The organism is Paenibacillus sp. QJM3NY_38 (assembly GCF_056173265.1).
In genome coordinates this window covers 160,001-390,686 of record NZ_CM149665.1, presented here as the reverse complement: position 1 = coordinate 390,686, position 230,686 = coordinate 160,001, and the positions used below count along the sequence as shown (strand labels likewise).

At 49.8% G+C, this 230,686-nt stretch carries 203 protein-coding genes, 10 tRNA genes, 1 rRNA gene, 1 other RNA gene, 5 pseudogenes and 1 other annotated feature (1 of these 221 only partly in view); of the genes and pseudogenes, 54 read left to right on the top strand and 166 right to left on the bottom strand.

Annotated features, from left to right (window positions below; translation table 11 throughout):
- The 29 genes and pseudogenes from AC0VZ8_RS01840 to AC0VZ8_RS01700 all read right to left on the bottom strand — a co-directional run.
- Positions 1 to 1,037, bottom strand: partial view of an AraC family transcriptional regulator gene (locus AC0VZ8_RS01840; RefSeq protein WP_475485862.1) — the beginning only. The gene continues 1,189 nt to the left of window position 1, outside the view; only the first 1,037 of its 2,226 coding nucleotides appear in the window; its start codon is at positions 1,035 to 1,037; its stop codon lies beyond the left edge, outside the window.
- Between the two features lie 361 nt (positions 1,038 to 1,398).
- Positions 1,399 to 2,448 (bottom strand): SPFH domain-containing protein, encoded by a 1,050-nt coding sequence (locus tag AC0VZ8_RS01835; protein ID WP_475485861.1) that lies wholly within the window; start codon positions 2,446 to 2,448, stop codon positions 1,399 to 1,401.
- Between the two features lie 21 nt (positions 2,449 to 2,469).
- Entirely contained in the window at positions 2,470 to 3,258 is a 789-nt protein-coding gene (locus AC0VZ8_RS01830) for a TPM domain-containing protein (RefSeq protein ID WP_475485860.1), read from the bottom strand.
- Positions 3,255 to 4,286: a TFIIB-type zinc ribbon-containing protein gene (locus AC0VZ8_RS01825; protein ID WP_475485859.1), complete on the bottom strand. Its 1,032-nt coding sequence runs from the start codon at positions 4,284 to 4,286 to the stop codon at positions 3,255 to 3,257. The genes AC0VZ8_RS01830 and AC0VZ8_RS01825 overlap by 4 nt, the downstream gene beginning before the upstream one ends.
- Before the next feature lie 27 nt (positions 4,287 to 4,313).
- Positions 4,314 to 5,018, bottom strand: a complete 705-nt coding sequence (locus AC0VZ8_RS01820; protein ID WP_475487629.1) for a PspA/IM30 family protein — start codon at positions 5,016 to 5,018, stop codon at positions 4,314 to 4,316.
- A gap of 158 nt (positions 5,019 to 5,176) precedes the next feature.
- Complete coding sequence (locus AC0VZ8_RS01815) at positions 5,177 to 5,635, bottom strand: Hsp20/alpha crystallin family protein (RefSeq protein ID WP_475487628.1); 459 nt, start codon at positions 5,633 to 5,635, stop codon at positions 5,177 to 5,179.
- A 348-nt stretch (positions 5,636 to 5,983) separates the two neighbouring features.
- Complete coding sequence (locus tag AC0VZ8_RS01810) at positions 5,984 to 6,211, bottom strand: DNA-binding protein (protein WP_475485858.1); 228 nt, start codon at positions 6,209 to 6,211, stop codon at positions 5,984 to 5,986.
- 67 nt (positions 6,212 to 6,278) lie between these two features.
- A complete protein-coding gene (locus AC0VZ8_RS01805) occupies positions 6,279 to 6,521 on the bottom strand; it encodes a cold-shock protein (protein WP_071219234.1) in 243 nt (80 codons plus the stop codon).
- Positions 6,522 to 6,621: 100 nt separating this feature from the next.
- The gene (locus AC0VZ8_RS01800; RefSeq protein WP_006207692.1) at positions 6,622 to 6,822 is read right to left on the bottom strand and encodes a cold-shock protein; all 201 of its coding nucleotides are present in this window, start codon (positions 6,820 to 6,822) and stop codon (positions 6,622 to 6,624) included.
- Between the two features lie 398 nt (positions 6,823 to 7,220).
- Positions 7,221 to 9,026, bottom strand: a complete 1,806-nt coding sequence (locus AC0VZ8_RS01795; protein ID WP_475485857.1) for an ABC transporter ATP-binding protein — start codon at positions 9,024 to 9,026, stop codon at positions 7,221 to 7,223.
- Positions 9,023 to 9,526 carry a lasso peptide biosynthesis B2 protein gene (locus AC0VZ8_RS01790; protein ID WP_475485856.1) on the bottom strand — a complete coding sequence of 168 codons (504 nt, stop codon included), beginning with the start codon at positions 9,524 to 9,526 and terminating at the stop codon, positions 9,023 to 9,025. Before AC0VZ8_RS01790 ends, AC0VZ8_RS01795 begins: the two co-directional genes overlap by 4 nt.
- 2 nt (positions 9,527 to 9,528) lie before the next feature.
- Positions 9,529 to 9,819 (bottom strand): lasso peptide biosynthesis PqqD family chaperone, encoded by a 291-nt coding sequence (locus AC0VZ8_RS01785; RefSeq protein WP_071219237.1) that lies wholly within the window; start codon positions 9,817 to 9,819, stop codon positions 9,529 to 9,531.
- A 107-nt stretch (positions 9,820 to 9,926) separates the two neighbouring features.
- Positions 9,927 to 11,099, bottom strand: coding sequence for a nucleotidyltransferase domain-containing protein (locus tag AC0VZ8_RS01780; protein WP_475485855.1), 1,173 nt, complete (start codon positions 11,097 to 11,099; stop codon positions 9,927 to 9,929).
- 23 nt (positions 11,100 to 11,122) lie between these two features.
- Positions 11,123 to 12,460: a UDP-glucose dehydrogenase family protein gene (locus AC0VZ8_RS01775; RefSeq protein ID WP_475485854.1), complete on the bottom strand. Its 1,338-nt coding sequence runs from the start codon at positions 12,458 to 12,460 to the stop codon at positions 11,123 to 11,125.
- Between the two features lie 41 nt (positions 12,461 to 12,501).
- Positions 12,502 to 13,878, bottom strand: a complete 1,377-nt coding sequence (locus AC0VZ8_RS01770) for a sugar phosphate nucleotidyltransferase (protein WP_475485853.1) — start codon at positions 13,876 to 13,878, stop codon at positions 12,502 to 12,504.
- Positions 13,879 to 13,880: 2 nt separating this feature from the next.
- Positions 13,881 to 15,020 (bottom strand): glycosyltransferase, encoded by a 1,140-nt coding sequence (locus tag AC0VZ8_RS01765; RefSeq protein ID WP_277747572.1) that lies wholly within the window; start codon positions 15,018 to 15,020, stop codon positions 13,881 to 13,883.
- On the bottom strand, positions 15,020 to 16,216 hold the full coding sequence (locus AC0VZ8_RS01760; protein ID WP_475485852.1) for a glycosyltransferase family 4 protein: 1,197 nt from the start codon (positions 16,214 to 16,216) through the stop codon (positions 15,020 to 15,022). Before AC0VZ8_RS01760 ends, AC0VZ8_RS01765 begins: the two co-directional genes overlap by 1 nt.
- A complete protein-coding gene (locus AC0VZ8_RS01755; RefSeq protein WP_332294707.1) occupies positions 16,213 to 17,451 on the bottom strand; it encodes a glycosyltransferase family 4 protein in 1,239 nt (412 codons plus the stop codon). Before AC0VZ8_RS01755 ends, AC0VZ8_RS01760 begins: the two co-directional genes overlap by 4 nt.
- A 121-nt stretch (positions 17,452 to 17,572) precedes the next feature.
- Entirely contained in the window at positions 17,573 to 18,625 is a 1,053-nt protein-coding gene (locus tag AC0VZ8_RS01750) for a glycosyltransferase family 4 protein (protein WP_475485851.1), read from the bottom strand.
- 38 nt (positions 18,626 to 18,663) lie between these two features.
- Positions 18,664 to 20,010, bottom strand: a complete 1,347-nt coding sequence (locus AC0VZ8_RS01745) for a lipopolysaccharide biosynthesis protein (protein WP_475485850.1) — start codon at positions 20,008 to 20,010, stop codon at positions 18,664 to 18,666.
- A 13-nt stretch (positions 20,011 to 20,023) separates the two neighbouring features.
- Complete coding sequence (locus AC0VZ8_RS01740) at positions 20,024 to 21,175, bottom strand: glycosyltransferase family 4 protein (protein WP_475485849.1); 1,152 nt, start codon at positions 21,173 to 21,175, stop codon at positions 20,024 to 20,026.
- Positions 21,172 to 21,957 carry an SGNH/GDSL hydrolase family protein gene (locus AC0VZ8_RS01735; RefSeq protein ID WP_475485848.1) on the bottom strand — a complete coding sequence of 262 codons (786 nt, stop codon included), beginning with the start codon at positions 21,955 to 21,957 and terminating at the stop codon, positions 21,172 to 21,174. The genes AC0VZ8_RS01740 and AC0VZ8_RS01735 overlap by 4 nt, the downstream gene beginning before the upstream one ends.
- Before the next feature lie 2 nt (positions 21,958 to 21,959).
- Entirely contained in the window at positions 21,960 to 23,384 is a 1,425-nt protein-coding gene (locus AC0VZ8_RS01730) for an O-antigen ligase family protein (protein WP_475485847.1), read from the bottom strand.
- Positions 23,363 to 24,287 (bottom strand): annotated as a pseudogene (locus AC0VZ8_RS01725) (glycosyltransferase family 2 protein). The gene AC0VZ8_RS01730 and the pseudogene AC0VZ8_RS01725 overlap by 22 nt, the downstream one beginning before the upstream one ends.
- 29 nt (positions 24,288 to 24,316) lie before the next feature.
- Positions 24,317 to 25,015: a sugar transferase gene (locus AC0VZ8_RS01720; protein ID WP_119850452.1), complete on the bottom strand. Its 699-nt coding sequence runs from the start codon at positions 25,013 to 25,015 to the stop codon at positions 24,317 to 24,319.
- A gap of 6 nt (positions 25,016 to 25,021) precedes the next feature.
- On the bottom strand, positions 25,022 to 25,918 hold the full coding sequence (gene galU, locus AC0VZ8_RS01715) for a UTP--glucose-1-phosphate uridylyltransferase GalU (protein ID WP_475487627.1): 897 nt from the start codon (positions 25,916 to 25,918) through the stop codon (positions 25,022 to 25,024).
- Positions 25,919 to 26,207: 289 nt separating this feature from the next.
- A complete protein-coding gene (locus AC0VZ8_RS01710; RefSeq protein WP_119850453.1) occupies positions 26,208 to 26,849 on the bottom strand; it encodes a CpsD/CapB family tyrosine-protein kinase in 642 nt (213 codons plus the stop codon).
- Positions 26,830 to 27,582, bottom strand: a complete 753-nt coding sequence (locus AC0VZ8_RS01705) for a YveK family protein (RefSeq protein WP_475485846.1) — start codon at positions 27,580 to 27,582, stop codon at positions 26,830 to 26,832. Before AC0VZ8_RS01705 ends, AC0VZ8_RS01710 begins: the two co-directional genes overlap by 20 nt.
- A gap of 350 nt (positions 27,583 to 27,932) precedes the next feature.
- A complete protein-coding gene (locus AC0VZ8_RS01700) occupies positions 27,933 to 29,900 on the bottom strand; it encodes a glycosyl hydrolase family 28-related protein (RefSeq protein WP_475485845.1) in 1,968 nt (655 codons plus the stop codon).
- Between the two features lie 242 nt (positions 29,901 to 30,142).
- Here AC0VZ8_RS01700 and AC0VZ8_RS01695 point away from each other — a divergent pair, with 242 nt between their 5' ends.
- The 4 genes from AC0VZ8_RS01695 (at position 30,143) to AC0VZ8_RS01680 (ending at position 33,814) form a co-directional block, all read left to right on the top strand.
- Positions 30,143 to 30,613 carry a VanZ family protein gene (locus AC0VZ8_RS01695; protein WP_475485844.1) on the top strand — a complete coding sequence of 157 codons (471 nt, stop codon included), beginning with the start codon at positions 30,143 to 30,145 and terminating at the stop codon, positions 30,611 to 30,613.
- A gap of 88 nt (positions 30,614 to 30,701) precedes the next feature.
- The gene (locus tag AC0VZ8_RS01690; RefSeq protein ID WP_475485843.1) at positions 30,702 to 32,651 is read left to right on the top strand and encodes an asparagine synthase-related protein; all 1,950 of its coding nucleotides are present in this window, start codon (positions 30,702 to 30,704) and stop codon (positions 32,649 to 32,651) included.
- 16 nt (positions 32,652 to 32,667) lie between these two features.
- Positions 32,668 to 32,793 carry a paeninodin family lasso peptide gene (locus AC0VZ8_RS01685; RefSeq protein WP_119850459.1) on the top strand — a complete coding sequence of 42 codons (126 nt, stop codon included), beginning with the start codon at positions 32,668 to 32,670 and terminating at the stop codon, positions 32,791 to 32,793.
- A 97-nt stretch (positions 32,794 to 32,890) separates the two neighbouring features.
- The gene (locus AC0VZ8_RS01680; protein ID WP_119850460.1) at positions 32,891 to 33,814 is read left to right on the top strand and encodes a phosphoenolpyruvate carboxykinase (ATP); all 924 of its coding nucleotides are present in this window, start codon (positions 32,891 to 32,893) and stop codon (positions 33,812 to 33,814) included.
- Positions 33,815 to 33,955: 141 nt separating this feature from the next.
- Here the strand turns inward: AC0VZ8_RS01680 and AC0VZ8_RS01675 are convergent, their stop codons facing one another.
- Entirely contained in the window at positions 33,956 to 34,177 is a 222-nt protein-coding gene (locus AC0VZ8_RS01675; RefSeq protein WP_475485842.1) for a hypothetical protein, read from the bottom strand.
- Between the two features lie 192 nt (positions 34,178 to 34,369).
- Positions 34,370 to 37,156: pseudogene (locus tag AC0VZ8_RS01670) on the bottom strand (glycoside hydrolase family 3 C-terminal domain-containing protein).
- 243 nt (positions 37,157 to 37,399) lie between these two features.
- Here AC0VZ8_RS01670 and AC0VZ8_RS01665 point away from each other — a divergent pair.
- The 5 genes from AC0VZ8_RS01665 (at position 37,400) to AC0VZ8_RS01645 (ending at position 42,950) form a co-directional block, all read left to right on the top strand.
- Entirely contained in the window at positions 37,400 to 39,085 is a 1,686-nt protein-coding gene (locus AC0VZ8_RS01665; protein WP_475485841.1) for a PrpR N-terminal domain-containing protein, read from the top strand.
- Between the two features lie 161 nt (positions 39,086 to 39,246).
- A complete protein-coding gene (locus AC0VZ8_RS01660) occupies positions 39,247 to 40,230 on the top strand; it encodes a 2-keto-3-deoxygluconate permease (RefSeq protein WP_475485840.1) in 984 nt (327 codons plus the stop codon).
- A 54-nt stretch (positions 40,231 to 40,284) separates the two neighbouring features.
- The gene (locus tag AC0VZ8_RS01655) at positions 40,285 to 41,580 is read left to right on the top strand and encodes a four-carbon acid sugar kinase family protein (protein WP_475485839.1); all 1,296 of its coding nucleotides are present in this window, start codon (positions 40,285 to 40,287) and stop codon (positions 41,578 to 41,580) included.
- Positions 41,577 to 42,578 carry a 4-hydroxythreonine-4-phosphate dehydrogenase PdxA gene (gene pdxA / locus AC0VZ8_RS01650; RefSeq protein ID WP_375121326.1) on the top strand — a complete coding sequence of 334 codons (1,002 nt, stop codon included), beginning with the start codon at positions 41,577 to 41,579 and terminating at the stop codon, positions 42,576 to 42,578. The genes AC0VZ8_RS01655 and pdxA (AC0VZ8_RS01650) overlap by 4 nt, the downstream gene beginning before the upstream one ends.
- 195 nt (positions 42,579 to 42,773) lie before the next feature.
- Positions 42,774 to 42,950, top strand: coding sequence for a hypothetical protein (locus AC0VZ8_RS01645; protein WP_475485838.1), 177 nt, complete (start codon positions 42,774 to 42,776; stop codon positions 42,948 to 42,950).
- A 438-nt stretch (positions 42,951 to 43,388) separates the two neighbouring features.
- Here the strand turns inward: AC0VZ8_RS01645 and AC0VZ8_RS01640 are convergent, their stop codons facing one another.
- The 7 genes and pseudogenes from AC0VZ8_RS01640 to AC0VZ8_RS01610 form a co-directional block, all read right to left on the bottom strand.
- Positions 43,389 to 44,063 (bottom strand): uracil-DNA glycosylase, encoded by a 675-nt coding sequence (locus tag AC0VZ8_RS01640; RefSeq protein WP_475485837.1) that lies wholly within the window; start codon positions 44,061 to 44,063, stop codon positions 43,389 to 43,391.
- A 148-nt stretch (positions 44,064 to 44,211) separates the two neighbouring features.
- Positions 44,212 to 45,096, bottom strand: coding sequence for a glycoside hydrolase family 43 protein (locus AC0VZ8_RS01635; protein WP_475485836.1), 885 nt, complete (start codon positions 45,094 to 45,096; stop codon positions 44,212 to 44,214).
- A gap of 205 nt (positions 45,097 to 45,301) precedes the next feature.
- Positions 45,302 to 46,555, bottom strand: a complete 1,254-nt coding sequence (locus AC0VZ8_RS01630) for a mechanosensitive ion channel family protein (RefSeq protein ID WP_475485835.1) — start codon at positions 46,553 to 46,555, stop codon at positions 45,302 to 45,304.
- A 174-nt stretch (positions 46,556 to 46,729) separates the two neighbouring features.
- Positions 46,730 to 47,209, bottom strand: coding sequence for a DUF5381 family protein (locus AC0VZ8_RS01625; RefSeq protein ID WP_475485834.1), 480 nt, complete (start codon positions 47,207 to 47,209; stop codon positions 46,730 to 46,732).
- Between the two features lie 263 nt (positions 47,210 to 47,472).
- Positions 47,473 to 48,729: a DUF438 domain-containing protein gene (locus tag AC0VZ8_RS01620; protein WP_475485833.1), complete on the bottom strand. Its 1,257-nt coding sequence runs from the start codon at positions 48,727 to 48,729 to the stop codon at positions 47,473 to 47,475.
- Positions 48,730 to 49,155: 426 nt separating this feature from the next.
- A complete protein-coding gene (locus AC0VZ8_RS01615; protein WP_475487626.1) occupies positions 49,156 to 49,359 on the bottom strand; it encodes an HNH endonuclease in 204 nt (67 codons plus the stop codon).
- 472 nt (positions 49,360 to 49,831) lie between these two features.
- Positions 49,832 to 51,894, bottom strand: a pseudogene (locus tag AC0VZ8_RS01610) (pectate lyase family protein).
- 218 nt (positions 51,895 to 52,112) lie between these two features.
- Between AC0VZ8_RS01610 and AC0VZ8_RS01605 the strand changes: the two are divergent.
- The gene (locus tag AC0VZ8_RS01605; protein ID WP_475485832.1) at positions 52,113 to 52,394 is read left to right on the top strand and encodes a hypothetical protein; all 282 of its coding nucleotides are present in this window, start codon (positions 52,113 to 52,115) and stop codon (positions 52,392 to 52,394) included.
- Between the two features lie 332 nt (positions 52,395 to 52,726).
- Positions 52,727 to 52,828 carry a helix-turn-helix domain-containing protein gene (locus tag AC0VZ8_RS01600; protein WP_475485831.1) on the top strand — a complete coding sequence of 34 codons (102 nt, stop codon included), beginning with the start codon at positions 52,727 to 52,729 and terminating at the stop codon, positions 52,826 to 52,828.
- 343 nt (positions 52,829 to 53,171) lie between these two features.
- Here the strand turns inward: AC0VZ8_RS01600 and AC0VZ8_RS01595 are convergent, their stop codons facing one another.
- The gene (locus AC0VZ8_RS01595; protein ID WP_475485830.1) at positions 53,172 to 53,966 is read right to left on the bottom strand and encodes a sensor domain-containing protein; all 795 of its coding nucleotides are present in this window, start codon (positions 53,964 to 53,966) and stop codon (positions 53,172 to 53,174) included.
- Between the two features lie 269 nt (positions 53,967 to 54,235).
- On the opposite strand from AC0VZ8_RS01595, the gene AC0VZ8_RS01590 reads away from it, so the two are divergent.
- Positions 54,236 to 54,586, top strand: a complete 351-nt coding sequence (locus AC0VZ8_RS01590) for a hypothetical protein (RefSeq protein WP_260066876.1) — start codon at positions 54,236 to 54,238, stop codon at positions 54,584 to 54,586.
- 310 nt (positions 54,587 to 54,896) lie between these two features.
- Here AC0VZ8_RS01590 and AC0VZ8_RS01585 read toward each other — a convergent pair whose 3' ends face one another.
- The 3 genes from AC0VZ8_RS01585 to AC0VZ8_RS01575 form a co-directional block, all read right to left on the bottom strand.
- Positions 54,897 to 55,358 (bottom strand): HNH endonuclease, encoded by a 462-nt coding sequence (locus AC0VZ8_RS01585; RefSeq protein ID WP_475485829.1) that lies wholly within the window; start codon positions 55,356 to 55,358, stop codon positions 54,897 to 54,899.
- 112 nt (positions 55,359 to 55,470) lie between these two features.
- Positions 55,471 to 56,037 carry a hypothetical protein gene (locus AC0VZ8_RS01580; protein WP_475485828.1) on the bottom strand — a complete coding sequence of 189 codons (567 nt, stop codon included), beginning with the start codon at positions 56,035 to 56,037 and terminating at the stop codon, positions 55,471 to 55,473.
- A 237-nt stretch (positions 56,038 to 56,274) separates the two neighbouring features.
- Entirely contained in the window at positions 56,275 to 56,541 is a 267-nt protein-coding gene (locus tag AC0VZ8_RS01575) for a DUF6809 family protein (protein WP_475485827.1), read from the bottom strand.
- A gap of 447 nt (positions 56,542 to 56,988) precedes the next feature.
- On the opposite strand from AC0VZ8_RS01575, the gene AC0VZ8_RS01570 reads away from it, so the two are divergent.
- Positions 56,989 to 57,855, top strand: a complete 867-nt coding sequence (locus tag AC0VZ8_RS01570) for an Abi family protein (RefSeq protein WP_475485826.1) — start codon at positions 56,989 to 56,991, stop codon at positions 57,853 to 57,855.
- Positions 57,856 to 59,107: 1,252 nt separating this feature from the next.
- On the opposite strand, the gene AC0VZ8_RS01565 is transcribed toward AC0VZ8_RS01570, so the two are convergent.
- Entirely contained in the window at positions 59,108 to 60,049 is a 942-nt protein-coding gene (locus tag AC0VZ8_RS01565; protein ID WP_475485825.1) for a ParB/RepB/Spo0J family partition protein, read from the bottom strand.
- Between the two features lies 1 nt (position 60,050).
- Positions 60,051 to 61,721 carry a ParB N-terminal domain-containing protein gene (locus AC0VZ8_RS01560; RefSeq protein ID WP_475485824.1) on the bottom strand — a complete coding sequence of 557 codons (1,671 nt, stop codon included), beginning with the start codon at positions 61,719 to 61,721 and terminating at the stop codon, positions 60,051 to 60,053.
- A gap of 670 nt (positions 61,722 to 62,391) precedes the next feature.
- On the opposite strand from AC0VZ8_RS01560, the gene AC0VZ8_RS01555 reads away from it, so the two are divergent.
- On the top strand, positions 62,392 to 62,694 hold the full coding sequence (locus tag AC0VZ8_RS01555; protein ID WP_475485823.1) for a hypothetical protein: 303 nt from the start codon (positions 62,392 to 62,394) through the stop codon (positions 62,692 to 62,694).
- A gap of 36 nt (positions 62,695 to 62,730) precedes the next feature.
- Here the strand turns inward: AC0VZ8_RS01555 and AC0VZ8_RS01550 are convergent.
- The 13 genes and pseudogenes from AC0VZ8_RS01550 to AC0VZ8_RS01490 form a co-directional block, all read right to left on the bottom strand.
- A pseudogene (locus AC0VZ8_RS01550) lies at positions 62,731 to 63,361 on the bottom strand (IS3 family transposase); the annotation flags it as partial.
- Positions 63,339 to 63,943, bottom strand: a pseudogene (locus AC0VZ8_RS01545) (IS256 family transposase); the annotation flags it as partial. The pseudogenes AC0VZ8_RS01545 and AC0VZ8_RS01550, both read right to left, overlap by 23 nt.
- A 376-nt stretch (positions 63,944 to 64,319) precedes the next feature.
- Positions 64,320 to 64,684: a transfer-messenger RNA gene (gene ssrA / locus AC0VZ8_RS01540) on the bottom strand.
- 338 nt (positions 64,685 to 65,022) lie between these two features.
- Positions 65,023 to 65,502: an SsrA-binding protein SmpB gene (smpB, locus tag AC0VZ8_RS01535; RefSeq protein WP_071219562.1), complete on the bottom strand. Its 480-nt coding sequence runs from the start codon at positions 65,500 to 65,502 to the stop codon at positions 65,023 to 65,025.
- Positions 65,503 to 65,650: 148 nt separating this feature from the next.
- Positions 65,651 to 68,296, bottom strand: a complete 2,646-nt coding sequence (rnr, locus tag AC0VZ8_RS01530; protein ID WP_475487625.1) for a ribonuclease R — start codon at positions 68,294 to 68,296, stop codon at positions 65,651 to 65,653.
- A 195-nt stretch (positions 68,297 to 68,491) separates the two neighbouring features.
- A complete protein-coding gene (secG, locus tag AC0VZ8_RS01525; protein WP_009593367.1) occupies positions 68,492 to 68,722 on the bottom strand; it encodes a preprotein translocase subunit SecG in 231 nt (76 codons plus the stop codon).
- 188 nt (positions 68,723 to 68,910) lie between these two features.
- Positions 68,911 to 69,429 (bottom strand): hypothetical protein, encoded by a 519-nt coding sequence (locus tag AC0VZ8_RS01520; protein WP_475485822.1) that lies wholly within the window; start codon positions 69,427 to 69,429, stop codon positions 68,911 to 68,913.
- Positions 69,430 to 69,545: 116 nt separating this feature from the next.
- Entirely contained in the window at positions 69,546 to 69,995 is a 450-nt protein-coding gene (locus AC0VZ8_RS01515; RefSeq protein WP_475485821.1) for a PaaI family thioesterase, read from the bottom strand.
- 98 nt (positions 69,996 to 70,093) lie between these two features.
- Positions 70,094 to 71,770, bottom strand: a complete 1,677-nt coding sequence (locus AC0VZ8_RS01510) for a long-chain-fatty-acid--CoA ligase (protein ID WP_475485820.1) — start codon at positions 71,768 to 71,770, stop codon at positions 70,094 to 70,096.
- Positions 71,771 to 71,871: 101 nt separating this feature from the next.
- Positions 71,872 to 73,662, bottom strand: a complete 1,791-nt coding sequence (locus tag AC0VZ8_RS01505) for an acyl-CoA dehydrogenase family protein (RefSeq protein ID WP_475485819.1) — start codon at positions 73,660 to 73,662, stop codon at positions 71,872 to 71,874.
- Between the two features lie 637 nt (positions 73,663 to 74,299).
- A complete protein-coding gene (locus AC0VZ8_RS01500) occupies positions 74,300 to 75,490 on the bottom strand; it encodes an acetyl-CoA C-acyltransferase (protein ID WP_339221000.1) in 1,191 nt (396 codons plus the stop codon).
- A gap of 231 nt (positions 75,491 to 75,721) precedes the next feature.
- Positions 75,722 to 78,163, bottom strand: a complete 2,442-nt coding sequence (locus AC0VZ8_RS01495) for a 3-hydroxyacyl-CoA dehydrogenase/enoyl-CoA hydratase family protein (RefSeq protein WP_475485818.1) — start codon at positions 78,161 to 78,163, stop codon at positions 75,722 to 75,724.
- Positions 78,160 to 80,340, bottom strand: a complete 2,181-nt coding sequence (locus AC0VZ8_RS01490) for a (Fe-S)-binding protein (RefSeq protein ID WP_475485817.1) — start codon at positions 80,338 to 80,340, stop codon at positions 78,160 to 78,162. Before AC0VZ8_RS01490 ends, AC0VZ8_RS01495 begins: the two co-directional genes overlap by 4 nt.
- A 466-nt stretch (positions 80,341 to 80,806) precedes the next feature.
- On the opposite strand from AC0VZ8_RS01490, the gene AC0VZ8_RS01485 reads away from it, so the two are divergent.
- The 3 genes from AC0VZ8_RS01485 to AC0VZ8_RS01475 all read left to right on the top strand — a co-directional run bounded on the left by AC0VZ8_RS01485 (position 80,807) and on the right by AC0VZ8_RS01475 (position 83,464).
- Complete coding sequence (locus AC0VZ8_RS01485; protein WP_100539665.1) at positions 80,807 to 81,397, top strand: TetR/AcrR family transcriptional regulator; 591 nt, start codon at positions 80,807 to 80,809, stop codon at positions 81,395 to 81,397.
- A gap of 38 nt (positions 81,398 to 81,435) precedes the next feature.
- Entirely contained in the window at positions 81,436 to 82,203 is a 768-nt protein-coding gene (locus tag AC0VZ8_RS01480; RefSeq protein ID WP_475485816.1) for an electron transfer flavoprotein subunit beta/FixA family protein, read from the top strand.
- Positions 82,204 to 82,486: 283 nt separating this feature from the next.
- Positions 82,487 to 83,464 carry an electron transfer flavoprotein subunit alpha/FixB family protein gene (locus AC0VZ8_RS01475; RefSeq protein ID WP_475485815.1) on the top strand — a complete coding sequence of 326 codons (978 nt, stop codon included), beginning with the start codon at positions 82,487 to 82,489 and terminating at the stop codon, positions 83,462 to 83,464.
- 235 nt (positions 83,465 to 83,699) lie between these two features.
- On the opposite strand, the gene AC0VZ8_RS01470 is transcribed toward AC0VZ8_RS01475, so the two are convergent.
- Positions 83,700 to 84,017: a MazG nucleotide pyrophosphohydrolase domain-containing protein gene (locus tag AC0VZ8_RS01470; protein ID WP_475485814.1), complete on the bottom strand. Its 318-nt coding sequence runs from the start codon at positions 84,015 to 84,017 to the stop codon at positions 83,700 to 83,702.
- 217 nt (positions 84,018 to 84,234) lie between these two features.
- On the opposite strand from AC0VZ8_RS01470, the gene AC0VZ8_RS01465 reads away from it, so the two are divergent.
- Positions 84,235 to 84,813, top strand: coding sequence for an LOG family protein (locus tag AC0VZ8_RS01465; RefSeq protein WP_475485813.1), 579 nt, complete (start codon positions 84,235 to 84,237; stop codon positions 84,811 to 84,813).
- A 156-nt stretch (positions 84,814 to 84,969) separates the two neighbouring features.
- Here the strand turns inward: AC0VZ8_RS01465 and AC0VZ8_RS01460 are convergent, their stop codons facing one another.
- Both AC0VZ8_RS01460 and AC0VZ8_RS01455 read right to left on the bottom strand, forming a co-directional pair.
- Positions 84,970 to 85,713, bottom strand: coding sequence for an SDR family oxidoreductase (locus tag AC0VZ8_RS01460; RefSeq protein ID WP_475485812.1), 744 nt, complete (start codon positions 85,711 to 85,713; stop codon positions 84,970 to 84,972).
- 308 nt (positions 85,714 to 86,021) lie between these two features.
- Positions 86,022 to 86,663: a TetR/AcrR family transcriptional regulator gene (locus tag AC0VZ8_RS01455; RefSeq protein WP_233354710.1), complete on the bottom strand. Its 642-nt coding sequence runs from the start codon at positions 86,661 to 86,663 to the stop codon at positions 86,022 to 86,024.
- Between the two features lie 187 nt (positions 86,664 to 86,850).
- On the opposite strand from AC0VZ8_RS01455, the gene AC0VZ8_RS01450 reads away from it, so the two are divergent.
- Complete coding sequence (locus AC0VZ8_RS01450) at positions 86,851 to 87,834, top strand: helix-turn-helix transcriptional regulator (RefSeq protein WP_475485811.1); 984 nt, start codon at positions 86,851 to 86,853, stop codon at positions 87,832 to 87,834.
- An 88-nt stretch (positions 87,835 to 87,922) separates the two neighbouring features.
- Positions 87,923 to 88,552, top strand: a complete 630-nt coding sequence (locus tag AC0VZ8_RS01445) for a GyrI-like domain-containing protein (RefSeq protein WP_475485810.1) — start codon at positions 87,923 to 87,925, stop codon at positions 88,550 to 88,552.
- Between the two features lie 98 nt (positions 88,553 to 88,650).
- Here the strand turns inward: AC0VZ8_RS01445 and AC0VZ8_RS01440 are convergent, their stop codons facing one another.
- Together AC0VZ8_RS01440 and AC0VZ8_RS01435 are read right to left on the bottom strand one after the other, a co-directional pair.
- Entirely contained in the window at positions 88,651 to 89,364 is a 714-nt protein-coding gene (locus tag AC0VZ8_RS01440) for an SAM-dependent methyltransferase (protein WP_475485809.1), read from the bottom strand.
- A gap of 215 nt (positions 89,365 to 89,579) precedes the next feature.
- On the bottom strand, positions 89,580 to 89,711 hold the full coding sequence (locus AC0VZ8_RS01435) for a hypothetical protein (RefSeq protein WP_260068565.1): 132 nt from the start codon (positions 89,709 to 89,711) through the stop codon (positions 89,580 to 89,582).
- A gap of 139 nt (positions 89,712 to 89,850) precedes the next feature.
- Here AC0VZ8_RS01435 and AC0VZ8_RS01430 point away from each other — a divergent pair, with 139 nt between their 5' ends.
- Together AC0VZ8_RS01430 and AC0VZ8_RS01425 are read left to right on the top strand one after the other, a co-directional pair.
- Complete coding sequence (locus tag AC0VZ8_RS01430; RefSeq protein ID WP_260068564.1) at positions 89,851 to 90,612, top strand: kanamycin nucleotidyltransferase C-terminal domain-containing protein; 762 nt, start codon at positions 89,851 to 89,853, stop codon at positions 90,610 to 90,612.
- Between the two features lie 168 nt (positions 90,613 to 90,780).
- Positions 90,781 to 92,529, top strand: a complete 1,749-nt coding sequence (locus AC0VZ8_RS01425; protein ID WP_260068563.1) for a M28 family peptidase — start codon at positions 90,781 to 90,783, stop codon at positions 92,527 to 92,529.
- Positions 92,530 to 92,667: 138 nt separating this feature from the next.
- On the opposite strand, the gene AC0VZ8_RS01420 is transcribed toward AC0VZ8_RS01425, so the two are convergent.
- Positions 92,668 to 93,111, bottom strand: coding sequence for a DUF3888 domain-containing protein (locus tag AC0VZ8_RS01420; RefSeq protein ID WP_475485808.1), 444 nt, complete (start codon positions 93,109 to 93,111; stop codon positions 92,668 to 92,670).
- Between the two features lie 215 nt (positions 93,112 to 93,326).
- Here AC0VZ8_RS01420 and AC0VZ8_RS01415 point away from each other — a divergent pair, with 215 nt between their 5' ends.
- Entirely contained in the window at positions 93,327 to 94,274 is a 948-nt protein-coding gene (locus AC0VZ8_RS01415) for an alpha/beta hydrolase (RefSeq protein WP_475485807.1), read from the top strand.
- 142 nt (positions 94,275 to 94,416) lie between these two features.
- On the opposite strand, the gene AC0VZ8_RS01410 is transcribed toward AC0VZ8_RS01415, so the two are convergent.
- Complete coding sequence (locus AC0VZ8_RS01410; protein ID WP_071219542.1) at positions 94,417 to 94,890, bottom strand: Lrp/AsnC family transcriptional regulator; 474 nt, start codon at positions 94,888 to 94,890, stop codon at positions 94,417 to 94,419.
- 146 nt (positions 94,891 to 95,036) lie between these two features.
- Between AC0VZ8_RS01410 and AC0VZ8_RS01405 the strand changes: the two genes are divergently transcribed.
- Positions 95,037 to 95,864 (top strand): alpha/beta fold hydrolase, encoded by an 828-nt coding sequence (locus AC0VZ8_RS01405; RefSeq protein WP_475485806.1) that lies wholly within the window; start codon positions 95,037 to 95,039, stop codon positions 95,862 to 95,864.
- A 284-nt stretch (positions 95,865 to 96,148) separates the two neighbouring features.
- Here AC0VZ8_RS01405 and phnX read toward each other — a convergent pair whose 3' ends face one another.
- The 5 genes from phnX to AC0VZ8_RS01380 all read right to left on the bottom strand — a co-directional run bounded on the left by phnX (position 96,149) and on the right by AC0VZ8_RS01380 (position 101,698).
- On the bottom strand, positions 96,149 to 96,967 hold the full coding sequence (gene phnX, locus AC0VZ8_RS01400; RefSeq protein WP_475485805.1) for a phosphonoacetaldehyde hydrolase: 819 nt from the start codon (positions 96,965 to 96,967) through the stop codon (positions 96,149 to 96,151).
- Positions 96,964 to 98,058, bottom strand: a complete 1,095-nt coding sequence (phnW, locus tag AC0VZ8_RS01395; RefSeq protein WP_475485804.1) for a 2-aminoethylphosphonate--pyruvate transaminase — start codon at positions 98,056 to 98,058, stop codon at positions 96,964 to 96,966. Before phnW ends, phnX begins: the two co-directional genes overlap by 4 nt.
- Positions 98,059 to 98,080: 22 nt before the next feature.
- Positions 98,081 to 99,076, bottom strand: a complete 996-nt coding sequence (locus AC0VZ8_RS01390) for an extracellular solute-binding protein (RefSeq protein WP_475485803.1) — start codon at positions 99,074 to 99,076, stop codon at positions 98,081 to 98,083.
- 260 nt (positions 99,077 to 99,336) lie between these two features.
- A complete protein-coding gene (locus AC0VZ8_RS01385) occupies positions 99,337 to 100,953 on the bottom strand; it encodes an ABC transporter permease subunit (protein WP_475485802.1) in 1,617 nt (538 codons plus the stop codon).
- Positions 100,946 to 101,698, bottom strand: a complete 753-nt coding sequence (locus AC0VZ8_RS01380; RefSeq protein WP_220686943.1) for an ABC transporter ATP-binding protein — start codon at positions 101,696 to 101,698, stop codon at positions 100,946 to 100,948. Before AC0VZ8_RS01380 ends, AC0VZ8_RS01385 begins: the two co-directional genes overlap by 8 nt.
- 240 nt (positions 101,699 to 101,938) lie before the next feature.
- On the opposite strand from AC0VZ8_RS01380, the gene AC0VZ8_RS01375 reads away from it, so the two are divergent.
- Entirely contained in the window at positions 101,939 to 102,715 is a 777-nt protein-coding gene (locus AC0VZ8_RS01375) for a DeoR/GlpR family DNA-binding transcription regulator (protein ID WP_475485801.1), read from the top strand.
- Between the two features lie 99 nt (positions 102,716 to 102,814).
- On the opposite strand, the gene AC0VZ8_RS01370 is transcribed toward AC0VZ8_RS01375, so the two are convergent.
- Positions 102,815 to 103,669, bottom strand: coding sequence for a phosphotransferase (locus AC0VZ8_RS01370; protein ID WP_475485800.1), 855 nt, complete (start codon positions 103,667 to 103,669; stop codon positions 102,815 to 102,817).
- Positions 103,670 to 103,682: 13 nt separating this feature from the next.
- Positions 103,683 to 104,291, bottom strand: a complete 609-nt coding sequence (locus tag AC0VZ8_RS01365; RefSeq protein ID WP_475485799.1) for a TetR/AcrR family transcriptional regulator — start codon at positions 104,289 to 104,291, stop codon at positions 103,683 to 103,685.
- Positions 104,292 to 104,438: 147 nt separating this feature from the next.
- Between AC0VZ8_RS01365 and AC0VZ8_RS01360 the strand changes: the two genes are divergently transcribed.
- The gene (locus tag AC0VZ8_RS01360; protein WP_475485798.1) at positions 104,439 to 105,497 is read left to right on the top strand and encodes a hypothetical protein; all 1,059 of its coding nucleotides are present in this window, start codon (positions 104,439 to 104,441) and stop codon (positions 105,495 to 105,497) included.
- A gap of 187 nt (positions 105,498 to 105,684) precedes the next feature.
- Here the strand turns inward: AC0VZ8_RS01360 and AC0VZ8_RS01355 are convergent, their stop codons facing one another.
- Entirely contained in the window at positions 105,685 to 106,641 is a 957-nt protein-coding gene (locus tag AC0VZ8_RS01355; RefSeq protein ID WP_475485797.1) for a GNAT family N-acetyltransferase, read from the bottom strand.
- 165 nt (positions 106,642 to 106,806) lie between these two features.
- On the opposite strand from AC0VZ8_RS01355, the gene AC0VZ8_RS01350 reads away from it, so the two are divergent.
- Together AC0VZ8_RS01350 and AC0VZ8_RS01345 are read left to right on the top strand one after the other, a co-directional pair.
- On the top strand, positions 106,807 to 107,931 hold the full coding sequence (locus tag AC0VZ8_RS01350) for an ArsR/SmtB family transcription factor (RefSeq protein ID WP_475485796.1): 1,125 nt from the start codon (positions 106,807 to 106,809) through the stop codon (positions 107,929 to 107,931).
- A gap of 352 nt (positions 107,932 to 108,283) precedes the next feature.
- Complete coding sequence (locus AC0VZ8_RS01345) at positions 108,284 to 109,138, top strand: alpha/beta fold hydrolase (protein ID WP_475485795.1); 855 nt, start codon at positions 108,284 to 108,286, stop codon at positions 109,136 to 109,138.
- Between the two features lie 946 nt (positions 109,139 to 110,084).
- Here the strand turns inward: AC0VZ8_RS01345 and metG are convergent.
- The 14 genes from metG to AC0VZ8_RS01275 form a co-directional block, all read right to left on the bottom strand.
- On the bottom strand, positions 110,085 to 111,725 hold the full coding sequence (metG, locus tag AC0VZ8_RS01340) for a methionine--tRNA ligase (RefSeq protein WP_475485794.1): 1,641 nt from the start codon (positions 111,723 to 111,725) through the stop codon (positions 110,085 to 110,087).
- Between the two features lie 46 nt (positions 111,726 to 111,771).
- Positions 111,772 to 112,040 (bottom strand) — a binding site (T-box leader).
- Between the two features lie 324 nt (positions 112,041 to 112,364).
- Positions 112,365 to 113,369 carry a 4-hydroxythreonine-4-phosphate dehydrogenase PdxA gene (gene pdxA / locus AC0VZ8_RS01335; RefSeq protein ID WP_475485793.1) on the bottom strand — a complete coding sequence of 335 codons (1,005 nt, stop codon included), beginning with the start codon at positions 113,367 to 113,369 and terminating at the stop codon, positions 112,365 to 112,367.
- Positions 113,366 to 114,667: a four-carbon acid sugar kinase family protein gene (locus AC0VZ8_RS01330; RefSeq protein WP_475485792.1), complete on the bottom strand. Its 1,302-nt coding sequence runs from the start codon at positions 114,665 to 114,667 to the stop codon at positions 113,366 to 113,368. Before AC0VZ8_RS01330 ends, pdxA (AC0VZ8_RS01335) begins: the two co-directional genes overlap by 4 nt.
- A gap of 15 nt (positions 114,668 to 114,682) precedes the next feature.
- Entirely contained in the window at positions 114,683 to 115,672 is a 990-nt protein-coding gene (locus AC0VZ8_RS01325) for a 2-keto-3-deoxygluconate permease (RefSeq protein ID WP_071219527.1), read from the bottom strand.
- A gap of 238 nt (positions 115,673 to 115,910) precedes the next feature.
- Positions 115,911 to 117,623 (bottom strand): PrpR N-terminal domain-containing protein, encoded by a 1,713-nt coding sequence (locus tag AC0VZ8_RS01320; RefSeq protein WP_475485791.1) that lies wholly within the window; start codon positions 117,621 to 117,623, stop codon positions 115,911 to 115,913.
- 181 nt (positions 117,624 to 117,804) lie between these two features.
- Positions 117,805 to 119,148: a glycoside hydrolase family 30 protein gene (locus tag AC0VZ8_RS01315; protein ID WP_475485790.1), complete on the bottom strand. Its 1,344-nt coding sequence runs from the start codon at positions 119,146 to 119,148 to the stop codon at positions 117,805 to 117,807.
- A 112-nt stretch (positions 119,149 to 119,260) separates the two neighbouring features.
- A complete protein-coding gene (locus AC0VZ8_RS01310) occupies positions 119,261 to 120,904 on the bottom strand; it encodes a type 2 periplasmic-binding domain-containing protein (RefSeq protein ID WP_071219524.1) in 1,644 nt (547 codons plus the stop codon).
- A gap of 83 nt (positions 120,905 to 120,987) precedes the next feature.
- Entirely contained in the window at positions 120,988 to 121,872 is an 885-nt protein-coding gene (locus AC0VZ8_RS01305) for a carbohydrate ABC transporter permease (protein WP_071219523.1), read from the bottom strand.
- A gap of 23 nt (positions 121,873 to 121,895) precedes the next feature.
- On the bottom strand, positions 121,896 to 122,885 hold the full coding sequence (locus AC0VZ8_RS01300; RefSeq protein ID WP_216535182.1) for an ABC transporter permease: 990 nt from the start codon (positions 122,883 to 122,885) through the stop codon (positions 121,896 to 121,898).
- A gap of 119 nt (positions 122,886 to 123,004) precedes the next feature.
- On the bottom strand, positions 123,005 to 124,024 hold the full coding sequence (locus tag AC0VZ8_RS01295) for a LacI family DNA-binding transcriptional regulator (RefSeq protein WP_475485789.1): 1,020 nt from the start codon (positions 124,022 to 124,024) through the stop codon (positions 123,005 to 123,007).
- Positions 124,025 to 124,199: 175 nt separating this feature from the next.
- The gene (locus AC0VZ8_RS01290) at positions 124,200 to 125,012 is read right to left on the bottom strand and encodes a phosphotransferase (RefSeq protein ID WP_475485788.1); all 813 of its coding nucleotides are present in this window, start codon (positions 125,010 to 125,012) and stop codon (positions 124,200 to 124,202) included.
- Entirely contained in the window at positions 125,005 to 127,224 is a 2,220-nt protein-coding gene (locus AC0VZ8_RS01285) for a DEAD/DEAH box helicase (protein WP_475485787.1), read from the bottom strand. The genes AC0VZ8_RS01290 and AC0VZ8_RS01285 overlap by 8 nt, the downstream gene beginning before the upstream one ends.
- Positions 127,221 to 128,558, bottom strand: coding sequence for an ATP-binding protein (locus AC0VZ8_RS01280; RefSeq protein WP_475485786.1), 1,338 nt, complete (start codon positions 128,556 to 128,558; stop codon positions 127,221 to 127,223). Before AC0VZ8_RS01280 ends, AC0VZ8_RS01285 begins: the two co-directional genes overlap by 4 nt.
- A 73-nt stretch (positions 128,559 to 128,631) precedes the next feature.
- Entirely contained in the window at positions 128,632 to 130,614 is a 1,983-nt protein-coding gene (locus AC0VZ8_RS01275) for a TerB N-terminal domain-containing protein (RefSeq protein WP_475485785.1), read from the bottom strand.
- 138 nt (positions 130,615 to 130,752) lie between these two features.
- Between AC0VZ8_RS01275 and AC0VZ8_RS01270 the strand changes: the two genes are divergently transcribed.
- Positions 130,753 to 131,415 carry a M50 family metallopeptidase gene (locus AC0VZ8_RS01270; protein ID WP_194540414.1) on the top strand — a complete coding sequence of 221 codons (663 nt, stop codon included), beginning with the start codon at positions 130,753 to 130,755 and terminating at the stop codon, positions 131,413 to 131,415.
- Positions 131,416 to 131,551: 136 nt separating this feature from the next.
- Positions 131,552 to 131,647, top strand: coding sequence for a competence inhibitor ComI (comI, locus tag AC0VZ8_RS01265; protein WP_019639195.1), 96 nt, complete (start codon positions 131,552 to 131,554; stop codon positions 131,645 to 131,647).
- A 390-nt stretch (positions 131,648 to 132,037) separates the two neighbouring features.
- Here the strand turns inward: comI and AC0VZ8_RS01260 are convergent, their stop codons facing one another.
- Complete coding sequence (locus AC0VZ8_RS01260; RefSeq protein WP_475485784.1) at positions 132,038 to 134,839, bottom strand: glycoside hydrolase family 2 protein; 2,802 nt, start codon at positions 134,837 to 134,839, stop codon at positions 132,038 to 132,040.
- 147 nt (positions 134,840 to 134,986) lie between these two features.
- Here AC0VZ8_RS01260 and AC0VZ8_RS01255 point away from each other — a divergent pair, with 147 nt between their 5' ends.
- Positions 134,987 to 135,919, top strand: a complete 933-nt coding sequence (locus AC0VZ8_RS01255; protein ID WP_475485783.1) for an ArsR/SmtB family transcription factor — start codon at positions 134,987 to 134,989, stop codon at positions 135,917 to 135,919.
- A gap of 134 nt (positions 135,920 to 136,053) precedes the next feature.
- Here the strand turns inward: AC0VZ8_RS01255 and fhuB are convergent, their stop codons facing one another.
- Positions 136,054 to 138,063 (bottom strand): Fe(3+)-hydroxamate ABC transporter permease FhuB, encoded by a 2,010-nt coding sequence (fhuB, locus tag AC0VZ8_RS01250; RefSeq protein ID WP_475485782.1) that lies wholly within the window; start codon positions 138,061 to 138,063, stop codon positions 136,054 to 136,056.
- A gap of 92 nt (positions 138,064 to 138,155) precedes the next feature.
- A complete protein-coding gene (locus AC0VZ8_RS01245) occupies positions 138,156 to 139,190 on the bottom strand; it encodes an ABC transporter substrate-binding protein (protein ID WP_260068534.1) in 1,035 nt (344 codons plus the stop codon).
- A 305-nt stretch (positions 139,191 to 139,495) separates the two neighbouring features.
- On the opposite strand from AC0VZ8_RS01245, the gene AC0VZ8_RS01240 reads away from it, so the two are divergent.
- From AC0VZ8_RS01240 to AC0VZ8_RS01230, 3 genes are all read left to right on the top strand, one after another.
- Positions 139,496 to 139,714 (top strand): helix-hairpin-helix domain-containing protein, encoded by a 219-nt coding sequence (locus AC0VZ8_RS01240; protein ID WP_260068533.1) that lies wholly within the window; start codon positions 139,496 to 139,498, stop codon positions 139,712 to 139,714.
- Positions 139,715 to 139,829: 115 nt separating this feature from the next.
- Entirely contained in the window at positions 139,830 to 140,141 is a 312-nt protein-coding gene (locus AC0VZ8_RS01235) for an ArsR/SmtB family transcription factor (protein ID WP_009590170.1), read from the top strand.
- 117 nt (positions 140,142 to 140,258) lie between these two features.
- Positions 140,259 to 141,383, top strand: a complete 1,125-nt coding sequence (locus AC0VZ8_RS01230; RefSeq protein ID WP_475485781.1) for an NADH:flavin oxidoreductase — start codon at positions 140,259 to 140,261, stop codon at positions 141,381 to 141,383.
- 146 nt (positions 141,384 to 141,529) lie between these two features.
- On the opposite strand, the gene AC0VZ8_RS01225 is transcribed toward AC0VZ8_RS01230, so the two are convergent.
- Both AC0VZ8_RS01225 and aroC read right to left on the bottom strand, forming a co-directional pair.
- Positions 141,530 to 141,658, bottom strand: a complete 129-nt coding sequence (locus tag AC0VZ8_RS01225; RefSeq protein WP_475485780.1) for a hypothetical protein — start codon at positions 141,656 to 141,658, stop codon at positions 141,530 to 141,532.
- 15 nt (positions 141,659 to 141,673) lie between these two features.
- Positions 141,674 to 142,732: a chorismate synthase gene (aroC, locus tag AC0VZ8_RS01220; protein WP_475485779.1), complete on the bottom strand. Its 1,059-nt coding sequence runs from the start codon at positions 142,730 to 142,732 to the stop codon at positions 141,674 to 141,676.
- 109 nt (positions 142,733 to 142,841) lie between these two features.
- Here aroC and AC0VZ8_RS01215 point away from each other — a divergent pair, with 109 nt between their 5' ends.
- Positions 142,842 to 143,726, top strand: a complete 885-nt coding sequence (locus AC0VZ8_RS01215) for a LysR family transcriptional regulator (protein WP_475485778.1) — start codon at positions 142,842 to 142,844, stop codon at positions 143,724 to 143,726.
- 166 nt (positions 143,727 to 143,892) lie between these two features.
- Here AC0VZ8_RS01215 and AC0VZ8_RS01210 read toward each other — a convergent pair whose 3' ends face one another.
- The 13 genes from AC0VZ8_RS01210 to AC0VZ8_RS01150 form a co-directional block, all read right to left on the bottom strand.
- Complete coding sequence (locus AC0VZ8_RS01210) at positions 143,893 to 146,148, bottom strand: FAD-dependent oxidoreductase (protein WP_475485777.1); 2,256 nt, start codon at positions 146,146 to 146,148, stop codon at positions 143,893 to 143,895.
- 56 nt (positions 146,149 to 146,204) lie between these two features.
- Entirely contained in the window at positions 146,205 to 147,032 is an 828-nt protein-coding gene (locus AC0VZ8_RS01205) for a carbohydrate ABC transporter permease (RefSeq protein WP_071219507.1), read from the bottom strand.
- 12 nt (positions 147,033 to 147,044) lie between these two features.
- Positions 147,045 to 147,926 carry a carbohydrate ABC transporter permease gene (locus tag AC0VZ8_RS01200; protein WP_475485776.1) on the bottom strand — a complete coding sequence of 294 codons (882 nt, stop codon included), beginning with the start codon at positions 147,924 to 147,926 and terminating at the stop codon, positions 147,045 to 147,047.
- A gap of 278 nt (positions 147,927 to 148,204) precedes the next feature.
- Entirely contained in the window at positions 148,205 to 149,536 is a 1,332-nt protein-coding gene (locus AC0VZ8_RS01195; protein ID WP_475485775.1) for an ABC transporter substrate-binding protein, read from the bottom strand.
- 152 nt (positions 149,537 to 149,688) lie between these two features.
- On the bottom strand, positions 149,689 to 150,498 hold the full coding sequence (locus tag AC0VZ8_RS01190; RefSeq protein WP_475485774.1) for a response regulator: 810 nt from the start codon (positions 150,496 to 150,498) through the stop codon (positions 149,689 to 149,691).
- 72 nt (positions 150,499 to 150,570) lie between these two features.
- Complete coding sequence (locus tag AC0VZ8_RS01185; RefSeq protein WP_475485773.1) at positions 150,571 to 152,355, bottom strand: sensor histidine kinase; 1,785 nt, start codon at positions 152,353 to 152,355, stop codon at positions 150,571 to 150,573.
- A gap of 366 nt (positions 152,356 to 152,721) precedes the next feature.
- Positions 152,722 to 153,624, bottom strand: coding sequence for a DUF3298 domain-containing protein (locus AC0VZ8_RS01180; protein WP_475485772.1), 903 nt, complete (start codon positions 153,622 to 153,624; stop codon positions 152,722 to 152,724).
- 467 nt (positions 153,625 to 154,091) lie between these two features.
- Positions 154,092 to 155,381, bottom strand: coding sequence for a phosphopyruvate hydratase (gene eno / locus AC0VZ8_RS01175; RefSeq protein ID WP_071219501.1), 1,290 nt, complete (start codon positions 155,379 to 155,381; stop codon positions 154,092 to 154,094).
- A 48-nt stretch (positions 155,382 to 155,429) separates the two neighbouring features.
- Complete coding sequence (gene gpmI / locus AC0VZ8_RS01170; protein WP_071219500.1) at positions 155,430 to 156,974, bottom strand: 2,3-bisphosphoglycerate-independent phosphoglycerate mutase; 1,545 nt, start codon at positions 156,972 to 156,974, stop codon at positions 155,430 to 155,432.
- Positions 156,975 to 157,727 (bottom strand): triose-phosphate isomerase, encoded by a 753-nt coding sequence (gene tpiA, locus AC0VZ8_RS01165; RefSeq protein ID WP_260068525.1) that lies wholly within the window; start codon positions 157,725 to 157,727, stop codon positions 156,975 to 156,977. It abuts the gene before it with no gap.
- 76 nt (positions 157,728 to 157,803) lie between these two features.
- On the bottom strand, positions 157,804 to 158,985 hold the full coding sequence (locus AC0VZ8_RS01160; RefSeq protein ID WP_475485771.1) for a phosphoglycerate kinase: 1,182 nt from the start codon (positions 158,983 to 158,985) through the stop codon (positions 157,804 to 157,806).
- 192 nt (positions 158,986 to 159,177) lie between these two features.
- Positions 159,178 to 160,182 carry a type I glyceraldehyde-3-phosphate dehydrogenase gene (gene gap / locus AC0VZ8_RS01155; RefSeq protein ID WP_071219497.1) on the bottom strand — a complete coding sequence of 335 codons (1,005 nt, stop codon included), beginning with the start codon at positions 160,180 to 160,182 and terminating at the stop codon, positions 159,178 to 159,180.
- A gap of 100 nt (positions 160,183 to 160,282) precedes the next feature.
- Positions 160,283 to 161,326, bottom strand: coding sequence for a sugar-binding transcriptional regulator (locus tag AC0VZ8_RS01150; protein WP_071219496.1), 1,044 nt, complete (start codon positions 161,324 to 161,326; stop codon positions 160,283 to 160,285).
- 260 nt (positions 161,327 to 161,586) lie between these two features.
- Between AC0VZ8_RS01150 and AC0VZ8_RS01145 the strand changes: the two genes are divergently transcribed.
- A tRNA-Arg gene (locus tag AC0VZ8_RS01145) sits at positions 161,587 to 161,661 on the top strand.
- Between the two features lie 162 nt (positions 161,662 to 161,823).
- Entirely contained in the window at positions 161,824 to 162,420 is a 597-nt protein-coding gene (gene clpP, locus AC0VZ8_RS01140; RefSeq protein ID WP_006207581.1) for an ATP-dependent Clp endopeptidase proteolytic subunit ClpP, read from the top strand.
- 548 nt (positions 162,421 to 162,968) lie between these two features.
- Here the strand turns inward: clpP and AC0VZ8_RS01135 are convergent.
- The 7 genes from AC0VZ8_RS01135 to AC0VZ8_RS01105 form a co-directional block, all read right to left on the bottom strand.
- Positions 162,969 to 164,042 carry a PdaC/SigV domain-containing protein gene (locus AC0VZ8_RS01135; protein WP_260068524.1) on the bottom strand — a complete coding sequence of 358 codons (1,074 nt, stop codon included), beginning with the start codon at positions 164,040 to 164,042 and terminating at the stop codon, positions 162,969 to 162,971.
- A gap of 220 nt (positions 164,043 to 164,262) precedes the next feature.
- Positions 164,263 to 164,433, bottom strand: coding sequence for a hypothetical protein (locus tag AC0VZ8_RS01130; protein WP_260068523.1), 171 nt, complete (start codon positions 164,431 to 164,433; stop codon positions 164,263 to 164,265).
- A gap of 231 nt (positions 164,434 to 164,664) precedes the next feature.
- Entirely contained in the window at positions 164,665 to 165,717 is a 1,053-nt protein-coding gene (locus tag AC0VZ8_RS01125) for an ABC transporter substrate-binding protein (protein WP_475485770.1), read from the bottom strand.
- A gap of 59 nt (positions 165,718 to 165,776) precedes the next feature.
- Complete coding sequence (locus AC0VZ8_RS01120; protein WP_475487624.1) at positions 165,777 to 166,538, bottom strand: ABC transporter permease; 762 nt, start codon at positions 166,536 to 166,538, stop codon at positions 165,777 to 165,779.
- 45 nt (positions 166,539 to 166,583) lie between these two features.
- Positions 166,584 to 167,432 carry an ABC transporter permease gene (locus AC0VZ8_RS01115; protein WP_475485769.1) on the bottom strand — a complete coding sequence of 283 codons (849 nt, stop codon included), beginning with the start codon at positions 167,430 to 167,432 and terminating at the stop codon, positions 166,584 to 166,586.
- Positions 167,429 to 168,400, bottom strand: a complete 972-nt coding sequence (locus AC0VZ8_RS01110) for an ABC transporter ATP-binding protein (RefSeq protein WP_475485768.1) — start codon at positions 168,398 to 168,400, stop codon at positions 167,429 to 167,431. Before AC0VZ8_RS01110 ends, AC0VZ8_RS01115 begins: the two co-directional genes overlap by 4 nt.
- A 402-nt stretch (positions 168,401 to 168,802) precedes the next feature.
- A complete protein-coding gene (locus AC0VZ8_RS01105; RefSeq protein WP_475485767.1) occupies positions 168,803 to 169,564 on the bottom strand; it encodes an SIMPL domain-containing protein in 762 nt (253 codons plus the stop codon).
- Positions 169,565 to 169,889: 325 nt separating this feature from the next.
- On the opposite strand from AC0VZ8_RS01105, the gene AC0VZ8_RS01100 reads away from it, so the two are divergent.
- Positions 169,890 to 171,278, top strand: coding sequence for an amino acid ABC transporter substrate-binding protein/permease (locus AC0VZ8_RS01100; RefSeq protein ID WP_235613061.1), 1,389 nt, complete (start codon positions 169,890 to 169,892; stop codon positions 171,276 to 171,278).
- Complete coding sequence (locus AC0VZ8_RS01095; RefSeq protein WP_071219487.1) at positions 171,271 to 171,999, top strand: amino acid ABC transporter ATP-binding protein; 729 nt, start codon at positions 171,271 to 171,273, stop codon at positions 171,997 to 171,999. Before AC0VZ8_RS01100 ends, AC0VZ8_RS01095 begins: the two co-directional genes overlap by 8 nt.
- A gap of 257 nt (positions 172,000 to 172,256) precedes the next feature.
- Here the strand turns inward: AC0VZ8_RS01095 and AC0VZ8_RS01090 are convergent, their stop codons facing one another.
- The 8 genes from AC0VZ8_RS01090 to AC0VZ8_RS01055 all read right to left on the bottom strand — a co-directional run bounded on the left by AC0VZ8_RS01090 (position 172,257) and on the right by AC0VZ8_RS01055 (position 180,452).
- On the bottom strand, positions 172,257 to 173,333 hold the full coding sequence (locus tag AC0VZ8_RS01090) for a HAMP domain-containing sensor histidine kinase (protein ID WP_475485766.1): 1,077 nt from the start codon (positions 173,331 to 173,333) through the stop codon (positions 172,257 to 172,259).
- The gene (locus AC0VZ8_RS01085; RefSeq protein ID WP_071219485.1) at positions 173,333 to 174,013 is read right to left on the bottom strand and encodes a response regulator transcription factor; all 681 of its coding nucleotides are present in this window, start codon (positions 174,011 to 174,013) and stop codon (positions 173,333 to 173,335) included. Before AC0VZ8_RS01085 ends, AC0VZ8_RS01090 begins: the two co-directional genes overlap by 1 nt.
- Positions 174,014 to 174,051: 38 nt before the next feature.
- On the bottom strand, positions 174,052 to 175,851 hold the full coding sequence (locus AC0VZ8_RS01080) for an ABC transporter ATP-binding protein (protein ID WP_475485765.1): 1,800 nt from the start codon (positions 175,849 to 175,851) through the stop codon (positions 174,052 to 174,054).
- Positions 175,852 to 176,234: 383 nt separating this feature from the next.
- Positions 176,235 to 176,504 carry an HPr family phosphocarrier protein gene (locus AC0VZ8_RS01075; RefSeq protein WP_006207570.1) on the bottom strand — a complete coding sequence of 90 codons (270 nt, stop codon included), beginning with the start codon at positions 176,502 to 176,504 and terminating at the stop codon, positions 176,235 to 176,237.
- 102 nt (positions 176,505 to 176,606) lie between these two features.
- Positions 176,607 to 177,536 carry a DNA-binding protein WhiA gene (gene whiA / locus AC0VZ8_RS01070; RefSeq protein WP_071219483.1) on the bottom strand — a complete coding sequence of 310 codons (930 nt, stop codon included), beginning with the start codon at positions 177,534 to 177,536 and terminating at the stop codon, positions 176,607 to 176,609.
- A 5-nt stretch (positions 177,537 to 177,541) separates the two neighbouring features.
- Complete coding sequence (locus AC0VZ8_RS01065; RefSeq protein WP_181469905.1) at positions 177,542 to 178,483, bottom strand: gluconeogenesis factor YvcK family protein; 942 nt, start codon at positions 178,481 to 178,483, stop codon at positions 177,542 to 177,544.
- A gap of 57 nt (positions 178,484 to 178,540) precedes the next feature.
- Entirely contained in the window at positions 178,541 to 179,449 is a 909-nt protein-coding gene (rapZ, locus tag AC0VZ8_RS01060; RefSeq protein WP_071219481.1) for an RNase adapter RapZ, read from the bottom strand.
- A gap of 52 nt (positions 179,450 to 179,501) precedes the next feature.
- Entirely contained in the window at positions 179,502 to 180,452 is a 951-nt protein-coding gene (locus tag AC0VZ8_RS01055) for an ROK family glucokinase (RefSeq protein ID WP_071219480.1), read from the bottom strand.
- Between the two features lie 310 nt (positions 180,453 to 180,762).
- Between AC0VZ8_RS01055 and AC0VZ8_RS01050 the strand changes: the two genes are divergently transcribed.
- The 9 genes from AC0VZ8_RS01050 (at position 180,763) to AC0VZ8_RS01010 (ending at position 186,849) form a co-directional block, all read left to right on the top strand.
- Positions 180,763 to 181,686, top strand: a complete 924-nt coding sequence (locus AC0VZ8_RS01050; protein ID WP_475485764.1) for an ABC transporter ATP-binding protein — start codon at positions 180,763 to 180,765, stop codon at positions 181,684 to 181,686.
- Positions 181,687 to 181,688: 2 nt separating this feature from the next.
- On the top strand, positions 181,689 to 182,435 hold the full coding sequence (locus AC0VZ8_RS01045) for an ABC transporter permease (RefSeq protein WP_071219478.1): 747 nt from the start codon (positions 181,689 to 181,691) through the stop codon (positions 182,433 to 182,435).
- Between the two features lie 20 nt (positions 182,436 to 182,455).
- Complete coding sequence (locus tag AC0VZ8_RS01040; protein ID WP_475485763.1) at positions 182,456 to 183,688, top strand: sensor histidine kinase; 1,233 nt, start codon at positions 182,456 to 182,458, stop codon at positions 183,686 to 183,688.
- Positions 183,621 to 184,232, top strand: coding sequence for a response regulator transcription factor (locus AC0VZ8_RS01035; RefSeq protein ID WP_071219477.1), 612 nt, complete (start codon positions 183,621 to 183,623; stop codon positions 184,230 to 184,232). The genes AC0VZ8_RS01040 and AC0VZ8_RS01035 overlap by 68 nt, the downstream gene beginning before the upstream one ends.
- A gap of 170 nt (positions 184,233 to 184,402) precedes the next feature.
- The gene (locus AC0VZ8_RS01030) at positions 184,403 to 184,771 is read left to right on the top strand and encodes a GntR family transcriptional regulator (protein ID WP_475485762.1); all 369 of its coding nucleotides are present in this window, start codon (positions 184,403 to 184,405) and stop codon (positions 184,769 to 184,771) included.
- Positions 184,772 to 184,776: 5 nt separating this feature from the next.
- Positions 184,777 to 185,655, top strand: a complete 879-nt coding sequence (locus AC0VZ8_RS01025; RefSeq protein WP_475485761.1) for an ATP-binding cassette domain-containing protein — start codon at positions 184,777 to 184,779, stop codon at positions 185,653 to 185,655.
- Positions 185,648 to 186,097: a hypothetical protein gene (locus AC0VZ8_RS01020; protein WP_475485760.1), complete on the top strand. Its 450-nt coding sequence runs from the start codon at positions 185,648 to 185,650 to the stop codon at positions 186,095 to 186,097. Before AC0VZ8_RS01025 ends, AC0VZ8_RS01020 begins: the two co-directional genes overlap by 8 nt.
- 54 nt (positions 186,098 to 186,151) lie before the next feature.
- Positions 186,152 to 186,337, top strand: coding sequence for a hypothetical protein (locus AC0VZ8_RS01015; protein ID WP_475485759.1), 186 nt, complete (start codon positions 186,152 to 186,154; stop codon positions 186,335 to 186,337).
- A 59-nt stretch (positions 186,338 to 186,396) separates the two neighbouring features.
- Positions 186,397 to 186,849 (top strand): hypothetical protein, encoded by a 453-nt coding sequence (locus tag AC0VZ8_RS01010; RefSeq protein WP_475485758.1) that lies wholly within the window; start codon positions 186,397 to 186,399, stop codon positions 186,847 to 186,849.
- Between the two features lie 85 nt (positions 186,850 to 186,934).
- On the opposite strand, the gene AC0VZ8_RS01005 is transcribed toward AC0VZ8_RS01010, so the two are convergent.
- From AC0VZ8_RS01005 to AC0VZ8_RS00945, 13 genes are all read right to left on the bottom strand, one after another.
- Complete coding sequence (locus AC0VZ8_RS01005) at positions 186,935 to 187,948, bottom strand: serine hydrolase domain-containing protein (protein WP_475485757.1); 1,014 nt, start codon at positions 187,946 to 187,948, stop codon at positions 186,935 to 186,937.
- A gap of 162 nt (positions 187,949 to 188,110) precedes the next feature.
- Positions 188,111 to 188,305: a hypothetical protein gene (locus AC0VZ8_RS01000; RefSeq protein WP_071219472.1), complete on the bottom strand. Its 195-nt coding sequence runs from the start codon at positions 188,303 to 188,305 to the stop codon at positions 188,111 to 188,113.
- 202 nt (positions 188,306 to 188,507) lie between these two features.
- Positions 188,508 to 189,317: a DUF368 domain-containing protein gene (locus AC0VZ8_RS00995; RefSeq protein ID WP_260068584.1), complete on the bottom strand. Its 810-nt coding sequence runs from the start codon at positions 189,315 to 189,317 to the stop codon at positions 188,508 to 188,510.
- A gap of 63 nt (positions 189,318 to 189,380) precedes the next feature.
- Positions 189,381 to 189,557 carry a hypothetical protein gene (locus AC0VZ8_RS00990; protein ID WP_164762893.1) on the bottom strand — a complete coding sequence of 59 codons (177 nt, stop codon included), beginning with the start codon at positions 189,555 to 189,557 and terminating at the stop codon, positions 189,381 to 189,383.
- 102 nt (positions 189,558 to 189,659) lie between these two features.
- Positions 189,660 to 190,409: a DUF3891 family protein gene (locus tag AC0VZ8_RS00985; RefSeq protein ID WP_475485756.1), complete on the bottom strand. Its 750-nt coding sequence runs from the start codon at positions 190,407 to 190,409 to the stop codon at positions 189,660 to 189,662.
- A gap of 26 nt (positions 190,410 to 190,435) precedes the next feature.
- Positions 190,436 to 190,639, bottom strand: a complete 204-nt coding sequence (locus AC0VZ8_RS00980; RefSeq protein WP_006207549.1) for a DUF4177 domain-containing protein — start codon at positions 190,637 to 190,639, stop codon at positions 190,436 to 190,438.
- 66 nt (positions 190,640 to 190,705) lie between these two features.
- Positions 190,706 to 191,167, bottom strand: a complete 462-nt coding sequence (locus AC0VZ8_RS00975) for an NUDIX domain-containing protein (RefSeq protein ID WP_475485755.1) — start codon at positions 191,165 to 191,167, stop codon at positions 190,706 to 190,708.
- A 186-nt stretch (positions 191,168 to 191,353) separates the two neighbouring features.
- Positions 191,354 to 191,683, bottom strand: coding sequence for a hypothetical protein (locus tag AC0VZ8_RS00970; protein WP_475485754.1), 330 nt, complete (start codon positions 191,681 to 191,683; stop codon positions 191,354 to 191,356).
- 48 nt (positions 191,684 to 191,731) lie between these two features.
- Entirely contained in the window at positions 191,732 to 192,349 is a 618-nt protein-coding gene (locus tag AC0VZ8_RS00965; protein WP_475485753.1) for a hypothetical protein, read from the bottom strand.
- A gap of 104 nt (positions 192,350 to 192,453) precedes the next feature.
- Positions 192,454 to 193,560 carry a VanZ family protein gene (locus tag AC0VZ8_RS00960; RefSeq protein ID WP_475485752.1) on the bottom strand — a complete coding sequence of 369 codons (1,107 nt, stop codon included), beginning with the start codon at positions 193,558 to 193,560 and terminating at the stop codon, positions 192,454 to 192,456.
- Between the two features lie 275 nt (positions 193,561 to 193,835).
- Positions 193,836 to 194,492 (bottom strand): HAD family hydrolase, encoded by a 657-nt coding sequence (locus AC0VZ8_RS00955; protein ID WP_475485751.1) that lies wholly within the window; start codon positions 194,490 to 194,492, stop codon positions 193,836 to 193,838.
- A gap of 89 nt (positions 194,493 to 194,581) precedes the next feature.
- Positions 194,582 to 195,274, bottom strand: a complete 693-nt coding sequence (locus tag AC0VZ8_RS00950) for a response regulator (RefSeq protein WP_071219466.1) — start codon at positions 195,272 to 195,274, stop codon at positions 194,582 to 194,584.
- Positions 195,252 to 196,862, bottom strand: a complete 1,611-nt coding sequence (locus AC0VZ8_RS00945; protein ID WP_475485750.1) for an ATP-binding protein — start codon at positions 196,860 to 196,862, stop codon at positions 195,252 to 195,254. The genes AC0VZ8_RS00950 and AC0VZ8_RS00945 overlap by 23 nt, the downstream gene beginning before the upstream one ends.
- 255 nt (positions 196,863 to 197,117) lie before the next feature.
- On the opposite strand from AC0VZ8_RS00945, the gene AC0VZ8_RS00940 reads away from it, so the two are divergent.
- From AC0VZ8_RS00940 to AC0VZ8_RS00925, 4 genes are all read left to right on the top strand, one after another.
- Entirely contained in the window at positions 197,118 to 198,125 is a 1,008-nt protein-coding gene (locus AC0VZ8_RS00940; protein ID WP_475485749.1) for a Bug family tripartite tricarboxylate transporter substrate binding protein, read from the top strand.
- A gap of 68 nt (positions 198,126 to 198,193) precedes the next feature.
- On the top strand, positions 198,194 to 198,649 hold the full coding sequence (locus tag AC0VZ8_RS00935) for a tripartite tricarboxylate transporter TctB family protein (protein ID WP_194540378.1): 456 nt from the start codon (positions 198,194 to 198,196) through the stop codon (positions 198,647 to 198,649).
- Positions 198,650 to 198,667: 18 nt separating this feature from the next.
- On the top strand, positions 198,668 to 200,194 hold the full coding sequence (locus tag AC0VZ8_RS00930) for a tripartite tricarboxylate transporter permease (RefSeq protein ID WP_475485748.1): 1,527 nt from the start codon (positions 198,668 to 198,670) through the stop codon (positions 200,192 to 200,194).
- Positions 200,195 to 200,231: 37 nt separating this feature from the next.
- On the top strand, positions 200,232 to 201,653 hold the full coding sequence (locus AC0VZ8_RS00925) for an NAD-dependent malic enzyme (RefSeq protein WP_475485747.1): 1,422 nt from the start codon (positions 200,232 to 200,234) through the stop codon (positions 201,651 to 201,653).
- Between the two features lie 233 nt (positions 201,654 to 201,886).
- On the opposite strand, the gene AC0VZ8_RS00920 is transcribed toward AC0VZ8_RS00925, so the two are convergent.
- The 5 genes from AC0VZ8_RS00920 to AC0VZ8_RS00900 all read right to left on the bottom strand — a co-directional run bounded on the left by AC0VZ8_RS00920 (position 201,887) and on the right by AC0VZ8_RS00900 (position 205,213).
- The gene (locus AC0VZ8_RS00920) at positions 201,887 to 202,438 is read right to left on the bottom strand and encodes a GNAT family N-acetyltransferase (protein WP_475485746.1); all 552 of its coding nucleotides are present in this window, start codon (positions 202,436 to 202,438) and stop codon (positions 201,887 to 201,889) included.
- 45 nt (positions 202,439 to 202,483) lie between these two features.
- On the bottom strand, positions 202,484 to 202,984 hold the full coding sequence (locus tag AC0VZ8_RS00915) for an N-acetyltransferase family protein (protein WP_475485745.1): 501 nt from the start codon (positions 202,982 to 202,984) through the stop codon (positions 202,484 to 202,486).
- A gap of 12 nt (positions 202,985 to 202,996) precedes the next feature.
- Complete coding sequence (locus AC0VZ8_RS00910; protein ID WP_475485744.1) at positions 202,997 to 203,773, bottom strand: aminoglycoside 3'-phosphotransferase; 777 nt, start codon at positions 203,771 to 203,773, stop codon at positions 202,997 to 202,999.
- Positions 203,774 to 203,934: 161 nt separating this feature from the next.
- Entirely contained in the window at positions 203,935 to 204,273 is a 339-nt protein-coding gene (locus AC0VZ8_RS00905) for a DUF2642 domain-containing protein (protein ID WP_475485743.1), read from the bottom strand.
- Between the two features lie 121 nt (positions 204,274 to 204,394).
- Positions 204,395 to 205,213 carry a methyltransferase domain-containing protein gene (locus AC0VZ8_RS00900; protein WP_475485742.1) on the bottom strand — a complete coding sequence of 273 codons (819 nt, stop codon included), beginning with the start codon at positions 205,211 to 205,213 and terminating at the stop codon, positions 204,395 to 204,397.
- A gap of 186 nt (positions 205,214 to 205,399) precedes the next feature.
- Here AC0VZ8_RS00900 and AC0VZ8_RS00895 point away from each other — a divergent pair, with 186 nt between their 5' ends.
- Together AC0VZ8_RS00895 and AC0VZ8_RS00890 are read left to right on the top strand one after the other, a co-directional pair.
- The gene (locus tag AC0VZ8_RS00895; RefSeq protein WP_071219457.1) at positions 205,400 to 205,852 is read left to right on the top strand and encodes a GNAT family N-acetyltransferase; all 453 of its coding nucleotides are present in this window, start codon (positions 205,400 to 205,402) and stop codon (positions 205,850 to 205,852) included.
- Between the two features lie 84 nt (positions 205,853 to 205,936).
- The gene (locus tag AC0VZ8_RS00890) at positions 205,937 to 206,419 is read left to right on the top strand and encodes a spore coat protein (RefSeq protein WP_071219456.1); all 483 of its coding nucleotides are present in this window, start codon (positions 205,937 to 205,939) and stop codon (positions 206,417 to 206,419) included.
- Between the two features lie 127 nt (positions 206,420 to 206,546).
- Here the strand turns inward: AC0VZ8_RS00890 and trxB are convergent, their stop codons facing one another.
- From trxB to AC0VZ8_RS00745, 29 genes are all read right to left on the bottom strand, one after another.
- A complete protein-coding gene (trxB, locus tag AC0VZ8_RS00885; RefSeq protein ID WP_071219455.1) occupies positions 206,547 to 207,500 on the bottom strand; it encodes a thioredoxin-disulfide reductase in 954 nt (317 codons plus the stop codon).
- 111 nt (positions 207,501 to 207,611) lie between these two features.
- Positions 207,612 to 209,348 (bottom strand): tetratricopeptide repeat protein, encoded by a 1,737-nt coding sequence (locus AC0VZ8_RS00880; protein ID WP_475485741.1) that lies wholly within the window; start codon positions 209,346 to 209,348, stop codon positions 207,612 to 207,614.
- An 89-nt stretch (positions 209,349 to 209,437) separates the two neighbouring features.
- Positions 209,438 to 210,388 carry a ribose-phosphate diphosphokinase gene (locus AC0VZ8_RS00875; protein ID WP_216535236.1) on the bottom strand — a complete coding sequence of 317 codons (951 nt, stop codon included), beginning with the start codon at positions 210,386 to 210,388 and terminating at the stop codon, positions 209,438 to 209,440.
- Positions 210,389 to 210,562: 174 nt separating this feature from the next.
- The gene (gene hisJ / locus AC0VZ8_RS00870) at positions 210,563 to 211,402 is read right to left on the bottom strand and encodes a histidinol-phosphatase HisJ (RefSeq protein ID WP_475485740.1); all 840 of its coding nucleotides are present in this window, start codon (positions 211,400 to 211,402) and stop codon (positions 210,563 to 210,565) included.
- Positions 211,403 to 211,413: 11 nt separating this feature from the next.
- Positions 211,414 to 212,115 carry a bifunctional phosphoribosyl-AMP cyclohydrolase/phosphoribosyl-ATP diphosphatase HisIE gene (gene hisIE, locus AC0VZ8_RS00865; protein ID WP_260068495.1) on the bottom strand — a complete coding sequence of 234 codons (702 nt, stop codon included), beginning with the start codon at positions 212,113 to 212,115 and terminating at the stop codon, positions 211,414 to 211,416.
- Positions 212,112 to 212,870, bottom strand: coding sequence for an imidazole glycerol phosphate synthase subunit HisF (gene hisF / locus AC0VZ8_RS00860; protein ID WP_071219450.1), 759 nt, complete (start codon positions 212,868 to 212,870; stop codon positions 212,112 to 212,114). Before hisF ends, hisIE begins: the two co-directional genes overlap by 4 nt.
- Before the next feature lie 67 nt (positions 212,871 to 212,937).
- Positions 212,938 to 213,669 carry a 1-(5-phosphoribosyl)-5-[(5-phosphoribosylamino)methylideneamino]imidazole-4-carboxamide isomerase gene (gene hisA, locus AC0VZ8_RS00855; protein WP_194540367.1) on the bottom strand — a complete coding sequence of 244 codons (732 nt, stop codon included), beginning with the start codon at positions 213,667 to 213,669 and terminating at the stop codon, positions 212,938 to 212,940.
- 42 nt (positions 213,670 to 213,711) lie between these two features.
- Positions 213,712 to 214,326, bottom strand: a complete 615-nt coding sequence (gene hisH, locus AC0VZ8_RS00850) for an imidazole glycerol phosphate synthase subunit HisH (protein WP_071219448.1) — start codon at positions 214,324 to 214,326, stop codon at positions 213,712 to 213,714.
- Between the two features lie 3 nt (positions 214,327 to 214,329).
- A complete protein-coding gene (gene hisB / locus AC0VZ8_RS00845) occupies positions 214,330 to 214,935 on the bottom strand; it encodes an imidazoleglycerol-phosphate dehydratase HisB (protein WP_475485739.1) in 606 nt (201 codons plus the stop codon).
- A 60-nt stretch (positions 214,936 to 214,995) separates the two neighbouring features.
- On the bottom strand, positions 214,996 to 216,279 hold the full coding sequence (gene hisD, locus AC0VZ8_RS00840) for a histidinol dehydrogenase (RefSeq protein ID WP_475485738.1): 1,284 nt from the start codon (positions 216,277 to 216,279) through the stop codon (positions 214,996 to 214,998).
- Between the two features lie 124 nt (positions 216,280 to 216,403).
- Entirely contained in the window at positions 216,404 to 217,051 is a 648-nt protein-coding gene (hisG, locus tag AC0VZ8_RS00835; RefSeq protein ID WP_071219446.1) for an ATP phosphoribosyltransferase, read from the bottom strand.
- Positions 217,052 to 217,104: 53 nt separating this feature from the next.
- Complete coding sequence (locus AC0VZ8_RS00830) at positions 217,105 to 218,298, bottom strand: ATP phosphoribosyltransferase regulatory subunit (protein WP_071219445.1); 1,194 nt, start codon at positions 218,296 to 218,298, stop codon at positions 217,105 to 217,107.
- 404 nt (positions 218,299 to 218,702) lie between these two features.
- Entirely contained in the window at positions 218,703 to 219,929 is a 1,227-nt protein-coding gene (locus AC0VZ8_RS00825) for an acyltransferase (RefSeq protein WP_475485737.1), read from the bottom strand.
- 181 nt (positions 219,930 to 220,110) lie between these two features.
- Positions 220,111 to 220,617, bottom strand: coding sequence for an acyltransferase (locus tag AC0VZ8_RS00820; protein ID WP_071219443.1), 507 nt, complete (start codon positions 220,615 to 220,617; stop codon positions 220,111 to 220,113).
- A gap of 13 nt (positions 220,618 to 220,630) precedes the next feature.
- A complete protein-coding gene (gene ppaX, locus AC0VZ8_RS00815; protein ID WP_475485736.1) occupies positions 220,631 to 221,281 on the bottom strand; it encodes a pyrophosphatase PpaX in 651 nt (216 codons plus the stop codon).
- Positions 221,282 to 221,288: 7 nt separating this feature from the next.
- A complete protein-coding gene (lgt, locus tag AC0VZ8_RS00810; protein ID WP_475485735.1) occupies positions 221,289 to 222,422 on the bottom strand; it encodes a prolipoprotein diacylglyceryl transferase in 1,134 nt (377 codons plus the stop codon).
- A 20-nt stretch (positions 222,423 to 222,442) separates the two neighbouring features.
- The gene (hprK, locus tag AC0VZ8_RS00805; protein WP_071219440.1) at positions 222,443 to 223,381 is read right to left on the bottom strand and encodes an HPr(Ser) kinase/phosphatase; all 939 of its coding nucleotides are present in this window, start codon (positions 223,379 to 223,381) and stop codon (positions 222,443 to 222,445) included.
- A 434-nt stretch (positions 223,382 to 223,815) separates the two neighbouring features.
- On the bottom strand, positions 223,816 to 224,940 hold the full coding sequence (locus AC0VZ8_RS00800) for an ABC transporter ATP-binding protein (protein ID WP_071219439.1): 1,125 nt from the start codon (positions 224,938 to 224,940) through the stop codon (positions 223,816 to 223,818).
- A 108-nt stretch (positions 224,941 to 225,048) separates the two neighbouring features.
- Entirely contained in the window at positions 225,049 to 226,263 is a 1,215-nt protein-coding gene (locus AC0VZ8_RS00795) for a PucR family transcriptional regulator (protein ID WP_475485734.1), read from the bottom strand.
- A gap of 150 nt (positions 226,264 to 226,413) precedes the next feature.
- Positions 226,414 to 226,486 (bottom strand) — tRNA-Lys (locus AC0VZ8_RS00790).
- A 7-nt stretch (positions 226,487 to 226,493) separates the two neighbouring features.
- Positions 226,494 to 226,579: transfer RNA gene (locus AC0VZ8_RS00785), tRNA-Tyr, on the bottom strand.
- 12 nt (positions 226,580 to 226,591) lie between these two features.
- Positions 226,592 to 226,664: transfer RNA gene (locus AC0VZ8_RS00780), tRNA-Phe, on the bottom strand.
- Positions 226,665 to 226,748: 84 nt separating this feature from the next.
- Positions 226,749 to 226,825: transfer RNA gene (locus tag AC0VZ8_RS00775), tRNA-Asp, on the bottom strand.
- A 13-nt stretch (positions 226,826 to 226,838) separates the two neighbouring features.
- Positions 226,839 to 226,914: transfer RNA gene (locus AC0VZ8_RS00770), tRNA-Thr, on the bottom strand.
- Between the two features lie 25 nt (positions 226,915 to 226,939).
- Positions 226,940 to 227,015 (bottom strand) — tRNA-Val (locus AC0VZ8_RS00765).
- A gap of 9 nt (positions 227,016 to 227,024) precedes the next feature.
- Positions 227,025 to 227,101, bottom strand: a tRNA-Met gene (locus AC0VZ8_RS00760).
- A gap of 32 nt (positions 227,102 to 227,133) precedes the next feature.
- Positions 227,134 to 227,225: transfer RNA gene (locus AC0VZ8_RS00755), tRNA-Ser, on the bottom strand.
- An 84-nt stretch (positions 227,226 to 227,309) separates the two neighbouring features.
- Positions 227,310 to 230,237 (bottom strand): 23S ribosomal RNA (locus tag AC0VZ8_RS00750).
- 302 nt (positions 230,238 to 230,539) lie between these two features.
- Positions 230,540 to 230,615 (bottom strand) — tRNA-Ala (locus AC0VZ8_RS00745).
- Positions 230,616 to 230,686 lie beyond the last annotated feature (71 nt).

Genomic DNA, 230,686 nt, shown 5'->3' with positions numbered 1-230,686 from the left:
TATTCGGTCTTGATCAGCGGATAATGATCGCGAAGCATAACGACGCCCTGCTCGATAACGCCGTAATCGTTCTCCCCCTTCACGCCCAGCTTCCGCTGCAGTTGATCCGCCAGCCGGCGGAATGGCCCGACGAAACGGCGCGAATTCCAATAGGCGACCAGGAGCAGCGCCAATAGCAGCAAGAGCGAGCAGACGATGATGACTGTTTTGAACGCCCCGGCCTTTTCTCGGAATTGCTTCATTTCAGTGACAGATATAATGGTCCACTCCGGCGATCCCATCCGCGCATAGTTGACGAACGCTTTCCCGCCGGCGCTGTTCATCTCGAATGATCCCCGCTTCTGCCCCGTCTGGATGTTATCGATGCTCTCTTCGAGCCGACCATCCCCTTCGCCCAGAATCAATCTTCCTCGATCATCCACGATCGAAAGCAGCGTATCCGCCCTTCCGTCGCCTGAGATCAAATGCTGCTGCAGCTCCTTCTTGTTGAACAGGACGACAAGATACCCGTCGCGGTTTTTCTGTACAGGAGTCGAAGGAAGCTGAAGCGCCAAATACGAGTTATTTCCTATCTGATGATTAAAATAGCGGAGGAATGTACCGGGATTGCGCTCAATCCGCTGCAGCATCGGCTGATCGGCAAATTCCTCGAATGAAAGCAATCCGACTTTGGAGTCGATCACCTCACGTTTACGCACGCTAAATAAGTAAGCGGTTTCAATATAAGGCTCGTTAGATAAATATTTAGTTAACACCCTCATCGTGCTTGCATTTTGCAGCAGATTGTCGGCGGAAGCATACATCCAGTTTTGAACGGAACGGTCTTCGTACATGGTCAGGCTGTACCATTTCAGCTTGGCCAGGATGTACTCGACCCGTTCCGCCATTTCATCGATGCGGTCCTGATTGAACGTCCCCATCTGGGAATAAGCGAAATGAGAAAATCGGTTAGCCAGAAACAACGAGAACGGTATGATGGTGATTGCAAAAAAGATGCCGCTTATCACAAATATGCGCCAGGATGTCGATCTGAACATAGTATCCCCCTGTCTCCTTTCGTCTTTAAGAGTTCTCTTACGACCGATATGCCCTATCATAATGCACCCCTTTCCCATTTGCCTAGTTCTCATTTGTCCGTCAAGTTCTAATTCTCCGGATTCGCGCTGCAGCACCTTCCTTCCTGCCTGCGGAAAGGTAAATACATATCTAGATAACGGATACAGCGTACATAACAGAACAGCACCCTCCGCTTTATGAGCGAGGAGTGCTGTCTTGATGGTCAATTCACATTCAATAGAAGAAACCGACCATTTGTTTCATTCTAACCGTGACCGTGACATCAATTTGATGTCAAATCCCAAAGTTGCGCATCTATCTATTCATGCTGCTGAACTCAACTCAACTCAGCTTCTGCCCACAATTCGGACAGAAGTTCGCCCCTTCATTCTTCGCGCCGCAGTTCGGGCAGAAGTTGGGCTTTTTGTTTCCTTCAGAAGGGGATGCGGAAGCAGGAGCGGCTGGCTCCTGCTCGGCCGGAGGTTGTTGGCTTTGATTCGGGTTGTCCCGGTTCTGATTGTTCTGGTTTGGATTATTCTGATTCTGGTTCTGATTCATATTTTTCATCATTTCATTAGCCATGTTCATCCCCATCATCATGCCGGCCATATCCGAAGCCGCACCGCCGCCTTGCACCTTGCCGGATGCGATCCCATCCGTCATGCTCACCTGCTGGTATTTTTGCAGATTGCCGATCATTTCATGGGAAGCCGTTTTGGTGATCATATCCTGAATTTCCTTCGGATAATTGAAGCTCATCACCTGAAAGCCGGTGATCGTGATCCCGTTGTCCATCACTTCCATGTCGAGGTCTTCTTGAATTCCTCTCGCGATATCGGAGGCGTTCGCCTGCAGATTGAACATGTCCTTGCCTTCGCGGCTGATCCATTTCATTAACAATTGATCGAGCACCGAAGTGATCCGTATCTTAACGTCCTCAACTAAGTAGCTTTCTTTCATCCCGGCTATTTTGTCGATCAGCGTCACATAATCATTCACTTTAAAATTGAACGTGCCGTTGGCACGGATCGGCATACCGCCCGGAAGCTGAGGCGTCGGAATGAGGATCGGATTCTGCGTCCCCCATCGGACGGTGAATTCCTTCGTGTTAACGAACAGGACTTCTACGCGCATCCCACTGTTAAATCCGAATTTAAATCCCTTTAAAGTAGAAAGGAACGGAATGATATCCGAGTCGATGTTATATACGCCTTCATCCTCAAAAATCCCCTCGATCTTGCCGTTATTGACAAAAATCGCGTCCTGACCGGAGCGGATGACCAGCTTGCTCCCTTTTTTAATCTCCCGGTTGCTCCATTTCCAGAAAATCATATCGTCTCTAAACTCTTCCCATTCCACGACATTAGAGAATTGGTTCTTGAAAAATCCCATCGATGTTATCCATCCCTTCCCTTAAAATTTCCCGCTGCTGCTGCTATGCGAATGGCCGCCACTGCTGACGCCGCCTCCGCCTCCGCCGCCCGAGCCGCTGCTCGTGTTGCGCTCGATCTTCTGCTTCGTTACCGTTGTTCTAATATAACGGTCCTCTTGGTTCAGTATCCTCGATGTGCTGGTATCCTCATAAGTTCGACGATCGACCGTCACCCGTCCGCCGGAACGGTATGCCATGACACCCACGGCGATCGCGCCGATGGCAGCTGCAGCTCCCAGCTGAAACCAAATGTTAAACAGGACATTATCGGGGTTCACGCCAGGCTCAAAGCCCATATACCGATGAGCGGTTTTGATATATTTTTCAAAAGCCTGCTTATAATCGCCTCTAGACAAGTCCGGCGTAATCTTGTTGCGTATTTTGGTCAACCTACCAGCGTCCAGATACTTCTCAGCCTTATAATAACCTTCCAAATGAACATCTCGGGTATCCAGTACTATGGTCAAAATGGCGGTATTGCCGTGCCGCCTGTCATACCCGGGTGCATACTCATCGTAAAAATTTTCCGTCCATGTCTCATAATCGTCATTCTCGACACGGTCAACCGTAAGGATCATAAAGTCCGTTTCGCGTTCGGCACCGTATTCATTCGCCATTGCATTCAGCTCATCTCGTTCTTCCGGACTGAGCAGATTGGCTTCATCAAAGATCAAAGGCTTATCATCTGCAGCGTTGACCATCAAGGCCGGAACCATCAGGTAGGCAATCAGGAAGAACAGAACAGCCCCTACTACATATCGTCTTCTCACAGGAAACCTCCTCCCATCGCCCAGGAGATCAGCTTCAATGACAGTAACGACACGCCTGAAATGCCTGCAAACCACGCAGCCACTTTTGCTTTGCTAATCGGCGGCTTGCCGACCACTTTTCCCGTCTGGCCATTCATCGCAAAGGTATGCTCCGATTTATTGTAATCATAATGCACCATCCATACCGGAAGAAGGACATAATCGGCCCGCTTCAAGGTGGTATCGATCTGCTTGTTGGTATAATTTACGGTTGTGTATCCTGACACCGCGGACGAAATATACGAATCAATGTAGGAGCTGATCTTATCCTTGGCCCGTGGAAGGAGCTGCTCTTCATCATGGCTGTATTTTTCGGCAATATACCCGGCGAGATAAGGCGTCTTGAATTCCTTCAGCTGCTGATAGGGAAAAGGCTCCAGCTTATCCATCAGCTCATCGTTCATTTTCTCCGAAGCATCGATCGGCACCTTCACATAGTTCAAGCGAATCTTCCGGTAGATATCGAAATGCTGGGTCTCCGTGTACTGGTAATCTCCCTGCGTGTAGGTTCTCACCTTGGTGCCGTGTCCATGAACTTCAACCCGATTATGTAACTCGTATAGCCAAAAGGGCACATAGATCCCGGTAATCTCCTTGATCCGGTTCGCTGTCATAAATCCGCTTGGCGTCAAAAGGCCGTTCCTGCACCATTTCTTGAAAGCCTTCATCGCTTCTTCCTTGGTAATCGAGAACGGAATGACCATGACCGGAGCCAGCTCGCCGCTCAACCGGTCGCTGAGCACGACGGCCGATCCGCAGAAGCTGCAGGTCGTGGCGCTGGTCTCCGGCTCTGTCACGATCACGGCTCCGCAGCTGTTGCAATGGTACTCCTTTACCTCGTCTTCCGCGAACACCTGCTTCTTCAGCGGGTCGGGGATTTCCTCGATGTTGTCTTTTCTTCCGCAGCTGGGGCAAGACAACATTCCTGTATCGCCGTCAAAAACCATGCTGCTGCCGCAGTTCGGACATTTGTATTCGATAACCGGCATTTCCTCACCTCGATAACAATGAAATGATTACTCCTTCTTGTTCAGCTTGTCTTTGATTGCTTCCAGTTCATCCTGGGCAGAGGAAGTCTCCATTGGAGCGGCTCCGTCCTTCTCCATATTCTTCTCCAATTCAGCGATCAGATCGTCCAGATTGTCTTCCTTCGCTCCGGCGCGAAGCTCGGCCAGGGCCAGCGCTTCATCCAAGGCACGGTTTGCCTTCTCCTCCATCGTGTTGAATGCCGCATTCGCACCGCCCGAGGATGCATGGCCGGCGTTTATATTCTGCTGGACTTTGGCAGCCGTCATCTTCCCTTTCATCTCCGCATAGCGAGCTTCCAGCTGACTCATGTCCGACACCAGTTTATCCTGCATTTGTTTCATCCTGACGGCGTTTGCGGAAGCCGATTCGTAGGCTGCCTGCAGTTCGCTCAGCTTCTCGGCCTGAGCCGCTTTTCGCTCCAGGAACTTCAGGGCATCGCCTTCATTTCCCGCCTCCACGGCCTTCTCCGCATATCGCTGCAGCTTCTTGATCTCGCTACTACACTCATCAAGCGCCCGCTTCGCTCTTCGCTCATCCGAGAGCACGGAAGCCGTCTCCGCTTTCACCTTACCCAAGTCCCTATTCAAGCTGCGCATATAAGTGTCAACTGTTTTCTCCGGATCTTCCGTCCGATCCAACAGCGCAATCACATTCACCTTCATAACATCCTTAAACCTCGATAAGATTCCCACCATGAGTGTCCCCCTCGAAAAGTTTACATTTAAACTATAATACCCTATATACCGACAAAAGGTTTCAATTGCCGAAATTCGATGGAATATATGTAAATTTATTGCTATGGAAAAACAAAAAAAATACCCTCCGACCTAATGATCGGAGGGTGTATATATTAGATATCATCCCGAATCTGGATACGCTTCTTACCGGGATTCGGCTGTTTCGGTATGTCAAGCTTAAGGACTCCATCCTTCAGGGAAGCGGCAATTTGGTCCTCGGCTATGTTCTGCACGTAAAATCTGCGCACATACTCGCCATAACGGCGTTCCTTCCGGACGATCTGCTGCTTCGTATCCTCTACGCTGTGATCTTCCTTGCGAACGGCTTTGATCGTTAAGTAAGGGTCAGCGTAGCTGATTTCGATGTCGTCTTTTTGAAAGCCTGGAAGCTCCGCCTCAACCAGATAAGCGCGCTCCGTCTCTTTAACGTCTGTTTTGAAAGACATCATCGAACCTTTGAACGGTGCAAACACCTCATCTTGAAACGCATCGTTAAAGACATCGTGAAATGACTTCACCAACTGTCCGAAGGCATCCTCTCTGCGCTTTCCAAATGGCATCAAATCAAACATCATAGATTTCCCCTTTCTTATTTGACCTTGTTTGACCTTACGCCTTTATTATATGCCTTGCACGCATTAATGCCAAAACCGATTATGAAGAAATCAGGACTAAAATAGCGTATTTTCAGCCGATTTTTTGAATGAATGGGTTTCGATCTTTCGATTTGACCTTTTTTGACTTTTAGACTGTATTGTTTCTACCGGCATCAAGCATCCCGGATTGTGGCGAATCATGGGGTCATGAAAAAGGCACCCTAAGGGGTGCCTTCACATTATATATATGGGAGACTGAGGAAAGTCGATACGTCATGAAAGTGCCTCGACACCGTCTTTTGCGAGAGCAGCAAACAGTTGAGGTTATCGTTTATTCACAATATGATCGATTTCACTTTTCAACAAAAGGTATCGATGCACGCTTCTCATGATTGGAACTTTGGTCAGCTTATTCTGATCGACATAGCTTTTCATTTGATCTTTGGACAAACCTAATAATTGACCTGCCTCAGAAACGGTTAATACTTCTTCATTACTGGTTGCATTAAACGTTCTTTTCACCTTTAAATTCCAATCTTCGAACACCTGCATGAGATCTCAACCTTTCTTTAACGCAACGAATAAAACAAAATGGTTAAGGAGCCGTAAGAGCTGCTCCCTACGATTTGGTATCCTTGCGCTGATTCTTACGGTAAAGCTTAATCTGCTGATCCGACGAAACAAGGATCGGTAGAATTTTGTTGCTGCTGACCATGGACGACGCGCACTGTGAACAAATGGGAACTTCCTTGAACGAGAAGCTATCTCGAATCCAACCGTTACACCCTTCCTTCGTACAAGACCAGATCGCGGTCATCTCTTCCGGCAGATTTTCCAGTGGTTTATTCCAAGAATAAGACAATGAACTTCCCCCTTTAGCTACATTTTTAACGCCTTCATGCTGCTTGAGCTCTATTATAAAAAAAACCCCAAACGGTACGTTTGGGGATCTTTTCACGAATCTACAGTTTTACAACGTTCTCAGCTTGCTGTCCGCGGTTGCCTTGAACTACGTTAAATTCAACACGTTGTCCTTCATCAAGCGACTTGAAGCCGTCGCCAGTGATTGCACTAAAGTGTACGAATACGTCTTCGCCACCTTCAACCTCGATGAAACCAAAGCCTTTTTCTGCGTTAAACCATTTTACTGTTCCTGTTTGCATAGAAACACCTCCTAAATTTATATGATTTTCTCATTTTTGGTTAAAAAACAAAAAATTCACATATTGCACAAGGTTCCTAATCAAAATAATAACCCTCTGCAATATGTGAATCTCAGGTCAAAATCCCAATAAACTTATTATACCCCAACCGATCTAAAATAGCAAACGTCTTATTTCTAAGGGCGCAATCCAAAAAAAGACATGGATAAAATACATTTAAACGATGCCCGCTAATGGGGAGATTGATGAGAAGGCCGGTAGTCAGTTTAATCTGCTAGCTAGGGACATGTTTACGCAAAAAAAAGGCCATTCCCCGGCAGAATACCGGGAAATGGCCGAAGATTGCAACATTAAACACGTATTGTGAATCCAGCATTGTTATGCGATCCCATCAGAGGTTACATCTGAGCACCTGTCTGATAACTGAGCAGCTGCCGGAAGGTGCCTTTGTGATCCTGGGACAGCTGCTGATAACCTCCCTGCTGGATAACCCGCCCTTGCTCCATCACGATGACCTGATCCGCATGGCGAATGGTGGACAGCCGGTGAGCGATCACGATGATCGTCATGCTCCCTTTCAGCTGTTCCAACGCTTCCTGAATCCGCTGCTCATTCTCACTGTCGAGCGCGCTTGTCGCTTCGTCCAACACCAGAATCGAAGGCTTTTTCAAGATAGCTCTGGCCAGCACAATCCGCTGACGTTCTCCCCCGGACAAGCGGATACCTCGGTCACCGATGACGGTATCGAGGCCTAACGGAAGCCCGTGCACGAATTCATCGGAGGCTGAAAACCTCAGCGCTTCCCACAGCTCGTTATCCGTGGCATCGGGAGCAACCAGCTTCAGGTTATCCCGAATGCTCTCATTGAACAGAAAAGGATCCTGCGCCACATATCCGATCCCCCCTCGGAGCGACATCAGCTGACGTTCGTCCTCCATGGAAACGCCGTCCACAAGAACCTGCCCGCTCTCCGGTTGGATCAGTCCCATAAGAAGATCGATAAGCGTGCTCTTGCCCGCGCCTGATTTGCCGACGATGGCCGTCATGCGATTGGCCGGAATATGTAAGTTGATATCTCGTAAAGCATAGACGGGGCTAGAGGCATCGTACCGATAGTCTACATGACGACAATCGATTCCACGCTGCAGCTGAAGTCGATCACCGCCTGTCATCGGAACCGATTCGGCAATTTCCCTGTCTTCCTCGTATTCCGCTTGCAGCTCGCGAATCGCCCGGAAGGCCGGGAAATTCGACACGAGCTGCTCGGTGCTCGATTGAATGCTGATAAATCTAGGCCATAGGCGCGAAAAAATAATAACGATCATCAGCAACTGCTCGGCAGGCGTACGCAGCACTTCCAGCGCCAAATACACAAATCCGGCTACCAGCAAGACGGACGAGAGCCGATAAATCAGCTGGGACAAAGAATTGATTTTGCCAAATTGGATGAAGTTATGCTCCATCTTTCGCGACAGCCTGTCAAACCAGTTCATATGAAACGGCTCCAACCGATTGCTCTTGATATCCTTGATGCCGTTGAAATGTTCGCTGATGCCCGCAAAATAATATTTCGACAGCTCTGTCGTCTGCTCGCCGATCCGCTTCGAGCGCCGGATAAATCTGCGTCCGAACAGGGCAAGGAGCCCTCCGCTCATCAGAACGATGAGGGTCAACATCGGAGCCAGCCATAAGGCAAGCCCGATCTGAATAACCGTGAACAAAAAAGACGAGATCATCTGCAAGAACAGGAACGTGCCCTGATTCACGCGCCCGAGCTCATTAGTCATGACATGGTTAAAATCCGACCTGCGGTGGCGCAGGAAAAATTCCCATTTGGCATGCAGCAACCCCTGATACGTTTCCATGCGCAGTTTACGAATGAAGCGCTGCAATATTTTTGCATTTAACAGGTTCTGGCTGCGCTGCAGCAAGGCCTGCCCGCCAACAATCACAACATAGAGGGCCAGCACCATCGGCAAATTGAGCTGCAATGACCATGAACCCGCAAGGTCCATCAAGGTTGAGACGAGCGGCACCCCGCTCAAATCGGTCTCGAATACGCCAATGACCCCGAGAAGCGGGACGATCAAATAGATGCCGATGCCGTCCAGAACACTGATGACCAGAATCATACCCATGTTGAGGTAGAGCTTAAACCCAGCCATCCCGCGCATTTTACGGATAAAATAAAAGAGATCCTTCAATGTAAAAACTCCTTATCGGATGACCGCTTCAAGTTCAAATCTCCGGCCCTCGTATCCTTACCGAATATCCCGACGACGGCATATCGTTCGTGCCCTTCCTTACCCGTGACGATATAAGAACCACTGCGGAGCCAGGCGTGTGCCGCCATTTGTCCCTGATCGTCCCGACCGCTCCCCAGATATAGCGTACTCGGAATCCCTCTTCGCTCCAGCATCTTCATCGCTGCAACGGCTTTAACCAGGCACTGGCTTTCCCACCATGTGACACGGCTCATGGTATGGACGGCTCTTGAGATTTGGCGGACAAGCGAAAGCTCCTGCTCCGTATAGCCAACATACGGCGTCTCCTTCATATGTTCTCCCAGAGAAGGAGATACCTTTTGAAAAGGAAACAGCTTAAACACTCTCCCCCAGGCCAGATAAACATAAGCTTCTGCCAACATCAGCTTCATGCTAACAGGATAAGACATGAATCGGCGTGCTTTCCGGTAAAGGCTCATTGCTATTTATCCACCTGAACAAGGCCTTCCGTGGCTAACTGCTTGAGAAATAATCGGACCTGCTGCTCACAGAGCTCCGGCTCGATTTCATACTCCATCACCAATTGATCCACCATATTGGAGATCGTAACGGGAGACGAAATAAGTTCCCATATCCGCCCGCCAATCCGTCCCAGGTTATAATACTTGCCGTTTTCGATGCTCAGCATTACCTTCTCGCCATCCATATCACTGACCAGGAAACCTTCGGATTGCACAACGAGCGCGTCTGTCGTGATTAATTCCGTACTCATGAATAGAACCCCCTTTTTTCAGCTGTATAAGTTGGCTTGAGCAATATTCTGATGCTACTCGCTTCTACCAAATGAATTCGATCCAAGTTAATAGCGATAATGCACCCTTAAATCGACGGTTGTTTCATACGCCGCCAGAACCAGAGAAATGGCCGAAGCGGATAATACAGAAAATGCAGTGACTTTGGTAATGGCAGCACCGAAGCGTCCCGCGAATTAGGCAGAAACTTATTCAATATATACAAAACTTTCTGTTTTCTCGTCATTAACGAGAAAAGGTAACGGTTATATCGCCATGCCACGCTTTTCTCCGGCACTGGGTTCAATTTGACGATCCTTTTAATATAGTAGAGAGCGCTTTGTGCAAGGCGATGGGCTTTGGAGTTCATCGTCAATACAGTCAACTCCTGCGGAATGTCAACTGAGAACAATCGCGACAAGAGAACGAAAGCCTGCCCTACATATTGCTGTCCCCCATATCGTTCAAAGTGAGCTCTCATATCGTTGCTGCTTATGATCGGAAGCAGCCTTGCAATATCCATCAGCCAACGCAGCCGGAACCAACCATGCCTGGCACCATGGTCGGCCAGATAGCTTAGCAAATCCTCATTGCCCAGATAATGATAAATCTGATGCGACAGCATTACATCATTCCTGCGCTCCCACAATAAATCAAAAGAAAATGACTTGTCATAATGAGGATTTAATCGCCAGTGAACTTCGATCTGTGTCGAATGGTTTTTATGCTCATAGGACAAGTGATGGCTTGTTTTCTTCCAATTTTCCAATATACGTTCATCCTGCAACTCGTACCCAAGCTGCCCCAACACCCGTTCAACTCTCTCCACGTCATCCGCATCCACCAAGATATCCAAATCCTTCGAAGTCCTGTGTGCCAGATCCCCGTAGAGCTGCGTGGCTAGTATTGGGCCTTTAAGCAAAAGTGTACGCACCCCATTATCCTTGAGCGCCTCGCAAAGCTGACTCATCTCCCTGCTTAAATGCAGCATTTTCATCACGTTGTTATGATAATGCTGCTGGAGGGATGCCATAATCTCGGGAGGAATTAGTGATGCATCCATCCCTTTAAGTTGCAGATATACAAGCGGATAAACGCGGTGGTGCAGCGCGAGTCTCATGAACATTTTCCAATCGATATCCGATGCATATTGCTTAACGAGTATTTCATCATAGGCGTTATTGCGGAGAAGATAGAGTAAAAAAGATAGTTCCTTTGAGATATCGCTCAGGTCCAGCTTAACGTCCTCTTGAAGATTCAAGTCACTCACTCCAAAATAATTGATCATAGCAAGAGTGCAGGCACTTGCTCTCTCACGCCTTTATTCATGCCTGGCCGACCGATCGAGTAATAGACAAGCTTCGTTCTAGCCAATTGTTCTTCATTATATATATTGCGGCCGTCGATCAGGTACGGCGATTTCAGCCAACTCTCGATATCGGATAACGAAACCTTCTGAAATTCATTCCATTCCGTTAAAATACAAAGAGCATCCGCTTGCCAAACCGCTTCCCGGGCATTTCGGCAGTAAGTAATCCCGTCGATATCATAATTTCTCTTGAAATTATCAGTGGCAACAGGATCGTATACCTTCACCTTTGCTCCTCGCTCCATTAGTTCCGTAATAATTTCGTATGCCGGCGAATCACGGACATCATCGGTTTCAGGCTTAAAAGCCAATCCCCAAATTCCAATCGTTCTGTTCGCCAGATCACCCATCAAGGACACCAATTTGCGAATAATGTTAAGGCGTTGGTCTCGATTGACTTCAACGACGGACTTCAAAAGCTTGAAGTCATAATCCATTTGTCCGGCGATTTGAATGAGAGCCTGCGTGTCTTTAGGAAAGCAGGAGCCGCCATAACCAATACCCGCTTTCAAAAAAGAGGAGCCAATGCGCTTGTCATAACCCATACCATAGGCTACTTTCGTCACATCGGCCCCAACCCGCTCACAGATATTCGCAATTTCATTGATAAAGGAAATCTTTGTAGCAAGAAAAGCATTAGAGGCATATTTAATCATTTCAGCGCTGCGAATGTCTGTTATGATCATATTTTCCGTTAAAGGTTTGTGCAATTTAATAAGCTGCTCCTCTGCTCTCTTGCTGTCCGTTCCAATAATGATACGGTCAGGATTCATGGTGTCTGAAACCGCCGTGCCTTCCCGCAGGAACTCAGGTACGGAAGCAATATCAAAAGTTTCATGCGTGTGTTGCGCAATGATTTCTCTGATTTTTTCATTCGTTCCTACCGGGACAGTGCTCTTCGTTACAATAATCTTATAGCCGTTCATCGCCTGCCCGATCTCTTGGGCCGCTGTCTCGATATAACTCAGGTTAGCTTGCCCATTAGGCATGGATGGGGTACCTACTGCAATGATAATAATGTCTGATTGCTTTACCGAAGCAGTCATATCGGTGGTAAAACTTAAATTGCCCGCTTCCATATTAACGGTTAATAATGACTGAAGGCCAGGCTCGTAGATGGGAACTTCTCCTCGCTGAAGCTGTTCAATCTTAGACTTTATTTTATCTACACAGATGACCTCGTTCCCAAGCTCGGAGAAACATATGCCTGAGACCAAACCAACATAACCGGTACCAATAACGGTGATTTTCACTTTTTTCACTCCTCTGAGAGTGGATTTCATTCATTTACCTGCTAATTCAAAACACTTACCTTGATCTCGTCCCAATTCATCGCCAGTCTCACAATATCGTCCTCAATCAATTCACTGCCTGTTTGTACCTCAATGATTTCGATATCCGTGATCGCGCGCAAACTATGTCTTGCTTCAGCCGAGATGACGATGACATCCCCCTTTTCGATCAAGCGAAGGTTACCGTCCAATATCATTTCGCCATGACCAGAAATCACTGTCCATACCTCGCTGCGCAGCAAATGATATTGATAACTGAGATTCTTGCCCTCTAAGATGCATATCCGTTTAGTTAATACTTCATTACCGTTTGGATATTTCGTGTAATCCAGCACGCGATATCGCCCCCAGCGGCGCTCTTCATACATAGGTCGTTGATCTCCGAATTGGAGCACTTCCTTTATCCGCATACTGGCGCTTTTCTCAGAAACCAGAATACCATCCGGACTAGCGGCAACAATCAAATTAGGCGCACCTATCACCGTTATAGGAATATCCAGTTCATTGATGACATGGGTATTGGAGGAATCGTCGGTTAGTGTCCCTTTTCCAATCAAAGTAGTATTAATTTCTTCGGTCAACGCATCCCAGGTGCCCAGATCTTTCCACATTCCTGCATAAGGCATAACAACAATGTCCTTGGCTTTCTCAACCACAGCGTAATCAAAGCTTGTTTTTTCGATGCGTCGATATTGATGAAGCAGTTCATCGTATTGAATAGGAAGCGAGTGTTCAATTAAGTAATGAATGAGAAATTCAAGCCGGAAAGCAAACACGCCACAGTTCCAAAGCGCCTTCTGCTCTAGGAGCTGAAGTGCATGCTTTGCTTTAGGCTTCTCTACAAAATGGCTTACCTTGTAGAACCCCGTACCATCCTCTAAAATGGATGCCGATTGAGGGACAATATAACCAAATTTCGTAGATGGATGATCAGGCGAAACCCCCATCAGCCCTAGATCAGCCTTTGTTTCCAGCATTAATGCTTCTAATGCCTTCACCTTCTCGAAGAAATGATCCTCGACGAACGGATCTACCGGAAGTACGACGACAACCTCATTTAGACCGATACCTTTAACGGAATACAAATAACCAGCCGATAAAGCGATAGCCGGAAAAGTATCTCTCCGTTCCGGTTCAACGATAATTTCCACTTCATAACCAAGCTGATTTTGGAGCAGCTCAACCTGTGATTTTCCGGTTGCCACAACCGCGGATTGTTGAAGGTCCATTTGTCCTAACTGACTCCATACTCTCTGAACCATCGACTGGCGACGTCCTGACTCCCCGTCCAATATTTTCAGAAACTGCTTGGAACGTGTCTCATTGGATAACGGCCATAATCGGTTGCCGCTGCCCCCAGACAATAGAACAATGTGCATGATTAATAGCTCCCTTCAACTTCCATAAGCTTAGCGTTAATCTCTCTTGCTCTAATCAGGCCGTCGATGCTGGACTGCAGCCGTTTCACGAATACATCCTCGCTAAATTTCTCAGCATGCTGCCGAATCGATTCCGGATTCCATTCATATAAATCAAAGCGTCTAATCGTTTCGGAGAGCGACTCTATCGATTGTTCGTTAAAAAACAGTCCTGTCTTCTCCGCTACAACCGTGTCCAAAGCTCCACCTTCACGGTAAGCAATAATTGGACGGCCGCATGCATTCACTTCGAGTGGTGTAATCCCGAAATCCTCAATTCCCGGAAAGATGAGCGCTTGGCAATGCTGCATGTATCGGACAACTTCTTCGTCGCTTTTTCTGCCGAGAAAAGTGACGGTATCACCCGCTAACTGCTCAAGCCTCTGTCGATCCGGTCCATCCCCAACTACAAGCAACCGTTTGCCCAGTCGGGTGCAGGCCTCTACGGCCAGGTCAATTCTTTTGTAAGATACGAGTCTGGAGACGATCAGGAAATAATCTTCCGGCTTCTCTTCATCGATGCTAAATCGGCTAATTTCTACAGGAGGAAATATAATGGACGCATTTAATCCATACCATTGCCTGATCCTTTGTTTCACAATGCTGGAGTTGGCAATAAGGTAGTCCACCTGCTTGGAATTGTTTTTATCCCATGCCTGAAGAGGGTAGGTGAACCATTTGGCAACCCGCTTCACAAGATTGGGCACTTGCACACTGTCCATATAGGCTTCAAAATTCCAGGCAAAGCGCATGGGAGCATGGCAATAACATACGTGTACACTCTGACTTCCCTTCCGCACGCCTTTAGCATAAGCACTGCTGGAGCTTAGAATCAGATCGTAATCTTTCACGTTCATGGATCGAACCGCGAAAGGATACAGCCAGAAGAAGAGTTTGAATTTGCCCAATATCCCAGGTATGCGCTGCATCCAGGTGGTATGAATCACAGCGTCTTTCAATTCGGGCAGAAGTTTATTCTGATCGACGATCGTCGTATAAATCGGAGCATCGGGAAACATTTTGTGGAATACAGCCACAACCCGTTCGGCGCCTCCCATCTGATTGAGATAATCATGTACGATAGCCACTTTCAAATTCCGCATTATACAATCTCCTTCGCCTGCTGGCGTTCTTTAAATTCGACGCCGGGTCTCGCCAAGAGCTCTTTATAAATCTGTTGAACTTTATAAGATGTCTGCTTAATGGAGAACATCTCCCTTGCCCTTTCCTGTCCATTTTGACTAAATAAAGACCATATGACCTGATCATCCAGTACCTGACGGATATACAGTGCGAGTTCATCTATATTTCCGATTTCGTACATGAAGCCGCTCATCCCATGTTCAATAATCTCAGGGACACCGCCTCCCCTGGTTCCCACAACTGGAACCCCTTGTGACATGGCTTCAATAATGACTCTCCCGAAAGGTTCATGATCTGAACATAATAAAAGGAGATCTGCAGCACAGCAGATCTCCAATACATCTTCCCGAAACCCGGTAAATATAACTTTGTCTTCAAGATTAAAAGCTTTAACCATCTCTTTCAATCTTTCCAGATAACGTTCGTTCTCTGGTCTGAACTTGGCTTCCCCGACGATCCATAAAACGACATTCCGTTCTTCATGAATAAGACCGGCGAATGCTTCTATGGCATCTTCTTGCCTTTTCCAGGGAGCAATTTGACCGATAATGGCCAGCACTCGCGCTTCCTGGGGAGTTTGTAATTCCGAACGGATACGGTCATTAATCCTTTCTCTTTCTTCATTATGAAAACTCTTTAGCTCTACACCGTTATGAACAAGGCGACACTGCCCAGCTACGGAAGGATGATCCATACTTTGTAAAACAGATTCTGAGATACAGATCAGTGCTTTAGCTTTACTCCCTCCAAGCCTTTTGATTAAATTGCCAATAAAGCCTTGGGGAGGTATGTCTCGAATATGCCATACAACAGGCAGTCGATGGTACCATCCGAATAATCCAGCCATGATACCTGCTCTTATGGAATTCGCATGGATGAGATCCACTCTGCTTTTTTTCATGAGGAGAGCTAGCTTCCACCCTGCCCACAGCATCCCTATCATATAGACAACTAGGAGAAATGGATTTCTCGTCATTCTCGCGCGGAAGCTCGGCAGAGCAACAATTTCGATCCCTAGATTGCGTGCCTTCTGCAGGAGCTCCCCTTCGGGGGCAAATATAATCGGATGCGCCTCCGTTAAATATTTTGCGGTCAACAAGAGACTGATCTCCGCGCCGCTTACCGCGCTCGTATGGTTATAAAAGGCGATTTTCATGTTCTGAACACCTTTCTTTTGTCGACTTCTTCGGTAAATACTTCGGTTACCGATTCTGCCACACGACTCCAAGTATACCGATTCAATACATGCTCCCTGCACGCTTCCCGTGAAGGAAGGAATGAGTCTTTATTCAATACATCGATGATTTTCTTGCTTATCGACTCAGCAGTACCGTCTTTAAACATCAAATCATCCGAAACCTGATGCAGGATTTCCTTCGTTCCCCCATATGGAGTTCCCAGTACTGGCGTGCCACAAGCGAGAGACTCCACGGTAATCAGACCGAATCCCTCTAACGTCAGTGTCGGCACTAAACTGATATCCGCAGCCTGATAGTACTGAACGAGTTCCTCATTTGATATTCTGCCAAGCAGTTTCACATTGGGAGACAGTCCAAGACGAAGAATCAAGTCTTCATACTCCGCCCGCATCGGTCCGTCTCCACCGATGAACAGCCGGACCTCAGGGAATACTCGGACCACATCAACCATGGCATGAATCAGCCGGTCAATCCCCATTCTGCGAACTAATCTCCTGATACAGAAGAGTAAAGGTTGATAGGAGGAGATGCCTAATTGCAATCTCAATTCATTACGATCTGGGTGCGGCCGGAAGCGATTATGATCCACTGCACCGGGTATGATATGTATTTTCCGCTCATCTACGCCGTAGGTTTCTGTCAATACATCGCGGAAATATTCACTGAGCACGATGAAACTGTCGGAACGACGGTAGGTTAATTGCTCCACTTGCTTTTTGATCCAATACTTTGTATTTTTTATTGCACTCGTAGTTGACTTCTCTTCTACTCTGGATTCCATTGCCCATGGACCATGGAAGTGAGTGACAATAGGAATATGCGCTGGGATACGGTTTCTTGTAACCATGGTTGTGTAAAACGCAAAATGTGGATTAAATACATCCGGACGAAAGTTCCTTACAGCTTCTACAGCGTGCTTTTGAACCAATCTCATGCGTGGAAGAAAGTGATTGATTTTAATTTCTTGAGCCGCGTTACTAATATTCCGGTCAGAAGGCAGCTTTGCTCCTTTAGGAGCAACGACAAAGCCCAGTTCAGAATGTCCAAATTCTTTCATCGCTTTGGTGTAATCTGCAAAGTAACGGTTTAAACCTCCATGCTGGATATCAATCCATCCCATTCCGGTTGAAAGCACATTCATGGTATCTCTCTTTTCTTTAAATTTTTTAAAGCGAATTTCATTACCCATCATGGCCCATGGCCTTAGCCCCGTAAATATTGTATGGCTCTCTTGTAACAATCCAACCGGTTTCTTGCTGCGTTGTCCCAAGTAAATGATTTGAATAATCAACTCCAGCTATTTGATTCCGGCGCTAACCAATCAAAAGATCCTCATAAATCTTTAATGTCTCCTTGGCGACACGTTCTACTTTATAAAAATCAAGTCCTTGCTGGGCAGAGATCTTGTATTTTTCACGAAGTTCCGCATCGCGCAGCATGTTAATGATGGACTCTGCCAGCTTTTCCGGTGCTTTTGGCGGTACCAGCATGCCCGATTTACCAAAGTCCAGCGCCTCTGGGATACCATCTACTTCGGTAGCGACGATAGCGCACCCCGATTCCCTGGCCTCAAGAAGCACTAGAGGAAACGGGTCTTTGTGCGAAGCTAACACAAATACTTCAGACGATCCCATATATTTTTTAGGGTCCGTCTGAAACCCTTCAAAATGAATTCTATGATGGTTTGCCGATTGGGAGGCTATTATTTTAAACCGTTCTCTCTCCGGTCCGTCTCCCACAATATACAACTCAGAATCTGGACATTGCTCAGATACGATATTAAATGCTTCAATAAGATCAGCTATGCCTTTTCGTTCATTTAACCCGGCAACGGTAACGATGGAACGTCCCTTGAGCTGGATTCCTGCCGATTGCTCATTTCTTCTGCTTCCGATTGTTCCATTCAGAACAACGCGGAGCTTCCGAGAATCGACTCCTCGCTTGGCCATCGATTTGGCTACGGCGTGACTGACCGCAATAACCGTATCTCCTACCTTCATGTAGTCGGCGCTCCTCTGAAACTCGTTATGAACATGGGTAACGATCTTGTATTTGTTGAATCCTTTTAAATACCGTGAGAGCAAGGCCCCAGTCATCATGTGTGCATGAATTACATCCGGCTGGAAACGTTTGACGATATCCCGGAAACGAAAAAAAGCCTGCATGATTTGCAGAGGCTTTCTCGTCTGATCCAACTTATAATGCTCAATGTTATGTTGTCGCAACAAAGCCGAATACTCGCCCCCTTCGGATGCCACTGCCACCTTATGTCCTAACATAGCTTGCTCGCATGCCACGTCAATCATGACATTGACAATGCCGTTTCCGGACTGCTTAACATGATTGGCAATATGCAGGATGTTCAAATGATCACCTCTTCTTCTTGATCTTACGTACTTCTTCGCTATGACATCGGTTCTTTGCTGCGTGCTTTTTGACGACGTATACGCTCAAGGAGCCATAGAATATCGGTTTTCGAAATGAACCATTGTTGGAATGCAACTTGATGCTTTAGAGTATAAATCAGAAAAATCACCGTTATTTCTACCAGTGACGTAGCCAATAATGATATCGCCGCACCCTGAATGCCCAGAAGAGGAATGAATATATTCATTAGAATAACGTTCATCCCCAGCGTGGAAATGCGGATGATCGTCACGGACCCAGGTTTCCCGATGGACATAAAGCCTTGGGCCAGAATCCACGAAATGCTTGTGATCGCAGTTTGAAAGATCAAAATTCGGAATACCGAAACTGCCTCCACGAATGATTTGCCATACAAGAGAATCAGAAGATAAGGAGCAATCATGTAAACTGCTGCGCCTACAAAAAAGGTAACCACTGCGCTGATTCGAGTTACCTTAAAAGTCAACTGCAGAGCCTCTTCCTGCTGGAGCCCCGACGCCTTAGGGAACAATACCGAAGTAATGGCGCCTTGAATCGTATTTAACATTTTCGCAAGGTTTAAGGACACGACATATAAGCCAAGAGCACTCGGAGACAATAAACCGACAACTAAGATCTGATCGATATAACCTGAGAAAGTTCCGGCCACATCCGTTCCGTATGACCTGATTCCGTATCCCAGCAGCTTCTTCCCTGATTCTATCTTATGCTTTTGTTTTATCTTATAATGGGAAACCAATTTAAATGTCGTCCATAGGGCAATGGGGATCGCCGGCAGGAGGTATGCTACCGATGTGAGGAACGGTGTAACATGCCCTGCCATGACTAGAATGCATAGCAGGATTAAGGTCCCCAGTACCGGAATGTATCGCATGAAATTGTAAAGGTGGTACTCTCCCCTGGATTGCAAGGCAGCCGTATTAATGGTGCCGATCATGGCGATAGGAGACATGACCAATGCCCAGACCGCAAACTCAATAACCTGATCGGAATAGCCCTTCATCCAGAATGGGATGATGACTGCACCGATTGCCATAGCAGCACATCCCAGCAGTACGCACGTATATAACGACGTAACATAAAGAGAGCCCTGATTCCCATCCTTTTTCTTCATGTAATACACCAGTGCGGCCGGAATCCCTAACGTTAAGGAATAAGCCAAAAATCTCGGCCACATAATCATGGCAGCTTGTTCCCCTCGCCCTTCCGGCCCTAAGAACCGTGCAATGATAATGCCTGTTAACACATTTAAACCAAGGATGAATACATTGGAGGCAAATATTTGAACGACGTTTCCTAAACTGCCCCAATGCCTTCTGTGCCTAATTAAATTTGTGATCGCCATTGATCGTATCCCTTCAGGCCTGGTTACCGGTCATAAATTTTATATTAGATGCTTGATAGAACAACTGCAGGTATTTGTCGGACATATGCTCCCATGAATTCCCTAGAGCGTCCTCCCTTGCTCTCAGTGCCATTAATTCCAACCGCTCACGGTTGGAACATAGTTCCCTCAGCGCCTGAATTAAAGCTGAGGTATTGTCCGGGTCCTCTATAACGATAGCCGATTGATCGGACAGAAGCTCTACAGCACCGCAGCGATTGCTAGTGATTACCGGAAGACCCGAAGCCATCGCCTCCAAAATAACAAGCGAGAAAGGCTCGTATCTTGACGGGAAAATAAACAAGTCCGCCAGAGACATAATTTCTGCTACATCTCTCCGATAGCCTAAAAAGTGTACGCGGTGGCTGATCCCTAATTTCTCGGCTAATTTGGGAAATGGGCTTTTCTCGGTATATCCAAGCACTAAGAGATCGATATGTTCGACTTGTGCCAATGCCAACAACACACTATCTAGGTTTTTGCGTTTCGATCTCAAGTCTCCGGCAAAAAGTGCATAGGTACGATTCTCGGCCAGGTTAAAATCAGCACGGTTCACCGATCTAGGATAGAATTCGTTCAAATCTACACCATTGGAAACCACTGAAATTCGATGAGCCTTTATACGGGCATCCTGCAACAATTCCTGCTTCACCTGTTCTGATACCGCTACTATTTGTCTGGTTCGCTTCAATGCATGGCGTTCCAACAACGAATTCAAGCCGTTATATACCAGCTGATAAAAGCTTCTTGCATTTTTCTGCTCACGGAACGGATGATACTTGGACTTTATCCATGCACTGTGTACAAAGTGAACACAGTTAATGTCGGAATTCGCGTACGTTATAAAGCCGTTCACAACGACCAAATCTAGTCCTCTACGGTTTCCCCAAATCCAGAATGCGGACACCAGAGCAAACCATTGATATTTGAGCAGCATTGTTGGAATCTTTTGAGTTCCAATCCTTATCCATGTAATTTGAGAGTGGACTCTTAGTTCCTCCGCCAGCTCTGATGATATGATGATTATGTCATGCCCTTTCTTTATAGCTTCCGTAATAACCTCATAATTGACTCTTCCCTGCCCGTCTCCTTTCTTCACCTTATGTGTAACGAAACATATTTTCATCCGCCTACCTCTTTCAAAAATTGATTATTTTCCATCAATGAATGTTGACAGATGGTCCTCATAAGCGCTTCGGCAATTTTTCTATGACCTTCTTCATTCGGATGGAAGCGATCCTGAAAATAATCATTCCATTTATGCAATTGTCCTGAGGAGTCACACATAAATACACGGTTTGTCAATCTACTGCTTTCATAAACCTCCTTAAGTGCATTCCTATACTTCTTCATCGAAGCCGGAGAACCTGGAAAATATCTCTCTTCAATCTCGCCTGGAGTCAGAAGAATTATCTTCGTTTTTGTACTATGATTTAAAACAGTAAATATAAATTCTGTGGTTTGTTTTTTGAAATCCTCAACACTCATCCACTGTTTTCCACCAAAGGCCTTGATAAGACTAACCTTTACCCTCCAACGAATGGCTGACTCTGTTTTTTCCAACCACTTTCTAGGCTTTCGAGTCGAATAGTAAGGTCTTGGATCCATCCAACCAGGTCTCCTCCATCTTTTAGGCATAAACTTAAGATACTTTCTTTGCTCCCTGACTACGGATTCCGTATTACCATGTGCAAACACAATGATGTCCGGCTGTAATTCTAAAATTTTCGTTTCATATTTTTGTCTTGACTCATCCACTTGCATGGCGCTTGCACCAAAATTTATAATCTCAATTGGAGTGGGATATAAATCCTGTAGTTTCATTTGCAATTGGTTGGTGTATGTTTTGCCTGATTTAACTACTCCCAATCCGGCTGTAATTGAACCACCTAAAAAAGCTATTAACATTTTTATTGTTCCTCCCGGTTTGAGGACTTGGGTATAAATGAGATTGAAATAACCAGCATTAGTAAAAATCCGCTTAACCCACGTAGAACATTACTTGCAAATAGAAGAAATAATATTGCGCAGATGGAGGCTAAGGAGATGGGAGTATACACTTTTTCTCTCTTACTTGCCTTGTACAGATGAACCAAAAGGTACCCTAAGAGGATCAGAATAGCTAACCCAAAAGGTAATCCAAAGGTATAGAATACATTGAGATACCCGTTATCGAATGCTACCAACGTGTCTGAATTCTGGGTTAATTTCGCTCCAAGTCCTGAGCTCCCGAGCCCCATTCCAACCGGATTAGCCAAAACTGCCGAAAAAATATGGGTTGAGAACAGGAGCCGTTCATTAAAGGAATGGTCCTCTTCCAAAGACCCAAACGTATCGATTCGGGAAGTCACTTGACTGGAACCCGGTAGAACAGGCAGCAAAAACTGGTAAGCGAGGATAATGACAACACCCAACATAAGCAATTGTACTTTGCTCTTTAACTGGGAACGGATAAAGTAGGCAAAGACCATGACTGCATATGCAATCCAACCCACGCGAACCAGCGTCAGCAGGAGAGCAAAAGCCACGAGCATAATCCCGACCACGCCGAACGCTCTCCATTTTTTTTGTATCGTCATGATGGCGAGTGCGAGAGCAAGAAACACACCCGCTGGCCCAGGCGAGTTCAATAATGAAAACACGCGGAATTTTTGTGGTTCAGGAAGGCCAATCGATTTCATTTCGGAGCTAATCATCCAAAATTTATCCCAAGGAGGAAGAGCCAAATATTGATAGATTCCATATACGGCAACGATTACGGCAAGATACCCCAAGCTCTTCATCCACTTATCACGGACATCTTGATCGAATCGGCTTACATTCGCGTAAGCCAAAACCATGAAGGGAACTACATAATTGAGCAGATCAAAAACGGAAGATAGCCCATATCTAAGGAATCCGATGCCAAACCCATAGATCAGAGCAACTCCCATGATTTTCAACAGAAGACCGATTCTTCGATCCAATTGCTTGATATTCTTGATGATGGGAATTAGCATGGTCAGGCTTACACAATAAGGTATCATTGAGATCATGGAGGTGTTGGTATACGACTGAAATGACCAATCTAGCAAACGTCTCATTTCCGGGCTCATAACCCACATGAGCAGTGAGTAAGGGACCAATGCATGAGGACGTTTAAAATAGACGTGAAGTGCCAGCATCATGCTAAGAATAAGAAGTGTACATTCTAGGAGCCTTATATGGAGCGAGCCGATTGATCCGACAATTCCGACCATGACTCCAAGAATAATGACACACGCCAGCACGATGAGGCGATGGATCCACCGTCCCACAGCGGTTCGCGTACCGCTTATTCCAAAGATTCTCTCCATGTTCTCCAACCATCCCATCTGCCCTTCAAGGCCAACCTCACCTTTTTCAATGCTATGCCCTTTTGAAAAGGTAACAATCGTATACATTGAGCAACACCAGGCGTGGCCTTGCTCCCTACGGTAACCACCCAGCATAGATACAACACTCGGTTAATCGTAGTGACGTGTTTTAACACCGAATAGGTTTCATTATGGACCGCATTAATAAAGGCGGTTTCATTAAAGTTGTTTCGTTGATCCTCATCAAAACGTTCGGCCGGATAATGATCCACGCGTACTTTAGGATCAAATAACAGTTTCCAGCCCTTACTCTTAACGGCCAAGCTGAATTCCAGCTCATTATGGACTTGAGCACCTGTCCCCTTCAATTTTTCGTCAAATCTCAAACCTTGAATAGCCTCTCTTCGGAAACTCATATTAGCGCCTTTCAGGATATCGACCTCCCGAGCGCTTCCTAATCCAATATGATGATTTCCGATAATGCGACCGTAAGGCTTGATAATGCCAACCTGACTCTTCACAGCCGGAATGGGAACACCCCGGGAATGCACGATGTCCCTGCCACCGACACCTCCAATATCAGGATTCAACATATAATGGCGTTCCAGCAGTTCTAGCCAATCGGCGTGGGGGACGGTATCATCGTCAGTAAGTACGACGATTGAGCCATTACTTTGTTGGATCCCCTGATTTAATGCAGCGATTACGCCAGTTTTTTTCGATCAGCACTATTTTCGTGTTCGCCATTTTTACCAAAGAAAGGTGCTGCAGTGTCTGATGATCGGTGTTTCTGACAATAATAATGATCTCGTCAGGGACTCTTGTCTGACACCGGATCCCCTCCAGGCATTTATAGAGGGCTTCAACTCGTTTATAAGTTGGAATGATGATGCTTATCGTCATGTTCATTCTCTAAACACACACTCCATCATTTAATAGGCTGAGTTAGGGAATATCATAATTTTCACAGTTCGGAACATAACTTTCACATCCAGCCAAATCCCTCTTCGTTCGATATACTCCAAATCCAAAGCGAGCATTTCTTGAAAGCTTAAATTGTTCCGTCCGCTTACCTGCCATAAACCGGTACAGCCGGGGCTCACCTTCAATCGCAGCTTATCGTAACGGCTATACTGCATAACTTCTCTAGGCAACGCAGGCCTTGGGCCTACCAGCGACATCTCGCCACGAACCACATTCCATAACTGCGGCAACTCGTCGATACTGGTCTTGCGAATAAACTTCCCAAGCTTCGTGACCCGGGGATCTTCCTTCATCTTAAACATGGCACCGCTGATTTCATTCTGTTCAAGCAGCTTATCCAGCAGTTCCTCCGCGTTTGAAACCATGGATCGGAATTTGTACATCCGAAACGGTCGCTCGTTCTTTCCGATACGGGTCTGATAAAAAAAAACAGACCCCTTGGGGTCCTCTAGCTTAATGAGTACAGATATGATTAAAAATAACGGCGACAGCAAAACAAGTCCAAAAAGCGCGAGCAAAAAGTCCATACCTCTCTTAATCGTCAGATACATGAACTTCGATTTGGGGTCTTCCAAAGCATATCTTGCATATTTCGAGGCTCCTTCAAAAACAACGTCTGCTTCGTTCCGTTGCGGACTGGGGTACATCTGTCGTCACCTCATTAGTGATTTATTTTGCTCGAGCGCTCGCTCAAGAATCGTTTCCATGCCTTGCAGCAACGGTTTGCGAAGCTCATCATTTTGCAGCGCAAAGTCCAGCGTTGTCATAATAAAACCTAGCTTCTCGCCAACATCATATCGTATTCCTTCAAAATCGTAAGCATATACGCCTTGAGCTTCGTTCAGTCTTTGAATTGCATCGGTCAATTGAATTTCCCCGCCGGCCCCTTCCTCTTGATTCTCAAGAAACCCAAAGATTTCGGGTGTTAATATATACCTTCCCATAATAGCAAGGCGGGAAGGCGCTTGACCGACTGGCGGCTTCTCGACAAAATAATCTACCTGATATAATCGGTCTATTCTCTCCAGTGGAGCTACGATTCCATAACGATGCGTCTGTTCATGAGGAACGGTCTGAACCCCGATCACGGATTTCTGCATCCGTTCAAACTGCTGTGCCAACTGTTGAATGCAAGGTGTTTGGGATTGCACAATATCATCCCCAAGCAACACGGCGAACGGCTCGTTACCAATGAAATTGCGTGCGCACCAGACTGCATGCCCCAGTCCGCGAGCTTCTTTCTGGCGTATGTAATGAATATCGACATTGGAAGATCTACGTACTTCGTCAAGTAAATCGAATTTGCCTTTGCTGAACAAATTATGCTCAAGTTCGAAGGCGTGGTCAAAATGGTCTTCGATGGAGCGTTTCCCTTTTCCCGTCACAATGATAATGTCCTCGATCCCCGAAGCTACCGCTTCTTCGACGATGTATTGAATAGTAGGCTTATCGACTATCGGTAGCATTTCTTTCGGCATTGCCTTTGTTGCAGGCAAGAACCTCGTCCCCAATCCTGCTGCAGGGATAATCGCTTTTTTCACTTTCTTCATCATCCATTCACTCTCCAACTTTATTCATAATTAAGCTTAAAATCCCTGAAACAGTGACTTATTAGCAGAAGGGCTTAGCTATGCCCTCTTCATAAAACAGAAAAGGACATAACTAATACTTCCATAAAGGGCATTTAACCCATCCTCACATCACACCCTCGACAATGATGTCTAAGGTCTTCTTGGAAACCCACAGCGTGACCGAGTATCTACAGTGATAAAGGTTCAGTAGACATTACCTTTATATTTATGTTTTTAACTTCTCGTAATCATGAAGCTTGAACAGAACCTAAATTAACCGGTTTAACACGATACCTAGCATCCGGGCATTCACATGATCCAGCTGCTCCTTGGCTTTCTTGAGGTGATCTTTTTTTACCTTGCCGGCAGCAGCGACCATGATGACACCGTCGCACAAGGAACTTATAATAACGCTGTCGGACACAGAGAGAACCGATGGCGTATCCACGAGAATGACGTCATATTGTTCTTTTAGTTGATTCAGCAGCTCGCGCATTCCTGAAGAATCAATCAATTCTGAAGGATTAGCAGGAACTGGTCCTGAAGGGAGAAGTGATAAATGATCAATCGATGTTTCCAGAATGGCATCCTGAATGCTTACGTAACCTGTCAGCAGCGTGCTCAAGCCTTGATGATTCATTTGGGAGAACACGCGATGCAAAGAGGGCTTGCGCATATCTGCATCAATCAAGAGGACCTTCTTGCCTTCCTGTGCGTAAGTAACAGCCAGATTGCTTATGGTAGTGGTTTTACCTTCTCCAGGCTGAGAGGAGGTGACCATTACCGTTTTTAAATCCTGATCTTTTGAGAAGAATGGAATTTTCGTTCGAAGGAGGCGATATACTTCCGAAACCTGTGATTTCGGATTATGGGATACAACAAGACTTATGTCATTGGTTGAGCGTCGCATATTGATTCTCACCTACTTTTTGTTTTTCGATTGCCTTCGCTCTCGTCGACTTTCTTAGGTCACTTTTGCTAATCTTCCCTACCACTGCCAGTACCGGAACATTCATAATCTCGATGATTTCAGCTTCAGCCTCGAGCGTATCGTCAAGGTAATCCAAAAGAAAGACGAATCCGATCGCGAGGATGAGCGAAACGACGAAGCTGATCAGTATATTCATGAGCGGGTTGAGGTTAATGGGGGCTGGCGTAATGGTCGAATCGGCTTCGCTTAATATCGTGATATTGTCCACATTCATGATGTTCGGAATTTGCTCCTTGAACACGGTTGAGACCCCATTAACAACTTTCACTGCCTTCTCATAGGATGTATCCTGGTACAGCAAGTTCATGACTTGTGAATTATTTGCCGATGTCACGGAAATCTTCGCTGCCAACTGAGCAGGACTCTCTCCCAATTCCGGGTATTTCTCGACAACTTTGTTCATGACAGCCGATGATTTGATAATTTCCTTGTACGAATTAATGAGAAATATACTGGTCTGAATTGTGCTCGCATTTAGGGTCGCTGCCCCATCCCCTGATGATTGGTTAACGATAAGCTTGGCGTTTGCCGCATAAATTGGTGTGGTAAAATAAAAGCTTTTTACGCCAGCTGCTGCCATTGCAATGATTACAATGATCACGATTAACCACCATTTTTTTTGAATAACTCGAAAATATTGTTTGAGTTCCATGCCATTGCAGCCCCCTGTTGGATTCTGGAATAGGAAATGAATTACTGCTGTTATTGAAATCCTCTAGGATATAAAGCTATCCTTGTCTTCAACTTCGAACGATACATTTCGTATACAATTTATATCCCATAATTTACGATACACTTTGTATCATGTCAAGGTTAATTTTCATGAATTTTCACAGACGTCGACACGTATTGTATCGTTAAAAAGACGAACAATTCCTTGATAACGCTTACCAATAATTAAGAATTCCTTGATTACTTCCTGGAGGGTAGCTATTTTCCCCAATGAAAACAGCCCGTTGATAGGGTTATCAACGGGCTGTTGTTTAATTAAATCGTATTCGATCATGCCTCCGTAATGTGTAAACTGCCGTTAGCAATCGAGAGCCGATATCTGGCATTTGTTACGGAGTCGGTTAAAATGATGCCATTACCTGATCCGGCGATTTCCAGCGAGTCCGTCATATAGCTATGAGAATAAGGGGAATAGGAACCAATGTGATCCCATGTCACCATTACGCCCGCAATATAGGTCTCGCCCGATTTCGGAATAAACCCTATGCTGAACTCGTATAGCAAGCCTGTTTTACTTGCCAGTTCCCTTCCCCGTAGATGCTTCCAGCCTTTTGTCTTCCATGTTATGGCATCGTTAAAAATATACTCTGCATTTTGAGCCGATATACGCCCAATCGATTTGAACGAAGTACCGCTTTCATAATCCGTTTCCAAAATGAAATATTGCATGGCAAGGTTTCGGTTTGAATCCCCCTGATACGGCAAAGATGGGGTATTGAATTTGATCCTTAGACTGGGAGATTGGGTTCCGTCAGGCGTTACCCTCAATATGACAGGCCGAATCCCGATCACCTGCTTCATCTCATTCGTAATAGGAATGGGTATCTGATCCACGGTGACGAGACTGATTGAGCCGCCGTTGGAGACGGTCCAATTAGATATTATTTCCGGATTGGAAAGCAGATTCGGCGCCGAAACCGGCATAAGCGTTCGATGCTCCCTTTCTTCCATTCGAGTTCGTAAATCAACTGTTTTATATAACGGGGTAACTTTCCTTCGGATTACCGTATCTGAAATCACCAAACCACAAAGATCAGATTCCTTGTCACCAGTCAAGATATCGATATAGGCTGAACCGATTGCCCCTGGAGCTGAGGATTTTCTTAATGTCCCAAGGTCATCATTGAATGTGACTGGGGCCGTGATCGTTCCAAACCAAGCCGCATACTGCTGTTTCTCACCAAGGGGCTTTAATTCATCCGGTAGCGGAAACTCCCAGGCCCCCGCATTTCCTGAATACGTCGGTACCGACCAAGAGAACCCGAAACCAAACATCCTTAAATTGGAGGTTGCTGATTTGCTCAGCAATTTGATCGCAGCCTCTCCGCATTGTTCAAACTGAGCGCTCGTATACATCCCGCTTAAACCCCGAACCGTGGAGGCTTGATTATACTCATCCATTTTACTGTCTATGCATTGATAGATGGCATAAGGTGAGAACCCTAGATGCGTTCGATGCAAGTGAGCATCAAATCCGCCGCGATGACCTGCATTCAACAGGGTACCCAGCAATACCCCGCAGAACGCGCCTGATATGCCTCCGCCTTGATAGAAATAATCCCCTGAATTAATCCGGCAGTATACACCGATTAATCCGTTCCAGCTAGAATCGTACGAATAAACATGACCATTCGTGCTGTTAAGCAGCTGGCCGACTTTTACGCCCGAAGTTCTGATATTTCTGAATATGGGTGTAGCTTTACCTGCCACTTCGATTGCCGCTGCTCCCACAGCAAACATGCTGTAGCTGTTTTGATCAAAGCTTTCTTTATCAATCCAAGTCGAAAGATTCCTGGAATTGTAGTCAGCAATACCGGTAACCGTAAAATCTTCAAAAATTGCTTTATCGCCAGAATTGCGGATTCTTATGCAAGGTAGCAGGTCGGTTGAAACATCTACCGGATCCCAAATGATATGGGTTCCCATCTCTCCGCTGTCCACATATGGAGCTATGCCGAATATCCCGCGGCTATTATTCTCTATGGTTTGCCTGATACGATAAGTACCAGCTGGTACAAACATCTTATAACGCTTGTCACACATGCTCATTGCTGCCTGGAAAGCTGCGGTATCATCCGTTTTGCCGTCACCGACAGCGCCAAACCATTTAACATTGATCCCATGGTTTTTCATTTCCTCATCCAACATAACAAAGTTAGAACTAAGTTCTTCCGGAAGTATCGGATCTGTGGGCGACCATGTATTCATCTTCATATAATCCGTCCGCTGTTTAGCCATGATGAACTCCTCCTAGCTGCTATCGTAGAATCCATTCCGAAAACGCTAAAACTAGGATACCTTTGAAGAAAATACTCTCCCCTTATACAAAACCAGCTGTTCGTTCACCTTGAAATAAGTTTGTGGCTGCTATATTATACAACCTTAGTTAGATACATTATGTAGCGGAAGTCGTTCATGTTCCTGTGTTTAACAAGAATGGATTTTTAAATTGAAGCGATAACAAGAAAAGGGGCTGTCCTATGCGTATCGTTCTCACGGTTATCTGGGCAATTGTCCTATTTATATTCACTTGCTCCGTTAACTTCAATCTTTTAGTCCAATATCACATTATTGATTTCCAGCTCAATCCAAGTCCTGATTGGTTGGAACTGGTCAAGCTGGATTTCCAATGGTATAGCCATGACTGGATTCTTCGAAAAATAGGCCATCTTATCGGTTTTTTCATTCTTGCCTTGCTCGCATCGAATTTTGGTAAATATAAACCCGCATTTTACTTGTCTGTCATCTACGCTGCATTAACAGAAATCCTCCAGCTCTTCTTCTTTCGAGGTGGCCGCATCTATGATGTGATGAACGACTCCTTCGGCATTCTCCTGGCTTATCTTTGCTGTCTCATCCTGTTCCGTAAAAGCTCAAGGAAGAAACGAAACTTCAATCTTGTTATTTCAACCAATTCCAATCATGTAAAACATGAAGAAAAAAAACATTGATACATATTGTATCGTGTTATATAATGACTTCGATACACTAAGTATCGAGTATTAGTGATTGGTTTCGGTCTAATTGGAGGAACGTCTTATGAGTGCTATCGCCGGTATTTATCGTTTTAATGGGGAAAGGGTCAAGTCGGAGCACGGCGGACTTATCATGGAGGCATTGAGGCAATATCCGGCCAACCAAAGCATGGTATGGATCCAAAATAACATCATGCTGGGTTGTCATGCACAGTGGATAACAGAGCAATCCGTCCAAGAATGGTTACCTTCCTATGATTCGAACCGAGGGCTTGCCATAACAGCTGACGCCATAATCGACAATCGAGATGAATTAATGGATCAATTGCAAGTACCTTATCACCTGAGGCCTCATATGACAGACAGTGAAATTCTGCTCCTTGCTTATGAGAAATGGTCCGATCGTATGCCGGAACGGTTGGTCGGAGACTTTACTTTCATCATTTGGGACGAGAGAAAGCAGCTTCTTTTTGGAGCTAGGGACTTCTCGGGTGCTAGGACAATTTATTACCATCGGGATGAACACCAGATTTGTTTTTGTACGGCTATTAATCCCTTATTTTCATTACCTTTTATACATAAAGAGATCAATGAAACATGGTTGGCCGAGTTTCTGGCCATTCATGGCGTTTTTGAACCTCCGGATGTATCCACTACGATTTATAAGGACATCCATCAACTGCCGCCATCTCATAAAATCATCATCCAGAATGATAAAGTATCGGTTAGTCGATACCATAGCCTCTCGAATGTCATTCCTTTGCAATTGGCATCATCAGAAGAGTATGAGGAGGCTTTCCGGGAAGTATTCAACAAAGCCGTAACCGCACGGCTTCGGCGAACGAAACGAAATGTCGGAGCTCATCTTAGCGGAGGATTGGATTCAGGTTCGGTGGTTAGTTTTGCCGCAAGAGCTTTGCACAACGAGAACCGTACGCTCCAAACCTTCAGTTACGTGCCAGAAGCCGGATTTGTGGATTGGACGCCGAAACACAGACTTGCAGACGAGAGACCTCTCATTAAGCAAACAGTGCAATTCGTGGGGAACATTAACGACCACTATTTGGACTTCTCCGGAAGAAGTGCTTTCACGGAAATCGATGATTGGCTTGATATTCTGGAGTCACCCTATAAGTTTTTTGATAATTCGTTCTGGCTTCGAGGCATTTACGAACAGGCGGAACAACAAGATATCGGTATTCTGCTTAATGGCGCTAGAGGAAATTACAGTATCTCTTGGGGACCTGCGCTCGAATATTACACCAAACTTCTGAAAAACCTGAAGTGGCTTCAGCTAACTAAGGAAATCAAACGATATAGCAGGAATGTTGGAGTAAGTCGCAAACGGCTATATTCCATTATCAGCCGTAAGACCATCCCTTCATTGAAACAGCGAAGCTCTTCAATCGCTTCCTGTGAATTCCCGCAATTAATCAATTCAGATTATGCCAAGCGAGTCGGTATTTATGAGAAGCTCAACGACCTTACCTTTACTGGAATCGGCTCAACGGACGATCTCCCAGACGACCCCTTGGAAGCGCGAAGAGTGCATTACGAAAGAGTCAACATGTGGAGCGCAACCGGCACAAGTAATTGTAAACTCTCTCTTCACTACTCCCTATGGAGCCATGATCCCTCCAATGATCTAAGGGTCATTCGTTTCTGCCTATCAACACCAATGGAACAATTCGTTCAGAACGGGATGGATCGTGCTTTAATCCGCCGTTCCACAAAGGGCTGGCTTCCTGATTCTATTCGTCTTAATCATCGAACGAGAGGGATCCAAGCGGCGGATTCCATCTATCGCATGTTAAATGACTGGCCTCTGTTTATAAATGAACTGGATCATGTCTACCGAGATTCCCGAATGCAGCAGATCATTAACATGCCTGTCATACACGACGCCTTAGCCGAAGCCCGTCAGGGAATTAGCCCGAATCAAGCCTACAATCCTTCAATTAAACTGCTCATGCGCAGCGTCATTTTATATCGATTTCTCCAAAAAAACTTCTGAAAGGAGGTGAAGTCCAATGAAAAAGGAATGGAGTGTGCCTGCTTTGGAGATTCTTGACATCAAAATGACCATGGCCGGTCCTGGTAGTGCAATTCCGGACGGTGTACAACCGGATCCGGATGAAATGGTTCACACCAGCTAACATAAAGCTCTCATACATGAAAGTGCAGCCCTTATACGCCTTATTGGGTATACGGGCTATCTTTTTTATTCGCATATTAATCATTGGAGTGAGGACCATGCTTCAAACGTTTAAACGAACCGCATATAAGGCCTTCGGATTTTCGATTTACAGCGAGATTCCTCTTCCTGAGTTACAGCCCGCCCTACTACCTAATGATGTCGCCGATATTGTCATTCGTTATGCTGACTTGAGTGATACATGGATTGAGAGATCTGATTCTTCTCATAAAACACTGGTTTGCCGAGAAGATATGGTCATGTTCAGAGTCCCTGATCTTGCTGTTTTTGCAATAGAAGAGGGAAAGACCATCCGTGTCTCACCCGAACCAGGCGCCGTTCATGACAAAATGCGATTATACATACTCGGATCTTGTATGGGAGCCATTTTATTGCAGCGTCAAATTCTCCCCCTGCACGGCAGTGCAGTCGTCATTAACGATAAGGCTTACGCATTTGTCGGCCTTTCCGGGCACGGTAAGTCAACGCTGGCCTCCGCCTTTTTGCAACGAGGATACCAGCTGTTAACGGATGATGTCATCGCGGTTACGCTGGGTCACCTGAATGTTCCCTATGTGACGTCAGCCTATCCCCAACAGAAGCTTTGGCAGGAAAGCTTGGAGGTCTTTGGCATGAATTCCGATCGATTCCGTCCCTTATTCGACCGCGAAACCAAGTATGCCATTCCCGTGACCACCCACTTTTCTGATGGAACTCTCCCCCTAGCCGGTATCTTTGAGCTTATCAAGTGCGACTGCAGTCATGTCGAGATGCGTAACGTTGAAAAATTAGAACGGCTCCCGCTTCTATATCGCCATACCTACCGAAATTTACTCCTCGCCGATAGCGGTTTAACCAAGTGGCATTTTGACTTTACCTCGCGCATGGCCGGCCATATCGACGCCTATCAGTTGCAACGTCCCCAAGATCAATTGACGGTACATCAACTAACGGATATGGTATTAACTGCAATCGCAAAATGAAAAGAGTAAAAGGCGATGAATCCTCGTCTTTTACTCTTTTTTACTACAGGCACCTTTAATCTCCATAAGTATGTATGGAGGTGAAGGGAGCCGTCTCCCCTGACCGAAGACAGCGAAGAAATGGCATGGTTTCATCACGATTCATTCCTCCGACGGAAGGCTTTCAACGGCTGTGAAAAATACGTCCAGCAGCTCTTTGTCAAACGTTTGTTTGACATAGTCCGATATTCGTCCCAGCTCTTCCTCGCCGTTATATTCCAGGCATGCGCGCCCTTCACACCATAATACCGTGCACTGAAATCGTTGTTTCACGTGCTCGATAACATAATCTTGCTCCACGCAATCACGAAACGTTGAAGCCAAGCGTTCCACGCCCTTTCATCTTTTTATGTTTATACATCATTCTTATTATTCAAATTCCAAATAGGTTTTCGAGGACATTTGTCACACATGGTGGCATGCAGCAGTAGGAGAATCATATAAATGATGACCGGTAAAATTGGAAAAGGGAGCATCCAAAGATCGTAGATCTGCCGGATGCCCCCGTGTTTACATCTAAACCCGCTTAAATTCAATCCACTCGATCTGCAAGCCCGGCTTGACGAAGTCCAGCTTCATCTCGTAATAACCCGCTTCCAATTCCACTTTGACAAGCTTCTGCCGAATCCATCTGCCGTCGGTACCATTCGTTTGAATCGTGGTTACCGGCTGATCGTTCAGCGTGACGTTGCAGGCGCTTTGGGCCAGTTCCGATTCCGGCGACATAATGCGCACAATGATCCGGTACTCACCGGCCTGCTCCACCTTCACATAAGTCGATCCCCCTGCAGCCGGCTTCACTTGCGTGCTCTCCGATAAGGCTTGCGCTGGTACCGACTCGAGGGAAGGATCGGCTTTAAACGAACCTACGGCTTCCTCGATCACCTGCTTTCTGGAGAAGACCGGTGCATGCATCAGGAATTGGCAGATGTTCATGGCGCTGCGCTGCAGCTCTCCTCGGGTCAGCGTGCCATTTTCCAAGGATGCCAGCGTATTGTCTTCCCAGGCGTTGATTTCTGCTCCATAATTCATGACCACCATGTACAAATCGTTTTGGGCACGGACCATCCAGTTCGTATTTTTCCGATCGGCCGGGCCTCCGTTTACCACGTCGTTCATAATGGCCCACCAATCCGTCATGACGATGCCCTGGAATCCCCACTCTCCGCGCAGAATCGTGGTATTCAGATCATAATTGGATGCCGCCCAGTGTCCATTGATCGGGTTGTACGAGGTCATGATGGAGTTCGCCCCGCCCTGCTTCACCGCGATTTCAAAGCCTTTCAGATAAATTTCCCGAAGGGCCCGTTCGGATACGACGGCGTCGACTTTGCTCCGATGCTTCTCCTGGTTATTGCAAGCAAAATGCTTCAGCGTGGCGTTCGAGCCGCCCTTCATAATCCCGCGCGTGCACGCCGCAGCAAAGGCGCCGGAGATGAGCGGATCTTCCGAGAAATACTCGAAATTGCGACCGTTCAGCGGGCTGCGCCGAATGTTGAGACCAGGACCCAGCAACGCATCGATGTTGTAGCTGAGCAGCTCTCGGCCTTCCATCACATAGAGCTCTTCGACCAGCTCCGTATTCCACGTAGCTGCAAGCAGGGTGCCAATCGCCACCTGCGTTGCCTGCTGCCCGCTGTCCATCCGAATACCGGACGGCCCGTCCGCGGTGCAAGCCACCGGAATGCCGTAATCGAGCAGGCGGTCGCTCACGCCCCCAAAAGCCGATGCCGTCCCCGCCGTAACCAGCGGACTGCTCATGCCCTCCCCTCTGACGATGACCGCCAGATCTTGATCGCTGAGCTGGGCGATGAAAGCCTCCATGCTGACTTTCCCCTCATGGACGTCCCTTAAGGTATAGCCTCGATTGCCCGTCTGCTCCAAGGTCGGCGGCAGGTTTAAGTGAATCCGCTCCTCCATGGCAATCGTGCGCTGCGGGACCTCCGCAAAAGTAAGCTCGTACGAGCCGTCCTCCCTGCGAACGCCCGGCTTCATTCGCGTGAAGCTCTCCGATGGGGCCATGGCTTCCTGGAGCTGCTCGACAACTTGCAGCGTTTCTACAACGTAACCTTCCTGGCCATCCAAGCCGATAGGCTGCACATTTCTCACGCTGGTTCCCGCGTACAGACGGTACGTTCCGGCTTCCAATACATAGGCTGAACGGTGACCCGTCACACCTGCATCGTCATAAGAGGCCATAGCATGAACCAGGAACTGGAGCGTTAGCTGCTGCGATTCCCCCGGCTGAAGCTCCTGCGTCTTCCCGAATGCGGCCAGAACTTTGGCAGGCTGGCCCAGCCATCCTTGCGGTGCTTCGTAATACACTTGCACAACCTCTTTGCCTGCATAGGCAGTCCCGATATTGGTCACCTTCACGCCGATCTCAACGGTTTGCGCTCCCTCTCTGACCACAAGCTTGGCTTCTTGCGGCTCGATTCGAAACTGCGTATACGACAATCCAAAACCGAATTCATACTGGACGTCTGCGGGTCGAAACGTTTCGAAAAAACGGTAGCCCACATAAATATCCTCTTGATACAGGTTCTTAAGCTCATTGCCATAATTGCGGGTCGATGGATAATCCTCGATCGAATAAGCAATCGTATCCGTCAGTTTGCCGCTGGGCGTCACCTCGCCCGCCAATACGTCTGCAATGGCGTTGCCGCCCTCCATGCCGCCGTGCCAAGCATAAATGACTGAAGAAATCGGGTGCACATAACCTTCATCGAGCAGCCAGCTCATATCGAGAATATTGGACACATTCAGCACCACAACGGTTTGCTCGAAGTGTGCGGTCACCTGCTGCAGCATGGCTTTTTCTTCGGACGTTAACTGGTAGCTGCCCGGCTCATTGGCATTGTCCTGGTCTTCTCCGGCCGTCCGCCCGATGACAACGATTGCCTTGTCGGATGCCCGTCTTGCCGCGGAAACCAGCTCATCGGTCAAAGGCATTTCCTTCTGATGCCACGGCTCAGCCGCCCAGCCGCCCCCGCCGTTATCGAAAGGATTCTGCTCGATCCACTGCTCATATACAGCAGCCAATTCTTCATTGACGGCGATGCCCTTCTGATCCCGAAGACCGCCCAGAAGATTCGTTGTATGGGAAACATGAACGCTGCCTCCCGACCCCGTACCGCTGCGGTAATAATGGATCTACGTCCTGCCAAAAACGGAAACGGTTTCGTTCGGCTGCAGGGGCAGAGCCTGTCCTTCATTCTTTAACAGTACGGCACCTTCGGCGGCGACTTTTCGGCTGAACTCGGCAAAGCCTTCCAAAGGAGCTCCCACTCTCTGTGTATTCAATATGTTCCCTCCTGTTTATTTTCTCCAAATCACCAAGCCTTATGAAGAAAAGATTGTAAATGCCTGACGAATTCCAACAAAAGGTATTAGGCATCTACGTACTATCATAGTAACAAATTCCGTAGGGGAATACAGTGCAATGTTCGCAGGATGCGATGAAGTTGGCTATAATAATGTAAACATCTATATTCCGTGAACACGGGATATGCGATTGGATGATTTTGAATGAAGGCAGGATCAGTTATGCGTATACGAGTCCATATGATCGCTCCTTATGAAGCGATGGTTCCCATCATACAAGAGTGCATTCCTCTGTTCCCCCAGTTAGACATACAATACGCCGTCGGCGATTTGCAAAAAGGGGCCGAACTGGCAGCTTCGGCTCAAAACAACGGAGCCGAGGTGATTATCAGCCGCGGCGGAACGGCCCAGCTGATTAAAGCCGCGGTATCGATCCCTGTCATTGACGTCCACCTGTCCGGATACGACATGATCCGTTCCTTGACGCTGGCGAGCCAGTTTAACGGAAAAACCGCCATTGTCGGCTTTTCCAATATTACATCGGGCGCCCAATCGATTATTGATTTAATGGATCTGCCTTTAAAGGTGTACACCATACACAGCTCCGAAGATGTTGCACGGTTATTGCTGGAGCTGAAAGCTGCCGGATACCGCCAGGTTGTCGGGGATGTCATCACCGTCCATACGGCCGAGGCTTACGGGTTAAAGGGCCTCCTCATCCATTCCGGCAAAGAATCCATCATGCGAGCCCTGGACGATGCCCAGCTCATCTACCGCTACCTGAGCAACAACCATACCGTCTCAGCCATTCTGAACGATCTGGTTGCCAAAGAACACCCCAATCTCGTGATTTTTAACGATCAGAATGAAATCGTATATGAGCAGTTGGCCGATTTTGAGCACAGCCCTTTGACGGATAACCATATCTATCTGATCAATACCCATGTGGAATTCCACAAATCCCAAGTGCAGAATGTTTTTACGATGGACGATTACCAGCTTTCGGTCACAGCCTATGAAACCACATTGGAAAACAAAAGCTATAAAGTATACTCCTTGGAAAAAGGGCGGCCCTATGAATTTGCGCAGTCAGGCATCAAAGCTTACGCTGAGCCTTTAGCAGAACCGATGATTGCCGAATCCGCTGCCATGCGCACCACGCTGGCAAGCATCCAAGCCCTGTATCAACATCATGAGCCCATACATCTGCTTGGCCGGGAAGATACGGGCAAGTCCTTCATCGTAAAGTATATTCATCAATTGTACTCGGACGGCGGATTACTGCTTCAGATCGATCTAGCCCAGGTTTCCCCGGATCAGTTAGAAACCCTGCCGCTGTCCAAAGCGAGGACCGTGGAATTCATCCATGTGGAAGAATGCATGCAGGATCCGAATTTGATAGCCTTTGTGGAGTCTTGCCTGCATAAGGAGATTGGCGTATTCATGCTTAGCGAGCAGGCGCTTGACCATAAGGGAACCCCCAACATGAAGCTGAATACGATCCTCATGCCTTCGCTTTCGGACCGGTTGGAGGATCTGCCTTCGCTTATACAGCTCTTTTTAAGCCGATACCATCAAAAATACGGGACGGCAGCGGTCAAAATAAAGGAAGAGGCCTTGCAGCTGATACGGCAGAATGCTTCCCACATGACGATCGGCCAATTAAAGCAGCTCATTAAACAGGCGGCGATGAACGAAACGGACTATGTGATTTCAGCCGATACACTAGCGCGCTTGCTCGATCATCAGCCTCCAGCCTCAACCCCTATTCCGTTAAAAGGGACTCTGAAAGAGATCGAGAAAGACATTATTCAATACGTACTCCACGAGGAAAAGAATAACCAATCTAGAGCAGCCGAACGGTTAGGGATTAATCGGGCCACGCTTTGGCGTAAACTTAAAGAATAAATTTAAGTTTACGTCTTTTTTTTATTCCGAGTGTTGCAATTTTAAACAATTTATTAGATTTATCATATTTACAGAAATTATATGTTGCTAAAATAAACAATTTGAACTAGTATAATTACTGCAAGCGCTTCAATAAAACGATTACACAAGGAGCTAACATTATGAAAATTAAAGCGACATTAGATCGTATCCCTGGCGGTATGATGGTTGTTCCCCTCCTCATCGGAGCGTGCATCAATACATTCGCACCAAACGCTTTGCGGATCGGCGGGTTTACGGAAGCCTTATTCGTGAATAGCTCGAGTACGCTCATCGCCCTTTTCTTATTGATTGCCGGCACGCAGATCACGTTCAAAACGGCAGGTTCGTTGGTCGGAAAAGGCGTCACGCTGCTTGTGTTTAAGTGGACGATCGGCGCGCTATTAGGTTTGGTCGCCATCCTGTTTGCGGATTCCAACGGATTATTCCTGGGCCTTGCCCCTCTGGCCATCATCGCGGCCATGACGAATTCAAACGGCGGACTATATATTGCGTTAGCCGGACAATACGGAAAAGAGGATGACAAAGCAGCCTATCCTTTCCTGGCATTAAGCGACGGACCGTTCTTGACGATGGTCGCGCTCTCGATCTTCGGCGCCATGGGTTTTGCCAACGGCATGTTCTCGCCGATGTCTTTCGTTGCCGTACTGCTTCCGCTGCTCGTCGGCGTCGTCATCGGGAACCTGGACCGGAATATGGCGGAATGGCTGCATAAAGGCAGTGACAAGCTGGTTCCGTTCTTTGCCTTCTCGCTCGGTATGGGCATCAATTTCTCATCCATCATTCAAGGCGGACTGAGCGGTATTCTGCTTGGCGTGCTGACGGTCCTGCTCACGGGCGGTATTGGTTTTCTTCTGTTCAAGGCGATCGGCTGGAATCCGATTGTCGGTGCTTCCGAGGGCTCCACAGCGGGTAATGCGGTAGGCACGCCGGCTGCGATCGTCGCCGCGAATGCTTCCTTCGCGCCGATTGCCGAAATCGCGACCGTGCAAATCGCCGCGAGCGTCGTGACGACCGCCATACTGCTGCCTGTCTTTATTGGATTCCTGTCCAAGCGACTGGAGAAATCAGGCGGCGTCGAAAAATACAACAACCCTGCAGCATAGAGGTTATCCCTAACCCCTCGAATGCATCGTTTTTCTCAAGGAGGAGGTAACTGCATGAAATTAGCCATCATTGCAGATGATTTGACTGGCGCCAATGACAGCGGGGTCCAACTCGCTCGTCATGGCCTTAAAACAAGCGTTCTGTTCGATATGGACAAAGACAACATTCGTCATTACGATGCCGTTGTTTTCGATACGGACAGCCGTTCCATAACACCCGAAGAAGCTTATCAACGAGTAAGCCGGGCCGCTCGATTTTTAACGGATGCCGGGTTTGATACGATTTTCAAAAAAATGGACTCCACCATGCGCGGCAATATTGGGACCGAAATTGATGCGTTGTATAATGTGGTGAAGCCGGACTTTATGATGATCGCTCCGGGTTATCCCAAGAACAATCGAACCATTCTTAACGCTACCCATTACTTGAATGGAGTACCGTTAGCCGAAACCGAAATTGCCCATGATCCCAAAACGCCTGTCACCCACTCCTATCTTCCCGACTTGCTGAAGCTGCAAACCAAGTATGCCGTCGGCGAGATCTCAGTCCGTGATCTGGAGGCTGGAGCAGGCCGCATTGAAGGCAAATTAAAAGAGTTTCAAGAACAAAACATACCGTATGTGCTGATCGATTCCACCGAAGAAGCTCATCTGGAGTTCATCCTGCACATCACCGGGCAGCTTCCATACACGTTCGCATGGGCCGGCTCTGCAGGCATCGCCAATTATTTGCCCGCCCATTACCATATTTCGTCAAAACCGAGGGAGCTTGCTATCGCGCAGAATCAGGGACCCATTCTTACCGTGGTCGGCAGCGTGAACAAGAACTCCCGTGCCCAGCTGAAGCTTTTGCTTGAGCATACCGACGTGGTTCCCGTACAATTCGTTTCTTATAAGGCTGTGTCCGATTCAGCGGAGCGCACGGAAGAAATGGCTCGCGTCTATCAAGAAGTCAAGCTGCACGCACTGGAAGGCAAAGATATCGTAATCTATTCGACGGCGGAGTCTTCCGACATCGAACAGGCCCGTGCCGTAGGCGAAGCCCGCGGGCTCAATCACACCGAGGTCAGTAATGAGATTGTCCGCGCCATGGGAGAAATCTGTGCCCAGCTGCTGGAGCAAGGTTATTTCAAGGGCGTATCCATGACAGGCGGAGACACGGCCAAACAAATCTGCATGCAATGGAGCATTAGCGGCTTCGAATTGCTGGACGAGCTGGAAATCGGCGTGCCGATCTCGAAATTTATAGGGATTGACGATCTGTATGTGGTCACCAAGGCAGGCGGATTCGGCAAGCCGGACGTATTTATCCATGCGATTCAAACGATAAAAGGAGGTAATCCAGCATGAAACCGACGGTTGGAATTACGATGGGCGATGCGGCAGGCATCGGACCCGAAATCATTATGAAGGCCTTATCCCATCAGGAGATGTACGATAACTGCAACCCGCTAGTGATCGGAGACGCCAAAATATTGGAACGCGTGCTGCCGATTATCGGCTCAAGCCTGAAGGTGAACGCCATTCAAGAGCCCTCCGAGGCAAAATACGAGTTCGGCACCGTAGACGTCATCGATCTGGACCTCGTGCCGGCTGACCTTGCATTCGGGGAGGTATCGGCCGTAGCGGGAGATGCCGCTTTTCAGTTTCTGGCCAGAGCCATCGATCTGGCGAAGCAGCGGAAGATCCATTCCATCTGTACGGCTCCGCTGAACAAGGAAGCTCTGCATCAAGGTGGACATATGTATCCGGGTCACACCGAAATTTTGGCTGATCTCACGGATACCAAGGATTTCTCGATGATGCTGACGACCCCGAACCTCCGGGTCATTCATCTGACGACGCATATGGGATTGATCGAGGCCATTCAGAGCATCAACCCGGAAAGAACGTATACCGTCGTCAAACTGGCCCACGATACCTTGAAAAAGGCCGGTTTCGACAATCCAAGAGTCGCGGTCTGTGGAATCAACCCGCATGCGGGCGAAAACGGATTGTTCGGCAACGGCGAAGAAGAAGAAAAGCTGCTCCCGGGCATCGAGCGTGCCCAACGGGAAGGCATTAACGTGGTTGGCCCCCTCCCTGCGGATACGTTGTTCTTCAGAGCCGGCCGAGGCGATTTCGATATCGTCGTGGCCTGCTACCATGACCAGGGACACGCGCCGATCAAGGTCATGGGCATCGAAGAGGGCGTGAACATTACGGTCGGACTGAAAGGCGGCATCATCCGCACCTCGGTCGACCATGGCACCGCCTTCGATATTGCAGGGAAGAACATCGCCGATGACAAAAGCATGCTCGCTGCGATTCGTTCTGCCATTGAGCTTGCCCCGAAGGATCAAATGTAATCGTGTGACGATCGAAGATGTCATATGTAGAAGGCCCGGCAGAAGCCGGGTCTTTTTGCGATCTTTTGCTATGAACGCTAAAGTATCCGTGACTACGCCCCGATCCAACCTAAGCAGTAATCGAGAATAACCTCACGACCGCCGGCACATAATAATCATCACAATCGATTCCAGCAAATAAGGAGGCCCCTTCCATTGAGCACGAACCATCCGGACAAAAACCTGATCAACACGGTGGAACAACTGGCAGAGACACCCGTGAACAGCCATGAGGCCCAGCAACAGCAGCAAGCCCGCAATGATCGCCGGAAGCAGGCGCTGCATAACAGCGACGGCAAATACAAGGAGAATGAATCCAAGAACTATCACTAGCCATGCTGCAGCGTCTATAGCAAGCTTCAATAAATGCACATATTTCTACGTACACGTTAAAAAAAACGACCAGTTCCGGTCGTTTTTTTGATTTGGCATAAACATCTAATCATCCTATGAGCTGATCGTTTCGCAGGACCAAAACGATTGTCCAAATGGAAAAAGACCACCTAAAAAGGTGGTCTACATCGTATGCTGCGAGTAGGCGAACCGTGACCATTTACAGCCACAATTCGCTGAATCGAAAGGATATCTGTGGGCCTACGCTTTCGAATCGGGCCGTTAAAGCATCTTTTGCTTTCTGATCGAGCCGTACAAACGGGCATAAGCCCATCCGGGTGGTAAGCAAAAACCACATCCTCATGCGAATGTGGTTTTTTGGTCTAGATACAATCGCTTGCGGAATGCAGAGGTTTCGCGAATGCCCTCTCCTTCCGCTTACAAGTTCGGAATCTGCCAATCCACTTCCTGAAGCCCCATACTGCGTAGAAATTCGTTCGCGCGAGAAAACGGCTTGCTGCCAAAAAAGCCTCGATGCGCAGACAACGGACTCGGATGCGGCGAACGAAGCAGTTTATGCTGCCGGTTCGTAATGAGCTCCGCCTTCTTCTGGGCGTGGCTTCCCCATAACAGGAACACGACAGGCTCATTTTTCCGGTTGATCGTCTCGATGACCTTATCCGTAAAGCTTTCCCATCCCCTGTTTTTATGAGAATTCGCTTCATGGGCCCTTACGGTGAGCACCGTATTTAGAAGCAATACTCCCTGCTTCGCCCATGTTATCAGATGGCCGTTATTTGGAATGAAGCAGCCCAGATCATCCTGAAGCTCCTTGTACATATTTTGCAAGGAAGGCGGCGTGCTGACGCCCTCTTTGACAGAGAAGCTTAGGCCGTGGGCCTGTCCCGGTCCATGATAAGGATCCTGGCCCAGAATGACCACCTTGGTGTCCGCCAGCGATGTATAGTGCAGCGCATTAAAAATATCGTATTTATCGGGATAAATGGTTCTCGTCCGATATTCCTCAATGAGAAACTCCCGCAGCTGTAAGTAATATGGCTTCGTAAACTCCTGATCTAAATATGTCGCCCAGTCATTCTTCAATATCGCCATTTCGGGTGCTTTCCTCCTGTTATGGTCAAAAGATATAACTAGATTATATCATACGGATTTCTGGTATTTTCCTAACACCTAACCCTCGCGAAGACGCAAAAAAAGCGACCGATTACCGGCCGCTTTTTCACCATTGATTCCCTTATAATCAAGTCATGATGACCGGCTCAATCTTCCCGTTGCCGATCCGCATCCGATCTATGCATAACTGGCGATGGCCCGGCTCGGTGTCCCCAATGATTCGGCGGTGGTACACGATAAGCCATTCATCTCTCTCCTGCAAATGCAGGTAGCCATGGTGGCCGGGTCCTTCGGCAATCGGCTCCTGACGCTCCAGAATCGTGCCTTCATTCTTGAATGGACCGAGCGGGCTGTCGCTTACGCCATAGGCTACGCGATAGGTTCCATTCGTCCATCCGCCCATGGACCACATCAGATAATAAAGTCCGTCCTTCTTAATCATACAAGGACCTTCCACGTATCCCTCCGGCGTAATGGAACGGAAAATTTCATTGCCGTTGTCGGCCGATGGAACGAATCCCGTCATCTCTTCGTTCATCCGCGCAACGTTGCAGTGCCCCCATCCGCCATAATACAGATAGATCGTTCCGTCTTCGTCCTTGAATAGATGCGCATCGATCGGCTGTGCCTGATGAATGAACTTATCCACGAGCGGCTTCCCCAAGTAGCCTCTGTACGGCCCCTCCGGACGGTCCGCAACGGCGATTTCCAAACCGCCGGTTTCCTCGTTCGATTGGATATCGTTCGATGCAAACACGAGATAATATTTCCCTTGGTGCTCGATATGGGTCGGTGCCCAAACCGCCCTCCATATCCATGGAAAATCCGCCATCTCGATAATGCCTTCGTGTTTCTCCCAATGGATCAGATCGTCGGAACTGAATGCGTCCAAATTCATCTGCATCGTATATTCCGTGAAGGACCGCGTGGCATAAATCCAGTGCTTTCCCTCATACGTTCTGGCTTCGGGGTCTGCATACCAGCCGGGTATGATCGGATTGTTGATGTTCAATGGTAGACACTCCTTTCCTGTGCTGGGCATGTCGAGTTCGAGCGAGAGGGCATCGCCCGCCGACCAATGGCGCTCGATTGAGCGATAGCCTCGTTCTACCATTGCTTCTACAACGGATAGCCAATCTCCTCCCGTGTGAAATCCGCCCCCAGTTCACTTCTCTTCATGGCAAATATCGAAAAAAGCAGCTTACGCCAAGTCGCTCTCAATAACCCCGGGAATATTCCGGGCTTTCTTTGAGATGAACGATATCATGGCCGGTTGGATTTTGGAAGGCACGCAGCCCGAAGGTCGGCGCAACGGCAAAGATATGGTCAAAGATATCCGCTTGAATCGATTCATAAACACCCCAGTTGGTATCATTGCTGAACGCGTAGATTTCCAAGGGCAGTCCGTTATCTCCCGGCGCTAACTGCCTGACAATCAGCGTCATATCCTTATGGATTTTCGGATGATTCCGCAGGTATTGATGGATATACTCCCTGAACACGCCCACATTCGTAAGCTGTCTGCCGTTCACTTTGCTTTCCGTATTGATCTGATGCTCGATGTTGTATGCGTTAATTTCGTGTAATCGGGTCGTGACATAATCGGAAAGGTAGTGAATCTTCTGAAATTCCTCAATCATTTCCTTGGTGCAAAAGCAGATGCTGCTCGTATCGACATAGAAGCTTCGCTTAATTCTTCGGCCGCCGGATACCTGCATGCCTCTCCAGTTCTTAAACGAGTCCGAGATGAGGGCATAGCTGGGAATCATCGTGATCGTTTTATCGAAATTCATCACTTTTACCGTATTCAACGTAATGTCGATGACGTCGCCGTCCGCATTGTATTTCGGCATTTCAATCCAATCGCCGACACGCACCATATCATTGGATGATAATTGAACGCCTGCCACCAAGCCCAGTATGGAGTCCTTGAACACCAGCATCAGAACGGCCGATAGAGCACCAAGCCCGCTGAGAATGATCAAAGGATTCTGCCCGATGAGGTTCGAGATCACCACAATGCCGCCGATGATGAACAGAACGATTTTCACCACCTGAATGTATCCCTTAATCGGTCGGATCTTGGAAACTTCAAATGAACGATAAATGTCATCAAAAGCATTAAGCAGCGCATTCAACACCGTGATGGTGACGATAATCATGTACGTCATGGCCGCTTTTTCAATCAGAATTTGGTACGCCGGAAAGATGGACGCCGAAAAATAAATAATGATTGCCGGCACAAGATGCGACAGCTTGTGGAACACTTTTTTCTCCACGATGATATTGTCCCATGTGTACCGATTGTTGTTGACGATATGAATAATCGTCTTCAGCACGATTTTTTTGGTAATAAAATTGGCCAGTATGGAGATCACCGCGATAAAAACGACCATGATCATATTCGAGAGATATCCAATGGTTTGTTCGCTCATGCCATATCCGTCTAGTTGATTTTTGATAAAGTCCATTGTTTCCTCCTGACGCAGTTTAAGATTAGCCTATTATTATAGAGGAGATTCTAGTACTGCGCAAAGTTCAGAATCAGACATCGCTGGGTTGATTTGGAAGATGCTTGGTGTAAGACGGTCTGTTTGAAAAACAAAAAAAGAGCACCGAAAGGGTGCTCTCTTGGTCTGATTCGATCAAATCCGTTTCGTTTCCTTTCCGTTACGGCTGATCAACCCTCGCAGGCGCTTCATGACAGACTGAATTTCGGTATCGGTCAACAAATAATACGTATTCACAGTCCAGATCTCTCTGTTGTTCAAATGAAAAATCAGCACAGGAAATTTCGGAAGCAGCCACTTCCGAATGGAAGGGCCGCTATAGCTGACACTTGTAATCTCCGTCCAGGCCATGGTCCGCGTTCCATCTGAAATTGAATTTTGATCGTAGGTGATGAGCTGCGTGTCTGATTTCAGGGCCCTTGGCAAGCTGACAACCAGATATCCTCCAAAAAACGGAATCCCTATTATGGCTGATGTGATACAAAAAAACTTACGGATAAAGGAAGTATCCAGAATAAAGGCCGCGTACAGCAGAAACAGGCAGGCCAGCACAAACAATAAACTACCAAGTGCTTTGCCCCATGCCACGGATTTTCGATACGATATCCCGTTCATGATTTAGCGCCTTTTTAAAATGATTTGAACAGTCCTTTAATCCAGCTAACTCCACTTTCGACCGCTTGAGCTTTGCCGTGGTGATACCTCTATTGTATCAAAGAGCCGTTTCTTTTTGTTTGGCTAGATGAAAAAGAGGCCTTGTCTCCGTCATTTACGATGACCTTTGAGACAGCCCCTTTTAGTATGTATGATGGCAAAGCGTGGCTGTTAGAAACCACGGTTCGCCGGATCCCATTTTGACTGAATTGAACATACGAAACTTACGGTGAGAGGATCCTTTTTTGACCGGTGAGCTCCTGGATCGGCTTAATGTTTTGAGTGAATTCCAGCGTGCCTAAGTAGTTTCCTTCTTCATCCCTTACGGCAAAATAACGAATGTAGACAAATTTATCTTTAACCGGGATCCAGAAATCCTCTGCATCTTTGACACCTGCTTTGAAATCAGCAAGCAGCTGATTGACGACATGAACGCTTTGCGGAGGATGGCAGTTCTGAACACTTCGGCCGATCACCGCTTTGGTACGAACGAAGATTCGTTCTTTGCCCAGTGAAAAATATCGAACGATATCATGTTCATCAATAAAGGTTAGGTCGACCGGTAAATGATTTAAGATGGATTCCATCTGTTTGACCGATAAAATGCCTGTACTCATCCGGATGTATCCTTCTTGCAGCGGAGAAGACCCCAATCCCTGATCTGCGCCAGGTTCAGCTGCCCTTTCAGGAATCCATGGTTGATCCGGCGCAACCAAGCAATAACCGACTTCTTCGCTTTGGGCAGCAATTTGAAGCCATTCATCTTCCGTCAACTTCTCCAGAGCCATTGGCAATAAAATATGTTCCTCTTTATAGATCATTTCTGTTACTTCATTTAAGACGCGTTTGGCAAGGTCCACTACGCTCTGCGCATTGCCCTCAAAATCAGTGAGTTTGGCTTTCACTTCTTTTATTCCCATTCGGATACCGTCATCGACTGCCCACATCACCTTGGTTGGTCCATAAATTCCGTATTTCTCGAGAAATGGAAAGAGCAAATTCTCTTTGCGGCTGTAGTGTTTGTCTACATCATAGAGGAGACTGAAATCCTCCAGCAATTTGAGGCGATTGGCCTCCCCTTGATCCTTCAGAAATTGATCCAGATGCAGCGCGATTTTGAAATTTGCCAGTCGATCGATTTCCTGGTTCTCCCTCTTAAACGTAAACACAGGATGTCCAGGCTGCTCTTCGGATTGATGAGCTCTGTGAATGTCTTGGATGGAACCTTTGAATACCGCAGCATGCACGCTGCACAGTCGCTGTACTTCGGTTACCGGTATTCCTTCCTCCTGCATCAGTACTTGCTCCAGCTCCGAAATCTCATCAACCGATATTTCGCCTACAGCTTGATTGAATTTTGACTTCACTTCCTCCACGCTTTTTCCATGGTGCAGCTCTTTAATGATTTCCTTGAGCAAATGGATACGGGCCGTTCGATGAGCAGAAATTCCTTCCTCACGGTTATTAATGAGTTCACTCATGTTCATCACCTCTGTTTTGTTTCAATATATAAAGATGAAGTTCGATTCTATTTACATCTCTAAACTAGCATCCTCATGCTCCACGGCTTGTGATTAAAAGCACAAAGAGAATGAACATTCAATGACTAAGGAAGGATGAAAAGAATGATCCCGGTTCTTCGAAAGTTCTCCTTCTTCCCACACACCTTGTATTCTGGGTGTTTCTGCACGCTGTCGAGTCCGAATTGTTCGCTTCCTAACAGAAAAGCGACCGAAATACGGCCGCTTCAATAACGGTATGAGAGACTGAGGGAGCCTAACTCTGACCGGGACATTACCACATCTTTTCATCCGAGTGGCCACCATGAAATGTCGGCAAAATGAATGAGCACGTCACGATTTCTGCATAAACTTCGGTCGGTCAAAACAACAATTCTAAGCCTTTACTTAAGTGCCTCTTTTTTTCAATTGACGATGTCTGTATTTAGCTATAAAGATACGCAAGCTAAGCTTCATAAGATTTGGAACAGCGTGTGCGTTTTCTTTGAGAAAGGACAATGCAGAACGGTTTCCTCGCTTCGTATTGCATTCGCTGCATGAAGCGATCAGGTTGTGCGGAAGATCCGAGCCGCCTTTGCTTGAGGGGATCATATGGTCCACTGTCGTCGCGTGTTGTCCGCACCACAAACAAGTGTGATGATCTCGTTTCAGTGCAGCTTTGCGATAGTCCCGAAATAAGAACGGATTATAAAGCAATTGGATCGTCTGCTCATCAACCCAGACAGCTTCGCGATCGCTCAACTTCCCGCCAAGCCCGATGGGGCAAACATGGTGTCAGTTGTTGACCATCCATATTGAGTACCGTTATCAATGGTTCCTCTCCATCACGGGTACGACTCATCGATTTCACTCCATCTGTACGACATAATACTTTAACCTATAGTATTAATATAAAACAAAAACACCATCCTCATGCGGATGATGTTCATCATGGTAAAGGCGAGGGGAGTCGAACCCCTGCCCGAAGATAACATCAACAGATAAAATATAAAAAGCGACCGAAATCACGGTCGCTTTTTATATTCGTATGAGAGACGCGCGGGAGCACAAACCCTGCCCTGCTCTACTCCAACTCCATATAAAAGAGATTCGTCGTATGATCTTTTGTAATCGTATGCGCTCCTGGAGCAAGTGGCACACTGACCATACCATTCGTCATGGGATAACTCGTTCCATCAATCTTGATCTTGGTTCCGTCTGCCGAATTAAACACTAATGTTAATGTAGCGGTTTCCGTAGAGGTAAAGGTAATGCGGGTTGAACTCTCGATTTTCAAACATTGGGTTAGCGTTAAGCCGTTATACGCCGCAGTTCCCTTGGTTGTGGAGAGATTCCCTACAATATTGAAGAAATCGCTTGCCAATCCGGATGTTGTAAAGTTGTGAACTTGTTCTCCGGTGGACGGCTCTGGTTCTGGTTCTGGTTCCGGCTCCGCCCGGTTGAATTCCCGCCTACGGATACAAGCCCACTGGTGTAGCTGCTTATTTTAGCCATTAGAGCTGTATTGAGGGCATAGGATGTGTCGTCAACGGCATCATTGAATTCCCAGGTGAAATCCCCGTTATTCAGGCGTCCGGCTTGTGAGGTGACAATCTGTTCTACATCGCTCACGTTATCAATGTCGGCGCTATTCACTCCCGTATCGACGGTTGTATCGAAGTTATTATAAGCCGTTCCTCCCACGAATGCTTTGTATGAGCTTGGTACGGTTTCAATTCTTGACGAAGCCAAGTATGCATCGAATGAGGTTGCATTTGCCGGAGCTGTTCCGGTATTGGAATTTGCATAAATCAGGCTGTCCGCATCTACGATCCTATTGTTATAAGCCTTAATCACGCCTCCGTCTTCGCCCGAAAAGGTCCCTTCCCCTAAAGCATCGGTACCTTGCAAGGAGCTCAACATCGGGTATTTGGCATGTCTAAAGTAATTGGATTCCACGAAGGCTGAAGCTCCCGTTGTCACACCGACCCCATATTTTGAGACTCCGTCATAGAAATTATTATAGATGTGAACCGATGCCAATCGGATTCGCGGATGGCGGGAGTCCGAGTGATCAAACCAGTTATGGTGGAAGGTGACAAAGAATTCCTCCGATTCACTCAAACCGACCAAAGCCGCTTTTCCCGAATCCCAGTAGTGATTGTAGGAGATTGTAATATAGGTCGATCCTTTTTTCAGATCCGTTGAACCATCGCCCTTGGCCTGGTCGGCATCTCCTCCTGCGGTTCCATAAAATAGATCGTTATTATGCACCCACACGTTGACGTTTCCTGTATCCATGGAAATTCCATCATCAGGAAACAACATGAGCCCGAGGTTTCTTACTTCTACATTCCCTACGTATCTAAGGAGCAATCCCCACCCATAAGCATAAGCGTCGTCTCCGATCCCTTCGATCGTCATATTCATTTCCGAATCATCGTTTTTGCCTTTTACTTGAAGGTAACCGCTGCTATTCAGTTGTCCGCTCATGTCGTCATCGGTAACTTTTCCAATAAATCGGATCGCAAGAGGGGTTGTATCATAGCCTTTTTGTCTTAGCGTCAAAATCTCGCCGATCCCCACGCCCGTTTGAACCCCGCCTGAGCTGTTGATTTTCACATCAAGGGTTACGGTTCGCGCCGTCTCGGAGGTCACATAAATAACTTGTGCACCATCTTTAAGCGTACCGTCATCATTGTAGGCACCCGAGCCTGTCCCGTATGGCGAGTCTGAGGAAAAAGCAAATCCGGATCGATCATGCGGCGCTACGGATAGGTTATTCGAAACGGCACTTACCGTTGAACCGTCACTCAGCCTGGCTTCAACCTTCATGACATAATTTCCGGCAGCTAGGCCTACGGCATCCGCTCTCCAATAAGAAGGGTATTGTCGGATCAGCTCATTATCCATTGGTTGATAGCTGGAATCCGGCGCATTGGCGTGTTTCACGTAGACATTGTATCCCTCCGCATTACTCACGGGTGACCATTCTATATACGCCGTTTCATTCCAGCCCCCGCCGCCGATAATCGAAAGACCGGCAGCATGGACCATTGTCTTATTCACCCATCCTCCCGCTATGAGAGCTAGCGCCAGAGAAAACAACAACACCATGCCGGTTACCTTTGCAACGTTGTTCTTCATTTCATCTCCTCCTTTTTTTACTTGCACTTTTGTAATCGCTTGCAATAAATTGGAACTTTCTTATCACCCCCCTCGCTTATGGACCATGTCTGTCAGAACCAATGTCCTTATTTAAAATCTACAAATTTTGGAATTTCACCCACAGCATATCAGCTGCGAAAGCAGTTCCGAAACAATCATTTTGTTATAACCTGCGCATTCCGCGATATTCTGAGTTAATGATTATAAGTCAGGGAAATGACACTTCCTCTTGGACAACATCCATCCGGGATGGTCTTGAACGGCTGAAAGCTGCAGATACAAGACGTAGATTGGGCTATATTTCAGGCTTGTCGTCCGGACGCAAACAAAAAAGCGACCGGTTAAGGTCGCTTTGGAGAGAGCTTCTAAAGCTCTCTATGGGCTGGCTGCATCGCATAGATTTTATGGAGGCGAACCGTGTAGCTTGGCAGGATGTACGGCATGCCGCATTAAAGCTTACCCGTTATGTAACGGCGTAAGCTTTTTGTATTACTCTGTTATTCAGTTCGGCAGCGATTAATAGCGTACAGATTCTCTCATTATGATACCGCCATCCAGCATTGTTGAAGTCCATCGATTCGCGTTATTTGAGGACACTGGTTCCGCTATTTCCTTATTTTCACCGATTTCGCAGTAATAAGCGGACAAGAGATCCGCTATTGCGGGATTTATCGTGGATTAATCCGTGATTATGATACAATAGCGGATCCTCTGTCCGCGTAAACTCCATAATGGCCGATTCCCGTAAAATAACGGATCCTCTGTCCTCATGATCTTCTTAATGGGCGAATTTTAGCAAATAGCAGGGCGTTTGTCCTATCAACTGGGCTTCTCGGACAGCAAATATTTTTCCAAGGTATTCAAGAAAATTACGGGAAGGCCGCCAAGCCAAAGCGTCGAGTCCGAAATATAGAAAGGTACCACTCCGATCTATGGACCTATGGAGCACCCCTTTTTGCTTAAACCGAACACCGTGATCACCTGAGCACAAACGATGGGTAAAGAAACATTTATTCCATTCAACATAAATAGGCAAATGAACCTTCAACCGACGGGTTCATTTGCCTTTTCAAAAATGAAGAAAACCCGCTGTAGTGAGCGGGTTCTGTGTATGGAGGCGAACCACGGCTGTGTAAAACCACTATACACCGCCGAGTATTCCATTCGTTACCTTTCATACTTGTCTATCCAATTCGATTGTTGAAGCAATGTAGACGATACGGACCAAGTAGTAGATTTTCAAAAATAGATAGCTTCTAAAGCTCTCTATGGGCTGGCTGCATCATCCCTTGACTAGGGTGATCATCTGAGTACTCGTAATATTGCGGCTGAACGGGCGCATGGATTTGTGCTTCCATCGGCGGCACTGACGGCTGCTGAAAGGGCTCATCCACATACATGATTCTACGCTGAATTTGCATGAGCCCATTCACGATGCGCAGCGCGACCCAGAACAGGATAAGGCCAACGCCTACGTACAGCAGGTATTGCTGATTATAGGTCCAATCTATATGAAAATAACTAAACAAGCTATTCTCCAAAATATCAAGCTGCAGTTCATTCATCAAAATGATATGCACGACCGGAAGAGCAATCAACCCGAGTCCCAGTGAAATCACCGTTACCATAATAACAAAGAATACGATGCCAGTAACAAATCTTAGTAATACGAGCAGCAGGTTTCGAATAAATAGCGCTCCGTCAAAACCGCTCACCATTCGCTTCAACCAGTTCTCCCCAGCTTCAGATTGTTGATTGTAGGGATACGATACAGAAGGAGTAGGTAAACCTAAAATTTGTCTAATCATGCTTTGTTCAAAATTCACAATCCCATTCAACAGCTTGGCTACTCCAAAAAACAGCGGTATTCCGATAAATATTGGAGTCAAACCGATGGATAGTGCAAGTCCCGTTATCGCTACTGTAAAATAAATAATCCCTAACGGGAGAGATAGCAAGAAATAGAGCATTGTTGCATAGGTTTTCGGATTAAAAAGCACCCAATTCACCTTGCCTGCCCGCGCCATTCCAGTCGCTTCTGTTGCCTTCATATTCAAACACCCCTTATAGCTTCATACGTCACGCTCCGAGTTATAAATCCATTATATCCGCCTTATTAGGCTGACATAACCGTCTTAGGGGGTATCTGAACCTAGACTTTAGACTAGGGACTGACCTGGCTCTGATGAACTTATTGAAGTAAAGTTCACGCAATGGGCCTCCATGTATTTCCTTTTATTATTCCAGAATCTGTGTTTTATTAAATATAGAATTAAGCTATCCTATTCACGTTTACTACCTAACTGAAGGAGATCTCTACATGAAACAGTCATTAAGTATCATCCCAGACCAATGGAAAAGAACTGGGATTGTCACGATCGGCGGCCTACTTATAGGAGCAGGATTTGCCGATTGCCTGATTGCCATGAATTCAATCGATTTAAATCAAATCGCTAGAGGGTTAACGATCTTTAGTGCAGGTCTGACCATCTTAGTCGTCATGGATAACTCTAAAACACAAAAGGAGACCGAGAAACTCCAAAAAGAAACACAACTTCGAATGGAAAGAATAGAAGATAAGCTGAACGCCCTCCATCAATCCCAACAAATAACGAATTCACAATTTCTTGAAATCAGAGAACTGATACATCAATCTAATTCGGAGATCTAATACTCAATGCTTTGTTCAGATATAAAAGTAAAAACCCCGCTCAATGAGCGGGGTTTATGTATGGAGGCGAGGAGAGTCGAACCCCTGTCCGAAGATAACGACAACACAAGCTCCTTTTCATAACGCAAATAATTGGACTGCTTTTACAGCACTGGTTGTACCTGCGCTTTAATGGCCTGCACTTCAAGATGGATGCAAGAAATCCGAACATTTTACAGTGGATATGGTTAACCATCAATTCGATCGTCAACAAACGGCTCGATCATCGAAGCTCACTACACCACGATTCCCAAATCATAAATCTAAGCCTTTACTCAAGTGTCCCTTTTTTCATTTGATGATTTCTGTATCTGTATTTAGCTATAAAGATACGCCAGCAAAGCTTCATAAGATTTGGAACAGAGTGTGCGTTTTCTTTGAGATAGGACAATGCAGAACGGTTTCCTCGTTTCGTATTGCATTCGCTGCATGAAGCGATCAGGTTTTGTGGAAGATCCGAGCCGCCTTTGCTTGAGGGGATAATATGGTCCACTGTCGTGGCGTGTCGTCCGCACCACAAACAAGTGTGATGATCTCGTTTCAGTGCAGCTTTTCGATAGTCCCGAAATAAGAACGGATTATAAAGCAATTGGATCGTCTGCTCATCAATCCAAACAGCTCGAGATCGCTCAACTTCCCGCCAAGCCCGATGGGGTAAACATGGTGTTAGTTGTTGACCATCCATATTGAGTACCGTTATCAATGGTTCCTCTCCATCATGACTATGATTCATCGATTTCACTCCATCTGTACGACATATTCTAACCTATAGTATTAATATAAAACAAAAACACCATCCTCATGCGGATGGTGTTCATTATGATGGAACCGAGGGGAGTCGAACGTTAAAAGAGAAAACTGTAACTAATAAATTGAAATTGGTGATGATTACCTCCGCTTGTAACCGGGATATCGCTCTTTATAGTTTTTTTCAGAAGGTAATGGCTCAAAGCTCTATCCAGATCTACATAATGTAGTTTTGCAAATTGCTTTGCCAAAAAAGCTTCCTTGTTCTCCTGCTCATCCTCACTTTTCGCATGTTTTGAAATCGCGCGCCAATAGTCCAGAATTTGACGTCCTTCAGCGTTTTGGGTACTACTACTTCTAACTTGAATACGCTCCCCATCGTATGTACGAATACTCCCATTGTTGAAACACACCCGAATCTTTGGACCGAAATCCAGAACCCGTCTTACATTATAAAAAGGATACTCATCGTAAAAAACAGCCATATCCTCCGTTATGTCTTGAACGGTCGGAGTCAGTAAGTGTATATCATTGAGTTGATAGGGATAAGCCTTGGAAGAACCTTTATATATAATCCTTACTATCGGAGGATCTATTTTATATGAGGATACATCCTGTGTCTTGTCATCACCTTTAACGATGATCATAAATCTCTCTTGGTTCATAGCAGCCTCTTTTGTATGTATAGTCGATGTTATATACAGAAATTTCTATAAACTGGGTGAATGTTCCTGCCGCGTGGAAGAATTTAGAGCGAAGATACCTTATTGGGAGCTGTATGCGTGTGAAATTCGTATTTTGCGGTGTCCGAAGTAGGGGCTGATAGTCAATATTTTACGGTATAAAAAAAGACACGTGGTACGTGTCTATACGGCAGTTCTATGAGTGTTCTTACTATCACACTATTCAGAGTATACCTCGATGATCATCGTCGCTCCCAGTCTGAAGCCATCAGTAAAAGAAGCCGCCATTTCCAGCCCTTGGACTTGTCGATACAAATCTAATAACTCCTCAAGCACATGAAAATCATCGTCGGAAAGCCTCTTCTTCCAGGCATCCATAGACTCGGATATTTGCCGGCTCAATTGTCGATACTGAGGGTCGTTGGAAGCAACACTCTCTACAGGATTCAAATCTCCGTAATATAAGGATTCCAGGAAGCTTGGCATGGGATTCTCCCTTCTTTGTGCTTAAGGCTTTTGAATGATAAAGTTAGCGTACCATAAGGTAAATTACTATGTGGTACGTTTATGCGTATATCCGGAGTCTTTAAGCGGAGAACACAAAACCAAATAAAGGACGGTTGGCAGCCCATCCCCAGCACAACATTTGAGTGACGATTTCCCTCCAAGAGTTAAAGCAAAGAAGTATTTCTCACCGGCACCAACCTTAGGTGTTTACACAAAGTCGTGAGATAGACCGTTTACCTAAAAAAAGGTGGGTCTATTTTTTACTGCACTGTTTTATAATTTCCCTACAGAATGTCTATTTTTTTCAACGCTTTGTTGACTAAAGTGTACACAAGTAGTAATATTATGGTAACAGATCTCGCCCCGCCAATCAGTTTAAATTGATTGGTGCTTAGGGCGAGCCAATTTTTTATTAGGGGCTTTTTTATGACTTCATCAGTTGGAATAAAGCCGGCTCTTACACATCAAGAAATGATTTCTCTTTTTAAAGATCGTGGAATGATCATTGAAGATGAGGAAAAAGCGATCGAGGTATTAACAAGAGTTAGCTATTATCGCTTCACCGGATACGATCTGACTTTTAAAAAAGATAATAAATATGCTGAAGGTACGACCTTCGAAAAAATCCATCGCCACTACGAGTTCGATAAATCACTTAGATTGATGTTGATGGAACTAATCGAATACATCGAAATCTCTATTAGAACACAGCTAACCTACATGATTGCTCATGACTATCCGGATTTGGGGTACAGAGATCCAAACAACTTTGTGAACGAAGAAAAACACCAGCGATTACTGGAGATTTTGGATAATGAATTAAACAAATCAAATGAGTTGTTTGTAAAGCACCATCGCGAAAATCGGAATGGGATTTTTCCAGTTTGGGTAGCTTTAGAGATGGCTACATTCTCTAACCTTGTGGAGCTTTACAAAAATTTAAAAACTGATGATCAGATCAAGTTATCCAGTCAGTACAATTTACACAATACAGTACTTAAAAATTGGCTTATCATTTTAAAAATACTAAGAAATCGTTGCGCACATCACAGCAGACTATTTAATAGTTTGATTATTACAAAGCCAAAAATACTCCGTACAGATAAACACTTAGACTTACAAGAACACCATCTATACACACAAATTTTTAATATGAAGTACCTTATAAAGGACCATACCCTTTGGAATTCCTGGGTCACGCGTCTAGAGGCATTGATTGAACAGTATGATGATGTCGATATTAATAGAATGGGTTTCAAAGAGAAATGGTCAACCTTACTAAAAACAGTTTAAGGCTCCAATATTCGGGGCTTTTTCTTTTGCCTATAAGTACAATATGGGAGGTTTACCATGAGCATCTTTATACATCCAGATTAGTACAAATCGGCAATCTGAGGAAGGCTCCTATTTGGAAGCATAGCACGACATTCTAATAGGGCTGCTAAAGAAGAAAGGCATGGAGGCCGTAACTAAACCGGCTAAGTCGTAGGTCTGGTTATCGCTTCCCTAATGTTAAAACAAAGTCGGGTGAGCGCATGCTTACGAAGGAAGCTGAAACGAGCAACCAGCGCCGCTAGAACTGGAATGATTGCGCTTGAAGATGGAAGTTTTGGCCAGATGCCTATGCGACGCTGATTGATGAAGAAGAAGCGTGGATGAAATAAGTTCATGCTCATTCCAGGATGAGGACGATCGGTACATAAACGAATTGGTTATCGAGCAGAAATTCACGGATCGTTGCTGTCAAAGTCTCACACCCTCTCATATAATAATTCCTACAACACAGTGGTTATCTTTATTATTAAAATTATAGATATGTTTTCGACGACATTTGTTACATAGGAAAAAATGAATTGACGATCATATTGACCCGTATCCCTACTACAACTTATTCCAATAAACAAGGAGGATCTTTTAATGAGCACAAACCAACCAGACAAAAAATTAATCAACACGGCAGAAAAACTGGATGAGACAACCGTGAACAGCCAGGAGTCCCACGGAGGATGCTCCTTTTAAAAAGATTGCAAATCCGCGGCATGATATAAATTTGACTGTAGGATTAACGCAAGCTTCCGGCTCGGATAACCACCATATAAACAGATAATTTAAAACTCGAATCCAAACCGCGCCCCCCGTCTCATAGTTGATCGCAACAGCTTGGATTCTTCATGCTTCCCTTAGGTCTGCACTTTACACGATCTCCCACGTCAAAGCCAGTTGTACTGCAGCGCTTGGTGGGAGCAATCATCGAGTCATCCTCAAACAGCAGGTGGTCGATTTCATCTTCTTCCATTGTCGCTTTAGTCGCGGACAAAGGAATCGTTTCGAAAATGAGCCTGAGTTTCTTTATCCGCTTTTGATAATGTATAGGTTGTTTTAATGAAGCGGAATTCATCATTTGAGCATCGCACTTATTCCACGCACACTCATCGTATGTTCTAATTCAATATTATTCATGGCTCTTGCCACATTTGGATTCTCATACTACCTCAATACCCATTAGGCTTTAAGTTTGGCGTGATGTGAATTTGTTAATTACATTTTATATAGATGAATTATCGTTTATATAAGCTTGCACATGTGCTTTCAATTTTAATATTCGACTATTGTAGTCATTTAATATGCTCTGCATCCTTTTTCGCTCTTCTACATTCCCTGGAGGGTCTAATCTTTTAATAATATCATTTACGTAGTTGATTTCATTAACATACGCTTTCATTTTGGTCTTTCCACTATATCTCTTTTTGTATCCATCTATTTCAAGTAATGCCTCTGACAACTTCTTATTAGGATCCAATAAAAAGTTCTTAATTTGCCCATTGCTGGCATTATGAATAAATGAATCATTTTTAAGATCCAGTATCCCTACTAAATTTTTTTCAATCTTAGCTAACATTGTTGTTCTTATCAACTCTAATGTATAATGTTCTACTATCTCCGGTTTTGTTCTGGATAAGGTATCTAACCATTTGATTAGATACGATAATATGGAGATGGAGTATCTATCATTCTTTAAGTTTTCTTGAATCTCAGAGTGTGGGTAGTAGCTAAATATCTTTACTCTCAAAGAGACAAAGGAGCAACTTTTGTTCATTTTACGGGCAAGCTTTCTAAACGAACATTTTTCCCAATATATCCACATATCATAAGTATGTTTAGCCCATTCATAAACACTCCAATCTGATTTCCCCCCTTGTACAGAACCAAGTCTTTCTTGTTCTTCCTCTTTAGTTTTAGGAGCTTCCACCAGATATATGGGTATCTTCTTATAGGATAATTTTTTGGCTGCGTACCATCTTCGATGGCCCGATAAAATGACGTATTGATCACCTTTTTGATAGCAAGTAATAGGTACTTCCCACCCTTTTTCTTTTAATACCCGCTGTATTTCATCTGTCTTAATCGAATTATTGGTTCGTGGATTTAGTGGATTAGGGATAACTTGCTTTATATCTGCCATAATAAAATCGGGGAACCCCCTCATATTATAATCCCCCTTTTAACTCAAGGTTTTTTATAGTGATTTCTCCCAATATCTTATCCAACTCGCTCATTATTTGCTGAGCTTCTTTTAGATCGTTCCATTCCATCTTTTTTAAGGCCTCTACTGATTCGTCTAACAGTTGATATATTTTACTGTCATTACGTTCTTTTTTCGCTTTTTCTATAGTCAGTTCAATTTCTGATTGTCGCAATGTTTTAGTTGTATCCGAAAGAAATGAAAATATCTCTTCAGGGCTAGCATTGCATACAAAATCTCTGTCGTTGGCGATACGGCTATTAAAACACTTATTTTCGTATTTCGTTAACATCTGTGTTCTGATGAACTCTTCAGTTATTGATTTCACAAAATCCGGTTGATATTTTTCTAAACGCTTGATCCATGTGAGGATATAATCCAGCATCGAAATCGAATACATTCCATTCGTTAACTTGTCCTCTATCTCAACACGTTGGTAATATTTATAAACACGAATTTTAGCTGCGATCTTTGATTTGGGAACGCCTATTTTTTTTGCGAATTCGGTATAAGTTATCCCTCCAGCATAGATCCAACGGTCATAAATATTCCTTGCTGATTCATATGGGGTCCAATCGACCTGAATACTTTGCAAAGACCCTAGCCGGTCCTTCTCCTCTGCTTTACTTGCTGGAGGATCTACAATAAATACAGGTATCTTTTTAAATCCCAATTGTTTTGAGGCATACCATCTGCGATGACCGGCCAATAAGATATAATAGTCCCCCCTCTTATAACACGTCACCGGTTCCTCCCATCCTTTTGACGTTAATGTTTCTTGCAATTGTTCTGTTTTGACTGCGAGATTCTTTCTTGGATTACTGGGACTGGAACTAATTAACTCGACCTTCACCCATTCAAAGTTCTTCTTCTCACCATCCTGCAACTTCTGGCCACCCTCTTCCAACGTTGAAATTTGCATCAGTAAGTCCTCGTTTCTATCCAAGATTGTCTGGTTATCGAATCCGCATTTTTTTAGTATCTCATCCATAATTTCTTTCAATTCAATAGCACGCATATCGCAATGCTCGATTATATTTTCTCTGCTATATCCGTTAATTAGCATCAACGATATTTTTTGCTCTATTTCGGAAAATCCGCTTTGACTTTCGATCAGAAATAGCTCGTCCTCATTTCCCTCAGCCGCCACTTTATCAATGACTTGTTGCTCATCATGTTGTTCTTGGTTTGTAGTGGCTGGTTCATACAAATAAACCATACGGCGAATTGATATAAAATGCAGTGCATTTACAGCCATGCTATAGGAGCAACCTAGTACTTGGGATATGTGGTAAGGCGACTGCCCTAGGAGATCCCTTCTTTTTATCTCTAGTAATAGACTGTTTATTTTTTTGCTTGGTCGTATGTAATTAAAATGTTGTATCGTAAAGTCTATCATTCTACCCTTTACGAATTTATAGGCGTAACGCCAGAAAAACTCCTTACCTTTATTAAAATCATATTTTGGATATGCCTCAATAAGCCCTAAATAACCTTGTTGTATCAGGTCTTCTAAGAGCCATTTATCATATAACATTCTAACATTCACAAATTTATTTACTGTTCTTTTTACGTTGTTAGCATATCTTTCTATGACGTCTTCAATTGTTGTTTCCATGGATTGAGGTTGATACAAAATGCTGCCCTCCTCTCATGTAAGCATCTTTATTACAATTATAATTTAATATATCGTCAGAAATCTCTCATTCGCCAAAGGTTCCAAACATTCAACAACGATGTACCTATTCTGACAAGATCCCTTTCAGCTAGATCCAGGGGTATGTGTTGGCCCTCATCCTGGTCTATGTGCGATAAGCGATAGCATCCGAGGTGTTATTAAGCTTAAGCATTGTAAAAATTAATACCATACATAGTCAAAATTAAAGTCTATTATTTTCAGGAAAAGGTAACGCTTGGTTGATCAGATAGTTGTAAATTAACTACGCAAAGTATTCTCTGAAGAAGGTGATCTCACCAAGAACCTAACCTTTTCTTTATCAGAGGACACCATACAAAAAATTGAGGGAAATAGTAAAAGTAATAAATTGCTAGAGGAGAAGTATGGTCTTTCAGGGTTGCCTACTACGAAACCAGATATTCTATCCTATGCTATTGAAACCTACTGCGAGGGTTACTTTGCCGGTTTATACAATCTGAACTCGAATTTCATGTAGGAAAAATCATTAAAGCCAACACAATAAAAGACAAAAGCTCTCCGCTATATGCAAATACTTTAATTGTTGCATCTAGAATTGAGGGTTTTAACGAAGTCTTTTTAAAAAATCATGAGTGGGTACGAGGTTAGAGTGGCTTCCTGGAGATTAGAAAATCTCAAATACTTAGGCGTTTATGAGGCAAACCTGTTTCAAATTACACATTATGCTCCCATAGAAAGCTTTCAAGTACTCAATAATAAAAAGTATAAATTCATGTTAGGAAAACTAATTGAACTAGCTCAACCAATAGAATTATCAGAGCACGATTACACAGGTTTACAACAAACTTTATATACAACTTTAGAACATTTAGAAAAATCTAATATTTATATGAGTTGTCGCACTGGTAGCATAAATAGTTTTCAGAGAGATAGCAAAAATCCACAACCTTAAATGAAGTGACCCCATAAAGTTAGACATATTATTTTATTAGGCAACTTGTTGGGCATGAGTTCGGTACTGCACCGGACTCATGCCTTTTAGTTTTGCTTTAATTCGCTTGTGATTGTAATAATTGATATATGTAGAGAGCTCTTGTTTAAACTGCTCAATACTTTCAAATTCATTTAAATATAGAGTTCTCTATGACGGCGTTGTCGTAACAGTTACCTTTACGGGACATGCTTTGCTTGACACCGCGTTCTTTGAGGGCATGACGATACTGTTTCATCTGGTAGTGCCAGCCTTGATCGGAATGAATTAAAAGAGTATCTTCATCTGTTAGTCGATGGAATGCTTGATTTAACATCGTTGAAACAAGGGAATAGACTGGTCTTGAGCCGATTGTATACGTGATGATCTCCCCATTATAAAGATCTAACATGGGAGATAAATATAGTTTTTCTCCAAGCAATTTAAATTCGGTTATATCCGTAACCCACTTCTCATTTGGCTTCTCAGCATGAAAGTCTCGCTCTAAAATGTTGGGTGCAATCTTACCAATCAAACCTTTATATGAATGATATTTCTTCATGCGTACCAGGCTCTTTAATCCCAATACTTTCATCAAACGATGCACCTTCTTATGATTCACATGGTGACCTCGATTCACCAATTCGTCTCGCTAATACCTCTTTTGAGCCATCTTCACGAATACCAACAGCAAGATAGATGGCTTCTTTGGAGACTGTTTCACGTTTCACAGCAACATATGTGGCATCGATGTACACACAAACATAATGCTTAGCTAGCGTTTAGTGAAGGCATCGACGTGTTCAATCATCGTTTTTGTCATGTTGGATACGGTCTGCGGAGTGTAGTGATGGCCATACATTTTCTCAATAAGGTCAGCAATCTCCGTCATCGTAACACCTTTCTGAAACATGTGAATGACGAAGGATTCCAGCGTGTCATTGGATCGTTTGTACGGAGCAACGGTTTGCTGTTTAAACTCTCCATTGCGATCTCTAGGAACGGTGATCTTTAGATCTCCGTATTCGGTGTGTAGCGTGCGTGTATAGCCACCGTTTCGAGAGTTTCCTGAGTTCACACCAATACGGTCATACTTTTCGTAATCTAAGAACGCAGTTAATTCTGTTTCAAGCAGGTGATTCATAGCTGACTCTAGGTGCTCGCGGAATACTTCTGTCACATCCTGCTTCGTAACTAGAGCTTGGACCAAATCTGTAGTAAAATGACTCATGGGAAGACCTCTTTCTTGGGAGTTGGTTGTGGTGACTTAATTCTACAAGAAAGGTCTTCCTGTTTCTATTTATCTATTTACACAAAATATTTTACGCTCTCGTTGAAAACACTTAAAAACATTAGAGTTTTTTATCAAAAAGAGCCTGAGTTATTCAGGCTCCTTTTGATTATTGTTATTGTATAGATATTGCGATTTTGTATAGGTCCGGTATTCCTAACATTTCCTACAGCTGCAGAAACTGGATAGGAAAACATATCGTCTGCAGGGAAAGGAGATAATAACTCCTAAAGTTTCTCTTTATTTGGAAGCCTCTACAATTCGTCTGCATTTTTACTTTTAAAAAGTAAAAACCCGCTCAATGAGCGGGTTTTATGTATGGAGGCGAGGGGAGTCGAACCCCTGTCCGAAGATAACGACAACACAAGCTTCTACGGGTGTAGTGACAGATTTGATGTCACCCTAGGAACTCCCTGTCACCGGATTCCCTTCAGGTCAGCCTGATTATCTTCTTCAGCTAGCCCCAGGCGGAGACTAGACAGCGTATCCCACTAAAGTTGAGCCCTCATCCCGGTACATGGGCGATACAGAGCGAGAGCACGCTCACAGGTTATTAAGCTGCGAAAGCGTAGTTGTTTTGTTGTTTGCCGTTTAATTGGCTTTAGCGTTGATGAAGTGGACGCGTCCCCACTACCCGCTACTCATGCCCGAACTATCCCCGTCGAATCCAAAAACGCCCCCTTAAGTTGGAGAAATGCCGGTGCTTCGCACCTTGGCGTTCCTGCCAAAAAGGGCTATCGGATTAAATCAAAGAATGTATTCAGTCATAGCAGTCCATCTATTGCGCATTCTTTCCCTCCAAGAAAGGAATACGCAGGCTGTATGCTGATTGTCAAAGATCTTGTTGATCTCTCTTACATCACTTAGTATATCACATTTTACATCAAAATGATATATACATTGCAGGTAACACAGCTAAAAGCTGCCATCGGGCAAGCTGCTCCATCATTTCTAGGCAAATATCTCATACGGAGATCAAACTTAGCTTTCATCACCAATATGATAATTACCCATTACCATCACCTTGCAATCTTCTGCTTCTCGCGCAGCGCACGCTGGATATCGCGTTGTGCATCCTTCTTAGCGGCATCGGCACGCTTGTCGTACTGACGCTTACCTTTACCGAGGCCCAGCAATAACTTGGCATAGCCGTTACGAACGTAGATCTTCAGCGGTACGATCGCGTAACCGTCCTGCTTGGACAGGCCCAGCAGCTTGCGGATCTGCTCCTTGTGCAGCAGCAGCTTCCGTGTCCGCGTAGGATCCGTTGGGTTGTTGCGGTTTCCTTGCTCGAACGGGCTGATATGCATGTTATGGATATGAATCTCGCCATTCCGAATGGTAGCGAATGCATCTCCGATATTGACGCGGCCGTTCCGTATGGATTTGATCTCCGTTCCGGTCAACACCATCCCGGCTTCATACGTATCCTCGATGAAATAATCATGGGAAGCTTTTTTGTTCTGGGCCAGAACCTTCCCGTCACTTTTCTTACCCATGGTCTCACCCCTTGATCAACAATGATAATGGAAAAAGGACTTCCGGCAGACCGCCAATGCAATCTCACCAGAAGTCCATTGTATCAAACGTCAGCCTCCAAAAGCAAGGTGGGGCAAGCGCCTCCAGCGATAGATCAGGAGGAGAATGTTACTTTTTCTTCTTGCGGACAAAAGCGGCCGTGCCGTTTCCGCCCTTGCTCTTCCGTTTGCGGCCACCGCCGCCGCCGGAGTTGCCACCAGCATTGCCGCCTGGTGTTGGACCTTCGCCGATGAAAATGCCGCTGCCCGCCGTCTTCTTGCGTCGACCCTTGCCGCCGGCACCACCGGAGCGCGCGTTGCGGTCAAATCCCAGGGCGCCGCCGCTGGCGGAGCTGTATCCGCCTTTGCCGGAGCCAAAGGCGAAATTCGACGCCTGCTGCTCGCCAGCTCCAGCAGCTGCTTCACCGCCACCGCGCGCACCACGCCCGCTCGGCGGGGCATCGCCGCGGCCACCCTGGCCGCCGGCGCTGTCCTTGCGGCGCCCGCCTGGCGCGCCGCCTTCGGCCGCGCCGCGCTTACCGCCGCGGCCCTTACCCCCGCGGGCTGCGCCATCGCGGGCACCGAACCCGCGGCCGCCATTGCCGCCGCGTTCGCCTTCGCCGCGCCCTTGGCGGCGCGGCTTCATGTCCACCATCTCAAAATCGATGGTGTGATCGTCCATGTTCACCTTCGCCACGCGAACCTTCACATCATCACCGATGCGGTATACCTTCGAGGTCCGCTCCCCGATCAGCGCCATATGGCCCTCATCGAAATGATAATAATCGTCGGTCATCGCGCTGAGGCGAATTAAGCCTTCGACCGTGTTCTCCAGCTCGATAAACATCCCGAAGCTGGTCACACTGCTGATAATGCCTTCGAACTCTTCGCCGACCTTATCCAGCATGAACTCGGCTTTCTTGAGTGCTTCCGTATCGCGCTCCGCGTCCACGGCCACACGCTCGCGCTCCGAGGATTGCTGAGCGATGTCAGCCATCCGGCCCGCCAGCACCTCATGACGCTTCTCATCCAGCGCACCGCCGTTCTCCAGCACCTCCCGAATGACCCGATGAATGACCAGATCGGGATAACGCCGAATCGGAGACGTGAAGTGGGAGTAATATTCCGCTGCAAGGCCGAAGTGGCCCGTGCTCTCCGCGTCATATTTCGCCTGCTTCATCGAACGGAGCATCATGGTGCTGAGCACCGTTTGCTCCTTCGTGCCTTGAATGGCTTCCAGCAGGTTTTGCAGCGCACGCGGATGGATCGAGTTGCCCCGTCCCTTCACCTGATGCCCGAAATTGGCCGCGAACGCCATAAAGTTCTGCAGCTTCTCCTGATCCGGGTCCTCATGGATCCGGTAGATGAACGGTACCTTCAGCCAGTGGAAATGCTCAGCCACGGTTTCGTTGGCCGCCAACATGAATTCTTCAATGATCTGCTCCGCGATGGAACGTTCTCTTTTAACGATATCCACGGGCTTGCCGTTCTCATCCACGATGACTTTGGATTCCACAAAATCAAAATCCACCGCACCCCGGCGCATCCGGCGGTTCCGCAGCTTCAGCGCCAGCTCGCGCATCAAGCGGAAATCCTCAACGAGGTCACTATAACGCTCGATCAGCTCCGGATCCTCATCCACCAGGATTTTTCTCACATTGTTATACGTCATCCGTTCTTTCGTACGAATAACACTCGTGAAAATATCGTGCTTCACGACTTTCATCTGCTCGTTGAATTCCATCTCACAGGACATCGTCAGACGATCCACCTGCGGATTCAAACTGCAAATCCCGTTGGACAGGCGGTGCGGCAGCATCGGAATAACCCGATCCACCAAATACACACTGCAGCCGCGATTGTAAGCTTCCTTATCCAGCTCGGAGCGGTCACGGACGTAATAACTGACATCGGCAATATGAACGCCCAGACGGTAATTCCCGTTCGGCAGACGTTCCACATTCACCGCATCATCCAGATCCTTGGCATCTTCGCCGTCAATCGTCACAATGTTTAAACCGCGCAAGTCACGGCGTCCCTGCTGCACAATCTCTTCTTCCGTAATGGCATCGGGCGCTGCATCCGCCTCGGCCAGGACTTCCTCGGGAAACCCTTCCGGCAGCTGATGCTTTCGGATAATGGACAGGATATCGACGCCCGGATCGTCCTTGTGACCCAGAATCTCCACCACTTCGCCCTCTGCCGCCGCTCTTCCTTCCGGATAGCTGACCAGCTTCACCACGACCTTCACGCCATCAACGGCTCCGTTAATCGCATGCTTCGGAATAAAAATATCCCGGTTGATCCGCTTGTCATCCGGCAGCACAAAGCCATAGGCTTCATGGTTCTGGAATACACCCACGACCTGGGTGACGGCGCGCGTCACGATACGGACCACTTCGCCTTCCATTTTGCCGCCGTCGCTGCTTTGGGAACTGATCCGGATAAGCACGATATCTCCATTCATCGCACTCTTTAAGTCATTGGCATGAATGTACACATCCGGGTGCTCGCGATCATCGGGAATCAGAAAGGCAAAACCCTTCGCATGAGCCTGCAGTCGTCCGCGCAGCAAATTCATCCGTTCCGGCACGCCATATCGCTGGGTGCTGGTCAGAATGATTTTTCCGGATTGCTCAAGCTCATTCAGCAGCTTCAAGAATTCCCTGAATTCATGGGCATCCTTAATGGCAAAATGCTGCTCCAATTCCTGGTACGTCATCGGCTTGTATGCAGTTTCCCGCATAAAATTCAGTAATATTTCTTCAGTTATCATCATTATCACCTCGGGGAACCTGCAATTTCATCGTTCCGCTATCCATTCTTTACCTTCATATACTCATACCCTAGTATACACGAATTTAATCCTCGGTATCCTTCCGAACACCGTCTTAACCTATGTATTCCGAAATTCAGGCAATAAAAAACCCCCGCTCTTCCAAGAGTGAAAAAGCGAGGGTAACGTTAATTGTTATTTCAACATAGCAACAACGATGGCCAAAATCATAAATCCTGCTGCAAGACCTACCGTTGTACGCTGCAGTACGAGATCCATACCGCGAGCCTTTGTTTTACCAAAAAGATGTTCCGCACCGCCGGAGATGGCACCGGCAAGACCTGCACTTTTCCCTTTTTGGAGAAGAACGACAGTAATCAACCCGATGGAGAAAATAACAAGCAACACTTCAAAAAATACAACCATGACTTCCACCTCCTACGTATGTAAACATCTAAATTTATGATCTGAAGAGACATTCTAGATTCTACATGAAAAACAGCATTTTTATTGTACCACAGCTTTATCGACCTGACAAGGATTAGGGGTGAATCACCCCAACCCTCGGTTATAAGTCACGGCACCTATAATCAATCAGTGCGCATTCCGGATCGTTAGAACAATTTTTCGTCTGACAGAACCTTACCGGCCTGATCCTTAGCTTGAATTGACAGGCTTAGTGGAGGATCTTCCCAGATATAATACCATAAAGCAAAATCGCCTTCTCTTACATAATTACCTTTTTGCCCATTTACCTCTATTGTTGTTATTTGATGGTTCGTAATTGTCCCGTAAACAACGCTAAATTGTTTGGACTCAGCAACTTCATATGTAAAACCTTTATTTGAAGCAATCGGTATACCTCCTACTATGTGCGTTTTCATTTTTCTATTGTTCTCTAATACACCTAATCCAAGTCCAGGGTAAGTGTTATATACTGTATTTATATAAAAGGCATACATATTATTGTTTTTCATGTCATAATGAACCAATTCTTTAAACGTATTATCTTGAATAGTAAGCTGTTCAACAATCTTTGTTTCGATAGATTTGCTGTCGTAAATAATGAATGGAAGAAAGATACCGAACACGAATAATAAGGTCAATAATGAGATGATTAATTTTATTCTCAAAGTGATTCACCTTTTTCTTCTGTATTCCCTTTGAAGTAGCTGCAGCTCACCCAAAAATAAATGGCCTGCCCCTCCAGCGTTGGCAGACCACCTGTTTCATAGCAGCCAAGGCTGCTTTATTTCACTCGGAAGGATCCTGTGCTGATTGCCACAAGCTCGCCCTTCTCGTTCGCAATTCGGCATTCTGTTGTGACCGAACGGTGCGTCTGATGCACGATGCTTGCCGTTACGGTAAGGAGACCCGCTCTGGCCGGCATGACAAAATGCACGTTCAGATTGCTCGTCACCGTTGATTCGCCGGGGCGCTCCAGCATGACGGCAATGCCCATCGCGTTATCCATCAATGAGGAGAGTACGCCGCCATGCACGATGCCCATCATATTCATATGATGTGGCTGGGCATCCAGCGTCACAACAACCGCCTCCGAGCTGGCAGACGCAAGCTTGCAGCCGAGATATCCCCAGAAGGTGGGCTCCGCCGCTCGGGTCATGGCCTCAATGTACGCCTCCCGGTCGAATTCCGGCTGCCCGGCCTTCGTATCCGGATTGACATTGGTATGATTCATCAGGCCGCCTCCTTTTTTCTTCTGACGTCGTTAGTACTGTATCCATTCCAGCGGGATAACATGAATCACTTAACGTGCCTACTCCACTATTCTGCGCTTCAGCCCGTTCTGCCTTCCTCTTCCTCCTCCAGCAGCTTGCGGCGCAGCACCTTGCCTACCATCGTCTTCGGCAGCGAATCGCGGAACACGTATTCGCGTGGCACCTTATAGGCGGCCAGCTGACTGCGGCAAAACTTCTCAAGGCCCGAAGGGTCCGGAGACGCGCCATCCTTCAGCACGATATAAGCTCTAACGGTTTCGCCGCGATAATCGTCCTTCGTTCCGACAACAACGGCTTCCTTGACGGAAGGATGCTCATACAGCACTTCCTCGATCTCCCGAGGGTAAATATTGAAACCGCTTGCAATGATCATATCCTTCTTGCGGTCGATGATCGTAAAATACCCCTCTTCGTCCATCGTTGCCATATCGCCTGTGAACAGCCAGCCGTTGCGAAGCGTGTCGAACGTCTCCTCCGGCCGGTTCCAGTATCCCATCATCACCTGCGGTCCTTTTACAATCAGCTCGCCAGGCTCCCCGATGGGCATTTCTTCGCCCGTGTCGGGATCGACTACCTTAGCATCCGTATCCGGAACAGGTACGCCGATGGTGCCGATTTTGCGCCTTCCCCAGATTGGATTCACATGAGTAACCGGGGAAGCTTCAGTCAGGCCATAGCCTTCGATCAGTCGGCCCTTAGTCAGCTCCTCGAACTTATCCTGCACCTCAACCGGAAGCCCGGCAGAGCCGCTGACGCAAGCATTAATCGAAGAGAGGTCATATTCCCTGATCTTGGGATGATTAATCAGTGCGATATACATGGTCGGTGCGCCCGGGAAGAGCGTCGGCTTCATTTTTTTGATCAGGTTCAGGATCATCGTCACTTCGAATTTCGGTACCAATATCAGCATGCCGGCACGGTAGATGGCCTGGTTCAGCAGCACGGTCAGTCCGAACACGTGAAAACAGGGCAAAACCGCTAAATAGCGCTCCTTCCCATCCTCCACCTGAAAGCACCAGTTCGCGGACTGCAAGGTGTTGGCGATCAGATTCATATGCGTCAGCATGACGCCTTTGGGAACGCCGGTCGTGCCGCCTGTGTACTGGAGCAGGGCCAGATCCCTCTCCGCCTTCACGGGTTCGCAGATCGGGTCATTCGGTGAGCTCGCAAGCAGCTTTTTGAAGGCATGGACGCGGCTCCCGTAATTGACTACCGGAAGAGGGCCCTCCTTCTTGGCTTTGATCGGGTAGAGGAGATTCTTGGGGAATGGCAGATAATCCGCCACGGACGTGACGATCATATGCTCCAGTTCCGTCTCCTCGATGACTTTTTCAACGCGGGACACAAACATATCCATGGTAATGATGATCTTGGCACCGGAATCCTTCATCTGATGCGCAATTTCCCGCTCCATATAGAGCGGGTTGGTCATGACGGCAACGGCTCCGGCCAGCAGCACGCCATAATACGAGATCACCACCTGCGGGCAATTGGGCAGCATGATCGCTACCCGGTCGCCCTTCTTAATTCCTTTGCTGCGGAGTGCGTTCGCCATACGATAGGACGACTCCAGCAGACTTCTATAGTTGATCGTCTTGCCCATGAAATACATGGCCGGCCGATTCGGAAACTTCTGTGCCGACGTCACGAGAAATGATGCCAAATTCTGTTTCGGATAATCAAAAGCGGGGGCTACTTCGGGCGGATAAAACGGCAGCCAAGGCTTTGTATCCATACAAAACCAACCCTTTCCTAAGGAATGCTCCTTCTTTCCTACTCCAAGAAAAATCTCTCTCTTTTGCGGTTACTTACGCATCTTATTGGCGTTGACGCGTGTTACACCGTGTACCGCTCGTTCTTGACCACGCGGGCTGCGATGCTGCGCTTGAGGGCCACCGTATCGACCGGCGTGCAACGCGTCAGTTTTTTGAGCACCGACAGCTGCATCCGCAGCATATCCCCGGTTTCCACTGAGGCCAGCGTCTCTTTCGCGAGTGCTTCAATGCGCTGGAACGCCTCGTATGCAAATACCTGCGTCATCTCGATCATGCTGGCTGCTTTTTCCTCGGATGTGCGTTCGATTTGCTTGCGGGTACGCAGCAGCGCACTCTCGAGAGCATAAATATCAATCATCATATCCGCCAGATTGGACAAGGCCTCCTGCTCTTTCTCCAGCTTCGTGCCGAACTTCTGTACCGCCATACCGCCTGCAAGGAGGAAAATCTTCTTGCTCATCTCCAGGAAGTGCGCTTCCTGTTCCAGTGTGCCTTCAAAGGTTTGACCAGGTACCAGCTGCAGCAGCTCATCTTGGAGACCTTGTGCTTTTTGCAGGAGCGCGATCTCACCCTTCATGGCCTTCTTCACGAGCGTGCCCGGAATCAGGAGCCGGTTGATCTCGTTCGTGCCTTCAAAGATACGGTTGATGCGGGAGTCCCGATAGATGCGTTCCACCTTGTACTCTTGGATATACCCATAGCCCCCGTGAATCTGTACCGCCTCGTCTGCCACGTTATCGAGTCCTTCCGAACAGAACACCTTGTTGATCGAGCATTCGATGGCATAGTCGGAAATGGCCGCAGCCGAGTGGATTCCGGCATCCTCGCTGTTGTAATCGATGTCCTGCATCGCTTCGTCCAGCAGTCCTGCCGTACGGTACACCATGCTCTCCATCACGAAGGTGGTGATGTTCATCTCGGCCAGCTTCTTGCGCATGAGCGGGAACTGCGAGATAGGCGTATCGAACTGTTTACGGGTGTTAGCATATTTCGCGCTCAGCTCGATCGATTCCTTCGCCGCACCGACCGTACCGGCTGCCAATTTATACCTGCCGATGTTCAGGATGTTAAAGGCAATCCGGTGGCCTTTGCCGATCTCGCCGAGCAGGTTCTCCTTCGGCACCTTCACATCTTCGAAAAAGAGCGGACGCGTCGACGAGCCCTTAATGCCCATCTTCTTCTCCTCCGGACCGAGCGTGAAGCCCTCCATCTCCTTCTCGACAATGAACGCGGTGAAGTGCTCCCCGTCAATCTTGGCGTAGACGATAAAGATATCCGCAAATCCGGCGTTAGTTATATATAGCTTCGATCCGTTCAAAATATAATAGTCTCCGTCATCCGACAGGCGTGCCGTCGTTTTGGCACCCAGCGCATCCGAGCCGGAGGTCGGTTCCGTCAAGCAATAAGCGGCGATTTTAGCGCCGGTCGATAGATCCGGCAGGTACTTCTGTTTCTGCTCGGTGGTGCCGAAGAACACGATCGGCAGTGTACCGATCCCGACATGAGCCCCGAAGGAGAGCGCAAAGGACGATCCCTTCGCCAACGCTTCATTAATAATCGTGGAACTGACCTTATCCAGCCCGATCCCGCCGAACGGCTCCGGCACATCGGCCCCGAGCAGGCCCAGCTCGCCTGCCTTGCGAAGCAGGTCTACAGTCATCTCATAATTCAGCTTCTCCAGCTCTTCATCATGCGGTACGACTTCGCCGTCGATAAAATCGCGCACCGTCTCGCCGATCATGCGGTGCTCTTCCGTGAAATCCTCCGGTGTCAGGATGCGCTGCATATCGGGATTATCGATGACAAAGCTGCCGCCTTTAATTTTCGGTTCTTTGGTTTGGTTATCGCTCATGATTGGTTTCCCCTTTCGGAATGTGGAATATTGGAGTGCAAGGACTGCCTTGGTGTTATGTTGGTATCTGTTGGATTGACCCCTAGATACAGTAATGCTTAAGGGAGGTGCACAAATGTCCGCTCCGCGTGCGGATTGTACTTCCGATCGCTGTTGAGTTTGGATTTCCAGGAATGAATCTATCCATAGTAGAAATCCAAACTCAAAGGCGACCGCTGCCGCTTCTCCAGTACAATTCCGCCCTCTCCGCTGGGCTAGAGCACACTAGTGAATCCCCTAGTTCAAACTCCTACGATCGGCTATTATTGCACTCCCCTGTGGGTGGAGTGAGTGGTGCGGTGTCCGGTCCGTGTGCGGAGCGGACACCACACTAAGACTACTTCAGAGTAAATAGACTGGTCATAGATCAGTAGAGGACCAGTAGACTTGATACTGAAGAACCTAGATTTGGTTGACCGATTATTATCAGAAACGTTATTGAACTAACTTTTCCTAACACCTTGTTGGGAGCTGCAGAGCCCCTTGAAGACAAACGCGAATCGAACCACAATGAGCACCTGCAGAGACTAATGCGAGAATCCCGCCCCATATCCCTCCAGGTGCTTGGAAGGTAGCGTAACTCTGCACCATCTACTCCTTACGCCCCAGCGGCGTGCACCTCGAACACCCCCGCGGCGCCCATGCCGCCGCCGATGCACATGCTCACGACACCGTAGCCGCCGCCGCGGCGGGCCAGCTCGGAGACGAGGCTGACGGTCAGTTTGGCGCCGGTGCAGCCGAGCGGATGGCCGAGCGCAATGGCGCCGCCATTGACGTTGACTTTACTCTCGTCGATACCCAGCGCGCGGATGATGTGGAGGCATTGCGAAGCGAACGCTTCGTTAATCTCGAACACATCGACCTGATCCAGCTCGATGCCCGCCATGCGGAGCGCCTTCGGGATCGCTTCAACGGGGCCGACGCCCATAATTTCCGGCTCTACGCCTGCCAGAGCAAACGACTTGAAGGTAGCCAGCGGGGTAAGGCCCAGCTGCTCCGCTTTCTCGCGGCTCATGACGGCTACCGCCGCCGCGCCGTCACTCGTCTGCGACGCGTTGCCCGCGGTAACCGAGCCGCCGAGGGCAAAGGCCGGCTTCAACTTGGCCAGCACATCCGGTGTCGTGTCCGGCCGGACCCCTTCATCCGTATCGAAGGCAAAGGTTTTGCTGCGCACCTTGCCCTGCTCATCGGCCGCAGCCAGCGTTACGTTCACCGGAACGATCTCGTCCCGGAACTTCCCTTCCGCGATGGCCGCCGCGGCCTTGCGGTGACTGCTAGCCGCGAAGGCATCCTGCGCCTCGCGGGTAATGCCGAAGCGGCGGGCCACCTCTTCCGCGGTATGGCCCATGCCAATGTACACCTCCGACATCTCTTCCACGATCGTCGGATGCGGCGCCGGCTTGAAGCCGGTCATCGGCACATGGCTCATGCTCTCAACGCCGCCGGCGACGATGACCTCGGCATGACCAAGCATGATGCGTTCTGCCGCAAAAGCGATCGCCTGAAGCCCCGAGGAACAAAAGCGATTAACGGTCAGCGCGGGTACCGTCACGGGATATCCTGCATATAGCGAGATAATCCGCGCGACATTCAGGCCTTGCTCGCCTTCCGGCATCGCGCAGCCGAGGATAATGTCCTCAACGTCCTCTTTTTTCAGACCAGGTGCACGCTCAATGACGGCTTCCAGTACAGCTTTGCCGAGATCCTCTACGCGCGTCTGGGCAAAACTGCCCTTCTTCGCCTTCCCCACCGGAGTGCGGGCAAGGGATACTATGACTGCTTCTCTCATGCCATTCACCTCATCAACTTGAAATGGTTGGATCCAATACCGTTTATAATAGCGCGGGCCGCTAATCGGCCGTGAAATGAATTCGTAACAGGTGGAACTGATTAAAGAGCCGCCATCATCAAACTTCGCCAGCATGGACAACCTGCCACCATGTACTGTATGCAGCGTCTATTTGGCGAATCGAACGTTGCGATCGATAGCGAACTTCTTGGCTCTAAAGCACTCATCGCCCTAATTCCGCAGCGGCTTGCCTTTCGCCAGCATATGCTGCATGCGCTGCTGGGTTTTGACCTCGCCGAGCAGGCTGAGGAACGCTTCGCGCTCCAGGTCGAGCAGATGCTGCTCGCTAACCACCGTTCCCGCGGGAACATCGCCGCCCGTCAGGATGTGCGCCAGCTTCTTCGCGATCAACAGATCGTGATCGCTGATATAACCGCTTCGCTTCATGTCGATGGCGCCCATCTGGAGCACGGCCCGGCCGTCGCGGCCGACAACGCGGGCTTTGCCCGGCTGCGGCGGAACATAGCCTGCCCGGTCCATCGCAAGTACCGCCTGCTTTGCTTCATAGATCCGGTAGTCCTGATTCATGACCACCGTATCCCCGCTTCGACCATAACCCATGCGGATCGCTTCATGTCCGCTGGTCGATGCCTTCGCCATCGCCACCATCTCGAAGATTTTGTTAATTTCCGGCTGGAGGTCGCTCTCCTTGTCGGGATGACGGTTGCTGGTCATGAGCGCCAGCTCCTTGCAGCCGCCGCCTGCCGGAATGAGGCCGACCCCCGTTTCTACGAGACCGAAATAGGTCTCCGCCGAGAAAATGATCCGGTCGGCCGGCAGGCACGCTTCCACGCCGCCGCCCAGCGTCATCCGGTGAGGCGCAGCCACAACCGGCTTCTCTAGCCCCTTCAGCTTCATCATGCTGCCTTGGAACAGACGGATGATGTCATCCACCTCATCCCAATCGCCGCTCTGCGCTTCCATCAGCATAAGCATCAGGTTGGCGCCGACGCAGAAGTTGCGGCCTTCGTTCGCCAGCACCAGCCCGCGGTAATTGGCCCTGACCTCTTCCACGCTCTGCTGAATCATGACCAGAATATCGGCGCCAATCGCGTTGTTCGGCGAAGTGAATTCAAGGCACGCAACACCATCCCCAATATCGATCAGATTCGCCCCCGTGTTCGAACGGATGATCCGGTTTTGCGATTTGAGTGCTTGCAGCGAGATCAGCTCAGGCTGAACCTCTACGCCCTTATACTCGCCTTTGAAATAATGGAACACCTCGCCGTCCTTCTGCTGATAAAAGGACTTGTTCCCAGCGGCAATCCAATCCTTCACCCAAGCCGGGACAGTCATGCCTTCTGCTTCCATGCGCTGCACGGATTCCGGCAGTCCGATCAGATCCCAGGTCTCGAATGGACCGAGCTCCCAGTTGAAGCCCCATTTCATCGCGTTGTCGATGTCCTGAATGGAATCGGCGATCTCTCCGAGCTTGTCGGCCGCATAGACAAGCACTTGCTTCAATACATTCCAAGCCAGTTCAGAGTAACGGTCCTGCGTACCGAGGAATGCCTTGATCTTCCGCTTGGCTCCCTTCACCGCTTTGGCGGCTTCGATGGAAGCGGAGCTCACTTTGGCGCTCGGATTGTACTCCATCGTGGACAGGTTGAGCGATAAAATTTTGCTGCCTTGCTCGCTCTTTACTTTTTTATAGAATCCCTGGCCGCCCTTCTCACCGATCCAGCCGCGGGTGACAAGCTCATTCATGACATCGGGAACCGTGAACACGTCCTTCTCGTTCCCGTCCGGCACGGAGTCGTACACGTTTCTGGCCACATGAACAAAGGTATCGATGCCGACCAAATCCAGGGTACGGAAGGTGGCGCTCTTCGGACGCCCCAGAACGGGTCCCGTGGCCGCATCCACTTCCTCCACGGTATAGCTGTTTTTCACCATCTCCTGCAATGTGACCAGAAGACCGTAGGTGCCGATCCGGTTCGAGATGAAATTCGGCGTATCCTTCGCAAGCACAACCCCTTTACCAAGGCGCTTCGTGCAGAAATCAACCATAAACTTTGTAATGTCCGGATCCGTATCAAAGCCCGGGATAATCTCCAGCAGCTTCATATGACGCGGCGGATTGAAGAAATGGGTTCCCAGGAAGTGGCTGCGGAATTCCTCGCTGCAGTCCTCGACCATCGCATTAACGGAAATGCCAGAGGTATTCGTGCTGACGATTGATCCTTCCTTGCGCACGCCCTCAATCTGCTTGAAGATGCTTTTCTTGATTTCCAGGCGCTCCGTGACCACCTCAATGATCCAATCCACGTCCTTCAGCTGGCTCAGATGATCCTCGGTATTGCCCGGGGTGATCCGGCCCACAAAATCGGCGCTATACAGCGGAGCAGTGCTTGATTTGGGCAGAGCGGCAATGGCTTTGGCCGCAAGCCGGTTTCGTACCTTCGGATGATCCAGCGACAATCCGGCTTTTTCCTCTTCGGCGGTTAAGGATTCTGGTACGATGTCGAGCAGCAGGCAGGGAATGCCGGCATTGGCGAGATGGGCGGCGATCCCCGACCCCATGACGCCAGAGCCGATCACGGCGGCTTTGGTTATGTTTCGACTTGCGACACCGGAACCGCTGACGGATTCCTTGGTAATGGTATTGCTCATTGCACAACGACCTCCTGTTCATGGATTTCGGATAGACCGAATACGGATAACTCCAGGATTTCCGCGATATCTCGCGTTTTTACGCTTTCTTCCACTTCCTTCAGCTTCGTGCCGTCCTCCAGCATCGTCAGGCAGAACGGACAGGCTGAACTGATCATCGTCGGAGATACAGCCAGCGCCTGCTCGGTACGCGCCAGATTCACGCGCTTGCCCGCATCCTCCTCCATCCACATCTGCCCGCCGCCGGCGCCGCAGCACATCCCGTTCTCGCGATTTCGCTCCATCTCCAGGAGCTCGACGCCAGGAATGGCGCGAAGCACGCTGCGCGGCTGATCATACACGTCGTTATACCGTCCCAGGTAGCAGGAGTCATGATAGGTGATTTTCTCCTGAACCCGGTATTTGGGCTTAAGACGCCCTTCCTTCACCAGCTGGTCCAGCAGCTCCGTATGATGAATCACCTCGGCTTCAAGCCCAAATTCCGGATACTCATTCTTCAAAATATTGAAGGTATGCGGACAAGCCGTCACGATTCGTTTCACATCGTACTTCTTGAATGTCTCGATGTTCTCCGTGCACAGCTGCTGGAACAGAAATTCATTGCCCATCCGGCGCGGCGTATCGCCCGAATTCTTCTCCTCGTTGCCGAGAATGGCGAAGTTGACGCCCGCTTCATTCATAAGCCGGACAAAGGCCTTGGTGATCTTGCGGCTCCGATTGTCGTAAGAGCCCATGGAGCCGACAAAGAACAGCACGTCGAAATCCGGATTTTCCTTCACGGTTGGAATTTTCAGATCCAAAGTCCCTTCCGGATCAACCTCCTTCACCCACTTGCTCCGGTCCGCGCGACTGATTCCCCATGGGTTGCCTTGTCGCTCGATGTTTTGCATCGCCCGCTGGCCTTCCTGCGGAACACTGCCCTCCATCAGAACGAGATGACGCCGGAGATCCACGATTTTGTCGACGTGCTCATTCGCGACCGGACATTGATCCTCGCAGTTGCGGCAGGTCGTGCATGCCCAAATCTCTTCTTCCGTCATGACGCCGCCGATCAATTGAATGTCCTTCGGGTTGACGCCCTCAACCTGATGCCAGGAGCGCTTCTGCACCTCCATCGTCGGGCCAATATCGGTGATTCCCTCGCCCTTCCAGCCGACAAGGGCCAGATCCGTTGCGCCCATGGAGTGAACGCCCGGCGATCCAAACACAGAGGCTGGCATCCATGCCGATTTGGAGGTGAGCGCAGCCCCTTTTTCCGTGAGATGATCCCTTAACTTCACAATCATGTGCATCGGCGACAGCAGCTTGCCTGTATTCGAGGCCGGGCATACGTTGGTGCATCTTCCACATTCAACGCAGGCATAGAAATCGAGCATCTGCTTCTGCGTGAAATCCTCAATCTTGCCTACCCCGAATGCCTCGGCCTCTTCATCCTCCAAATCCAGCTTGCTGAGCTTGCTCGGGGGATCGGTACGGCGGACCAGAATGTTGATGGGTGCCGTAATGAGGTGAAAATGCTTCGATTGCGGCACATAGATGAGGAACGACAACAGAATCAACAGATGCAGCCACCAGAACGCGTAATAGCAAACCGTAACCGCCACCGGCGGCATCCAGGTAAACACGACCGCAATGCTGGAGGAGATCGGTGCCATGGCCGACCACGCCAGTCCTTCCATGAGCCGTTCAAAAGCCATCGTCAGCAGCACCGAAGCCATCAGCGTGGTGATGAAAAACACGACAATGCTTGGCTTCCAGCCCCGCTTGAGCCGTTTCAGCTTCTCGCCATAGCGGCGATAGGCCGCGTAACCGATAGCGAGCAGGATCAGCGCAACTGTAATCTCCTGCATGAGGATAAAGCCGGCGTGCCCCGGAATCGGCAGGCTGTGGCCGGACAATCCCTTCCAGATGATGTCGAGCGCACCGAACTGCAAAATGATAAATCCGTAAAACACAATAAAATGCATGATACCGCTCTTGCGATCCTTAAACAGCTTGCTCTGTCCGAATACCTGGATGGCGAATTGGCTCAGGCGTTCCTTCAGATCCTTCCTCAGATTCGCTGGCTTGCCCAAACGGATATACAGGTACCGGCGATACACCACGGTGGCGAACATATACACCGCCCAACCGGTGATCAAGACAAAGAGCAGCGCGTTGATTAATGTCAGAATCATCTCTCTCAGCCCCTTGCGTTAAAAATCCTTCTTTCTTCTCATAGTCTGGTGCAGCGTCCCATTTTGCGAAGCTCCTGTCACTCCTTTCGAAACCTCTTGTCATGTGTTCATGCCGGACATATATGAAGCGCTTTCATTAGAGGAACAAAAATAGACCTCCACATCGTGCCGTGCCGACCACTCTAAACCGAACTTCATCGTTTCTGGCTGCATCTCTTCATCCGTACATCGCTCTCATCTGTACTTGCCTGCGGATACCCAGTGACTTGTTTCTTTCGGTTGAACTGCCGTCTATTGCTCTGATATGAACGCCTTATTCTGCTGCTCTGATCCATCTGCTTCATCCATTTCGCGCTTCTTCGTAACCCATCGTTGACAACGACATGAACGTATTTTATGATGGATACAAGAAATGAATGAGTATTCATTCATAATTTTAACTGTATTCTAACACCGGGGTGAGCATATGACAAGTAAAAAAAATGAAAAATACCACCTTATTCTCCAGGGCGCCCTGAAAGTATTCGCCGAGAACGGCTACCACCGGTCCCAGGTTTCCAAGATCGCCAAAGCTGCCGGCGTGGCTGACGGCACCATCTATTTGTACTTTAAGAGGAAGGAGGATATCCTGATCCGCCTGTTCCAGGAGAAGCTTGGCGAGCTGGTCGGCAAATTCCACGAAAGCGTGGAAGGAACCACGGATGCCGTGGAAGCGCTGCGGACGGTGTGCAGCATCCATTTTTCGGAGCTGGAGAGCAATCCTGAGCTTGCTTATGTCACGCAGATTGAGCTGCGGCAGAGCGATCTGGAGCTGCGCAAGGAAATCGGCAGCGCATTGAAGCCATATATTGTGCTGATCGAGAATATTCTGGAACAGGGCATCAAAGAACAGAAATTCCGTTCCGATCTGAACGTCAAGCTGGTGCGCAACCTGATTTTTGGCGCGATGGACGAAGCGGTGACCTCTTGGCTGATCTCCGGCCGCAAGTATTCTCTGTCCGATCAGGCGGATGAGACGCTTAGCTTTTTCCTGAACGGTGTTTCCGGCGGACAATAAGTCCCGCTGATATTCATATTGAAGGGAGCGTTTAACCGATGAAGATTGTGGTATTGCTTAAACAGACCTTTGACACGGAGGAAAAAATTACGATTGAGAACGGATCGATTGCCGAGGATGGGGTGAAATTTGTCATCAATCCGTATGACGAATATGCGGTGGAAGAAGCCGTGAAGCTTCGGGATGACCACGGCGGCAGCGTGACACTCTTGTCCGTCGGGCCGGATCGTACGGCAGAGGCCCTGCGCACTGCCCTCGCGATGGGTGCAGATGATGCCGTGCTGATCTCCGACGAGCGGATTCCGGACGATGAATATGCGGTATCCAAGGTGCTGCACGCGTATTTGTCCAAGGAAAGACCGGATCTGATCCTTGGCGGCAACTTCTCCGTAGACCGCGGTTCGGGTCAGGTGGCCATTCGCCTGGCGAGCCTCCTCGGCATTTCGCATGCCGGCTCCATTACCAAGCTTACGCTGAACGGTACCACGGCTGAAGTGCACCGGGATGCCGAAGGTGATCTTGAAGTATTGGAGGTTCAGCTCCCGGCGATCTTTACGGCACAACAAGGTTTGAACGAACCACGCTATCCATCGCTGCCTGGCATCATGAAGGCTAAGAAAAAGCCATTTCAGACGTTGACCCTGGATGATCTCGGATTATCGGAAGTCGATATCCAGCCGGCAACGAAGCAAAGCGAGCTGTCCTTGCCGCCGGAGCGAAGCGCCGGACGCATTCTGAAGGGCGAGCCCGCCGAAGTGGCGCATGAGCTGGTATCCTTGCTCCGCACCCAGTCGAAAGTGATCTGATGAACGGGTATTCGAATGTACGAATGTACGAATATCCCCCTTTGACTCGTACTAGTGAATGCGGTTACACGGACCCGGCATAGAGCCGCGCCATCATTCCCTATGTATTCTGATTGTATGGTTTACGGGATGTCCGTCATGCACGCTTTTCGCTTGATACGTTCCGCGAATCCGAGCAGCAGCGCTTCTGAGGAAATCCCCTGAATTCGCTTAAGTTGCTCAGGTTGGTTAAATCGTCAAATCTCTTCTCTTCAATCCCAAATGGATCCTAGGAGGTTATGATATGAGCAAAACGATATTAGTGTATGCCGAGAACCGGGATGGGAAGCTGCGTCAGGTTGCTCTCGAAACGCTTGGCGCGGCTCGCTTGATTGCAGGTGACGGTGACAGCATCCGCATTCTGGTTGCGGGCTCCAACATTACGGAGGCTGTATCGGCCCTGAACGCCTATGGTGCCGATACGATCTATACGGTTGAGCATGATGATCTGGAAAATTATAATCCTGAAGCTTATATGGCCGCCATTGAAGCGGTTATCGGTCAGGCCAAGCCGGATGCCGTACTCTTCGGACATACAGCTATCGGCCGCGATTTAGCACCGCTCGTCGCCGCTTCCCTGAATGCCGGACAAATTTCCGACGTAACCGCGATCGAGACGGAAGGTGGAGAAGCGGTGTTCACTCGTCCGCTCTATGCGGGTAAAGCTTTTGAGAAGCGTGTCTTCCAGAACGGACCGTGGGTAGTCACGGTGCGTCCGAACAATATTCCTGCCGCGGAAGCCATTGAAGGCGCGAGCGCCAGCATTGAGGACATCCCTTACCCTGCCCCTTCCCTTCGCTCCGTGGTAAAGGACGTTGTCCGCAAAACCACGGGAAAAATCGACCTTTCGGAAGCCAAAATCGTCATTTCTGGCGGGCGCGGCGTGAAGAGCGCGGAAGGCTTCCAGCCGCTGGAGGAGCTCGCGGACCTGCTCGGCGGTGCCGTCGGCGCATCGCGTGGCGCCTGTGATGCCGGCTACTGCGATTACGCGCTCCAGATCGGGCAGACCGGCAAAGTCGTTACGCCCGAGATCTATATTGCCTGCGGCATTAGCGGCGCCATCCAGCATCTGGCCGGCATGAGCCAATCGCGGGTCATTATCGCCATCAACAAAGACCCTGAGGCACCGATCTTCAAGGTCGCCGATTACGGCATCGTCGGCGATCTGTTCGACATCGTTCCGCTGCTGACGCAGGAATTCCGCAAAGTACTGGTATCCTAGCATAATTCAAGCTCATTAGATGATATAATATGATAAGGCTGCACCCCAACGTCCATTGGACCCTGGGTTGCAGCCTTTTTACAGTTCTAAACCCGGACGTATCCTTTCGGCTTTCTGGCTACTGCCATAATTCCTGCGATGCGCTATCAAGCCGGTTATGTATGCTGCCATTCAGCCATTCAATGACTCCGCCATGTCATCATCTGATGATAAGAAGGACCCGACTTTCGTTCATTTAAGAACCAAACCGCTTCTGCAGCTTCTGCTGATGGGCCATAAACGCCTCTTCCAGCGAAATGCCATAAAGATCCGCCAACAGTGAAATGTTTCCAAGTACGTCGCCGATCTCCTCCACCAAATCCTGCTTGAGCTGTTCCCTGGATTGAACCTCCTCGTCGGGGCGGTCCCTGCCGATCTCATAAGCGCGAACGGCACGCGCTGTTTCCCCTGTCTCTTCCATCAAAAACCCAACGCGAATAAAGGGGCCGTACTCGGTCCAGCCTCGCTCTCCATAAAATTGTTTAATCCATTGCTGCGCTTCATTCATATCCATACTTCTACTACCTCCGCGATTCCCTGGGATGACTAAACCTTTACTTTTTACACAATTCAAGAACAAACTCATGATAATGCTAACATGTATGCCATAAGATAAGAGGTGCCATCTGATGATCATTAACAATATCGTTCATCGACGCCATGACACAAATCACTATATATAGTATAATTACACGAATGAAATATCAACATCTTGTCAAGGAGTGTGCGAATTGAAATCCATATGTGTATTTGCAGGATCGAACATGGGGGAACATCCAGACTATAAAGCGAAAGCTGCCGATCTCGGCAGACACATTGCCCACAACCAATACAAGCTCGTATACGGCGGCTCCAAAATCGGATTGATGGGTGAAGTGGCTAACGCCGTTTTGCAGCATGGCGGTGAAGTTATCGGGGTGATGCCGAGAGGACTGTTTAAAGGCGAGATTGTACATACCGAGCTGACCCAGCTCATTGAAGTAGCGGATATGCATGAGCGCAAAGCGACGATGGCGAAGCTGTCCGACGGGTTTATCGCCATGCCGGGCGGTTTTGGAACCTTTGAGGAATTGTTCGAGGTATTGTGCTGGTCGCAAATCGGAATTCATCAGAAACCGATCGGGCTGCTGAATGTCCGGGAGTATTATGAACCGTTTATGAAGCTGATTCAGTACAGTATCACGGAAGGTTTCTCCAATGCCTCCCACCTAAACCTGATCAACCTCTCCGATGACCCGCTCAAGCTGCTCGAGCTCATGGATAGCTACACCCCTCCGACGCTGGACTTAAAGTGGAAGGACTTGGATTAAGGAGCGTTTGCGGAGAATAGCGATCTTTCCCCCACATTCAGGGGAAGTCTTGTACTCCATGTTGTAGGATCCTCTACAACAGATCGACCGTATCCGTAACGAAAGGCACCGGACTCCCGGTGCCTTTTTGTTCTTGCATTATTGATGGGGTAAGTATTACACAAAGCCGCCGTTCACGCGGATCGTTTGGCCTGTGATCCATTTCGATTCTTGGCCGGCCAGAAAGAGGACGGCTCCTGCAACATCATCCGGTTCTCCCAGACGCCCGAAAGCATTCATGTTTGCAATTCCCGTGATCTGCTCCTCCGATTTGCCAATCGTAAACAGCTCCGTATTGATCGGTCCGGGCGCCACTGCATTAATTGTAATTCCTTTCGGTCCGAATTCTTTGGCCAACTGACGCGTAAACTGCTCTACAGCGCCTTTCGTGCCTGCATATACGCTGTAAGCCAGGAACATCTGCCCAACCACCGACGTCGAGAAATTGATGATACGGCCGCCCGAATTCATATGGTGAAAAGCCTGCTGGATCGCGAAATAAGTCCCCTTCACATTAATCGCAAACTGCTGATCGAAATCTTCCTCCGTCATGGCAGCAACCGGCTTGGTTGTCATGATGCCGGCATTGTTCACGAGAATATCGATACCGCCATAAGCCTCGATCGTTTCACCAAACAGTCGTTCAATCGCTGCTACCTGACGAATATCAGCTTGAATGGCCCGGGCTTCGCCGCCGCTTTGCTTAATGGCGCTCACCACTTCCTCGGCTTTAGCCGGGCTGCTTGCATAGTTTACAACCACTTTAGCCCCGTTCTCCGCAAGTCTCTCCGCAATTTCACGCCCGATGCCTCTTGATGCTCCCGTTACGATAGCTACCTTGCCCGATAAACTCTTTGTCATGATACAACCTCCCGCATATGAATTAGGTGCACGAATATCTCATCAGACGGATCCTCTGATCTGTACGTCATTTTTTGTAATTTGATTATATGTCTGCACATTACAAATTACAAGTGACAGTTTTATATTTTTGTCATTTGTAATGATATATATACAAAAAAGACGCTATCTCATGCAAATCGCCAAGAATAGCATCTTTTTAACGTAATGGGTGATCTCGCTGCACCAGCTCCCGAAGTGCTGTTCGGAAATGCATAACTGCCGCCTCTACCCCTGCTTAGTTCCCTCTAACTATGATTCTCGCCCGTTTACTGTTTCGCGATTCCGGATAACAATATGGCCCACACCGAGTCAAAATCGGCTTCAATCTCCTGCGAGGTCCACTGAGAAGCATGCACCGGATGATGAAACAGGGACGTTGCCATGAAAAAGGCTTTTGCCACCGACTCCGACTGGCCCGGCTTAAATTCACCAGTAAGCATCCCTCGATCGATGATCTGGGCAACCTGTCCGATTAACAGCTTTACATGCGTATCAATTACCTTGACGGCTTCCAGCGTCACGGTCGTATACATAGCAAACATCTCGGGATCCTCGAGGACATAAGCCCGTTTGGCCCGGATGAGGGTATCCGTCCATAACCGCAAGCGATCGGTGGCGCTGCCCTCCGTTCCGTCTGCAATCTTCTGTAACGGATCCGCAATCCGCTGCAGCCACCGTTCCGTTACGGCTTCTCTCAGAGCGGCCTTGCTGGGAAAATGCCGATACAGGGATCCATGGCTGACTTGAAGCGCCTTGGCAACATCGACAACCGAGGTTTTGTCAGGACCATAGCGCCGAAGCGTCTGCTCGGCCGCGTCCAATATGGCTTCTTTCGTTAGTGGTTGGTCATGTGACATAGGTTCAATGAGCACCGAAACGGGACTTACATTGTCCGCCCGACTGCCCATCTTCACGCCCCCTCTCTGTTGAACACATTATAACAAACCATCATTCAATATCAATATTGAAGTTTTGTTATTTGTTATACCAGGAGTCCTCGTTTTATTCGCTTGATCATACCCCCTCATGGATTGTTATAATAGCTTCATTAAGCCGGATATAACCGAAATAACATGAAGAAAGCGAGTGCTGTCCATGGCTAAGCTGGACTATCTGTTATCCATACTATGGCTGCTTCGATCCCATAAAAAAATGACGGCCGAGCAATTGGCGGAGAGGCTTGAGCTAAGTGTCCGAACGGTCTACCGATACATCGACACGCTGGATATGAGCGGGGTCCCTATCATATCCGAATCCGGACATGGCGGGGGATTCAGGCTGCCCGATTCTTTTTTAAGCGTGCCGCTGTTCTTCGAACTAACCGAGCTTAAAGCCATGGAACACAGTGCGCTACTTGCCCGGCAAGCGGACTATCCGTTTACGGATGCTCTTGAAAAGGCACTAACCAAGATTGAGCACCGGCTTCAGGAATCTCAATTGGAAGACTTGAGGCGTCATGTTGGCAGCATTCACATCCCACTGCCATCCCAGAGTGCCTTGCTTCACCCCAGATTGCGAGAGTTAGAGCAAGCCATTGCCAGACGCGAAACCCTGGTCCTTCAATATGCGAAGTCCTTCAGCGGCTCCGTGGAGGAGCGCCATATTGATCCCTATGGGCTGATCTACCGGCTCGGCAAATGGTATTTGATTGCCTATTGCCATCAACGGGAGGCCCTCCGCGTATTCCGGGTAGACCGGATGAACAGCCTGTCGGTAACAGGCCGTACATTTGAAATGCCGGAACATTTCTCGGTACATGATTATATGAGCCATATTCATGAGTATCAGGATCAGAATACGAAGGCGAAGGCGAAGGAACCGACGTTGGTAACCGTTCGCCTTCAAGGTCGCTCCGAGGTTCTGGACGCGTTATGCAACCAGTGGTTCCTGCAGCCTTATCTTGTCGCAAGAAGCACTGACGATGAGGCCGAATTCCGTATGCATCCGGATTGGATGCTGCAATATATGCCTTATCTGCTACTTTCCTTTGGCAAAGGAGTCAAAGTACTTGAGCCGCAGCAACTGCGAACTGTTCTCTCCGAGACGGCCCGAGACCTGGCCGCATATTACGAGGACTGATCCTTCAACAACTTCCCTGACTCCTATGCTGTCAGTGAAGCTGGTTTATGATAGGCGTAAATCATGTCCAAAAAGGAGAGATTCATGTATGCCGCTTTCTAAACTCGATCTGGCCAAAAGCGATAAAGCCTATTACACAGCCGGGAACACCCCCGTGCTCGTGCAGTTTGATCCCTTGCCCTATCTGTCGTTCGAAGGTCAAGGCGCGCCCGAAAGCTCCCTTTTCGAGAATGCAACCGAGGCGCTGTATACCGTTGCCTATGGCGTTAAGGGATATTGCAAGGCGGAGATTCAGGATTTTACCGTTCCTAAACTTGAAGGGCAATGGTGGGTTAACTCGGATCGGTATGGTTTGGAGGTTCCGAAAGAGGAATGGCATTGGAAGCTGCTCATTCGGATGCCGGCGTTTGTCACCTCGGAGATCGTGGATTCCGCACGGGACAAAGCCTTCTCCAAGAAAAATCATCTGGAGCCCATTCAGCAAGTGGTATTGGAAACGATCCATGAGGGACTATGCGTCCAAATCATGCATATCGGCCCCTACAGCACAGAGCCTGATACGCTGGCGAAAATGTATGCTTACATGAAACAGCATCATTACGTACAGGACGGGCATCATCATGAGGTTTATTTGTCCGATCCACGAAAAGCCGCCTCCTCCTCCATGAAAACCATTCTCCGCGCTCCTGTAAAACAGGAGCATTCATTGGATCAGTGAATACGGCGCGCCCTGTTCCCTGACGACAAACACCATACCCAGCTAAAAATAAAGGAAGCCGGCACATTGCCGGCTCCCCACATCTTACCTTCATTCTTCTAGAACTTACGAATGCTTAGCAGCGAATTGCCGTTCTTCATAAACTCATAAGGCACTTTAACTTCCTCCACCCGAAAACCGTCTGCCTCCAGCTCATGAATCAGGCGCTCCAAATGAGCGTAGCGACTCCCCGACAAATCGGTCAACGGGAAGATGCGCACCTCTTCCGAGGCTACTCGCAGCAGTTCCCGAATCGTCTGGACATGAAAATCATAATCCAATCGGTCACTGTACATAAACAGAAAATGGGCGGACAGCACCAGGTGAAACTGTTCGTTATTAAAAGGCAGCTCCGGCAGTACCGCAGCGACATAGCGATCCGGAAACTCCCTCATATCCTGAACGCAGTCACGAAGCGCTTGCTCGCGATGCCGACGAAGCCCCTCCACATCTCCATAATAGTCCCAGACATAATTGCTCTTCGCCTGCTCCATCGTTTCCATCGCATGCCTGATATCCTGCAGTCCCTTGGCCTCCAGGTCGTCCGGCTTATGATCATAGGCAATATCACTGGCCGTTATATCGAGACCACGCTTCGCACCGTGAGCGGTGAACGAACACGCACCGGAAGGGCAATCCAATACGCTTTTGCCGGCTAGGTCCGACATTTCCAAATCAAACATATGCGTGTATTCTTCAAACGTGCGGCCAATGAATACAACCCGGTCCAGTTCCTGCTTGGTCTTGCCTTGACTCTGCTCATCTCTACTCATCTCTACTCACCTCAGCTATTTATTGCGGGAGCTGGTATGATGGCTACTTCCCCACCTCCGCAAGGATATATTACCATAAGATGGAATGAGGGGATAAGGATTTTACGATGTCTACCTGTTCTTCTTTAGGAAGTCTACAACTTCATTCAAGTCATCCGTTTTCAAGACGATTTCTTTATCATTCACCAATACAACCACCGGAAATCTGGTTAGTCCTACAGTTTCGGCCTAATCCGAGCTTGCTCATCCAGCTCATTCGCGGCATGGGCATCTTCATAGAAATAATGAATTCGTAATTCATCTTCCCCCTCCGCGAGCAGTTCCTCAGGCACAGCTATCTTGCTCAAACCAGAACAACCAATCACTATCACCAAGACGAACCAGGCTAGAACTCTCCTAAACTTCAAAAACCCGTCACCCCCTAATACAACCGTTCTATTTATACTATAATATAGATAACTAACTTTCTTCGGAGGGGATTTCCTTATGCTGCCTTATCCTGCTGCTACGACTAGAGAAGAGAAAATGAACATCATTCATCAAATCAAAGACCGACTGCTTCAGTTGCACGGCGATAGCATTTTGGCCATTGGCTTGTACGGTTCGATTGCACAAAAGATTGATGGTCCTTACTCGGACATTGAACTTCGGGTTGTTACACAGGACGGCGTCTCCCTGCCCGGACACGAATTCATATACCCCCCTTTCAAAATCGAAATCGGCATGGAACAAAAACAGGATATACTCAAGGATGCGGCGTCAGTGGACGACTCCTGGGCGATTACAGCGGGCGCTTATGTCCATCTACAGGAAATTTACGATCCGGCGAACCTGCTTGCTGAAATTCGGAAGCTGCCCCTCCAGGTTTCAGACGAAGCCATCAAAGAAACGATGCGGGAATTCATGATCTGGGAACCCTACGAAACGATGGGCAAAATACGAAACAACGTCCAATCCGGTAACTTAGGCTACCTCCCGCTTGGAGCCAAGGACCTGACCTGGCAGACGGCGAAGCTGATTGGACTTGCCAACCGAACGTTTTACAATACAAGAGCCAAGACATTGGAGGAATCACTGTCCCTGAAATCCAGGCCTTCGGGATACGATGAGCTGGCACAATTGGTGATGCGGGGTCAGCTTCTCCAGATCGATCATGTGTATGAGCTTTGCGAGCAGCTCTGGACCGGTCTGAACGCATGGTATGAAAAAATGAATATTGAATATAAATCAAAAGAGCTTCCATTCTAATGGAGGCTCTTGCTTTGTGTTATGCATGGAATGCTGATCATTCTCAATCTTATATTGACACATGTCATATTCTGGAACTACGCTGTGTAAGAGCCGATTTCTTACATACGATGAAAGATCGCTTTACGAAACGCCTGAATGATCATAAAAAGGAAGTGAGTACTTACCATGCAAATTCAATTGAGTAGACCGCCGGATTACAGACCTCCTTATTGGCTGCCGCTTACAACCATCCTCACCGTCATACTCGTTATCTCTCTCATGCTGTGGTTCGAGAAGCCGCCAGAAGCCAGAAATATCGATGCGCCCGCAACCGAGTTCTCTGCCGAACGCGCGATGGCACATGTCGAGCGCATCGCACAAGAGCCCCATCCGATGGGTTCGCCTGCCAATGCGGAAGTCAGAGCTTACTTGGTGGAACAGATGAAGCAGCTCGGATTGAACCCGGACGTCCAAGAATTCAATGGCCGACTGACAACCAAGTACATCGACGCCGACATTCAGCTTACGAACATTCTGGGCGTCATTAAGGGCACCGGATCGGGCAAACCGCTCCTGCTTATGTCCCATTATGACTCGGTCCCTACCGGACCCGGGGCCAATGATGCTTCGGTAAGCGTAGCTTCGTTGCTGGAGACGGCAAGAGCGATCCAAGCCGGACCTCCGCCGCAGAATGACATATGGATTCTGCTGACAGATGGGGAAGAGAGGGGTCTGCTGGGGGCGGAAGTGTTCTTCCGTGACCCGCAGCACCTTGAGGTTGGCATGATTGCGAATTTTGAAGCCCGGGGATCGAAGGGTTCCTCCTTCATGTTTCAGACCAGCGACAGCAATAGTCGGATCATTGAAGAATACGCACAAGCCGTATCCAATCCTGTCAGCAACTCGCTCTTGGTGGACCTCTACAAACAACTGCCGAACGATACCGATTTGACGGTGGCGCTTGAGCATGGTCTCCCGGGACTAAACTTTGCCTATGGCGATGGGTGGGTCGCTTATCATACCCCGATGGACAACACGGAGAACGTCTCCCTTGAAACCATGCAGCATCAAGGCGAGAATGCGCTGGCCGTGGCAAAGCATTTTGGCAACCTTGATTTGACTGACCTGGCTTCAACAGACGACCGTATTTATTTCAATCTATTTGGCCTGCTGGTTCATTACCCTGCAAAATGGGCGATCCCGATCACCGTGGTGTTCGCGGCGATATGGATGGCTTTCGCGGTACTGTTTGCCCGTATCTCCAGACTCTCCCTCAAGGGAAGTTTGCTAGGCCTGCTAACCCCGATTGCAGCCATCGTGCTCTCGGCAGCGCTAAGCTTTGGCCTGTGGTCGCTGGTTGATACGTTGTGGGCCGGCAAAATGACGCAGCCCACAGGGGCAACCTATGATTCGCTTCTGTACAGTGTCAGCTTCATCCTGGTAACCTTCATCGTTCATGTTGCGCTCACCCGCTGGATCGTGCGGAAAGTGAATGAATTGGAGATGCTGCTGGGAGGCTCATTCCTGTTCCTGCTGCTGCTTGTCGGCTCAACCGGGTTCCTGCCGGGCGCAAGCTATTTATTTGCGATTCCGCTGCTGGTCCATTACGCAGCCCTGACATGGGCGGCATTTACCCGGGACCCGATCGAATCCTTAAACCATCCGGCTGTCGTACTGGGAACGTCCCTGATCCCTGTTCTGATGTTCACTTCGGTCTTTCATATTGTGTTCCTTATGCTGCCGCCAGGAATACACCTATTCAGCGTGGTGCTGATCGGGCTCATTCTAGCCCTAATGTCCCCTGCTGTGCGAATGCTCGCATATGCCTGGAAATGGGTACTGCCGGCTGCCTTCATCGCCATCATCGTTCTGCTCGCCATCGGCTGGATCCAGGCCGAACCGGGACCGGATCGGCCGGTTTACGAGAGCTGGTAAGCATTGCAGGTACACTACCTGCTGCTTCAATGCTTGAGGGTGTGAGACCCGATAAACGCACCATGATCTCCATGCCAAACAAGCAAACGCGCGAATTGCGTTTGCTTGTTTTTTGTCATTGGATCAATTTCGCCGCCGTTACTTCACGATATTTTGCCAATGCGGAGGTAGTTCATACGTCTTCAAATGTTTGTATTCCACCAGCTTGACCATACCGCCGGGAATCGTCGGAGCCACTTCAAACACAAGCCGATCCTTTCCAACCGAAATATGGGGACCAACCGATGGATTGGCCTCAAGCGTGATGATGAAATGAAAACCGCGGAATCCATTAACCCTCTTCACTTCGGTCACATCCACAAAGTATGGATAAACAAGCGGCTGCTCCTTCAACGTGTGGATATAATGCCCGCGAACCGCCTCATCGATATGAGGAAGCAGAAATAGCATCAGCATATCCTGATATTGCAGCTGCGCACTATCCTTCTTCGGTGAAGAATAGGTCTCCTCGGCATAGGACGGCAGCGTTAAACCCATAACCATAACGACGGCAAGAATTAGGCTGATGAAGCGTTTGTTCATATTCTCCCTCGCCTCCTGCTGCAGCTCTTTATCTTTAGGCTACCCCAACCGATACAATTGATGTAACACCCATGAAACGAACGTGATCCGCGATATAGATTAATCAGGGGACGTGCGATATGATAGGTGGAAGGAACGATATCGTATCAGCTATGCCTTCCTTATCACATTCATCGTGCTTGTCCCATGGATACACAGGGAGGATAACCATCAACATGAAAAAAAGGATTATGATCATGTCAGCAGCTATCATCGCATTTCTAGTTCTCATTATTGTCGGAGCAAGCTTCTACTTCTATAATGTCGCTATTGCCCGTGCCGACAAGGGCTTTCTAAACGGCAACCCGGACCTGGAAGCCAATTCGAATATCGACAATCCCTTTGCGGACAGCAAGGATTGGTGGACCCAGCAGAGCTTCGAGGAATGGAACCTTACTTCAGACGACGGTCTGAAGCTGCATGCTTACTATTTACCTGCCGAGGTATCGACGGATAAAACCGTCATCATTGCTCATGGCTACTCCGGGCATTCGGAGCAGATGAGCGGATTCGCCCAAATGTACCATAAGGACCTGGGTTACAACGTGCTTCTGCCCGACGCGCGAGGTCATGGACGAAGCGAAGGTGATTACATCGGCTTCGGCTGGCCGGAGCGCAAGGATTATCTGAAATGGATCGATCAAGTCATCGAGCATACGGGTGAAAGCACGCAAGTTGTCCTTCATGGAGTATCCATGGGCGGTGCAACGGTCATGATGACCAGCGGCGAAGAGCTTCCTCCCCAAGTAAAAGCCATTGTTGAGGACTGCGGATATACCTCGGTCACGGATGAACTGAAATATCAGCTGAAGCGCATGTATAAGCTGCCGTCCTTCCCGCTGGTTCAATCCACGAGCCTGTTGACCAAGATCCGCGCCGGATACTCCTTCGGCGAAGCATCCGCACTCGAGCAGGTGAAGAAATCCAAAACACCGACACTGTTCATTCACGGCGGCGGCGATTTGTTCGTACCTACCGAGATGGTGTATGAGCTGTACGAGAATGGTCCGGAGCAAAAGAAGCTGTTCATCGTCCCCGAAGCAGGTCACGGCATGGCGCGCCAGTTCGATCCCGAGGGGTATGACCGCGAAGTGACGGAGTTTATTGGTGCGTATGTGCAATAAGAGGAAAAGAGCAGTCCATGTGGACTGCTCTTTTTTAGCGGAATTGTGTTAGGTGATAGTGTACAAGCAGTGCCGGAAAAATATCATTTACTTGGTAATTCTTGCTCTATTACTAGAGATCTTGCTGCTCCAACGATGCAGCTCAAATACCCGGCGGATTAATGCGTGGAATGGTGTTCGATGCATCCTGGCTTGAGACCAGACTTTTATCCTCAAATCGTGTGGACAGAACGACAAGCGTCGATGAATGGCCAAACGTGTTGCACGTTTCAAGGAAGGTTTCCAAGCTTTCACTCGTCGCGGTGACGACCTTCAATAAATAATTGTACTCCCCACTCGTCCTGTAGAAATCGACGATCTCCGGAGCCGACTCTGCGTATGCCTCGAACTCCCCGCAGTTATTCGATTTAAACAGTACGAACGCAGTGGTATACTTGCCGAGTTTCGATGGGGCAAGCACTGCACGATACCCCGTTATAACTCCCTGCTCCTCCAGTTTTCGAAGCCGTTCTGTCACGGCCGGCTGGGACATCACGATTAATCGGCTCATCTCGGAGATCGTAATTCGAGCATTTTCGTGAAGGATCGATAAGATTTTATTGTCTATGTGATCCATAATCCATGCACCTCATTTTTTAAAGTTAATGGCGTAAGCAACGTAATTATTAAGTTTTTTGACCCCAAATTCCTTTATAACTCCATTTCGATTGTAAAATAATTCAAATATAATTTCATTATAAACCGACAAGGGAGATGGAGAATATGACTACGAAATTACATGAGAGCACAATGATAAATGGGTTAAACTTTTTCACGACCATTGATGGAGTTAGAATTGCTTATCGAATGGATGGTCCAACCGGTAAACCGGTACTGATGCTGGCGAACTCAATTGCAACCTCAATGCACATGTGGGACGGCCAAATAGCTGATCTTTCGGAGCATTTCCTCGTGCTTCGCTACGACTATCGGGGACATGGCGAATCGGATACACCTGAGGCTCCCTATTCGTTCGACCGACTGGGACGGGATGTCATTGAACTGCTTGACTCGCTTCACATTGACCGCGTGCATTTCCTTGGGCTATCGTTAGGCGGTGCGGTCGCACAATGGCTTGCGATCCACGCTCCTGAGCGGATCGACCGGCTCGTCCTAAGCAATACGTCCTCTTATCTGGGACCGGCTGAGCAATGGCAAGGTTTAATCACATCTGTGCTGCAACCTGAGAACCTTCCAGAGTTTGCCGATACATTCATTAAGAACTGGTTTCCTTCACATATGGTGGAGTCAGAAAACGCGATCGTTGCTTCTTTTCGGGAGATGGTGCTGACGACCCGCCCACATGGAATCGCAGGAAGCTGGGCTGCTATCCGTGATATGGATATGCGCCGGACGGCTTCCCTGATCAGCAGCCCAACACTCGTCATTAGCGGGCAGTATGATACCGTGACGCTTCCGAGCCACGGTGAATTGATCGCTAAAACGGTGCCGAATTCCACGTTCGTCTTGTTCCCATCCGTACACTTAACGAATGTGGAATATCAATCCGAGTTCCTGAGTACTGTGCTGGAGTTTTTGCAGTCGGAATAATAAAGTGAATTACGAGGTGGGTATACGTTGATATCACAAAGAACCAAGTATGGGATCGTATACTTGGTTCTTCTATCATTACTGGGGCGATTCACCATTCGTTTCGTTTCACACGCATACGATGGCTGTTGAGTTCTTTTTTCCCGACAGTCTGAGCAGTCCATGTGGACTGCTCTTTTTTAGCAGGTGAGGGGTAACCTATAGCACCATCCCCTTTCCTTCAGCTCTCGGGTTATATGTTCCCGCAATACTTTACCGGCATATCGATAGGCCTCAATGGCTTCCTAGCACTGAATGCCCGGTCTTTTCCCCTCAGCCAGCATACCGTTAATTCTCTCGATTAATTCCGTCAGCTCGTTCATCGTCCGAAGCGTAAAATCCGCACCGCTACGGATAAACGTCTGTTCGGTTTTCAAAATCGCGGCTTCCCGGTCCGATTCTGACAGGGCATGGAACTCTTCTGCACTCAAGCCCATTTCCGAACTGCCGATGATAACGCCAACCGACCATACGCCTGCGTTCACGCCTTCTTTCACGTCCGAGACGGTATCCCCTACCTTAACGACTTTCCAGGATGCCGATAACCGGAGAGACTCCATATTCCGATAAATCATGTAAGGATAAGGTCTTCCTTGGGAATTCGTGTCATCCGGCGTGAAATAGACATCCGGGCTGTAGCCCTTTTGCCGGGCATTGGCGACCACGACTTCCATCATGCTGCTTGTATAGCCCGTCGTGGAACCGATCTTCAAGCCTTGACTCTTCAAAACTTCAACCGTTTCGATGACACCCGGGATCGGGTCCGTGTACTCGGATAAGGATGCCATCAAGGCCGGCTCGAATTCCGCATACAACCGCTCTACGTCCTGCTCATCGAAAGCTCTTCCGTACTTCGCTTCCCACAACGCCGACACTCTTGGCATGGACAGCATGGCACGAATATGATCGATCTTCAGCATCCCCATCGGCGCTCTCGCCTCATCCATCGTCACTTCAATGCCCGCATTCTTAAAAATATCGACAAACACGTTCACCGGTGCAAAGCATCCAAAATCCACAGCCGTTCCGGCCCAGTCCAATATAACGCCTTCGATTCGGCTCATTGTGCCGTCACCCCCATATATTCTTCAATAATATGACATAACTGTTCGATATCCCGCTCATAAATTTCTCCGATATTCCCAATGCGGAAGGTATCCACGTCGGTCAGCTTGCCCGGGTAGATCACATAGCCTCTTTCTTTAATGTAAGCGTAAAAATGCTCGAAGCTAAACCCTTCACTCGGGCATAAGAACGTGGTGATGATCGGGGATTGCTTGTCATCGGTAATGTAAGCCTGGATACCGATTTGCGCCAATCTCTCCCGCAGCAGGCGATTGTTATTCCGGTAACGACTGAATCTCGCCGATACACCGCCTTCTTCGTTCAGCTCATCCAACGCTTTGGAGAAGGCGGCCACAACATGGGTCGGCGAAGTATAACGCCATTTGCCGTCCTTGTCCATGCCCTTCCATTGGTCATACAGGTCGAGCGACAGGCTGCGCGCAATCCCTTCGCAGGCTGCAAGCTTCTCCAGCTTGGCGATCACGAAGCCAAACCCCGGAACGCCCTGGATGCATTTATTCGCACTGCTGATCAGGTAGTCGACGCCAAGTCCCTGAACATCGATTTCCATGCCGCCAAAACTGCTCATCGCATCGATGATGAGGGTTTTGCCGTATTCTCTGGACAACGACGAAACCATCTCCAGCGGATTCAGAATCCCGGTTGTCGTCTCGCAATGTACCATCGCGATATGCGTAATACTCACGTCCTTGTGCAGTATGGCTCGAAGTTCATCCTCGCTTGGATGTTCGTCATAATTCACTCTGTACTCCACATAATTCAGTCCGATATACTCCGCCATTTTCACGATCCGCTCACCATATGCGCCGTTTGTTACGATCAGCACTTTATCATCTTTTGAGATGGTTGACGTCATGACGGCTTCGACGGCAAAGGTGCCGCTTCCCTGCATCAACACGGCGGTGTACCGCTCTTGATCCGCCCCGGCGAGTGCCAGGAGCTGTGATCTGATCTTTTGCGTAATCGATTTATATTCATCATCCCATGTACATCGGTCAAAGAGCATCTCCTCTTTCACCGTCTTGGTTGTCGTCAAAGGTCCTGGTGTCAAAAGCTTGTAGGTATTCATTTCACATCGCTCCTATGCTGGCTTATTCTTTGGATCCGTTGAAGAATTGCTGATGCTCTTCCAGCAGCTCTACGGTCAGCGGCTTCTCAAAGGTCATCGAGTACGCAGGTTTGTTGACTTCATCCACGGTCTCGCCTTCGTACAGGGCCACCGGATAGTTCACGATCAGGTCTTTTCTGGCATCCTTCACGATGGTCTCGGCCATTTTCATCGCTAAATCCGTCGTTGCATTCTTCTTGTCCACCACCGCAACCGACTCGGTGAGCGAGAAGTTTCCTTCGACCGGATCCACGTAATCAATCGGTGCACCGTCAGCTTTGGCCGCTACCGCCTGATGGCGGAGTCCGAAGCCCGCAGCCACTTCTCCAGCCTGTACTTTTTTGATCGGACCCGAGCCCGAGCTCTCCAAATGCGGTCCCACATTGGCAATCAGATCATGGAGCACTTGGCGTCCCGCATTTTCGCCGTATTGCGTGATGATCGCCTGGACGAGCAGCCAGCCGGTGGAGGAATCCATAATGTTCGGAATCGATACGAGCCCGCTGAATTCCGGCTTGGTCAGATCCGTGATGGAGGTTGGCATCGGCAAACCTTTGTCTTTCAGCACCTGCGTATTCACGAAGATGGCGCCGGTATTCGCCAGAATCGGCGTGTAGTATTTCGGATAAGTTCCGACAGCGCCTGCGTCAAAAGCCAAATCCTTAAACATGGAGTGCTTGGTCTGCGAGCTTTCGATAAAGTACGAACTCATCGTGACGAGATCCGCCTCGATTTTGTTCCCCTCAGCCATCAGTTTCCCGCCAAGTTCGGATGTACCCATGGATTGCACGAGATACTGCCCTTCGTAACCGGCATTCTTCAACGATGTTTCCATTGCGGCGACGGCCTCTTCATCCCCGTTGGTGTAGATGACCACCTTCTTTGCTTCCCCTGCGCTTCCGCTTCCGCAGGCAGCCAGAGCAAACACCATACTGATTGCGATCAATGACAGCAGCATTCCCTTAAGCGTCTTCATCATGATTAACTCCACTCCTTGAATTTGTATTGGTATTAAAAAACAGGTTCAGTGCTTGATGTCCGCTGCGATACCGTATCGTACCTCCGATCGCTGTTGTCTTCAGATTTCTCTGATTGGAATGAATCCACTGTAGAAACCCTCAGACAAAGGCGAACGCATACGCTTCTCCAATACGATTCGTCCTCTCCGCTCGGTGTTCAAGTATGTTTTTTGCCAGCTGCATATCCGGCATCGCAGCGGGCATGAACGTAATGCCGGCTTTAGCGCTGCGCCGTTCTCCTCTGCAATGCGTCGCACACCAGCTTGATGATCAGATTCGTGAAGAAGATCAGCATCGACAGCACAAAAATCTCATTAAACTTGGCGAAATGCTGCAGCTCTTTGATTTTGCTGGCTACGAGCGACGTCTGGGCAGATACAAGAAAAATAATGCCGCTGATCGTCACCATAGCGTTGATGAAATAGTAGCTGAACATCTCTATGACGGTTGAAGCCGAGTTTGGCAGGATCACCCGATAAACGGTCTTGAACCAGCTGTCCCCCAGCAGTTCTCCCGTGGTTTCCCATGATGGATTCATCTTGGACAGGGAGTTCTTGGCCATCAGATACGGCGTCGTAAAGAAATGAACGATATTGCACAGAACGATAATGATGAAGGTTCCCTTTAGGCTGCTTCCATTAAAGAAGAGCAGGTAGGATATCCCCAGTACCATGCCGGGCACCGTATTCGTGATCATCGATACCATATCCACCGTGGATCGGGCTTTTAACGACGTACGCACATTCAGCAGCGCTGATCCGTATGCCATCAAGGTGCCAAACAGCGCTGTCAGCAAGGCGACCCAGAGCGAATTGCGGTATACCCCTGTCAAATCACTCGATTGAAAGACGTCCCGTACATGCTTAAGCGTAAACGTCAGGTCATAGGGATAGCTGCTCAGCCATGGCGCAATGAACATCACGACAAAAACCGATAGCATGCCCAGCACGATGACCGATGACATTATGCCGAAGGCGATATCCCGAATGCGCTGCCGCGGCAGCTCGATATCCGACAGCTTGTCATAGTGGAAATTCCACTTTTCCAGATAGTTCAACAGCCAGATGCCGAACACGGCGGGGATCAGCATCATCACCGCAATGACAGCGCCTTGGTTGAAGTCCGGAATGGAGCCCAGCATCACCTGATACAGCTGCGTTGCTACGACCGGATAGGTACCGCCAACCGAAGCCGGAATGCCAAAATCCGTAAAGCTTAAGATAAAGGAAAGCACAAAGGCTCCGCCAAGCGCTCCGGCGAGGGGGCGCAAAATCGTATTCAGGAAACTTCTCATCGTACCGTCACCCATTAACTTGGAGACGATGATGAACTTTTTATCAATATACTTAAACGCGTTATGGATCAGTAGGAATACTGGAGGCAGCGTGTAAATGACGTAGCCTATGAGCAGTCCGTTCCATCCGTAGATTTCAAACAAATTGCGCCCGGCAAGCCGAGTGATCAATCCCTGATTACCGAACGAATACATAATGGCGAACCCATATGTAATGGTCGGGAGCAGCATGGGGATGATGATGACGGTTTTCAGCAGGCCTTTAACAGGCCGGTATATTTTGGTGCAATGAATGGAATACGCGAGTATAAACCCCAGGACGGTTGTGATCACCGCCGTGATGCCCGAAATCTTCACACTGTTGCCAATCGCTGTGATGAATTCCCTGCTCGACCCTATGGATACATAATGCCCGAGGGTAAACCCCTGATCGGATTCGAAGGAACGGATGAGCAGAATGAGCAGCGGCAAGAACAGAAACACGGCGAACAATAACAGGATGACGGTAAAGATAATCCGCATTTCTGGTTTCACGTTATGCATACTGCTCACCGAACAGGTTGTAGATGTTCTGCCTTTTAATGTGCAGCTGCTTGATAATAAACTGCTTCACAAAGTCATTGTTCGGATGATGGACAATCTCCTGGGGTGTGCCGAATTGGGCAATCTGTCCCTGATGGATAATCAGGATTTTGTCCGAGAGCGTCAGCGCCTCCTCCGGGTCATGCGTTACAATGATCGTGGTCAGTTTGAATTCTCTGGCAATCGATTGAATCCGCTGCTTGATCGACTCCTTGATCACGCCGTCCAACGCGCTGAGCGGCTCGTCGAGCAGCAGGATCTTCGGTTTCGTAACCAGCGTTCTGGCCAGGGCCACTCTCTGCTTCTGCCCGCCCGACAGTTCGCCGATCCGCTTGTTCAAGTGGGGCTGAAGCTCCAGAAACTCGATATATTCCTGTACCTCCTGCTGACTCACGCTCCCCTTCTTGTTGCGCAGGCCGTATACGATATTGTCGTAGGCATTCAGATTAGGGAATAAGGCATAGTCCTGAAAAACGATATTAAACCCCCGCTTCTTCATTGGCACGTTGCTCAGATCTTGATCTTGGAACACGATTTTTCCCTGATCCATCCGGGTGAGTCCCAAAATAATATTCAGTAATGTGGTCTTCCCGCTGCCGCTCGGACCGAGCAGCGACACGATCTCGCCCGAACCGATTTCTACGTTGATGTCATCCAAAACCACTTTATCGTCGAATTGTTTGCTAATATGCTCTAGCTTCAGCAAACGGCTCACCTCCCTTAAACACATCCTCAGTATAGAAACCATATGTAAACAAGAATCATGAGAACTGTTAAATGTAAGTAAATTATGCATATATCATTCATAAATCAATACCAACTGTTGACCATATTCATCCATATTGGATGCCTAACTTATGAATAAAATAGGTAAATCTATTGAACATGGCTGGACGAATCGGTAAACTAGACATGAATACGGGCATCAACTACTAATGCGGATTGAATGGGTGAGCGAATGTTTCCACTGGAGAGGCAAAAGAAAATACTTGAGCTGCTTACGATTCGAAAAGTGCTGAAGATCACGGAGCTAACGGAAGAGCTGAACATCTCGGTGGATACGCTGCGCCGGGATTTGAACACCTTGACCAAGCAGGGGCGGATCGAAAAAATATATGGCGGGGTTAAGCTCGTGGAGTCCCGGTTCGGCGAATCGTCCATGGACGAGCGCATGGTCAGCCAGTTGGAAGAGAAGGACCGCATTGCCCGCAAATGCGGCGAATTCGTTCATGACGGCGATTGCATCTATATCGACAGCGGCTCGACAACATACCAGATCGCCAAATACGTGAAGCATAAGAAGAAGCTGACGGTGGTTACGAATTCGCTGCCGGTTGCGATTGAGCTTATGGACAGCGATGTAGAACTGATTATGATCGGCGGCAAGATCCGGCGGGAGGAACAATCCGTCGTCGCGTATGAATACATCTTCAACTTTCATGAGCTGAATGTGTTGAAAGCCTTTATCTGCTGCAGCGGCATCACCATCGAAAAAGGCATTTCCGACTACAATCTGGAAGAAGCCATTACGCGCAAAAAAATGATCGAGCTGTCCAAAGAGGTGGTTGTCATGGCGGACAGCACCAAGTTCGGCAAAGACGTCACCATTTCCATCGCATCGCTCGACAAGATTGATACGATCGTGACCGATGCGAACGTCCATGCAGGCTTCATTCCAAAATTCAAAAAAACCAATACAACGCTAGTCATTGCGGATGAATAGAATAAAAGACCAAAAAAACGGACGTTCCCCCTCGCTGAATGTTTAGCGATGAGAGAATGTCCGTTTCGGTTTCACGCAGCTACACACCCTTATTAACTTTTAATTGATATGTGCCAAGCCCTTTCGAATCACTTGCAGCAGTATCATTTTCTCTTCTTCTGTAATCCCGTCCGCGCTCAGCTTCCTGGCCGCCACGGGAAGAATCCATGGACGAACATCTTCGTAAGTGACTTCCCTGTGCAACTCATATTCCTCCATAAACACCTCGATGATGCGTTGTCTAATCCTATCAAAAAATTCCCTTATCGAATCCGGAATGCCAGGCGGTAAAATCGCATATCGCATCATGAGGATAAACTCGGCCAGATCTGCCTCAGGGTTCCCCATCGAGGCGCTCATCCAATCGATGACAACCACGCTTCCATCTAATCGGACCAGCATATTATAAGGATTCGGATCCCCATGGCAGGGTACATATTTAACTGGCAAGTCGTTCAGTAGCTCAATGATTGCTTCTTTCTCTCCAGTCGTTAAATAAGGGGCGCCGTTGATGGAATAGACGAGCCTATCTCTTTGCGAGGTTGGCAGCTGAACTGCTGAAGATTGGTGGATGCGGGCTAGTTCCCTGGCCATCATCCGGATATCTTCGCCTTCCCCAACCATTCCTCCGAACTCGGACAATGCCAAGCTCTTGCGAATGAACCTCTCCATCACGGTTTCCCCGTAGACGCGTTCAAACACAATGCCGGTACGACCATCGATCTTCAGAAGTTCATAGGGCTGGGCAACCGGGAGACCGTGATCCCACAGGATACAGTTCATCTCATATTCGCGCTTCATCGCATCGTCGTTTGTGTTAGGCTTTCCCCATTTCATGATCTTGGAGCCATCTTCCCATTCGAATACCTCAGAGCAGGCACCTTCCGCAATTTTTTTCCCAAGATTAGCAATCATATGATCTCCTCCATTAAGATAACATTCTCACCGGACCGAAGATTTGGATTGCGCATGGCAAGAACTCGGCCCATACGGGACTATCCGGCTCTTCCGTAATATTTAGCCGTAGGCCAATGAGGAAGCTGGTGTAGGTGATGGCTGTTTTTAGCGGATCGGATGGCTGCAGTTGTCCCTGCTCCTGCCCTTTCTCAATCAACCGGGAGACTTTATGAATCAGCTTCTGATTCGCTCTCCTCAATACGGCAAATGGTTTCGAAAACCGGGCTCTCTGTCCGATGACCTGCTGCGTTACCCGCAAATAATCACCCATTTGGGAAAATTGTTCCATGTGATTCTGAACCATCCGCGTAAGCTCATCCATCGGCTGATCTGTCTGCGCATCAAACTCTAACAAGCTTATGGCAAAATCCCGCAGCGGCTCAGCGATAACGGCATGAAACAATGCTTCCTTGTTCTCGAAATAGGTAAATACACTGCCGAAGCTCACATTCGACGCCTTGGCAACTTTTTGAATCGTAGTCTCATCGTAACCATGCTGCGAAAAAAGGATCAGCGCCTGGGATAAAATAGTTTCCCGCTTCTCCTTCATCGTGCGTAATTGTTTCTTTGAGATAGGCATTTACCAAGATCCTTTCATAATGAACGATTGATCAATCAATTCTAGTTTAGTTGTACATTCGAATTGAGGTCAATATAATATAGTGAGAAACAGGATATTTTTTCTAATCATGTGAGACACCATGCAGGTAGAGGAGGAAAAAAGGTTATGAACGTTGGATCAGCACGAGCGGCGGCAACGGACTGGGTCTTGCAGCATGCCAGCAGGGAGCCTGGATTCATGGGTGCCTATTTTAGCGGCTCCACGGTCGGAAAGTCGGATGGGGCAGAGATGGCTCCGTCCTCGGACATTGACGTTGTTATCGTTACCCAGGATGCGGAACCCCCTCTTAAGCTGGGAAAGTTTATCTACCAGGACGCCTTGATCGAAGCCACCTATCTGTCCTGGCGGGAACTCGCCTCGCCCGAGCAGGTATTAACGTCCTATCATCTTGCCGGCAGCTTCCGTGTAGACACCCTGATGTCCGATCCGACTGGGCAGCTGCGCAAGCTGCAGGCGGAGGTTTCACGTCATTTTGCCGACCGGATATGGGTTACCCGCCGCTGTGAGAACGTGCGCGAACGAATCATAACCGGACTCCGATCCATAGATCCTTCTGGCCCTTGGCATCGCCAGGTTACCTCCTGGCTGTTCCCTACCGGCGTAACTACCCATATGCTCCTGGTCGCCGCTCTTCGAAACCCCACGGTCAGGCTCCGCTATGCAGCGGTTCGCGATGTGCTCAAGGAGTATAACCAAGAGGAGATATATGAGGAGCTATTACGACTTTTGGGCTGTAAAGACATGAGTGCCGAACAAGCCATGATTCATCTCAATGGATTGACCAGAACCTTCGATGCCGCGTCTGCGATTGCGAAGACCCCTTTCTTCTTCAGCAGTGACATTACGCCGGATGCAAGAGCCATTGCCATTGACGGCAGCCGCGAGCTGATCCTAAACGGAAGCCATAGGGAAGCCGTCTTCTGGATGGTGGCTACCTTCGCTCGCTGCCACAACATATTGGAGGTCGACGGGACGCCTGAGTTTCAGGAGCAGTATACCCCTGCTTTTGATGCGATCCTTGCGGATCTCGGCATAACCTCCACCGATGACCTGCTGCAGCGGGCAGACGAGGTTCTCCATTTCCTGCCGAAACTGTGGAGCGTCACGGAAAGCATCTTGGATGCCAATCCGAATGTGACAGGCGAGCGGGAATCGACCTCATAACTCTTCTAAATTTCATATAACAAAAACCACGCCAGGATTGATCCGTGCGTGGTTTTTGTTTGGTCCATCGTGCGTATGACATCCTGTGCGTACGTGTACGAGGACGGGGGAATGCTTCGATGGCTGTCAGCCAACATGCTTGGATGACCGTCCTACATGCTTGACGCACGCATGGCCGTCGAACGACCTATCCGTGGCCTTCCTCCTGCAGAGGCAGATAAAATCGGTGCTCCTCTCGGTCTTTGACAAAGCCAACCGACTGATAGAGTGACAACGCCGTTTCATTGGCTGCCTTCACTTCAAGTTTTACCGAGGCGGATCCCTGAGCCTGAAGATAGGACATGGCACGGTAGAGCAGATGTTTGGCGATTCCCCGTTGTCTCCACGGCTCTCTCACAAACACATCTTCAATCACGCCGACGTCCCCCTCTTCCAGCCATGCCATGGTACTGCCTATAATCATGTCCCCTTCCAGGACATTCATCGCAATCCAGCCGGGATGTTCTTTATATTCCCGTAAGCGTTCAAGCCCCAGCGGCGCTTCCGGCCAAACCTCAGCCTCGAGCTTTAGATACATCTTTTCCTCTTCCGCAGACACCATTTTCCACAATCGATAGCGATAGCGATCATCTAACGGCAAGGCAAGTAAAGGCTCCTCAAGGGACCGCTTCATGGAATACAGCTTCTCCAGCGGCTGAAATCCGATTTCCTCTGTAAAAAAAGTGTTGTTGCCGGTCTCATGGGCATAGTTGCCCACGCACAAATACGTCCCGTATGTCTCCGGCAGCGTCCTCTTTAACACAAGGGCATGTTCATAGAGCATCTTATACATTTCACCTAGAAGATCATAATCCCGCTCCCGCTGAGGTACAGCCTTGAGATTCACATAAATATGATGCTTGCAGTTAGGCGCACATCCCGGCGGGATCACGTTAATAATGCCCACCTGTCCCTTGGCCACCATCTTCCCGTCTTCAATAGCACAGAACACATTGCCCCAATTCTCCTGGTCACCTACCCACCAAAACAACGAATCCGCTGCGGATACCGCCTGATACAGCTCCCCCAGCAGAGGCATATCGCCCTGCCTAAAATTCCGAATGATTCTTTCACCCAAATGAATGTCACCAGCCTTTGCGTTCATTGTAAGACGACCCTGAATGATAAAAATAGATAAAAAACAACTATAAACGAACAAATCGCTTAACCATGCACCATTTTCCTTATTATGGGTTTACAATGTTTAAATTACGTAATATAATAATTACGTAATAACATAATGATGATAAAGCGAGGTTGATGATTCCCCATGACACGTGATCTGGTTTATGAGATGGATGTCTTAAAGAATCAAATGACGGAGCTGCAGCAGCTTGTCTATCAAGCCCTTATGGAACGCAAACCTGGTTCCGCATCAAACCAAAGCCAACACCGCCAAGAAATCGCCACAACACCTGCGATATATGAAGCAGCCTCCGAGGAAGGCTCCGTCTTCTACTCCGGACAAGTGCATCTGAATGGACAAAACATCCGCTGGGAGCCGCAGGAACGGCGAATGGATCAATTGCTGGACATGAACACCGAGAAGGCCGCCAAAATCCTCGCAGCACTGGGCAACAAGCAGCGCCTGGATATTTTAAAGGCCGTCATGGCAGAGCCCCTATCCGGCGCGGAGCTGGTGGAACGTTTGAATATGGGAACGACGGGTCAGCTGTATCACCATCTCAAGGCGCTGCTCGGCGCGGATCTCCTTGTACAGGAGCAAGGCGGAAGGTACGCTCTTCCTAAGCATCGGAGCCTGCCGTTCCTACTGCTGCTCTCTGCTGCAGGCGATCTGCTCGATACAAGCGATTACCTGGAGATGACCGAAACCCGCAACAATGCAGGGATGTATTTTGGGACTTCGCACGGCTTCGATATTCATCAGCTGCTCTGGGCCGTCGTGGAAAATTCGATATTGGAGCACACGAGCGGGTATGGTGATCAGATTGGCATTTACCTGCATGAAGATGGCAGCGTGACGGTTACCGATAACGGGAGAGGCATTCCCGTGCAGGCCCTTCCGAATTCCAACATCCCTGTCGTACAATCGGTACTAACCGATGTCCACCGGTTGAACACCAGCGCACACTTTCTGGCCCCCGGCGCGGAGAAGGGCATCAGCATCGCAGTAGTCAATGCCCTCTCCAAGCATCTGACCGTTGAAATTCGCCGTGACGGTAGCATATACCGGCAGGAGTACAGGCACGGCATTCCGCAGACCGGGCTTCTGATTGTCGGCATGACTCAAGAGACGGGCACCAGCGTGACATTCAAGCCTGAGCCCGAATTATTCAGCTCTGCCTTTGATTTTAACCGCATCATCGAGCGTAAGAGCGCAATTGCCGCGGATTATCCTGGAATCAACCTGACGATCCGCGATACGGCTGAATAAAGGGAGCTGGAGAAAAGGCAGTTCGGAGTTATTGCACCATGCTTTTTACAGCAGCGTTTTTCACAGCAGCGATACGAGCAGATGCCGCAACGAGGGTACTGCTCCCTATGCAAACCGTGGCTGAACCAATGGCCCTGGAACGAATACCGGTCCGGGTGTAGAGACGCAGTGTGTGGTCCGGGGCATGCTTGAATGGCTGTCGACCGAGCGAATGTCTGGTGCTATACTGAGCTTGAACGAACGCTAATCGAGGTGAGATAGAATGCTGGAACGTTCTATGGAGAATGTAATGGAATCTGAACAGGAAAGGGGATGGTGCGTTTAATTTAAAAGATGAAACGAGGACGATAACATGAACATACAGAGTACGGTAATGAGCGAAGGATTTGCATTGAATGTTTCCATTCGCGGAAACGGCAGGCCCATTTTGGTGGTGGGAAGCAGTATTTACTACCCCCGCTTGTTTTCGGAACAACTCTACACTTCATTTCAACTGATTTTCCTGGACCATCGAGGATTTGTTAAGCCCCCTCGTACACTGGAGCCGGAAGAATACACGCTGGATAAGGTTCTGGATGATATCGAAGCGGCAAGACAAACGCTGGAACTGGAGGATTTTATAATATTGGGGCATTCGGGGCACGCATTCATGGCACTGGAGTATGCCAAAAAATACCCGGAACACGTCCGGAAGGTAGTCCTGCTGAACACCGCCCCGACTAACAGCCCGGAGCGGCAGCAGCAGAGCATTGCTTACTTCAATGAGACGGCGTGTCCTGAGCGGAAACGGCAGTTTGAAGCGGATATCGCCCTGCAGGATGGTGATATCCAGAGGGAGCCTGAACGGCGGTTTGCTCATATGTGCATCCGAATGGGAGCGCACAGCTTCTATGACTATGCCTATGATGCAGCTTGGATGTGGGAAGGCGTCTTCACCAACATGCCCGTCGCCGATCATTTATGGGGAGAAGCCTTCGCGCAGCTCAATCTAATCGATTCGCTGAAAGAGGTTGCCAAGCCCGTCCTCATTGGTCTTGGACGGTACGACTATTTGGTTAGTCCCGTATCGCTTTGGGATGCGATAAACGGCTCGCAAGCCAACGTGAAGAAGGTCATTTTTGAAAAAAGCGGCCATAATCCGATGTTTGAAGAGCCCGACCTGTTTAACGCCCTATTGACGGATTGGATTCATGAAACAGACAACTAACCCGTGAAGATACAACGTATGCGTTACTGTAATGAAGAGGAGCCCTCAGCATTCCGCTGGGGGCTCCTCTGGCGTTCTTGCTGGAGGCTCTTCTTACGTCTTGCTGGAGGACCTTGCGGACACTGGATCCGTTATTTGCTGATTTCGAGCTATTTTGAGTCCAAGAGACGGACACAAGATCCATTACTGACTGATGTTCATCTTCTTTGATTTCATATGGACAGAGGATCCGTTATTTTGCTAAAATCAGTCTAATTTTGAGTCTAAGCGGACACAGGATCCGCTAATACAACAATTATCACGGATACATCCCGGATTATCTCAAGATAGCGGATCTCATGTCCTCAAACCATTACGAAATGGCCAAAAACACAGAAATAGCGGAACGGCTGTCCTTTAAAACACAAACCAGACCCATCAACTAGATGCATTGAGTCTTTGAGACGTCGGCCCCTTGATGCCTTACTTCGACTCTCGTTACCTTGATACTTTAATTCCTTGATTCTTGATTCTGGTTCTCGGTGCCTTGATACTTTGATTCCTCAATCCTCAGCTCTCGACACATTAATTACTTAATTCCTCAATCCTCGGTTCCCGATACATTAATTACTTAATCACTTGATTCCTCGATCCTTGGTTACCGATCCCTTGATCCTCAGTTCTCGAGTTCTCGAGTCCTTGACTCCTTGATCCTCAATTCTCGATTCTCGATTCTCGATTCTCCATACCTTAATTACTTAATCCTACACTCTCGTTACCTTGATACCTTAATTCCTCGACTTCAACCCTCCACCCTTGATCTCCAGATCCCTAGATCCCTTGATGCAGCTCCTATTTTACCTCGCAGGGTATCGTACGAATTGCATCATAACGACAATAGCTCCTCGCGCCCTCCCAACTCCATCTGACTCGCCTTTTGGAGTTTGAGAAACGCAGAGCCCTATCATTAGAGGGACAGCCTCCCCAGCCTGTGCGTCTCCTCCTCAATCCGGCTTGGATCGATCCGTTCGAACAAAAGCTTCACCTCATGAATCGGCCTGCCCGCCGGAACGTGGCACCAATTCCACGCAGGCGACTCCAGCGAGAGAAAGCCCCTTACGCTATCACAAGAGAAAGGAATAAACGGCTGCAGCAGATTCGCCAAATTGGCTATGATCTGAACACAAATGAACAGCGTTGTCCCGCACGCTTCATGGTCCTCCTTGACCTGAATCCAAGGCTTCTGTTCATCAAAATATTTGTTCGCCAGGCGGACTGTGCTAAAAATGAGTTCCAACGCTTCCTTCAATCGCCCACCCTCTATAAGCGCCCCAGCCTCGCGGTATAGTGCCTCAACTCTGCTCTGCCACTCTTCGGATATACAGCCCTCGGGCACTTTCCCCTCAAACGATTTGTTCACAAACACCAAAGTACGGTTGACGAAATTCCCAAATGCGCCAAGCAGCTCGCCATTGTGACTGTGAATGAACTCCCTCCAGGAGAAATCGGTATCCCGCTTCTCAGGGCCATTTGCAATGAGGAAGTAACGAATGGAATCCGGCTGATAGCGGCTCAACACATCCGGCACCCATATCGCCCAATTCCGACTGGTCGAGAACTTCTTCCCTTCCAGCGTCATGTACTCGCAAGATATGATTCGGTCCGGCAAATGCAGGTCACCGGCACCCTTCAGCAGCGCTGGCCAGATCAGCGTATGAAACGGAATATTATCCTTCCCATGAACATAGTAAGCCGTAATCTCATCCCTCCCCTTGAGCCAAAAGGATTCCCAATCGCCGCCCGTCTCTGCGGCCCACTGCTTGCTGGCGGATAAGTAGCCGCTTACCGCTTCGATCCAGACATAGATTTTCTTATCCTCAAATCCCGGAATAGGCACATCTACGCCCCAGGTCAGATCCCTTGTAGCCGCCCGATCCTGAAGACCTTCCTCCAGATATCTGCGGGTCAGTTGCACCGCATTGTCCCGCCAGCCTTGAGCGTTATTCAGACCATCGGTCAGCTCATCCTGAAAATGCGACAGCGATACGTAAAAATGCTCGGTAGGACGCTCCACCGGAGGGTTCCCGCAAATTTTGCAGGCCCTGTTCGTCAGATCGGACGGATCAAGTATCGTGGAGCAGGCATCGCACTGATCGCCACGGGCCCTACTGCCGCATACGGGGCAGTCTCCTTCCACATAGCGGTCCGGCAGAAATCGTCGATCGGTTTCGCAATACGTTTGCAGCACGATTTTACGGTACAGATGTCCGTTGTCCAGCAGCTTCAGAAACAACTCCTGCACCACCGCGTGATGAAACGCTTGATCGGTTCGCGTATATAAGTCGTAAGAGAAACCCAGCCGTTCGAAGCAATCCACAAACTCCCTATGATACCGATCCGCAATATCCCCGGGAGCTACGCCCTCCTGAATGGCTTGAACCGCCACAGGCGTTCCATGACAATCGCTACCGGATACGTACAGGACTTGATCGCCTTTCGCGCGGAAATAACGTGCCAATACGTCGCCGGGCAAGAGGCTTGCAAGCCTCCCCAAATGTAAGGACCCGTTAGCGTAAGGCCAGGCACCACCGATAAAAATGTTCGTCATGTCAATCTTCCTCCTTTTTTTAGACAACAAAAAAAGCCCTCATCCCAAAAGGGACGAGAGCTTGCCGCTCACGTGGTACCACCCAATTTCATTCATGCCTTGCGGCATTCACCTCTTCGGGTACGACGCATATATCGCGTGTATACCCTAGCACGTTAACGGGTGCGGGATCCGGCACAGCCTACAACCCTTACAGGGTTTCGGTGCACAGCTCAGAGACCATATTCCCCTGGTTCTTTCCTTACCCCTTTTCACCGGCCGGGGCTCTCTGTTCAAAGACGTCGCCAAGGTACTCTTTCTCTTCATTGCTTTTGTCTAACGTTATTCAAGTTACTGGAAATCATACCCGAACATCACGGATGAAGTCAAGGGGACGAATAAGCAGCTTTTTGAGCTCTTTCTCGGCCATCTCGTATCGCCCCCAGTTTCTTCCCCAGCATTCTCCTCTGTTTCGTGTTCGGATTATCCCGGTCAAGAGGTACGAATCCCGTTACATCGAAGAAACCTGAGGAATAAAAAAGATGACCCCGCAGGTGGAGTCATCTTTTTGTTGTGACAGCTGATTCCTGCGGAATCTTCTGCAGTCACTTCGATAAAAAGATAATGGCGGCCGTTATGCACCGCCAAGCAGCAACATCATTACGCTTTAGGCGCCAGCTCCGCCGCCTGACGGATGGCTTCCATCAAGCTTTTCTCGTCGGCGATGCCTTGGCCGGCAATGTCGAACGCCGTACCGTGATCGACACTGGTGCGGATAATTGGAAGGCCAACGGTAATGTTGACGCCTGCGTCCAAGCCGAGCACTTTGACGGGACCATGTCCCTGATCGTGATACATGGCCACTACAATGTCAAAGTCACCGCGAACCGTCCGGAAGAACAGCGTATCGGCCGGCAGCGGGCCTACGACCTGGATTCCTTCCGCCTGCGCCTTCTCGACGCCCGGTATGACTTTCTCTTCCTCTTCGCCATATCCGAACAGTCCGTTCTCGCCTGCATGAGGATTAATTCCGCAAACGGCAATCCGCGGAGCGGCGATGCCGGACTTCTGCAGCGTCTCATGAGCAAGCTTGATGACATGGTATACGCGCTCAGGATTAATCGACCGGACGGCATCGAGGATGCCGACATGGGTCGTCACGTGAATAACCTTCAAATTCGGTGCGGACAGCATCATGGAGTAATCCGTAGTTCCGGTCAAATCCGCCAGAATTTCCGTATGGCCCGGATATTTGTGACCCCCTTTATGCAGGGCTTCCTTATTCAGCGGAGCGGTGCATATGGCCTGGATTTTATGGTCCTTCGCCAATTCGATGGCCGTCTCCAAAAATTTGAACGCGGCGTGTCCGGCTTCCGGGGCAACTCGTCCAATCGGCAAGTCCGCCGGCAGCAGATCCAGATCAAGCACATGAACCGTGCCAAAACGGTAGTCAACCTGCCCGAGCTCATCGGCAGTAATCGCTTCGATAGTCAAGTCACTGCCCACGAAGGTCTTTGCCCGCTCCAATATCTTCACGTCCCCGATCACAACCGGGTGACTGATATGATACATCTCCTCATTCATGAGGCTTTTGAGTATAATTTCAGGACCTACGCCTGCGGCGTCTCCCATGGTAATCCCGATAACCGGTTTATGCTGGCTCATATTCTCACCTTTTTCTTATTTGTTATATAGTGCAGGGAATCTGCCAGGGATTGATCATTTCCGAAGCCCCCGGCTTTGGTGACGGTCCAGTAGCCTTTTCCCATGCCCTGAAGCCTTCCGAACGGCAGGCCGGGCTCTACTTCCGAATACAACTGCATTTCTCCCATGCCAAGTTCCATACAGATAGCCTTAGCCGTATCCCCGCCAGTTAATACCAACCCTTGGATCTCAGCGTATGCCTGTAAAATGGCCTTTGTCATTCTTCCGAGTCCCAGCGAGATCGCTTCGCTTACCTCGGTTGGAGATAATCCCCGCTCATCCCCTGCTTCTTTTGCAAGTCTGCGGTTTTCTTCCGAAGCGTCGACGTACAGGACCAAGCAGCGCTTGTCCATATCCTGAGCGATTTGCTGCAGGACGTCTTCTGTGTCGTAAGTTTCACGAATCAGCGCGGCCGGATCAATCTCCAGCATCAACGAGTCGGGCATGTCCTCGACGGCACGAAGCTGCCGCCGGGTCGTTTGGGACAAGCTTCCTGATACGATCAGCGCTTTATCCGCCTGGGCCCAATCTTGGCTCCCCTCCTCCAAGGAGGTCAGGGACAGGGCCTCCGGCAAGTATTCGATTAATCCAGCGGAACCGGCCCACAGGATCTTCTTATCAAGTTGTGAGAATAATCCCGCTATCGCCTGTAAATCCTCTTCCGTCTCACTATCGCATACAAACCAGGTTTGACCTTCCGAGAGCTTGGATTGGAGCCATGGCAGAAATTGCGCGGCGGACTGCCGCGTTTGACTTGTTGAAATCAGCACCGCCTCAGGCTCTCCCTCCTTCTGCAGCAGTTTGGGGATATAGCTTTCCATGACGGGCGTTTTGGGATCCTTGGCAAACTCCGTCTCGGTAATCAGTACACCTTGAACATAGTGATGTCCCTGTACCGTCGTGCGGTTCATTTTGGGAAAAGCCGGGGCGATCAGCACCAAGTCTGGCCGGAATACCTTCTGCACCGCCCGCAATTCCTCTGCAACATTCCCGCGCAGGGTCGAATCCAGCTTCTTGTAGATGTGGCGGCAGCCCTGCTCTTCAAGGAATTGAGCGGCTTCATACGCCGCTTCATAGGCGTCCACACTGCGTTTCGCCCTGCTATCCGTATCCACGATCAACACTTCGGCACGGGTGTCCTGACGGTAATGGCGATGATCGAAAACGACGGTGGAAACCAGCCCCTTCTTCGCCAATTGTACACCCGAGTCATTCGCACCGGTCAGATCGTCCGCGATGATTCCAATTTGTTTTATCACATTTCATCACACCTTCTATGATTCGGCATCTGCTGTATTTGTATCAAATGAGTGCCCTTTCTTCTCTAGACGCTTCACTAAAAACCCGACATATAGAGGAAGCAGGATGGCGGTCGTTACCACGGACGCTGCAACCTGCACCGTCGCGATATCGGTAAATGCTGCAAAGGAAGCATTTGCCGCCCCGATTGCAGCAGGCGTAGCCACGGCATTACCGGCTGTTGAGCCTTCCGCCGCCCCCACGATCGGATTCCATTTCAACGCTTTAAACACAAAGTATCCTGCGGTACCTGTAACAAAAACCGTCAGCAGTCCAAGAATGATACCCGACAAGCCGCCATCCACAATCGCTCCGAAGTCAATGCCCATCCCGAGCGCAAATGCAAAGAACGGAATCAGCATGGAGCTGCCTTTGTCCAAAAACTTGCGCATCTCTTCATCCAGATTACCCAGCACCATCCCTACAATAATCGGAAGAAGAACCGAGATGAAGGATACGAAGGAGAACATGCCGTCCACGAATCCCATGGCGCCGAAGATCGATAAGGCCACCATCGTGAGGAAGGGTCCGTCATTCAGGGCAAGAAGCGAATATGCGGCACGGTCTTCCTTGCTGCCGTATTGGCCTACCAAAGCTACGAACAATCCCCCGTTACTGTTGGTCATCGCCGCAATGACGGCGATCGGCGCCAAACCCAGCCACAATCCGTTCTCTCCGGCAAACAGGTAAGCGATCAGTCCGAATGCTGCGCCAACAACCCACTTCGTGACAAGCAGCGTGGCTCCTTTTCCTACGGATACGCCAAAGGACTTGACGTTAATCTGTGCCCCCGTACAGAGGAGGAACAGCGCAATTAATGTACTTGAACCGTTTACAAATAAAGACTCCGTGAAATTCCCAATTCGGAGTAAATCCGGAGCAAAGGTGTTGATGACTGCTGCAATAAGCAACGGCACCACCATCATACCTCCAGGAATCCGATCCAACGTCGCTTTAATCTTCATTATTGTAACACCCCTCTAATAATTGTTTCAATATTAAACAGTGATTTCATATTGAAATCGCTTGCAGGGTTTATTGTAAGTGCATACAATTAAATTTGCAACATATTAAAGATTAATTGTTGCAAATTTAAACAATCGAAAATTGCGTTGCCGCTAGTTTATTGAAATAAATCCCTCTTTATCCTAATATCTGCCGAAACGGAGGGATCTATTGATCGCAAAACAAAAAAAGCTGAAACTATTGTTTCAGCTTTCTCCACAGGGTCGAACGGTTGATACCGAGCCGCTCCGCAACCTTCGTCTGATTAAATTGTTCTTCCTCCATAATCGCGTCGATGATCCTCTTCTCGATCTCATCCAGCGTACCATGAAGAAACTCGGGGCTCATTGCAGTTGACGGATGACCTTCCTTCTTGCCAAGAAGCCGGGAAATGAGCGGCTTGCCGATCACGTAGCCCTTCTCCTCCGTCACTGCGTCCTGGAGCAGGATTTTCAGCTCCGACACGTTGCCTGGCCAATCGTACTGGGTCAGCAGCTGAATTGCTTCCTCCTTGATCTTGATCGGTGAAGTCCCAAGCGTGCCATGGTAGGAGGCAATATAATAAGTCACCAATGGTTTGATGTCGTCCTTACGCTCGCGCAGAGCCGGCACGGCAATCCTTGCCGCCTCCTCATCCAGCAGGAGGGGATGATAATTCGAATCGTCCTTTTCCAGCGAGAGGATAATCGTGAATGCCCGGTTTTTCATCTCGTTAATCCACTGCTTCAAATCCGACATTTCTTGCGGATCGATCGCATCCAATCCATGAATGTAGAGTGTGCGGACATCGCTGTCCCAAGCTTCGTTTTCGTGTTTTTCCGATAATGCCACAGCCTGCTTTCCGGTAAGCCGGACATACAAGCCCCGACCTTCGTTCTTTCGGTAATGAATATACCGGGAGAGCAGCTGCTTGCCTGTACCGGCTTCACCGATGAGAATCAAGGCACGGCTGTCCAGATGGTTCTCGATCCGCTGCAGGCACCCGCTCATCGCCTCGCTTTGCGATATCAACATCGGCAATTGGGTCACGGCCTCGACATGATAGCCTGCAGCCTCCCCATTTTGCTTCATCTCGGAAAAAGTGTACAGGTAGTACCGCTGTCCCTGTATTACTTTCAGCGTCCTTTTCTGTTTAAGCTTCCGGGTTCCGTCATCCTGAATCAGGACAGAGGATTTCCCCTCCCGGTTTAGCCGCAGATCGGCTTGCAAGGCTTCCACCGGGAGCGGACAGGAACCATAATCCGGCCACTGTTCATATACAACCTGTCCCTCAGCATCCAATACGGCAAGGTTCGCAGCCGTTTCCTCCAGCAGTGCTTGCAGAAAAGATATTTCCCACTGCGTCCGTTCATGTAACCGGAACGCGGATTTGGCCTTTTGAAATGCATCGAAGATGGCCTCGCGTCCGGATTGGATCAGAATCCCTTCCAAATGGTGCTTGGCAGCTGCTTCTATCGTTACCACATCGCCCATGATTAATTCGAAGCCCTTCGCCTTCAGATCCTCGAGCAGCCGATCTACCTCTTCGGCCTTCTCTACCGTGAACACGTCAACCTCGATATCCAGCACATCGGTAATGGCTTTGGCTCCAAGCGTAATATTGGAGAAGCCCACAATGGCTTTCCTGCCTGGAAAATGATTGGCTAAGGTGAGCACGCGCAGCATGTCATAGCCTGAAACATGGACATCGATAACGGGAATGCGCACCTCGGGTTCGATCAGCTTGGCCGTACCGCCCCGGCTAATGATCACGTCATATCCTTGGCGTTCGCCTTCCTTTGCCAGAGGAACCGCTTCTAGCAAATTGCCGACCTCGACTCGCACTTCCAGCTCCGGCTCTTCCTTCCGGCATTCTTCTATTAAATGGCTCATTGCGGGATACGGAGCAATAAATAACGTTTTAATGGTCATGATTGTCACCTGTATTTTCTTTGGTAAACCTTATTCTTGTTATTATTCTACCGTTTCTATATGAAATAACCAACTCTATATATGAAAAGGCACCCCAGCCAAGGCAACCATCAACCGAAAGGGCTAACGGCGCCGACTAGGGTGCCTTATCTTGTCTAACCTATGAATTGTTACCTCAGAATTACTCCTCTATCAAAACGGACACAGCGCTTTTCGGTGCAAGGCGGAGGTTAAGCTGCTCCGTTCCCTGTATATGCAGTGCAGCATTCTCCTCCTGCTCGCTGTCGTTAAACAAAACGACGGCAATCGAACCGTCCGTGTTCTTGAATGCTACCGAACGGATGGACTCATCGCTGGTAGAAGCAATGCGAACCGCTTTTGGACGGATCACTTTGCTAAAATGCGCCAGCGCATAGTAGTCCAGCGTGTAGGTAAGCTCCTTCGTCTGCTGATTTACCGTGACAATGCCGCGGCAAGTGCTTTTTCCAAAGCCCGGAACGGTAGGGCCGTTCTTCTCGTCCAACGCCATATTCCACAGCACGAAGGATTTACTGTGATTGCGAAGTATTTCGATTCCGGTTCGCATCACATTGGAGAAGGCCTGCTCAAACGGCGGGATCCACTCCCCGCCCGATCCTTCCGTGAAATGAACCTCTTTCCCCGGGAATGCATCGAACACTTCGGATTGGGCCGACGGCTTGCCGCCGTACCAGTGCCAAGCGACGCCATCCACGGCGTCCCCCGCTTGCTCAAAAACGGTCAGCGGGTAGTCCGGCTTGTCCCAGTTATGGTCATAACAAAGGATTTTCGTATCGATACCGTTCTTCACGAATTGCGGCTTCAGATGATTCTTGATGAAATCGCTTTGCGCCTCGGGCAGCATGAGCATGCCGGGATAATGACCAGGCGAGTACAATGCCTCATTTTGCGGCGTGATTGCATAGATTGGCAGCCCGTTGGCTTCATACCCCTGAATGTAACGCACAAAATAATTAGCATACACCGAATAGTATTCGGGTTTCAGCTCTCCGCCGATCATCGACCCGCTCGTCTTCATCCAGCCAGGCGGGCTCCACGGGGAGCCCATCAGCTTGACATCCGGGTTCAAGCGGAGGGCTTCCTGCAGGAGAGGAATGATGTCTTCCTCGTCATGCGCAATGGAGAACTGCTCCAGCTCTACATCCGTCTCACCCTCAGGCATATTGTTATAGCTGTAGAAGTCACGCGCATAATCGGATGCGCCCATCGGCTGGCGGAGTACGGATAATCCGATCCCTTCGCTCGGATCAAAGAGCCGCGTCATGAGCTCCGAACGCTGCCTCGTATCCAGCACCCGATGGATCAGATAAGCAGCGGAGTCCGTGAAGGACGCGCCGAAGCCGTCCATCTCCTGAAACGTCTGCTCCTCATCGATGACAACCGTATGATTCTCTGCACCCGTAGTTACGGGCGTCAGCTGCGCCTTGTCTTTCTTCACGAATAATTCTTCTGCCCCGTTTGACTGGTAAATGGTGATGTTCATCATGTTGTTTCCCTCCAGGTTTCTTATGTCTTCCTACCCACGGCCTGCCAAAAGATAACTTGGAAAGAGCCCCTCTCCTGTCAAGAAAGGGGCCCTCCCATCCGTTAACGCAAACTTATTTCAGCCCCAGCTTCTCTTTGTTCGCCTTCATCTTCTCGTTGCGGACTTCGACGATCTTATCCCAGTTGTTATCGTCCAGGAACTTTTTATATTCGTTCAAGAGACTGTCGAAGGCTGCGTCGTCCTTCGAGCGAATCATGCTGACGAGCGTGGAGTTCCATTTCGTATTGATGGCCGTCAGGGAGCGTGCTTCCGGTGTGCCCTGATCCGGGTTGATGTTCTCCAAAATAAAGTGCGGCGTCAGCTTGCCTTTGCCCCATTCCTGCATTTGCTTGATCGCATCCGGGAAGGCATCCCCGCTCAGCGCTTTATGGCGGTCATGCCCGAAAAACATAAATTCGCCCATGCGGTAATCCTTCTTAAAGGTATCAGGATTGTTCATCTGAAGATCCTTTACAGCAGGGAGGAACTCCACCGTTCCATCTGCATTCACCTGGTAGGTCTCACCTTCGATGCCGTAATTCATCAGCATTTGTCCTTCTTCGCTTAACAGGTATGTGAAGAGCTGAATCGACTTGGCAGGATCTGCATTATTTTTCGTAATGAAGCTGATCATCCAGCCCGTGATACCGGATTGATTCAGCGTCGGCTTGCGTCCTGCCGTGCTTTGCGGTCCGTCAATTGCGATGTATTCTTTGCCTTTGTTGTTGCTGTAGAAGCTCTGCAGGTTTCCGCCCTGCTGCGGCGTGCCGTCCAGCATGATCGTTGCGTATTTGCCCGCCTTCACCTTCTCTTCAAAAGCCGTTCCGTCATCGGCAAAGCTGTCATCGCTGATCGCGCCGTCCCGATATACGGTATTGAACGCCTTCACCCAAGTCAGATAATCTTCATCCAGATTACGGTTATAGAAACCGCCATTCTCCTCCAGCGGTACGCCGATGAAATCCTGCAGCACGTCGCCAAGCGAGCCCGTTCCTTCGCCGATGGAGTTGAATCCAAGTGGAATCAGAGCAGGGAATTGCTTCTTGATATCAGCAAGAACGGTCCGGAATTCCTCCGGCGTTCCCATAGCAGGCTTACCTAACGCTTCGTAAACATCCTTGCGGATGATAAATGCCGTTTTGGCTGGAATGTTACCGCTGTCATAATCCTCCTGGGTATTGGAGTAGTTCGGATATCCGTACGTCTTGCCATCCTTCAATTGGAACCAGTTGAGGGTATCCTGCGCCGCTACTTTATTGAAGTAAGGGTCGTATTTCTCGGCCAGATCGTTCAGCGGCAGCGCCCATGTCGCCGCCTTCTGCACAACCGGAGAATTGGAGTCAAACGTCGTAATCAGATCCGGCATGTCCCCGCCGGCAAAAAACGTATTCAGCTTGGTGTCGTCACCCGTGATAAATTTAATATTGATGTTCAGGTCTTCCTTAATCTTTTTAGTTACAACGTCCTTGCCAAAATCCGTATTCCACCAATCCGCATTCACGTACCACGTAAGCTCGGTTGTCTCTTCTTTTTTATCCAGCTGCCAAGCCGGCGTCTCGGCATTCGGTGTATAACGATCCTCGATCGAAACCCAATTTTCCTTCTTGGAGCCGGAATTCCCGCCCGACCCGCCGCAGCCGCTCACAACCAGCACAACCGCCATCAGTGCCGTAATCAGCGTAAGTCCTTTCTTGCCAAAAGCTTTGTTCATCAACATCCTGTAACCCTCCCTTTGAATAAAAGCGCTTACTTTTCAGACCCTGACTTGCTTCTGTTCCACCCCTTTAAAGAGCAGTTACTCTACTCTTTAACAGCTCCGAGCATCATGCCGGAGATAAAATATTTCTGTAATATTGGATACATCACAACAATCGGCAGCGTCGTCACGACAATTGTTGCTAGTTGGACCCCTTTGGTGGTCGTCTGAATCGCAACCGAACCGATATTTTGCATCGATTGGGTCTGAGACTGCACAATAATCTCATACAGCATCATCTGTAACGGATACAGCGACTGATCGGTGATATACAATTTGGTGGTCATAAAATCATTCCACTGCCCCACCCCGTTAAACAGGGCAATTGTCGCCATAGCCGGCATGGAAAGCGGAATGAAGATGCTCAGGAAAATTCTCCAGTCGCCCCCGCCGTCGATCTTCGCCGACTCTTCCAGCGAATCCGGTACGTTGCGGAAGAAATTCATCAGAATGATGACGTCATAAAAGCTTAACAGGGCTGGGATAATATAAACCCAGAAGCTGTTTAACATCCCCAAGTCCTTAATCAACAGGTACGTTGGAATCATGCCGCCCGAGAAAAACATGGTGACGACACCCATCGCGACGTAGAACTTGCGGCCGCGTACGTATTTTTTGCTCAAGCCGTAACCCACCATGGCACAGAAGAACACGTGCGTGATAACCCCGATCACGGTTTTGGCTACCGAGATGAAGAAGGCGTTCCATATATTCGCATCCCGGAACACAGCCTGATAATTCTCAAGCGAGAATTCCGTAGGCCAGAAGATGAACCCGCCCTCGGCAAGGGATCTGCCCGAGCTGAAGGATGAAACAACGACGTTCCACAACGGAACGACAATGATGATCGTAAACGTAACCAGTAAAATGATGTTGATCGTATCAAAGATCCGGCTGTCGAGATCCCCTTTTGCTGCTTTGAAATTCACCGTTATACCCCCTTCTGCATGACCTATAGAACAGATTGATTATCGTTTAATTTACTGGTCACCTTATTCGCCGTAACGAGCAGAATGACGGAGATAATGGATACGCCTAAACCAACGGCTGTGGCATAGGAGAAATCGCCCTGCGTCATACCCATCCGGTACACGTACGAGTTAATGACCTCGGCTTTTTCCCGGTTCTGCGAATTCATGAGCACCAAGGTTTGATCCAGATTCGATCCCAATAAACCGCTTACAGTCAGGATCAGATTCAAGCTGATAATCATCTTCATGTTCGGCAGGGTGATGTTCCAGATCTGTCTCAGTCGGCTGGCCCCGTCGATTCTTGCAGCCTCGTAGTAGGTAGGATCGATCTTCGCCATGATCGCCAGGTACAGAATCGTTCCCCATCCGGCCTCTTTCCAAATATCCGACAGCGTTGCTATCCACCAATACTTGCTTGGATCAAGCAAAATGTTTTGCGGCTGCGAGATCAGCCCCAAAGCAAGCAATATTTCGTTGAACAGGCCGGATGTCGAGAACCAGGTAATGAGCATGCCGCCCAATACGATCCAAGACAAGAAGTGGGGCAGGTAGGAGACGGTTTGGACGAATTTTTTGAAGCGCCCCATGCCAACCTCGTAAATCATGATGGCCAGAATGATCGGAATGACAAAGCCGATCGCCAATTTCAAGAAGCTGATGCCCAGCGTGTTGACAACGGAATCCCAAAAATACTTGTCCGACAAAATAATTTTGAAATTGTCCAGGCCAACCCACGGCGCGGAATCCAGCGTATCGATAACGGTGTAATTTTTAAACGCAATCGTCAAACCGTAAATCGGTATGTAGCAGAAGATGAACATGAAGATGACGCCGGGAATGATCATCGATTGAAGCTCCCATTGCCGCTTGTAATCAATAAAGAATTCCTTGATCCTCTGCCCCATCGGCTTTTTCCCGGTAGGTTGAACCGGGCCAGTGCCGGTTGACTGAACTGCAGCTGTTTTGCTCACCTGCTTAGCCTCCTTTGATACAAAACCGTCATAAAAACGTTTTTATTTTTGGGCGAAAAAATGCCCTGATTTTATGGAATCATTTTAAAAAAATGACTTGGTAAGTCTCGTCTCTTGGCTTAACCCAATTCATTCCGATTCATCTTCACATGACTGGAGCCGCGAACGACTAGTTCCCCTGGAAGTTTCTGGATCTTGCCCTTCTCTTTCTTCTGAATCATGCGCACCAGATGGTCCACGACCAGAATCCCCTGTCTGGCAATCTGATTGCGTACGGTCGATAAAGGCGGCGTAAAATACTGCGCGATATCGATATCGTCGAAGCCTACGACGCTGACGTCCTGCGGAACCTCGTATCCATGGGACTTCAACGCCCGAATACAACCGATGGCACTCACATCATTACCGGCAAGAAACGCGTCCGGCACTTTGCCAGGGTGTAAGTGAAGAAACGATTTGACGGCGTTATAGGAACCCTCTTCCTCAAAATAGCCTTGCAGTATGTAGTCTCCGTCGATCGGGAACCCACACTCCCGAAGCGCGGCCAGATATCCTTCCTTCCGCTGCACGCTGTCAAACATCGTATCCACGCCGGAAATGTAGGCGATTTTCTTATGTCCCAGGCTGATCAGGTACTTGGTTGCTTCATAACCGGCTACGTAAGAGTCGAATATGATGCTGCCCATCGTCTCACTCTGAACCTCGCGATCCAGAAAAACGGCTTTAATCTTGTCCTTCTCCATAGCGGCGATGTCTCTATCGTCGATCTTCAGCTCTTCAAAGATAATGACGCCATCCACCCGGCCGCCCATAATATTGCTCATGATTATCTGCTTGTCCTTTGTCACAAACACGTTCAATCCATAACCCAGACGGTCACATTCCCGTGACATCGACTCCACCAATGTGTAGAAGTAAGGCCCTGACACGCTTGTCGTAAAGAAGCCCAGCATCTTGGTCTTCCCCGACTTCAACAGCTTCCCGTTCAGGTTAGGTACATAATTGAGCCGTTCCGCCACCTTCAGCACATGGGATTTGGTCTCCGGGTTCAATACATCTACGTCATTCAATGCATTCGAAACCGTAGAAATGGAAACCCCGGCCTCTCTTGCCACATCCTTGATTGTTACTTTACCCATATAACCATTCCATTCTTCCTTTGCGATAAAAACGTTTTTATGTACATAAGTTACCACATACGTGAGGTGAACACAATGCTTTTTTGTAAGGGGTTACAAATATTTTTTCAGTTATGCTCAACGCCCCTGGGGGATAGATATGAAAAAAAGCAGACACTCTTCAAATCGGTACCCTTCATCGGTACCACTCTTCAAACTGTGCCTGCAGAAATTGAATCTCTCGCTCGTAATGGGCCACATGCCCCTCTTCGATCATGTTCTGATAAGCCTTGTTGCCTTGTGCCGCACCGGTTGTAAGTGTATCGCATAATGCCTTGATGCGTCTTATAGTCCATTCTTTCAAGTTGGGAGGCGGTGATATGCCATAGGATTTAAAGAACAGCGATATTCTGTGCGCGCGATCCGCAGCATGTATTTCCGATTGATAAGGTATCGATGTCCCTGTAGTGTAATCTATTGCAAAGCTTGCCAGCGGGACTGATGTGTACAGCATATAAACGATGTCCCAGATTCTTGGACCTGGCGCAGCCAAATCAAAATCAATCAGTGCAACCGGCACTTCGTCTTGAAAAACGATATTGTATGGCGCGGCATCATTGTGACAGATCACTTCATCGTCCCATTCACCCGAAACCTGAGAGTTATGTCCAATCTCCGGTTGGATTGAAGTTGCAGCAAAGCCCTGTACGGCGTCATGATAACGCCGTAACAACGCAGCACACTGGATAAGGGTATGATCCGACCATATATAGGGTTTAAAATCAGGATATTGGTTTCCCGGCACTTCGCCAGGAATGTAAGACAAGATCTCACGACCGCTGTGATCAATGCCTATGAACTTGGGGGCGCCTTCAAAACCCTGCTTATCCAAGTATCGAAGCAAGTCATGCACGAAAGAACTCCATTCAGTCGTACGATGAACGGTATTACCGATACGTACGACTTCGTTAACATTGCCACCAGGAAGTATTTCTTCCTTGTCACACATCCGTAGCTCCCCTTCCCGCTGCTCCATGTGCCATTCCCAGCACCTCGGCCAGTCCTTCCAGATCAAGTCCGTCGGCGGCAAAAGCGGTGCGAACGAGCTTCGGCGGAACGAACTCGTCATATTTGCCGAGATACGGCGCTTCGTCCGGATCCAGGAGCGCGCTTGCGTCTTCGCAATCCATCAGTTCCTGCTTGATTTCCTCCATCAGCGTCTTATTATCGACCTTACCCGCGACCACCATATAATATGGCTCCATCGGCATGATAGAGCGAAGCGCCAGCCGCTCCGACAGATTATGCTTCAGCAGTCGTTCCAGCGTGCGGAACTGCTTGCTGCCCGCCCAAGGCAGGATGAACAGGGAGTCGCCCCCCGCCGGTAGGACCACCTGCTTCAGCAGTCCGCTTTCCCGGGCGAGACGACGGGCCCGTTCCAGACGATTCACCGCGCCCGGCGCCAGATACGGATAAATGGCGCTGTCCGCCAGCACCTCCCGCATCTTCTGCACCACGCGAGTATGCACATCGCCGCCTGCGCCAAGCCACAAGGTATCGACCTTGCCCTTGGCCGACTTCACATACAGGGCCTTATGCTTCGTATCGACTTCCTCCACCTTCCACACCTTGCCCGCGAGCGAGAAGCAGTAGCCTGGCGGCGGCACGGTCGTAATCGATCCGATTTCTTCGGACCCGTTATATACGACATGCTCTTCATCGTCCTTAAACACCGCGTAGAAGCGGTAGTTGTTCACGATTTTCTCCCCGCCAAGGCCGATGATCAAGCTTCCTTCTTCCGTTCGCTGGATATGGTCTGTCTGGAGCAAATACTGCAAGAACTCCTTGTATTCCTCCGGCTCGATGCCGCGGAAAGCCGGCAGCGTCAGTACCGCTCTCGCCAGATCCGGCGGCTCTGCCTCGCCCATGCTCTTGAGCGTGCTCATCGTCTGATGATACAGCACGCCAACGGGTTTCTTTCGCAAGGCCAGCGGTTCGACCCACTTCTCGCGAATATACAGCTCGATGACCGCAATGGCCCGGAGCAGCATCCATGGCATGCGCGCAGGCAGCATGGCCTCCTCATCCTCGTCCTCCGGACAGAGGAACATCATCTCGGAGGCCTGATCCCCGCGCCGGCCGGAGCGGCCGAGCCGCTGAACGAAGCTGGAGCAGCTGTACGGCGCGCCCAGCTGAATCACCCGCTCCAGCTCGCCGAGATCGATGCCGAGCTCCAGCGTCAGGGTGGCTGCCGCAACCGCTGGCCCCGGCCCTTCGCGGAGCGCGGCCTCGGCTTCCTCGCGCAGCATCGCGGAGATGCTTCCATGGTGCACATGGAAGACGTCCCGCTGCTCGCGCTTGGCGGCAATCCGGCGCAGCTCGAGCGTGGTCAGCTCGGCATCCGAGCGGCTGTTCGTGAAGACCAGCGCTTTTTTCAGATGCGTGTTGTCGTATACGAAATCGTAATAGGCTTTACGAGCAAGCTCCAGCTGCTCCGCCTGCTTCTCATCCCGCGCATCCGGGAAGGAGAAATGCTCGACCGACAGCCGGAGCTTCCGCCCCCCTTGCGGCGAGACGACTTCGACCGCGTTCTTCGTTCCTGCGCCCAGCCAGCCCGCTGCGGTCTCGTAATCGCTAAGCGTAGCCGACAGCCCGATACGGCGAGGCGAACAGGAAGCCATCCGCTCGATCCGGGTCAGCTGGCTCAGCACCTGAATGCCCCGATCCGCTCCCATAAAGGCATGCACCTCGTCAATGATGACATACCGCAAATCCTGAAACAGCGCCGGGATGGCGTTCGGCCGGTTCATGAGCAGCCCTTCAAGCGATTCCGGCGTAATCTGCAGCACGCCCGACGGCTTCTGCATCAGCTTCGTTTTCTCGGCTTGAGAAACATCGCCATGCCAATGCCATACCGGCACCTGACCCTCTTTCAACAGATCGGAGATGCGTTCGAATTGGTCGTTTATCAGTGCCTTAAGCGGGCCGATATAGAGGATCCCTACTGAGCTGGAAGGCACGTTGTACAGCTCCGTCAGCGCCGGGAAGAATGCAGCTTCGGTCTTGCCCGACGCCGTGCCGGAAGCGATCAGCAGATGATGGGGCGTGTCGAACAGGACCCGACAGGCTTCCACCTGCGCCTCACGGAGTGTATCCCATCTTTTTTTATAGATAAACTCCTGAATAAACGGGGCCAGTCTGGAAAAAGGGCTCGCACTCATAATTCAAACTCCGCCAGCAGATCGTCCAGATCGTCCGAAGCGGCATCATTCGGCCCTTTGCCCTGCGGCTGCGCTGCGGCACGCTCGCCTAGCAGCTCTTCAAACGTGGCCTCCGGATGCTGATGCAGCGTATGCAGCAGATCCATGAAATCCCGCACCACCTCGCGGGTGGTCAGCAGCTCCTCAGCCCCCAGCCGATTCACGGCCGTCTGCATGAACGCGATGAGCTGATCATCCGCTAACTGCGCTTCATATTTGAAGTGCAGGGCATGGATATCGCGCAGCTTTTGCAGAAGGATCAGAATCTCCTCATACGACAGCATGTCCAGCTTCAGGATGGGCGACGTGTACGTTCTCAGCGAACTGCTGCCGTAGCGTCCGTCGATCAGGCGGGAGCGCAGCGCATCATAACTGAACAGCCCCCGGCGCTCATCCTCGACAAACTGCGGCGTACCGCCCATGTAGATACCCAGATGCTCCGCTTTGCCCTGCATCGTGTCGTTGAACATGGTCAGCAGCTTCTCGTAGTTACTCTGGCGGGACACGCTGTTGGTGATTTTGTAGAGGTTCACCCCTTCGTCAATGAACAGCAGCAATCCCTTATACCCGATGGCCGCCGTAAATTCCGACCACAGCTTCATGTAATCGTACCAATTGTCATCATCGATAATGACCCCGACGCCAAGGTCCTTGCGGGCCTCCGTCTTCATCGGGACTTCCCCGCGGAGCCAGCGCAGCGCCGCTCCCTTGCGGTCATCGTCGCCAAGCTTATAGCCGTTCCAGTAAGCAGCCAGCACCTTCGCAAAATCAAACCCGTGCACCAGATTCTGCATGCCGTTTGTCACCGCATAAATCTGCAGCTCCACCCGATCATTCAGGGCAGGGTCATCTGGCCGCATGCCCGTCTCCTGCATGATGTCCTGCTGGATAGCGGCAATCCATTTCTGCAAAATGGCCTCCAGCGCCCCCCCGTCCGGACGCGTCCTTGTGGACAGATGGGTCATCAGCTCGCGGTATGTGGCAAGCCCTTGCCCTTTCGTGCCCACCAGCCGCCGCTCCGGCGACAGATCCGCATCCGCCACCACGAAATCGCGGTCCATCGCGTAGTTGCGGATGATCTGTAGCAGGAAGCTTTTGCCGCTTCCGTAGCGGCCCGTAATCAGGCGGAAGGCGGCGCCGCCCTCGGCGATATTATCCATATCGCGCAGGATCGACTCCACCTCCGGCTTCCGGCCGACGGCGATGAACTCAAGCCCTACCCGCGGCACGACCCCTGCCGTTAAAGAGTTTACGAGGGCCGTTGTGAGCCGTTTCGGTATTTTTAATTCCGTCATAGTTCCACCTCTTTCAAGCATCTTACAAACATCTCTCAAAACATAAAGAGCCAGTCTATTTCCACACGTCCGGTTATACGGACTTTAATGTTTCCAGCATATCTATATAATCATCCGCAATGGCTTCTCCATCAATCAAAAGATCACCGATGGTATCCATCGCGGCATCATTGATCTCATCGAGCAATAACGCCGGCATGGAACCGGCCTTCTCCGCAATTTGCTGCAGCTCCGAGCGGTTCGGTCCCGCCTTGAGGGCGTGGAGAACTTCCAGGTGGGTGGGATTGAGACGCTCTGCAAGCTCCTGCCATTCCTCATCCTCCACCTCCCATTGCCACGACTGCTCTCCTATTGTAGGCATCCCTATAAGAGCCTCTTCATCTACGACGTGCGGGTCTATAATGTGGATGCCCCCAGCTTCAGATGAATGCTCTTCTTGAGAGCCCATGGACTGCATCAAGCGATCCTCAGCACTCCCTGACGGCTCCATAGACCTACTGTTCGCCGCTTCTGATTCCGATTCTTCCGTGTTCATGGAACGAACGATGACATTTGCTTCATCAAGCTGATCACGCACCTCTATGGCGCCCGGCTCATAAGGATCCGCATCAAAATCCATCACCGCCTGGAACACATCCGGTTTCTTCGCCGCCGATTTTCGGGAAGATCGGCCCTTGGAAGCTACAGCCATGTTACTGCTTGCTCCCGTATCTTGGGAGTGACATGAAGAAGCACCAACAGATGGAGCAGACTCCGGTGCCGGCTGGCTGTTGATTGCTTCAGCCTGCTGCTGCCCCGCTTCCTCCGTAAGCAGCATGTCGCGGACCTGGTCCGACTCCTGCTGTAATCGGCGCAGCTTCCCGGTGTCGATCTGAACCTCAGGTATCGCCTGTCTGCGCTGCGCCTCGAGCTGCTCCTGAATCTCTTTTTTCAGATAACGGGTGATGACCTCTTCCACTTCGGGCTCAACTGCATCCGCGCCGCGCAGCCGTCCCTTAAAGCCCCTCAGCTCCCGCAGCTTATTCTCGGTCAAGCGAACCAGTCCCGTTATATAGGAACGCAGAGGAGCATACTCGCTTAACGACACCACGGTCAGCACGACGTTTCGCCCGTATAACCCATGATCGTACACCGCGCTGCGGAATAAATGCCGCTTCACCTGCCGGGGCCGTGGCTGAAAGCGATCGATGAAGCGCTGCCCCTTCATTTTGGCTAAGTAACTGTCCACGAGCGCAATCACCTTCGGGGCATACCGTTCCAAGTCCTTGCGGCCATTCTCCTGGTAAAAACGGCTCTTCTCCACCTCATAATCCAGCAAATCGAGCAGCAGCTCCCACGTCAGCTCCACGGGCTGGAGAGTAAACCGGCGCTTCCATTCCTTCTCCTTCAGCTCACTGGATAGAACGCGCGGAAAGCGCTGGTACGTTTCGCGGATCGGCATATCCAGGCCATGCACGATCATAAAATCATATAACCACTCCCGCAGGTACGTATCCAGCTTGGCATAACGCTTACGGTAGGCATGCCACGCCTGCTCCATCAATTCATAGCCCTGCAGGGGATCGCTCCAGCCCACGCCATGGATCAGCTCGTAAAAATAGACAAACAAATAGGATAAGTCCGTATCCGGGTACCGCCCGGACCTGACTTCCTCCCGCCAGTAAAAATACCACTTGAACTGGTCGCTGGCCATCTGGTCGTAGGTCGGCCAATAGCTTTTGAAAGCCACAAAAGGGGCCTCTCCCTCCACATGCCATGCGAGCTCCCTTGCTTTCTGCACGAATTGCTGCTCCTTGGTCACGTAGCGGAAGTCCTCGCCCCAATTCATATCCAGCGGCTGCTGCGGCTTCACAATCAAGGATTTCTTCGTTGGTGCCACAGGATTCATGGGTTCCTGCTCCTGATGCAGCATATCTGAGTGCTTGTCCGGCAGCGAAACGTCCTGCTCATCACCGGCCAGCTCGAATTCGGCAAAACGAATCCCTTGGTCGCTCACGTGCGTAGTTTGTCTTATATGTTTTATGTGATTGTCGTTGTTAGGCTTATCGTTTGTCATCGAACATGAACCTCCGTCACAACTTCAATTATACCATTTAACCGATAGGGACTACCCGGTTTTCACATGTTTCTCATCTGTATTATAATGGACGGAATGATAGTCTAGCGAATGACTTTATGCTGAAAGGACCTTCGAATGAATAAATGGCTGAAAGCATTGTTATTTCTAGTGGGCGCGGCTATTCTGACAAGGCTGATCCCCTTCTCCTCCTGGTTCCGTATCCTGGATACGATGATCCATGAGCTGGGGCATGCCGTCATGACCCTACTCATGTCGGGGCGGGTGCTCAGCATCGAGCTGAATCCCGATCACAGCGGCGTGACCTATTCCATGCTGGCTTCCGGCGGCTGGAGTCCGATTGTGGTCTCGCTAGCAGGTTATATGTCGGCGTCCCTGTTCGCCATTCTGATGTTCTACGGCTATGCCAAGAAAAAGCAGGCCACCGGCCTGATCACCATTACCGTGCTTGCTCTCATTATGATCATTTTCTTCGTTCGCGCCGGCTATGGATTATGGTGGCTCATTATTTTTATGATCGTGAATTTGATCTTCTATTTCCTCGGCGAAAAAATACGTAATTTCTACTACCTGCTGCTTGCCTTTCTCGTGCTGGAAGAGTCCGTGGTCGGTCCGCTAACCCTCCTGACCATGGCGCTGACCCAGCCCAAGCAAGCAGGCGACGCCTCCAACCTGGCCAACATGACCGTGCTCCCGGCCTTCGTCTGGGCGCTGCTGTTCCTGCTGTTCTCCCTGTGGTGCGCGAGGATGGCGCTCCAGCTGTTCTGGAAGAAGCGGTGAAACAGGTTAATTGCAAGACAGGCAAAAGAAGCCAGCGTTATCCAATCTTTGGGATGACGCTGGCTTTTTTTATAAGGACCCGTTGGCAGCTTAGAATGACCTCAGGCATGGTTTCCCTTCGAAAGGAGGTGAAGCCATGGAAGTGAAAGATGCATTAACGATCATGTTCCTTTTTGGAACGTTCATTCTTGCTCTTTTAACATACATTAATAATAACAACAAGAGAAAGTAAAAACCCACCCAAAGGTTGAGGCCAGAGGTGGGTTTTGTTCCTATCGACTTAGAAGGGATAACCATCCAAGCCAATTGTACTGACCAAGTGTTCGCTGCACTTGGTCTTTATTACATATATAATAACATAATGAAAAAAATGTATCAAAGTGTAGGATGAACATTGAAACAAGAAGAATTAAGTTGAAGGTAAACGAAAATGGCAGCAGCTCCATCACATAACAACGTATCCGCGCTGGGGCATTGCCCATGGTCTGCTCGAGGCTTTTCAAAGAAAATCGAAACGAAAAATCATCATAAAAAAATGGGCTGCCCGGCAAGTCGTTTTTCACTACGAATAGACAGCCCAATTACTAATAAACCTTACATTAATGGTTTGTATTTGCCATGATCACCGACACCGCACCAGCAAATCGATCGGATAGCGGCCTGCATTCCGTCCATACAGACTGATGCCGCCTTCCTCGGCCCGCAGCTCCAGTCGGAAGCTGCGCTTGCGGTCAAGCTCTGCCGCGAGTCTTCCCGGTACCTGCGCCTGGCACAGGTACCCGTACGAACCAGCCTCTTCCAGAAGGTTATGGACCGGCTGATAGTGCCACGACAGCACCCCTCGACTATCGGCAGGGTCATCCGCGAGCACAACTTCGCCGATTTGGACATCGTCCACCCACACGGAGATACGGGATTCATGCAGCTCTTCATCCGTCATATAATACGTGCTCGGGTTATACTCCACGTCTGCCGATGCCCCGTGCATAAAATCGATTCCGTGCGTGCGATGACGCGCACCCTCGATATTTCGTGACAATAAACGTTTCGCGCCAGCCTCGAAGAATATCTCGATATCGCGGATCAGCGGCTGTTCGTCATGATCCGGCAGCTGCACGTCATAAACGAATCGTCCCTCTCCGCCGCCGTTCACTTTGGAGCCTAGAAGCGCCTCCCACATGTAAGCGAAGCTCTGCTCACGGAAAGTGTTAACCGGGATGCTTACGGTTCTGCCTTCCACTCCATCTACAGAGTTCCGGTTCCCATGCTCCTTGCCGCCACGCACGTCAAACGTTGTAAAGTTACGCGTCACTACACCGCTTCCTTCATTCAAGAGACGAACACCGAGGATGGCAACCGCATCCGTCTCCGGCATGCGAAGCTTCAGTTCAGTTATTGGTGCTACACCATAGCCGTCCCATGCTACTTCCAGAGTACCTTGATCTGCCACAACCTTCGTTCCGAGCTGATCATAGGATAATTCCCAGGCAAGGGTAAGCTTCTGCCCATGATATTGATCCGAATAACTGGAACGCAGCAACGGTACGGTCTTCTCTGCCCCTTGGTCCAGCGTCTGACAAGGCGGTGCGTCAATAACGATGAAGTCCGGCGTGTGCAGATCGGCGATCGTCATGCCCGGCACAAAATCCTCGTACCCAAATTTTTTGTCCGTCCCATCCAGACGGTAGTAGCCGTTGAATTCGTTTGTTACGTCGCGGAACTCCGTAAATACGAAGCCGCACAGCTTATCATGGCGCCGGAATTCGTTCAGCATGTAACGGTAATGCCACGCGAGATCGCTATCCCCGGCTCCTCCGTCAATTCCCCACACGTTCCCGCATTCACTGTTCATGAGCGGAGCGTCGCCTTGCTGATTGCCGCCGATATAGTTGTGTTCGGACCCTGGATAGGTCTTCTGGACAATCTCCTCGATATGATTCCGCAGCGGTTCATAACCGTTGATGTAAAAATGCCAGGTATTGATATCCGTCTCCACATGATCGTAAGCGCATGGAGAATTGTCTTCCACAATCCGGGTCGGGTCCAGCTCCTTGGCCCATCTGTATTTCTCCCTTACCCACTCCTGGGTCTCCGGAAGATAATACCGATGCTGTCCTTCGCCGCCCGTAAGGCCGGCAGACTCACTATCCGTGCGGAGTCCCCAAGTTTCGTTAAACATGACCCATGAAAAGATCGACGGATGATTCCGGTCCCGCTCAATCACTTCCAGCGCCTCGCGCTCATAGGCGGCACGCGCGGTCTCATCCGGATTGCCCCAGAAGCACGGCATATCCTCCATCACCAGAATCCCGAGTTTATCCGCCCAATACAGCTTGCGGGGCTCCTCCGGCTTGATATGAATCCGCACGAAGTTCAGTCCAAGCCGTTTCATCAGATAGATCTCGTCCCGCATCTCCGTATCCGTCGGGTAAGTGAAGAATCCCGTCTGGTGATAGGACTGGTCCAGCGTTCCATTTAAATAGACCGGCTTTCCGTTCAGCGTAATCCAGCGGTAATCCCGTCCGTCAAACTTCGCCGTTCCGATCTCCCGTATGCCAAAATAAGTATGGACGACATCTTCGCCGGAAGAACTCGTGAGACGCAGCTCCCCTTCATATAAGTGAGGGGTTTCGGGACTCCACAGCCGCGGGTCGTGGACTTGGAACACCGTTGTCCGTTCATTTGCGCCTTCTTGCAGTTCCCACTCCTCCTGATGCGTAACCGAGCCCTCCGCAAACGAGAGTTGGAGTGTCACTGTCCCTGCTTCTTGAGCCTGGATCTTGGATTTCAATTCGATCCGACCGTCAATGGAGGTCGTAAAGATGGCTTGCTCCAAGTAGGTTTGCGGCCGGGCCTCCAGCCAAACCGGCTGCCAAATGCCCCGGATCTCGCCGTACCCTTGCTTCCCCCGGGCCTGGTAATTGTGGTCCAAGTCCTCTGCACGCACAACGATTGTATTGTCTTTTACCGAATCCCACACCGTTGTCACGTCAAACTCGAAGGTTCCGTAGCCGCCTTGATGCGAGCCGACATGCTTGCCGTTAACCCATACATCACACAGATAATCGACGGCACCAAACCGCAGAAAGATCCGGGACTGGCTCCCGTTCGGCTCCCACTTCACGGATCGACGATACCAGCCTACCCCCTTCTCGTTACGCTCAATACCGGACAGGGGACTAACCCAAGAGAAGGGCACCGTAATCTCTGAAGTAAAAAGGCTGGCGTCTCCACCCTCCAGGGCAGCAGCGTATCCATCGGCGCCCGTACCCGCTTGTTGTTGTACATCATCTGATCCTTGCGTGTCGAGCCGGAACGACCACTGGCCGTTCAAATTCAACCAGTCTTTTCGCTCAAAATCCGGTCTGGGGTACTCCGCGCGCGGAATTTCCGTGTGAATAGAGGGTGCTACAGGAGTCTTCATGAAGCGTACACAACCTTTCCTTTTTCTGAATTTGCCCCTATTCTAGCACCTGTATATAATAAATGCAATGTACATTATGCTTTTACAATACATCAAATGTATTGTACACTTGGAGCAACTACAACTCTTCAGTAAAGGAAGGGGATTATGAACGAATCGAAGCTGGAAACCAACCGTTATCCGGCATCCCGGATCGTGGAAGTGGCCAAGGCCCTATCCAGTGATGTCCGTGTCCGCATCCTTGAAGCGCTTGGCGATAAACCGATGAGTGTCGGTCAGTTAGCAGAGGCGCTGGGGATTGCGCAGCCTACGGTGTCCATTAATGTCCAGATGCTGGAGCAAGCGGATCTGATCGTCTCTTCGCAAGGAGCGAACCGGGAAAAAATCTGCGCCGTCACCTGCCGTTCCATTTTTCTCGAGCTGCCATCGAAGCCGGGCGAGGGGCTGCAGCGCACGGAAGAAATCCACATGCCGATCGGCATGTTCTCCCACTGCTATATCGAGCCAACCTGCGGGATGGCAGCTCGGGACGGATCTCTGATCGGATCCCCTGACGATCCGCGCGCCTTTTACATGCCGGAACGAACGGAGGCTGCGCTGCTCTGGTTCTCGGGATCAGGATATATCGAATATTATTTTGCGAACCCTATGCCGCCCGGAGCGGCCCTTGATGAGCTGCGCATCCGCGCGGAGCTTAGCTCCGAAGCGCCTTCCTTCCAGCAGGATTGGCCATCCGACATCACGGTTACCATCAACGACCAACCTGTAGGCACTTGGAGGAGTCCCGGTGATTTTGGTGATCGCAAGGGGAAACTCACCCCGGATAAATGGAGAAGCGGCAGTGAGTACGGTTTGCTGACGGAATGGCGCGTAACCAAACAAGGCAGCCAGGTCAATGGCCACGAGTCCAGCGCCACGACCATCGATTCGCTGGAGCTTGCCTTTAACCGGCCCATCCGCGTCCGCTTCGAAGTGAAGAAAGACGCCGAGCACCCGAACGGCCTGAATCTATATGGTTCGGGTTTCGGAGATCATCCGCAGGATATCATCCTGTCTTTTGTACGGTACACGGAAGCCTAACAGCCGACCGCAGTCAGAAGAAGAAAAAAAGGCAAATCTAATAATCAACCGAATGAAGACAAAAAAGGCTATCCCATGCCACCTCTCTTGGCGACTATGGAATAGCCTTTTTGAATATTTAATCCTCACGACGGTTATTTCTTCTTCAGCTTATTGGTTTTTCCCATCAAATATAACAGGTACGGCGCACCGAGAAGCGCGGTAACGATACCCGATGGCAATTCCTTCGGAATCATGACCACCCGCCCGATCCAGTCTGCCCCAGCCAGCAAAATTCCGCCGAGCAGCGCCGCGATGACCATCGATTGCCGATGGCGAGCCCCAACCAGCATCCTGGCGGCATGCGGCGCAAGCAGTCCGATAAAGCCGACCGAGCCGACATTGGCTGCGGCGATCGAAGCCAACAGCACCGCAATGATGGCGACATACATCCGGGTATTCCGCACATGAAGACCGAGGCCAGTTGAGCTTTCTTCACTGAACGTCAGCAGATCCACCTTCCGCCCGAGCCACGCAGCCAGAGGAAGCAGGATCAGAATAGCGGGAACAATCCGCTGCACCTCCGTCCAGCCCCGGTTATATGTGCTTCCCGCCATCCAGGACAATGCGGGGGCTACGTCGACCTTGGCATGAATGATCATCAGATTGATGATGGCGGAACCAAGCGCGGCAACGGCAATGCCGACAAGTGTAAGAATCGTCGGATGAAGCCCTCTTTTCCAGGACACCGCATATACCAAAGCGGCTGCAGCCATCCCCCCAAGCACCGCGCCGACCGGGACCCAGCCTGCCGACAATTGCGGAAAACCGATCATCAGGAGCAGTGCGCCAGCACCGGCTCCGCTGGTCACTCCAATCACCTGGGGATCCCCCAGCGGATTGCGGACCGCATTCTGCAGAAGACTGCCGCTGACGGCCAGCGCCATGCCGGACAATCCGGCAGTTAACAGCCTCGGCAGGCGGAACTCCAGCAGAATCTGGCGATACATCGACTCGCCGCCTCCCGTAAGCACGGCCAGCACTTCCGTGAAGGGAATGCGCAGACTGCCGCTCATCAGGCTGAATACCCATACCAGCACCAGCAGCACGCTAAACAGTGTTACCAAGGCCGGATAAGGTATCCGGCGCAGGCTCGTGCCCGCCATGATCGATCCGCCGGAAGACCCGCGCCCTCCGATCAACGAGCGGGATACCCGCATTGCAAGCCAGATGAGGCACGGGGCTCCGATCATGGCCGTAATGGCCCCGACCGGAAGCTCACCGTAGGCGTTTATGAACATCCTGGCCACCGTATCGGCCCCGACAAGGAGTGCCGAGCCCCATAAGGCAGCCAGCGGAATTAACCCCGCATGCCGGACCACGCCGGACAGGCGGACCAGATGGGGAGCGACAAGCCCGATAAAGCCGATCGGGCCGACCACGCTCACGGTCACGCAGGCCAGCACAATCGCTGCTCCCATCGCAAGCAAGCGGGTGGTGCCGACTTTTTGGCCAAGGGAACGTGCCGACTCCTCATTGAGGGTGAGAATGTCCCACTGGCGTACCGCCAAACACAGCACGATCAGCCCGCCAATGATCCACGGCCATGAAAAAGCTACGCCATCCCAGTCATTCTGAATAAGCGAGCCGGAGCCCCACAGAAAAATCCCCTGCGTCGTTTGCTGGTTCAGCAGCACCAGCGCACTCGTAACGGAGGATAAAACCAGGGTAACAATCATCCCGGATAATGCAATCCGCAGAGGAGAGCCCTGCGTTTTTCCCGCCAGCGCATAGACGGCGACAGCCGCCAGCGTTCCGCCTGCCACTGCCAGTGGAAGGGCATACTGATGCAGCAGTCCCGGCCAGAAGATCATCCCCGCCACGACGGCCAAATAAGCGCCGGCATTTACGCCAAGCGTCGTCTCCGAGGCCAGCGGGTTGCGCGTGACGGTCTGCATAAGCACGCCCGACACCGCCAAGGCGGCGCCAGCCAACAGGCCCATGACCGTACGCGGAAGGCGCACGCTGCGGATGAGATGGTGATCCGCGATATCCTGCGGAGACACCAGGGCCTGCACGACCGTATTGACGGATATATCGGCTAGCCCTTGCGTTAAGCTGATAAACGTGAGAAATAACAGAGCCACCAGGCCTCCAACCAGCATCCATAACGGCTTCCAGCCCCTACCTGAGGAAACGGGTGGGGCTGGATGGATGCTCACCGGCGCGGAGCCTTGTGCCAGTTTGTTGCCGAGACTCATTTTGTGAGCAGATCAGCTGTCTTCTGGGCCATGGTTTGGGCAGACAATGGGCCGCCGTATGGCCACATGTCACCGCCAAGTGCGTACACGCGGTCTTCTTTAACAAAGTTCAGACCTTTCCACACCGGATTGTCCTTCAATTGGTTCTCGATGATGTTATCGCTCTCCTGGATAATATGCAGGAAATTCGCATCCTGAAGGGCAGGCAATGCCTCTACGTCTGTGGTGGTAAAGCCATAAACCTCAAATTGATCAGGTTTGTGGGCATTAGTCAGCCCGATGTGCTCCAGAATTTTGACGGCCAAGGAATTATCCGTTGAAATCCGGAACGTCACCGCATTCTGGTTACTGTATCCCATGGCGAGCGCAAACGGTTTTTCCGTCATGCCGGCTGCTTCAAGCTTGGATTTGGCATTCGCATAGGTTTGATCCAGATCGCTCAGCACTTTTGCGGCTTCGTCTTTCTTGCCAAGCACGTCGGCAATCGTATTGAAGGTATTAACCATCTCTTCATATTGATCCCCTTGTCCCTCAGTCGGATAAGGATCAAACACCAAGGTAGGCGCGATGCTGTTGTACGTATCATAGCCGGCTTCAAGATTCGATTTCAAACCGATGATCAGGTCCGGCTTCAAGGAAGCGATCAGCTCCAGATTCGGCTCTTGACGGGTGCCGACATCGGTAACGTCCGCCCCAATCTCTACGGGGATGTTCACCCATTGGTTCATCCCTTCAATGTCTGCAATGCCCACAGGCTGAACACCAAGTGCAAGGACATCCTCTGCGTAAAGCCATTCCAGCGCGACAATACGCTTCGGAACGCCCGTAATTTTCGTCTCGCCCAGAGCGTGCTTGATGGTTCGGGTCTCCGGCGTGCTTTCAGTGTTATCCCCGCCCTGTGCGGCCCCTTGATCCGAATTCTTCGCTGCCGTGGAGCTGCCTCCTTCATTGGATGCCGCACCCCCGCCGCAACCGGCTAAAGCCAAAGCAAATATCAATACGATAAACACGAGACCCTTCATACTGCGCATCGAATTTCTCCCCCTCATACCCTCTATGTATTGTAGATATTGTTTATTAATAATAATTATTGAGAACAATTATCATTATCAACACTCAGCACAATGATAATTATTCTCATTAAGATTGTCAATAGAATTTATGAAGATTGTCTAAACGATCCATGAATCCTTCTTCCATGAGTATAGGATTCGTTCTTTACAGAACATTAGATGTATAACATAATCTTACTGATTATTCCTACAAACTTAACCTCTACCACTATTCTTGTGCCTTGTATCCATTAAACAAAACAATCGAAAAGAGAGGGATCTCCATGCGTGACAAACCCCCCACTCCGGCTGCAGAAAGCGACTTTCCTGTTAAGGCCGGCAAACCTGCACGTCAAGCCCTTATCGTTGCAGGCTATCATCAGCTTGCCGACCTCACCCAAGCATCCGAGAAAGAACTGCTGGCGCTTCACGGGGTAGGACCCAAAGCGGTCAGAATACTACGTGAAGCTCTCGCCGAGAAGGGACTAGCCTTCAAAGAATAAATAAACAAGATAGGTCTCCTGAAGCCATAAGGACCAGGGATCTATCGTGTTTATTTTTTCCCATATTTTCAAATTCCATATTTACATTTCTATAAAAATAGATATAATGAAACACATGGATACCTTACAAACCATCAAAGCACTATCAAACGAGTCCCGGTTTAAAATTCTGGAGTGGCTGAAGCATCCGGAGGAACATTTTGACCCGCAGGATCACATGCCTTCCAAATGTGATTTTCATGGCGGTATCTGCGTGGGCTCCATTTCAGAAAAAACAGGACTCGCTCAGTCGGTCGTTTCTGGTTATCTGGTAAAATTGCAAAAGGCCGGTTTACTGGAATCCCATCGAGCGGGCCAGTGGACATATTACAGACGCAATGAGGAGGGCATTAAGCGTTTTATCGAACAACTCAAGGAAGAGCTTTAGGCTTAAAAAGCAAATTCAGATTGAAGATTAAGCTTAAAAGCTCTTTCTTTTTATCATATATATCTATTTTTATGAAAATACAGAAAAGCATATTAAACATATTGGAGGATTCCATACATGAGCAATCAAAATCAAAGTGTCCGATCTACAGCATCCCTATTCGAGCCATATACCATCGGCAACCTTACTCTTCCATCCCGCGTGGTGATGGCCCCTATGACGCGCGGGTTCTCTCCAAACGGCGTTCCAGGCCCGGATGTGGCCGCTTACTACCGTCGGCGTGCGGAGAATGGCGTCGGATTGATCATTACCGAGGGAACACTGATTAATCACCCGGCTGCAACCGATAACCCCAATGTACCTAACTTCCATGGTGAAGCCGCATTGAACGGCTGGGCCGAGGTGGTCCGTCAGGTCCACGAAGCCGGCGGTAAGATCATGCCGCAAATTTGGCACATCGGCATGACTAGACCAATAGGTGCCGAGCCTAACCCGGAAGCACTTCCGATCGGACCATCCGGACTTGACCTTGACGGCAACGTCGTCACAAAACCTATGACCAAGGATGAAATCGAGCAGGTTATTCAAGCTTATGCCGATGCAGCCGCGAATGCCAAACGCCTTGGCTTTGACGGCGTAGAAATCCATGGTGCCCACGGATACCTGATCGACCAATTCCTCTGGGAGAGAACGAACCAGCGTACCGATGAATACGGAGGTGACATGCTGAAGCGTGCCCGCTTTGCGGTCGAAGTGGTCAAAGCCGTACGTGAGGCGGTGGGTCCAGACTTCCCAGTTGCCATCCGCCTATCCCAATGGAAGACGACCCAATATGAGGCCAAGCTGGCGGATACGCCTGAAAAGCTGGGTCAGTTGTTAAACGCGCTGTCTGACGCCGGGGTCGATATATTCCACTGCTCGACCCGTCGCTTCTGGGAGCCTGAATTCGAAGGTTCTGACCTGAACTTTGCTGGATGGGCCAAGAAACTGACAGGAAAAACAGTCATCACCGTCGGTTCCGTCGGTCTCGATGAAGTATTCACCAGCCTCTTCACACAAGGTAAGGGTGCCGGCCAAAGAGACCTCGAAGAGCTGCTGAATCGTCTAGAGGAAAATGAATTTGACCTGGTTGCTGTCGGCCGTGCCCTGTTGGCTGATCCGCAATGGGCCGCTAAGGTTCGAGACGGACGTTTCGACGAGCTGGCACCATTCAAGCCGGATTCCTTGAAAACTCTGGTTTAATGCGATTTCAGTCCTCCCCCCTGGACTTAAAGCCGCATTAAATCTTTAAATAAATCAAAAACCGGAAGAAAGACTTCAGTCTCCTTCCGGTTTTTTTGCTGTATATGAACTTGCTTGCTCTTATCGCTCACCTGGACAGCCGGCCGTCAATGGCACACCCGCTTCCAGCTCCATTCAACGGATTGTTTCCCGAAGAATTGACGCGGCGAAGCATACTTCCAGAAATACCTGATGGCTGAAATGTGACACAGCTGCCACTCTCGGGTCGGCTTCATCCAGATTGTTCCCTGCTATTCGTCCTGCAAGGCGGCTTGACGCTTGTAATGATCCTCGATTACCATGCAAGCCATCGCTTCGATCACCGGTACGACGCGGGGACAGATGCATGGATCGTGCCTGCCGATCGTCGCAATCTCCCGTTCATTGCCGTCTATATCGACAGTCTGTTGAGGAGTAGAAATGGATGAAGTCGGCTTTACGACGACTCGGAACACGATATCCGCCCCGGTGCTGATACCACCGATGATTCCGCCGGCATGGTTCGTCCGGAACCCTCCCGCGTCCATCTGATCGTTGTGTTCGCTTCCCCGCATAGAGGCTGCTTGAAAGCCTGCCCCGAATTCAATGCCCTTAATCGCGCCGACGGACAACATAGCCTTCGCTAACTCAGCGTCAAGCTTGTCGAATACGGGTTCCCCCAGTCCCGCGGCAATGCCGCTAATTCGGCATTCGACAATCCCCCCGCAGCTGTCCCCCTCTTCGGCCAGTCGTTCTATCCTCTCAATCATGCGAACGGCTGCTTCCGGATCACACGCACGAACTGCATTCCGTTCGATAGCATCGGCGTCAAATTGCTCGCATCGGATACCTCCGATCTCGGTCGTATACGCCAGGATGGAGACACCCCGACGTTCCAGAAGCTTCCGCGCCACGGCTCCTGCAGCCACTCGCGCAGCCGTCTCCCTTCCCGAAGCTCTTCCGCTTCCTCGATAGTCGCGAATCCCGTATTTTTTCTCATATGTGAAATCCGCATGCCCGGGCCGATAGGCCGATTTGATGGTGTCGTATGCCGACGGCCGCATGTCGGTGTTGTTCAGCATGATGCACAGTGGCGTGCCCGTGGTTTTCCCCTCGAATAGCCCGGATACAATGCGGATCTTATCGTATTCCTTGCGGGGAGTCGTAACGGAGGATTGCCCCGGCCTTCTGCGATCCATCTGAATCTGGATGTAGGCCTCGTCCAGCTCAACGCCAGGCGTGACGCCCTCCAAAATGACGCCGACTGCTTCTCCGTGCGATTCCCCGAACGTAGTCATTTTCAATCGTTCTCCAAACGTGCTTCCTGCCATGTCCCTACCTCCCGAATACTTTCGATTCCTTTTCATTTAGTTTAAAGGTATAGTTGAAATAAATGAAATCGTAATATTGTAGAGATGCCATAGAGAGGATTGATGACAAATGATCGCCAACACCGAATGGTATCGGGTGTTTCTGCATGCCGCCGAGACGTCCAATTTGACGAAAGCCGCACAAAACCTCCATATGACGCAGCCTTCTGTGAGTTATGCCATCAAACAGCTGGAAGAAGCGCTCGGCGTGGGCCTGTTCGACCGGTTATCCAAGGGCGTCCGCCTGACGCAGGAAGGCCACGCCTTGTATCAGCATGTCCGGCAAGCCTTTGATGAACTCGATTCAGCCGAGCGCCGCTTGAAGAATCTGAAGCAGTTCGGCGAAGGCAGGCTGAGGATTGGCGCGAACGGGGCCATCGTTAAGGACTTTCTCCTCTCCCTGCTCGACCGATTCCATGCTCGCTATCCCGACATCCGCATTCAGCTGTCACAGGAACGAACCAGCAGCATCGTGGAGCGCTTAAAGAAAGGCTCGTTGGATCTTGGCTTTGTTCACCTTCCCGTATCGGACGAGGAAATCCATATCATCGACTCCCGTACCTCGCCTTATTGCGCCGTAGTCGGAACGGCCTTCGCAGATTGGGCACGCAGGCCTCTACGGACGGAAGAATTGACGGAGCTCCCCCTCTTGTTGCTATCCCCTGGCAGCTCGACGCGCTCCTTCATCGAAGGGTGGTTCCGATCACAGGGAGTGGAAGCGGAAGCCGACTTCGAGTTGAACAGCCTGGACATGTTAGCGGAATTTGCCGAGCGCGGTTATGGAACAGCATTCTTACCACGAGCCTTTGTCGCGTCCCGCATCTCGGACGGTTCCTTGCTGGAGCTTCGAACCGAAACGCCATTACCCGATCGATATATCGGCGTCGCCGTTCGGAAGCAGGTGTCGCCCTCGCTGGCGGCAGGGGCATTTTTGGAGATGCTGCAGCAGAATTGATGATCTTCGCCCTACATTACCCAACTGAACAAGGCAGCCGGATGAACGGCTGCCTTTGCTTCGTTTTTGATCGACTATCGGTTCAGCAGATATACGTTAGAACCTCATTAATTCCTGTCCAGACTGGCACCTGTTGAATACATAAGCAGCTTTTAGCTTTGAAAAACTACCCGTAAGCCCTCACTTCAATAACCTCGGCATAGTCCGAGCCGTTCGTGCTCTCGACCACCAACCGGAGCGCCGTGCTCTGAATAGGCTCCTCTAAACGGTGGACTCTTTTGCGGCGGCGGTTAAACGCCTCCGAGGCAAGCATAACCCAATTCCCTTCCGAATCCAGCGCCTCTACTCTGTAGGTACAGGCCAGCTCAGGGATGATATCGAACGGCGTACGATGATGGTGCAGATTGATCAGATCTTCATTAACGTCATCGTTGAAAATAAGATGAATCTCACGAATCGCTCGAGCCTCTTCCCATTCCAGCTTTAACCACGGCGTCTCCCCGTCTGCGATTCGCTCCGATACCCACATATGCGGACCGCCGAACGGACGCTTATAACCGTCAATGACATGCTCGGGGTGATAAGCGTTCGAACCGATCGCCGACCGCAGGCAGAACAGCCTCCGGACCAGTCCCTTCATGCTCCACTCCACCACCGGCTGGCTGTCATCATGGTCTTCCAGCTCCTTGGAGACGCGAGCCGCCGTCCCCCGTTCGAAGGCAAGCAGCCCACTCATCGGCTTGGATGACAGATACAGCGTCATATCCGGATTTTTGCGCACGATGATATATGCGTTTTGCGGCTCCGCCGGCTGCCAATCCAGTTGGACGGGGACCCACTGTCCCTGCCCCGGCATGATGCGGACAGAGGTGCGAAATTCCAACACGGCCGGAACGTAATTCTCCGGACGTCCCGTGCTCCAAACCTCCACCGTCATATCGGTCTCCCGCTTCGCATCGATCAGCCATTCCAGTTCCCCGCTCAGCCCCGGATCGGCCGGCATCAGCACAGCGATGTCCCGCTCCAGCGGATATGGCGCCTCCGCCTCCTTGATCGCGATCCTGGACAGGTGGGACGATGCGCTGACCTTGGCGCTTCGGGCCAGATCCAGCGGATCACGGTTTACCACCCCGATCACGGAGGCATCCTGCTTCAGCAGCGTTTGCTGAAGCTCCCCGCTCCGGCTGCGGGACAGCTCGCGCGGCGTGAGGCCGTGCTGGACGCACAGCGCCGCAGCCGTGCCGGCCGCTTCGCCCAGGACGGCGCAGGTCGCCATCACCCGCGTGGTGCCGAAGGCCACGTGGGTGGCGCTGATGTTGCGCCCGGCGAACAACAGATTGGTCACGTTCGCCGAATACAGGCTGCGGTACGGAATATGGTAGTTCCCGTCCGCATGCATATGCTTCGAGCCGCTCTCTTCGGCGTACATGCCCTGCGGCGGATGCAAATCGATCGACCAGCCGCCGAAGGCAACCCGGTCCTCGAACGGCTCCTGAGCCATAATGTCGTTCTGCGTCAGCACATAATCGCCGACAAAGCGCCGGTACTCCCGCTTGCCCGGCTGGGCGCCGACCCACTCCAGCGTCATATTGGCCGCATCGAAATTGCCGGAGTTTTTGATATAGTCCCAAATGCCGTAGATGACCGACCACAGCTCGTCGCGGATCCTCTCGTTGTCATGCACGGTGTCGAGCTCCCCGCCCCATTCGATCCACCAGTAATGGCAGCCGGAATCGCCGCTGCGGATGACCCGCTTGATCGGGATCGGCGTCTGCGTAATATCCTTGGCAAAAGAGGGCGGCACGAATTTTACCGGATGTCCGGCATCCTTCGTATAGAACAGCAGCGTGCTGCCGAGCGTCACATCGTCCGCCGTCTCCGGCGCCCATTCTTCCCCGTATTCATCCCGGGCTTCCCGCCCAAGCCGGTATTTCGCTCCCGCCAGGAATCCGACCAGCCCGTCCCCCGTGCAATCCAGGAACACGGGACTCTCAAACCGGATGCGTCGCTCCGAGCCCATCATCCAACCGGTGACCGATCGAATCTGCCGAGCGTCAGGGTCGCCATCTGCTTCAACCTCATGCACGTCCGTGTTCAAGAACAGAGTTATATTCGACTCGGCCCGCACGGTTTCCAATACGATCAAATCCCATAAATACGGGTTGCCGTCCGGATTCCGGTACTGGTTCTCCACGAACATCTCGCCCATAATGCCGGTTTCCCGGGCATAGCGGTTGATCCCGTGAGCCGTCGCGCCGCATACCCAAACGCGCACCTCGCTGCTGGAGTTACCTCCCAGCATGGGGCGGTTCTGCACAAGTGCTATCTTTTGTCCGAGCCTCGCGGCCGCCACCGCCGCGCATACCCCTGCCAAACCGCCGCCAATCACCGTAATGTCACTTATTACCGTTTCATTTCTCATGAATGATCCGACTCCTTTCATGTTAATCCAGTTCATGTATGAACCTGGATTATGGGCTATCCTTTTACGGCCGAGCTTGCCACGCCCTGAATGATATATTTCTGACCGATCAGGAACACGAGAATCATCGGAATAATGCCTGCGGTCGCCGCCGCCATCATGCCGTTATAATCCACGGTATTTTCCAGAATGAAATTTTGCAGCCCCAGCGGAACGGTATACAGATCCTGATCGATCAAGAATACCAAGGCATTCTCGTAGTCGTTCCAGTGCCAAGAGAAATCGATAATGGCCAGCGTGGCTAGCGAAGGCTTCGCCATTGGCAGAATGATCCGCGAAAAAATGCGGAAATGGCCCGCTCCGTCGATAAAGGCAGCCTCCGAAATTTCATACGGTACGGAGAGAAAAAACTGCCGCATCATGAACACCCCGAAAATCGTGAATACGCCCGGCAGTATAAGAGCCCAATGTGTATTGTAAATACCGACCCAGTCAAACATGATGAACTTCGGCACAAACAGAACCTGGGGAGGGACCATCATCATCGACAGATAGATCATGAACATGGCATTCCGCCCCTTGAACTCGATCCGGGCAAAACCGTAAGCGGCTAAAGCGGACAGCAATACAGCACCGACAGTGCTGACCAAGGCAACTTTAAGCGAGTTGAGATAATAGTGGCCGAAGCTGTTCACGCCGGTCCACACTTTCACATGATGTTCCCATATGAATTGGGCAGGAATCCACTTAATCGGGTATTGGAACACTTCCGCCGGCATCTTGAACGAGGTACTAATCATCCAGAGGAAGGGAACGATCATAACCACGCTGAAGAACAGCATAATAAGCGTGATGATTATTTTAGTATATAAGGCTTTGGTCATTTTCCTTCCTCCTTAATAGTGAACCCAGCGCTTCTGACCGATCCATTGAATGACAGTGAAGATCATAATGATGAAGAACAGCGCCCAGGAGATCGCGGATGCATAACCCATTTCGTAGTAGCGGAAAGCGTTCTGATAAATGAACAGGGACAACACGGTGGTGCTGTTGCCTGGGCCTCCCTGCGTAATGGCTTGAATGATCCCGAACTGCTTGATGGTCATAATGAGTCCGGTAATAAGCAGCAGGAAGGTCGTGGGGCTGACGAGCGGCCACAGGATGCTGCGAACCGTTTGCCAGGCGCGGGCCCCGTCGATTGTGGCAGCCTCCAGCAGTTCCGTTGAGACCTCTTGCAGCGCGGCCAGGTAGATGATCATGTTATAGCCGAGCATAAACCAGATCCAGATGATGTCGATGGCATACATGGAGGAATCCATGGTGGACAGCCATCCCGGGGGATTGGTTATGCCGAACGACTTGAGGATTCCGTTGATCGGGCCGTTATTCGGATGGAACAGCAGCATCCATACGAAGGCGACGGCGACGCCACTGGTGATGTAAGGCATGAAATATAAGGCGCGGAGCAGCTTTTTTAAATACACCGAGCGGTTCAGAACCACGGCGACGATGAAAGCCAGTCCGATCGATACAGGCACCGATAACAGAAAGAACAGCGTATTTTTGATCGAAATATAGAAAACCTCGTCGCCCAGCATTTTTTGAATATTGGCCAGTCCCACGAACTTCGTGTCCGAGCTCATAAATTTGTAGTCCGTAAACATGAGATAGAACGAATACAAGGCTGGCACAATAAAAAACAGCATCACGCCGACCATGTTCGGACCGATAAACAGATAGCCGAGATACTGTTGCCGTTTCATCCAGGATGTTTTCACATAGCCCCACTCCTCTTGGTCTTTTTCATCTCAAGCATAGCAGTCGGGACCAAGCGGGGATAAGGAACAAAACCTTCGACTTTATGCTACAGAAGTATGCAATTACAGGGCCGCGAATTTCGGCGACTTCGTAGATTTGTTCTATCAGTACGTGCAAAAAAGCGGCTATCCCGCTTCAAGATGGCCGCAATTGCCGGGATAGCCGTGTCGACGAAGCCGATCAAAAAGGGGACTCGCCGCCGAAGCGATAGTCCCCTTCTATTGGTGCCGACAGCCCCTTATTTGCCTTCTTTTAAAAACGTATTATGCCGGTTCACCATGGCCTCCAGCGTTTGATCGAGCGATTGGGCGTCAAGGAAATACTTCTCATACTCCTGGGCGCGCATATCCATCACCTCTTGCGGCAAGCTTCTTACGTACGTAGGCGTTTTGTCTTCGAACATGACGTGCATCAAGGAATCCAGGTCATACGTGTCTTTCTTATCACCGAGCAGGTTCTTTAACGCCTCATCCTGATCGGCGTCCTTCGAAGCCGGCAATCTTCCGCCCGCAGCCATAGGAGCCATACCCCCGTCCGCATACCACTTCAGGAATTCCCAAGCTTCCGCTTGTTTTTTGGATTTGGCATTAATGGAGATGTAATCCCCAAGGCCGCCCCTTGTTACATAGCTGTCCGCACTATCCGTTAGTCTCGGCACCTGGGCGAACGCGATGGTGAAGTCGCGGGGAAAATCGGTAAAGTTATTCGAGCTTCGCAGCAGCCAAGCTCCGATATTCAGCATGGGCACTTCCCCGCTAAGGAACACTTGCTCCACCGGCATTTTGGAAGTCAGCTGCTCTCCGAGCGGCGGCGTGGTCTTGTCTTCCTTCATCATGACATTCAGGGTTTCCAGCCATTTTTTGACCAGCGGGTGGTCCAGATTCGAAGTTCCATCCGCCTTCGTGTATCCCTCTTGCGATAACACCGAATCAATCGGATCGACGAACGGCTCCATATTTTGAATAAACCCGTAGTTATTGCCGACTTTGAGCTTCTTGGCATATTCGCGCAGCTCATCCCACGTCCAGTCCTTCGGAACGGGCAGGCCCGCTGCATCAAGGGCATCCTTGTTCAGCGCGACGAAGAAGGCGCTTTTCGTGGTCGGCATTCCGTAATACTTCCCGTTGATTTTCCAGCCTTCGGCGTTAGGACCCATCTTCTCGTCGATATTGTAATCATCGAATTGGCTCAGATCCAGAGCCAAGTTGGATTCCACCCGTTTGGACGTCTGGGAAAGCGTGTAATTCACGTACAGGTCGACATCCTGACCGGTAATCATCGCCGTATCAAGCTTCAGGTTCCCGTCATCGTCATTGACGTAGCGGACATACTCGACTTGAATATCAGGATGCTCGGCGTTCCACGCATCGATGACCTCTTGCGGTCCCGCCTCTGGCGGCACACCGCCCCACATGGTTAGTTTGACCGGCTCGCCGGATGAAGGCGCTTTCGAATTATCCGTTCCTTGTCCCTCAGTTACTGATGAGGCTGCTTTGCCGCCGCAGCCCGCAAGAAGACCTAGAAGCAATATGCCGATGAGAAGCATCGTCCATCCTTTTTTATTTCTCACATTAGAGACCTCCCCGAGAATTATATTGGTGTGATGCCCTCTCATCGTAGCAGGAAACGGGAGCCGCTTTTAAGCTACATATCCATTCAGATGATGGAACAAAACGATGGAATTCCTGATTCGGCGAATCCTATGTCCTGCATCGAATCGTTCTATTTGAGGTCTTTGCTGTGTTGTCTGTATTTACTCGGGGTGAAGCCGGTCAACCGTTTGAAGATTTTAATAAAATAATTGTCGTTCACGAACCCCACCCGGAGGCCGATCTCGTGAACAGGGAGGTTGGTTTGAAGCAAATACGCGATGGCTTTATCCACCCGGACCTGGTGCAAATAATGAATCAAGGTGCGTCCGGTCTTTTTCTTGAAGAGCGCACTGACGTAATTCTCGCCCATCATCACGTAGCCCGACATCGATTTAACCGTAATGTCCTGCTCGTAGTGCTCATGGATGTACTGCAATATTTTCTGTACCTCCGGGTGCGACGTGATTTCCCTGGGGGAGGCATGATGCGCCGGCTGCGACGGCATCGTCTCCGTGGACGCGACCTGCGAAACAGGTTGGCTCGGGCTCGGATGCGGGTTATTCTTCATCAGCTCAGCATTCATTTTGTGCAGCGTTTCCCGCAGCGTATTCACGCTCATCGACAGCTTCAGGATATAGTTGGATGCCCCGTATTCCATCGCTTGCCGGACATACTCGAATTCACTCATGCAGGTCAGCATCACGAACTTCGAGGCGTACCCTTCTACCCGTGTTCTGCGGAGGAGCTCCACGCCGTCCATCTCCGGCATCACGATATCGGTCAGCACGAGATCGGGCGGATTGCTCCGGATCATCTCCAGCGCCTCGGCGCCGTTGCCTGCCTCCCCCGCAACCTTGAATCCAAGCTCCTCCCACGCGATGATCTCTCGCACGGACTCTCGCACAAACACCTCATCCTCCACCAGCAGCACCTTCCACATAGGTCTCCCCTCCTCGAAGCTTTTTAAATCCGGTTCAAAGCCTATACAGGCCAGAGACGAATCATCTGCCCGTTATGATGAAATCAAGTGATCGTTCTGATAAGGCGTTGAGATTAACAACGGGATCGAAAATCGAATCCGCGTTCCCCGCTCCGAGGATATAATCTCTATGCGGCCCTCTTCTTTAAATAGCAGCCGCAGCAGCTCTTGCACATTGCTGAGTCCGATGCCCGGACGTTTACGCATCCCGTCCACCTGTCGGGACTGCTCCATGCCGACGCCATTGTCCTTGATTTCCACCGCCAATCGGTTCGGCCCTTCCCGGGTAACCGTAATTTCAATGAGCCCTTCCTGCTCCGGCAGAGGCGCGATTCCGTGTATGATGGCATTCTCTACGAGCGGCTGCAGACTGAGCTTGGGCACAAGCGCATAGAGGATGTCCTCATCACACGCAAAGGTCACGTCAAAACGGTGATTGTAACGCACCTGCTGAATATGGACGTAGGCCTGCACCAGCTCGATTTCATCCTTCAGATGCACCAGATCCTTCTCCGTATTCAGGCTTGCCTCCAGCAGCTTGCCGAGAGACAGGGTGATATTGGTGATATCCTCATTCCCGTGGCGAATGGCACTCCACTTGACCGTATTTAGCGTGTTGAGCAGAAAATGCGGATTCATCTGAGCCAGCAGCATATGAAAATGCACCGCTTCCTTCTGCCTTTCCTCGGCCTTCAATCGCTGAATCAGCACATCCATGTCGTTGAGCATGGAATTGAACGTCTGCGTCAGCTCCAGAATCTCGCCTCGAAACTTGTGCTCCGGCAGCCGGATTTTCAGATTGTTTCGGACAACCGCCTTCATCTTATTCTGCAAATGGGATAGGGGCCGGGTAATCGTGGCGGCAATAATGAAGGTCATGATGAGAAACGCGCCGGTCAGCAGGAAAAAGGTCATAAAATATTGGCGCTTCAGCTCCTCGATCTCGTTAAAGAGCACCGTCAGTGGAATCCGGTTCACGATATACCAATCCAGCGATTCCACGTAAATGTAATTCACCAGGGTATTGGAGGCTTTGTCGATAAAATACTTCTGCCTGGGCTCGGCCGCAATCCTGGCTTTTACCTCGCCGGTCAGACTGCTGTTCAAGATCGATTGGGATACGTTCTCGCCAGCGCTCGTAATCAAGAAATATTCCTGCCGCAGCGTCGACTGCTTCAATACCGATTGAAACCAGAAGGAGTAATCGATGCTGATCCGGGCCATGCCGTACGGCTTGTTGCGGGGAGTTTCCATGTATGCGTACAGTGACAGCAGGTAAGGACTCGTCGAGATATCCCGCAGCACGTAGTTCGAATCGCTCGAAACCCAATGATACGACACGCCCTCCATCTGTTCCCGATCAAAGCCAGGGTTGTCCCGCAGCTTTCTGTAATCGAGGGCCTCCCTGGGAGAATATGAGGTGTAAGCGTTACCATGAAAATCGAGAATCGTGAAGTAGACCGACGGATTGTACAGGAAAAAGCTGTTGTTCAAATTTTTGAACTTTTCCTCCATCAGGTTTTTGTTCTCGAGTCCCTGCCGCTGCCCGGGATGGGTCAGCACGGAGGCCACCGTTGAATCCTGCTCCAGAAATATCAGCGTTTTGAAGGCTACGCTCAACTGATCCTCCAGCGTTCGGTACATTTGCTCCAGCTGGCTGTGGCTCTGCTGGCTGATTTTCTCCTGGACCAAGGTCTCGATCCGCTGATAGTTGTACAAATTCAAAATGCCGAAAGGCAGCAGGATGACCAAAACGAACGCGGCAAACAGACGGTATTTCAGCTTGTGTGGAAACAGGGATCGTATTCGGTTCAGCACCCTCCCGCACTCTCCTTTTCGCTCGCTTGTTCTTCAATTATATCAGCACCGGTTCGCTTGAGAATGGCAATGCCTGAAATTGCATGGATATGTGCGGTCGTTGGTGGGGTAAGGCGCAGTGGATGTGTAGATTTGTTCTATTTTTATCAGACAAAAAAAGACCAAACTCTCCGTAAGAGAGCTTGGTCCTCATCTACTGTTTCAACCCATTTCGTGCTCAAGCGCGTTAACGATCACGTCCGCTAACATCGAGGTCAGCATCGTCGACACATTGCTTAACACGAAAACCGCGGTTCCCTGATCCAGCAGCTTCAGATAGAAAGCCGTATAACCGTTAATCCCGCCATGATGGAAACCATGGGCCGGTTAATGCGTACCGACAAGTTCAACCTGTACGGCCGAATCAATGTATTCAGCTTGCAAGTAATACTGGGATCCTTTTTGATAAATGATCGCTTCCGGACTTGAGGCATAATTGAAATAAAAAGTATACTCCACTTGCTTCCACATTTGCCCGTTAGCCAATTCATAAATATTTCCGTAGTCGTATCCAGTAAATTCATTTTCGATATGCGACTTCGTGACATAGTCATGACCCGGAATTGATGGGGCAGGCGACGTTAGGTCATTCCTCTTCTTGTTAATTTTTGTATAAGTCACTTTAACATCCACGTACCCCTCGGAAAGAGGTGCAACTTGGTCCGGATCGAAGCGGATAATGATGCCATGATCATAATAGTAGTATGAAGGGTTCGATTGAGTAAGGTAAAAATGAATATTTTCCGTGAATATTGGATCTCCTTTAGACTCTCTGTCTACAAGTTGCGCTGTTACAGCCTCTACCAAATTAAGCATTTTACTCTCTGTATCAATTACATCCTCTAACCACAACCGTTCGCCTGTTTTTAGATCGAAATTATAGATTGTTGCGAAGGTGAGTTGGCTGCCCTCTTGGGTTAAGCTGTCGTTAAAAAGAATCGATAACTTTCCGTTTTTATTGAATTGGGTACTGGCTTTAGATCGAAAGGAGGCATTTTCACTACTCTTTTTATATTCCATATTCCAGGCAGCCGAAAGAATGGCATGCGCTTTAAGTATCTTATTGATTTTACTGACCACTTTTTTATTTTCTCCGCTAATTTGCATATATTGCTGGCCGTGGTAAAAATGAATGCATGTCTTAACATTTGTTGCGGCTGCAGCATTTGCTTCGGAAAAGATCAGGCTGATCAAACACACGATCAACCATCCTGAAATGACTTTTCTCATTACGTTCCCCCTAGATTCAACATACTAGGATCCATTATACGGCCGAAGAATACGCCTGTATATTATAAAAAATGGAATTCCTTCCTCATCCAAACGGAGCATAGCTGAGCATGTCCTGCCATTCACTCTCTCCCCCTCCCACACCCAAAAGCCCGACACATGTGACTTCACAGAGCTGGGCTTTCTTCTTTGCGCTCCTATGAGATGCCCACAAGAGGCTGCACACCTACTCCCCTGCCCAGGTGCGTATATCGGTGGAGGAGCAACGCGTTCGCCTTTAAAATCGGGAAGATTCCTCAGCTTATTCCATTCCAGCTTCCCGATTTTAACAGCGACCGGAGACGATATACGTACCGCCCCTCGGCATGATAACAAAGTGTGCAGCCCCACAACCCTGCAGCCCCTCAAATTAATGCAAAAAAGCCCAGCTCCCTCAAAAGCAGGAGTCGGGCTTTCTCTTATTTCAATTATTTGCGCTTCAAGTTGTAGAACGACTTCAAGCCGTTGTATTGAGCAAGCTCGCCCAATTGGTCTTCGATGCGAAGCAATTGGTTGTATTTCGCCACACGGTCGGTACGGGAAGGAGCACCCGTTTTGATCTGACCTGCGTTAGTAGCCACCGCGATATCAGCGATGGTGCTGTCCTCGGACTCACCGGAACGGTGGGAGATAACAGCCGTATATCCTGCGCGTTTTGCCATTTCGATCGCATCGAACGTTTCAGTCAATGTACCGATTTGGTTTACTTTGATCAGGATGGAGTTACCGATGCCTTCGTTGATACCTTTTTCCAGACGCTCGGTGTTGGTAACGAACAGGTCGTCACCCACGAGTTGAATTTTGTTACCCAATTTCTCGGTGAGCAATTTCCAACCTTCCCAATCGTCCTCGGAGCATCCGTCTTCGATGGTTACGATTGGATATTTGTCTACCCAAGAAGCGAGCAAGTCCACGAATTCTGCCGGCGTGAAGGATTTGCCTTCGCCTTCCAGAACATACTTGCCATCTTTGAAGAACTCGGTGGAAGCAACGTCCATACCCAGTAATACATCTTCACCTGGCTTGTAGCCGGCTTTTTCGATCGCTTCGATGATGGAAGACAGTGCATCTTCGTTAGACGTGAAGTTAGGAGCGAAGCCGCCCTCGTCACCAACCGCTGTGTTCAGGCCTTTGCCCTTCAGAACGGATTTCAGGTTGTGGAAGATTTCCGCGCCCATGCGAAGCGCTTCTTTGAAGCTAGGTGCACCAACAGGCAATACCATGAACTCTTGAACGTCAACGTTGTTGTCCGCGTGAGCGCCACCGTTAACGATGTTCATCATAGGTACTGGAAGTTGTTTTGCGTTGAATCCGCCAAGGTAAACATACAGTGGAAGATCCAATGCATCAGCAGCAGCGCGAGCTACAGCCATGGATACGGCCAGAATTGCGTTCGCACCCAATTTGCCTTTGTTCGGCGTACCGTCCAAAGCGATCATCAGTTTGTCGATGCCAAGCTGGTCCAGAGCGTCCATGCCAATCACTTCAGGCGCGATGATTTCGTTCACGTTCTCAACGGCTTTCAGAACGCCTTTGCCCAGGTAACGGGATTTGTCGTCGTCGCGAAGCTCAACGGCTTCGTGAACGCCAGTGGAAGCACCGGATGGAACGATCGCGCGACCGATTGCACCGGATTCCAGGTATACTTCAACCTCTACGGTTGGATTGCCACGGGAGTCAAGGACTTCGCGTGCATATACATCAGAAATAATAGTCATGTGTATAGTCTCCTTTTAATGTTATGTTTATGTTCCATTATGAACCACTTATTTACGTGCTGCAATCATGGAAGTTCCCGTCATTTCATCCGGCTTCGGCAGACCCATCAGGTCGAGAATGGTTGGCGCGATGTCGGCAAGAATACCGCCTTCACGCAGCGTTACATTCTCATCCGTTACGATGAACGGAACCGGGTTTGTAGTATGTGCGGTGAATGGACGTCCATTCTCGTCAAATACCATGTCCGCGTTCCCGTGGTCAGCGGTAATCAGAACTACCCCGCCTTTTGCCAAAACAGCCTCAACAACCTTGCCAACACACTCATCCGTAGTCTCAACGGCTTTAATCGTCGGCTCCAGCATACCGGAATGACCTACCATATCCGGGTTGGCGAAGTTCAAGATGATCGCATCATGCTTATCCGCTTCGATTTCTCTCACGCAAGCATCCGCCACTTCATAAGCGCTCATCTCCGGTTTCAGATCGTAGGTCGCCACTTTCGGCGAGTTGATCAGTACGCGCGTTTCACCAGGAAGCTCAACATCGCGTCCACCGCTGAAGAAGAATGTCACGTGCGGGTACTTTTCGGTTTCCGCAATCCGAAGCTGTTTCTTGTTGTGCTGAACCAGCACTTCGCCGAGCGTGTTATCGAGATTCTTCGGTTTGTAGGCAACAAAGCCTTCCACCGTCTCGCTGAACAGCGTCAAGCATACAAAATGCAGGTTTTGCGGGAACTTCGGTCCTCGTTCAAAACCACGGAAATCATTATTCGTAAACACCTGGGACAGCTGAATCGCACGGTCAGGGCGGTAGTTCAGGAAGATAACGGAATCTCCGCTCTCCACCAGACTAACCGGCTCGCCTTCACCATTCACAATCACGGTCGGTTCTACGAATTCATCGTAAACCGATTTCTCGTAAGATTCGATGATGGCTTTCAGCGGATCCGTATATTTCGGTCCTTCGCCATACACCATGGCACGGTAAGCCTTCTCGACACGATCCCAACGCTTGTCGCGGTCCATCGCATAATAACGACCGGAAAGCGTAGCGATTTGGCCAACGCCCACTTCTTCGATCTTCGCAATCAGATCCTTAACGAACTGCTTGCCGCTGTCCGGTGCCACGTCGCGTCCATCCATGAAGCCATGGATGTATACGTCATGAAAATCTTCCTTCTTGCAAAGATCCAGCATGGCAAACATATGCTCAATATGACTGTGAACGCCGCCGTCGGATACCAGCCCGTACAGATGCAGCTTCTTGTTGTTGTTCTTAGCAGCGCGAACGGCTTCCACCAGCGTTTCGTTCTCGAAGAATTCTCCTTCACGAATCGACTTCGTGATGCGGGTCAAGTCCTGATACACGATCCGGCCTGCGCCGATGTTCAAGTGACCCACTTCGGAGTTCCCCATTTGACCTTCCGGCAAGCCTACGGCTTCACCGCAAGCAGTCAACGTGGTGTTCGGGTATTGCTTCAAATACCGGTCGTAGTTAGGCTTGTTCGCTTGAGCGACCGCATTGCCCACCTCGGTGTTGCGAAGCCCGAAACCGTCCATGATAATCAGAGCTACGGGTTTTGGAGCAGACATTTACTTCGCCCCCTCAACGAGTGCGATGTAGGAAGCCGGTTGTAGACTTGCACCACCAACGAGCGCGCCGTCGATGTCGCTTTGTCCCATATACTCCGCTACATTTTCAGGCTTCACGCTGCCGCCGTATTGAATGCGAACTTGCTCTGCAACGGTTTCGCCGTAAAGGCCTTTAACGAGTTCACGAATATAAGCGATGACTTCGTTCGCATCCTCTGCCGTAGAGGATTTGCCCGTTCCGATCGCCCAGATTGGCTCATAAGCAATAACAACATGAACCGCTTGATCAGCAGGAACACCTGCGAACGCTGCTTCCGTTTGTACTTTGCACACGTCTTTGGTTTGGCCGGCTTCGCGTTCTTCCAGCTTCTCGCCGACGCATACGATCGGAAGAAGACCATGGCGGAATGCCGCATGTACCTTCTTGTTCACGATCTCATCGGTTTCAGCAAAATACTGACGGCGCTCGGAGTGTCCAATAATGACATAGTCCACGCCCAGATCCTTCAGCATCAAACCGCTGATTTCACCCGTAAAGGCGCCATTGTCTTCAAAATGAAGATTTTGTGCACCGATTTTGATGTTCGTGCCCTTGACCGCTTCAACCAATGCAGGAAGATTGGTAAATGGCGCGCAAACCACGCTTTCCACGCCTTCTACTTCCGCTTTGCCTTTCACATCTTCAATAAATGAAGCTGCTTCCGGAACGGTTTTGAACATTTTCCAGTTACCAGCTATGATAGGTGTTCTCACACGATTCACTCCTTTATTCCCCCGAAGAATCGGGGTCCAAACTTCATCCACTTGCTATCCAATATAGTGCCTATTTCTATTTGTCGTTCAGTGCCACAACACCAGGAAGTGCTTTGCCTTCCATAAACTCAAGAGATGCACCGCCGCCTGTCGAGATGTGATTCATCTTGTCGGCAAGACCGAATTTCTCTGCAGCTGCAGCCGAGTTGCCGCCGCCGATAATCGTGTAAGCTTCCGTATCCGCACAAGCTTGTGCCACTTCACGAGTACCGTTGCTGAACGGAGCGATTTCAAATACGCCCATAGGACCGTTCCACACGACAAGCTTGGAGTTCTTGATCACTTCTGCATACTTGGCGCGAGTCTTAGGTCCGATGTCAACGCCTTCCCAATCGGCAGGAATGCCGTCGATATCAACGACCTTGGTATTCGCGTCTGCGCTGAACTCGTCCGTAACGACGATATCTTCCGGCAGGTAGAAGTTTTTGCCCAGCTCTTTAGCTTTCTCGATGAAACCGAGTGCAACATCAAGCTTCTCTTTATCAAGCAGAGATTGGCCGATTTCATGGCCTTGAGCTTTGAAGAACGTGTAAGCAAGTCCACCGCCGATGATGACATTGTCAGCAAGCGTAAGCAGGTTGTCGATCACGTCGATTTTGTCCTTAACCTTCGATCCACCGATGATGGCGGTAAAAGGACGGTCCGGATTCGAAAGGGCTTTGCCAAGAACGGACAGCTCTTTCTCCATCAACAATCCCGATACAGCCGGAAGATGATGAGCGATACCTTCTGTCGAAGCGTGCGCACGGTGAGCAGCACCAAACGCGTCATTCACGAACAGATCGGCCAGTTCGGCGAATTGCTTCGCAAGTTCCGGATCGTTCTTCTCTTCACCAGCGTAAAAACGAACATTTTCAAGCACGAGCACATCGCCGTTTTGCAGCTTCTCGACTTGAGCTTTAACGGCTTCTCCTACTGCTTCATCCGCTTTGGCTACCGGTTTGCCGAGCAGCTCGGACAGACGCTGACTTGCCGGAGTCAGGCGCAAAGATTCAACGACCTCTCCTTTTGGACGACCCATGTGGCTGGCCAGGATGACTTTCGCTCCTTGCTCTACCAGATATTTAATGGTCGGCAAAGTCTCGCGAATACGAGTGTCGTCTGTAATTTTACCATCTTCGAGCGGTACATTGAAATCGACGCGGACAAACACCCGTTTGCCGCTTACTTCTACATCACGTACACTTTTCTTGTTCATCTCCACGTTCCTCCTAAGAAAACTATTCTCCTCACCGACAGCATGCAGTTGCTCTCGTTTCTCTCTATCGCTAACCAGCGCCCGGATCTTGTCTATTCTTCCCAGTGCTCTGGCATGAAAACAAGGAAAAACCATGAACCAAAGAGGAGACCCGTGAAACGGAACTCCTCTTCGATTGTATGGCTAGATCAATTACAGACCTTTGCTTGCGATGTAAGCAGCGAGGTCAACGACACGGTTGGAGTAGCCCCACTCGTTGTCATACCAAGAAACAACTTTCACCATGTTGTCGCCAACTACCATAGTGGAGAGCGAATCGATAGTGGAAGAAGCTGGGTCGCCATTGTAGTCGCTGGATACAAGCGGCTCTTCGGAGTAGTTCAAGATGCCTTTCAGCGGGCCTTCAGCAGCTGCTTTCAGAGCTCCGTTAACATCTTCAAGGGTTACATTCTGGGACAGCTCAACTACGAGATCCGTTACAGAAACGTTCTTCGTAGGTACACGCATTGCCATACCGTTCAATTTGCCTTTCAATTGTGGCAGAACGAGGCTAACCGCTTTAGCAGCACCAGTTGTGGATGGAATGATGTTTTCAGCAGCTGCACGAGCACGACGCAGATCTTTGTGCGGAAGATCAAGCACTTGCTGGTCATTCGTGTAGGAGTGAACCGTAGTCATCATACCCTTAACGATACCGAATTTCTCGTCAAGAACTTTAGCGAAAGGAGCCAAGCAGTTTGTTGTACAAGAAGCGTTGGAGATTACAGTATGGTTAGCTGCATCGTATTTGTCTTCGTTAACGCCCATAACGATGGTGATATCTTCGTCAGTTGCTGGAGCGGAGATGATAACTTTCTTAGCGCCGCCTTTCAAGTGAGCGGAAGCTTTGTCTTTCGCTGTGAAAATACCAGTGGATTCTACAACGATTTCAACGCCGTGCTCAGCCCAAGGCAATGCTTCAGGGTTACGCTCAGCGAATACTTTCACTTCACGGCCGTTTACAACGAGTGCGCCTTCTTTAGCTTCAACCGTTGCATTAAGTCTTCCGTGAGTTGTGTCATATTTCAAAAGGTGTGCCAGCGTGCTTACGTCCGTCAAATCGTTGATTGCCACGATTTCAACTTCGCTGTTGTTCAGCGCAGCGCGGAACACGTTACGTCCAATACGTCCAAAACCGTTAATACCTACTTTAACCATGAGTAGTTCCCTCCATATTTGTAAAATTTATATATTCAAGATTGGCCGTTAAGCCAATCAAGACAACAATAAGGAAAAATCAGTGTGCACGCCCGTGGGTTCAAATCCCGGCGTCAATCTCCTTCTCGACTTCCAGTGCCGCGGCTTCATCGGTAACGAGAATATCCTCATGTCCGAATTTCAACACCGCGTGAATCGCCTTACCCTTGCCTTGACCCCCAGCAATGCCGATGATCGTCTCTGTCCGCATAATATCCTCAAGCCGCAGCCCGAGAGTAAGCATTTTGTGGACAACTTCACCATCTTCACTGAAGTAGTAGCCGAAGGATTCCGCAATCGCGCCATCTGCCTGCAAGTTCTGAATAGAGTTTTCATCCAGCTTGCGTCTTCTTGCCATCTCCATGGCATCTCCGATGCCGTGAATAATGACTCGGCAGCGCCTGATCACATCCACGATCTCCTGGATATGCTGATCCTGCACCAGAGACTGATAGGCATCCTCGCTTAGCAGATCCGGTACGTGAAGCAATCGGTACTCAGCTCCAACGCGCTTTGCCATCTTGGAAGCAATGGTGTTCGCTTGAATCTCCACGCTCTCCCCAAGACCGCCCCGCGCTGGCACAAACCAAGTGCTTGTCAGCGGTTCGCCGCCTGGCAAAGAGGACATCTGCTCGGCCACTTCGGCGAGCGTGGAGCCGCCGGTTACGGCAATCGTATCTCCATCTTGGACAAAACTTAGCAGCGTTCTTGCTCCGGCCCGGCCAAGCTCACGTTTGACTTCCGGAGATGACTCGCTGTCACCGGGAATAATGACCACTTTACGAAGCCCGTAAGCCTGACGAATCTTCTCTTCCAGTTCAACCAGTCCGAATAACTCATTCATGACCGGCTCCAGCTCCTCCAGCAAGCATATCCCTGAGCTGCTGATACGCATGCCAAGCGTTTCAATCTCGATCAGCCCTTGCGCTTTCAGAAGATCAGTCTCTGCTCTGAGAACACGCTCGGTCATCGAGAGTGATGAAGCCAATGTTCTTCGGCCAACAATTCCGGACAACTTGATCTGATGAAGGATGGTATACCTTCGTTTAAGAGTGTCCATCAGATCCGGCAGAAGCTGCTCTTGTATTTCTAATAGGTTACGCATGCATTCCACTCCTGCAAACTTCGTCTCGGCTCTTCTCTAGCTGGTCGTAAAATGTCCCAGTTGAACTTTTTAAGTCCCACCTTTATTCTAACCAATAATTATGCCGGTTGCAAGTGTCCGAAAGTATATTTCTCTGCCCCGGGCATTCTTATACATTATGGCCAAGTACTGGCTCGTCTATATAATAGGAACAAAGTTTTGTCTGCTATTGTATTTTTTAAATAGATGCGGTATAATCAACTTCGTTGCTAATTTTTTTTGCGCCCGTGGTCCAATGGATATGACGTAGGCCTCCGGAGCCTGAGATCGAGGTTCGATTCCTCGCGGGCGCGCCATTATAACTTTTATTCTCTATACTGATTACCCTAAAGCGCCCATGACGGCTCTTTTTTTTACCCAATAGTTTGACTATCTTTGACTTTTTGATTTAAATTGTTTATCATGTGGGTAATACGGTAACAGTATTTATATGAGGTACTTAAGAGGAGGTTTTCCACGTGAGTTTTATACCTATGGTCGTTGAACAAAGCAACCGCGGTGAGCGGGCGTACGACATCTATTCCAGATTGCTGAAAGACCGCATTATCTTCCTCGGCTCCGACGTAAATGACGTGGTCGCCAATTCCATCATTGCCCAAATGCTGTTCTTGTCGGCTGAGGATCCTGAGAAGGATATTCATCTTTACATCAACAGTCCTGGCGGTTCCATTACCGCAGGTATGGCGATATTCGATACGATGCAGTTCATTAAGCCGGACGTTTCGACGATCTGTGTCGGCATGGCTGCTTCCATGGGCGCATTCCTGCTCAACGCAGGCGCTAAAGGCAAACGTTACGGTCTGCCTAACAGCGAGATTATGATTCACCAGCCGCTCGGCGGCGCACAAGGTCAAGCCACGGATATTGAGATCCGTGCTCGCCGCATCCTCAAAATGCGCGATAAGCTGAACCGCATCCTGTCCGATCGCACTGGCCAACCGCTGGAGCGCATTGAGAAGGATACCGATCGCGACTACTTCATGACGGCTGACGAAGCCAAAGAATACGGTCTGATTGATCAAGTATTAGAGAATACACCACCGCAAGGCTTATAAAAAAAATGAAGTAAAGGGCAGGCGCCGTTATCCGGTGCCTGCCCTTTCTTATCCTCTGGATCATTGAAAACTTTGAGTACTAAATAGTGAGAGTATCCCCTCCGGTCGCTGTTGAAATCGGGAAACTGGAATGAATATGGATAACTGAGGTTTCCCGAGTTCAAAGGCGAACGCTTTGCTCCTTCAAGGATACTCTCACTTTGGTACGACCTTACCTATAAAAACTTAAAGACTAGCTCAAGACCATCCCCCTCCTAAAAGGCCTGCCTCTAACTTGTGGGGAGGGGAATAGAGGAAAGCCCGGGCAGGGTTCCTTTGCACGGGCAATCGGATTGCGTAAAGCCTAATAATGCACGGAGGCGAACCTCTAGGTAAACGAAAAACCCCCTGATCGCAGGTAAGGAGAATACACGCTCCACACTCAAATGATCAAGGGATTTTCGTAACTCGTTCCAGTACAGTGTTACATTAGGACAACATCATGTTTCTAACAAGCTATAGTATGAAAATAAATGATTGCAGTTTACACAAACCGCTACCGTATGCTCTTACTTCCACTCTTTCAGCTTCAACTCAAACTCCGGAAATCCATAGGCATACGCGGTGTACTCATAAAGCTGGAAGTACAGCACCGCAGCATTATCCTTCACATAAAAATCAGCATCGGCAGGCACGCCTTCAAATCCGCCGAGGTAGCCTCCTTCTTTTTTCAGCTTGTTCAGCACAAGGTTGTTCAGCTTCTGTTTGTTCTTGCCCTGCATGTTTATGAAATCGCCCAGCTTCATCTGCTTGCCATCCTTCAAGGAGAACGTGAAGCTTTTACGGAAGGTCATGCCATGGGCGCCACCCGTGTAGGAATAATCGTATGCTGTAATGCTCAGGATATCATTCTGGTTATAATGGACCACGAAATCCCCACTGAACTCGTAAGGGAAACTGGATTCCGATGGCGGGAATTCCTCAGCATTCCCTTCGGCACCGGTGATTACGCCGGACGCATTTTCCTTCAGTACTTTATTGATCTCGGCTTGCGCCTCCGCATTTGCAAGTCCACTGATTACAGGATAGTTCACAACGGCATCCACGCCCTGAATCTTTTTCTTCAGCGTAGCCGATTTGATCGTAATGTCGTTCTGTTTCTTCTGCGTCATGCTGAGTGTTTTCACGGAAGAGTTCCATTGTCCCTGAACACCCATGTATTCGCTGACCGTTTTGAATGGCACATACAGACGACCATTAATGATCTGTCCCCCAGGCTCGCCGGCATACGAACCGTTCACCAGAATACCGATTTCAGTTGAATCATATACGATGGCACTCAGTTTGTTATAACCGTTGCCCAGTGTATACGTACGTTTTTTTGCATCATATTTAAGAGGCATTCCCAGGCCGTCCCGCAAAGCGGTTGCCGGCACATAAGTTACCCCGTGCAGCACGAGACCTTTCTGTGACAGGGTCTTGCCATTCCATTTCAGTACGACTTCATTCTTCGACGATTTTTGGCTGGCGGAAACGGGTGCCTTAGCGGCGCTTGCATCGATGACCTGTCCGCTCAAACCCAGACCGCCAAGCAGGACGCTAGTTGCAATTAATGATGCACATACACGTAATTTAGGATTCATATCAGAATTCCACCTTTGTTAAATTAAGTTTCCGTTAGTTGTTAATCTATTACCCTTAATCATTATAAGGAAAGCTTTCAATGTATTGGTAACAAAGTCAATGACAATTTTGATTCCATGCCTCGGGACCTATACGTTCGTTTAATCCTTCTGCATGAATGCTTTTACGCTTAGAAATACACCGAACAAGAGAGCGCATGTACCCGCAAGCAGCAGCAATTCACTGCCTTGAACAACGTAAGCTAGAAGAATCAAACCGATGGCAACGAGGGCTGTGAATACTCAATAACAGCAGATACAGCGCGCTTTTCCTGAAGATGTTCAGAAACAACACCGCTGCTGCGACGGCAACGATTCCTGCAATAACCAACAAGCCCATCACATCGCTCAAGCCGCTTTCTCCTTTTCCTGATTAAACGTATCGAAACCTGGTTTTAGTTATTTGCGTCCTCCTTTATATATAACAACGAAACGGGCCACGAAGTTGTGGTTTGATTCATATAAATCGGCTATTTCTTCCTATTCCGGGACTAAGGGCCTATTCTTTACAAACAAAAAAGAGCCTGCCCCCAATGGGACAGACTCTTTTTATTACAAAAATATGAAAATGCAAGCCCTATAATTAACGACCGCTCTTCAGTTCAGTCCATAAACGATCATAGATCGAGAGCGAGTCACCGACATTATCTAGCCATTCGGTACGGCCCAGCTCTTCATCTGTCAGGTTGATCATCGTATTGGCGCGGTATTCCTCGCTATGGAATTCCATCGCTTTGGTGTTCGGATTGCTGTATCCGATAAATTCATAGTTTTTGGCGCTGACCTCAGGCTCCATCATGAAATTGATGAATTTCTCGGCCAGCTCTTTATTCTTGGCACCCTTAGGAATCGCGTAGTTATCAGAGAAGATGGTAGCCCCTTCTTCTGGCACGACATACGCCACATCCGGATTCTCCGCAGCAATAAAGGCGGCATCTCCGGACCATACCGTAGCAATCCAGCCTTCTTCTTGGATCATCTTCTGCTTGATGTTATCCGTATCAAACGCTAGCACATTCGGCAGCAGGGTCTTCAGCTCATCCGCAGCTGCGATGATTTCCGCTTCATCTGTGCTGCTGTTGGACTTCCCTTGCTTCTTAAGCGCCATGCCGATCATTTCACGGTTGTCGTCCAGAAGCAGGACTTTACCCTTGTATTCCGGGTTCCAGAGATCTTCCCAGCTGTTGATCTCATCCTTCACATACTTCTTGTTATATGCAATTCCCGTTACACCGGACGTGTAGACAATCGAATATTTATTGCCCGGGTCATAAGAAGGATCTTTGAAAGTATCTGTTAGATTGGCGAAGTTCGGGATATTATTCATGTCAAGCGGCTCAAGCAGCTCCGATTCAATCATCGTTTTGACCATATAATCGGACGGCTGAATGAGGTCATACCCACTGCCGCCAGCCTTGATTTTAGCCAGCAGATCTTCATTGTTTGCGTAATTGTCGTAGGTTACCTTTACGTCGAACTTCTCTTCGAAGTCCTTCAGCACCTCGGGATCAAAGTTATCCGCCCAACTGTAAATGTGAAGCGTCTCTTTATCCGAGCCGCAACCGGCCAAGAGTCCTACAGACAATACCGCAACCATGCCTGCCGTCAGCAGGCGGGTCCATCTTGATTTTTTCAATTCAATATCTCCTCTCTTTCCACTTCCATGTTTTATTTCGAAAAAAGCAGTACCTATGCTTAGATCGGTAATGTTTTATGTTTCTTTTCCCCGTTGCCGCGGTTAAGAATATATTGCGCTAACAGAATCAGCGTGATGCTGACCAGAACGAGCAGCGTACACAGCGCGTTAATCTCTGGCGAGATGCCGCGCTTCACTTGAGCGTAAATATAGATCGGCAGCGTCGTTGAGCTGGGGCCGGCAACAAAAAAGCTGACCATAAAGTCATCCAATGACAGCGTAAAAGCAATCAAGGCGCCGGAGATAATGCCCGGTGCAATCTGCGGCAATGTAACATGCCGGAACGTCTGCCAAGGCGTAGCGCCCAAATCCTGGGCCGCCTCATCCAGCTGTTTGCCCATGCCCGACAGTCTGGCCGTCACTACGACATACACATACGACAGGCTGAACGTAATATGGGCGATGATCACCGTCGTCTTGCCAAGCGGCATATTCAGTTGACTGAACAATACCAGCAGTGACAGCCCCATAATAATATCCGGGATAATGACCGGCAGATACAGCAGCCCGTTCATGCCGCTGCGACCTCGGCGTCCCAGATTCCGAAGCGAGAGCGCCGCCGCAGTTCCGAGCAGGGTAGAAATGATCGTCGATATGACCGCCACCGTTAAACTGTTCATCAGCGCTTCCATCACGTGCCGGTTCTCGAATAGCGACACATACCAATCCAATGTAAATCCTTCCCAGTTGCCGCTAAGCCGCGTGTTATTAAAGGAATAGATGATGATCATGATGATCGGTACATAGATGAAAGCCATCATAAGGAAAGAGTGAATCCCAAGCAGCGGGTGATTCTTCTTCTTCACTTATCTCCCCTCCCCTACGCGTTGATGGCGGGCTTGCATCGCCCGGTTAAAGAGCAGGATCAGCACCAGGGACGTAATCACGAAGATCACCGATAACGCCGCTCCAAAGGGCCAGTTGCGCGCACCCAGGAACTGCTGCTGAATGATATTACTGATCATGGAGGACTTCGCGCCTCCCAAAATATCCGTAACTACAAACATTCCGGATGTCGAGACATAGACCAGAACCGCTCCCGTCATGATGCCGGATTTGCTCTGCGGCAAGGTAATGTGCCGGAATGCTTTCCACCTGGAAGCGCCCAGATCGCTGGCCGCATCCAGCAGACGCCTATCCATCTGTTCCAGAGCCACGTAGATCGGCAGCACCATGAATGGAATGAAGTTATACACCATTCCGAGCAGCACGGCGCCGTACGTATACAGCATCTGAATCGGCTCGTCGATCCATCCCATCCACAGCAGCAGGCTGTTCACCACGCCTTGGGTCCGAAGCAGCAGGACCCAGGCATAGGTGCGGATCAAAAAGTTGATCCAGAACGGGACCGTGATCAGAATTAATCCCCAGGTTTGGATACGCGGGGAAGCGTTGGCTATATAATAGGCCAAAGGATAGCTGACTAACAAGCAGATTACCGTAGTCAGCAGCGACAGTACCAAGGTATCCCAGTAGATCCCTAAATATAATGGATCGAAGAAGGTCTTGTATCCTTCCAAACTGAAGGAAAACACGATATTCCCCAGCGAATCCCGCGAGAGAAAGGAGATGCCGACCACGATTAGCATCGGAACGATCAGAAACAGGGATAACCACAGCAGGACCGGAGTCAACAGGAACCTTGATTTCCTCATGATCCGATGATCACCTCATCTTTGGCGTTCCAGTTCACCCCAACCCGTTCGCCAACCTCCCATGGCTGATCATCCGAGATATCGAGGGCAATCATGACCTTCATCGGTTCATCATCCAATTGGACCAGCAGTTTATGAACACTGCCGAGGTACTGCACATCCTCAATCACGCCGTTCTTCTTGGCACCCGATTCCCGCTGGGGAATGAGTTTCTCTGGCCGTACGGCAAAGAGACCCTCTGGCGAAGAAAAAACGTTATTCTCCCCTACAAACGTAGCGGCAAACAGCGTTTGCGGTCTTGCATAGATCTCGCGCGGCGTACCGATTTGCTCTACCCGTCCATGGTTCATGATGACGATCCGGTCGGAGAGCATCATGGCTTCCTCTTGGTCGTGCGTTACATATACAAACGTTATCCCGAGCGTTCGCTGCAAATGCTTGAGCTCGGACTGCAGATTCTTCCGCAGCTGCAGATCCAGTGCGCCAAGCGGTTCATCCAGCAGCAGCACCTTCGGTTTGTTGGCAATGGCGCGGGCGATGGCCACGCGCTGCTGCTGTCCGCCGGACAGCTGGTGCGGGAAGCGTTCCCGCAGGGCGGTGAGCTGCGTCATGGCAACGGCCTCGTCCACCCGCTCCTTGATGAGTTGGCGCGGCATTTTTTTCATTTTCAGCCCAAAAGCGATATTATCTTCTACGGTCATATGCGGAAACAGAGCATAGTGTTGGAATACCAGATTCAAATCCCGCTTGTTCGCAGGTATTTCCGTCACATTCTGACCCGCCAGCCAGACCTGTCCTTTGGTTGGCTGTTCGAATCCTGCTATCATTCGGAGAATCGTCGTTTTGCCGCAGCCGCTGGGGCCCAGCAAAGTCAGGAATTCCCCTTCTTTAATGGAGAGCGACAGCGGATGCACGACCGCTTGTCCCTGAAAATGCTTCTCGATCTGGACAAGTTCAATCACATGCATCAACCCCTTCTTCAAAATGTGACCTGTTCCATGTGTACATTCCTGCTAACAGTATGCACAAAAACGTTCCCCACTAAGAAGAAACGGTCCTACTGCCTGTTGTGCTCAGGTTGGCAGAATCCGTTTCTTAAAGGTGGAGGATGCTAGAAGTCTCGACTAAGAAAAAAAAGCCATATCCATGGGTATGGCTGTAACGTTCAGATCAAAGTTCAGTTTTTCGCATATTCACTATACCTTGTTTTCCCCCTATACACAACACTTTTCTGTGTATTTCGACAGGGGAAGGGACGGATGTGGGCCCTGATTATGGTATTTCATTTTTCAAATAAGGATACACAAAAAACCGTCCACCCGGTAAGATCCGGATGAACGGTTCTCTGCATGCTGAGTCGAAAACAACAACTACTTCAGCTCATATTGCACGTACAGCTGCGTTGAGATTTTGATTTCGCCCGGCTTCACGGATGTGTTTGCACCCGCGTCCGCTGCTGTGGATTGTGCTTCCATCGCCATTTTTTCGAGGCCATAGATGGTATCTACACCAACAGAACCTTCCACAATGTTCAGCACGATGCCCAACTGACGCTTGGAGGCTTTTGCCATCGCCTGAGCTTTCAGGTCTGCATTCGCCATCGCCTTATCAATCACTTGGGCCTCGAACGCATCGCGGTTCTCCACTGAGAAACGTGCGTTTCCAATGGAATTGGCGCCGGCATCGGACGCTGCATCAAGCAAATCGCCGACTTTGTTCAAGTCGCGAAGCGTGACTTCCAGGGAATGATACGCCGAATAGTTTTTCACTTTACGTCCATTATCATCAGAGTACGTATAGTTAGGCTGTACATAGAACTGCTCGGTTTTGATATCCTTGTCATCGATCTTCCAGGTTTCTTTCAACAGCTTCGTAATTTTATCCATTTTCTGTGCGTTGCTCTTCTGTGCGGATTTTGCGGTTTCCGCATATGATTCAGCCCCGATGGAAAGATATACGATATCTGGCTTCACCGAGATCTCGCCTTTACCGAGTACGGTTAGAAGGTTTTGCTGTGCTGCCTCCGCCGCATGCACCTCGGTTGCCCCGCTCAATCCTACTACAGCCGTACTTCCAGTCAACAGTGCACCTGCAATCATGATGGAACCTACTTGTTTGACCCATCTTTTCATTATTGTCAGCCTCCTTCAATATTGGCATCGCTGCCATGCTTGCCTTACCCTTCTAACGTGAGGGCATTGGTAAATGTTGCATCCGAATTGAAGCGTTTTGAATTTTTCTTCAACTTATGTTGATACGCTCCATTTAATTGGTATATCTAGGCATGATTGGTTGATTAGCAAAATAAGATACCCAATGAAGAAGACGGCAGCTGTTTAATAAGGAAGCCTTAATGGGTAACTAACTTACATCGGTGTTTAAAAAGAGGAGGTCACTATGAAATCATTCCGGATGTTATACGCGTTCATGTCACTGCTGATACTCATGGCAGCGGGCATGCCATACGGGGCGGCAAGCGCCGCGGCAGAGCCAGCCTCCGGTAAAACCTATCAGATCGGAACGGACATTACGTTTGCCCCGTTTGAATTCCAGGATGCAAGCGGCAAATTTGTCGGTATCGACATGGATCTGCTGGATGCGATCGCAAAAGATCAGAATTTCAAATATGAGATCAAGCCGCTCGGCTTCAATGCGGCGGTTCAGGCGCTGGAAGCCAATCAGGTCGATGGAGTCATTGCCGGCATGAGCATCACGGAAGAGCGGAAGCAGAAATTCGATTTTTCCGATCCTTATTTTGAATCAGGTGTGGTCATGGCCATTCGCCAGGATCAGGAGTCTATTAAAGGGTACGAGGATTTAAAAGGAAAAAAAGTCGCTGTCAAAACCGGTACGGAGGGCTACAGCTTTGCCGAATCCATATCCTCCAAATACGGATTCACCATCGTGCCTTTTGACGATTCGGCCCAGATGTATGACGATGTAAGGACCGGCAATTCCGTTGCCTGTTTTGACGACTTCCCCGTGCTGGCATACGGAGTCGAGCAGAACAATGGACTGAAGATCGTTACGGATATGGAGCCAGGTGCCTCCTACGGATTTGCCGTCGGCAAGGGACGGAACCAGGAGCTTCTGGAGAAATTCAATGCCGGCTTGATCAACCTGAAGGCAAGCGGAGAGTACGATCGCATTAAAGCAAAATACATTGGCGAAAATGCCGTGGGCGCGGCGAATCAAAGCCGCTGGGAGCTAATCGTGGAGTCGCTGCCTTCGTTGCTGAAGGGCCTTGGCAATACGCTGCTGTTGACCATCGTATCGCTGTTCTTTGCGTTTTTCCTAGGGTTGATATTCGGTTTTATGAAGGTCGGACGCAATAAATGGCTCCGAGGCATCGCAACAGTATTCGTGGATATTTTCCGCGGCATACCGCTGCTGGTCCTTGCCTTCTTCATCTATTTCGGTATTCCGCAAGCGCTCGGGTTCACGATGTCGCCGATCGTGGCAGCTGTCCTGACACTTAGCCTGAATGCCGGTGCCTATGTCACGGAAATTATCCGGGGCGGTATCCAATCCATTGACCCTGGACAACTGGAGGCTGCCCGCTCGCTCGGTCTGCCATACCGTAAAGCCATGATGAAAATCATCATTCCCCAGGCAATCAAAGTCATGATTCCGACCTTTATTAACCAACTGGTGATCACGCTCAAGGATACGTCGATCCTGTCGGTAATCGGCCTGGTCGAGCTGACCCAATCCGGGAAAATCATCATCGCAAGAACATTCGCTTCGTTTGATATTTGGCTCGTGGTCGCCATCATGTATCTGGTCGTGATTACTATTCTGACTAAAATTTCGGGCCGTCTGGAAGGGAAGGTGCGTCATGGATAAAATCCGCGTAGAAGGACTGAAGAAGAATTTTGGAACGAACGAGGTGCTGAAGGGCATTGACATGCAGGTTCAGGAAGGCGAGGTTGTCTGTGTCATCGGGCCCTCGGGCTCCGGCAAAAGCACCTTCCTGCGCTGCATCAACCGACTGGAGGACATTACGGCAGGCAGGGTGTTCGTACATGACAAGGATATCAATGACCCTAAAACGGACATCAACAAGGCGCGTGAGAACATCGGCATGGTGTTCCAGCACTTTAATCTGTTCCCCCACTTCAATGTGCTGAAGAACATCACATTTGCCCCGGTCGAACTGGGCAAGCAGAGCGCCTCCGAGGCGCGTGCCACGGGGCTGAAGCTGCTGGAGCAAGTAGGCCTCTCGGATAAGGCGGAAGCCTTCCCCAGCCAGCTGTCGGGCGGGCAGAAACAGCGTGTCGCGATCGCCCGGGCCTTGGCGATGAATCCGGACATCATGCTGTTTGACGAGCCGACATCGGCGCTGGACCCCGAGATGGTCGGCGAAGTGCTCGGCGTGATGAAGGATCTCGCGCGCGAAGGCATGACGATGATGATCGTCACGCATGAGATGGGCTTTGCCCGCGAGGTTGCGGACCGGGTGATTTTCATGGATGGCGGGTATATCGTAGAGGAAGGCCCGCCGGAGGAAGTGTTCGGCAGACCGAAGCATGAGCGTACGATCAGCTTTTTGGAGAAGGTGCTGTAATGGTGCAGCTAACCTACCTGTAGCAACCGTTGCCGTATGGATGCACGTACCTTGCGGGTTGCTCCCTGTGCGCACTGCTTCCTATGCGCACGGTGCGTGGCCGAGGTGCGTCGACGCCGATCATCTTGCAGCAACCATTATTACACCGCGCGGGGAAGGTGCTTCATTCGGCAAATAAGGTCCTTGGTGTCCGTTACATTCGCAAGATTACCGAGGAAATGCTTTATGTCTTATGTCCAACCTTCACCGCACGATCACTACTTCGTATCCAGTGATCGCTTATACGGCACCTTCACGGTAAATGCCGAGCCTTTCCCAAGCTCGGATTGGACCGTAATATTCCCTTGATGAATATCGACGATCCGCTTCACGATCGATAATCCAAGCCCGCTGCCCCCCGCAGCGCGGTTACGCGATTTGTCCGCTTTGTAAAAGCGTTCGAATATATGCAGCTGGTCCGACTCCGACATCCCGACCCCCGTATCCGTCATCGTAACCTCGGCTCCGTCCTCCCCTGCTTTCAGCACGATGGTGATCATACCGCCTTCCGGCGTGAATTTGATGCTGTTGTGCAGCAAGTTGGTCCACACTTGACTCAGCAGATCCTCTGTGGCCTCAATCTCTACCTTTGCGAGATCCAGATCCACCTGAATCCGTTTCGCCAGCCACTGCGGCTCATGCGCCAAGACGACCGCACGCAGCTGCCCGTCGAGCCGGTAACGAGCCCTTTCGAATGCCGGTTGCTCTCCTTCCAGGGATGACAGCTTTAACAGATTGTCACTCAGCTGCGACAAGCGGCGGCTCTCTCCTTCGATGATCTCCAGGTAACGGGCTCTCTTCTCCTCCGTGAGGCGGGGATTTCGGAGCGCCCTTGCAAACCCCCGAATCGAAGTAAGCGGGGATTGAATTTCATGGGACACATTGGAGATGAAATCCTGACGCATGGTCTCCATCCGCCCCAATTCGCCGGCCATGTCGTTAATGCTGCTGGCGATCATCTTGAACTCCCCGCGCCATTCATTTTCGTTCATCTTTACCTTGAAGTCTCCCTGCGATATCCGGCGCATGGCATCCGTAATGGAATTCAGCATGGCCATTTGCCGATGCTTGAAGAACATGCCCACGACCAGCATGCATAGGAAGAAGATGATGACGCCAACAAACAAGTTGATCAGCTGGATGACATAATCCCAACGCGGCGTTCCCGTCCAGGTGTAAATAAACCGCGTCACATAGGTCGCCGCCGTCCATGACGCACCTAATACCGCAAAGACCAAGATGGTCTGAAGCGTTTCCCGAACGATCTTCCACAATATTTTGCGCGTTTTCTTCATTAACCTTCACCTGCCTCCAGGCGGTAACCCAGACCGCGCACCGTTCGAATCCTGAACCGGTATTTCTCCTCCGGGAACCGCTCCCGCAGCCGATTCACGTGGACATCCAGCGTCCGTTCGTTCCCTTCAAAGTCATATCCCCATATATCTTCGATCAGCCTGTCGCGCGGCAACGTGCTCCCCGGATAACTGGCCAGCTTGAAGAGCAGCTCAAACTCCTTCAGCGGCAGGGTAAAAGCCTCATCACCCGCCTTGACCTCATAGGTTCTGCGGTTCATCTGCAGCTTGCCGATGGTCACCGTCTGCGATGCGGCTACCTGATACCGCTTCAGCAGCGCTTTGACGCGCACAACAAGCTCCGCTGGTTCGAAGGGCTTCACCAGATAATCGTCGGTACCCAGCTCAAAACCCTTCACGATCTGCCTCGTTTCCCCTTTTGCCGTCAGCATCAGCACCGGAATACCGGTGTTCCTCCGGATCTCCCGGCACAGCTCCCATCCGTCCATATTCGGCATCATGATATCCATCACGACCAGATCGACGGATGTCTGTTCCATGACGGACAAGGCCTCGACGCCATCCGAGGCTTCGAATACCCCTTCCATCCCCGCTTCCTCCAGAAACACCTTTATGAGTTCGCGGATATTCGGGTCGTCGTCCACTACCAATATTTTTGCCATGGTGGCCATCCCTTCTTCCCCAGCATTTCAAGGCACCCTTAGGCCTCAATCGTTTCATTCATCTGCAGCTGCTGCACGGCAAACTCTCTGTACATGTCATGCTGCTCAATCAATTCATCATGCGTTCCCCGTCCGGTTACCGTTCCTTTTTCAATGAAAATAATCTGATTCGCTCCTACAACCGTGGATAACCGGTGCGCAATAATAATCGTCGTCCGGCCAGCCATCAGGTTCTTGAGGGCCTTCTGCACTTCAATCTCGGAACGGCTGTCCAGACTGGAGGTGGCTTCGTCCAGCATCAGAATCTTCGGATCCCGCAGCAAGGCTCTGGCTATGGCAATCCGCTGCCGCTGACCGCCGGAGAGCTTCACGCCCCGTTCGCCCACATCCGTATCAAAACCATGCGGCAGCTCGTCGATAAATCCATCTGCATAGGCCATTTCTGCCGCTCTTCGGATCTCCCCATCGCTCACTTCCCGGTCCATCCCATAACATAAGTTGTCGCGAATGGTTCCCGCGATCATTGGACTATCCTGTGAGACATAACCAATCAACCCGCGCCATGAGCGTAGAGAGAACGTATCAATCGCCGTCTTACCCAATCGGATCTGTCCTTTTTGCGGTAGGTAAAAACGCTCAAGCATGGAGAACAGCGTCGTTTTGCCTCCGCCACTCGGTCCAACCACTGCCGTGACCGTGCCCGGCTCCATCTGAAAGCTGATATCATGCAGTACCAGCTCATCCGGTTTGTAACCAAACGACAGATTCTCGATAGACACCCGCTGATTCGCGTTCACCACATCGCTACCTTCCGAAATGGACTCTTCCTCTGCATCCAGTGTTTCCAATATTCGCTCGGTTGCTCCTTTGGCCTTCTGAAACTGGGTAAAAAACGTCGTTAACTGCGTCATCGGCATCACGATCTGAATCAGATACAGGATAAACGCAACCAGCTCGCCGGCGGTCAATGCCCCTGTGGATACCTGAAGTCCGCCATACCCGATGACCACCACCAGCAGCATCATCAGCACGAAAGACATCAGCGGTGCAATCCAGGCGGATACTACGCCTTCCTTGATCCCGAAATTCAGCAGATTGGTGATCCCTTTATGCCCATTCTCATACTCTCTGTCCTCAGCGTTTGATGCTTTCACCAAACGAATCTCCGACAGCACCTGACTGATATTCGCCGTAAACGTAGCCGTCTCATCCTGCATGCCAAGCGAGATTTTATACATTTTCTTGCCAAGAGGCACAAGAATCAGCGCTGCAATCGGAATGACGATAAACATCGTCAGTGTCATCTTCCAGTTTAGATAGAGGAGCACCCCAATGGAACCGACGATAGAAATAATCCCGCTAAAAAATCCGGCCACATGGTCCGATATGAGACTTTTGATCACTCCTGTATCATTCGTCATCCGGCTGACCGATTCCCCTGAACGATTATGATCGAAGTAGCGGATCGGCAGCACCAGGAGCTTTTTCCACAGCCGTTCCCTAAGGGCGGCCACCATCTTCTGTCCCGTATAACTCAGCAAAAAGATCGAAACCCCTGAGGCTATCGTCTGCACCACAAATGCGATCCCAAGTCCGATGATATGGGAGCGGTTCATATCCGTTAAGGAGAAGCCATCCACCAGGCTCTTTGTAAACATCGGAATGACTAGCCCGACCAGGGTTGATACCACATTCAGCAAGATGGCTCCAATCAGCAGCAGCATCGGCGGTTTCGTTTCTTTTAACAGCCGGAAGAAGGCCTGCGAACCCGCTTTGCTGCTGCCGGCCTGCCTTTCCTGAGCTATTTCCTGTATCGAAGTATGGTCCGTTTCTCTCATCGTTTTCTCTTCCCTTCCATCCTTGTTTATTGTCTGTAAGGAAAGAATAGTTCAACAAGTTAAACTGAAGTTAAACGAAGGCTTATTTCTAGAGAAACAACCTAAAATGACCCCACCAAATGGAGCCTAAGCTACGATCTTATTCCAACTACTTTGCGGGGACCCCCAATATTCCAATATAGTAATAAGCCATCTAAGCATGCCCCGGACCACGCAGCAGCAGTGCGCACGATGTACAAAAAGAGCGGATTTCTCCGCCCCTTCTCGAAATCTATCCATATGTACGCACGAAAACCAAGCGAGAATCCAGCAACAGAAGGCCTTGATAGCAAAAAAAGCCTTGCAGTAACAAGACTTTTCTTAAACTTCAATCACGGTGACCCTTATTGGTTCTCGAGTTCCTCTTTGCTCACCAAGTTCACGAGTGAAGTAACCGCTTGCTCCGCGTCGGCTCCCTCAGCACTAATGTAAACTTCCGTACCAGAGCTGATCGCAAGGCTCATAATTCCCATGATACTTTTGGCATTAACTTTTTTATCATCTTTTTCAACGAAGATTTCAGATGAGTATTTATTCGCTTCCTGAACGAACAGCGCGGCCGGTCTGGCGTGAAGACCCGTCTTTAACCGAACGACTACCGGGTGCTTTGTCATGAAAATTACCCCCTATCTAATAAATCTGCTGCATTGAAAGCGCGATTGACATTTTATAATATTATACCATTTTACCATACAGGACACTAGAAGAAAAAATTCTTACCCATTCCGAATCTTTTCGGCCAATTCGTCGATTTTGCGCAGGCGGTGATTAACGCCGGATTTGCTGACGGTTCCTTTAAGAAGCTCGCCGACTTCCTTCAGATTCATGTCCGGATGAGCCAGTCGAATTTCAGCCACTTCCCGCAGTTTATCGGGCAAATTCTCAAGACCCATTTCCTTTTGGAGCAGCTTAATGTTCTCAATCTGACGGACGGCAGCGCCGATCGTTTTGTTCAGGTTGGCGGTCTCGCAGTTTACGATCCGGTTCACCGAATTCCGCATATCCCGCATAATCCGGACATCCTCGAACTTGAATAATGCCTGGTGGGCACCGATCAGATTAAGGAACTCGATGATTTTCTCGCCTTCCTTAATGTAGAAGATAAAGCCTTTCTTCCGCTCGATGCAGCGTGCGTTCAGATGAAACTCATTCGCCAGATCCACCAGGGACTGGCAGTGCTCTTCATACATTGAGGCAATTTCCAGATGGTATGAAGACCCCTCCGGATTGTTCACGGATCCGCCAGCCATAAAGGCACCGCGCAAATAGGCGCGTTTACAGCAATTTTTGCGAACGATTTGTTCATCAATCCGCGATTGAAACAGAAAGCCCTCGGAAACGATGCGCAGTTCTTTAAGTATCTCCTGAACCTGGGCGGGAATACGAACGATATATACGTTATTCTTCTTCAAACGCATTTTTTTACGCACCAAAAGTTCGGTATGTGCCTGGAAATGCCTCTTAATTAAGGAATAAATACGTCTTGCAATCGCGGCATTTTCCGTTGAAATATCCAGGATTACCTTTTTGTTCGAAAGCTGAACAGAACCGTTCATCCGAATGAGCGCGGACAGCTCGGCTTTTTCACAGCAGTTCTGGCTTTCGATCATTGTCAGTTCTTTCTTCGTCTGTGCCGCAAAGGACAAGGTACTCACCCCTTTCGTGTAATCCAATCCTGTACCAGCTGAAATATATGATTGCTCAGCTTGTCAGCGTCATGTCTTAAGTATGTTCTAAATAGCACAAGCTTATCTGCAATGAGTTTGTACCCTCTGCTGGTCACCTCATCACGATCCAGGAACACGGGCTTTGCACCCTTCTGAGCATACTTATCCTGAACCTGCGGCGGGATTTCGCCATCATTTACAATAACATAATCGAACAGATGAAGACCAATATGATCGTAAACGGCCTGCAAATGATCGCTCACCGTATAATTATCGGTTTCTCCAGGCTGCGTCATCACATTGCACACGAACATTTTGATCGCCTCAGAGGATACGATGGCTTCAGCAAGCTTGGGAACAAGTAAATTGGGCAAAATACTGGTATATAGGCTTCCCGGACCGATCAGAATTGCATCGGCCTGCTGAATCGCCTCCAGCGCTTCCGGCAGTGGCTCAACATGCTCCGGCTCCAGAAAGATCCGTTTAATGCGGCGCCCAGCCTCCGGGATTTTGGATTCACCGGTCACAATAGAACCGTCTTCCATCTCTGCATGCAAAATAACGGCTTCACCCGCCGCGGGCAGCACCTGTCCTCGAACAACAAAAACCCGGCTCATCTCCTTGACTGCCGTGACAAAATCACCGTGCAAATCCGTCATGGCAGCCAAGATTAAATTGCCGAGGCTGTGCCCGGCCAGTCCCGAGCCATTCTTAAAGCGGTATTTCAATATATCGGATAACAGCGGCTCCACATCGGCGAGCGCTGTAAGTACATTTCGAATATCTCCCGGGGGCGGCATCTGCAATTCGCTACGCAGTATGCCGGAGCTTCCCCCATCATCAGCGACGGTAACGATAGCCGTAATATCAAGCGGCTTCTCCTTGAGTCCCCGGAGCATAACGGACAGCCCGGTTCCTCCACCCATCACGACGATGCGGGGACGCTTTCTAGCTTGCACAGCCACATTTATCACTTCCCTTAATTAATGCCGATCCCGATCGGAATCACGGTGACTCACCGATACCGTCTCCGTTTCGCTAACGCCCAGCATTTTGCCAAGGTATTCCGCTATCGCAACGGAGCGATGCTTCCCGCCGGTACAGCCAATGCCGATAATAACCTGGCTTTTGCCTTCCTTCCGATACTGCGGGATCAAGAAATGCAGCATATCGAGCAGTTTGGTTAGAAACGCCTGCGTCTCCGGCCATTTCATCACGTATTCATATACATCACTGTTCTGGCCGGTATTTGGGCGCAGCTGCTCCACATAGTGCGGGTTGGGCAGAAAGCGCACATCAAACACCAGATCAGCGTCAATCGGAATCCCGTATTTAAACCCAAAGGATGTGATATTTACCGATAACGTGCTGCTCTCCAGATGTGTGAAACGTGAGATAATCTTCTCCTTCAATCGCACAGGCTTCATATTGCTCGTATCGATCACCTGGGTAGCCGAATTCTTCAGCTCATCCAGCATTTTGCGCTCCAACCTTATACCGTCAAGCGGCATGCCTTCCGGAGCGAGCGGATGGCGACGGCGGCTTTCCTTATAACGTTGTACAAGCACGGAATCCGTTGCATCCAGGAATAGAATCTCGCAGTGGATGGTAAAGTGATCCTTGATGTAACTCAGAGACTCTGATAGAGCCGTAAAAAATTCGCGGCCACGCAGGTCGATGACCAATGCAACCTTGCCGATCTTACCCTTGGATTGATCGATCAGCTCCGCGAATTTGGGAATGAGCACCGGAGGCAGGTTATCGACGCAAAAGAATCCAAGATCCTCCAGACTTTGTACGGCCAAGGTCTTACCTGCTCCCGACATCCCGGTGATGATGATCAGGGTGGCCATGGATGATGTGTTGCTGCCTCGGTTGGCTGCTTCCAGCATCAGCTTTCCCTCCCTTATAAGTTTAGATCAGACGATGTATGGTGAATAATGATTACGAACGCAAATGCAGTCCGGCAGCGCCTACAACGCCGGCATCATTGCCGAGCTCAGCCGGAACGATGCGCACACCTCGCTGAAGCGGCTCTGGTGTCAACTTCGCAAATACAGCGCGGACTTCATCAAACAGAATGTCGCCGGCTTTGGATACGCCGCCGCCGATAATAAAGGCTTCCGGATTCAACACGGCCGCAACGGCAGCCATAGATTTGCCCAGGTAATAAGCTGCGCGATTCACGATCCGAATGGCAACTTCATCGCCAGCCTTTGCAGCATCAAACACTTCCTTCGCCGCAATGCTCTCTACATGGGCAAGGGAAGTACGGTCCCCACGTTCTACGGCATCCTTGGCCATACGGATAATGCCGGTTGCCGACGAAACCGTCTCCAGACAGCCCATTTCACCGCATCCGCATTGAATCGCTTCCAAGTCCGGCACAACCGAGATATGTCCAAGCTCGCCAGCCATGCCGCCGAAGCCTTGATAAATCTTGCCGTTAATAATAATGCCTCCGCCAACACCGGTACCCAGCGTGTAGCATACGCAGTTCTCAACGCCGCGCCCTGAGCCGCTCCAGGCTTCACCCAATGCAGCTACATTGGCGTCGTTGTCTATTTTGACGGGCTTGCCGAGACGCTCTTCAAGCAGTGCGCGAATCGGTACATCTTTAAATCCTACATTCGGTGCCAGAATAATGATGCCTTCACGAATATTCGTAAAGCCGGCGAATCCAGCTCCCACACCAGCAAGTTGATCCCAGCTGAATGGCGATTCTTCCACAATGTGACGCACATATTTCTCAATGTTGTCAATAACCGTGTCAACGCCTTTGGCTGTTTCCGTCGGCCCCTCATACTTATGCAGAAGATGCCCCTCTTCATTGCAAATTCCAACTTTAATTGCTGTTCCGCCCAGATCGACACCGACGTAGATGTTCTCAGACATGTTTCAAGCCACCTTTTTCCTTCTATATTATAGATTGCTCCTACTGTACCCACTATAATTGAAGGCACTTCTGCGGTCAAGAGAACACCACGTGACGGAAAACGGTAAGCAGTCCTTTAATTCCGATTATGTAAGCGTATCCAAACATCCGCGAAACCTCCCTTGTTTGTTCATCATCTAACTCCCCTCTCCCTATGGCAGATCCGACATGACAATTGTCACTCTGAAGTGGTGACATCCTTTACTAACAGGCATTCCTCTGCTTTCGTATGATGAATTCAGATCATTTCGATTACGGAGGAGCGATTCCATGACAAACCCAATCCAAGAACCTATCGCAGAGCTGCGGCAGGTAACTAAAATGTTCGGAAGCAAAAAAGCCGTCAACCAAGTGTCGTTTACGATAGAGAAAGGGTCGATCACAGCCATTCTCGGACCCAACGGAGCAGGGAAATCAACCGCCATCTCCATGATGCTCGGCCTTAAAGTCGCCAGCCAAGGTGAAGTTCTTTTGTTCGGGCGCAGTCCGAAGGACTTGAAGGTACGTGAGAAGATCGGCGCCATGCTTCAAGAGGTCAGTGTTATGGACGGATTGCGGACGCGCGAAATTATCAATCTCATCCGAGGCTATTATCCGAACCCGCTAACACTGGATGAAATCGCGAGCTTGAGCGGACTTACCGCTGAAGAACTGAATAAATGGGCTGTCAAAATGTCCGGCGGCCAGAAACGCAAGCTCAGCTTTGCGCTGGCGATTGCGGGCAACCCCGAGTTGCTGTTCTTCGATGAACCAACGGTCGGCCTGGATACATCGGCCCGCCGGTTATTTTGGCAGACGGTACGCAAGCTTGCCGACCAGGGCAAAACGATTCTGTTTACCACGCATTATCTGCAAGAGGCGGACGATATGGCCGACCGCATTCTGCTGTTCCATCAAGGTCAGGTTGCCGCCGATGGCACGCCGGAAGCGATCAAAGCCAAGCTGACACGAAGGTCGGTTTCCTTTATCGTGGATGCGGACCACCAGCAGGTCAAGGAGCTGCTTCAGGAAGTACCCGGCGTAACCGATGTGTATGAACACAACGGCCGGCTAAACGCCGTTACCGATGATACGGACACGGTGCTGGCGGCTCTGTTCCGGGCCGGGCTGGCTGTACGCGACATTCGCATCGATCAAGGAAGCCTGGACGAAGCATTCGACCAATTAACGATGGATCAAGGGGAGGCTGTATAACGATGACAACCTGGAAACTGATCACCTTGCAGTGCAAAATGGAATTACTCCGGATGGTACGCAATCCGTATTATATTTTCTGGTCTTTGGCCATGCCAATTCTGTTCTATTTCATCTTTACGCGGGTCGTGAATACGGGGGCCGACGATACCGGACAATGGCAGGCCCACTATCTCATGTCGATGGCGTCCTTCAGTGTCATGGGCACCGCCATCATGTCGCTCGGCATTCGCCTCGTGCAAGAGAGAGTCCAGGGCTGGGCTGTATATATGCGGGTAACGCCGCTTCCTGGCAGCGTGTATTTCTTTGGCAAAATGTTTGTGCAGACGGTTATGCATCTGCTCTGCATCCTCGTCATTTTTGTAGCCGGCTACCTGATTAACGGAGTCTCCCTCACCTACGGACAATGGCTGCTCAGCGGACTTTGGATTCTGATCGCATCCGTCCCGTTTCTTGCCATCGGTACCTTGATTGGATCCATGAAACGGGTCGACACGGCAAGCGGCGTCAGCAACGGCATCTACTTAGGGCTGGCCGTTACGGGCGGGATGTGGTTCCCGATCGAAGCGATGCCTTCCATCATGCAAGCCATCGGCAAATGGATGCCCTCCTATCATTTTGGCGGAGGTGCCTGGTCAATCGTTCGCGGAGAAGCGCCGGGACTGGATAATTTCATGGTTTTAGCAGGATATTTGGCAGTATTTATGTTACTATCCACCTATATTCGGAAAAAACAACAAGCCGATTAAGGGGATAGGATGATGGCTTCATGAAAAAATTGAAAGACGCAAAATCCGCAGGGTTTGAGGTTTTTCCAACGCAATTGGGGTTTTTCCCCTATCTGTGGCTCATTTATATATCTCTGCCCGTAATCAACATGATGAGCGAAGAAGGTTGGAAGATGGGGATGGGATATACACTGATTGCCTTGTTTCTCCTCACGTACCGCCAGCTTTACTTCGCTGCTGGCACGCCTCGTTTTTTCTGGTGGCTCGGCATTCAGATGTCCATCATTTTCATTCTCTGCATGTGGTACCACCCAACCTATATGTATATGGGGTTCTTCACTGCCAATTTCATCGGCTGGTATACCGACCGTCGCAAATTCACGATATCCCTTGTGCTGTTTGCCATCATAGAGGTTGTTCCCTTAATCAAAAACGCAAGCATGCTGGGATGGAAGGATCTGGTCTTTATGACTCCTTTCTTTCTCATCATGCTGTTCTCACCCTTCGGCATCCGCTCTCTAAACCGGCGGCAGCAGCTGGAGAAGGAGCTCGCGCAGGCTAACGAGCAGATCCGCAATCTGATTAAAGGCGAAGAGCGGATGCGTATCGCCAGAGATCTTCACGACACCTTGGGTCATACCCTGTCTCTCATCACGTTGAAGAGCCAGCTTGTGGAGAAGCTGGCGGTAAAGGATCCCGAGAAAGCCCAAATCGAGGCCCGGGAGATTCAGAACACCTCGCGGGCCGCGCTCCGCCAAGTGCGCGAGCTGGTATCCGACATGCGGACCGCCACCTTGCCCGAGGAACTGGTCGAGGCCCAGATCATTCTGGAGAGCGCCGATATCCAGTTCAGCTGTGCCGGCAATCCGAAGCTGGAGGGAATTTCCGACCTGGCCCACAATATTCTGAGCCTCTGCTTGCGGGAAGCCGTAACCAATGTGGTGAAGCACAGTCAGGCGAGCCAGTGCCGGATTGCCATCGAGTCGATGGGCAATGAGTGGCGGCTAGAGGTGGCCGATGATGGCGTTGGTCTTCATAGCAAGGAAGAAGATCCATCAGCTTCATCCAACAGTAATGGCCTGAAAGGCATGGCTGAGCGGCTGTCCCTTATCGGGGGCACCGTTGAGGCCAGCTCCGAGCAACAAGGCACGATATTAGTAATTCGTGTTCCGATCATCATCAAGAACCGGAAGGAGGACACTTCCCATGAGCATCAAAGTGCTGATCGCCGAGGACCAGAGAATGCTGCGCGGCGCTCTGGCTTCCTTGCTTGATTTTGAAGACGATATTGATGTGATTGGTCAAGCCGGCGACGGCGATGAAGCGCTGTCCCTGATTGCCTTGCATCAACCTGATGTATGCCTGCTCGATATTGAAATGCCTGCGCGCAGCGGTCTCGAAGTGGCGGAGGAAGTAAAGCTGCGCGGTTATCCCAGCCGGGTCATCATCCTGACCACTTTCGCTAGGCCTGGTTATTTCGAGCGGGCCGTGCAGGCGGGCGTTCAGGGATACCTGCTTAAGGATGAGCCCAGTGAACGGCTGGCAGAAGCCATCCGCCGAGTCATGGATGGACGGCGGGAGGTCTCCCCTGAGCTCGTATTCGGTACGCTGTCAGGTGCGGGTGCCAATCCGCTGACCGAACGCGAACGGGAAGTGCTGCGATTGGCTGCCGACGGTAACAGTTCTAATGAAATTGCATCGAAGCTCCACTTATCCTACGGGACTGTCCGCAACTATATGTCCGAGATCTTAAGCAAACTGAGTGCCAAGAACCGGATCGAGGCCATCTCGATGGCGGAGGAGAAGGGCTGGATATAAGCCCCTCACAGCTTGCTCACACACCTCCCCCGTCTCTTCAAGACGGGGGCTTTTTGTACTTCACATCGAAAACAGGCCTACGTTGGCCTGTTTTTTATTTTTTAGTTGACACGTCTTTCCACTCGGCATTATAGTATGTTACAAGACTAACATACCGACAGGGTGATATCATGAATTCCAGGTTTGACGAAGGACAGCCGATTTTTCAGCAAATCGCAGATATGATTGAGGATGACATATTGAACGGGACATACCAAGCGGATGATCAGATTATCTCGATGTCGCAGTTCGCGAGTACTTTTCAGGTCAATCCCGCTACAGCTGTAAAAGGCATTGCCCTGCTTGTCAATGAAGGGATCTTGTACAAGAAAAGGGGGCTCGGCATGTTTGTTGCAGCAGGTGCCAAACAGATCATATTGACCAAGCGGCAGGACCGGTTTTACAACGAACTCGTATTGAAGCTGCTTGATGAAGCGGAAAAGCTTGAATTGACCACCGACGACGTTATAGAAATGATCAAACAGAGAGATCGGAGATGAGCGCGATGAACGCAATACTTACCTGTTCCAACCTGAGCAAGAGTTACGGGCGTACGGAAGCGGTCCGAAATCTGGAGCTCCAGCTTGAAGAGAATACGATCTATGGCCTGTTGGGCCGCAATGGCGCCGGAAAGACCACGCTGCTTAATATGATGACCGGGGGATCTTTTCCCGACCATGGCAGCATCCAGGTCTCGGGTGTCAAGCTTAAGCATGGGGAAACCCCGAAAGGGATCTGTTACGTAAGAGAGAAGAATTTGTTCTTTGGCGGTGCCAAGGTGATTGAAGTGCTGCGCTTGGCATCGGCCTTTCACGAGAACTGGGACTGGGATTATGCCCAGAGCCTGCTGAAGACATTCAAGCTGAACCCGGACAAAAAAATCCGCCAGCTGTCACGGGGAATGGAGTCTTTGGTCGGAAACATTATCGGTCTGGCCAGCCGGGCCCCGATTACCGTATTTGATGAACCGGTGCTGGGATTGGATGTGCTCATGCGAGAGAGATTTTATCGCGTTCTGGTTGAGGATTATGCCAATCATCCACGGACCATCCTGCTCTCGACCCATCTGATTGATGAGATCGCAACCGTTGTTGAGAAAGTTTACATCATGGATTCCGGCGCTATGTTATTGCATGACGATGTTGACCATATACGTGCCAATTCTCATCTGTTGACCGGGAACCAGGAGCAAGTCGAACTGTTTACGAAGGATCGCCACGTGACCTATAAAGAATCTTACGGTAAAGGTTCCTTAACCGCGATATATGGAGCCATCCATGAGGCAGACCGTGCACAAGCCAACAAGCTTGGTATCGCTATTGACGGTTTACCGCTGCAAAAGTTTTTCTCCTATTTGATCGAAGGAGGTCAATCCATTGAATAAAACCACTGCGCTTATGAGGGCTTCATTTCTTCAGCTTCGGTCTTATCTCCTGGTAATGCTAGGCACCGTTGCAATAAGTATGATTGCAAATATTATCGTAAGCCTGTCTCTTGGAGACAGCACGGAGAATACGCAGGTGTCTGCGGCCAACCTCCTCACCGTGTTCCTTATATTTGTAGGCAGTGTGCTCCCCGCAGGCTTGTTCCGGCGGGTAATGAATTTAGGAGCTACACGAAAAGAATATTATATTGGCATGCTTCTGGTTTACTCCATATGGTCCGCCATCTTTGCTGTCCTCAATATCGTCTGGTTTCAGGTGGAGATCAGCTTTATACGACAATATGAGAATACCTTCAACATCCTTGAAATCTTTGGGTGGAATCAATTTGGAATCGTTGGCATGTTCTTCTATCAATTCAGCGCTTACCTGCTTCTTATTTAATTACTGAATCTGTTGTTTTCCGGTCTGCGTCAAGTCATGGGCTGGGTGATCTGGGTGGTATTTATTGCGGCAATCCCGATCTTTACCTCCATTCCTTCACTCCGGCATACGCTGGCTGATGGCTTGCTGGCCCTTCTCTTCAACGATTCGCTGCTACAAGGGCTTGGGCTCACGCTGATTATCTCCCTCGTTCTGCTTGCAGGAGGCTGGTGGTTCACGGCCAGACGCACCATCGTTTAAACCTGTTTCTCCTAACAACGTGTTATTGTATCACTCTAGCACGAAAGGAATGATGAATCTTGAAAAAGGATGCTGTCCCCTCTGAGGTGTTCCAGTCCTTTCTGTTATGGATCATTGCCATCGGTGCAGGGGTATTCGAGATGATTCTGGCGGTCATCGATTCGATATCCAGCCAAACGGGTGCTGGAATTGTCGGTATTCTCACTCAAGTGGCAGCACGAACCATGATGTTCGCAGTCCTTGTCTACATCATGGTCAGAATGCTTCGGGGTAAGAATTGGGCGCGAATCACACTCGCTTTGTTTTTAGGCGGGTTTGGCATTCTCTCCCTTATCATTGACCCCATCAAATGGCTAATAAATGGCGGTTCCCTTTGGGAGGCATTTGCTACTACAGACAATATTTCCATCCTGTTTGCCTCCAGCCGTATCCTTCATATAATCGCCGTTGTTGCAGCCTTGATGTTTATGTTCCGACCCGCGGCGAATCGGTACTTCAAAGCTGAATCGTAAGTCTCAGCACCCGCTTGATCTTGGAATCAACAAAGCAACAGCCCCTGACCTATTCAAGGCCCGGGGCTGTTTCATATAGATCAGATCACTTCAACCATTCTTCCTCGATGAACTGCATCATTTCAAAAGCGCCACCAGCGGCATTGGAAGCCACTACAAGGGTATGACCGGTGGCCGGATAATAAGCAGACCGAAAATTCACCCCCGGATCATAGCCCATGACGTGGTATTTAAACACATTCTCATTTTTCTTGGTAATCCACACGCCAAGCCCATAATGCAGATCACTGCCCGGGACTTGTATATGTGATGCCAGCAGCTTCTCGGTCAGGGGTGCGGTGAGCATCGTGTTGTTCATCAGCGATCTCCATAACTTGATCATGTCCGGTGCCGTCACATAGGCCCCGCCATCGGCATAACCTTGAATCGGAATGGCATACTGGTTCGTTCTCCACGTGCCGTCCTCCTCATCAATATACCCGTAAGCCGTATTCGCGGGCAGACGATCCAGCGGAAAATATCCCGAATGCTGCATGCCGCACGGCTCCAATACAAACTGCTGGACATAGTCGCGAAACGGCATTCCGGCGTGCTGTTCAACGATCAGGCCAAGCACCACAAATCCTGCGTTGTTGTAATGGAATCTTTCACCGGGCTGAAATTTCATACGCTCATCCTGGAACAGAGGAAGGAAATCCCTTCCGTTACGGAGTGTATACATGGGAATTGTCTTCCACAGATCCTCAAAGTCGTCCATAACCTCTTCATCAAAGTAATCCGGGATACCCGAGCTGTGACTCAACAAATGAAAAACGGTAATCTCCGGGCTAAAATTAGGCAGCGGAATATCCAGACAATCGCTTAGCTTGCTGTCCAGCGACAGCTTGCCCTGTTCGATAAGCTGACAAACCGCAATCGCGGTGAACAGCTTACAGCCTGAGGCAATGCCAAACCGGGTGTCTGCTTGATTCGGGATCTGATCGGCCCGGTTTGAATAACCGAAGGCACCGTTCCATACGATGTTGTCATTTTCGTCGGTTACGAGCACAGCACCCGAAAAACGAATGCTGGCAGCAAATTCTTCTATTATATGTATCATCGCGAACCCCATCCTTTTTCTAGTTAGGGGTATTTTACCATGCATCCTGAATGAGAGTCTCGGTACAAGATCAATATAATGAAATAAACCCCCTCATCACTTGATGAACGCTTCAATCACAGTCTTCCAGTGGGGGATTTATACAAATGATTCGCTTCGATCCTAATATCTCCACATCATCAGCAGGATCACCGGGACTGCAAAAATAAGCAACCCGGCACCAATCATCGAAGCGACCTGCAGCATGAATGTGTGCTTGGTTGGACCGGACGTCTGCAGCATTCCGCATTGAGCGCATCTGTTAGAGGCAGGGTATACCTCGCCGCCGCAGCTGACACAATTCCCATTATTCCTCATGAATAACGCTCCTTTACTTGGAAAGACAACATCGACATCTAAACATCGCTACTGTTTGTGAATATTATCACATAAATGCGATGACAAGTAAAGGCATAAATGATTCATATTCCACCTCAACCCTTCGCTCCGCCATAGTCAAGTTACTCCGTGTCAACCTAAAAACAGGAAGCACGCGGCTCCCTGTTTTACATTTTCAAGCTTATTCTTTTCTACCCATGAATACCGCTACGATAAGCCCCAGCAGCAAGGTGCCTACACTGGTAGCCATCATCCCCGTTCCGGATGGAATACCCGGAAATACGATAACAATAGATCCTAATATCAATCCAATAATCACGGCATACGTCATATATGGGAAACGGTCAAGCAGGTACCGAATCAACCGGCTGCTAACTACAAAGCCAACCACCACTCCCGCACCAATGACAGCTATAATTCCTATATTTAATGAGGAAAGAGCTGAAATGGCAGTAGAATATACGCCTAGAAGGAGAAGTACAAATGACCCGCTAATGCCAGGCAGCAGCATCGCCATGCTGGCTAACCAGCCGGATAAGAACAGTCCGATCCCGTTGGACCAGGTCAGGACCGTTATCGGATCGGATGTGGCATCCGTTCTGAGAAAGGCCGTCGAAGCCAATAAACCGGCTGCTGCAATCAACACGACCACATGCACGGCTTTGAATTTGGTTCTTGCCTCCGCTTTACGTAGAATAAGAGGCAACACCCCTAAAATCAATCCGGTAAAGAAAAACTGGGTGGGCTCATAATAGCTTGCCAGCAGGTATTCAATCAAGCGACTCAGCAGCAATAGAGCTGCTCCAATTCCAACGCCAAGCGGAATCAAAAAGCCCAGCTGCTTCTTCCATTCCCTGCTGAAAAATCCGCTGATAGCCGCCAACAAACGATCATAGATACCGAGCACGACAGCAATGGTGCCGCCGCTTATACCTGGTATCAGGTCACTGACTCCCATCAGCACACCCCGATAAAGGTTCTTCCATTCTATCAAAATCATAATCCTCCTGCCTTACAAAGTGAATCTTATCGTGATAGCCCTGCGAAGGAGGTTTTACTTGTTCTTGGCATGCAAAACCAAGTTTCCTACTCCACCAATCGCAAACAACAGTGAAACGACTCCAAATCCCCACTGCCAAGAGCTTCGATCCGTAATGAAAACAACCACCAAGAACGCTATCGCAGCCAAAAAATTAAGCAGCGCAACGATCAAAAATTCCTTTTTCTTCATTATTCATCCTCTACATTCCTACAGAATCAAATCGTCCAGTCTATAACCCACTGTGGTGATCATATCATATTTTTGCCGATGAAGGATGACCGTTATATAAACTTACGGTACAAAAGTAACCGTCTGATCCGTCCACGCTGCTCCATCAAATGCCTTGGCCACTCCCTGCTGATCAATCTTCGCCTTCAGTACATATTTCCACTTCACTGAAGCCGACCATGCCTGTTCGAATAGAAATGGACGCAGTCGAATCTCATGCTCGCTTGCCCAGGACGCCATAACCTTTTCCCCATCGATTGACATATCGAAGCCCTCTTTGAACCAAGGATGCTCCTGATCCTTGGGAACACCGGGTGCATTCATGTTTACATAGAGCGAGATATCATCGCACAGCTGCAGCAGGCCAAACTGCCTGTTAACCACATCTTCATCGGGAAATGAAAACTGTTCACGCAGTCTTTTTTGCCGTTCCGTCTCCGAACGGTAGAATTCAACCAGGGGGGCTTCCGCCGCATTTTTCATAAACGACGCAAAATGAAGGCTGCAGAGATACCCTGCATAAGGACTCATCGCTTCGATCTCATCAACACCCTTGGTATACATTAACATTTTCGGCTGGACCGGATAATCGATAAAAGTATACGGAGTCCGGCTCTCGTCATTCCAAATCGGCGTGTCATCCATCCGAAGCCAAGCGCGGTCATGCTCGGTAATAGCCAGCAGTACTTCTTCCAATACAGACTCATCCATAAACAGCTCTCGCCGGAAGCCCCGGGCAACATCGCCCGAGAATCGGCCATGGTCGTCCTGGGTGGTCATCACAAAAGCATCCTCTGTCTCGCGAATGATCATCAGATCGTCTCCCCTCTATTCATTCTCTACCCCAGATATGCCCTTCGCTTCATCACGGCAATGATGTCTCTGGACTGGCCTTGATGCACGCTCGTATCAAAGCACGAGATCAATTCCCAGCCGTCAATACCGTAGCTGTTCAATAAATCCTCGAATTCCTCCTCATTCACCTTGCCTCCGAGAAATCCTCCGGTTTTGTATTTCAGCGTTTTGTATTCCCATTGATCCATACGCGGCATCCTCCATCATCTCATTTGAATTTAGATCACAAACTTGAACATTTTCTGTAGATAAAATCAGTTCGTATCGCCAACATAGCAAACCACGGGGCGCGCAGCCTTATCCTGAAGCGGCTTAACCAGGGAGCGAGGGTATACCCGAATGTCATCCAATGCGGACAGATCGATCCATTCCACACCCACCTGGTATTCATCCGGGTTATGGCCAAGAAAGGTATCCCCTGCATCCGCCAAGTTGCACTCAAAATAAAACTCCACTTGGTGCACATCGGAATCCCATTCCGCAAACTCGTGGTTGGACCCTATGTATTCACGGACATGCAGCAGATCGCGAACTTCCACCTTACGCCCGATTTCCTCCTGACACTCTCTGATCACCGCCTGCACCAAGGTTTCCGCTTTCTCTTGTCCGCCGCCAGGGAACAGATAGAAATCCCCCAAATGATCTACGTTTTTCGTTAGAAGAATTTGATGATTCCGCATAATAACGGCCTTGGCCGAGTTTCGTATCGGTTTCATGAGCTGTCTCCTTTGTATCGGTTTCTAGTTCTGTATTCTATTGTAGCAAATATAAATCCTCCATGAGTCAGCCTGCAATTCGTACAAATACATGAATGTAATAAGCCGGTGTCCTATGAGCATGCTCAAAGAATACCGGCTGTGTTATAAACACATCGCGAATAAATGCCTAACTCCCGAAGCCATCTAGCGCCTATATGAGCCACTCGCCCGCTTCTTGCAAACAACGGCCGCCACCCACACAACGATCAGAAGGATGAACCCTGCCACATTCCAATCCTTAATGATCTCCCACGGAACACGGGCCCCGCCAGACTCACCCTCATAACGAGCCATGACATAGCCTTCCAGCGTCTCAACCGCGATCACGGATTCCGGAGTAATTCCTTGGATGGCATAGTATTTTGTTCCCTTTGGGTAAATATTAGAAAAGTTGCCGCCGTAGGTCCCTTCCCGATCCGTATGGTAGGTGACCGGTAATTTCATATACCATTCCGTACGATGGAAATTCACCATGGTCCACCTCGGATATAAGAGTCATGTACCTTCATACGTAACGGGAGGCTATTTTATCTGCTTGCTCCTGCCATCGACGATCAACTCGATGCCTGGCTCGTTTATTCCGCCTGAAACACCGTATGAAGCATCGATTTGCTCTGTCGAACCCTCAAAGGTTTCTTCGACCTGCAACACCCCTCGAGGCCGAACCGTAACTGCCTTAGGCTCGAAATTAACCATCTTCCCTCCAATATTAACGCTTAGCGGTCGTACCATAACCTGCTGCTCGGTGCCATAACTGTAAATATGAATCTGGCAGTGTGCCCGAATAGCATCATTCTCTGAGCGATAATCACACTTGCTGTCTTTTCTGGAGTAGGACACGGTGGATATTCCGCTCGAATTATAATTCACCACATACATAACAAACTCTGATATAAATGGAAAAATAACGATCCATGCAACACAGCCGATCATCACCCGGCTCATGATCTTCGGATAACGGGGGCGATATCTGCGGACCACCCACAGGATACCGACCATCAACAAAACTAGACCGGTAATTACAGGAAGATGAAAGCCATAATTGCCTTGCTTAGTCCATGGCGAGATCCCTGCCCAGCGAAACAGATCATCCCCGAACGAATAGCCCAGATGCTGATTGGAAATAAACAGCAACCCCACAATGATTGCGGAAATGGAGAGGATTTTACCCTTCAGTTATATCTCCTCCTCGGCGAACCCATTTTCCACATTATAACAAATAAGAGACCCTGTGGTAACCTTAATTAAACCGTCTTGGTTAATGGTTTATTCTCTACAATACCCAGCCTCGTTCCGCTCTTGGCTTCATGCAGCAGCTTCCGGTCACGATGGATGAGACATAACAGCACATGGATACACACAACGCCATCCAGAAGCAATACCCCTAGTGCATACATGGCAGCCAGGACTTGTGAACCCAAGACATTAACGGTAATAAGCAGGGCATGAAGTCCACCCCATACCACATATAACAGACCGTTACGGGTAATCACTTCCTTCAACTTCAGGTGTTCCTCTGCACCTCGAATCTGGACCCGGACAATCCACTTGCCCAGCGTCTGTCCCTGCATCATATAAGGCAGCACGATATGATATAAAATGACGACAATAAAATACGCACCCCTCACGTTCAGTACGGTCAACACGCCGATGATCGGCAGCACGACCCCTGCATCAATGCCAAAAGCGATCGCCCGGCGCGTATAACTGACCCGTTTCTGCGACAGATCCACCGTCTCGTCCAGTCGATCAAGGCGTGGCAGGTGATTTTTCATCCAATCCGCGAGCACGAATCCCATCATCCCACCCATGGTATTCAACAGCAGATCATCCACATCAAACAACCGGTAAGGGTGATCATAGATGCCGTAAATGCCGGTCACCTGGGTCACCTCGAAGAACAGCGATAGTCCGAATGAGGCCACCAAGCACGTAAGCCAGGATGCCCGAGCGTAATAACGCAGGAACATACCGAACGGAACCACGAGAAATACGTTAAACACGACCTGCAAGAAGGCTCTTTCCTTCAACAAATGCAGGTAAGTCGAGGGCACGCCCCATACCACCTTGGTCTCCTTCAATATATCCTGGATAAAATTCAGCGGAATCCACTGCATGACCGAGGCTACATTCATCGGGGGATTGTGCCGCGAGGCAGGCAAAGGAAGGAGCACCAGATACACCGCGTTCATCATGTAGAGCAGAAATAGATACAGCAGAAATCCCCGGAATTTATTAAAATAACCATATTTGCGATACTGCACAATCAGAAAGGGAACTGCGCACAGCAAAGCCGCTATGGGAAAGGTTAAAAATGCATAAGATATAGGAAACAGATAGGCTTCCAGCATGCTCTTCGTTCACTCCCTCTGTGATGTTCTACTTATAAGTTACAGGATCATGTTTAAATGACGGGGATTCCTACGTTTAAAATGCGTTTAAAAAAACGCACACCCGCGTCATAATCGGCCCTGCTGTTAACCCGGGGGTTTCCGGTTATACCCCAAAACCGAATAACCCACACCAACAGTGTGGGCAGGATCACCATATGCAAGAAGCATTTGATAACATGGTTATCCCGATTAGGCTCATATCATAATAACGAGGAGGCATAGGGAATGGTTCTTCAATTTTGCAAATAATTCATAATCTCAAGCAATTCGGTAATCTCCCCATCCTTGGCGAAGTCCGGATCATAGTAGGGATCCCGCTTCCAGATGCCCTTCATGCCGATACGCCGGCTTGCGGTTACGTCGTTGTCCGGATGGTCGCCGACATAGATCGATTCTTCAGCCTTTGATTTAAGACGGCTTAATGTATTGGCAAAAATCCTTGGATCGGGCTTGCGTAAGCCCTCCCACTCCGAAATCGCAATAATATCAAAATAAGGCTCGATGCCGAGTCCCTTGATATTGTTATATTGAAATTCGCCGTAACCATTGGAGATCAGTCCGAGTTTTATTCCCTTACCTTTCAAGCTGTCCAACGCTGCATACAGATTGGGGAAACCGACGCAATGTTGATGAAACTCGGATATGTAATCGGTCAGGAGGGTATCCCATGGCAGAGGAAGAGCAAACTCCTCGATTAACTGACGATACACTTGGTCCTTCCATACATATCCTCTGCGATCCAGCTCAACAAACCGTCTCACATACACCTCTCTGTCCACTGCCGCATCATGGAGCAATAAACGATCATACTGGTCTTGTACGAAGCGAATCAGTGATGTATCGCGGTCAAGCAGGGTCCCGTCCAGATCAAAAACAACGGTAGTAATCATAGCGTCCGTCCTTTCTCTGAGAATACAGGTAATAGCTTAAGCGATAACCCTGCAAGCTTAGGAGAGTTGCCGCACCATCATCCTGTTTTTTAATCCTCCGCTTTCCGGTATACCCGTTCCGGCCTGCCTACCGTGCCATAGGAAATATCCGCCACGAGGACGCCCTTCTCCACGAAGTACTCCAGATATCTTCTTGCTGTCGTTCGGCTGAAGCCTCCACGCTTGCCCAATTCCTCCGCGGTCCACACGTCCCCGGACTCCTCGATGTAGGACAGGATTTTCTCGCTCGTCAGTTTATCGATGCCTTTTGGAAAATACACTTCCCTGTCCATCCGTTCACCGGCACGCCATAACAGCTGGTCGATGCCCTGTTGATCGATCTGCTTGTTCGCGCCGCCGAGCTGCTTCATCTGCTCATAATATTTTCGATAGGCTTTCAGCTTCTCCTGGAAACGGTCGAAGACCACCGGCTTGATCATAAAATCGTACACTCCGCCGCGAATCGCCTCCCGCACCGTATCGAATTCCTTGGCTGCCGTTATAATAATAACATCGGTATTCGGATATCCCCGTTGAATGTGCTGCAGCAGATCCAATCCCGACATATCGGGAAAATACAAATCCAACAGCACCAGATCAGGTGCCAGAATATCCAGCTGCTCATGCGCCTGGGCCCGATCCGTTGCAATGCCTATCACCTCGAAGCCCTCCACCTTCTCAACGAACCGCTGATTAATGCTGGCAATACGCACATCATCCTCAATGATTGCTACCCGAATCATGAACATCTCCCCTTGTTTTTGGTATCTTGACCGTGAACACGGCCCCGCCTTCAGGTGCGTTGCGGAAAGCAATGGTACCCTGCAGTTGCTGTATGGTCCCGTTGACGATTGATAGGCCAAAACCTCGATTGCGCTCCCCCTTGGTGGAGTAACCCAGCTCAAACAGTCGATCCGTTCCAGCCTCGGCAATACCGGTCCCGCTGTCGGATACTTCGATCATTAATTCATTGGCCTGATCGTGTAACTCTATCCTTACCCATCTATTGTCCGATTTGGATCCCATTGCTGCCTCCATGGCGTTGTCGATCAAATTACCGATAATAGTAACGAGCTGGTTTCGGCTAATATGACCGGGAATGTCTTTAAAGGAACTGCTCCGGTCGATCTCAACCTTCACCTTCAACTCGCTTCCGCGATTAAACTTCCCAATAAGAATGCCGCCGATGATGGGATCGGGAATCTCCTGCAGCAGGAATTGAATCAGGTTCTGGTGCACATCGGTCTCATGCGTAATCAGATCCATCGCCTCTTGGTACGATTCCAGCTGAATCAGGCCGTATATCGTATACAGCTTGTTGGAATATTCGTGCGTCTGCGCGCGCAGCGCTTCCGTATATTTCTTCACCTGCGTGAGCTCTTCGGTCAAGTGAAGCAGCTCGGACTTGTTTCGAAAGCTGGAGACCGCCCCTACAATCCGATGCTCATGATCATAGATAGGCAGCCGGTTCACCACAACCGCATGATCGTTAATGACCATCTCTTGGTCTTTCTCTGCTACCCCGGTTTGCATCACCTCCAGCAGCCTGGTGCCCGGGATAACGTCCTGAATATACTGCCCGGCGATCACCCTGCGCTCCTCCGGATCGATCAGCATCATGGCTGTATGGTTGGCCAAGGTTACGATGCCCTCCCGATTGACAGCGATAATGCCTTCATGAATCGTTTCCAGAATCGCCCGTTTCTCTTGATATAATAAGCCGATTTCCTTGGGCTCCAGCCCGTGAATGGATCGCTTGACGCTGGACGATATCCATATAGCGCCGCAACATCCCAGGATTAATGCAAGTCCTGCAAAGAACAGGACACGATTGCGATACGATTGTGCCGACATCTCGATATCTTTCATTAAAATGCCGACCGATACGATACCGATGATTTCATTCTTATCATTGTAGATCGGCGTCTTCCCCCGAAGCGAGGGTCCCATGGAGCCAATCGCCTTCGATATGATGCTCATGCCCTGCAGTACCGGGCCGTTGTCGCCACCGACCATCTCTTTGCCGATCCGATCGGTGAGCGGATGCGCATAACGGATCCCTTCTCGGTTACCGATGACGATATACTCCGCGTCCGTCTCCAGCCGAATTTCCTCGACCACAGGCTGAATGATGGCAGACGGGTTCTCTTCCTCGAACGCGTCCTGAATGACGTCCATCTCCGCCACGGCCTTCGCCAGCTTTAACGCCGAAGCGCCAATGCTCTTCTCCAGCGTTGTGACGAGCAGCCGCTCAAAACTGAAGGTCAAGGCGACAATAACAGAAAACAAAAGGGTGCCTATAAGCAGAATCAATCTCGTCTGTAAACGCATTCATATTCCTCCATAAGGATTATCGCCATAAACGCGGCTCTGATTTCCCTATTGTATTCTAGATCACACCTGTAACAATAGTCTCTGACAAAAATCGGCCGTGAATTTTATGAACAAAATTAGCGAAATGAAGCTTTTTCAACTTATGTCGCAATTCTATTCAAGCTAGATTCACGATGGTAGTATAGAGGAATCATAAAGTAAGCGCTTACAGCAATTACGAGCATTGGTTATCCATAAAGGAGGAACTCATTCATGCTAAAACGAACCGGCTTCACAATCATAGCTTCTGCACTTGTCCTGGCGATGAGCCTGACAGCCTGCAGTACTTCCGGAAGCAGCACCGGCGATTATCCGAAAAAACCATTTATCGTGACCGCGCCTTCAGGTGCCGGCGGTGGATGGGACAAAACGGCCCGTTCCCTCACCAAAGTATTAACGGAGACGAAGATCATCGAACAGACCATGACCGTTGAGAATAAACCCGGCGGCGGCGGGACCGTATTTCTCGCGGAATACGTGGCAAAAGACAACGAAGATCCCTACAAGCTGTTCGTGAGTTCTCCGCCCATTCTCATTAACAATCTGAAAAAAGAAGGGAACAGTCCATTTGGCTACAAAGACGTGACACCGCTCGCCCAAATGACCAAAGACTTTGGAGCGATTGCCGTACCGGCAAACTCCAAATTTACCGATCTGCAATCGCTGATCGACGCGGTCAAAGCCGATCCCACTTCAGTCACGCTAGCTGGTGGCTCCGCTCCGGGCTCGATGGACCACTTGATCAGCGTTCTGCCTGCATTCAAATCCGGCGTGGATCCGAGAACCGTTAAGTACTTATCTTATGATGGCGGCGGCGAAGCCATCGCGGCCCTCCTCGGCAACAATGCCGATGCGATCGGCACGGATATCTCTTCGCTCGGCAGTTACTTGAAAGCCGGCAAGATCAAAATCCTGGCCGTTACTTCAAGTGAACGCCTGGGCGGAGACTTCGCGGATGTACCGACCCTGAAGGAGCTCGGTCTGGATGCCGAATTTACGATCTGGCGCGGCGTATTCGGTCCGAAGGGACTGACGGAAGAACAGCTGGCCTTCTGGGATAAAACGCTGAAGGACCTCTCCGAGAACGAAGCATGGCAGAAAGAGCTGGTTGCCAACGACTGGGCAAGCGAATACCGAAACGCTGCTGACTTCAAGGCATTCCTTGAAGAACAGGAGCGAGACGTGCAGGAGCTGCTCACAGCGCTGGGTATGCAGAAGTAAGCCTTGGAGTTGAGGGAGCGGTGCGCTCCCCTCCCCTCTCCCGTTTCATCCTTGAGGAGGTGTCCACCTTGAACAGAACGTTTGACCGCTACGCCAGCATCGTATTTCTGCTCCTTGGCATCGGCTTTATGTGGCAGAGCGCCAAGATCAGCTCATCCGCGTACGGAAGCACCGTTGGCCCTAACATATTCCCGTTCGGCCTCGGGCTGGCGCTTGTGCTGCTGAGCATTCGTTTGTTTTATGAAGCCCTGAAAGCCAAGCCGACGGAGAATCGTACAGAGAAACTGGACTACAAACGGTTCTTCATGATTTTTGCGGCAGCCTTTCTCTATGCCTATTTCCTGGAATTCATCGGATATATCATCGGTACCTTCCTGTTCCTCCTGTTTGCGTTTCAGACGCTGGAACGAGGCAAGTGGCTGAAATCCATTCTAATCTCCGCGCTGTTCTCCGGCGGCGTGTACGTCATCTTTGTCGTCTTGCTGGAAGGCTCCATGCCGGGCTTCCCGTCTTGGCTATCATGAGCATGGGAGGAATCTACAATGAATGTTCTGGATTATCTGGCGGACGGCTTTATGACCGCCTTGCAGTGGCATAACCTGCTCTTCGCCTTTTTAGGCGTGCTGATCGGCACTTCGGTCGGGGTGCTTCCCGGCATCGGTCCGATGAGCGGCGTCGCGCTTCTGATCCCCGTCACCGCCTCCATGACTAGCGGCTTGCCGGCGGAAGCGGCAGCAACCAGCTCAATCATTCTGCTGGCAGGCGTTTATTACGGAGCCATGTATGGCGGATCTACAACTTCGATTCTGCTGAACACGCCCGGAGAGTCCTCTTCCGTCGTTACGACGCTGGACGGCTACCAGATGGCGAAGCAAGGCAGGGCAGGCCCCGCCTTGTCCATCGCTGCAATCGGCTCGTTCGCAGCCGGGCTCTTCGCACTTGTGGCGCTGATCGCACTGGCGGAGCCTTTATCCAATGTAGCGATTAAATTCGGCCCAGCTGATTATTTCTCGCTCATGCTGCTGGGACTCTGTGCAGTAAGCGGGCTTGCTGGCAAATCGATCACCAAGGCACTCATTATGACCGTATTCGGTCTGCTGCTCGCTACCATCGGCATGGATACCGTATCCGGCGTCGCCCGATTCACCTTCGATATCCCCATCCTGTACTCCGGACTGGAATTTCTAACGATTGCCGTCGGTTTGTTTGCCCTTGGCGAAGTGTTTAAATCCATCCTGGAGAGGGACTACGCAGCGGGTCCAACTTCCAAAATCGGCCGCATCCTGCCGACACGCCAAGACTTGAAGGATAGCGCGGGACCGATTGCCCGCGGCTCGATCCTCGGCTTCTTTACCGGCATCCTGCCGGGTGCCGGCGCAACGCTTGCTTCCTTCTTCAGTTATATCGTTGAGAAAAAGGTTAGCAAGCATCCCGAATCCTTCGGCAAAGGCAACATCGCTGGCGTTGCTGCACCCGAGTCGGCCAACAATGCGGCATCCGGAGGCGCTATGATCCCTCTGCTGACACTGGGTATTCCGGGTTCCGGAACAACTGCCATCCTGATGGGGGCACTCATCATGTACAACATCCAGCCAGGCCCGCTGCTGTTCGAGGAGCACCCACAAGTTGCATGGGGACTGATCGCCAGCATGCTCATCGGTAACCTGCTTCTGCTAGTACTGAACATGCCGCTGGTCAAGGTATTCGCCAAGGTCATTCAGACACCGGCCAAATATCTCATACCGATCATCATTGCCATCTCCATCTTCGGCGTTTACGCCGTTCAAGCACAGATCTTTGACCTGGTCCTGCTGCTCATCTGCGGCATTGCCGGCTTCCTGCTGGCCCGCAATGACTTTCCGCTCGCGCCGCTGGTGCTCGGACTCGTGCTGGGTCCCATGATCGAGAACAATATGCGCCGGGCGCTGACCACATCCAACGGCGACTTTATGATCTTCCTGCAGAAGCCGATGTCGCTGGCATTCCTCATCATCGCCTTGCTTTGGATTATCGTTCCGATTCTACTCAAACGAAAAGGCAAGGAAGTTATCGTGAACGAAGAAGGCTAACCCATCATACGAATATCGATAAGCCAAGGAGGCAGTCATGAATACCAGCAAACTAGGCGGCAAAAGTGTCATCGCAAGAATCGAAATGCATACGGAAGAAGCAAGCTTTGGCCAAGTAACGGCCGCCATCTTCGAGGCGGGAGGCGATATCGTGGCCATTGACGTCATTCAGACGAGCAAGCATACGACGATTCGCGACGTCACCATCACGGTGATCGACACCATCGACATCGACATTATTGCCGAGCGCATTCGCGCCATGTCCGGCGTTCAGCTGCTGCATCTATCTGACCGGACCTTCCTGCTCCATCTTGGAGGAAAGATTGAAACCAAGCTGAAAGCGCCGATCCAGAACCGCGACGACCTCTCCCGCGTGTATACGCCGGATGTTGCTCGCGTATGCATGGCAATCCACGAAGAACCGCGTAAAGCCTTTACGCTCACCGTCAAGCGCAACACCGTAGCCGTCATCTCCGACGGCAGCGCCGTCCTGGGACTTGGCAATATTGGCCCCTATGCGGCCATGCCGGTGATGGAGGGCAAGTCGATGCTCTTCAAGCAGCTGGCGGATGTGGACTCCTTCCCAATCTGTCTGGATACACAGGATACCGAAGGGATCATTACGGCGATCAAAGCGATCGCTCCCGCGTTTGGCGGTATCAATCTGGAGGATATCTCCTCGCCGCGATGCTTTGAGATTGAGCAGCGTCTGCGCGAGGAATTGGACATCCCGGTGTTCCATGACGACCGGCATGGAACCGCCGTCGTCCTGTATGCAGCCTTGATCAATGCGCTGAAGGTCGTCGGTAAATCCGTAGAGAATCTGAAGGTTGTTGTCTGCGGCATTGGCGCCGCCGGCGTTGCCTGCAGCAAAATACTTATATCGGCGGGCGTGAAGAACATCATCGGCGTCGATCGCCTCGGCGCGCTGACCTCCGATCAGACGTATGACCATCCAATGTGGCAATGGTACGCCAGCAACACCAACCCCGAACGGCGTTCCGGTTCACTTCAAGACGTCATCCAGGGCGCCGACGTATTCATCGGCTTGTCTGCCGGTGGAATCCTGAAGAGAAAGGATGTTCAAGCGATGGCAGAGCGTCCGATCGTCTTCGCGATGGCCAATCCGATCCCGGAGATTCTGCCGGAGGAGGCAGAGGATATCGCGGGCGTCATTGCAACAGGCCGCTCGGATTACCCGAACCAGATTAACAACGTGTTATGTTTTCCCGGTATTTTTCGCGGCGCCCTGGACTGCCGAGCCTCTGCCATCAACGAGGAGATGAAACTCGCCGCGGCCGAAGCGATCGCATCGGCGGTCACGGACAAGGAACGGAGCAGGCATTACATCATCCCGAGCGTATTCAACCAGCAAGTTGTCAGCGGTATCCGGGACCTTGTCATCCAGGCAGCCATCCGAACCGGGGTCGCGCGCCGTATTCCAAGGGAATACCGCTAACGGTTACGATTCCATGAAACGGGGAGGATTCGTCAAGCACCAGCTGCAGCTGAAAGAGGATTGATCCCTAAGATCTATAGAGCGACCCATCTTAAGATATGAGTATTTAAAGAAAAAGAGCAAAAGAGTACGGTTTCCTCTAGGACCCGTACTCTTTTGCTTCCTACCTACACTGAAAACGCAGCACGTATAATCTTAGCCGCTCCGGCCCATCCCTTCATTGCCCAATCGATTTACTTTCGCTCTGCCCGATACTCCATAATCCAGCAGTCCCGCAGTTCACCTTCATGCTGTTCATGCTTCTCCAGCAGTCTGACCTTCCGGAAGCCGCACTTTTCGTAACAAGCAATCGCCCGTTCATTCCATGCCTGCGGGTCCATTACGATCCGATCAGCCTGCCTCTGAAACACGAGATACTCCACCATGGAAGTCATGAGCTTCGTACCGATGCCTCGATTCCAATAATCCGGCTCCCCGATGAATTGATCCGTGGCGAAGGTTCTGCAGTCTGCATCACTCTCGTTATATCCATACTCGCCTAACGTCTCTTCATCCAGAAGATAAAACTGAATATATCCGATCGGTTTCCCCTCATGCTCAATGATGCAGCGAGTCTCATCATCATCCACGTAAAAATGCTCCCGCACCCGCTCCACGTCGTGAGGATTGTCCCGTCCCTCATAATACTGCAGCACATCCGGATTGGACAGCCAAGAAGCTAAGGATATTTCATCCTTCTCCTCCAGCTCGCGAACCGTAATCGGTCCAGCCTCGTACACCAGCATCGCGATCCCCCCATCTTCCCTTATTAGATCCCCAATTCTCATTCTTCAGATTACATCCGCAAGCATCGTAATAGAGGTTCCGCTCATGCCCACCTCCTGGAATCCGAACCGCTCATATAATTTCATAGCGGCCGTATTCTCCGGAGCGACGCTTAACGATACCTTTTGAATTCCCTGCTCCTTCATTCCTCTGAACAATTCCTTCATCAGGGCCGTTCCGAGCCCTTGCCCGCGGGATTCCGGCAGCAGCGCCATGCCCAGTTCCGGAATGTCATCGCTCACGTAACCGAATCCCTTGTTCCCTTCATCAAAATAACGGATCGTAATCGAGCCTGTCGGCTTTCCTGTGGCATTCACGGCAATATAGCCTAAATCGCCCTCTCTCCCCCAGTTCTCCACATATTTTTTCATAAACGGTTCCTCGAGGATATCCCTGCTAAAAGGCTCCTCTCCCTCGGGCACATACAGGGACTCATACAGCATTTCCCGTAGAAAGGATACATCCTCCCGGCCAGCGACTCGAATATGATATGATTTCATGTGCATCTCCCTTTCCTCCTAGATACGATCCGTCAGTACAGTCCATAACGCCAATCTCTCCGGATCGAAATCGCTCCGGCCGTAATGGTCGAGAAAAATATCCTTGTAGTCATCGTTCCCCAGGTTATATCGCAGCGTCCATATCCCCCAATAGAGGTCGTAGTGAAGGTCCCCGATCCCGCCATAACCCAGATCGATGAAACCTTCAAACTGGAAATCCCTCATTATCAGATTCGGCAGACAATAATCGCCGTGGAGCAGCACATCATAGCCCGCTGTCCCCTGCAGCTTCTCAAGGCTTAGTAGAACCTGTTCTCTTCCGCCCGGAAACCCTTCGTTATCTTCCGTTTTGTTCATGAAACTTTCCTGATATTCCTGGAGAAGTTCAGCCGTTCGATTCGGAAAGGGACAATCCGCAGCTGATACAGAATGGAGATAACGCAAACTCTCCCCGAACACGGCAGCCAGCCTCTTCGGATCATCAAGGTGTCCCCCGGACACCCCATCTTCACCCTGCAGAGCGACGGTCAGCAGGTAATCGTTCTCGCCATGCTGTTCATAAGCCAGCACCTTGGGAGCCAGGCCCTTTCCGTGCAGATATTCCGACATCATCCCTTCTCTCTTAAGTTCACTCCGTTTCGCTATCTTCAAAAACATCGGTTGGTTCGCTCCCTCGATGTACAGGGTTTTGGCCTGTTCCGATGAGCTGCTGTCATAGACGGCAGCGGTCTGGATATATGACTGCAAGCTGGCAGGCAGCGTCTTGATGTCGAATGGAATACGTACTTTTTTCATCGTTCCTCCACACCGACCCCAATCGGTCGGCCTCAGTTCAATAGAATAAAGACGTCCCCATCGGAACGCCTTCGGATCTGTACTGTATGAATTGGCGCTTTGCCGGCCTAATCCTTCCCTACCAGCCGGTAATTTTTCGTTTAAACTATTTTTGATCCCTGTTAGAACGGAACTCCCTCGAAGTACACCACCTCGGCCAGACGAATGTGCAGCGCTTTATGATCCCCGACCGTCAATTGAAGATGGTCCACCGCAACGCCGGATAAGATCCCATCGACTTTCCCCGCGGTGGTCATAATGACTACCTTGGCTCCTTTATGCCGGAGCAGATGTTCAATAAATGCCGGTTCAACCAGCGTGGCGTAGTGGGCTGGCTGCGGAATTGCCGGGGTACGCGGCGCGTAATTCGGCGGTATAGGGTGGGGCGGGGGATAGGCATAGTAACCCGGTGCATAACCCGCAGGCGGGGCTGGATAACCAAAATGGTTATGGTTGTTCATGAAAGACCTCCCATGCCAATATTATTCCTACACCCTTATGTATGTCCGAGAAGGGGCCGCTATGTTAACAATCCTCATATTTATGTGTAAAAGCAAGAAAACCGCCCAACCTCCCTTCCATTTACACCTTCTGTGCAATCAACTTACTCATCGCATGCCGGTGCGGGATACCCGATGAGTTACAATCAAAAATCACCTCCGGGCAGCTGTGAATCAACCAGTCGTGATAATGCATCATAAGCTCCCCGGATTTCCAGTCGTAAGCGTACGGTTCATCCTCGGGAGGAGGCGCAATGAAGGGCTTTTGTACGAACACATTAAGGCAATGAAGCCCCTCTGCCGACGTGAATTTTTTATAATTAGCAAAGATCTCTTCACGATACTCGGGTCTGATATAATGCAGAACGCCGCTGGAATACAGCACGTCAAACTCCGAATCCAAACGGTAATCCGAAATATCCGCCTTAAATACGTTCACGTGAACCCCAATATGATCGGCCAATTTCTTCGTTTTCTCAATCCCCGCATCCGAAATGTCGAATGCTGTGACATCATAGCCGTTACGCGCAAAAAACACGGCATCCTTCCCTTCCCCGCACCCGATATCCAGCAGCTTCACCCTTCTTGTGGGAGGAATCATTTCAAGCACCTGATAACAGGCCGCATTCGGCTCCGTGCCCCAATAGTACTCCGGTGTTTTGTACTCCTCTTCATATATGCTGATTGGCTTGCCCGTCGCAGAATAACCAAACAACTTATCGATGCTGACATCAAGCAGCTGTGACAGCTCCGGAAGCAGCGCCGTATCAGGCATGGTCTGTCCCGTTTCCCACTTGGACACCGCCTGGAACGTAACGCCCAGCTTATGGGCCAACCCCTCCTGGGTGAGCCCCCGTTCTTTGCGGTATCGATGAATATTTTTGGCTAACATGTCTCTCATATGTATCACGCTCCTATATAACCACATTGTAGGGGCGCTGCGTAAGGCATACAATAACCTGGTTATTGAATCCCGAGAGAATTCAACCGCCAGTTGAAATCATCCAAATCCAGGAAATCGATGGCCAGGCATGTTACAATAAACCTGTTTTTATAATCACTATAGATGATAATGAGGGAGAAACTCGTGAACATTAGAAAGCTGAATACTCATGAAAAACCCCCAATGGACCTGCTGCTGCTTGCAGATCCATCGATAAGGCTCGTTGAGGACTATGTAAAGCGCGGTCATTGTTATGTCGCTGAGGAGGACACGCATCCCATCGGGGTCTACGTCCTGCTGCCTACAAGGCCTGATACGATCGAACTCGTTAACGTTGCCATAAGCGAGAATCTGCACGGCCAGGGATATGGCAAACAGCTTGTGAATCATGCCATCGGGCAGGCCCGAGAGCTTGGATATGCAACCATTGAAGTCGGAACAGGGAGTACGGGCGTGGCGCAGCTGGCGCTGTATCAGAAATGCGGGTTTCGGATGACAGGCATCGACCGGGACTTTTTTGTCCGTCATTATGATGAAGAAATCTACGAAAATGGCATGCGGCTGCGCGATATGGTGCGGTTGTCGCTAGATTTGTAAGTTTTGTGGCTGGGCAGTTGCACCATTCCTCCATCCGATGAATAGGCTATCGCATATTGATTATGGAGGAGAATCTACTTGAGCATGAGTCAAAATCCGAGGCATCTCGCTTGGCATGAAACGCTGGAGATTCATGAATTAACCGCCTTTCAGGCAAATAACCTGATGGGGTTCAAGATGTCATTACATGATATCAAGGACCCGGAGCTCCATGGGCTGTATACAGAAGCGATAAATGGAGTAGAACAAAACCTGAGGGAGCTCCTGCCTTATTTTTCACAAGCGCCCACAGGAACCCGCAGTCTTTCCGGTGCCGATTTGACGGCGTATTACGCAGGCCATCTGCTGGGTTTCGCCAAAACCTCTGTCCGCAGCTACGCCATTGCCATTACCGAAGCCGCAACGCCAAGCGTAAGAGAAACCCTGCAGAAACAATTGAACAAAGCCATTGAACTGCACGGCAAGGTCTTCTATTTCATGTATGCGCGCGGTCTGTATCCTTCCTACAATTTGAAGCAGCTGCTGGAGAATGACGTGAAGAATGCCAACAAGGCATTAAGCCTGTAACATCAGCAAAAAAAGCCCCGGGCTACACAAGACAGGTTAGGTACGAGATGTTAGTATCGCCAAAACCGTCAGCTGTATAGCTCAGAGGCTTTTTCTATTTCACATATCATCCCCTAAAAGTCAGGGATTATTTATTCAGTGTTTCGCTCCAGTCATGCACCATATGGCCTTCGAGATATTTCTCGCAGTCCATAGCGGCCATACAGCCTGTGCCTGCAGCCGTAATCGCTTGGCGGTAACGTGTGTCCTGGACATCGCCGCAAGCGAACACGCCCGGGATGTTCGTCTCCGTCGTTCCCGGTTTAACCAGGATATAGCCTGTCGGGTCGGTTGTAATCTGATTGCCAAGGAAGCCCGTATTCGGCGTATGGCCGATCGCCACGAATACACCTTCCGCTTCAATCAGTTCTTCTTCTCCCGTTTCATTGTTGCGGACCTTCAACCCTTTAACGCCGGTTTCGCTGGTAACCACCTCAACCGGCGTACGGTCCAGAGCCCACTGGATCTTCTCGTTCTCACGCGCGCGATCCTGCATGATCTTGGATGCACGCAGCTCGGTGCGGCGGTTCACTACCGTTACGCTGGAAGCAAAACGCGTCAGGAAGCTGGCTTCCTCCATCGCGGAATCGCCGCCGCCGATAACAATGATCTTTTTCCCGCGGAAGAAGAACCCGTCGCAAGTGGCGCATGTGCTTACGCCGCGACCAACGTTCTCCTGCTCTCCCGGAATTCCGAGATACTTCGCGGAAGCTCCCGTCGAGATAATCACGGACTCAGCCAGAAGCTCGCCCATGCCCTCGACATTCACCTTGAACGGACGCTCGGAGAAATCAACGGACTCGACCCAGGCGCTCTTGAACTCCGCACCGAAGCGCTCCGCTTGTTGACGCATATTATCCATCAGCTCGGGGCCCATGATTCCTTGCGGAAATCCGGGGAAATTCTCAACCTCGGTCGTTGTCGTAAGCTGACCGCCCGGCTGCATTCCTTCGATAACGAGCGGCTTCAAGTTCGCGCGTGCCAAGTAGATGGCTGCCGTCAATCCGGCAGGTCCTGTTCCGATTACGATTGATTTGTACATAGATACGGCCTCCTTTAAGGTGTCGATTTCTGTTACGTGCTACATCCTATTCAGGACTTATGGAATCTTCATGTACCAAGGTCTCCTAAGTATCCGAATATGGGTTCTTACTTAAATGTTTTCCGTAAATGGCCGGAAATTATCATCCGGCTGTGCTTTCGTTTCACATACGCTATCCATTTGACGTGCGTAACGGCTCACCGTGGATGGCGAAATGCCGTAACGGACAGCTACCTGTTCATAGGTCAGGGTTCTTCCCCGCTTCTTGGCCGTCAAATATTCCAATGCCGCTGCCCAGCCCTCCACATTCCGAATGTTCGGAATATCAGGGTACAGCCGGCTCAGGAACTCGGACCAGAGATTCTCCATCTCTTTTTTCCAAAAAGCGTCTACCCGCATGTCCATGGTCTGCTCTGCCTTCTCCAGCACCGCCTTCCAGGAAGGCAGCCAATCCGGCAGCACCTCGCGGGTCTTGCTGCTGGATATATCGCGATCGTCGCGGCGTTCCTTCAGCCGATTGCTTGCGGCCTCCATCTGCTGGAGCACCAGGCGGGCGGCATCCTTCAGCTCCGCATCCTCTCCCGGTTCCTGCAGGAACGATTGCAGCGCATGCTGCACCTCTTCATCGGCAATCAATTCCAGCGTCCGGATCACCTGCAGCTTGGTATGGGGGTCGCCATGTCGGAGCGCCCAGAAGAACGAAGAACGAATCAGCGGATTTTGCTTCGCTTCCTCCGTCAATTTGTCGCCGTCATGCTCCCAGCGTTTGAACTGCTCTTCGAACGGAAGATGATAGTGATAACTCACCTTCATCTGTTTCGTACCGGTCTCTTTACGCTTCTGCAGCTGTGCCAGATAGAAATCCGGAATCACCGAATCCCCATCCAGCTTCAATGCTTGCCGCCAATATTTCTCGGCCCTGTCATAATAACCGCTATTGCATGCCGCAACGGCCGTGTAATGATACAGGCTAGGATCTCCGCTAAACTCCTCATCCTTCAACAAACGGCGAAAATGACCGTAGGCAATTTCGTGCTGCCCCAGTATTCCCATCGTTGTCGCCAGCTTAAACACATGCTCCTGATGGAAAGGAACCGTCACCGTTAGCATGTCCATCAATCGGTCACGCTGCTCCTGATTTCCTTCATGCTGAAAGAAGATAGCCAGATTGCATAGACCGTGCAGATTGCCCGGCTCCTGATCCAACACCTCGCCAATGGTGCGCTTCGCGGTATCAAAGCGTCCCATATAATAATAGGCTAGAGCCAGATTGTTGCGCGCAGCCAGAAAATCCGGATTATCCTTGACGATTTCCTCCAACAGCTTGACCGCTTGTGCGAATTTCCCTTCCTCCAGCAGTGCCCGCGCATGCTCATGCTCGACCACGCCTTCACGACTCTTGATCCGGTTCAGCTTGGCTGGACGATTCAGCTCGTAATGAAGCAGCTCCATCATCTCCTCAGCCTCATCCAAAAACTGACCGCTCGGGTCTTCCTCCAGATAGGTAACAAGCGCTTCTTCCGCTTTCTCGAATTGCTCCATATTGGCGTAATTGTTCGCCATATAGAAGTAGCACTCCGTCATCAACGGGTCAACCTGCTCCAGAATGTGAGCCAGCACATCGTTGGAAGCTTTATAATCTCCCGTCTCTGATAATATACCCGCCATATTGCAATGATTCACCGGATTATCCGGTTCATATTCAACAGCTTTGCGGAAATATTTCAGAGCCTTGTCATATTGGAAACGATCAAGCGAACGAACCGCGCGATCGAAGAAGAAATTGGCATTCATCTCGATAGATATAACATTGTGGGGGTCACTGTACCCATATGGATGACCATTCACGAAAAGCAAGGCACCTCCTTTAACTTGCTCCTCTATCCACAACAGTATAACACAAGTTTCAACGTCATTTGCAGAAAAAAGACACCAGTTTACACACCGGCGTCTTTGAACAAAGTGGCGATCGATCCGCCCTCGATAATAATATGGGTTGCCTGGGCTAACATTGGCGCTACGGACAGCACCTTAAGCCGCATCTTGCAGTGATGATCCGGGAGCACAATAGAGTCTGTGACCACGATTTCCTCGATATGTGCATGGTCGAGACGGTCAAGTGCTTCACCGGAGAAAAGGCCATGGGTCGCGCACACAATGGCATCATTGGCTCCCCGTTCCTTTAAGCTTTCCACCACTTGCACGATGGTGGTTCCCGTATCAATCAAGTCTTCGATAATAATCGGCGTGCGACCCGCCACGTCCCCAATGACATGGGTAATTACCGCTTCGTTATGGGCAGGACGCTGCTTGACCATCATGGCAAACGGCGACCCCAGGCGGCTCGAAAGCTTCTCTGCCGTCTTCGCCCGTCCGGCATCGGGAGAAACGATAACCGGATTCTCGATGTTCTTGGACTTCAGATACTCCGTAATCAAATCCAGCGCAGTCAGATGATCCACCGGTATATTGAAGAAGCCCTGAATGGCTGGCGCATGCAGATCGATGGTTATCACGCGGTTGGCACCGGCTGTGGTCAGCACGTCGGCTACCATTTTGGCCGATATCGGTTCACGCGGCGCTGACTTTCGTTCCTGTCTGGCATAACCGTAATAAGGCACAATGATATTGATCGTTCTGGCGGAAGCGCGCTTCGCGGCATCAATCATCACCAATAGCTCCACGAACATTTCATTGATAGGGTGAGAAAAGGACTGCAGCAGAAAAACATCGCAATTGCGGATGCTCTCTTCAAAGTGCACATAAACTTCGCCACTCTGAAAGCGGGAAATCTTGATCTTTCCCGGTTCAACTCCCAACTGCTGACTGATATTTGCGGCAAGCGTCGGATTTGAAGTGCCGGCGAACAATCGTAATGAACGATACATGAGGACCTCCTGACGAGAGTGGTTGATAATGTCGGCTGATGCAGGGATCTCGTTGAAAGCGCTATCGTCAAATCAGGCCGTTCCCGCCTCCGTCAACCTCTTCGAAGAAGGGTCTCTAGGAGTGGAAAACAGCCGTCTGCAATAAACCTGTTTGCAATTAGTGCTTTTCTTTTATTATACATGGTTTCCCTCAACATTCAAAAGCACCATCTCCCGCTTCCGGTTACGGAAGGTCGCAACCTCCCGAACGCCAAGCTCCGATAGCAGTGCCCGGGCCTGATCCAGATGCTCGCCCAGCTTCATCGGCTGGTGGGCATCCGACCCTAAAGTCAACGGAATGCCAAGCTTCATCGCTTCCTCCAGCATGCGGCGGCTTGGAAACATTTCCTCACAGGCCTTCGATAAGCCGGAGGCGTTCAGCTCCATGGCTTTTCCGCTTTGGGCCACGGCCGCAAGCGCTGCTTGCTCCAATGCGATCACTTCCGGCTTCTGCTCGGGACCCGGCCCATAACCGAACCGCTTGATCACGTCCAGATGCCCCATGATATCGTAGAAGCCGGTGGCAGCAGCTTTCTGCACCGCATCATAATATCGTCTATAAACCTCAAGCGGATCCTTGCCCTCCCAGCCTTGGGTCTGACGGTAATCCGTAATATCCCATTCACCAAGAAAATGAACGGAGCCAATGACATAATCCCATGGATAGTCATTCACAATTCGCTCAATCTGTTCTTCATAACCCTCGATATAATCGCCTTCGAGTCCGATCCGGATGTCAATCTGCCCTTGGTAGCGTTCCTTCAACTGCAGGCACTCTTCCACATAACGCGGCAGTTCGTCCATTGGCATGGCCATCTCCGGATAGTACGCCTCCGGATCCACGTGTATCAAAGGCATATGATCCGACAAGCCCAATTGATCCATCCCGAGTTCAATAGCGCGCCGTACATACTCCTCCAGCTGCCCCTCGGCATGTCCGCACCGGGCATGGTGGGTATGGTAATCAATATGCATCGGTAAGCCTCCTAATCGCGGCGCGGCCGTTCATGGCGGCGGCTTAGCTCATCCATGATCTCATCCAGCGGGAGCTTCCGCTCCTGGAGAAGTACCAGCAGATGGTAGATCAGATCGCTGATTTCAAGCTTAAGCTCGGCATTGTCTTTATTTTTGGCGGCGATGATCGTTTCCGAAGCTTCTTCGCCCACCTTCTTAAGGATTTTGTCTACCCCTTTATCAAAAAGGTAAGTCGTATAAGCCCCTTCAGGCCGCTCCACTTCACGCTGGGCAATGACCTCTTCCAGCTCGGCAAGAACCGCAAATCGCCCGCTCTCTGCAGCTGCACGGTTGTTCACAAGCCCGCTCTTCTGCCCCTGAACCGTAATCTCATTGAAGAAGCAGGTCGTTTGTCCGGTATGACAAGCCGGTCCCTTCGGATTCACCTGCAGCAAGAGGGTGTCTCCATCGCAATCGTACGTCATGGCAACCACGGTCTGGACGTTCCCGGAAGTTGCTCCCTTATGCCACAGCTCCTCGCGCGAACGGCTCCAGAACCAAGTTTCCCCGCTTTCCAGCGTCAAGCGAAGAGACTCCCGATTCATATAAGCCATCATCAGCACCTGCTTGCTCTGTGCATCCTGTACAATCGCCGGCACCAAGCCCGAGGCATCCCAACGGATATGCTCGCTGACCTGCTCCAGGGATAAATCCTTCAACATATCTTCGCTCACCGTATATCCACTCCTTTTTGACTAAGCTGCAACTTCAGATGAGGAATCGAGATCTCTTTATAATGGAAAATCGTTGCGGCAAGACCCGCATCCGCCTTGCCCTTGGTAAACACGTCATAGAAGTGATCCTCTTTGCCTGCGCCGCCGGACGCGATAACCGGGATCTGCACTGTCGAAGATACGGCAGAGGTTAGCGACAGATCGAACCCATCCTTCGTTCCGTCCGCATCCATGCTGGTCAACAAAATTTCGCCCGCACCCAGGCTTTCCGCCTGCTTTACCCAATCCAGCGCTTTGATGCCGGAGGGCGTACGTCCGCCGTGCGTGTACACTTCCCATTCTCCCCACGCTTCGTTGTACTTGGCATCGATGGCTACAACGATGCATTGGGAGCCGAATTTGCGCGCTCCGGCCGAGATAAGCTCCGGCTGCTTGACCGCTGCCGTATTGATCCCGATCTTATCCGCGCCCGCCCGCAGAATCCGCTTCATATCCTCGACGGACGAGATGCCTCCACCCACGGTAAAAGGGATGGCAATTTCTCCTGCCGTTCTCCGCACGACTTCCTCCATCGTCGCCCGGCCTTCGACCGATGCCGAAATATCCAGAAAGACTAGCTCGTCTGCGCCTTCCCGGTCATAGAGCGCCGCCAGTTCCACGGGATCGCCCGCATCGCGGAGATTCACAAAATTTACGCCCTTCACCACCCGGCCGTCCTTCACGTCCAGGCAAGGTATGATCCGTTTTGCCAGCATGCCTTTCCCCTCTTCCCCTATGAACTCTGTCGATCAATCGCTTATTTGAACGGAACCTAGGTCAGCCTCACTTGATTCGCGTAATAGCCTCGTTCAAGTCAATATTGCCTGTATACAGTGCCTTGCCTACGATTGCTCCGCCTACACCGTCACCGCTGTGCGCGCTGAGCGCCAGCAAATCGTCCAGCTTCGTCACGCCGCCCGAAGCGATGACCGAGCGGCCGCTGGCTTTGGCAAGCGAGACAATCCCCTCCACGTTAGGCCCCTGCATCATCCCGTCACGGGAAATATCGGTAAAGATGAAGGTTTCCGCTCCTTTGGCTGCCAGCTCCTTAGCCAACACTTCGGCTTGAACCTCGGACGTTTCCAGCCAGCCTCTAGTTGCCACATATCCGTTGCGCGCATCGATCCCGATGGCCACCTTATCCCCGTACTTGCCCAGCACCTCTTCCGTGAAGACACGGTCTTCAATCGCCGCCGTACCGATGATCACCCGGCTGACGCCAAGCGACAACAGCCTCTCCACATCCGCCAGCGTGCGCAGGCCTCCGCCTACCTGAACCGGAACCTGGACGCTGGCTGCGATCTTCCCGATGATATCGTCATTTACCGGATGGCCAGCCTTGGCTCCGTCCAAATCCACGAGATGAATAAACGTGCCGCCCTGCTCTTCCCACGATTTGGCTACCTCCAGCGGATTATCATTGTATACCGTTTCTTGATTATAATCGCCTTGCACGAGTCTGACGCATTTGCCGCCACGTATATCGATTGCCGGATATATGATAAAAGAGGACATCCCCATTCCCACTTTCCTTCTGGTCTATTTGATCGCCTTACATTACGTTAATGTCAAAGCCAAGAAATTGCGAAGCAGGCTCATCCCAAGCTCCCCGCTCTTCTCGGGATGGAACTGCATGCCGTACACCGAACCGCGCCCCACGATGGCTGTCACTGGCTGACCGTAATCGGTTACCGCCAGCAAATCAGCCTGAACCTCAGGAAGAACATGATACGAATGGACAAAATACACATGACCTTCCTCAAGTCCCGCAAACAGCGGATGCTCCCGCTTCTCGAACTGCAAAGAATTCCAGCCCATATGCGGCACCTTGTAGTCACCACCCGTAAACCGTACAACCGATCCGGGCAAAATATCCAGCCCTTCAAACTGGCCATGCTCCTCACTCCGGCTGAACAGGAGCTGCATGCCGAGGCAAATTCCCAGCAGCGGCTTCCCTGATTCCGCAGCATCCTTCATGACCGAGTCCAGCGAGGTTTCGCGCAGTTGCTCCATGGCATCGCCGAACGCGCCGACGCCCGGCAGAATGATGCCATCCGCAGCCAGAATCTCCTCCCGCTTCCCCGTGACGAGCGGCTCATACCCAAGCCGCTCCACTGCTTTGCTCACACTGTGCAGATTGCCCATGCCATAATCCACGATTGCAATCGCCATCGATTAGAGCACTCCCTTCGTGGATGGGACGCCCGTCACCCGCGGATCCACGGTAGTCGCCTCATCCAATGCACGGCCAAGCGCCTTAAATACCGCTTCAATCATATGGTGGGTATTGTGTCCGTAATGAACGATGACATGCAGCGTGATACGGGCTTCCAGCGCCAACTTCCACAGAAATTCATGAACAAGCTCGGTATGGAAAGAGCCTACCTGCTGCGAAGGATATTCCGCTCGGTACTCAAAATGCGGGCGATTGCTTATATCTACAATGACTTGAGCAAGCGCCTCATCCATCGGTACAAACACGCTGGCATATCGCTTAATACCCTTTTTATCGCCCAGCGCCTCTTGGAACGTCTGCCCCAGGCAAATCCCGATATCCTCCACCGTGTGATGGTCATCGATCTCAATATCTCCCTTCGCTTTCACGCGAAGATCAAATTGGCCATGCTTCGTAAACAAATCAAGCATATGATTCAGAAACGGTACATCGGTCTCCAGTTCCGAGATCCCGGTTCCATCGACATTGAAATCCAAGGCAATATCGGTTTCATTGGTTTTGCGGCTCACGCCGGCTGATCTTGCTGCTGCATCCAAACTGCTCACGTTGACTGCCTCCTCTATACGTATCTAATATAACGAATCATTGATGCTCCTCTTTATTGATTAACGCTCCTGCTCCAGCCGAAGCTCGATCGCCCGGGCATGGCCTTCAAGCCCTTCGCGCCGGGCCAGCTCCATAATTTGCTCGCCGTTACGCAGCAGCGCTTCCTTGCTGTAGTAGATCAAGCTCGATTTCTTAATGAAATCGTCCAGATCCACTGGCGAGGCAAACCGTGCCGTCCCATTCGTCGGGATAATATGATTCGGCCCTGCAAAATAATCACCTACCGGCTCCGAGCTATATGGCCCGAGGAAGATTGCACCTGCATTCTCGATCTGCCCCACGATGGCCATCGGCTCCTCCGTTACGATCTCCAGATGCTCTGGCGCCAAACGGTTAATAACTTCTATCCCTTCTCTAAGGGATTCCGTGATGATCACCGCGCCATAAGTGTCCACGGAGGCCCGGGCAATGTCGCGCCGCGGCAGCAGCTCAAGCTGCCGCTCTACTTCGGCGGCAACGGCCTCACCCAGCTTGCGTGAAGGCGTTACGAGAATGGCCGAGGCCATCTCGTCATGCTCTGCTTGGGAGAGTAAATCCGCCGCAATATACGAAGCATCCCCGCTGTCATCGGCCAATACCGCAATCTCGCTAGGACCGGCCAGGCTGTCAATATTGACCGCACCATATACTTCTCGCTTGGCCAGCGCAACGTAAATATTGCCGGGACCGCAAATTTTATCAACCGGGGAAATGGTCTCCGTACCGTAGGCCAACGCCGCAATCGCCTGAGCTCCTCCAACGCGGTAGATCTCCGTAACGCCGGCCTCGGCCGCTGCTACCAGGATATAGGGATTAATCCCATCCTTCCCGCCGGTTGCCGGGGGAGTAACCATGACAATCTCGGGCACGCCTGCCACTTGTGCCGGGATTACGTTCATCAGCACGGACGAAGGATAGGCTGCCTTTCCTCCGGGCACATATACACCCACGCGTTTCAACGGGCGAATGATCTGCCCCAAGATGCTGCCGTCGGCTTGAAGATCCATCCAGGAATTCCGCTTCTGCTTCACATGAAAAGCGCGTATGTTTTCCGCGGCAGCCTGAATTGCCTTCACGAACGAGGGCTCCACATGATCATAAGCCGCTTTGAGCTCTTCTTCTGTAACTCGAAGCTGATCTGCGGTCAGACGGACACGGTCCAATTGCTCGGTATGCCGCAGCAAGGCAGCATCTCCTTCAGACCGAATATCCCGCACAATCGCCTTCACGACTTCATTCTGCTCTGGTGTGCCGTAATCATTTTCCCGTTTCAGCTGAAAGTCCCGTGCTGATACAACCTTCACCTTAATCTCCCCCAATCCCGCTGCTTGCATCACATTCTGTTTTCGATACACGCATATCGTTTCTGACTCAATCGATAATCAATCTGTCCGATCACCATACTCATCCTGTTTGTAGCTGTGTTTCTTAGCGCTGTATATTCGCTCCCTCAGACATAATGACCGTTTGCAGGCGATCGCATAATGCCTGAATTTCATCATTCTTCATCCGATAGCTGACGCGATTGGCAATCAGGCGACTTGTGATCTCAAAGATGCTGGTCATTTCTATCAGTCCGTTCTCCTTGAGCGTTTGGCCTGTTTCCACCATATCCACGATCCGGTCCGCCAACCCGATAAGGGGTGCAAGCTCAATCGAACCGTTCAGCTTAACCACCTCAACCTGCTGGCCTTGTTCACGGAAATACTGCGAAGCGACATTCGGATATTTGGTGGCAACCCGCTGCCGAATGCCCGGCTTCCAGTCCGGCAAGCCGATAACCGACATCCGGCACCTTGCGATGCCGAGATCGAGCAGCTCATAGACGTCCTTGTTCTCTTCCATCAGCACATCCTTGCCAACGATTCCGATATCCGCGACACCGTATTCCACATAAGTCGGCACATCCACCGGCTTTGCCAGAATAAATTCCATTCCTGCCTCCGGCAAGGGAATGACCAGCTTGCGCGTCTCATCCACATCAAGGGGAATCGGAAGTCCGGCTGAACGGAACAGCGCGGATGCTTTTTTATATATACGCCCTTTGGGCATCGCTACTTTCAACGTTTCCGCCACGTTCAAATCCTCCTGACCTTGACCTATATAAAATAGGGTGATATATCAACGTTCTATCGAAGGGTAATGATCTCCTGGTAGCCTCTGTTAAGCAGACTGCCGGATACGACGGGCACGCCTTCATCGCGAATATTCGCCGAATCCGGAATGATCGAAGTGATGACGGTATGGCCCTGCGCCCGCAGTTCTGACGCTTTCGCCAAACCTTCTTTGCGACAAGAAGCCGTGTAACGGATCAGAATGGGCAGCTCCTCCGCAATCTCTTCGCCCTGCACCCCATCCAGAATACGATTAGTTTTGAGTGCAAAGCCTGTTGCCGGGACTGCACGGCCAAACTGCTGCAGCAGCTTGTCATAACGACCGCCGCTTGCGACCGGTGAGCCAAGTTCAGCGGCATATCCCTCGAATGTCATTCCGGTGTAATAGGAGAAGTCCCCGAGCATCGTCAGATCAAACAGAACATGCCTGGAGACATCGTATGCCTCCAGCACCTCCCATACTCTGCACAGATGCTCAATAGAAGCTCTTGCGAGATTGTTGCTGCTAATCTCAAGTGCCTGCCCGGCAATCTCCCGGCCCCCGCGCAGCTTCAGGATTCCCTCCAGCTGGTCCTGCTGTGTCTCCGTAAGGAGCAGACTGGCAATGGTGTTACGGTATCCGACATAGTCGCGGTTCAACAGGTCCTGCTTCAGGCTCTCTTGATCCTCCGTCCGCTCAGGCAGCAATTCCTGGAGCAGGCCATTAAGGTAACCCATATGCCCCATCGCGATTTTGAATTTCTCCACGCCTGCCGCCTTCAGGGATTCGATAGCCAGTGCAATCACTTCGGCATCGGCCTCCGGTGTATCGTCGCCTACAAGCTCTACACCCGTCTGGAAGAATTCAGCCTCCCGGCCCGCCTCCTCTTCGATTGCGCGAAATACATTCGCATGATAAGACAAACGCACCGGTAACGGCTCATCCTTCAGCAGCGACGACATGACCCTTGCTATGGGAGCAGTCAGATCGGACCGCAGCACCATTGTCGTTCCGCGCTTATTCAATAATTTAAACAGTTTTTGGTCCGACGTAGAGCTAGCCACGCCTACCGTATCGTAATATTCCATCGTTGGTGTCATAATCTGCCGGTATCCCCAGCGGTCCATACATGCCAGCACTTCACGTTCAATCCGGCGCAGCTTCGTGACCGCATGAGGGAGATAATCACGAACACCTGCCGGTTTCTCGAAGCCTTTCGGTTTAGACATGACGCTCCACCTCAAATTCAGAAAAGTCTTTAATATGGTAAAGTGGTACCTTGCTAATAAATTAAAGGATATTGGCTATATTACCATGAACTCTGCCCGATCGTCAATGCATCATGGACGCTTCCTGCTATGTATCGTTCTCTGTTGTTCTTCACCTTAGCCGCCAAAGAATTCGCTTAACTTCTGGGTATAATTGTAACACAAGAACAAGCTGGAGTGGCTTGCTTGTCTATGGGTTAAACCTCCCATGTCTTTTGCGGCATAAATACAAATACATTAGCTGGTATCGTATGATTAGGCCCCCCGTAATCTCTGAATGACCCATTCATACAAAAAAGCCGCCCGATTGCCGGACGGCTTTGCTTCATCATGTTTGGTAAGAATAAAGAATATGCCTGCTATGATTATAGATCAACTGATTTCTTGCTGTCGCCTGCAACGGTGTCTTTTCTCTGCGATGGCGATTTTGGCGCTTTGGATGATGGCTTCAATGATCGTGGAACGCTGCCAAGCAGCACCCAGGAGCCTGGAATCCACCGGAACACCGTTTGTACGACCAGCGCACTAACAATCAGCGCAGTTACCATGCCGCCATAAATCCAGATGAGATAATCATCGGTTACCGGATTCAGCTTGAGATCGTACTCCCGATACAGGAACAGCCAGAGAGGATGCACCAGATAGATCGCGAAGGACAACTCGCCAATCCGCGTCAGCACCTTCACGATGAGTCTCCAACCGCTGTTATACAGCCAGCTGGCCAGCTGCATCAGCACAATGGCGGAGAAAACCGTGTGCAGATTCCATAACAGCTCGTACAACAGGGAGTCGTATTTGGCACCGTGCAATCTCTGATTGTACCAAATCTGCACGTGCGTCAGCGCCATCGCGAGCCAGCCCGCCCATAACACGACTGTACCTGCTCTTTGACCTGACGTCTGCTTTTTCCAAGATGACGTAAGCCAGCCCTTGAATTTGTCGTAATTCATCGCCAGATAAGCACCCAGCATATAGTAGGCTAAATACGAGATCGCCAAGCTTCCTTTAAACGTGTAGTGCAGCTCATATTTATTCCATATGATAAAGCCCCATTGAAGCAGGAACCCGATGGGAACCGCCCACCGTACGAGAAACCGGGACGATTTGAACAGCTTGAGGAATATCGGAAACAGAATATAGAACTGCAAGCTAATAAACACAAAGTATAAGTGCGTATAGTTCTGCCCCCGAATCAAGCGTTCAAAGAAAACCGGCATCTGCGCCCATAGATCAAATGAGCTGTTGAGCAACCCGTTCTGATACATCCGCACAAAGAAATAGATGATCGAGAACAACACATAAGGCAGCAGAATGTACAAGAGCCGCCGTTTGTAGAAGTTTTTGATCAGATCCTTGGTCAGCGGCCGGTCCGCATAGTTATAGAACAGCACAAAGCTGCTTAGGAATATAAACGAGGGTGTACCGTATTTAAAAAATATATTCAAAAAATTAATAATATAATAGAATCGCGAATCAATCGCATCGACCGTTGCAAATGAAGTCGCATGAACGTGAAGCACGCCCAGGATGGCCAGCGCACGATAAATATCGAGCTGCGGGAGCCTTTCCTTTTTGTTCAGCGTTGCACTCATGTCAGGCGTCGCCTCCTTGTTTTCAAGTATTTTCATAGAGTCATTGTATAAGGATAGGCGGGCAAAAAAGTCCCTCAAGGCTATCATACCCAGGGGACTATTGAATCGCTTTGTGTCATGTTATCCTCTACTCATTCTACAATAATTCAGGTAGCTTGAGAACCTAACTTGTCACATTACCTCAAATTGACTCACTTTCCGTTGATGTCCTCTTCAGCTCTTGCAATGGATTGCCGCCTACAAAAACACCCGGTGCCACATCTTTATGTACGACAGACCCTGCTGCAACAACCGCGCCATCTCCGATCGTTACACCAGGCAAAATCGTGGTGTTCGCGCCGATGAGCACGTTCTCCCCGATCCGCACTTCACCCAGACGATATTCCTTTATTAAATACTCATGGGCAAGAATCGTTGTATTGTAGCCGATCACCGAATTCTCGCCGATGGATATTTTCTCCGGAAAAAACACATCCACCATGACCATCAATCCAAACGCGGTATGCCTCCCCACCTTCATCCCGAGCATATGACGGTATATCCAGTTCTTCAAGGGCAGGATAGGACAATAGCGGGCCAACTGGATAAAGATGAAGTTCTTGACGCCCTTGAACGGGCTCACGGTGCGGTAGATTTGCCATAACGCGTTGGGCCCTTCTACAGGATAACGGGTAATCTTTCTGGCCATGCTGCCAAAACTCCTATTCCTCTTGAAGTCCTACGATCTCATACAGGTCTTTCATATCCTTTAAAACATAATCCGGACCATACTCCATCAGCTTCTGCTCACCCTTCAGGGACCAAGCTACAGCTGCGGCCTTCACGCCCGCCGACTTGGCAGATTGAATATCGACCGGGCTATCCCCGATCATCAACGTCGTAGCCGGATTGGCGCCCAGCCGCTCGATCGCCGTCAGAACAGGCTCAGGATGCGGTTTCGGATGCTCAACGTCGTTCACCGTCACAATCGCCGACATGAAACGCTCCAGATCGTACTTCTCTAAAGTCATCATCGTGGAGGGACGAATCTTCGTGGTTACGATCCCCAATGAAAGCCCGTGACGATGAAGGCGCTCCACGACTTCATTTACATGGGGGAACGGTCTAACCATCTCATCATGATGAAGCGTGTTGAAGGAGCGGTATGCTTTGATAAGCGGACTAACGTCCTCAACGCCCCCCGAGAAAGCCCGCAGCTGCTGCTCCAGGGTGGTTCCCATATGTGGAATGATCTGCTCCCTGGTTAGCGGTCCTGGGGTCTGAGCCTCGAAGACATGCAGAAACGACGAGATAATCAATTCATTCGTATCAATAATGGTTCCGTCCAAATCAAACAGTACGGTTTCGATCATGCTGCAACTACTCCTTTTTGTCCTCCGTATCTGGGTTTATTGCCGGAGTATCTTCTACTGGGGACGGTTTAACTTCCGGCTCCTGGACTTGGGTTAGAGAGCTTTTGTCAGCCGTCTCTGCTGGCTCTGCTGCCGGTTTGTCCTGCTTAACAGGTGCCTGCGCAGACGACTTCGCGGCTTTATTGGTCTGAAGGTCCGCTTCAGGTGTAGGACCTGCTCCGGTTTTCGTTGACACGATAGGGTCCAAATAGCGCACATTGGCGCGACCCGTTACACGGCGCACAATGATCAGTACGATGCCTCCAATGACAATCAATACGGACAGCAGCTGGGAGATCCTAATATTGCCGTAAGCCGGGTCCAGATGGCCCAGTTCAAAGCCCATCCAAGTCATCGGTGCCCATAACGCATTGTTAATGAAGTCGGCAAGGCCGGCTGCGCCTTGGAACGCCAAACTGTCCGTGCGTACGGCTTCAATGAAGAATCGACCGATGGAATACCAGATGAAATATCCGATGAAGAGCTCGCCTGCGCGCAGGAATTTCTGCCTGCGAAGAATAAGGAGAATGACAATACCCACCAAGTTCCATAAGGATTCATATAGGAAGGTAGGATGATGGAATACGCCTTGTACATTCATTTGATTGACGATGAAATCAGGCAAATGGAGCTCCCCGCGTAAAAAGGACTCGCTTACAGGACCGCCATAGGCCTCCTGGTTCACGAAGTTCCCCCAGCGACCAATGATCTGGCCGGCCAACAGGGACGGAGCACAGATATCGGCAATCCGCCAGAAGGAGTAGCCTTTTCTGCGAACATAGATCAACGCACAGATAATGGCACCAATCAGGGCACCGAATATGGCAATCCCGCCGTTCCATATTTTGAACACGTCCAGGAAGTTGTCTTTATAGTCTTCCCATTTAAAAGCTACATAATAAATACGAGCACCAATGATTGCGGAAGGCACGCCAAGCAAGAGCAAATCCATGAAAAATTCTTGTGGAATACCAAAACGCTTCCCCTCGCGAATGGCCAGTAACAGCCCCGCCAAAGCACCCAAACCCAAAATCAAGCCATACCAATGAACACGCAGCGATCCGATGGAGAACGCCACCGGATCGATGAGCAATGTTTGCATCTTTTATAACCTCCCTAGTCCTAGTCCAAATCGTCCATATCTTCAGCGATCGTAGCTGTCAGTTTGTTTGTAAACTGCAGCGCAGCATTCAGTCCCATTTGTTTCAATCTGTAGTTCATAGCTGCCACTTCAATAATAACCGCAAGGTTACGTCCTGGACGAACCGGAATGGTGACCAGAGGGATGTCCGTCTCAATAATTCGTGTTGTTTCTTCATCTAGCCCCAGACGATCATACTGTTTATCCTGCTGCCAGGCTTCCAATCGCACAACAAGGGTAATCCGTTTATTGTTTCGAACGGCTCCTGCACCGAATAACGTCATTACATTAATAATACCGACTCCGCGAATCTCCAGAAGATGGCGAATGAGCTCCGGCGCCGTACCGTGCAGCTGAAAATCCGATGTCTGACGTATCTCCACCGCATCGTCCGCAATTAATCGGTGTCCGCGTTTGACGAGCTCCAGTGCCGTCTCGCTTTTCCCGATACCGCTTGAGCCTGTTATCAGCATCCCTACGCCATAAACATCGCACAATACCCCGTGGATGGTTGTAGTTGGTGCAAGTTTGCGTTCCAGAAAGCTTGTGAATCGGCTTGTCAGAATGGTTGTTGCCATGCTGCTGCGCAGTACAGGCAAACCTCTCTCATTCCCGAGTTCCACAAGTTCCTCCGGCACCTCCAAGGAACGTGTTACGACGATACAGGGTGTTTCTTCCGTGCACAGGCTGCGCATCCGCTCTTTACGCTCTTCCGGCTTCAGCATTCCGAAGAAAGCCAACTCCGTGCGCCCCATAAGCTGAACCCGTTCCCGCGGATGGTATTCAAAATAACCGGCCATTTCCAATCCCGGGCGATTCAGATCGTCCGTTGTAATCTGACGTTTCAAGCCCTCCTCACCTGCGATGACCTCCAGCTGAAACTGCTGGACCAGCTCGGATACCTTCACTTTCTTGGCCATGGTCTTACCCCTCTTCTTCCATTGTATGTTGACATCACAACGGAACCGCCATATGGCACGGCCCGTCTTGGATGATATATTCCCTCATTCAGTTATTCCTAAAGAGACTTCTGCACACTTATCTGCGACCTGGAAATTATCATGAAATATGCTCAACATCCCATATGTTCAATACTTATGTATGCCTTGCTTTGTGCTTATCTTATCGAAAAAAGCCAATGAATGCAATTCTAACCGACTACTCCATTGCGACATTAGGCTTATATAGAGGTGTGCTTTAAATAGATTGCTGCCCATGGGAAACCTCAACTGGCATCGGCAAAGGAGATCCAAACCTTGTCCCAGGGCGGGAATCCTAGCGTGATATTGTCTTTTTCTCCTAAAAAAACCGCCCCTTGAGGGGGCGGTTTTCAAGAGATCCCGATTGCTGAAGATTAGTCTTCGAGCAATACGTTCAATTCAGACTCTTTATCAAAGATATGAACTTTGTTCATGTCGAGTGCCAATTTCACATTGTCGCCTTCGCGAGTAGTCGAACGTCCGTCTACACGGCCGATAACCGTATCGGTGCCCAAGCCGCTCAGGTACAAGAGCATTTCGTGACCAAGGTTCTCGGTTACATCGACTTTTGCAGAGAAGATTGTGTTCGGGGAAGCTTCCAGGAAGACTGGCTCTTCATGAATATCTTCCGGACGAACACCCATGATCACTTCTTTGCCAATCATGGATTTATTTTTGAGCAATTGTGCTTTACCACCTGGTACTTGAACGTTCAAGCCCTGGGAAGTGAAGTATACGCCACCGTTTTGCTCGGACAATTTACCGTTGATGAAGTTCATGGTTGGGGAACCGATGAAACCAGCAACGAACAGGTTGTTCGGATTGTTGTACAGTTGCTCTGGGGAATCCGCTTGTTGAATGATGCCGTCCTGCATAACAACGATACGGTCACCCATTGTCATAGCTTCTGTTTGGTCATGCGTTACGTAGATACAAGTGGTTTCAAGACGCTTAACCAGCTTGGTGATTTCGGCACGCATCTGACCGCGGAGTTTCGCATCCAAGTTGGAAAGCGGCTCATCCATCAAGAAGACTTGTGGATCACGGACAATCGCACGACCCAAGGCAACACGCTGACGCTGACCACCGGACAGAGCTTTTGGCTTACGCTCAAGCAAATGCTCGATATCCAGGATTTTTGCTGCTTCACGTACACGCTTATCGATTTCGTCTTTCTTCACTTTACGGAGTTTCAAACCGAATGCCATGTTCTGGTATACGTTCATATGTGGATACAAGGCGTAGGATTGGAATACCATCGCGATGTCACGATCTTTAGGTGCTACATCGTTAACAACACGGTCGCCAATGTAAAGTTTACCCTCAGAAATTTCCTCAAGACCTGCGATCATACGCAGTGTCGTGGACTTACCGCAACCGGAAGGACCTACCAAAACCAAAAATTCTTTATCTTTAATATCCAAATTAACGTCAATTACAGTTGCTTTATCCGAACCTGCATACTTTTTGTAAATATGCTCTAAGCGTACACCAGCCATGTGCATTTGCCCCCTCATATGAATGTTATGAAATCGAATACAATTAATTTATAATCTTATATTACCCCATAGGCACCTGACTTGCTATACACAATCTGCACAAAAAACCTATTTCCTTTTCGTCACTTTATACAATAGAAGCGTTATTTTCACTAAAACCGCATCACTGAAGCTGCGAACATCTAGCCCCGTCTCCTGTTTAATCTTATCCAGGCGGTACAGCAGCGTGTTACGGTGGATATACAGGTGCTTGGCCGTCTCACTCACGTTACAATCCAATTCGAAAAAAGACTCGAGCGTTGACAATGTCTCGCTATCCTCGAACAAATCGGTATGGCCGGCAGCGTACTCGCGCAGAAATTGATTGCGCTGGTACTCGGGAATGCTATAAACCAGACGCTCCAGATGAAGCCCGGTCGATAAATGGATATGTTCCTTGACCTGGAATGTACGGCCAATGGTCATTGTCTCTCTTAACATGCTAACGGTCTGTGGCAGAGCGTGCAGCGCATTAACCGCTGGTATCGCAGAGATATGGAAATCCCCCACCCATTCCGTTGAAATCAGCTCGTAGAGCCCCATACAGAATAAAGAGAGCAAATCCTGGTCGCCTTCCACCGAAGCATCCTCTTTATCATCCGTCGTTATACCATCCAGCAATTCTTGGTTCGCTAGGATAATCCATTCCTTATCAAGCAGCGGCACCAGAATGATGTCCCCGCCAAAATAGCTGCGCAGTAATCGATGCAGCGCCTTATAGCTTGGAGTGGGGGCATGCTCGCTCTCATGAATTAGAAGAAAGGGAACCATGTCCTCTGTCAAACTTGTCCGAATCCACATTTCCTCTGGTAATTCAGCAAGCAGTTCACCGGCTTGCAGGCGTTCCTTTAACCAACCACCCAACTGTTGGGCGCGTCGTTCTTCTTCAACTTTACCGGTATTCTTGGGTACTCCCCCTGACATCGTATCCTGCAGGCTCGACAATAGTAGAGTTATAAGCCCAATCTCCGACTCCGTCAGAGCACCCTGATCCGCTACGATTACCCGGCTAGGATCCTGTGGATTCACTGGAATCCAAATCTCACCCAGGTCCTTGCGAGCATAGGCGCCGTTAACCCTTTGTGATTTGTGCGAGGTTCCGTTTTCTACACGGTTATCAGACCCCTGGGCTCTTACCTCATGACCAATCCGATCACCGAATGGCGGTGAGGTCGCCATTGATTTTGTTAACCATGCCGCTTCCTGATCATTCAATGTTTTTAAACCGAGTGAGGTACCCAAGGTCTGCTCCAGTTTCTGAACGATGTGCTCCATCTCCACCATTGATGACTCCACCACTTTATCGTTTTTTCTTATTTTAGCATAAGACCCAGTACAAGCGACAATGCCTTCTCTCTAAGCCTATTTACATTGGACAAAAACAGCTTAAAACAACACAAAAAGAGTCGTCAACAACGTTGACGACTCTTCGGATGAGCCATGAAGGACTCGAACCTTCGACACCCTGATTAAAAGTCAGGTGCTCTACCAACTGAGCTAATGGCTCTTATTACTGGTGGAGGATGATGGATTCGAACCACCGAACTCGGACGAGAACAGATTTACAGTCTGCTGCGTTTGGCCACTTCGCTAATCCTCCAGGATATAAAGGTGGCTCGGGACGGAATCGAACCGCCGACACGAGGATTTTCAGTCCTCTGCTCTACCGACTGAGCTACCGAGCCTTACATAAATGACATAAAAATAAAGTTCGGCATCCCACTTTAATCTGTGGAAAACCGACTATTTTTATTCCTTAAAATTAATAATGGCGGAACTGACGGGATTCGAACCCGCGATCTCCTGCGTGACAGGCAGGCATGTTAGGCCTCTACACCACAGTTCCACATTATTAAAGATGGTGCCGGCGAGAGGACTTGAACCCCCAACCTACTGATTACAAGTCAGTTGCTCTACCAATTGAGCTACACCGGCATGGTAAGGTGATAAAAATAGTACATGGTGGAGGCTGAGGGGTTCGAACCCCCGACCCTCTGCTTGTAAGGCAGATGCTCTCCCAGCTGAGCTAAGCCTCCAGGTATGTATGGTAGCGGCGGAGGGGATCGAACCCCCGACCTCACGGGTATGAACCGTACGCTCTAGCCAGCTGAGCTACACCGCCATATAAACCTATTTGCGTTCAAGTTATTCAAATGGCGGAGAGAGAGGGATTCGAACCCTCGCACCGCTTACGCAGTCTAACCCCTTAGCAGAGGGTCCCCTTATAGCCACTTGGGTATCTCTCCATCATAACTTGTATGCAGTTACAGAGATTGATTCCCTGAAAACTAGATACGAAACGATCTTTGCAGCACATTGAAATATTTTTTTTGGATAAGCCCTCGACCGATTAGTATTGGTCAGCTCCATGCATTGCTGCACTTCCACCTCCAACCTATCTACCTCGTCGTCTTCAAGGGGTCTTACTAGTTGGGAAATCTCATCTTGAGGGGGGCTTCACGCTTAGATGCTTTCAGCGCTTATCCCGTCCGTACGTAGCTACCCAGCCATGCTCCTGGCGGAACAACTGGTGCACCAGCGGTACGTCCATCCCGGTCCTCTCGTACTAAGGACAGCTCCTCTCAAATTTCCTACGCCCACGACAGATAGGGACCGAACTGTCTCACGACGTTCTGAACCCAGCTCGCGTACCGCTTTAATGGGCGAACAGCCCAACCCTTGGGACCTACTTCAGCCCCAGGATGCGATGAGCCGACATCGAGGTGCCAAACCTCCCCGTCGATGTGGACTCTTGGGGGAGATAAGCCTGTTATCCCCAGGGTAGCTTTTATCCGTTGAGCGATGGCCCTTCCATGCGGTACCACCGGATCACTAAGCCCGACTTTCGTCCCTGCTCGACTTGTAGGTCTCGCAGTCAAGCTCCCTTATGCCTTTGCACTCTTCGAATGATTTCCAACCATTCTGAGGGAACCTTGGGGCGCCTCCGTTACTCTTTAGGAGGCGACCGCCCCAGTCAAACTGCCCGCCTGACACTGTCCCCGTACCGGATTACGGTACCAGGTTAGAACCTAGATACGATCAGGGTGGTATCCCAACGTCGCCTCCACACAAGCTGGCGCTCATGCTTCTTAGGCTCCCACCTATCCTGTACAGATCGTACCCAAATCCAATATCAAGCTGTAGTAAAGCTCCATGGGGTCTTTCCGTCTTGTCGCGGGTAACCTGCATCTTCACAGGTATTAAAATTTCACCGGATCTCTCGTTGAGACAGCGCCCAAGTCGTTACGCCATTCGTGCGGGTCAGAATTTACCTGACAAGGAATTTCGCTACCTTAGGACCGTTATAGTTACGGCCGCCGTTTACTGGGGCTTCGGTTCACAGCTTCGGATTGCTCCTAACCGCTCCCCTTAACCTTCCAGCACCGGGCAGGCGTCAGCCCGTATACTTCGCCTTACGGCTTCGCACAGACCTGTGTTTTTGCTAAACAGTCGCTTGGGCCTTTTCACTGCGGCCCCCTCGGGCTATTCACCCTACCGAGGCACCCCTTCTCCCGAAGTTACGGGGTCATTTTGCCGAGTTCCTTAACGAGAGTTCTTCCGCGCGCCTTAGAATTCTCTTCTCGCCTACCTGTGTCGGTTTGCGGTACGGGCACCTTCACCTGACTAGAGGCTTTTCTTGGCAGTGTGAGATCATGACCTTCGCTACTATAATTTTCACTCCCCATCACAGCCTAGCCTTATCGATGTGCGGATTTGCCTACACATCAGCCTCACTGCTTGGACGGACATCCATCAGTCCGCGTCACTACCCTCCTGCGTCACCCCATCGTTCATAACGGTTTACGGTGGTACAGGAATTTCAACCTGTTGTCCTTCGATTACGCCTTTCGGCCTCACCTTAGGTCCCGACTTACCCTGAGCGGACGAGCCTTCCTCAGGAAACCTTGGGCTTTCGGCGGATCAGATTCTCACTGATCTTTTCGTTACTCATACCGGCATTCTCACTTGTGTACTCTCCAGCGCTCCTTACGGTACACCTTCAACGCATACACAACGCTCCCCTACCCCTGATGCATACGCATCAAGCCATAGCTTCGGTGGTGTGTTTAGCCCCGTTACATTTTCGGCGCAGAGTCACTCGACCAGTGAGCTATTACGCACTCTTTAAATGGTGGCTGCTTCTAAGCCAACATCCTGGTTGTCTGTGCAACTCCACATCCTTTCCCACTTAACACACACTTGGGGACCTTAGCTGATGGTCTGGGCTGTTTCCCTTTTGACAATGGATCTTAGCACTCACTGTCTGACTCCCGGATATAAGTCTATGGCATTCGGAGTTTGACTGAGCTTGGTAACCCTTGCGGGCCCCGCACCCAATCAGTGCTCTACCTCCACGACTCTTCATTCCGAGGCTAGCCCTAAAGCTATTTCGGGGAGAACCAGCTATCTCCGAGTTCGATTGGAATTTCTCCGCTACCCCCACCTCATCCCCGCATTTTTCAACATACGTGGGTTCGGGCCTCCAGTGCGTGTTACCGCACCTTCACCCTGGACAGGGGTAGATCACACGGTTTCGGGTCTACGCCCACATACTCAGTCGCCCTATTCAGACTCGCTTTCGCTGCGGCTACGGCTTCTCGCCTTAACCTTGCATGGGAACGTAACTCGCCGGTTCATTCTACAAAAGGCACGCCATCACCCATAGATCGGGCTCTGACTTCTTGTAAGCACACGGTTTCAGGATCTATTTCACTCCCCTTCCGGGGTGCTTTTCACCTTTCCCTCACGGTACTGTTTCACTATCGGTCGCTAGGGAGTATTTAGCCTTAGCAGATGGTCCTGCTGGATTCATACGGGGTTTCACGTGCCCCGCACTACTCGGGATCCGTCTCGGAGGGAATATACTTTCGGCTACAGGGCTTTTACCTCTTATAGCGGGCCTTTCCAGACCTCTTCACCTAATATGTTCCTTTGTAACTCCATGTGAGACGTCCCACAACCCCAGAGAGCAAGCTCTCTGGTTTAGGCTGTTCCGCGTTCGCTCGCCGCTACTGACGGAATCACTCTTGTTTTCTCTTCCTCCAGGTACTTAGATGTTTCAGTTCCCTGGGTATGCCTCCTCGTATCCTATGTATTCAGATACGGGTAACTGACTATTACATCAGCTGGGTTTCCCCATTCGGACATCCCCGGATCGAAGCTTGCTTACAGCTCCCCGAGGCAGTATCGTTGTTCGCCACGTCCTTCTTCGGCTCCTAGCGCCTAGGCATCCTCCGTGTGCTCTTAGTAGCTTAACCAATTGCTCCGGTTATTGTGCTCATCGCTCTGTTGTCCGTTTGTTTCCTGATCTACTAAACGAGTTAATAGGTGGAAACGAAACTTCCAAAGGATCGATGATCCCAAAACCTTCGCGCTACTTTTTTATTAAACTTGATCAATCACTTGACACAAGTTCAGCTAAAAGGATATTTCTAATTGCGCAAATTCGTTTCGTTATCTAGTTTTCAAGGATCAACCCAGTCTTTCGACCGGAAGATTATCATACCACATGATATCTTGCAGTTCAACCTGCAATTTATGGAAGTGACATGAAAGTTTATGGTGGAGCCAAGGGGGATCGAACCCCTGACCTCCTGCGTGCAAGGCAGGCGCTCTCCCAGCTGAGCTATAGCCCCATAATTTCACTCCAAAAGTGAAGTATGGCTTCGAGGTTCATCCCGATCAAATACCGGAGACCTCGTCACTT

Excerpts from the sequence above, each read along its gene's own strand:
- AC0VZ8_RS01835 (WP_475485861.1), bottom strand. The coding sequence starts at position 2,448 with ATGGGATTTTTCAAGAACCAATTCTCTAATGTCGTGGAATGGGAAGAG.
- AC0VZ8_RS01825 (WP_475485859.1), bottom strand. The coding sequence starts at position 4,286 with ATGCCGGTTATCGAATACAAATGTCCGAACTGCGGCAGCAGCATGGTT.
- AC0VZ8_RS01815 (WP_475487628.1), bottom strand. The coding sequence starts at position 5,635 with ATGTTTGATTTGATGCCATTTGGAAAGCGCAGAGAGGATGCCTTCGGA.
- AC0VZ8_RS01810 (WP_475485858.1), bottom strand. The coding sequence starts at position 6,211 with ATGCAGGTGTTCGAAGATTGGAATTTAAAGGTGAAAAGAACGTTTAAT.
- AC0VZ8_RS01800 (WP_006207692.1), bottom strand. The coding sequence starts at position 6,822 with ATGCAAACAGGAACAGTAAAATGGTTTAACGCAGAAAAAGGCTTTGGT.
- AC0VZ8_RS01790 (WP_475485856.1), bottom strand. The coding sequence starts at position 9,526 with ATGAGCCTTTACCGGAAAGCACGCCGATTCATGTCTTATCCTGTTAGC.
- AC0VZ8_RS01785 (WP_071219237.1), bottom strand. The coding sequence starts at position 9,819 with ATGAGTACGGAATTAATCACGACAGACGCGCTCGTTGTGCAATCCGAA.
- AC0VZ8_RS01770 (WP_475485853.1), bottom strand. The coding sequence starts at position 13,878 with ATGCACATTGTTCTATTGTCTGGGGGCAGCGGCAACCGATTATGGCCG.
- AC0VZ8_RS01765 (WP_277747572.1), bottom strand. The coding sequence starts at position 15,020 with ATGCGGAATTTGAAAGTGGCTATCGTACATGATTATCTCAATCAGATG.
- AC0VZ8_RS01760 (WP_475485852.1), bottom strand. The coding sequence starts at position 16,216 with ATGAAAATCGCCTTTTATAACCATACGAGCGCGGTAAGCGGCGCGGAG.
- AC0VZ8_RS01755 (WP_332294707.1), bottom strand. The coding sequence starts at position 17,451 with ATGATGGGTAATGAAATTCGCTTTAAAAAATTTAAAGAAAAGAGAGAT.
- AC0VZ8_RS01745 (WP_475485850.1), bottom strand. The coding sequence starts at position 20,010 with ATGGCGATCACAAATTTAATTAGGCACAGAAGGCATTGGGGCAGTTTA.
- AC0VZ8_RS01740 (WP_475485849.1), bottom strand. The coding sequence starts at position 21,175 with ATGAAAATATGTTTCGTTACACATAAGGTGAAGAAAGGAGACGGGCAG.
- AC0VZ8_RS01735 (WP_475485848.1), bottom strand. The coding sequence starts at position 21,957 with ATGTTAATAGCTTTTTTAGGTGGTTCAATTACAGCCGGATTGGGAGTA.
- AC0VZ8_RS01730 (WP_475485847.1), bottom strand. The coding sequence starts at position 23,384 with ATGGAGAGAATCTTTGGAATAAGCGGTACGCGAACCGCTGTGGGACGG.
- AC0VZ8_RS01720 (WP_119850452.1), bottom strand. The coding sequence starts at position 25,015 with ATGTACCCCAGTCCGCAACGGAACGAAGCAGACGTTGTTTTTGAAGGA.
- galU (WP_475487627.1), bottom strand. The coding sequence starts at position 25,918 with ATGAAGAAAGTGAAAAAAGCGATTATCCCTGCAGCAGGATTGGGGACG.
- AC0VZ8_RS01710 (WP_119850453.1), bottom strand. The coding sequence starts at position 26,849 with ATGCGACGCTCAACCAATGACATAAGTCTTGTTGTATCCCATAATCCG.
- AC0VZ8_RS01705 (WP_475485846.1), bottom strand. The coding sequence starts at position 27,582 with ATGGAACTCAAACAATATTTTCGAGTTATTCAAAAAAAATGGTGGTTA.
- AC0VZ8_RS01700 (WP_475485845.1), bottom strand. The coding sequence starts at position 29,900 with ATGGCTAAACAGCGGACGGATTATATGAAGATGAATACATGGTCGCCC.
- AC0VZ8_RS01695 (WP_475485844.1), top strand. The coding sequence starts at position 30,143 with ATGCGTATCGTTCTCACGGTTATCTGGGCAATTGTCCTATTTATATTC.
- AC0VZ8_RS01690 (WP_475485843.1), top strand. The coding sequence starts at position 30,702 with ATGAGTGCTATCGCCGGTATTTATCGTTTTAATGGGGAAAGGGTCAAG.
- AC0VZ8_RS01685 (WP_119850459.1), top strand. The coding sequence starts at position 32,668 with ATGAAAAAGGAATGGAGTGTGCCTGCTTTGGAGATTCTTGACATCAAA.
- AC0VZ8_RS01680 (WP_119850460.1), top strand. The coding sequence starts at position 32,891 with ATGCTTCAAACGTTTAAACGAACCGCATATAAGGCCTTCGGATTTTCG.
- AC0VZ8_RS01665 (WP_475485841.1), top strand. The coding sequence starts at position 37,400 with ATGCGTATACGAGTCCATATGATCGCTCCTTATGAAGCGATGGTTCCC.
- AC0VZ8_RS01660 (WP_475485840.1), top strand. The coding sequence starts at position 39,247 with ATGAAAATTAAAGCGACATTAGATCGTATCCCTGGCGGTATGATGGTT.
- AC0VZ8_RS01655 (WP_475485839.1), top strand. The coding sequence starts at position 40,285 with ATGAAATTAGCCATCATTGCAGATGATTTGACTGGCGCCAATGACAGC.
- pdxA (WP_375121326.1), top strand. The coding sequence starts at position 41,577 with ATGAAACCGACGGTTGGAATTACGATGGGCGATGCGGCAGGCATCGGA.
- AC0VZ8_RS01640 (WP_475485837.1), bottom strand. The coding sequence starts at position 44,063 with ATGGCGATATTGAAGAATGACTGGGCGACATATTTAGATCAGGAGTTT.
- AC0VZ8_RS01630 (WP_475485835.1), bottom strand. The coding sequence starts at position 46,555 with ATGGACTTTATCAAAAATCAACTAGACGGATATGGCATGAGCGAACAA.
- AC0VZ8_RS01625 (WP_475485834.1), bottom strand. The coding sequence starts at position 47,209 with ATGAACGGGATATCGTATCGAAAATCCGTGGCATGGGGCAAAGCACTT.
- AC0VZ8_RS01620 (WP_475485833.1), bottom strand. The coding sequence starts at position 48,729 with ATGAGTGAACTCATTAATAACCGTGAGGAAGGAATTTCTGCTCATCGA.
- AC0VZ8_RS01615 (WP_475487626.1), bottom strand. The coding sequence starts at position 49,359 with ATGATCCCCTCAAGCAAAGGCGGCTCGGATCTTCCGCACAACCTGATC.
- AC0VZ8_RS01605 (WP_475485832.1), top strand. The coding sequence starts at position 52,113 with ATGATTATAAGTCAGGGAAATGACACTTCCTCTTGGACAACATCCATC.
- AC0VZ8_RS01595 (WP_475485830.1), bottom strand. The coding sequence starts at position 53,966 with ATGAAGGCAACAGAAGCGACTGGAATGGCGCGGGCAGGCAAGGTGAAT.
- AC0VZ8_RS01590 (WP_260066876.1), top strand. The coding sequence starts at position 54,236 with ATGAAACAGTCATTAAGTATCATCCCAGACCAATGGAAAAGAACTGGG.
- AC0VZ8_RS01585 (WP_475485829.1), bottom strand. The coding sequence starts at position 55,358 with ATGAATCATAGTCATGATGGAGAGGAACCATTGATAACGGTACTCAAT.
- AC0VZ8_RS01580 (WP_475485828.1), bottom strand. The coding sequence starts at position 56,037 with ATGAACCAAGAGAGATTTATGATCATCGTTAAAGGTGATGACAAGACA.
- AC0VZ8_RS01575 (WP_475485827.1), bottom strand. The coding sequence starts at position 56,541 with ATGCCAAGCTTCCTGGAATCCTTATATTACGGAGATTTGAATCCTGTA.
- AC0VZ8_RS01570 (WP_475485826.1), top strand. The coding sequence starts at position 56,989 with ATGACTTCATCAGTTGGAATAAAGCCGGCTCTTACACATCAAGAAATG.
- AC0VZ8_RS01565 (WP_475485825.1), bottom strand. The coding sequence starts at position 60,049 with ATGAGGGGGTTCCCCGATTTTATTATGGCAGATATAAAGCAAGTTATC.
- smpB (WP_071219562.1), bottom strand. The coding sequence starts at position 65,502 with ATGGGTAAGAAAAGTGACGGGAAGGTTCTGGCCCAGAACAAAAAAGCT.
- rnr (WP_475487625.1), bottom strand. The coding sequence starts at position 68,296 with ATGATAACTGAAGAAATATTACTGAATTTTATGCGGGAAACTGCATAC.
- secG (WP_009593367.1), bottom strand. The coding sequence starts at position 68,722 with ATGGTTGTATTTTTTGAAGTGTTGCTTGTTATTTTCTCCATCGGGTTG.
- AC0VZ8_RS01515 (WP_475485821.1), bottom strand. The coding sequence starts at position 69,995 with ATGAATCATACCAATGTCAATCCGGATACGAAGGCCGGGCAGCCGGAA.
- AC0VZ8_RS01510 (WP_475485820.1), bottom strand. The coding sequence starts at position 71,770 with ATGGATACAAAGCCTTGGCTGCCGTTTTATCCGCCCGAAGTAGCCCCC.
- AC0VZ8_RS01505 (WP_475485819.1), bottom strand. The coding sequence starts at position 73,662 with ATGAGCGATAACCAAACCAAAGAACCGAAAATTAAAGGCGGCAGCTTT.
- AC0VZ8_RS01500 (WP_339221000.1), bottom strand. The coding sequence starts at position 75,490 with ATGAGAGAAGCAGTCATAGTATCCCTTGCCCGCACTCCGGTGGGGAAG.
- AC0VZ8_RS01495 (WP_475485818.1), bottom strand. The coding sequence starts at position 78,163 with ATGAGCAATACCATTACCAAGGAATCCGTCAGCGGTTCCGGTGTCGCA.
- AC0VZ8_RS01490 (WP_475485817.1), bottom strand. The coding sequence starts at position 80,340 with ATGATTCTGACATTAATCAACGCGCTGCTCTTTGTCTTGATCACCGGT.
- AC0VZ8_RS01485 (WP_100539665.1), top strand. The coding sequence starts at position 80,807 with ATGACAAGTAAAAAAAATGAAAAATACCACCTTATTCTCCAGGGCGCC.
- AC0VZ8_RS01480 (WP_475485816.1), top strand. The coding sequence starts at position 81,436 with ATGAAGATTGTGGTATTGCTTAAACAGACCTTTGACACGGAGGAAAAA.
- AC0VZ8_RS01475 (WP_475485815.1), top strand. The coding sequence starts at position 82,487 with ATGAGCAAAACGATATTAGTGTATGCCGAGAACCGGGATGGGAAGCTG.
- AC0VZ8_RS01470 (WP_475485814.1), bottom strand. The coding sequence starts at position 84,017 with ATGGATATGAATGAAGCGCAGCAATGGATTAAACAATTTTATGGAGAG.
- AC0VZ8_RS01460 (WP_475485812.1), bottom strand. The coding sequence starts at position 85,713 with ATGACAAAGAGTTTATCGGGCAAGGTAGCTATCGTAACGGGAGCATCA.
- AC0VZ8_RS01455 (WP_233354710.1), bottom strand. The coding sequence starts at position 86,663 with ATGGGCAGTCGGGCGGACAATGTAAGTCCCGTTTCGGTGCTCATTGAA.
- AC0VZ8_RS01450 (WP_475485811.1), top strand. The coding sequence starts at position 86,851 with ATGGCTAAGCTGGACTATCTGTTATCCATACTATGGCTGCTTCGATCC.
- AC0VZ8_RS01445 (WP_475485810.1), top strand. The coding sequence starts at position 87,923 with ATGCCGCTTTCTAAACTCGATCTGGCCAAAAGCGATAAAGCCTATTAC.
- AC0VZ8_RS01440 (WP_475485809.1), bottom strand. The coding sequence starts at position 89,364 with ATGAGTAGAGATGAGCAGAGTCAAGGCAAGACCAAGCAGGAACTGGAC.
- AC0VZ8_RS01430 (WP_260068564.1), top strand. The coding sequence starts at position 89,851 with ATGCTGCCTTATCCTGCTGCTACGACTAGAGAAGAGAAAATGAACATC.
- AC0VZ8_RS01425 (WP_260068563.1), top strand. The coding sequence starts at position 90,781 with ATGCAAATTCAATTGAGTAGACCGCCGGATTACAGACCTCCTTATTGG.
- AC0VZ8_RS01420 (WP_475485808.1), bottom strand. The coding sequence starts at position 93,111 with ATGAACAAACGCTTCATCAGCCTAATTCTTGCCGTCGTTATGGTTATG.
- AC0VZ8_RS01415 (WP_475485807.1), top strand. The coding sequence starts at position 93,327 with ATGAAAAAAAGGATTATGATCATGTCAGCAGCTATCATCGCATTTCTA.
- AC0VZ8_RS01410 (WP_071219542.1), bottom strand. The coding sequence starts at position 94,890 with ATGGATCACATAGACAATAAAATCTTATCGATCCTTCACGAAAATGCT.
- AC0VZ8_RS01405 (WP_475485806.1), top strand. The coding sequence starts at position 95,037 with ATGACTACGAAATTACATGAGAGCACAATGATAAATGGGTTAAACTTT.
- phnX (WP_475485805.1), bottom strand. The coding sequence starts at position 96,967 with ATGAGCCGAATCGAAGGCGTTATATTGGACTGGGCCGGAACGGCTGTG.
- phnW (WP_475485804.1), bottom strand. The coding sequence starts at position 98,058 with ATGAATACCTACAAGCTTTTGACACCAGGACCTTTGACGACAACCAAG.
- AC0VZ8_RS01390 (WP_475485803.1), bottom strand. The coding sequence starts at position 99,076 with ATGATGAAGACGCTTAAGGGAATGCTGCTGTCATTGATCGCAATCAGT.
- AC0VZ8_RS01385 (WP_475485802.1), bottom strand. The coding sequence starts at position 100,953 with ATGCATAACGTGAAACCAGAAATGCGGATTATCTTTACCGTCATCCTG.
- AC0VZ8_RS01375 (WP_475485801.1), top strand. The coding sequence starts at position 101,939 with ATGGGTGAGCGAATGTTTCCACTGGAGAGGCAAAAGAAAATACTTGAG.
- AC0VZ8_RS01370 (WP_475485800.1), bottom strand. The coding sequence starts at position 103,669 with ATGATTGCTAATCTTGGGAAAAAAATTGCGGAAGGTGCCTGCTCTGAG.
- AC0VZ8_RS01365 (WP_475485799.1), bottom strand. The coding sequence starts at position 104,291 with ATGCCTATCTCAAAGAAACAATTACGCACGATGAAGGAGAAGCGGGAA.
- AC0VZ8_RS01360 (WP_475485798.1), top strand. The coding sequence starts at position 104,439 with ATGAACGTTGGATCAGCACGAGCGGCGGCAACGGACTGGGTCTTGCAG.
- AC0VZ8_RS01355 (WP_475485797.1), bottom strand. The coding sequence starts at position 106,641 with ATGAACGCAAAGGCTGGTGACATTCATTTGGGTGAAAGAATCATTCGG.
- AC0VZ8_RS01350 (WP_475485796.1), top strand. The coding sequence starts at position 106,807 with ATGACACGTGATCTGGTTTATGAGATGGATGTCTTAAAGAATCAAATG.
- AC0VZ8_RS01345 (WP_475485795.1), top strand. The coding sequence starts at position 108,284 with ATGAACATACAGAGTACGGTAATGAGCGAAGGATTTGCATTGAATGTT.
- metG (WP_475485794.1), bottom strand. The coding sequence starts at position 111,725 with ATGACGAACATTTTTATCGGTGGTGCCTGGCCTTACGCTAACGGGTCC.
- pdxA (WP_475485793.1), bottom strand. The coding sequence starts at position 113,369 with ATGAGCCAGCATAAACCGGTTATCGGGATTACCATGGGAGACGCCGCA.
- AC0VZ8_RS01325 (WP_071219527.1), bottom strand. The coding sequence starts at position 115,672 with ATGAAGATTAAAGCGACGTTGGATCGGATTCCTGGAGGTATGATGGTG.
- AC0VZ8_RS01320 (WP_475485791.1), bottom strand. The coding sequence starts at position 117,623 with ATGACCATTAAAACGTTATTTATTGCTCCGTATCCCGCAATGAGCCAT.
- AC0VZ8_RS01315 (WP_475485790.1), bottom strand. The coding sequence starts at position 119,148 with ATGATGAACATCACCATTTACCAGTCAAACGGGGCAGAAGAATTATTC.
- AC0VZ8_RS01310 (WP_071219524.1), bottom strand. The coding sequence starts at position 120,904 with ATGTTGATGAACAAAGCTTTTGGCAAGAAAGGACTTACGCTGATTACG.
- AC0VZ8_RS01295 (WP_475485789.1), bottom strand. The coding sequence starts at position 124,024 with ATGGGTAAAGTAACAATCAAGGATGTGGCAAGAGAGGCCGGGGTTTCC.
- AC0VZ8_RS01290 (WP_475485788.1), bottom strand. The coding sequence starts at position 125,012 with ATGTGTGACAAGGAAGAAATACTTCCTGGTGGCAATGTTAACGAAGTC.
- AC0VZ8_RS01285 (WP_475485787.1), bottom strand. The coding sequence starts at position 127,224 with ATGAGTGCGAGCCCTTTTTCCAGACTGGCCCCGTTTATTCAGGAGTTT.
- AC0VZ8_RS01280 (WP_475485786.1), bottom strand. The coding sequence starts at position 128,558 with ATGACGGAATTAAAAATACCGAAACGGCTCACAACGGCCCTCGTAAAC.
- AC0VZ8_RS01275 (WP_475485785.1), bottom strand. The coding sequence starts at position 130,614 with ATGACAAACGATAAGCCTAACAACGACAATCACATAAAACATATAAGA.
- AC0VZ8_RS01270 (WP_194540414.1), top strand. The coding sequence starts at position 130,753 with ATGAATAAATGGCTGAAAGCATTGTTATTTCTAGTGGGCGCGGCTATT.
- comI (WP_019639195.1), top strand. The coding sequence starts at position 131,552 with ATGGAAGTGAAAGATGCATTAACGATCATGTTCCTTTTTGGAACGTTC.
- AC0VZ8_RS01260 (WP_475485784.1), bottom strand. The coding sequence starts at position 134,839 with ATGAAGACTCCTGTAGCACCCTCTATTCACACGGAAATTCCGCGCGCG.
- AC0VZ8_RS01255 (WP_475485783.1), top strand. The coding sequence starts at position 134,987 with ATGAACGAATCGAAGCTGGAAACCAACCGTTATCCGGCATCCCGGATC.
- fhuB (WP_475485782.1), bottom strand. The coding sequence starts at position 138,063 with ATGCTGGTTGGAGGCCTGGTGGCTCTGTTATTTCTCACGTTTATCAGC.
- AC0VZ8_RS01245 (WP_260068534.1), bottom strand. The coding sequence starts at position 139,190 with ATGCGCAGTATGAAGGGTCTCGTGTTTATCGTATTGATATTTGCTTTG.
- AC0VZ8_RS01240 (WP_260068533.1), top strand. The coding sequence starts at position 139,496 with ATGCGTGACAAACCCCCCACTCCGGCTGCAGAAAGCGACTTTCCTGTT.
- AC0VZ8_RS01235 (WP_009590170.1), top strand. The coding sequence starts at position 139,830 with ATGGATACCTTACAAACCATCAAAGCACTATCAAACGAGTCCCGGTTT.
- AC0VZ8_RS01230 (WP_475485781.1), top strand. The coding sequence starts at position 140,259 with ATGAGCAATCAAAATCAAAGTGTCCGATCTACAGCATCCCTATTCGAG.
- AC0VZ8_RS01225 (WP_475485780.1), bottom strand. The coding sequence starts at position 141,658 with ATGAAGCCGACCCGAGAGTGGCAGCTGTGTCACATTTCAGCCATCAGG.
- aroC (WP_475485779.1), bottom strand. The coding sequence starts at position 142,732 with ATGGCAGGAAGCACGTTTGGAGAACGATTGAAAATGACTACGTTCGGG.
- AC0VZ8_RS01215 (WP_475485778.1), top strand. The coding sequence starts at position 142,842 with ATGATCGCCAACACCGAATGGTATCGGGTGTTTCTGCATGCCGCCGAG.
- AC0VZ8_RS01210 (WP_475485777.1), bottom strand. The coding sequence starts at position 146,148 with ATGAGAAATGAAACGGTAATAAGTGACATTACGGTGATTGGCGGCGGT.
- AC0VZ8_RS01205 (WP_071219507.1), bottom strand. The coding sequence starts at position 147,032 with ATGACCAAAGCCTTATATACTAAAATAATCATCACGCTTATTATGCTG.
- AC0VZ8_RS01190 (WP_475485774.1), bottom strand. The coding sequence starts at position 150,498 with ATGTGGAAGGTGCTGCTGGTGGAGGATGAGGTGTTTGTGCGAGAGTCC.
- AC0VZ8_RS01180 (WP_475485772.1), bottom strand. The coding sequence starts at position 153,624 with ATGAGAAAAGTCATTTCAGGATGGTTGATCGTGTGTTTGATCAGCCTG.
- eno (WP_071219501.1), bottom strand. The coding sequence starts at position 155,381 with ATGACTATTATTTCTGATGTATATGCACGCGAAGTCCTTGACTCCCGT.
- gpmI (WP_071219500.1), bottom strand. The coding sequence starts at position 156,974 with ATGTCTGCTCCAAAACCCGTAGCTCTGATTATCATGGACGGTTTCGGG.
- AC0VZ8_RS01160 (WP_475485771.1), bottom strand. The coding sequence starts at position 158,985 with ATGAACAAGAAAAGTGTACGTGATGTAGAAGTAAGCGGCAAACGGGTG.
- gap (WP_071219497.1), bottom strand. The coding sequence starts at position 160,182 with ATGGTTAAAGTAGGTATTAACGGTTTTGGACGTATTGGACGTAACGTG.
- AC0VZ8_RS01150 (WP_071219496.1), bottom strand. The coding sequence starts at position 161,326 with ATGCGTAACCTATTAGAAATACAAGAGCAGCTTCTGCCGGATCTGATG.
- AC0VZ8_RS01135 (WP_260068524.1), bottom strand. The coding sequence starts at position 164,042 with ATGAATCCTAAATTACGTGTATGTGCATCATTAATTGCAACTAGCGTC.
- AC0VZ8_RS01120 (WP_475487624.1), bottom strand. The coding sequence starts at position 166,538 with ATGATGGCTTTCATCTATGTACCGATCATCATGATCATCATCTATTCC.
- AC0VZ8_RS01115 (WP_475485769.1), bottom strand. The coding sequence starts at position 167,432 with ATGAGGAAATCAAGGTTCCTGTTGACTCCGGTCCTGCTGTGGTTATCC.
- AC0VZ8_RS01110 (WP_475485768.1), bottom strand. The coding sequence starts at position 168,400 with ATGCATGTGATTGAACTTGTCCAGATCGAGAAGCATTTTCAGGGACAA.
- AC0VZ8_RS01105 (WP_475485767.1), bottom strand. The coding sequence starts at position 169,564 with ATGAAAAGATGGGTCAAACAAGTAGGTTCCATCATGATTGCAGGTGCA.
- AC0VZ8_RS01100 (WP_235613061.1), top strand. The coding sequence starts at position 169,890 with ATGCCATACGGGGCGGCAAGCGCCGCGGCAGAGCCAGCCTCCGGTAAA.
- AC0VZ8_RS01095 (WP_071219487.1), top strand. The coding sequence starts at position 171,271 with ATGGATAAAATCCGCGTAGAAGGACTGAAGAAGAATTTTGGAACGAAC.
- AC0VZ8_RS01090 (WP_475485766.1), bottom strand. The coding sequence starts at position 173,333 with ATGAAGAAAACGCGCAAAATATTGTGGAAGATCGTTCGGGAAACGCTT.
- AC0VZ8_RS01085 (WP_071219485.1), bottom strand. The coding sequence starts at position 174,013 with ATGGCAAAAATATTGGTAGTGGACGACGACCCGAATATCCGCGAACTC.
- AC0VZ8_RS01080 (WP_475485765.1), bottom strand. The coding sequence starts at position 175,851 with ATGAGAGAAACGGACCATACTTCGATACAGGAAATAGCTCAGGAAAGG.
- AC0VZ8_RS01075 (WP_006207570.1), bottom strand. The coding sequence starts at position 176,504 with ATGACAAAGCACCCGGTAGTCGTTCGGTTAAAGACGGGTCTTCACGCC.
- AC0VZ8_RS01065 (WP_181469905.1), bottom strand. The coding sequence starts at position 178,483 with ATGGGTGGAGGAACCGGGCTGTCCGTTATGCTCCGGGGACTCAAGGAG.
- rapZ (WP_071219481.1), bottom strand. The coding sequence starts at position 179,449 with ATGCTGGAAGCAGCCAACCGAGGCAGCAACACATCATCCATGGCCACC.
- AC0VZ8_RS01055 (WP_071219480.1), bottom strand. The coding sequence starts at position 180,452 with ATGTCTGAGAACATCTACGTCGGTGTCGATCTGGGCGGAACAGCAATT.
- AC0VZ8_RS01050 (WP_475485764.1), top strand. The coding sequence starts at position 180,763 with ATGACAAACCCAATCCAAGAACCTATCGCAGAGCTGCGGCAGGTAACT.
- AC0VZ8_RS01045 (WP_071219478.1), top strand. The coding sequence starts at position 181,689 with ATGACAACCTGGAAACTGATCACCTTGCAGTGCAAAATGGAATTACTC.
- AC0VZ8_RS01040 (WP_475485763.1), top strand. The coding sequence starts at position 182,456 with ATGAAAAAATTGAAAGACGCAAAATCCGCAGGGTTTGAGGTTTTTCCA.
- AC0VZ8_RS01035 (WP_071219477.1), top strand. The coding sequence starts at position 183,621 with ATGAGCATCAAAGTGCTGATCGCCGAGGACCAGAGAATGCTGCGCGGC.
- AC0VZ8_RS01030 (WP_475485762.1), top strand. The coding sequence starts at position 184,403 with ATGAATTCCAGGTTTGACGAAGGACAGCCGATTTTTCAGCAAATCGCA.
- AC0VZ8_RS01025 (WP_475485761.1), top strand. The coding sequence starts at position 184,777 with ATGAACGCAATACTTACCTGTTCCAACCTGAGCAAGAGTTACGGGCGT.
- AC0VZ8_RS01005 (WP_475485757.1), bottom strand. The coding sequence starts at position 187,948 with ATGATACATATAATAGAAGAATTTGCTGCCAGCATTCGTTTTTCGGGT.
- AC0VZ8_RS01000 (WP_071219472.1), bottom strand. The coding sequence starts at position 188,305 with ATGAGGAATAATGGGAATTGTGTCAGCTGCGGCGGCGAGGTATACCCT.
- AC0VZ8_RS00990 (WP_164762893.1), bottom strand. The coding sequence starts at position 189,557 with ATGAAGAAAAAGGAATTTTTGATCGTTGCGCTGCTTAATTTTTTGGCT.
- AC0VZ8_RS00985 (WP_475485756.1), bottom strand. The coding sequence starts at position 190,409 with ATGATCATTCGCGAGACAGAGGATGCTTTTGTGATGACCACCCAGGAC.
- AC0VZ8_RS00980 (WP_006207549.1), bottom strand. The coding sequence starts at position 190,639 with ATGGATCAATGGGAATACAAAACGCTGAAATACAAAACCGGAGGATTT.
- AC0VZ8_RS00975 (WP_475485755.1), bottom strand. The coding sequence starts at position 191,167 with ATGAAACCGATACGAAACTCGGCCAAGGCCGTTATTATGCGGAATCAT.
- AC0VZ8_RS00970 (WP_475485754.1), bottom strand. The coding sequence starts at position 191,683 with ATGGTGAATTTCCATCGTACGGAATGGTATATGAAATTACCGGTCACC.
- AC0VZ8_RS00960 (WP_475485752.1), bottom strand. The coding sequence starts at position 193,560 with ATGCTGGAAGCCTATCTGTTTCCTATATCTTATGCATTTTTAACCTTT.
- AC0VZ8_RS00955 (WP_475485751.1), bottom strand. The coding sequence starts at position 194,492 with ATGATTACTACCGTTGTTTTTGATCTGGACGGGACCCTGCTTGACCGC.
- AC0VZ8_RS00950 (WP_071219466.1), bottom strand. The coding sequence starts at position 195,274 with ATGATTCGGGTAGCAATCATTGAGGATGATGTGCGTATTGCCAGCATT.
- AC0VZ8_RS00945 (WP_475485750.1), bottom strand. The coding sequence starts at position 196,862 with ATGCGTTTACAGACGAGATTGATTCTGCTTATAGGCACCCTTTTGTTT.
- AC0VZ8_RS00940 (WP_475485749.1), top strand. The coding sequence starts at position 197,118 with ATGCTAAAACGAACCGGCTTCACAATCATAGCTTCTGCACTTGTCCTG.
- AC0VZ8_RS00930 (WP_475485748.1), top strand. The coding sequence starts at position 198,668 with ATGAATGTTCTGGATTATCTGGCGGACGGCTTTATGACCGCCTTGCAG.
- AC0VZ8_RS00925 (WP_475485747.1), top strand. The coding sequence starts at position 200,232 with ATGAATACCAGCAAACTAGGCGGCAAAAGTGTCATCGCAAGAATCGAA.
- AC0VZ8_RS00920 (WP_475485746.1), bottom strand. The coding sequence starts at position 202,438 with ATGCTGGTGTACGAGGCTGGACCGATTACGGTTCGCGAGCTGGAGGAG.
- AC0VZ8_RS00915 (WP_475485745.1), bottom strand. The coding sequence starts at position 202,984 with ATGCACATGAAATCATATCATATTCGAGTCGCTGGCCGGGAGGATGTA.
- AC0VZ8_RS00910 (WP_475485744.1), bottom strand. The coding sequence starts at position 203,773 with ATGAAAAAAGTACGTATTCCATTCGACATCAAGACGCTGCCTGCCAGC.
- AC0VZ8_RS00905 (WP_475485743.1), bottom strand. The coding sequence starts at position 204,273 with ATGAACAACCATAACCATTTTGGTTATCCAGCCCCGCCTGCGGGTTAT.
- AC0VZ8_RS00900 (WP_475485742.1), bottom strand. The coding sequence starts at position 205,213 with ATGAGAGACATGTTAGCCAAAAATATTCATCGATACCGCAAAGAACGG.
- AC0VZ8_RS00890 (WP_071219456.1), top strand. The coding sequence starts at position 205,937 with ATGAGTCAAAATCCGAGGCATCTCGCTTGGCATGAAACGCTGGAGATT.
- trxB (WP_071219455.1), bottom strand. The coding sequence starts at position 207,500 with ATGTACAAATCAATCGTAATCGGAACAGGACCTGCCGGATTGACGGCA.
- AC0VZ8_RS00875 (WP_216535236.1), bottom strand. The coding sequence starts at position 210,388 with ATGTATCGTTCATTACGATTGTTCGCCGGCACTTCAAATCCGACGCTT.
- hisJ (WP_475485740.1), bottom strand. The coding sequence starts at position 211,402 with ATGCATATTGATTACCATACCCACCATGCCCGGTGCGGACATGCCGAG.
- hisF (WP_071219450.1), bottom strand. The coding sequence starts at position 212,870 with ATGCTGGCAAAACGGATCATACCTTGCCTGGACGTGAAGGACGGCCGG.
- hisA (WP_194540367.1), bottom strand. The coding sequence starts at position 213,669 with ATGTCCTCTTTTATCATATATCCGGCAATCGATATACGTGGCGGCAAA.
- hisH (WP_071219448.1), bottom strand. The coding sequence starts at position 214,326 with ATGGCGATTGCAATCGTGGATTATGGCATGGGCAATCTGCACAGTGTG.
- AC0VZ8_RS00830 (WP_071219445.1), bottom strand. The coding sequence starts at position 218,298 with ATGTCTAAACCGAAAGGCTTCGAGAAACCGGCAGGTGTTCGTGATTAT.
- AC0VZ8_RS00825 (WP_475485737.1), bottom strand. The coding sequence starts at position 219,929 with ATGAGTGCAACGCTGAACAAAAAGGAAAGGCTCCCGCAGCTCGATATT.
- AC0VZ8_RS00820 (WP_071219443.1), bottom strand. The coding sequence starts at position 220,617 with ATGGCCAGAAAGATTACCCGTTATCCTGTAGAAGGGCCCAACGCGTTA.
- ppaX (WP_475485736.1), bottom strand. The coding sequence starts at position 221,281 with ATGATCGAAACCGTACTGTTTGATTTGGACGGAACCATTATTGATACG.
- lgt (WP_475485735.1), bottom strand. The coding sequence starts at position 222,422 with ATGCAAACATTGCTCATCGATCCGGTGGCGTTCTCCATCGGATCGCTG.
- hprK (WP_071219440.1), bottom strand. The coding sequence starts at position 223,381 with ATGGCCAAGAAAGTGAAGGTATCCGAGCTGGTCCAGCAGTTTCAGCTG.
- AC0VZ8_RS00800 (WP_071219439.1), bottom strand. The coding sequence starts at position 224,940 with ATGGCTGGTGTACGCTTAGAGCATATTTACAAAAAGTATGCAGGTTCG.
- AC0VZ8_RS00795 (WP_475485734.1), bottom strand. The coding sequence starts at position 226,263 with ATGGTGGAGATGGAGCACATCGTTCAGAAACTGGAGCAGACCTTGGGT.